This window comes from Delftia sp. Cs1-4 (assembly GCF_000214395.1).
GTDB classification, from domain to species: domain Bacteria; phylum Pseudomonadota; class Gammaproteobacteria; order Burkholderiales; family Burkholderiaceae_C; genus Comamonas; species Comamonas acidovorans.
On the sequence record NC_015563.1, the window covers coordinates 4,288,479 to 4,512,314 of the forward strand.

Sequence of the window (223,836 nt, forward strand, 5' to 3'; positions counted from 1 at the left end):
ACGCCCGAGCGGGTCAGCGCCACGGTGCCGGCCGCCTCGTTGGTGGTGCCGGCCGGCAAGGTGTTCTGGCGGTCCAGCTCGTAGTGGTAGTAGCGCAGCGCGTTGCGCACGCGCAGCGTGTCCGAGAAGCGGTGGTTGAAGGTGGCGGTGAAGGAACCCACGGTGGATTCGGAGGTGTCCGCATCACGCGCATTGGCCGAGCCGTAGTAGGTGCCGGGCGCCACATCCACGGGGCGGCCGCGGTAGGCGGGAATGCCGAAGTCGGTGACGCGCTTGTCGCGCAGCAGCTCGGCCTGCAGCGTCAGCGAGGTGTTGCCGTCCGGCTTCCACATGACGGAGGGGGCAATGGTCTCGCGCTTGAGGAACTGCTGGCTGCGGTAGCTGTTGGCGTCTTCGGCGGCGCCGGTGACGCGCCAGGACCAGTCGCTGCCCTCGGGCGCACGGCCCACGTCGAACTCGGCACGCTTGTCGGCCCAGCTTCCAATGCTGACGGCCACGTCGGAGACATTGACGCCCGGCTTCTTGGTCACGCGGTTGACCAGGCCGCCCGAGGAACCCCGGCCATAGAGCACGGCGGCCGGGCCCTTGACGACTTCCACGCGCTCGATGTTGGAGAGGTCGCGGAAATACAGCGCGTCGTCGCGGAAGCCATCCACGAACTGGTCACCGATGCTGGTGAAGCCGCGGATGCTGACTTGGTCGCGCTGGCCGTCGCCGTGCGACAGGCCGATGCCGGCCACGTTGCGCAGCGTGTCCTGCAGCGAGGTGGCGGCCTGGTCGCGCATGACCTGCTGGGGGATCACATTGATGGTCTGGGGCACGTCGCGCAGCGGCGCCTCGGTCTTGGTGCCGCTGGCGGCCGAGGGGGCATAGTAGGCCGTGTCCTCCGCGCGCGAGGCCAGCACGCGCACTTCTGCCATGACGGCACCCCCAGCGCCGGAGCTGGCAGCCGGGCCGCCGCTGCGCTCGACGGTGAAGGTGCGCTCATCCTGCGCACGCACCTGCAGGCCGCTGCCGGCCAGCAGGCGCTGCAGGGCCTCGCGCACTTCCAGCGTGCCGCGCAGCGCGGGCGCCTGCAGGCCTTGGGCCACATCGGTGAGGAAGATGATCTGGGCGCCGCTTTGGCGCGCCAGCGCGTTCAGCGACTGGGCCAGCGGCTGCGCAGGCAGGTCCACGGCCAGGGGCTGGGCATGGGCCAGGCCGGCAATGCACAGTGCGGCGGCCAGGGCCGCGATGCGAAGGCGCGGCAGGCCGGTGACGGTAGGGGAAGGGTTCATGGCGACATCTCTCCTGAGGCGTTGGATACGGAATACGGGGTACGGCGGTGGCGGCAGGCCCCTCCAGGGCCAGCTCGGCCCCGGGCGCGATGCCGGTCTGCCTGTAAGCCGCTGCAGCGCGCAGGTTTGTACACATGGCCACGGAAAATTTCTGGATCAGGCCAGCAGCTGCAGGGACAACTGCCGGGCGGCCTACCTGCGCCTACCTGTGGCGCGTGGAGATCAGCACGCGGCCGTCGTCCTCATGCCGCACCTGCACGGGCGCAAGGCGGGGCAGCAGGTCCAGCAGCTGGTCGATGCGGTCCAGGTCGAACTGCCCCGAGATGCGCAGCTGCGCCGCATGCCGGTCGGCCAGCACGATGGGGGCGCTGCGGTAGCGCTGCATCTGCGCCACGGCCTCGGACAGCGGCGTGCCGTCCAGCACCAGGCGGCCCTCCCGCCAGGCCAGGGCGGCCAAGGCAGCGGCGCCGTCGCCCGCCTCCGGTGACACGAGCTGCGGCAGCGGCCGGCCGGCGCGCGTGCGCAGGTGCTGGCCGGTGGACAGCTCCACGGGTGCGCCGCCACCGTCCATGGAATGCACGCGCACCCTGCCCTGCAGCACGGTGATGTCGGCACCATCCTCATGGCGGTGCACGCCGAACACGGTGCCGATGTCCTGCACCACCACGCCCTCGGCCTGCACGGTGAAGGGCCGCTGCAGCCAGGGCACCCAGCCGTGCCAGAAGGCATGGGATACCTCGAAGGACGCCTCCCCCTGGTCCAGCACCAGGCGGCGCGAGCGCAGGTGCTGCGCCACTTGCACGCGCGAGCCGGTGTTCAGCTGCACCTCGCTGCCATCGGCCAGTTGCCAGCTCTGGCGCTGGCCCACGGCCGTCGCCAGGGTCTGGCGCTGCAGCGCGGGGTCGGCCCAGAGCAGCAGCGCCAGCGCCGCCAGGGCCGCAGCCGTGCCTGCGCGCAGCGCCCTGCGCTGGCGCAGCTTCTGGCGCTGGGCGGCGGCCTGCTCGATTTCCTCGGGCGTGGGCAGGTGCCGGCGCAGCATGTCGGCAAAGGGGGCCAGGGCGTCATCGACGGGCAGATGGGCGCTGCGCCCCGAAGACTGCGCAGAAGCACCCTGGCGCGCGCTGCGCGTGCCGCCTGTGCTGCGCGTGATCTCAGGCGGCATGGTCGGCCGTGAGCACGGGCTGCACATCGCGCAGTGCACGCGCCAGATGGCGGGCCACCATGCCGCGCGAGATGCCCATGCGCTGTGCGGCCTCTTCCTGCGGCATGCCGTAGAGCTTGGTGAGGATGAAGGCCTCGCGGCTGGCCTGGGGCAGCTGCTCTATCGCCACCAGCAGCGCGCGCTGGCGCTGGGCGGCGGCCACGGCCAGCTCGGGCGGGGACAGCGGCATGGCTGCGGCGGGGGCAAGGCGCTCTTCCAGCTCAGCGCCATCGAAGGGCGTTTCAGGCCGGCGCGCCTGGGCCCGGTGGCGGTCTATGGCCAGGTCGCGCGCCAGATGCCGCAGAAAGGCCAGCGGGTTGGCAATGCCCTGGGGAACGGGCCGCTCCATCAACCGCAGGCACAGCTCGTTGACGATTTCGCGGGGCTGGCATTCGTCGCCGAAGCGGTGGCGCAGGAAACCGACCAGTTCGTCATAGTGCTGCACCAGCTGGGCCAGCAGCGGCTCGGCGGGCGGTTGTAGCGTGGAGGGGGACGGCATGGAGGAAAAGCCAATCGCGAAGAAGATCGCAAATGATTCTTATTATCCTATGCAGTTGCCATGCTTACCGTTGGCAAACCGGGCGGTGACGCGCCGCCGCAACAGCGGCGGGCGAACGGCTCAGGGCAGCGGCGCGCGCATTCCCGTGAGTCCCGGCATGACCTCCCGCATGGCCGCGATGAAGGCACGCAGCCGCGCCGGCTGGTGGCGCGCCGGCGGATACACCAGGTGCACGGGCAGCGGCGCGGCCTGCCAGTCCGGGGCCAGGTGCACCAGGCGGCCCGCCTCCAGATCGTCGCGCACGATCCAGGCCGAGGCCAGGGCCGCACCCAGCCCGCCCAGGGCGGCGTTGCGCAGCGCATAAAGGCTGTCGGTGCTGAGCCGGGGCTCGAACTGCAGGCGCCAGGATTTGCACACCCGCTCATCGCCCACGCGGTGCAGTTCCAGCTCGCGCTGGTAGAAAGTGCGCAGCGCAATCCAGGGCAGCCCCTGCAGCTCGCGCGGGTGCTGGGGCACGCTGCCCTGCCCCAGCAAGGCAGGCGCGGCCACGGCAATGCGCGGCACCTCGGCCACGCGCAGCGCGACCACCGATGGATCGACCACAGCGCCCACCTGCACGGCACAGTCGATGCCCTCGGCAATGAAGTCCGGCTGGCGGTCATGCAGCAGCCACTCGACCTTGACGGCCGGATGGCGGCCCAGGAACTGCAGCAGCGGCGCCATGAGCTGGTCCTGGCCGAAGGCATGGGGCGCGACCACGCGCAGCAGGCCGCGCGGCGTGTCCTGGGCGCCGCGCAGGTCGGACTCCAGCGCCCGCCATGTATCGAGCAGTTCACGCGCATGGGCCAGGCAGCGCTCTCCGTCGTCGGTCAGCGCCATGGCGTGGGTGGAGCGCCGCAGCAGGCGCAGGCCCAGCGCGCGCTCCAGCGTCTGCAGACGCCGGCTGACCGTGGGCTGGGTGGTGGACATCTGCTGCGCGGCGGCCGAGAGGCTGCCGCTTTCGACGATGCGCACAAAGGTCTGCAGCAGTTCGATGCGGTCTGCGCCCGAAGGCAGGGAGAGGTCGGCGATGGTCATACGCCAAGCGTATATCGATTCTGCGGACGCAGCTACTACCGTGGATTGCTGCATCGCACCACACTACGGCCATCGTTTCTCAAACACGCCGTATCGGCGGATCAACATGTCTTGCATTCAATCTACGCATAACCAAGCGGCCACCAGCGAAAGGGCGTCCGGCGTGCCCCGGTCGCTGGTGCTGATGATGGCGACCACGGCGGGCGTGGGCGTGGCCTCGCTCTACTACAGCCAGCCCATGCTGGGCGTGCTCGGCCCCGACCTGGGCGCGGGCGAGCGCGCCGTGGGCTTTGTGCCCACGCTGACCCAGCTGGGCTATGCGCTGGGCATTTTGCTGCTGGCCCCGCTGGGCGACCGCATGGACCGCCGGCGCATCATCCTGGCCAAGACCGCCGCGCTGATGCTGGCCCTGCTGGCCAGCGGCCTGGCCCCGGGCCTGGCGCCGCTGCTGGCTGCCAGCCTGGCCGTGGGCCTGGCTGCCACCCTGGCGCAGGATGTGGTGCCGGCCGCCGCCACGCTGGCGCCCGAGCACCAGCGTGGCAAGGTGGTGGGCACGGTGATGACGGGGCTGCTGCTGGGCATTTTGCTGTCGCGCGTGGTCAGCGGGCTGCTGGCCGAGCATGGCGGCTGGCGCAGCGTCTACCTGCTGGCCGCCGCTGCCATGGCACTGCTGGGGGTGGCCCTGTGGCGCGGGCTGCCCAGTTTCAGGCCGACCACGCAGCTGGGCTATGGCGCGCTGCTGGGCTCCATGGTGCAGCTGTGGCGCGGCCAGCCCGCGCTGCGCCGTGCGGCCCTGGCCCAGGGCCTGCTGTCGGTGGCCTTCAGTGCCTTCTGGTCCACACTGGCCGTGATGCTGCACCAGCAGTTCCACATGGGCAGCGCCGCAGCCGGCGCCCTGGGTCTGGCGGGCGCCGCCGGTGCGCTGGCCGCGCCGCTGGCGGGCCGGCTGGCCGATCGCAGCGGCCCGCAGCGCGTGACCTGCCTGGGTGCGGGCCTGGCCCTGGCGTCGTTTGCCGTGCTGGCACTGTCGCCCTGGCTGCCGGCCGGCGCACAGCTGCCGCTGCTGGTGGCCAGCGCCATCGGTTTCGACTTCGGCATCCAGGCGACGCTGGTGGCGCACCAGACCCTGGTGTATGGCCTGGACCCCGCTGCACGCAGCCGGCTCAATGCGCTGCTGTTCACGGGCGTGTTCATCGGCATGGCCTCGGGCTCGGCGCTGGGCGCCCTGGCCCTGGCGCAGTGGGGCTGGAGCGGCGTGGTGGCCCTGGCCTGCGCGGCATCGGCGGCGGCCTTGGCCGTGCGGCTGGCGGGCCGCAACCGCTGAACTTCTGCAGGCTGCCGGCAGGCCTATGCCCCGCCCTGCAGCCGTGCCGCGCGCTGGGCCAGCCGCTGCTGCTCCGAGGCGCGCAGGGCAGCGATCTGCGCCAGGATCTGCTGCTGCTTTTCCATCAGACGCTGCGTGTGCACGCCATGCGCATCCCCCGCCAGGCCCTGGGCGATGCAGGCCAGCGCGCGCGCCGGATCGCCGCGCTGTTGCCAGGTGTAGGCCAGGTTGAGCTGGGTGCGCGCATCGCGCGGGTCTATGCCTTCGGCCTGCAGGTAGGCGTCATGCGCGGCCGCGAACTGCTCCTGGCAGAACAGGCAGTCGCCCAGCACATTCCACAGCCAGGTACTGAGCCAGGGATTGAGGTCCAGCGCGCTGCGCGCCAGCTCGATGCCGGCGGCAAAGTCCCGCAGCTGCAGGCCCACGAATTCCGCCACCTCGCCCAGCAGCCGCCAGTCGCGCGGGCTGCGGGTGATGGCCTGGCGGTAGCTTTCCAGGGCGGCGTCCTGGCGGCCCGACTCCAGGTGCGCGCGGGCCTCCTGGGCCGGGGCCTCGAAGAACTGCTGCGCGTCGGCGCTGAAGCGGTTGAGAAAGGCTGCCGCCGTGCGCTCGCATCCCTCGCCGATCAGCAGCCGCGCATGGATGGCCCTTTGCGCATCGCCCGAAGGCGCCAGCACCTGCCAGCCCTCGCGCCCGAACAATTGCGCCAGCAGCGGGAAGTTCAGGCCGATGGCGCTGGTGCGGCCAAAGCGCTGGGAGGCGCCCGGTTGGGCCGCCGCCTCGGGCGTGCAGGCGCCGTAGTCGTTGATGAGCACCAGCCCCTTGGGCGCCAGCCGCCGCTGCAACGTCTGCAGCGCGCCAAAGGCGCCGTGGTTGACCAGCAGGCGCGGCGCCGCCTCGCTGACGGACAAGGCGGCATCCACCCAGGGCGACAGCGCTGCCTGGCCGCAGTCGAAGAAGCCCACCTCCTGCTCGAACAGGCCCACCAGGGGCAACAGGCGCGCACGCTGGGCCGCATCCGCATGGTCCACCAGGGCACGGATCTCGCCCGGCGACAGCGCGGTGTACTGGCGCACGAGCTGGGCGTCATCGGTGAGGCGGGTGCGTATGCGCAATTCCTGCACCGGCCCGTCGCCCTGCCGCCGCACGACGGTGGCAGGCAGCACGTCCAGCACGTAGTTGCAGAACACGGCGTGCAGCGGCGGCAGGGGCACCGTGCTGCCGTCCGGCAGCTGCACGGCCTCGGGCCGCATGGCGTCGCAGCAGCCGGCCACGACCTGGCCGCCGAACTCGGCAAACAGCGCGCGCTCCTGCCATTGCGCGACCGTGCGGGGAGAGCCGTCGGTGACGTAGTAGACCAGCCGCTGGTCGAAATCACGCCCTTCCTGCTGGCACAGGTGCCGGAAGGCCTGCAGGAACATGCGCGCAAACAGGCCGCAGCCGGCGCCCAATTCCAGCACGGCAATGGCGCCTTGCGGCGCGGTGTCCGCGCAGTGGTGGAACAGCAGGGCCGCCGCATCTTCCGAGAGGCGGCCGCTGTTGTTGACCACGTAGGGCACTTCGTTCTCGGCAAAGGTCAGCAGGCCGGCCTGCGCCCAGTGCAGGTGGCCCAGCTCCCACTCGATGCTTTCGGTGATGGGGCGAAAGTCCTGCAGCAGCTGCGAGGCAACGCGCACGCCCGAAAGAACGTCCTGCGGGGCGCGGATGGCAGGCGGACCGCCCGGCGCTGCGTCAGCGTCCATCGCTGAAAGGGACGCGGACAGGGACACAGGCAGGGGCAGCGAAAGGGACAGTGGCGCGCGCAGGGCGGCCTCGCCCGTCGAAGGGTCGATTCTCAAGATGCTCTCTCCGGAAGATGCGATGGGAGCGACGCCTGCCTGCACGGCAGGCGTCCGGCCAGGCTCAGGGCACGGGCGCCCACTTGGACCAGTTCAGGTCGGCCTGCTCGAAATCGGCCTTGAGCATGCGGCGCATGGCGTCCACCTCGCCCTGGGTGATCTGCGCTTCCTTGACCTGCTTGCCGGTGGCCACCGTGCGGGCCTTGGCAAGATCGGCCTTGGTCACGGAGGCTGTTCCAGCCCAGATGGACTTGGCGGACCCCACGTTCACCCAATGCTTGCCCTGGGACTGCAGGTCGGCCTGGTAGGCGGATTTCCAGCCCATGTTGTTCTGCGACACGGCGTTGAGCAGCTTGGCCAGCGAGCGCTGGTTGCTCACCCCCTGCTGGGCGAATGCCTGCAGGTGAACGCGCTCGAACTTCAGCGGCAGCAGGCCCTGCTTGGCCGCCAGGCTGTCGCGCTCATTCCACCAGCGCGATGCATCAGCGGACTTGACGGCCTCCAGCTGGTTGAGCCAGTCGGCGTCGGTGACGATGCTGCCGTCGCCCTTGACCCACTGGAAGCGCTTGAAGCCGATGTCGGCCGCGCGGCCGAAGTTGTGGTTGCTCTCGCCCGGGCCGGCCTTGGTCTGGGTCTCGGCGGCCTGCTGGGCAAAGGTGCGCCGGCGCCCCGTGGGCGTGATCCACAGCGCGATCTTGTGCGTGTCATACATCTGCTGCACCAGGCTGGCCAGCTTGGCGCGGAAGGTGGGCTCGTACTCCGCATCGTTGGCAATGGCGGCCTTGCTGGTGGCCACGTCCTGGGCCTTGGCCTCCAGGTACACCGTCTTGGAGTTCTGCGCGGCGCGCATGCCCTGGTGCGAGGCCGGCAGCATGCCGCTGAGCTTGGCCACCGTGGCCCCTCCGGCTGCCGCCAGGCCCAGCGCCTCCTTGGCACCCCCGGCCTGCGGCTGGCCCGGCGCGGCCTTGGCGGCGGCCAGCTTGTGGTCGTTCTGGAAACGCTCCAGCGCGGCGCGCGTCTGTGCGCCGTAGCTGCCGTCGTAGTCCACGCCCAGATACGGCGCGTTCTTGGCGTCCTTGACCACGCGCAGCATGGCCTGCAGCAGGGCCACGTCATGCACCTGGTTGCTGCCGCCCTCGCCTACGCTGTCCTTGATGTCAGGCATGTTTCTCCCCTCTTTGTGGTTGTCGATATGGCCCGCAGCAACGGCTCAGCGGGCGGGCTCGGGTTTGCGGTCGGGTTTGCGGTCGGGTTTGTTGCCGGTTTTTTTGCCGGGCTTCAGGCCGGCATCCGGCAGCAGGTGCACCAATGGCACGGTGCGCGGCTGCAGGCTGGCCGAGCAGGCACGCAGCCGCAGAGATTCGGCATGCGCCTGCGCCATGTCCGCCGCCACCTGCACCAGGGCGTGATGGGGTGCGGCGCCTGCGGGGCGTGTGCGCACGACGGAATAGGCACCCAGGCATTCGGCCTGCTGCGCGCGTGCGGCACGCGCTGCCGCCACGCTGGCATAGCGCGCCGCCACCACGGACTGCACGGCGGCCGGTGGTGCCGAGGCCTGCTCGGCAAACGCCTGCCGGCCCTTGTTCCAGCGCAGGCTGCGGGTCTCGATCTGGTCGGGCGCATCGTCCTGCGGTGATGCATAGCGCACCAGCAGCACCGGAATCCGGCCCGTGGGTGCCAGCACCCAGCTTTGGTAGTTGCCCTGGGGCTCGTCGTACTGCCAGGCCAGGTGCGGGCCCTGGGCGGTGGCGACATACAGCGCATGGCGGCGCTTGGGATGCTCAAAGCCCACCATCTGCGTGACCAGCAGCGCACGCGAGCCGCCCTGCACGCCGGGCAGGCGCAAGCTGCGCACGGCAGCGGTGACGGTGTCTTCTTCCTCGCCAGTCGTCCACACGCGCTCGAGGTGCTGGAGCCCTGCTGCCGCAGACAGCGGATCACCCACGCCGTACAGCGGATCGGGCTGCGCCAATTGCGCCGGCCCCCTGGACGCCGGCCAGGACAGCGCCGCTGGCTGGCCCTGCTGCACACCGGCACGCACCAGCCGCAACTCAAAGGGACAAGGCGCCGCCGTGCAGGCAGGCAGCGACAACTCATAGGCAGGCGCCCCCTTGGCCGTGCCGGACGGCAGGCTTTCCAGCACCTGCCGCTGCGGCCCGGCAGCGAGCGCCGCCCCGGCACCCAGCACCGCCACAAGGCTCAAGGCCAGTGCCCGCCATGGCAGCGCCCCGCCACAGTAAAAATCGGAGCGCATTGAATGGTGAGCCATGGTGATAGCGGGTTTCTATGATTGGCCTGGGCTGTCGATACGCCGCAATACAGGAGGAATCTGCCGCAATGGGCTTGAAAAAGGCATATCAAGGCCCGGCGCCGCAGGCATTGTCTACAAGCTGGCATGCGGCGTCTGTTGCAAAATGCATCCGGCGCTTGAGAATTGCATTCAACATTTGCAATTCATCCAGGATGCATTCTGGGACCTTTCAAACCAGATAAATTTCATTTGAACAAAAATCAACGATATCAATGGCTTACAGGAAATTCACCCCAATTTCACAAAGCAAAGAAAATACCTTCTTGTATACATGACAGCTCACAGTACCTGCCTCCATCGAATGCACGGGCTGAGGAAAACCTGAATCAATGCGGATACGCCATGGGTTGCCAACTGCAAATAGTGCGCACCGAGGATTCCCTTGATGGACCCGCATCACAAGTTCGCCCGATTTCACGACACTGCAACCATTCACCATCCCAAATGGCTTGCGGCTGGACGACCGGGGCTGCCTTGCCGGTTGTACCTGCAAGGTGCACCGGGGCTCACCCGCATCGCTGCCGGTTCCAGCTTCTTACCTTGACCACGCGAAATCACTGCTACAATCGCTGGCTTCGGAGAGGTGGATGAGCGGTTTAAGTCGCACGCCTGGAAAGCGTGTGTGGGCTAATCCCCACCGCGGGTTCGAATCCCGCCCTCTCCGCCATACACCCAGCAAAACGGGCCCCTACACGGGGCCCGTTTTCGTTTCCGGGCCGGCTTGTGGCAAGGTTCATGCCCAGGTTTGCGCCCGCCGCGCCCGCCCCTGCCTCGGCCCCGCGCACCGGCCGCACATCAGGGAAAGCGACAGCACGGACATCCCCTCCAAGCCTTGCGCAGACGCGCCCCAGGGCTTGCAATAGGCAGCAGCTGGCAGCAATAGGCAAGCGTCTGACAAGCACATCCTTGTTTCGGTGATGTACTAGCTGCAACAAAGCCCACAGGCGCGCAGCTTTGTGCAACAGCACCCCTGGCGCGAACGTGCATCCAGCCCCATGGCGCGCATGGCTTGCGGCGCTTGAGATTCGACGGAGGTTCCCCAATGGAAAGCAAGGTCATCAAGCTCCCTCAAGTCCTCTTAACTTCCGTCAATTTCTCTCAATTGACGATAGTTTTCAATCGAACCGGAGCAATCGATCGAAAATTCCAAAAACCCGCCGTATATTCCACACCGCTTTGCAGCCTGCCCGGCCCGTCTTCGGGCTGAGACGGGTCCTGCCCCCTGCCGGGTACAGCGCAGCACAAGAACGCACAAGCGAAGAGCACAGGAAAACGCAAAAGGGGTTGGCATGAAGATTCTTTCGTTTTTCGGGACCCGTCCCGAGGCCATCAAGATGGCGCCACTGGTCACGGCCCTGTCGCAGACGCGGGGCATCGAGAGCGTGGTGTGCGTCACCGGCCAGCACCGGCAGATGCTGGATCAGGTGATGGATCTGTTCGGCCTGCAGGCGCAGCACGATCTCGCCGTCATGCAACCCAACCAGACGCTCAACGGCCTGTTCTCCCGCGTGGTGGCAGGTGCCGATGGCGTGCTGGAGCAGGAAAAGCCCGACTACGTGCTGGTGCACGGCGACACCAGCACGGCCACCGCCTGCGCGCTGGCGGCGTTTCACCGTCGCATTCCGGTGGGCCACGTGGAAGCCGGCCTGCGCACCGGCGATCTGGCCCAGCCCTTTCCCGAAGAGATGAACCGCCGCGTGGTCGATGTGGTCAGCCAGTGGATGTTTGCGCCCACGCCCACGTCGCGCGCCAACCTGCTGGGGGAGAACCTGCAGGGCCGCATCGCCGTGACGGGCAACACCGTCATCGATGCGCTGGCCACGCTGTGCGACCGGCTCGATGCCCAGCCCGAGCTGGCCCGTGCCATTGCCCAGCGCCATCGCTGGGTGGATGCGCAGCGCCCGCTGCTGCTGGTCACCGGACACCGGCGCGAGAATTTCGGCGAAGGCTTCCAGAACATCTGCGCTGCGCTGGCCGAGCTGGCGCAGCGCCATCCGGACCTGCTCATCGTCTACCCCGTGCACTTCAACCCTGCCGTGCGCGAAGTGGTCATGCACACGCTGGGCGGCATGGACAACATCCGCCTCATCGATCCGCTGGACTATGTGGACTTCGTCTGGTTCATGCAGCGCGCCCACATCATCCTGACGGACTCCGGTGGCGTGCAGGAAGAGGCGCCCTACCTGGGCAAGCCCGTGCTGGTGATGCGCGACGTGACCGAGCGGCCCGAGGCCGTATCGGCCGGCACCGTGCTGCTGGTGGGCACGCAGCGCGCGCGCATCGTGGCCGAGGTCAACCGGCTGCTGGCCGACGAGGGGCACCACGCCTCGTTTGCGCGCCGCATCAATCCCTATGGCGATGGCCAGGCCTCGCAGCGCATCGTGCGTGCCCTGCTGGGACAGCCCTTCGACGAGTTTGCCGCCGGACACACAGGCGGCGCGGCCGTCCCGGGCATCGCGGCCGCCGTGACCAAGGGCATGGCGCCGGCCTGAAGCACGCACGCACCACCCCGCGCACCACGTCCACGAAGCGCATTACGAATCGAGCACCGAAGTGAGAAAAGAGGCCCCCATGCAACCGACCATCCGCCAATCGCTTTCCCGCACCGGGGCCCGCTGGGCGCTGGGTTCGCTGCTGGGCCTGGGCGCCCTGTTCGCGCAGACGGCCTCGGCCTCGGCGCTGGGTGACGCCATACGCCAGCTGGGCGCCAGCGACGGGCTGCAGCGCAGCGTCACGCTCAAGGAGCTGGGCATCGTCGATCCCGTGGTGCTGGCCGGCACGGCCACCCAGGACTTCTACCTGCCCGTGCCGCGCGGCCTGCCGCTGGGCGATGCCAGCATTGCCTTCGACAGCCGCTACCTCAAGGGCGAGCCCGGCGTCTCGACCGTGGTGATCTCGCTCAACGGCACGCCCGCCGTGTCGCAGACCGTGCCCGATGGTGACGGCACGCTGCAGCGCACGCTGCCCGTCGCCCAGCAGGCCCGCGCCAGCGATTTCGTGCGGCTGGGCGTGAACTGGCGCAGCCGCAACGGCCAGGTGCGATGCGATGACAACCATTCCCTGGCCAACTCCCTGACCATCTCGCCGCAGACACGGCTGAGCTACCGCGTGGACCCGCGCGATGTGCGCAGCATCGAAGATGTCTGGAACACCCTGCCCGTGCGCACCACCGTGCTGGTGGCCGGCCGGCAGCTGGAGCAGGCCTCGTTCGACAGTGCCTGGCGCATCGGCGCCAGCCTGCAGCGCAACAACAGGCGCATGACGGTGAACGCATTGCCCGCCGTGGGGGAGACGCTGGACCTGCGCGGCCTGGAAGTTCCCGCCGCCCTGGCCGGCGTGCCCGCCTTTGCCGCACTGCGCGGCGCCGAGCCCCAGCACAAGCTGGCCAGTGACGCCGAACTGGGCGCGCTGCTCATGCTGGGGGCCGCCCAGGTCAGCGGAGACATCGTGGTGGCCGACAAGGCACTGCAGCAGCGCCTGACCGCCGCCTTCGCGGCCCTGCAGGCCCAGCTGGCGGCCGACCCCGATGCGGGCCAGGCCCTGCAGCAATGGCGCGCCCGGCGCGCACCGCTGGCCAACGAAGCGCTGGCCTCGCAGCAGTTGCGCGCCCTGCCCATGGGCCGCCAGATGGTGCTGGCCGTGGCCGCCGACGCGGGTGCGCGCGTGGCCGGCCTGCAGGAGGCCGCACTGCAGCGCCTGCTGGTCAGCGACAACGTGACCGTGGCCGCAGCCCAGCCCCCGCAGTGGGACGAGGCCAAGGGCATACGCCTGTCCAGCCTGGGCGGCAGTCCCGACAGCTTCGACGTGCTGTCGCGCGGCGACTGGACGATGAACTTCCCGCTGAGCGCCGTGGCCTCGCAGGGCCAGATGCCGGGCGAGATCACGCTGTACGTGGCCGCCGCCCCCGGCGCCTCGGCCACGCGTCCCGTGGCCACGCTGTTCTGGAACGGCATGCTGCTGTCGGCCCGCCAGCTGGAGGCCAACGGCCAGCCCGAACGCCTGCGCGCCCGTGTGCCCGGCTATGCGCTGGGCATCAACAACACCTTGCGGGTGTCCGTGCAGCGCCAGCCCTACTCGGCCGACTGCAACGAGATTCCCCAGCCCTACCCCGCCAGCGTGCTGCCGGCCATCAGCTACGTGACGCCCGGCAAGGCCGAGGCCAACGGCAGCTTCATCGGCCTGCTGCCGCTGCTGGGCGCCAAGTCGCAGTTCCTGGTGCCCGCCAGCTATCTGTCGGCGGCGCCGGCCGCGCTGGAGCGCATGGCCAACCTGGCGGCCGCCAGCGGCCTGTCGGCTTCGCAGGCCGAGCTGGTCGTGGCCCAGGCCGATGCAACGGCCAAGCCCTCCATGCCCTTTGTCGCCATGGAAGTGGCCGTGGACGGCGCCAAGCCCCTGGTGACGGTGACGGACCGGCAGCAGCTGCGCATCCGTGGCAAGTCGGCGGACTGGCTGGACATCAAGGGACTCAAGCAACTGTCCTCGGCCGAAGTGGTCACGGCAGGCGGCCAGCAGGGCGTGCTGTGGCATGCCATCGGCGAGTGGACGGGCGGCCTGGGCGAGCCCTTCCTGCTCAATCGCGGCAACATCGCCGTGATCGGTGGCGACGGCCCGCTGGCCTGGGTGGACAGCAGCAATCCCGAAACCGGCATTCCGTCGGGCCCGCGCGAAAGCGCCTTCCACGAATGGCGCAACTTCCTTTCCTGGAGCGTGCCGGGCATCGCCATCGCGCTGTTCGTGGTGCTGCTGCTGGTGGTGCTGGCCTGGGCGGTGGCGCGCAGCAAGCAGTCCAAGCACTGAGCCCGGCCCGGGCAACGATGACGACGGCATGAGGCGATCGCCATGATCTCTTCCCTCTACTGGCCCTACCTGGTGGCCGACTACTACCACGCGCTGGAGATCGTCAGCGCCGTGGTGGCCGTCGTCATCCTGCTGTCCAGCATCGACGACCTGTTCATCGACGCCTGGTACTGGGTGCGCGAGGCCTGGCGCGCGCTGACCGTCAAGCGCCGCTACCAGCCGCTCAAGGCACAGCAGTTGCAGGAGGTCGAGGAAAAGCCGCTGGCCATCATGGTGCCGGCCTGGCTGGAGTACGACGTGATCGCGCCCATGCTGGAGAGCATGGTGGGCACGCTGGACTACAAGAACTACATGATCTTCGTGGGCACCTACCGCAACGACGAACGCACCAAGAACGAGGTCGAGCGCATGCGCCGGCGCTACCGCCAGCTGGTCCGCGTGGAGGTGCCCCATGACGGCCCCACCTGCAAGGCCGACTGCCTCAACTGGATCGTGCAGGCTATCTTCCAGCAGAACACGCTGCAGCCAGAGCCCTTTGCCGGCGTGATCCTGCACGACAGCGAGGACGTGCTGCACCCGCTGGAGCTCAAGTACTACAACTACCTGCTGCCGCGCATGGACTTCATCCAGCTGCCCGTGACCTCCCTGGAGCGCGAGTGGTACGAGCTGGTGGCCGGCACCTACATGGACGAATTCGCCGAATGGCACACCAAGGACCTGGTGGTGCGCGAGAGCATGTCGCACATGGTGCCCTCGGCCGGCGTGGGCACCTGCTTTTCGCGCAAGGCGATGGAGGAGCTGGCGGCCGAGACCCACAACCAGCCCTTCAACACCGACACGCTGACCGAGGACTACGACATCGGCGCTCGGCTGGCGCGCCGGGGCATGAAGCAGATCTTCGGCAAGTTCCCCGTGGACTACGTGATACGGCGCAAGCCGCTGTTCGGCCTGGGCAAGGAAAAGGTGTCCACGCTGACCATGCCGCTGGGCATCCGCGAGTTCTTTCCCAACACCTTCAAGACCGCCTACCGGCAAAAGGCGCGCTGGACACTGGGCATCGGCCTGCAGGGCTGGAGCCAGGTCGGCTGGGCCGGGCCGCTGTCCACCAAGTACCTGCTGTTCCGGGACCGCAAGGGGCTGGTGACCTCCTTCGTGGCCATCCTGGCCTATCTGCTGCTGCTGAACTTCCTGCTGTTCCTGCTGGCCGATCACATGGGCTGGTGGACGGTGTACTACCCGTCCCTGTTCGCTCCCAACGGCTGGCTGGTGACGCTGATGAGCGTCAACGTCATCGCCCTGCTGCTGCGCGTGGTGCAGCGCGCCTGGTTCGTCTCGCGCCTGTACGGCTGGGAGCACGCCATGCTGTCCATCCCGCGCATGGTGATCGGCAACTTCATCAATGCCATGGCGGCGGCGCGCGCCTGGAAGCTGTTCATCGTCCACCTGGTCACAGGCAAGCGGCTGGCCTGGGACAAGACCATGCACGACTTCCCGTCCACCGACCAGTTGAGCCACCAGCGCCAGCGCCTGGGCGAGCTGCTGCTGTCATGGCAGGCCATCGACGAAACACGGCTGGCCAGCGCGCTGGAGATCCAGCGGCGCGAACGCCGCCCGCTGGGCGCCATCCTCATGGAGCAAGGCTGGCTCGATGAAGCCACGCTGCGCGAGGCCATCAGCTTCCAGCAGGGGGAGTCCACCGATCCCCCGGCACATCCCGGCTTGGCCGCACCAGGCAATCCAAGCACACCAAGGGCCGGCATATGAAGCGTCTCGCACCCCTCGTTCGCCCACTCACCCTGGCCGCGCTGCTGGGCGCCGGCTGGAACACGCCGCCGGCCTGGCCGCAGGCCGTGGCCGCCGTCAAGGCGGAGGCGCCACTCAGGGGCCGCGCGTGGCAACTGGCCAACCAGGCCTATGCCCACTACCAGGCCGGCCGCTTTGCACGGGCCGCGACCGCCGCCGCATCGGCCGTACAGCTGCGCCCCGACCTGCTGCGCCTGCGCATGCTGCTGATCTACTCGCTGCAAAAGCAGGGCAAGAACGACGAAGCGCTCAAGGCCATCGCCTCGGCCCGCGCCGCCGGGCTGGACGAGGCCACGCTGCAGCAGGCCGAAACCAATGTGCGGGCCGCAGCGGCAGGCGGGGCGGTGGGCGGGCCTGCAGGGGCCACGGCTTCCGAGGCCTACAACAAGGCCTTTCCCATCGCCACGCAGGCCTACACCGACTACAACGCCAAGAACTACGCGGACAGCGCGCGCAGGGCCGAGCAGGCCTTTCGCCTGGACCCCAGCCAGGGCCAGTGGGCGCTGCTGTGGATAGGCGCGCTGGAGGCGCAGGAGCAGTTGGGCGCCGCCATCGAGGCCGCAGATGCCGCCCTGGCCCTGGACCCTCCCAACAAAAGCGACCTGGTGGCCAAGCGCCAGACCCTGCGCCGCAGCCAGGCCGTGCTGCCGGCGCAAAAGGCCTACCAGGCGCTGATCGCCAACAACCCGGCGCAGGCCGTGCCCTTTGCGCGCGAGGCCGTGGCGCTGGCGCCGGGAACGGCATCGCACCGCCTGCTGCTGATCACCTCGCTGCTGCTGGCCGAGCAATTGCCCGATGCGGAAAAAGCCGCAGACGAGGCGCTGGCGCAGGACAACGAAGACACAGCGGCGCTGGGCATGCGCGGCTACATCCGCCAGCGCCAGGGCAAGACCGCACAGGCCAATGAAGACTTCGATGCCGTGCTCAAGCAGGACTGGCTGGACGAAAAGCAGTCCGCCAACCTGCGCCTGATCGCGGCCGACGCGGCCCTGGCCGCTGGCGACGCGGCACGCGCCCGCGCGCTGCTGGCGCCCATGCCGGCACAGGATGAATCCGTTGCCCGCCGCCTCAAGCAAGCCGATGACCTGCGCCCGGGCCGCGACACGCCCATGGTGGCCGATACGCGCGGCGCCTCGCAGACCCTGGCCATGGCCGACTACCCGCCGCCGCTGCAGGACTGCCGCGATACGCCCTACGGCACGGTCTGCGAGCTGCAGCCTTCCGATGCCCAGGGCACGGGCGGCCCCAGCGCCCAGGCCTATGCGGCCTACGCGCGCCAGGACTACAAGGCCGCCATCGACCATGCGCGCACGGCCGTGGAGCAGGACCCCGACAACCCGCAACTGCAAAAGCTGCTGACCACCACGCTGGCCGCAGGCAACCGCGACCAGCAGGGCCAGGCCCTGCTGCGGCTGGACAAGTCCCTGTCCCTCACCCCCAACGACGCCCAGCTGCTGATGCAGCGCGGCTACCTGTACTCGCGCCAGGAAGAGCCGGCCAAGGCGCTGCAGGACTTTCGCGCGGCGCGCGCCACGGGCGAGGCGCCAGCGGGCGCCATGCTGGACGAAGGCTATGCCCTGGCCGGCACCGGCGACAACCGGGGCGCCGTACGCACCTTCAAGGAAGCCATCGACCTGGACGACGCCGGCACCGCCAAGCTCACGCCCGGCCAGCGCGAAAACGCACGCAGCGCCGTCTCCGGCTACGCACGCGAATGGGGCGCCATCGTCTCCATGGGCTACCGGGGTGCGCGGCCTGCGGGGCGTGCGTTCTCGGACGGCATCCTCACGCAGGCCGGCGACGCCGTCTTCGGCACGGCCGAGGCCTACTGGCGCCCGTCCAACTTCCTCAACTCATCGACGCGCATCTTCGATGTCTACGGGCGGCTGGGCAGCACCTTGCATGACGGCGGCGGCACCACGCTGGGCCAAAGCGCCATCGACCCCTGCACGGGCCTGCCCATCAATGTGCAGGCCGGCGACAACCGCGGCATCTCTGGCCTGCCCACCACCACGGGCTCGCTGGGCATGCGCTTCACGCCGTCCACCAAGTACGCGCTGACCTTTGGCATAGAGCGCCAGTTCAACATCGGCTCCGCCACGCGCTCGGGCTTCATCACGCCTGAATCGCCCCAGCTGCGCTGCCTGATGAGCGGACGCGATCCGCTCAACCCCACGGGCCCGGCGCTAGGCAATCCCATCTCGGCCAAATACAGCGCAGGCGCGGGCCAGGGCGGCTGGCTGGCCTATGTCACCCATGGCTTCTACGAGGGCACGGGCCGGCGCACGGACCGCTCCAGCTGGTTCACCATGGAAGGCTACAGCCAGGCCGGCTATGCCAACCAGAGCATGGCCTCGCGCTTCACGCTGACCGACCAGACCAACGGCGCCCTGGTGGGCGACGGCTCGGGCCGCTACAAGCGCGAGCAATGGTTCTTCTCCACCGAGGCCCGCATCGGGCGCAGCTTCCGCGCCGACGGCATCAACCAGGGCCTGGTGATCTTCCCGTTCGGCGTGGTCGCGGCCGACTGGATCAAGCAGAGGAACCGCGTCGATGTGCGCTCCCTGCAGGCCGCCCCGGGCGCCACGCCCACCGCAGCCCAGTTGGCCGCCCAGCAGGGGCAGACGCTGGCACTGCAAGGCAATGGCAGCAGCTGGTCCGCCAGCGCCGGCGTGGGCGTCAGCCTGCGCCAATGGTTCCGCGAAAGCCACTACAGCACGGCCCAGTCCTATCTGGACTGGTCCATGCAGTACCGCTTCAACATCGGCGGCGGCCAGGCCGACCGCGCCAAGGGCCTGTTCATGACGCTGACGCTGTCCTATTGAAAGCCCTGCCCCGCCGCCATCACCACACAGACAAGAGAAAAGGAGAAAGCTCCATGGATTCGACCAAGCAAGCACCCCGCCCCGCCCTGCACGGACTGCGCTCGGGCATGGCGCGCGCCGCACGCGGACTGGCTGGCTGCGCCCTGGTGCTGGGCGCGCTGGCAGCGCAGGGTACGGCACAGGCCCAGGCACAGGACAGCTCCTCCATCGTTCTCAGGGGCAAGGATGGCTGGCTGTTTCCGGGCTGGGGCAGCCTGACCCAGGTGGACCGCGCCGGCATCACCGAATCCACCCGGCTGATCACCGAGGCGCGCAACCTGCTGGCCGCGCGTGGCGTGAAGCTGCAGGTGCTGCTGCTGCCCGACAAGGTGCGCTTCTATGCCGACAAGATGCCCGACGGCAAGGCCATGAGCGCCGATGTCCAGGGCCGCTACAAGCAGGTGCTGCAGGCGCTGCAGGCCGCCGGCATTCCCAGCTTTGACGACGAGGCCGTGCTGCGCAGCGTGCGCGACAGCGGCAAGGACGTGTTCTACCGCACCGACCAGCACTGGACCCAGGCGGCAGCCGACGCCACGGCCGAGGCCACCGCCCGCATGGTCCAGGGCGAGGTGCCCCAGCTGGCTGGCAGCGCCGGCAGCGGCCTGGCCCTGGGCGACACCGTCACCGAGCGCCGCTATGGCGACCTGGCCGAGCTGTTTCTGACCGCCGAGGAGCGCAAGCAGATCGGCCGCGAGGTCTACACCGTGCGCCGCCAGGCTCCGGCCAAGGGCCTGCTCGACGACGAGCCCGCCCCCGTCCATGTCACCGGCCACAGCATGGTCCAGCCCTACTTCGGCTTTCCGCAAAAGCTCTCCAACCTGCTGGACCGTCCGGTCTCGCTGAACTGGAAGCCCGGCAACGTGGGCCAGTGGACCATGCTGCTGGAGTACCTGGAGTCGCCGGCCTTCAAGTCCCACAAGCCCCAGGTGCTGGTGTGGCAGATGTTCGAGCCCACCTACAGCTACGGCCCCAACGCGGCCGGCCAGTGGGACAACGCCTCGCTCATGCCCAACGCCACCTGGCTGGAGCGGCTGCGGGCCGCGCTCAAGGGCTGACACCGTGGACCCCACCGCGCAAGAACTGCAAACCGACAAAGGACACCGGCGCAACGCCTGGACCTGGGGCGCCCTGCTGCTGTCGGGCCTGGCCTGGGGCGGCTGGACGCTGGCCAGCGGCGGCCCCAAGGCCGGCGAGCTGCAACTGGCCGCCTGGCTGGATGGCCGCGCGGGCGCGGCGCTGAACAAGGGCCTGCGCCTGCCTGCGCAGTCCTCGCTGGAAACCGGCCAGGCCGCGCTGCGCTACCGCCTGCTGGGCGACACGGGAGCTCAGGTGGCCCTGGGCTGCCCGCAATGGATGTTCTACCGCGACGGCCTGCGGCCCCAGCCCGGCACGGGCGCCGCGCCCTTCGAGGCGCGCCAGCGCCTGCTGCGCCACTGGACCCGGCAGTTGCAGGACAAAGGCATTGCCACCCTGGTGGTGGCCGTGCCCGACAAGTCGCGCATCGAGGCTGCCCATCTGTGCGGGCTGCCCGTGGCACCCGTGATGCTCCAGCGCCTGGACATGTGGCAGCAGCGCCTGCAGGCCGACGGCATTGCCTTCGCCGATCTGCGCCCCGCCCTGCGCCCTGCCCTGCAGAAACAGGAGCAGGCGCAACCCGTTTTCTTTCGCACCGACGTGCACATGAATGCCGAGGGCGCACGCGCCGCCGCCCTGGCCGTGGCCCAGGCCGCGCTGCCGCTGCTGGGCGGGCAGCGCGGTGCCCAGGCCTTCGAGGAATCCGCGCCCGGGCCGCTGCAGCCGCTGCCCGGCGACCTGCTGGCCCTGGCCGGCCTGGCCGATGCCCCGGCCGGCTGGCGCCCACGGCGCGACCAGGTGCGCCCGCAGACCATTGCCCCCGTGCGCGGCGGCGGCCTGCTGGACGAGACGCCGCCCGTGCAGGTGCTGCTGGCCGGCAGCTCCAACGGGCTGCGCAGCAATTTCGCGCCGCAGCTCGGCCGCGCGCTGGGCCAGGAAGTCTGGAACCTCAGCATGGACGGCGGCCAGTTCAGCGGCGCCATGGTGGCCGCGCTCAAGCGCCGCGCCTCCTGGCCGGCCAGCCTGCGGCTGGTGATCTGGGAATTCTCGGAAAACACCTTGTCCCTGCCCCTGACGGACGATGAAAAAGCGGTGCTCAAGGAGATGGACGCCGCCTCCCCGCCTGCGTGACCCCGCCCGCTACATGCTGTTCAATTCCTATCTTTTCCTGCTGCTGTTCCTGCCCATCGCGCTGGCGGGCCACTACCTGGCCGGGGCCATCAGCCTGCGGCTGGCCGCGTTCTGGCTGTGCCTGACGTCCTTTGTCTTCTACGGCTGGTGGAACCCGCAGTTCGTCGCCCTGCTGGCGCTGTCCATCGCCTTCAACTACGTGGTGAGCCTGCTGATCCTGCGCTTTGCGGGCCGCGCGCGGCTGCAGGGGCTGGTCACCGCCCTGGGCGTGGGCGCCGACCTGGCGGCACTGTTCCACTACAAGTACTTCGCCACGCTGTTCAACTTCCTGGGCGAATGGGGGCTGACGCAGGGCGGGATGCACGAGCTCATCCTGCCGCTGGGCATCTCGTTCTTCACCTTCACCCAGATCGGCTACCTGCTGGACTGCCGCTCGGGCATCGTCAAGGAACGCAGCCTGCTCAGCTACGTGCTGTTCGTGACCTTCTTCCCGCACCTGATCGCGGGGCCCATCCTGCACCACAAGGAAATGATGCCGCAGTTCGCGCAGCCGGATAACTACCGGTTCCGCGCGGACAACCTGTCCATCGGCGGCACGCTGTTCGTGATCGGCCTGGCCAAGAAGGTGCTGCTGGCCGACGAGATCGCGCCCTATGCGGACGCCGGCTTCGCCGCGCCCGGCGAGCTGCAGTTCTGGGCCGCCTGGGGCGCCAGCCTCAGCTACGCGCTGCAGCTGTACTTCGACTTCTCGGGCTATTCGGACATGGCGCTGGGCCTGGCGCGCATGTTCGGCATCCGTTTCCCGCTGAACTTCAACTCGCCCTACAAGGCCGGCAGCATCATCGACTTCTGGGCACGCTGGCACATGACGCTGACGCGCTACCTCACGGCCTACCTGTACTACCCCGTGGCCATGGCCATCTCGCGCGCACGCGAAAAGCGCGGCCTGTCCGTGGGATCGAGCGCCGCGCGCACGCCCGGCGGCTTTGCGGCCACCATCGTCGTGCCCACGCTGTTCACCATGGGGCTGGCGGGCATCTGGCACGGAGCGGGCCTGCAGTACGTGATCTTCGGCCTGCTGCATGCCTTCTACCTGTCGGTCAACCACGCCTGGCGCATCTTCGTGGTCAGCCGCAAGCCGGCCGCCGCACGCAAGTCGGGCCGGGGCGTGCAGGCGCTGTGCGTTGTCATCACCTTCATCGCCGTGCTCATCGCCCAGACCTTCTTCCGCGCCCACGGCGTGGGCGACGCCATGCTGCTGCTCAAGGGCATGGCCGGCCTGCGCGGCGTGGAGGCGCTGGAGTCGCTGTCCCACGTCCAGGGCCTGGCACTGGGCGATGCCATCCGCCTGGCCATAGGCCACCACATGCAGCTGGCCCTGGTGGTGCTGCTGCTGGCCATTGCCTGGTTCACGCCCAATGCCCACCAGATCCTGGGCCGCTTCTCGCCCGCCATGTTCAAGGTGCAGGAAGCGCCCCGCGCCTGGATGCGCTGGCGCCCCAGCGCGGGCTGGACAGCCGTGACCCTGGTCCTGCTCTTCCTGTGCCTGGTCAACCTGCACAAGGAAACCCGCTTCCTGTATTTCCAGTTCTGAAACACCTGTTGGAGAGAAACCATGTCCCTGAATGACATCGAAACCAAGATTGCCCAGATCATCGGCGCCATCATCCTGACCTCGGTCGAGCCCGATACGCTGCTGCTCGAATCGGGCCTGGTGGACTCGCTGTCCGCCGTGGACGTGGCACTGGCCATCGAAAAGGAATTCGGCGTCAAGATACCGCCATCGGAGATCGACCTGCACCTGGAATCCGTGCACACGCTGGCGCAGTACGTGGCCGAGCAGCGCAAGGCCTGATGCAGCGCCTGCACGCCGCCGCCCTGTCCCTTTGTCCCTGCGCAACAAGGAGCCCGCATGCGATTCAGTTTTGACCGCTTCGACTTCACCGAGCCCGGCGCCGACACCGCGCGGCCCGCCGTGATCGATGCCGCCGGCACGCTGGACTGGCAGCAACTGGCCCAGGCCGTGGCGCAATGGGAGCAGCAGGCGCTGGCGCGCGGCGCGCGGCGCGACGAGCCGCTGCTGATCACGGGGCACAAGGAGACCGCGTTCCTCGTGGCCATCCTCGGCTGCCTGCGCCTGGGCGTGCCCTTCGTGCCGGTGGACGTGATCAACCCGCCCGAGCGCATGGCGCGCATCGCCACGCTGGTGCAGGCCGGCCTGCACTACGACGCGCAGGCCCGCAGCTTCCTGGACACCGGCATCGCCGCGCAGCCGCTGCAGGAAAAATCGCTGGCCTACATCATGTTCACCTCGGGCAGCACGGGCGATCCCAAGGGCGTGCAGATCGGGCGCGAGAGCCTGGGCCTGTTCGCCGGCTGGATACGCGACTGCCTGGCCCTCGGCGAGGCGCCGGTCTTCATGGACCAGATGCTGTTCAGCTTCGACTTTTCGCTGTTCAACTGGATGGGCGCCCTGGTCACGGGCGGTGCCTGCGTGCTGTGCGCGCGCGAGACCATTGCCGACCGCCAGGCCTTTGCCGCCTACCTGGCGGGCACCCATGTGAACGTCTGGGCATCCACGCCCTCCTTCGTGCGCCAGCAGCTGCTGGATGCCGACTTCGACCAGCAGCACCTGCCCGACCTGCGCGTCTTCGTCTTCGGCGCCGAATCGCTCACGCCCACCGTGGCCGAGGCGCTGTGGAGCCGCTTCCCCCAGGCGCGCATCATCAACTCCTACGGCCCCACCGAGGCCACCTGCTCCACCACCTGGGTGGAGATCGACCCCGCGCTGCGCCAGCGCGCGCCGCTGCCCTTCCCCATCGGCCGGGCCAAGCCCTATGCCGATGTGTTCCTGGACGAAGGCGAGATCTGCGTGGCCGGCGACCACGTGATGCGCGGCTACCTGAACCGCCCCGACCTGCACGCCACACGCATGTTCATGCGCAACGGCAAGCGCGGCTACCGCACGGGCGACCTGGGCGAGATCGACGGCGAGGGCCTGGTCACCTTCCACGGCCGGCGCGACGACCAGATCAAGATGCACGGCTACCGCATCGAGCTCGCCGAGGTCGATGCCGTTCTGGCCACCCTGCCCGGCGTGCGCGCAGGCGCGGCGGTGGCACTCAAGCGGCCCGATGGCTTCATCGTGCGCATGATCGGCTTCGTGGACCTGGACCGCAGCGGCCCGCCCGGCATGCAGCCCCTGCCCGAAGACCTGGCCGGGTGGCGCGAACTGCTGGCCCAGCGCGTGCCGCCCTACATGATTCCGTCGGAACTGCTGGCCTGCCACGGCTTCCCGCTGACGCAGACTGACAAGGCCGACCGCAAGCAACTGGAGCGCATGTACCTTGATGCACGCATGCGCCCCGCCAAGGAAACCAAGGACCCGCAGGCATGACCTCCGTTTTTTCCCCCGTGATGCGTACCGTCGCGCTCGCCCTGGCCGGGCTCTCCTGCCTGCCCGCCGCGCATGCCGAAGGCACGCTGGCCCAGCTCTATGCGGCGCGCCCGCCCGCAGGCTCGTCCTTCGTGCGCGTGGTCCACCCCGACGCGGGCAGCCTGCGCGTGAAGATAGGCGACGGCCCCGAGCAGACGCTGTCCGGCAGCAAGCCGGCCAGCAGCTACGCCATCGTCAAGGGCGACACGCCCTTTGCCATTCAGCTGGACGGCAAGAGCGCCGGCAGCATGAAGGTGGCGCCGGGCAGCTTCACCACCCTGGTGCCGCAGCGCCAGGGCAAGAACGCGGCCGCGCGCTTCACGTCCATCGACGACTCCGGCGGAAGCCAGGACGCGCTCAAGGCCGAGCTGCGCTTCTACAACCTGATCGACGATTGCACCGAAGGCGGGCTCAAGATCGCCGGGACGGGCACGCCGCTGTTCACGGGCGTAGCGCCCGCCAGGTCGGCCAGCCGCTCCATCAACCCGGTCAGCGCCCAGCTCGCCGCCACCTGCGCCACTGCGGCCAGCGCGCCGCTGGCACTGCCCCAGCTGCAGCCGGGCGACCACTACAGCCTGTTCATGACGGGTACGGCCGCCGCCCCCGTGCTGCGCGGCCAGGCCAGCGCCACCGACACCTATCGTCCCTGACCCAGCCCAAGGAGACCGACACAGACATGCGCACCCGCTCCGTATTGCGTGAAGACCACCTGCTGTTCAAGGAACAGGTGGACCGATTCGTGGCCACCGAGATCCTGCCCCACATCAATGACTGGGAGGCCGAGGGCATCACGCCGCGCGCCCTGTGGCGCAAGGCCGGTGACAGCGGCCTGCTCAACTGCGACCTGCCCCCGCCCTACGGCCAGGGCGGCGACTTCGGCCACGCGGCCGTGGTCATCGAGGCGCTGGCGCGCGCCAACTGCCTGGGCATCGGCTTTTCCATCCATTCCGACATGGTGGCGCCCTATCTCTGGAACTTCGGCACGCAGGTGCAGAAGGACCGCTGGCTGCCGCGCATGGCCACGGGCGAGCTGATCGGCGCCATCGCCCTGACCGAGCCCGGCGCGGGCAGCGACCTCAAGGCCGTGCGCACGCGCGCCCGCCGCAAGAGCGAGAGTGAGGGCGGCGGCTACGTGCTCAACGGCCAGAAAACCTTCATCACCAACGGCGTCAACGCCGGCCTGATGGTGGTGCTGGCCAGCACCGAGCCCGACCTGGGCGCGCGCGGCCTGTCGCTGTTCGTGGTGGAAGAAGGCATGAAGGGCCTGGGCAAGGGCCCCGCCCTGCGCAAGATAGGCCAGCACAGCCAGGACACCTGCGAGCTGTTCTTCGACGAGCTGCACCTGCCGGCCGACCACCTGCTGGGCCGCGAGAACGCCGCCTTCGAGCATGTGACGCAGGAGCTGGCGCAGGAGCGGCTGGCGATCGCGCTGCGCGCGGCAGCCTCCACCGAAGGCATGCTGGACGAGGCCGCCGAGTTCGTGCGCAACCGCAAGGTCTTCGGGCGTCGCGTGCTCGACTACCAGAACACCCGCTTCAAGTTCGCCGACGCCCTGGCCAAGACCACCATGCTGCGCGTCTTCCTGGACGACTGCCTGGCCCAGCACATGGAAGGCTCACTGGACTCCGTCACCGCCGCCATGGCCAAGCTCAACGCCACCGAGCTGCAGGGCCAGGTGCTGGACGAACTGCTGCAGCTGCACGGCGGCTACGGCTACATGGCCGAATACGGCATTGGCCGCGCCTGGGCCGATGCACGGGCACTGCGGATCTTCGGGGGCAGCAGCGAAATCCTCAGAGAGATCATCGGCAAGCGCTTCTGACCCGGCAGCCACCGCGCTCAGCGGGCGGCGACCTTCCACTCGCGCAGCAGTTGCCGGGCCTCCGGCGTGTCGTTCAGCACCCAGGGGTCGATGGCGAAGGCGACGACGCGCTGGGCGCCGTAGTCGCGGGCCACGTCCCACTGGCGGCGCACGCGCTCGAAGCTGGCCGTGCGCGCCTGGAAGTCCGAGCCATCGGGCCGCGTGGGCGGCAGTTGCTCGAACAGTTCCACGATGAGGTCGAACGGCGCCCTGCGCTCGAGCAGCATCTGCTGCAGCGGTGCCAGCGCCTCGTAGTTGCGCAGTCCCGCCACGCCCACGCCGTCCTGCACCATGGGGCGCAGGGACACGCGGTCCAGCAGGATGCTCCACAGCGTGGGCAGGCTGCCCAGCGTCTGCAGCTGGCTGAAATAGGTGGAGATGCCGGGCACCTGGCCGGACGTGGCCGCTGCCGCCTGCGCCAGTGGCTGCAGTGCGCTCACCAGCAGCTCGACGCGCTCGGGCGCGGCCCAGTGGTATTGCTCCAGCTCGTAGGGGATGTACCAGCCGCGAAAGGCCGCATGGCGCGGCCAGGTGCTGGCGTACATATGGCTGACGCCCTGCTCGGCAATATGCGCCAGGTAGGGCGCGGGGCCTGCGGCGTTGGAAAGGCTGATCTGCTTCCACCAGCGCTCGTCATAGGGCAGGCCCAGGTGCACGCCCATGCCCAGTTCGGTGCAGATGTCCAGCAGGTCGGCGATCTGCGCGTCGGCCAGCATCCAGCTGTCCGCCTCGGAATCGCCTTGCAGGCCGCTCCATTGCACGAACAGCTCCCGGCAGCCCAGCGCCTGGGTGGCGGCCAGGCGCTGGCGCCATTGGTCGCGCGGCATCTCCAGATGGCTGCGCCACGGCTGCAGAAAACTGCCCGACACGGGCGCCGAGGCCGCGCAACCGACCAGCGAGGCACAGGCGGCGGCCGCGCCGGCGCCGAGGAATTCGCGTCTGGACAAATGCATGGTGGGAACGGCCGCAAGGCTGCGTGAAGCGAAGCACCAAGAATACAGCCAAGCGGCGCGGCAGCCGCCTTAAAAAGCAGCAGCCCAGCCAGGCTTGACCTGGCTGGGCTGAGGGTTGTCGCTTTCAGGGGCCGCGCACCATGCGTCGCCCCGGTATGGATCAGGAAACCTTGCCGACAGCGGCAGGTACCGCTGTTCCTGCCGGGGTCACCTCCATGGCGGGGGCACCATCCAGGGCGGCATTGAGCTTGCTGTAGTCCAGCTCGTTTTCCCAGCGCGAGACCACCACGGTGGCCACGGCATTGCCCATGAAGTTGGTCAGCGAGCGGCACTCGCTCATGAAGCGGTCCACGCCCAGGATCAGGGCCATGCCGGCCACGGGCACTTCGGGCACCACGGCCAGCGTGGCGGCCAGGGTGATGAAGCCCGCGCCGGTCACGCCGGCAGCGCCCTTGGAGCTGAGCATGGCCACCAGCAGCAGCGCGATCTCATGGCCCAGGGTCAGGTGGGTGTTGGTGGCCTGGGCGATGAACAGCGCGGCCAGCGTCATGTAGATGTTGGTGCCGTCCAGGTTGAACGAATAGCCCGTGGGCACGACCAGGCCCACGACGGACTTGCCGCAGCCGGCGCGCTCCATCTTCTGCATCAGCGAAGGCAGGGCCGATTCCGAGGACGAGGTGCCCAGCACCAGCAGCAGTTCCGCCTTCAGGTAGCGCGCCAGCTTGAGCACCGAGAAGCCGCACAGCCGCGCCACGAAGCCCAGCACCACCACCACGAAGAGCAGCGAGGTGATGTAGAACGAGCCCACCAGCCAGGCCAGGTTCACCAGCGAACCCAGGCCGAACTTGCCGATGGTGAAGGCGATGGCGCCGAAGGCTCCCAGCGGCGCAGCCTTCATCAGGATGCCGACCAGCTTGAACACGGGGGCCGTCAGCGCCTCCAGGAAGTTGAGCACGGGCTTGCCCGCATCACCGACCATGGCCAGCGAGATGCCGAACAGCACGGCCACGAACAGCACCTGCAGGATGTTGTCGCCCACGAAGGGGCTGACCAGCGTCTTGGGGATGATGTCCATGGCAAAGCCGGTGAGCGTCAGCTCGTGCGACTTGGCCACATAGCCCTTGACGGCGGCCTGGTCCAGGTCGGCCGGGTTGATGTTCATGCCCGCGCCGGGCTGCACCACGTGCGCCACCACCATGCCGACCACCAGGGCCAGCGTGGAGAAGAACAGGAAGTAGGCCATGGCCTTGAGGAACACGCGGCCCACGGTGCGCAGGTGCGTCATGCCCGCAATGCCGGTGACGATGGTCAGGAAGATCACCGGCGCGATGATCATCTTCACCAGCTTGATGAAGGCATCGCCCAGCGGCTTGAACTGCTCGGCGTACTGGGGCTCGAAGTGGCCGAGCAGCACGCCTGCCACGATGGCGACCACCACCTGGAAATACAGCTGGCGGTAGAAAGGCAGCCGCTCGGGGCTGGCGGCGTGGGTGGGGACGGCATGCATGGTGCGGCTCCGGCGGGACTGTGTGGGGGTGGGCGCACCACCAAGGTGCGGCGAGGTCCAGTTTGTACCGCTGGCGTGCTCCGGCGCCGATAACCTATTGGTATTAGGCGCAGGTGCGCTCCCAAGGAGAATGCACGCAGAATCAGGGTAATCCCCAATCTCTTCCCGCCCCTGGAAGGCACCAAGCTGGCGCCCAATCGGGTCCAGACCACCATGCCCCAACCCGTTCGACGCCCTTCACGCCGTTCCTTCTGGACCCTGCTGCTGCTGTTCGGCGGCATGCTGGCCTGCATGCTGCTGGCCGGGGAGCTGGTCTACCACCGCGCCCTGCGCGGCGAGGCCGAAAGCGTGCAGCGCCAGCTCAGCCTCTACGCCCAGGCCCTGGGCCAGCGCATAGACCGCTACCGCACCCTGCCCGAGGTGCTGGCGCTGGACGCGCAACTGCGCGCCGCCCTCACCCACCCGCTGTCCGCCGCCGAGGTTGATGCCCTCAACCGCAAGCTGGAGCAGGCCAACGGCGCCAGCCAGTCGTCCACGCTGACCCTGATCGACCGCCACGGCACGGCCCTGGCCGCAAGCAACTGGCGCGAGACGCGCAGCAACGTGGGCGTGGACTACAGCTTCAGGCCCTATGTGCAGCAGGCGCTGTCGCGCGGCAGCGGGCGCTTCTACGGCATCGGCCTGACCACGGGCCTGCCGGGCTACTTCCTGTCGCAGGCCATCCTGGACGAACAGAACGCCGTCGCGGGCCTGGTGGTGATCAAGATCGCGCTGCTGGAGCTGGAGCGCGAATGGCTGCAGACGCCCGACGTGGTCATGGCTTCGGACGAGCACGGCGTGGTCTTCCTGGCCAGCCAGCCCGACTGGCGCTACCGCCTGCTGTCACCCCTGAGCCCCGCCGACGAGGCGGACCTGGCCGCCACGCGCCAGTACATCGACCAGGAACTGCACCCCATGCGCTACCGCGTGCGCCAGGGCCTGGAGCAAGGCAGCCGCCTGGTGCAGATGCAGGAGCCCGCCCTGCCCGGCACCACGCTGTGGCAGACCCTGCCTCTGCCCGGCAGCGACTGGCAGTTGCACCTGCTGCACGACACGCAGGCCAGCACCGTGGCCAGCCGCTGGGCGGCGGCGGCCGCTGCGGGCGGCTGGCTGGCCCTGGGCCTGCTGGTGCTGTTCGTGCGCCAGCGCAGGCGGCTGGCCGCGCTGCGCCTGCGCAGCCGCCTGGAGCTGGAGACCGTGCTGCGCCAGCATGCCCAGGAGCTGCGCACGGCCCAGGACGGCATCGTCCAGGCCGCGCGCCAGGCCGACACGGGCCTGAGCCGCAGCCTGGAGCACCTGCCCCAGGGCGTGGTGGTGATCGATGCCGACCTCAACCTGGTGGCCTGGAACTCGCGCTACGTGGAGCTGTTCCGGTTTCCCTCCGAGCTGCTGCGCACGGGCCAGCCCATAGAGAACCTGTTCCGCTACAACGCCCGGCGCGGCCTGCTGGGGCCCGGCCCCATCGAAGAGGCCATCCACCGGCGGCTGCAGCATCTGCGCAGCGGCAGCCCGCACCTGCGCGAAAGCACCAAGGACGACGGCACGGTGCTGGAGATCCGCGGCAACCCGCTGCCCGATGGCGGCTTCGTCACCAGCTACGCCGACATCACCAGCTACAAGAACGCCGCGCGCGAGCTGCGCTCGCTGGCCGATGCGCTGGAGCAGCGCATTGCCGAGCGCACGCGCGACCTGGCCGAAGCCAAGCGCGAGGCCGAGCAGGCCAACCGCTACAAGACACGCTTCGTGGCCGCCGCCGTGCACGACCTGCTGCAGCCGCTGAACGCCGCGCGCATGTTCAGCTCCCTGCTGCGCAGCCATCTGCATGACGACGCGGGCCGCCATGTGGCCGACAGCATCGACGGCGCCCTGGCCGCGCAGGACGCCATCCTGGGCAGCCTGCTGGACATCTCGCGCATGGAATCGGGCCAGCTGGAGGTGCGCGTGCGCGACTTCGCGCTGGGGCCGCTGCTGCAGGTCATGCGCCACAACTTCGGCATCCTGGCCGAAAGCCGGGGCCTGCGCCTGAGCGCGGTGGACACGCGCTGCGTGGTGCGCAGCGACGAGGCGCTGCTGCGCCGCATCCTGCAGAACTTCCTGTCCAACGCCATACGCTATACGCGCCAGGGCCGCATCGTCATCGGCTGCCGGCGCCAGGGCCAGCAGTTGCGCATCGAGGTGCACGACCAGGGACCGGGCATTCCCGAAAGCCTGCAGCACGAGATCTTCGAGGAATTCCGCCGCCTGGACGAAGGCCATGGCGACGACCGTGGCGCCGGGCTGGGACTGGCCATCGTCGAGCGCCTGGGCCGCCTGCTGGGCCACGAGATCGGCCTGCGCTCGCACCTGGGCCGGGGCAGCGTGTTCTGGGTCTGCGTGCCGCTGGGCGATCCCGCAGCCGTGCCGCAGATCGCCGCGGCCACGCATTGCGGCGAGGCAGGCCAGGACGCACCGCTGCAGGGCATGAGCGCCTGGTACGTGGAAGACGATGCCCAGTCCTGCACCGCCATGCGCGCCCTGCTGCAGCGCTGGGGCTGCAACGTGCCGCTGGCCGGTGGCCCGGCCGAGGCGCTGGCGCTGGCCGCGCCCGGCGAAGCGCCGCAGCTGGTGCTGCTCGATGTGCGCCTGGGCCAGTTGCACGGCCCCGATGTCTACGCGCAGCTGTGCCAGCGCTGGGGCCAGTCGCCGCCCGTGATCCTGGTCACGGCCGAACGCGACGGCATGCTGCGCCGCCAGGCGGCCGAGCGCGGCTGGGGCTTTCTGGCCAAGCCCGTGCGCCCGCCCGCGCTGCGCGCGCTCATGAGCCAGATGCTGCTGCGCCACCGATAGACGTGGCACGGCAGGGCATGGCGTTCAAACCGTGCCCTCGTTCTCCAGGCTCTTGACCAGCACGGCCGCCTGCGTGCGGCTGTAGCACTCCAGCTTCTTGAGAATGGCCGTCACATGCACCTTGACGGTGTTCTCGGCCAGCCCCAGTTCGTGGGCGATCTGTTTGTTGAGCAGGCCATCGGCCAGGCACAGCAGCACGCGGAACTGCTGGGGCGTGAGCTGGGCCAGCCGCGCGGCCAGCGCGGCGTCGGCCTCGGAGCGCTCGGCGGCCATGGGCGGGAACCAGCTGCCGCCGTCCAGCACCTCCTGCAGGGCCGTGCCTATGGCCTCGGCCGGCGCCGACTTCGGAATGAAGCCCGCGGCACCGAACTGCTGCGCACGGCGGATCACGCGCGGATGGTCGTTGGAGGAAATCACCACCACCGGAACATCGGGGTACTCGCCGCGCACATGCAGCAGCGCCGAAAAGCCGCGCGCCCCCGGCATGGCCAGGTCCAGCAGCACCAGCTCGATCTCGGGGTGCTGCTGCAGCGCCGCGCCCAGCGTGGCGGCGCTTGCGGCCTCCAGCACGGCGAACTGCGGCAGGGCCTCGCGCAGCACATGGATCACCGCGGCGCGGAACAGCGGGTGGTCATCGGCAACGAGCAGGGTGGATTCGGACATGGGCGCGAGTCTGACACGTCTGGAAGCACATGCCCGGCTAATGGGGCCCATGCCTGGTCCATGGCCGGGTTGCAAGCTGGCACGCTGTTTGCAATCAGTTGCAGCCAAAGGCCTGGCAACAGGCACAAATCCACCGCCCAACCGACGAACAAGGAGCCCTGAATTGACCTTTGAGCCCTCTTGCAACGACCTGCTGCACAGCCCTGGTGCCCCGGCCCCATCCCAGTGCACGGCAGTGTTCAAGCCGCGAGAGTGCAAAACACAAATTAAGTTTCGTCATAACTGTGTCAAAGACACCACTTTATGGCCGGTGCAATGGCTGGGATGCGTTGTAATACGCGGCTTAGCCAGTCAAGACCGCCTTGAACACAGGCCGCAAAGACGTGCCGACGCCAGCCCGCCCCTGATGCGAAAACGCCACTGTCCCAGGTTTGCCACGTAGCCCAGCCCGGGCGATTGGTTCATCGTCTGCCCCGGTCACAGCACTGGCCACCCGTTTCCACTCTCCAACAATGAAAGACTCCTCAACATGAAACGTTCCTTCATCGCACTGGCCGCTGCACTGGCCTGCGCCGGCGCTGCACACGCCCAAAGCTCGGTCCAGCTGACTGGCCTGGTGGACGCCTATGCCGGCTCCATGCGCATGGCTGGCGACGCCAGCGGCAAGGGTGTCGTGGGTTCGGGCGGCATGACCACCTCCTGGTGGGGCATGAAGGGCCAGGAAGACCTGGGCGGCGGCCTGAAGGTCGATTTCCAGCTGACGGCCTTCATGCGTGTGGACACTGGCAGCCCCGGCCGTTTCGATGGTGACCCGTATTTCTCGCGCGATGCCAACGTCGGCCTGTCCGGCGGCTTCGGCACGGTGCGCCTGGGCCGCGGCATGGCGCCCAACTTCCTGCCCACCATCCTGACCAACCCCTTCGGCGACTCCTTCACCATCTCCCCGCTGGTGCTGCACGCCAACGTGGGCACGACAGCCTGGGGCTCGGCCAACCTGACCACGCCGTCCGACACCGGCTGGAGCAACCAGGTCGTCTACACCACGCCCAAGTTCGGCGGCCTGCAGGCCAACGTCCACTACCAGTTCGGTGAAAAGGGCGGCGATTCCGGCAAGAAGAACATCGGCGTGAACGCCATGTACTTCGGCGGCCCTCTGAGCCTGGTGGCCTTCTACGAGCGCGCCCAGATCAGCAACCCCGTGAGCCTGGCCGTGATGCCCACCAAGACCGACTGGATGCTGGGCGGCACCTACAACTTCGAAGTGGCCAAGCTGTACGCAACCTACGGCCAGGCCAAGGTCAAGGATCTGGATCGCAAGAACAGCACCTACTCGCTGGGCCTGGACGTGCCCGTGACCAGCGCCGGCACCATCAAGGCAGCCCTGGCCCGCACCAAGGCCGAAATCGGCGCCGTGGACTCCACGCGCACCACGGCCAGCCTGGGCTACGACCACTACCTGTCCAAGCGCACCGATGTGTACACCGTGCTGATGCACGACCGCATCACGGACCTGAAGTCGGGCACCAGCCTGATCGCGGGTATCCGCCACCGTTTCTAAGGCGACGCCTGGCCTGCCAGCACGGGCCAGGGACTTACGTCCCGAACTTTCAGCGAGGCTCTGCCTCGCTTTTTTTTCGGCCTCTTGAAAGTCGATAGAAATTTTCTCTCAGCAGTTTTCTACAAACGTCAAGAGAGAAAGCGATTGTCCGACAGCCGCGCTGCGCAATCCGGTGTGCAATGGAGTCCAGGCCCAGCCCAATGCTCTGCCTGCGCTGCCAGACAGGAGGTCCACCATGCGCAGACCCAGCCCCTTCGGACGTCATCCCTTCATCGCCTTCACCGCCACGGTCGTGCTTGCCGTAGCCGCCAGCGTTGCCACCTTCTGGCTGGACAGCGCCGCCCCGGCCGCAGACACCTTGCTGCAAAAAGACCCGGGCGCCCTGCTGTCGTCGATGTAAGCCCTGCAAACGCCTGCAAATGCCTGCCCAGCGCCATCCCTTTCGGACTGGCGCTGTTTTCATTTGCCGGCCGATGTGCCCCCACCGCTGGCCATCTTCTCCAGCAGCGACAGCCTGCGCCTGACGGCCTGGGCCTTGTCCACCTCGCCCGCCTGATCATGGGCCCTGGCCTGCAGCAGCAGCCAGGCCATCACCGCACGGCGCCAGCCCTGGGCCGAGGCGGTTTCGGCACCCAGCTCCAGCAACTGCGGCTGTGCCGCACCCGCCCGCAAGGCCGCGCCAGCCGCCACCAGCCGGGACAGCGGCTCCTTGATGGGGCGCACGGCGGCCAGCGCCGACGCAGACCCGCCCAGCAGAGCCTGCGCCACGGGGCGCTGTAATTCTGGCAATAGCGCAACGTCTTCGGGCCGGGGCCTGCCTTGCAAATAGCGCGCATAAGCGGCCTCGGCCGGCGCAGCGTCAAGCGCCAGCGCCTGGTAGCCGGGGCAGTCGTCCCATTCCAGACTGGCCACCTGGGCCGCGCAGCGCATCAGCTCCAGACGCGCGGCCAGGTCGGTGCGGCCCGTAGCGGCCACCTCGGCGCGGGCCTTGTCCCATTCCATGGCCTGCACGCGCTGGCGGCCTTCCAGGTAGGCGGTGGATGCGCGTTGCGAAGCCGATTCGGCATTCAGCGCCCAGTCCGGCGCGGGCGGGCGGCTGCTGCAGCCGGCCAGCACCAGGGTCAGCACGGCGCCGGCGGCGGCATGGCGCGCCAGGAGGGTTGCGGCAGAAAGTTTCTTGGCGGCAGCACTCATGGCAGCTTCAACTCCGGTTGATGGGCAAACGGCCACTTGCGCTGCAGGTCGGCCAGCACGCCTTCCAGGCGGCGCAGGTTGCCCTCGACCTCGGCGCGCAGGGCACCCAGGTCGGCCGTGGCCTCGCGCGCATTGGAGCCCACGGCCTGGGCCTCGGCCAGCACGGCGTCCACCTTGCCCAGGGTGCGGCGCGTATCGGCCAGCAGGCCGTTGAGCTGCACCACGGTGGAACGCACCTCGGGCATGACGCCGCCGGCGTCGAACACCTGGCTGTCGGCCCGCGCCACCATGCGCTCCATGCGGGCCAGCGTGGCATTGGCGCGGTCCAGCAGGGCCGTGACCTTGCGCGCCTCCTGCTCGCTGCCCATGACCACGCCCAGCACGCCGCCTGGCCCCTGGGCCCGGCCGGCCAGGCCGCGCAGCTCGGTCAGCGACCCGCCCAGGGCCGAGTCCGGCGCGGTGAGCTGGGCGATGTTGCCCAGCACTTCCTTGGCCGTGGACATGATCTGCGGCAGCTCGGCCGTGGCATCGCCGCGCAGCACGGGGCGCACGGCCTCGTCAGGCAGCGGCGGATCGCTGAGGATGCCGCTGTAGGCCTTGATGGTGGTGCCGCCCACCAGCCCCTTGACCAGGGTGAAGACGCTGGACTCGCGCAGCCAGTGCGCATCCTTGCGCGGCACGTCGATGAGGATGCGCACATTGCCGTCCTCGGCCAGCTCGATGCGGCGCACGCGCCCGATCGGAAAGCCCGAGAAGGTCATGTCCATGCCCACGCTCACGCCCTCGGAGTCGTCGGCCGTGAGCACCAGGCGCTGCGTGGCGTCGAACACGCCGCGCGAGTACAGCAGGTACAGGGCCGATCCAAGAATCAGCACCAGCGTGAACAGCAGCAGGCCCGCCGCCTTGGCGCGCAGGTGCGCCACGGGCTTGAGGGCCTCGATTTCCTCGCCGTCCCAGGGGTCTGGCGGCGTGCGCCGCGTATCGGTCATGGCATTCCTTGTTCTGGCACGGGCCTTGCCGTGCATTTGGGGTTCGTGGAGTTCAGCGGGCGTGCTCAGTAATAGTTGCCCATGAGCGAGATCACCTCGATCACCAGCAGCACGGCAAACATGCGCGCAAAGCCGCCCAGCGCCGCGCCGCCCAGCCGGTGGCGCCGCAGCGGCGCATACAGGCCCGAGGCCATGGGCATGATGGCCACGGTGAGGCTGAAGAACCAGGTCTTGAGCACGAAGACCAGGGTCACGGCCGGCGTGAAGATCTGGCCGAAGATGCGCGTATAGCCGGGCAGGCCCGCCAGCGTGAAGCCATAGACGCTCAGGTAGACGGTGACCAGGGCCACCACGCAGCTGAGCACGGCCAGCGTGACCGAGGCGAACACGCCACCGGCCGCGCGCGGCACCAGGGCCATGCGCAGCGGGTCGGAGCCGCGCTCCTGCCAGGCCTGGAGCTGGCCCCGTGCGCGCAGCTGCGCAATCAGCGTGCCGTTGGGGATGGTGCAGCGCATGGCCACGAACAGCGCGGCCGTCAGCGGGATCAGCTCGATCACCAGCACGCGCACCACCATCTCCAGCGCATAGCGCGACAGCCCATAGCTCAGCGCCGTGACGATGACAATGCGCGTGATCACCGCGCACAGCAGCGCCGCAAGCGCCGTGAAACCCAGCAGGATGGGCCCGGTCTGCACATAGATCTGGTGCGCCATGGCACGCCGTGCACCGCGCCGGTAGCTGGAAGGGGACATGGCCAGCACCAGCAGCACGGCGCCCAGGTAGACGCTGCGCCACCAGGCCAGCGCATGGTCGCGCAGCGCCGCCCAGATGCGGTCGGGAAGGGACAGGGCTGCGTGGCTGAGGCTCATCGGGCGATGATAGCGAGCCGTACCGGGACGGTCCGTCGGACGCCGGCGCAAGACAGGCAGCTGCGGACGGCGCTACACATGGCGCTTGGCGCCGGAGCTGCCCAGGGCGGGTGCCAGCGGTTCGTCGGCCTGGGCATGCAAGGCCTCGATCAGATGGCAGTAGCTGTCCGACCCGTCGCACTGGCTGCGCAGCTGCATCAGCTCATGCTCCAGCGCGCGCAGCTCGGCCAGGCGCTCGCGCACATGGCCCAGGTGGGCATCCAGGGTTTCGTTGGCAGCCACGCAGTCGGCCTTGCTGGCACCGTCCAGCGCCAGCAGGGTGCGGACCTCGTCCAGCGACATGTCCATGGCGCGGCACAGGCGGATGAAGCGCAGCCGGTGCACATCGCTGTCGCTGTACAGCCGGTACTGGTTGTCCTCGCGCACGCCTGCACTGAGCAGCCTTTCCTTCTCGTAGTAGCGGATGTTGGCGGCGGCCACGCCGGAACGCTTGGCCGCCTCGCCGATGCGCCAGCGCGCAGATTCATGCTGTGACATGCTTGACCTTGAAGTGACTTCACCGTTTCCAATGCTCGCATGAACTCCAATCGCCTGCCAAGCCCTCAGGGCAACGAGGCCCTGAAAGCCTCCCCAGTCCTTTCCAAGCCCGCCTCGACTTCGCCGTCTTCCGCCTGCGGCACCGATTGCTGCGCGCCCTTCACCATCACCCAGCCCACGCCGGCCCGCAAGAAGCCGCAAGGCCACTCGCATGCGCATGGCGAGGGCCATGGCCACGATCACGTCCATGGCCACGCCCATGACCACGACCACGACCATGACCATGACCACGGTCACGACGAGAGCGATCCCCATGCCGGCCACGACCACAGCGTGCTGCCCGGCTGGCCGCGCATCACGGCCGCGCTGATTGCAGCCGTGCTGGCCGAAGCCGCCCACTGGTTCAGCGGCTCCCAGGGCGGCGTGCCGGCCCTGCAATACGGCGGCATGGCCGTGGCCGTGCTGGCCATTGCCCTGTCGGGCCTGGGCGTCTACAAGGCCGGCATCCGCGACGTGCTGCGCCTGAAGCTGGGCATCCATGCGCTGATGGCCATTGCCGTCACGGGCGCCTTCGCCATCGGCCAGTGGCCAGAGGCCGCCATGGTCATGGCCCTGTACGCCGCGGCAGAGCGCATCGAGGACCAGGCCATGGACCGCGCGCGCAATGCCATCCGCAGCCTGCTGCAGATGGCGCCCGAGACGGCCGACGTGCTCCAGCCCGACGGCAGCGTGCAGCGCGTGGCCGCCGCCGACGTGGCGCTGGACGCCACCGTGCGCGTGGCCCCCGGCGCGCGCGTGCCGCTGGACGGCGTGGTCCTGCGAGGCCAAAGCTCGGTCAACCAGGCGCCCATCACCGGAGAAAGCGCCCTGGCCGACAAGGCCCCGGGCGACGAGCTCTACGCCGGCAGCATCAACCAGGATGGCGAGCTGCAGATGCGCGTCACCTCGGCGGCCAATGACAGCCTGATTGCGCGCATCGTCCACGCCGTGGAGCAGGCCCAGGCCTCCAAGGCGCCCACCCAGCGCTTCGTCGACCGCTTTGCTGCCGTCTACACGCCCATCGTGCTGGTGCTGGCCATTGCGCTGGCGGTGCTGGCACCGCTGGTCATGGACTGGAGCTGGCATGACGCGGCCTACCAGGCGCTGGCCCTGCTGGTCATCTCCTGCCCCTGCGCCCTCGTGCTGTCCACTCCCGTCACCGTGGTCAGCGCACTCACGGCGGCTGCACGCCGCGGCCTGCTGATCAAGGGCGGCCAGGCGCTGGAATCGGCCCGCAAACTGCGCGCCATTGCCCTGGACAAGACCGGCACGCTGACCACGGGCAGCCCCAAGCTGGTCGAATGGAAATCCTGGAGCGAAGAAGGCGCGGCCCAGGACTCCAGCCAGCCCGCCGCATATGCCCTGGCCCTGGCCGGCCGCTCGGACCACCCGGTCTCGCGCGCCATTGCTTCCGGCCTCCAGGCCGATGCCGCCGTGGCCGCCGATGCCGTGCGGGCCTCGGTCAGCAAGCTGCTGGCCCTGCCCGGCCGTGGCGTGCAGGCCGAGATCGACGGCCAGCTCTGGACCCTGGCCAACCTGCGCTGGGTGCAGGAGCAAGGCTGGGACAGCGCCGCGCTGCGCGCCGGCCTGGCCATGCACGAAGCCCAGGGCCGCACCGTGACCCTGCTGGCCGACAGCAGCGGCGTGCGGGCCCTGTTCGCCGTGGCCGACCCGCTGCGGCCCCAGGCCCGCGAGGCCGTGGCACGCCTGCAGGCCCTGGGCGTGCAGCCCGTGGTGCTCAGCGGCGACAACACGGCCACCGTGCGCTCCATCGCTGCCGAAGCCGGCATCCAGGATGCGCGCGGCGGCCTGCTGCCCCAGGACAAGCTCGACGCCCTGGCCGAGCTGCAGCGCACACGCGGCCCCACCGCCATGACGGGCGACGGCATCAACGACGCACCGGCCCTGGCCCAGGCCGACATCGGATTTGCCATGGGCGGCATGCACAGCACGGGCATGGCCATGGAAACCGCCGACGTGGTGCTGATGAACGACGACCTGCGCCGCCTGCCCGAGGTGGTGGAACTGTCGCGCAGCGCCCACGCCGTGCTCTGGCAGAACATCGCCCTGTCGTTGGGCGTCAAGCTGGTGTTCTTCGCACTGGCCCTGGCCGGCAACGCCAGCATGTGGCTGGCTGTGCTCGCCGACATGGGTGTGAGCCTTCTGGTGGTCGCCAACGGCCTGCGGCTGCGCCGCTGGGGCAGCGACAGGGAGGCGGCATGACCGACGCCCAGCGCCGCGCCGCCTTCACCCACCTGCTGCACAGCTTCCGTTCAAGCCAGGACCAGGCGCCCGCACAGCGCTGGCTGCTGCTGGAGGCCAGCCATGTGCTGGGCCAGCAGCTGCTGGGCCTGCACTGGCGATCCCACTGCTGGATGCTGCGCCATGCGCTGCAGCTGCGCGATGGCGGGGAGGTGGCAGGCCAGTTGCTGCGCCTGGCCCTGGTGCCTGCAGGCCACCTGCTGGACCGGCTGCCGCGCGGCAACACAGGCCGCGCCACGGTGCCGGCCACCCTGCCCATGGACATGCCGCCCGCCGTATCGGCCCTGATCGCCGAGGCCCTGCGCGCCACGCGCCGCCCGCCCCGGCAAAGCCCACGCGCCTGAGGAACTTCGCGCCACCGTCCGGTATCATTCCAAACCTATGCGCCGCCCCTTGTCCATTGTCCTGGTCTTGCTGCTGGTCCTTCGTGGCCTGCTGGGCGACGCCATGGCCATGGGGGCTGCGCCCGTCATGCCGGCCCTGGCGCCGGCTGCGGCATCTGCGCCAGCGTTGGCTCCGGCGTCGGCACTCCACCACCACGCGCCCGAAATCGCGCGGGAAGTCGCGCTGGAAATCACGCAATCGCCGGACAGCCCTGAGCAGCATCATGCGGCGCACGTCGCAGATCACGACCCAGATCACGCATCACACGCCGAGCACAGTGCAGGCTGCGCTCCCCAGGCCGGTGGCCTTGCGGGCGGCAGCTGCGGCGAACATGAACATGGGCCCAGCTGCACCCTGTGCGGCATCTGCCATTCGGCCCTTTTCACCCCTGGCCAGATCGGTTCGGACGGCGCAGCGCCGTCCTCCGCACTGCGCCCCCAAGGCAGCGCGCGCTTTGCCAGCGCGGCCAAGCTGCAGGCCATCAAGCCACCCATTTCCTGAAGCCTGACGCCCGAAGTGCGTCCGCGCCATCCCTGCCGCCCCTCCATGGGCAGCCCGCTTGCGGGCATGGCGGGGCGTCTGGCCGCGGATGCGTTGTCCGTTTCGCATTCAGGAGAACACCATGCGCCGTGCGCATTTTCTCGTCCCCCTTATCCAATTCGGGCTGGCGGCCCTTGCCGCATCCAGCCCCGCTGCCTGGGCCCAAGCCCATGACGGCAGCCACCCCCCGGCCTCTTCCTCCGCAGGCCTGACCGGCGCCATCGATCCGGCTGCGGCCAGCCTGCCGCTGCGCCATGCCGCGCTGCCGGCCAGTGGCGCCGTGGAAACCGAGCTGACCGACTGGCGCCAGGCCAATGCGGCCGTGGCCGAGTTTCCCAACGGCCATATGGACATCCTGCGCTGGGAAGCCGCACAGGGCGGCCGATCCACGCCTGCGCCGTCCCCGCACGGCTCTCACATGCAGCACGGAGGCCGGCCATGAAGCGCACCCTCTTCGCCCCCACCCGGCTGGTCGGCGCCATGGCTGCCGTGCTGGTCCTGGCCGGCTGCGCCAGCATCTCGCCCGACGGCCTGCGCGGCGCGGTCCAATCCCATACCGCCAGCCGCCTGCCGGACGGCACCCAATTGCCACCAACCGATCTGCAGGCCCGCGACGCGGCGCAGCAGCGCATCGACGAGTGGCTGCGCCAGCCGCTGGACATGGACCAGTCCGTGCGCATCGCACTGCTCAACAACCCCGGCCTGCAGGCGCGCCTGGCGCAACTGGGCGTGCAGGATGCCGAACGCGTTCAGGCCCTGACCCTGCCCAACCCCACGCTGGCCCTGGGCCGCATGGTCAACAGCGACGAGCGCGAGATCGAACGCCAGCTGAGCTTTGGCCTGGTCAGCCTGATCACCCTGCCCTGGCGCAGCCGCTGGCAGGGCATGCAGATGGAACAGGCCACCCTGACCGCCGCGCAGGATGTGCTGCGGCTGGCTGCCGACACGCGCCGCGCCTGGCTGCGCGCCGTGGCCGCACGCCAGCAGCTGGCGTCCAGCGAGCGCATGCACGAAGCGGCCGAGGCCGGGGCCGAGCTGGCGCGGCGCATGGCCCGCGTGGGCAACTTCAGCCGGCTGCAGCAGGCACGCGAGCTCAGCATCCAGCAGGACACCGCAGCCCAGCTGGCGCGTGCGCGCCTGGCCGCCACGGCCGAGCATGAGCAACTGGCCCGTCTGATGGGCCTGTGGGGACGGCGCATCGATTTCAAGCTGCCCGACCAGTTGCCCGCCATCCCGCAGGCCGCCACGCAGTTGCGCTCCGGGGACGACGCCGAAGCCACCGCGCTGCGCGAGCGCCTGGACCTGCGCGCCCTGCGCCGCGACCTGGACCAGTTGGCCGAGCGCCGTGGCTGGGCACGCCTGGGCGCCATGTTCGGCGACATCGGCCTGGGCTACAACCGCAACACCGCCACGGACCGGGCCACCGGCCACAGCGATGTGACACGCGGCTGGGAGATCGACCTGCCCCTGCCGCTGTTTGACTGGGGTGGCGCCGCCAGCGGCCGCGCGCGCGCCGAGGTCCAGCGCAGCGCGGCCCAGCTGCAGCAAGGCGCCATTCAGGCGCGGGCCGAGGCGCGCAGCAGCTGGATGCGCTACCGCACGGCCTGGGACCTGGCCCACCAGCAGCAGGCCGAGGTGCTGCCGCTGCGCCGCTTCATCCAGGACGAAACCATGCTCCGCTACAACGGCATGTTCGTCAGCGTCTGGGAGTTGCTGGCCGAGGCCCGCAGCAGCGCCCAGGCCGTGGCCACCGCCACCGACGCCCAGCGCGACTTCTGGCTGGCCGACACCGACCTGCAGCTGGCTCTGGCCGGAACCTCGCCAGGCACGGTCGAGGCCGCATCCAGCGCCGCCGCACCCACTCCCACGAACACAGCGAGCCACTGACATGAACCGCCGCAACTTCTTCACCGGCGCAGCCGTGGCCGCCGTCTCCAGCGCCGCCGTCAGCCGCGTGGCCCTGGCCGCCCTGCCCGAGGCAGCGACCCAGTCCTCGGCCGAAACCGCCGCCCCGCTGGCACCGCCCAACGGCCGCCCCTACCGCCCCGTGGTCACGCTCAACGGCTGGACCACGCCCTGGCGCATGAACGCAGGCGTCAAGGAATTCCACCTGGTGGCCGAGCCCGTGGTGCGCGAGGTGGCTCCGGGCTTCTTCGTCAACATGTGGGGCTACAACGGCCAGAGTCCCGGCCCCACCATCGAGGTCGTGGAAGACGACAAGGTCCGCATCTTCGTGACCAACCGCCTGCCCGAGCACACCACCGTGCACTGGCACGGCCAGCGCCTGCCCAACGGCATGGACGGCGTGGGCGGCGTGACCCAGCCGCACATCCCGCCCGGCAAGACCTTCGTCTACGAGTTCACGGCGCGCCGCCCCGGCACCTTCATGTACCACCCGCATGCCGACGAGATGGTGCAGATGGCCATGGGCATGATGGGGCTGTGGATCACGCATCCGAAGGCGGCCCACCCGCAGATCGCCGAGGTCCAGCGCGACTACGCCTTCCTGCTGTCGGCCTACGACGTGGAGCCCGGCTCCATGACGCCGCGCGTGGCCGAGATGACGGACTTCAACATCTGGACCTTCAACAGCCGGGTGTTCCCCGCCATCAGCCCCGTCGTCGCCAGGCGCGGCGACCGCGTGCGCCTGCGCGTGGGCAACCTGACCATGACCAACCACCCCATCCACGTGCACGGCCACGAATTCGAGGTCACGGGCACCGACGGCGGCCCCGTGCCCCGGTCCGCGCGCTGGCCCGAGGTGACCACCGACGTGGCCGTGGGCCAGATGCGCCAGGTGGAGTTCGTCGCCGACGAGCTGGGCGACTGGGCCCTGCACTGCCACAAGAGCCACCACACCATGGGCGCCATGGGGCATGACACGCCGACCATGATCGGCGTGGACCACCGGGGCCTGGTCGGCAAGATCCAGAAGATCGTGCCCGACTACATGGTCATGGGCGAGCGCGGCATGGGCGACATGGCCTCCATGGAAATGCCCCTGCCCGACAACACCTTCCCGATGATGACCGGCACGGGCCCCTTCGGCCCCATCGAGATGGGCGGCATGTTCACCACCCTCAAGGTGCGCGAGCAGTTGGGCGCCAACGACTACGGTGACCCGGGCTGGTTCACCCACCCCAAGGGCAGCGTGGCCTATGAATGGAAGGGGCCGGCGGCCGAGGCCTCCGCACCGCGCCAGACCACGCCCGGCCAGTCCCCCGGCGCACCCAGCGTGCGCAAGCCCGGTGCGGGCCATGAGCACCACTGATGCCATCCAAGGAGCACCTCATGAACACCTTTGCCCTCCTCCTCGCCACCGCACTGCTCGCCGGCCCCGCTGCCGTCTTCGCCCATGGCAGCGAAGCCCACGATGACGCTCCCAAGGCCGCCGCGGTCAAGGAGCAAAAGCCCTGGGGCATTGCCGGCGATGCCTCGGCCGCCCGGCGCACCATCACCCTGGACATGAGCGACAACATGCGCTTCACGCCAGAGCGCATCAGCGTCAAGCGCGGCGAGACGGTGCGCCTGCGCGTGGCCAACAAGGGCCAGGTCATGCACGAGATCGTGCTGGGCACGCCGGCCTCGCTGGACGAGCACGCGCAGATGATGCTCAAGTTCCCCACCATGGAGCACGGCGAGCCCTACATGGCCCATGTCTCGCCCGGCAAATCCGGCGACCTGGTCTGGAATTTCAACCGCGAAGGCAGCTTCGACTTTGCCTGCCTCATCCCCGGCCACTACCAGGCCGGAATGCGCGGAACCATCACGGTGACGCAATGAGCGCGCCACTTCTTCCCCCTTCAGGAGCACCCCATGAAACATGAACGCATGGCATCCGCCCACCCGCGCCGCAGTGCGCTGCGCCGCATGGCCCTGGCCTGCACGGCATTCGCCGCCCCTTCGCTGTGGGCGGCTGCACCCACGGCCCGCATCCCGGTCGAGGTCTGGAAGGACCCCAACTGCGGCTGCTGCCAGGACTGGGTGGTGCACATGGAGCAAAACGGCTTTGCCGTCACCGTGCACGACACCGGCAACAGCGCCGTGCGCGCCAGGCTGGGCATTCCGGCGCGCCTGGGCTCCTGCCACACGGCCCTGGTAGAAGGCTATGCGCTCGAAGGCCATGTGCCTGCGGCCGACGTGCACAAGCTGCTCAAGCAAAAGCCCAAGGCGGTGGGCATTGCCGTGCCCGGCATGCCCGTGGGCAGCCCCGGCATGGACGGCCCCGAGTACGGCGGCCGCAAGGACCCCTACGAGGTGCTGCTGATCACCAAGAACCTCATGAACAGCGACGTTTCCACCCGCACCTTCACCAGCTACCGCTGAACCCGGAGCACACCATGCACAACACAGCCCTCCTTGTTTCCCGTACGTCCCGTACCGCCCTTGCCGTGCGCCTGGCCCTTGCCGCCGCGCTGATCCCGGCCTGGGCCGGTGCCCAGGCCACGGCCCACGACCATGCGGCGCATGGCGCGCAATCTGCCGAAACCGCACCCGCCGCCGCCAGCCAGGACCTCAGCGAAGGCGAGGTCACGCGCTGGGATGCTCGCACCAGCAAGGTCACGCTGCGCCACGGCGAACTCAAGAACCTGGGCATGCCGCCCATGACCATGGTCTTCCAGCTGCGCGTGGCTGCACCCGAGCCCGCCCTCAAGGCCGGCGACAAGGTGCGCTTTCGCGCCGAGCAGGACCAGGGCGCCTTCGTGGTCACGCAGCTGGAAGTGCTGCGCTGAAGAGCGGGTGCAGGGCTGCCGTTTCGGCTAAGGTGAAGGCCTGTCCATCACCGAGCAGAGCAGCGCATGCCAAGCACCGACTCAGACCCCGGCTCCATCACCCGCGTACAGGGCATCGAGGTAGGCCACCACACCGATGCCCGCCGGCCCACGGGCTGCACCGTCGTGCTGGCGCGCGGCGGTGCCGTGGGGGGCTGCGATGTGCGTGGCGCCGCCCCCGGCACGCGCGAGACCGACCTGCTGCATCCCTCCAACCTGGTGCAGCAGGTGCATGCCGTCATGCTCTCGGGCGGCAGCGCATGGGGGCTGGACGCTGCCAGCGGCGCCATGCGCTGGCTCGATGAGCAGGGCATAGGGCTGGATGTGGGCGTGGGCCGCGTGCCCATCGTGCCGGCCGCCGTGCTGTTCGACCTGGCGGTGGGCGACAGCCGCATCCGCCCGGGTGCCGATGCCGGCCATGCGGCCTGCCAGGCCGCCAGCGCCGCGCGGCCTGCCGAGGGCAATGTGGGCGCCGGCATGGGCGCCTGCGTGGGCAAGGTCTTCGGCATGGATCGCGCCATGAAGGGCGGCATCGGCACGGCCTCGCTGACCGTGCGCGGCGTCACCGTGGGCGCGCTGATCGCCTGCAATGCCGTGGGCGATGTGGTCGACCCCCACAGCGGCGCCCTGCTGGCCGGCGCGCGCAGCCCCGATGGCCGCCAGCTGCACGACACCTGCCGTGCCCTGCTGCGCGGCGAAGAGCCCCGGCCGCTGCTGGCAGGCACCAACACCACCATCGGCGTGATTGCCACCGATGCACGCATCACCAAGGTCCAGGCCCAGCGCCTGGCCGTGGTATCCCATGACGGCCTGGCACGCGCCATACGCCCCGTGCACACCATGAGCGATGGCGACACATTGTTCGCCCTGGGCACGGGCCTGGCCGAGCACTCGCTGGGCATGCTGACCCTGTCCGCCATGGCCGCCGAGGCCGTGGCCCTGGCCACGGTGCGCGCCGTGCTGGCCGCGCAGTCGCTGACCACGGCCGAAGGGCTGGAGCTGCCCTGTGCCAGGGAGCTGGCCGCCTGCCGGCCCTGACCGGGCTCAGGCCTGCAGCGCAACCGCCCAGGCGTCGTAGCCGTAGACGCCATCGGCATTGCCACCGGCGCGCAGCCAGTTGTTGCCGCGCGAGCCGATCTGGATCTCGCTGGTGCGCTGCATGCGCATGGCCTGGTAGCGCGCCAGGACCTCGGGCACCTGCTGCGGACCCGGGGCGGCATCCAGGTTGCGGGCCAGCACCACGGCGTCTTCGATGGCCATGCCTGCGCCCTGGGCCATGAAGGGCATCATCGGGTGGCAGGCATCGCCCAGCAGCGTGATGCGGTCCTGCGACCAGGCCGGCAGGGGATCGCGCTCGTACAGCGCAGTCTTGAGCACGCCATCGCAGGCGTCGAGCAGCGCCCGGGCATCGGGATGGAAATCGGCGTAGAAGCCGCGCAACTCCTCGACGCTGCCGGGCGTGGTCCACGATTCCTCGTGCCAGGAATCCTGGGCCGTAGTGGCGAAGATGAAGGTGTCGCGCCCCTGGTTCAGAGGAAAGGTCACGATCTGGCTTTGCGGCGTGGCGCCCCACCATTTGGTGAAGGCCTGGATGTCGGGCACATGGCGCACGCGCTCGGTGGGCACCACCGCGCGGAAGGCCACCACACCCGTGAAGCGCGGGCTCTCGGCACCGAACAGGGCCGCGCGCACCACGGAGTGAATGCCGTCCGCGCCAATGAGTGCGTCCAGCCTGGCCACTTCGCTGCCATCGGTGAAGGCGATGTCCACGCCTTGCCCCGTCTGCGTGATCTGGCTGGCACGCTTGCCCAACTGCACCTGGTCCAGCGGAAAGGCATCGGCCAGCGCGGCCAGCAGATCGGCGCGGTGGATGGTCAACTGCGGGGCGCCGTACTTGCGCTCGGCCTCGTCACCCATGGTCAGGCGCGAGGTTTCCTCGCCCGTGTCCCAGTTGCGGCTGATGCGGTGCGTGGGCCGGGCGGCGCTGGCGCGCACGGCGGCGGCAATGTCGGCGCCCAGGCCATCGAGGGCGCGCACGGCATTGGGCGTGAGGTTGATGTCCGCGCCCACGCGCAGAAACTGCCGGCTTTGCTCGAACACCAATACTTCATGCCCTGCCTGGTGCAGCGCATTGGCTGCCGCCAGTCCGCCAATGCCTGCTCCGACGATGCCTATCCTCAAACGCGCCATGATTCCTGTCTCCTGCTGGTGGGGTCTATTCGGTGATGCGCCCCGTGATCCGGAGCGCACCGATGCAGGACATTGTCTTTTTGACAGGCCTCAGGCCTCAACCTCCGCAAGGCCCGAATTGGGCACGATTCGTCCCCATCGGCGCCGGCACATGTGCGGCAGGCGCCTCAGTCCACGCGCCGCAGTTGCCCTTGTGCCAGCAGCTTGTCGCGCATGCGGCGCGTCATGGACTGGGTGCTGCCATCGGTGGCCGTGAACAGGAACAGCGTCTGCTGCGGGCTGACCCAGGTCAGCTGGGTGCGGATGCACTGCCGGGCGTTGGACAGTTCCACCCAGGTGCCCAGCGCCCAGTCTTCGGACACCACGGGAACCACCGGCGGCGCTGGCTCCAGGGGCAGCGCGGGCTCGGCAGGCATCGGGGCGGCTTCGCCGCCGGCCAACGCAGCCTGCCCCGCAAGGGCCTGCGGCGCTTGTGCAGCCGGGGTGGCCGGCAGCTCATCCTGCAGCGCCTCGGGCAGTTCCAGGTCCTGCTCGGTCAGCGCGCCGATATCGTCCACCATCGGCTGCCGCACATCGAGCGGCACCGGCAGGGAGGCCGCCACGCCAAACAACGACTGCGGCAGACGGCCCGCCAGGGAGCCGGGCGTTGTCTGGCCAAGCGTTGCCGCACCATTGGAGGAAGACAGGGACGCCAGCACCGAGTCCGACCCGTAGATGGTGGGCGGTACGGAGTCCAGATAAATGTCCACGCTCTCTATGGGCTGGCGGACCACACCGGCATCCAGCGCATCCTGGTGCAGGCCGGCCAGGCGCGCGGCAAAGGCCTGGATTTCCTCTTCCGTACGCCCCACGCTGCGCAGGCCGGCGCGCAGCCGGGCCTGCAGCCGGGGTGCCAGCGCCACCAGGCGGTCGGTATCACGGCCCGCATGGGCTGACACGCTCCACAGCAGGCTGGGCACCAGGGCCAGATAGCCGCCGGGGTCCCGGGCCTCGCTGCCGTCCACGGGTTCCTGAACGCTGGCGATCACTTCAGCCCAGGGTCCCGTGGCGAATTCCAGAATGTCATCGGGCACGCCCTGGGCGCTGGGCAGGCGCCGGATGGCGGCTGCGATCTGCTCGGCCCTGGGCATGGCGGTTTCGGGCCAGCGCGGGTCCACGCCCCGCCTTTCCACATGCCTGAGCGCAGCCGAGACAGGCCCGGTCACCGTGCCGCCTTCCGGCATTTCGCCAGGACCCACGGGCTGCATGCCGCTGCCGCCCCAACCGTCGCGCAGCTGCTGCAGCACCGTGGCAAAGGCCGACGCATCGGCACGCTGCAGGGCCGCCAGCCGCATGGCGGCGGAATCGGCCACCTGCAGGAATTGACCGTAGCCCGGCGCGGATTCACTGTCGAACCACAGGCTGCGTGCCGTCAGCTCATCAAGCAGCTGGCGCGCGGGGTGGCTGCGGTCTTCAAAAAAGCGCGCGTCCTGGACAACCAGCTGCTGCAGCAGCGGCTCCAGACGGCCCACGGTGCGCTGCACGGAAGGCAGCAGGCGCGTGTCGGCTGCCATGAAACGCATCATGCGCTGCAGGGTGTGCAGCGCGGCGCCGTCGTCGGCGCGCACGCCGGGTGCGGGCTCCTGCTGCTCGGGCGGCTGCAGCGCCTGCATCAGTTGCTCCAGCTGGGCCGAGTGGTGCTGCACGGACTCCAGCGCCATGCAGCTCAGCGAAGTCCAGCCTTCGGGCAGCGCCGCCAGCACGGTGGGTGCCGTCTCGCTGCCCTGCCAGGCGGTGGTCTGCAGGCGGCTTGCGCCGTCCATGGCCGGCGCAAACTGCCCGGGCACGGAATAGGCGGATGTGTGGGCCAGCGCCAACATGGAAGAAGGCGCCGCAGCGGGCGCCTCGCGGTGCGAATCCATCCAGCGTGGATCGGACAGCAGGGCCGCCACCAGGCGCCGCGTCAGCTCATCTTCCTGGGCCTGCTGGCCAAAGGAGCCATAGGCGCGGCTCTGGGCCACGGCATCGCCATAGTGGGAAGGTGCCCGCCAGCGGCTTTGCCCCGGCAGGTCGGAATGGCGGCGTCCCGCCTCGGGCGAAGGGGCCTGTACCGGCGCCAGGCCATAGGCCGCAGGCTGCACCCCCTTGTCACGCAGGGATTGGGCGATATGGCCGTACTCGGACACCAGCAGCGCACCCAGGTGCTCGCGCATGAAGCCCAGCCAGCAGGCGGCGGAGCCGGGGTCCACCCCGGTGTCGTCGATCACGCGCTGCAGCGCCTGCACATAGCTGTGGGGCCGCAGCGGATTGCGTTCGGGCTGGACACGGTCCAGGCCCTGGACGGCGCTGACCAGGGCATCGAGCTCGGCCAGCGCGATCTCCACCTGCGGCGCCACGTGCTGCAGCAGGCGCTGGTGGGCCAGCTGCGACTGCAGCACGGAGTCGTCCAGGAGGGAGAGGGAGGCGAAATCGGTGGTGCCGGGCACACCGGACGCACCGGAAATGCCAGGCACAGGGGGCCAGGCCGCAGCGCCGCCGGATTGACCAAAGCATTCCAGCAGCGCCCGCCCATAGCCCTTGAGCATGGGCGCCCGGTGGCGGGCCAGCAGCTCCAGTGCCTCGGGGATTTCAGCGCGGCGCGGCAGGCCGGAGCCCGGCTGGTCGGCCTGCTCCATGGCATGCGCCGTGCGCTGCAGCAGCCGCAGGATCAGCGCCTCCGAGCCACGCACAGCCTGCACCAGGCAGGCTTGCAACGCGGCAACAGAAACGGGTGGAGGATTCATGGCCCGAAGAATACAGGCTCCAGCCCGTGCCGGAGGCGCTTTGAGGCTTGCCTTTGATGCTTACTTCAGTGCCTTGTAGCGCATGCGCTTGGGCTTGGCACCCTCCTCGCCCAGACGCTTTTTCTTATCGGCTTCGTACTCCTGGTAGTTGCCGTCGAAGTACACCCATTGCGAATCGCCTTCGGCCGCCAGGATGTGCGTGGCGATACGGTCGAGGAACCAGCGATCGTGGGAGATCACCAGCACCGTGCCCGCGTACTCCAGCAGCGCATCTTCCAGCGCGCGCAGGGTTTCCACGTCCAGGTCGTTGGAGGGCTCGTCCAGCAGCAGCACGTTGCCGCCCTGGATCAGCGTCTTGGCCAGGTGCAGGCGGCCGCGCTCGCCGCCGGAGAGGTTGCCGACCTTCTTTTGCTGGTCCTGGCCGTTGAAGTTGAAGCGGCCTGCGTAGGCGCGCGACGCCATCTGGAACTTGCCGACGTTGATGATGTCCAGCCCGCCCGAGATGTCTTCCCACACCGTCTTGTCGTTGGCCAGCGCGTCACGCGTCTGCTCCACATAGGCCATCTTGACCGTCTGGCCCACGATGACTTCGCCGGAGTCGGCCTGCTCGCGCCCCGCGATCAGCTTGAACAGCGTGGACTTGCCGGCACCGTTGGGGCCGATGATGCCGACGATGGCGCCAGCGGGGATGTTCATGGTCAGGTTGTCGATGAGCACGCGGTCGCCAAAGCTCTTGGTGACGTTGTTGAACTCGATGACCTGGGTGCCCAGGCGCTCGGCCACAGGAATGAAGATTTCCTGGGTTTCGTTGCGCTTTTGGTATTCGAAATCGCTCAGTTCCTCGAAGCGCGCGATACGGGCCTTGGACTTGGTCTGGCGGCCCTTGGCATTCTGGCGAACCCACTCCAGTTCCTTCTTCAGGGCCTTGGCACGGGCTTCCTCGCCCTTTTGCTCGGACTCCAGGCGGCTTTGCTTCTGGAACAGCCATTCGGAGTAGTTGCCCTTGTAGGGAATGCCGTGGCCACGGTCCAGTTCCAGAATCCACTCGGCAGCGTTGTCCAGGAAGTAGCGATCGTGGGTGATGGCCACCACGGTGCCGGTGAAGCGGTGCAGGAATTGCTCCAGCCATTCCACGGACTCGGCGTCCAAGTGGTTGGTGGGTTCGTCAAGCAGCAGCATGTCGGGCTTGGACAGCAGCAGCTTGCACAGGGCCACGCGGCGCTTTTCGCCACCGGACAGCTTGCCGATCACGGCATCCCAGGCCGGCAGGCGCAGGGCGTCGGCAGCGATCTCCAGCTGGTGCTCGGAGTCGGTGCCGGCAGCGGCGATCTTGGCTTCGAGCTCGCCTTGCTCGGCGGCCAGCGCGTCGAAGTCGGCATCGGGCTCGGCATAGGCGGCGTAGATTTCATCGAGGCGCGAACGGGCCGCGTTGACTTCGGCCATGGCCTCTTCCACGGCTTGGCGCACGGTGTGCTCCGCATTGAGCTGCGGCTCCTGCGGCAGGTAGCCGATGGACAGGCCCTGCATGGGCAGCGCCTCGCCTTCGAATTCCTTGTCCACCCCAGCCATGATCTTGAGCAGCGAGGACTTGCCCGAGCCGTTCAAACCCAGCACGCCGATCTTGGCGCCCGGGAAAAAGCTGAGAGAGATGTCCTTCAAGATCTGCCGCTTGGGCGGCACGGTCTTGGTGAGGTGGTTCATCGAGAAAACGTATTGAGCCATTCTGGTCCGAGTACTTGAATCGTTGATTTCTGCAAAAACCGGGCAACAAATCGGTTGCACGCCAGCCGTGATTATCCGCGCATGCGACAATACCCTGCGTCACGGGTTCCAGTTGCCCGTGACATCAGCATTCCAGCTGGGGACGATGGACGCTGTTTTCCAGGCTCCCGACATTGAACTACATCCGCCTACGACTGGTCCGGCAACCGCCCTGGTTGCCTCGACAGGCAGATACCCAGCGCCCCGGACGGGCGCATCTTTGATCACATGACATTTGAAGAACTGAATCTGGCTCCCGCCATTCTGAAGGCCGTGCTTGAGGAGGGTTACGAGAACCCGACTCCCATCCAGGCACAGGCCATCCCTGCGGTGCTCGCCGGCCACGACCTGCTGGCAGGTGCCCAGACCGGCACCGGCAAGACCGCTGCCTTCACCCTGCCCATGCTGCACCGCCTCTCGCAAGGCCAGGTGCCGCGCAACAAGTTCGGCGGCAAGGGCATCCGCGCCCTGGTGCTGACGCCCACGCGTGAACTCGCCGCACAGGTCGAGGAATCGGTGCGCAGCTACGCCAAGTACCTGGACATCAACTCCACCGTCATCTTCGGCGGCGTGGGCATGAAGCCCCAGATCGACCGCATCAAGAAGGGCGTGGACATCCTGGTCGCCACGCCGGGCCGCCTGCTGGATCTGCAGCAGCAAGGCTTCATGGACCTGTCCACCGTCGAAGTCCTGGTGCTCGACGAAGCCGACCGCATGCTGGACATGGGCTTCATCCATGACGTCAAGAAGGTGCTGGCCCTGGTGCCCAAGGACAAGCAAAGCCTGCTGTTCTCGGCCACCTTCAGCGACGAGATCCGCGACCTGGCCAACGGCCTGCTGCGCAACCCGCAGTCCATCCAGGTCACGCCCAGCAACACCACCGTGCAGCGCATCACCCAGGTGATCCACCCCGTGGGCCGCGGCAAGAAAAAGCAGGTGCTGCTGCACATCATCAACGAGAACAACTGGAGCCAGGTTCTGGTGTTCACGCGCACCAAGTTCGGCGCCAACAACGTTGCCGAATTCCTGACCAAGAACAACATCAGCGCCATGGCGCTGCACGGCAACAAGAGCCAGAGCGCCCGCACCCAGGCCCTGGCTGGCTTCAAGACCGGCGAACTGCGCGCCCTGGTCGCCACCGACATCGCTGCACGCGGCATCGATATCGATGAGCTGCCGCACGTCGTGAACTACGAGATCCCCAACGTGTCCGAGGACTACGTGCACCGCATCGGCCGCACGGGCCGTGCCGGTCGCGAAGGCCACGCCGTCAGCCTGGTCTGCATGGACGAAGAAGGCTTCATGATGGACATCGAGCGCTTCACCAAGCAGGAAATCCCTGTGCAGGTGCTCGAAGGCTTCGGCCCTGAAGAGGACGAAGTGGCCGAACCCATCGCCATGGGCCGCCAGACCATCTGGGGCGGTGCGGGCAAGCCGCCCAGCCGTGACGTCATGCAGGCCGCCGCCAAGGCTGCGCGCCAGGAAATGATGGACCGCATCCGCACCACCAAGGCCACCCAGCCCGACCGTGGCGGTCGCGCAGGTGGCCGTGGTCAGGCGCCCAAGGCCGGCTCGGACGAAGGCCGCTCCGAAGGCAACGCCGGCGGCCAGGGCCGTGGCCGCAACCACGCCGGTGCAAGCGCCAACAACAAGCCGCGCCGCGATCGCTTCGATGGTCCGGGCAATGGCTCCGGCGCCGCCCACCGTCCCAAGGCAGCCCCCCAGAACGCCCCCAGGCGCGGCCCGCGCCCTGACGGCGAAGGCGGCGGCGGTGTCCGTCGCTTCGATGACCAACCCCCGCGCGCTGATGCCCACCTGGGCACGCAGCTGGGCCATGCACGCAGCAGCGGCCCCCGTGGCAGCGCAGGTGGCGGCCAGCCCGATCCGATGCGCACCAGCGTGGACACCATGGCCGAACGCGGCCGCCGTGGCGGCTTCAACCGCGGCGGCAATGGCGGCGGTGGTGGTGGCGGCTTCGGCGGCGGTGGCCGTGGCGGCCCCTCGCGCGGCGGCTACGGTCGCTGACCTGCACTGCGGCTCCTTGGCATGCCCTGCGGCAAGCCGAGGAATCCGCCAACAAAAAGGGGCTGCATCTCTCCGGGGCTGCAGCCCTTTTCACATGGCGCAGATTGCGCATTCAGCCGACAGCGCGCCGCAAGCCTGCATGGCTATCATCCCGATAGCATTGCGGCCTGCGGCTATTGAAGGCCGCGCCCTTTTCCCGGATTTCAAAGACTCCCCCGACTGGTTCCTCAAGGCCACGCCATGACACTGCAGACCCCACACGCCACCCCCTCCAGCCAGCGCCCCGATTCGGAGCTGCCACAGGACAGGTTGCGGTGGTCGGCCCTGGCGTGCGCAGCCCTGCTTTCCGCCTGCGCCAGCACCCCGCTGCCGCCATGGCCCACCACCTCCAAGCCCCAGGCTCCCGCCCCCACCCGGCCGGCCCCTGCCACCCCGGTGGTGCCCCAGGCGACCACGCAGCCCATCGCGCCGGCCAACAACCTGGTCCCCCTGCCCTACAACGCGGCCGTGGCTGCGCGCTTTCCCGATCCAGCCACCCGCTACGACACACCGGGCCTGGCGCCGCAGCGCAACCAGTTCACCACGGCCAGCGAACTGTCTTCCTGGCTGAACAGCCAGGCCAGCAAATCCCTGGGCCGCGACACGCGCCTGGGTATCGTGCAGCCCGGCAGCTCGCAGCGCGGCAGCCCCATCCAGGCCCTGGTGGCCACGCGCGCACCCGGCATTCAGCCGTCGGCGCTCTATGACAGTCGCCGCCCCACGGTCATGCTCGTGGCCGGCCAGCACGGCGACGAACCCGCGGGTACGGAGGCCTTGCTCATCATCGCCCGCGAGCTCGCGCCCGGCGGCCTGCTGGAGCCGCTGCTGCAGCAGATCAACGTGATCCTCGTGCCGCGCGCCAACCCCGACGCCGTGGAAGCCGGCACGCGCAATGCAGCCGATGGCACCGACATCGCCCATGACCACCTGCTCCTGAACACGCCGGAGGCCAAGGCCCTGGCCACGCTGGCACGCGACTACCGCCCCGTCGCCGTGGTGGACCTGCAGGAATTCCCCGCCGCCAGCATCTTCCTGCAGAAGTACCAGGCCATACAGCGCTACGACGCCTTGCTGCAGTACTCGGCCACGGCCAACCAGAATGAATTCGTGACCAAGGCTGCGCGCGAGTGGTACACGGCACCGCTGCGCACCGCGCTGTCGCAGGCCGGCCTGAGCAGCGACTGGTACTACACCACCAGCCAGGATCTGCAGGACAAGTCCATCTCCATGGGCAGCCTCGCGCCCGATTCGCTGCGCAACGTCAGCGGACTCAAGAACTCGGTGGGCTACCTGGTCAGCAGCCGTGGCTCGGACCTGGGCCGCGCCCACATCCAGCGGCGCGTGCACACCCTGGTCACCGCGTCCACACGCATGCTGCATTCCAGCGCCGAGCGCGCCAAGGACCTCACCCAGGTGCAGGCCTTCGTGGCCCGCGAGACCGCCTCCCTTGCCTGCCATCAGCAACTGGCCGTGCTGGCCGAGCAGACCCCCGAGCAGCGCACCCTCACCATGATCCAGCCCGACACGGGCGCCGACCAGCAGGTGCGCGTGGACTGGAACGCTTCGCTGCAGCCGCGCACCACGCTGTCGCGCCCACGCTCCTGCGGCTACTGGCTGTCCGCCAGCGCCCAGCCCGCCGTGGACAGGCTGCGGCTGCTGGGCCTGCAGGTGCTCAAGGTGGCCGAGCCCGGCCAGCTGCTGGCCGACTCGTACAACGAAGCCCGCTCGGCCACGCCCGCCAGCGGCGCCTATGCGCTCACGCGCGGCGCCGTCGAAGCGCCCGTGGGCAGCTACTACCTGACGATGAACCAGCCCATGGCCAATCTTGCCGCTGCGGCGCTGGAGCCCGACACGCCCTACAGCTACCTTGCACGCGGCCTGGTGCCCACGATGACCGACATGGCGCGCGTGATGGCACCTCCTTCGGTGGTTTTCGAGGAAGAAGACGACGCCGAATGACGGCAAGGGCGCCAGGGCACGCCGCCAAGCCCTGAGCGCCCGCCCATTGCGGGTATGATCCGCGCTGGCCCGTCAGCGGCCATACCTGCCCGTAGCTCAACCGGATAGAGCAATTGCCTTCTAAGCAATAGGTCGGGGGTTCGAGTCCCTCCGGGCAGGCCATCCTGGCATCCCAAGAAATCCCAACAAGTCCAAAGAAGTCCAAGAGCCCGCGCTGGTCTCGGGCTTCAGGTACATCCAGCTTCCGACCTCGTCCATCTGCCAGCGATGAAGATGGAGTTCCAGGTGGTAGCCAGCCAGGCAGGCAGGATTGCTGCCGTGCATTGCAAAGCTGGAAAGGCTGTAGCTGCGGGCGATGCGTTGATGGTGCTGGAAGCGTCGCAACCGGGCCAGATCTGCATCCGCCATTGCGCAAGAAGGTTGCTGTCGGTCCGATATCGCCCCCATAATCGCGGGCTATGCACACCCTTCGCACATCGTCATTCTGGAAGCGCCTCGCACTGGCGTGGTTCCTGCTGACGCTGGGTGTTGCGGGCGCTTCGCCCTTCGTGAACCCCAAGACCATGGAGCTCATCTGCTCCAGCGGCGGAGCCATCACCATGGTGGTTCTTGACGACGAGGGCCAGGGCCAGGCCCAGGCGCCAGGTCAGCACACGCTCGATTGCTCGATGTGCCTGGCCCCTGCATTGCCTCTGCCTCCCGTCAGCCTGGCGGTGGCACAACCCCATCCTCTGGCGGCAGCCCTGCATCCGTTTGCAGCGGCCCATATCGCAGCCCTGGTCGGCGCGCCGCTTCCGCCCCGCGGGCCTCCCGCACAGGCCTGATTCCCTCGCATCGATAGCGCGGCTGCCTTGGCCGCGACACCATGGCAAGGCCTTGTGCCACGCCAGTTGCGAGGTCATTTCCTGCCCTGCCCCAAGCCCCCATTGCGCCCGCCTGTGACCAGGCCGTCTGTGGCGGCGATGGGCTCAAGGATCCCAAGATGCTGGCAATGGCTGGCCTGTCTGCATCGGCCGCGCGCAGCCTGGCCAGCAAGGTCGTACAAGCCGAGTCCGCCATGCCCGCCCCGCGCCGCGCCCTGCTGTCCCTGTTCGACGGCATGGTCCATATGGACGCGCAGGGCCAGCATCCCCCATCCGCACATCCGGCCCATTGAGCCGATCGCCTCCTCCACACCATCCACCGTCTGCCTCACGCGATGTCTGTCTCCCTCTCCTTCTCGCGCAGCCCCCTGGTCCTGTCCATCACCCTGGCACTGGCCTCGGCGGCCCATGCCCAGGGCCTGGTCGCCCCCCAACCGTTGAGCCAGGACGACTCCGCCCTGACGCTGGGCACCATCAGCATCACCTCCAAGGCCTCCGGCCCGCTGTCCACGCGCAGCGTGTTCAGCTCCGTGGACATCGTGGGCGCGGACATCCTCGAGAACGAGCATGTGGACTACAGCTGGGAGCTGCTGTCCAAGGCGCCCGGCGTGCAGGTCACGCAGTTCAAGCAGGGCACGGATGCCGGGCGCTTCTCCTTCCGGGGCTTCAATGGCGAAGGCCGCATCAATGCGGTCAAGCTGCTGATCGATGGCATCCCCAGCAATGACAACGCCGGGGGCATGCCCTTTCTGGACGCGGTCTTCCCGCTGGACATCGAGGCCATCGAGATCGTGCGCGGCACCAATGACGCGCGCTACGGCCTCAACAACATCGCCGGCAATGCCAACGTGATCACCCGCACGGGCGGCAACGAGGGCCGTGCCAGCGTGACCGTGGGCAGCTTCGGCACCCAGGAGTTGCAGGTGTCCAAGGGCATCGAGAGCGGCAACTGGAGCCAGAACTATTTCCTGGCCTGGCGCGATTCGGACGGCTACCGGGACCATGCCGATGCCCGCAAGCTGTCCCTGTCCGGCAAATGGTTCTACACCTCGGACGATGGCCGCTGGCGCACCGGCGTGATCGCGCGCTACTACCGCAACAAGGCGCTGGAGTCGGGCTACCTCAGCTACGAAGAAGCCATCAAGGCGCCGCGCAGCTCCCCGGCCTATGCGGCGGCCGACCGTGGCGAGCGGGAAACCGGCCAGCTCAGCGCCCACCTGGATGGCGAACTGACGCCCGAGCTGTCGCTGTCTGCCAAGGTCTACGCCAACCAGTACGAGAACCAGCGCTGGGTACGCTTCTCGGCAGCGGGATCGCAGCAGGAGCGCTACAACGACGAGCAGCAGCAAGGCGCCATCACCACCCTGACCTGGCGCCCCAAGGTGGACTGGGCGCATGAATTCACGCTCGAAGGCGGTCTGGACGCCCAGCGGCAAAGCAACCTGGGCCAGCGCTACCGCACCACGGAGCGCGTGCGGACCTCGCAGTTCCGCGACTGGGACTTCGACCTCCATACGCAGGGCGCCTACGTGCAGGCCGTGATCCGCCCCATCGAAGCCCTGCGGATCATCCCGGCGCTGCGCATTGACGACGTGGATGGCCACTTCATCGACCGCCTGGCCGGCACGCGCGCCCCCGTGCATGACTACGGCCTGATCAAGCAGCCCAAGATCAGCATCGCCTACACCCTGAGCCAGCGGGCCAGCGTCTACGCGAACTGGGGCCGGACCTTCCAGATCGGCTCGGGCATCGACGCCTACCGCACGCAGGATCGCAACCTCAGGCCCTCCATCAATGATGGCTGGGAAGCGGGCGTCAAGTTCTCTCCCCTGCCCTGGCTCAACGGCCGCGTGGCCTACTGGGAGCAGCGCGCCTCGGGCGAGGTGGCCCGGGTGCTGGGCGTGGACGGCCTGCCCGACCCCGGCGGCCTGGGCAACGTGGGCAAGACGCTGCGCAAGGGCTACGACATCCAGCTCAACGTGAAGCCCCATGCCCGCACCACCGCCTGGATCGCCTACTCCCACCAGGTGGCGCGCATCACCGCGCCCGACCCCAGCGCACCCGCTACCCTGGGCAAGGAAATCGAGAACGTGCCGCACTACCTGGTCTCGGCCGGCGTGGACTGGCAGGCCACGGACCGGCTGAAGCTGTCGGCCTGGGGCAATGCCCAGGGCGACTACTACCTGGAGCGCACCAATACCCAGGGCCGAGCAGGCAAGTTCGCCGTGCTGAACCTGGGTGCCAGCTACCGCCTCTCAGACACCATGGACCTGGGCCTGCAGGTCAAGAACGTCACCAACCGCAAGTACGTCTACGCCTGGTATGACAGCGGCTCCTCGGGCTACTCGCCCGCCGACGGGCGCGGCGTCTATGCCAGCATGAACCTGCGCTTCTGATGGACACCTTCCAGCCGTCCACCGCACCAGTCACGTACCAGGCACGCACATAGCACGCACGACATTTTTTGCCAACGAAGGAGAACCCCATGAAACGCCACGTCCGTTTGCTTGCCCTTGCCGCCGCCATGATCAGCGGATTCGCCAATGCCCAGGTCAGCGTCAGTGATGCATGGGTGCGCGCCACCGTGCCGCAGCAAAAGGCCACCGGCGCGTTCCTTAAGCTGCAGGCCGCCCAGGACAGCAAGCTCGTCGCAGCGACTTCGCCCCTGACGCCGGTCGTCGAAGTCCATGAGATGGCCATGCAGGACAACGTGATGAAGATGCGCCAGGTGCCGTCCATCGCGCTGCCGGCAGGCAAGACCGTGGAACTCAAGCCCGGCGGCTACCACGTGATGCTGCTGGACCTCAAGCAGCAGGTGCAGGAAGGCCAGACCGTGCCGCTGACCCTCATCATCGAAGGCAAGGACGGCAAGCGTGAATCCGTGCAGGTGCAGGCACCCGTACGCCCGCTGGCCACCAAGGCGGCGCCCTCGGGCCACGATCACAAGCACTGACACGGGGCCCATGCGCTGCAGCAGCCTCCGCATCAAGCGCCTGGTGGCCTTCGGGCCACCCGCCTGGCCGTGGGCGTTGCCGGGCGCACGACAGCGGCGCGACCAGGGCCGGCGCTTTGCCGCCTGGATGGTTGCGGCGCTGCTGTTCGCCTTTGTGCACCCTGCCCTGGCGATGGTGCTGGCATCGGGCCAAGTCAGTGGCGACCCGCTGGCGCGGCTGGCCATGGAAGTCTGCACACCCCTGGGCCTGCAGCAGGCGCAACCGGTGTCTGCTGCAGGCGAGCCCGAAGCCGATGGTCAAACCACGGCCGCTGGCCAGGCGCATTGCCCCCTGTGCCGGGTCGTGAGCGATGCCCCTCCTGATTTGTCCCGCGCGGACCTGCGCTTTGCCGCGCCGCCGCCTCCCACCCCGCTGCCGCCCCAGGCCCTGCGCCCGCGGGACACCGTGCTGCGCGTGGTGCTGAGCACTCCCCCCAGGGCACCTCCCCTTTCCTGACGCCCGAAAGGGCCGCACGGGCGGCATACCGTCGCCCATTCCCGAACTCCTTTCCCATGCCAAGCCGCGACCCGTGTCGCAGCCTGCAGGGTTACCCACGCCTGCGCGCCGCCATGGCCCCAGCGCAGGCACCAAGAAACCGTTTACCCATGCGTACCACTTACTTTGACAACTCCCGCTTTCCCCTCGCCCTGATCGCCACCGCGCTGCCGCTGCTGCTGGCCGCCTGCGGTGGCGGCGGAGGCGGTGACAACGGCCAGCCCACCACGCCCACCACACCCACCACGCCCACGGGCCCCCAGGCCGTGGCCATCGAGTTCGCCGCCAAGGCCGGCAACCTGCCCGCCAAATGCGGCACGCCCATCGCCGGCATGGGAACCAGCCAGGCCACGGTGGACCTGCATGACCTGCGCTTTTACGTCAGCGGCGTCTCGCTGATCAATGACAAGGGCGAGGCCGTGGCCGTCACCCTGGATGTCAACGACTGGCAGACCAAGGAGGTGACGCTGATCGACCTGGAGGACGGCACCGGCGCATGCGCCGACGCAGGCACGCAGGCGCAGAACACGCAGGTCCGGGGCACGGTGCCCGCAGGCACGTACAAGGGCATCAGGATGACCGTGGGCGTGCCCTCCTCGGTCAACCACACCGACTATGCCGTCGCACCCAAGCCGCTCGATGTGCAGGCCCTGGCCTGGTCCTGGCAGGCCGGCCGCAAGTTCGCCCAGATCGAGGTCAACCCCGTGGGCGGCGTGGCCCGCCCCGCGCCGGCCGCCCCCGGCAAGACGTTCTACGTGCACCTGGGCTCCACCGGCTGCACGGGCAACCCCGTGACCGGCGAGACGGTCAGCTGCGCGCGTCCGGACCGCATGGATTTCGGGTTCGGCGATTTCAATGCCGGCACCCAGAAGGTGGTGCTGGACATTGCGCAGCTGCTGCAGGGCTCGAACGTCAAGGAAGACCTGGGCGGCGCCGCCGGCTGCATGTCCGGGGCCACCGATCCGGAATGCGTGCCCATCTTCAGCGCGCTCAAGATCGATCTGACCACGGGCCGCTCCATCAATGAAGGCAGCGGCCAGACCGTGTTCCGTACCGAGGCCAAGTAATGCACAAGCCCCATTCGCTTCGGCGGGTGGCGGCATGGACCGCCGCCCTGTGCGGCCTTGCCGGGGCCATCGCCCTGGCGGGCTGCGGGGGCGGCGACACCGCCGTCCACGATGACTCCGGCAGCAGCACGGGCTGGTCCTGGGCGCTGCCCTCCTTTTTCCCCACCCCCAAGGTGCCCGACACCAATCCCATGACGGCAGAGAAGGTCGAGCTCGGCCGCTTTCTGTTCTACGACAGGCGCCTTTCGGGCAATGGCACGCAGGCCTGCGCGAGCTGCCACATACAGTCCAAGGCCTTCACCGATGGCCTGACGACCTCACTGGGCTCCACAGGTCACGCACATCCGCGCAACGCCCAGAGCCTGGCCAACGTGGTCTACAACGCCACGCTGACCTGGGCCAACCCCTCGCTGGTCACGCTTGAAAAGCAGATGGAGACGCCGCTGTTCGGCACGGACCCGGTGGAGATGGGCGTCAACGACAACAACAAGGAGGAAATCCTCGCGCGGCTGGCTGCCGACACCGGCTACGGCCCGCGCTTCGCCAGGGCCTACCCGGGCCAGGCAGCGCCCATCACCTGGGGCAATGTGATCCACGCCATCTCGGCATTCCAGCGCACCATTCTTTCGGGCAACAGCAAATATGACCAGTACCTCAAGGGCAGCACGGCACTGAACCCGGCCGAGCAGCGCGGCATGAACCTGTTCTTCGGCGAAAAGGCCGAGTGCTTCCACTGCCACAGCAGCTTCAACTTCAACGACCAGATCGTGCACGCGGGCAGCCGCATCGTCGAGACCCCGTTCCACAACACGGGCCTCTACAACATCGGCGGCACCGGCGCCTTCCCCGAGCCCAACCGGGGCGTCTACGAACTGACCCAGCTCTTCAAGGACATGGGCAAGTTCCGCGCGCCCAGCCTGCGCAATGTGGAGGTCACCGGCCCCTACATGCATGACGGCAGCATCGCGACGCTGGAGGAAGTGCTGCAGTTCTATGCGGCCGGGGGCCGCAACATCACGTCCGGCCCGCATGCCGGCGACGGGCGCGCCAACCCCAACAAGAACGACTTCATCAACCAGATCGCCCTGACGGCCGACGACCGCGCCGACCTGCTGGCCTTTCTCAAAACCCTCACGGACCATGAGCTGCTCACCAACCCCAGGCTGGCCGATCCCTTTGCACGGCAGGCAGGCCAATAGCATGCAACGCACCTTCCTCGCACAATGCACACCGCTGGCAGCGGCCATCGCCGCCGTCATCGCCTTGGCGGCAGGCGGCGCCGCCGCGCACACCCTGGATGACGGCATACCGCAGACCAACGGCCTGCGCATCGACATGGCGGCGGTGGCCGCCTATCTCCATGGCGACTCCGCCTTGCCGGCGCCCAGGCTGGCCGGCACGCTGGGCCTGGGCGACACGCCTGACGACCAGCGCGGCTGGCGGCTGGAGCATGGCACCCTGGGCGCCGGCCTGCGCGTATCTCCCCAACTGGGGGCCAACATCGCGATGGGCTGGCACGACAGCGACCCAGCCCACGTGGAGGCCGCCTGGATGGAGGCGCGCAGCGGCTCAGACGCCGAGCTGACCCTGGGCGCAGGCCGCAACCGCGTGCCCATGGGACAGGTGCTCACGCGTGCCGGGCACTTCGACCGCTACGGCCAGATGCCGCTGGCCAAGCGGGCGGCCTTCAACGGCGACTGGATCGAGGATGGCATCAACGCCGCCTGGCGTCCCCACCTGCAAGGCGCCATGTCCTGGCTGCAAGGCATTGACCTGGGGCTTTGGCGCGCCCGGCGCTTTCCCGGCAGCGACAACGCCGCCTGGGCGCCCGTCGTGCATGCCAGCGCCGCCTGGACCTCGGTGGAGGCAGACGTCTTCTACAGCCGGATGCAGCCCAAGGGCCGCGGCGCCTATGTACAGCGCTCCAACAGCGGCCACATCCACACGGCGCCACAGTGCAACGCCAGCCTGCGCGACATCACCTGCTTCGACGGCACCGTGGACCTGGCCGGGGCCAGCGCCACCTGGACCACGCCGCTGCAGGGCGTCAAGCTCACCGGAGCAGGCATCTGGCGGCGCGAAAGCGGAAACCTCTATTCCCAGAACGGCGACACCCGCTACCAGGGCCGCACGCTGGGCGGCTGGCTGGAAGTGCTCTGGCAGCCGCGCGCACGCTGGGAATTCGGCGCCCGCCAGGAATGGCTCAGAAGCACCAATCGCGTCAGCGGACCGGGCGCCCTGCTGGTGGCCACGGACGCCAACCTGCTGCCCAACAGCCCATCGCGCCGCTTCACGGCCATGGCCGGCTGGCGCCCCGTCAAAAGCGTTCTGATCGCGCTTGAAGCCGGGCGCGAGCACATCGCTGGCAAAGGCCATACGGTGGCAGGCCTGCGGCTGATCTGGACCCCCGATGCCCTGTTTGAAAGGAACTGGAAATGACCACAATGCTTCGCCGCCAGGCGCTTGGAATGCTGCTGGGCACAGGCTGTGCCCTGACACTGCCGCTGACGGCACGGGCCCATGACTTCCGGGCGGGAGACCTGGTCATAGACCACCCCTACGCCACACCCTCCATTGCCGGCTCCAGCAACGGGGCGGCGTATTTGCGGGGGATCAGGAACAAGGGAAAGAACGCCGACCGGCTCATCGGGGCCAGCACGCCAGCGGCCGCACGCGTGGAGCTGCATGAGATGAAGATGGAGGGCGACATCATGCGCATGCGCGAAGTGCCCTTCATCGAACTGCCCGCAGGCCAGGAAGTGCAGTTGCGCCATGGCCAGTCACACCACCTCATGCTGATCGGACTCACGCAGCCCCTGCGCGAGGGTGATCGCTTCGATCTGACGCTGCAGTTCGAAAAGGCTGGCGAATACAAGGTCAAGGTCTGGGTGCAGCAACCCAAGCGCATGCCATCCGGACACCAACACCCGCATTGAACGGACATGCGGCAGGAGCCGCGCCCCACAAGGCGAGATGCAGCCATGAGCTGCTGCAATCGCCACCATGGGGCTTGCCGGCAGCTCAGTCTTCGTCCAGCGCCTCAAACCGCTCTGCCAGGAAATCCAGCAGCGCCCGCACGGCCGGCAGCAGCCCGCGCCGTGAGGCGAACACCGCATGGATGATCTCGCGCCGTGGCGCCCAGCCCGGGATGACGTGGACCAGTTCACCGCACGCGATCTGCTCGCGCACCATCATCGAGGGCAGTTGCACCACGCCCACCCCCGCCAAGGCCGCCGCGCGCAGCGCCAGCATGCCGCGCGTGACCAGGCGCGGCCGGTGGCGGATGGCCGCCTGCGTGCCGTCCGGGCCGATCAGGTGCCACACATGCTCGTGCTGCGGCAGGCCCAGGTCCATGCTCGGCAGGCCTGCCAGATCGGCGGGCACCTGGGGGATGCCGCCTGTCAACAGCTGCGGGCAGGCCACCAGACATTGCCCGCGCTCGGCGAGCATGCGCATCACCAGGTCGCTGTCCTCCAGCGGCGGCGGGCGCACGCGGATGGCAACGTCGATTCCTTCTCCCACCACGTCCACGCGGCGGTTGGTTTCCTCGAGGTGGATCTCCACGCGCGGATACGCGGCCATGAAGGCCGCCAGCATGTCGGCGATGCGCGCATCAAGCAGCGCCACCGGGCAGGTCATGCGCACGATGCCGCGCGGCTCGGCGTGGGTCAGCGCGATGGCCTCGTCGGCGGCGTCGGCCTCCACCAGCATCGCCTTGCAGTGGCCGTAGTAGGTCTGGCCGATCTCGGTGACGGCAAATCGCCGCGTGGAGCGCTGGATCAGGCGCGTGCCGAGACGCTCCTCAAGCTGCGCGATGCGCCGGCTCAGCTTGGATTTGGGCATCCCCAGCGCGCGGCCCGCGGGCGCAAAGCCGCCGTGGTCCACCACCTGCACGTAGTAGTAGAGGTCGTTCAGGTCTTTCATTGCACACCGTCTCCATCGTTCCTCAGATAGGACTCTGATGGCAATTATTAACGACTACCGCGTTCATCGTTCAAATCCTATTCTCTATCCATCAGCCAAGACCTTTGTCTGGGCGACCCAAGGAGATTCACCATGACCAAGCCCTACGTCCGCCTGGACAAGGACAACGCCGCCGTGCTGCTGGTAGACCACCAGACCGGCCTGCTATCCCTTGTACGCGACATCGACCCGGACAAATTCAAGAACAACGTGCTGGCGCTGGCCGACATCGCCAGCTATTTCAAGCTGCCCACCATCCTGACGACCAGCTTCGAGAACGGCCCCAACGGACCGCTGGTGCCGGAGCTCAAGAGCCAGTTTCCCCAGGCGCCCTACATCGCCCGGCCCGGCAACATCAACGCCTGGGACAACGAGGACTTCGTCAAGGCCGTGAAGGCCACGGGCAGGAAGCAACTGATCATCGCCGGCGTGGTGACCGAGGTGTGCGTGGCCTTCCCGGCACTGTCGGCCATCGAGGAAGGCTTCGACGTCTTCGTGATCACTGACGCCTCCGGCACCTTCAACTCCATCACCCGCGATGCGGCGTGGAATCGCATGTCGCAGGCCGGCGTGCAACTGATGAGCTGGTTCGGCGCTGCCTGCGAACTGCACCGCGACTGGCGCAACGACGTGCAGGGGCTGGGCACTCTGTTTTCCAACCACATCCCCGACTACCGCAACCTGATCACGAGCCACACCACGCTCACCCAGGGCAATTGAGGAGAAGACCGTGAGCACACCCCAAACCATCGCCAACTTCAACGGCGCCCGCCCGGTCATCGATCCCGACAATGTGGCGATGCTGCTGATCGACCATCAAAGCGGCCTGTTCCAGACCATCAAGGACATGCCCTTCACCGAGGTGCGTGCCAATGCCACCACACTCGCCAAGGTAGCGACACTGGCGAAGATCCCGGTCATCACCACCGCATCGGTGCCGCAGGGTCCGAACGGCCCCTTGATCCCCGAGATCCACCAGTACGCCCCGCATGCCCGGTACGTTGCGCGCAAGGGCGAGATCAACGCCTGGGACAACCCGGAGTTCGTCGCTGCCGTCAAGGCCACTGGGCGCAGGCAGCTCATCATCGCGGGGACGATCACCAGCGTCTGCATGGCCTTTCCCAGCATCGCCGCGGTGCACGAGGGCTACCAGGTCTTCGCGGTGATCGACGCCTCGGGGACCTACTCGAAAATGGCGCAGGAAATCACGCTGGCGCGCATCGTGCAGGCTGGTGTCGTGCCGATGGACACGGCGGCGGTGTGCTCGGAGGTGCAAAAGACCTGGAACCGTGAGGACGCGCTGCAGTGGGCGCAGGCCTACAGCGCAGTCTTCCCGCCTTACCAGTTGCTGATCGAAAGCTACTCCAAGGCGCAGGAAGTGGCCAGGAACGGTGAGCAGCTGGATTCGCAACGCACCTGACTGGGGTAGCACGGCACGGGTACGAGGCCGCTTGCCCAAGGTGTCGGCGGCCATGGTGGAATTTGTGGATGAGGCGCAGGACTGAGGCCCCGGCCCCGGTGGCGCTCAGCGCCAGCAGTCTCCCACCGTTCCCAAGGGCGAGATGCCCTTCACGCCCAGGGCGTTCAGGGTGTAGTCGCCGCAGCGCCTGTCCGATGCCTGGCGGCCGGTGCGCGTGGCCTTGAGCGTGTAGCCGCCGTCATTGGCGGCCGTGGCCATCGTCAGGGTGTAGTGGCCGTTCTCGGACTTGTCTCCCCAGGGCAGCCTGAGGTTGGCGACGGAGCTTGTGTAGCCGCCGTTCTGCGCCCGCCAGCGCTCCTGCCGGGCGGCGGCCTCGCCCAGCAGGCTTTGCGCCTCCACGCGCCGCGATCGCAGCACGTATTCCTGGTAGGAGGGGTAGGCGATCGCCGAAAGAATGGCGACCACCGCCACCGTGATCATCAGCTCGATCAGCGTGAATCCATTTAGCTTGCTGCGCACGCATTTCTCCTTGGGGGCCCGCAGGGCCAGCCAGACGGCCGGGGCCGGCAGGCCCCTGTGTGTAGTGGATGGCATGGCGGTCACGGGTTCGCTGGCTGGCGGCGCCAGCTCTGTCGCCCCCGGTCCACTCCGCTGTTGATATCGTCGCCCCCGGTCTTGACTGGGTCTCCCGCCCCGCTTGGCTTTCCGCTGGAGTCGAAGATCTTCGCGCCGCTGATGGTGGTCCTGCCCGGCCCCACCTCGCGGCCGTTGACCTGCTGGCCTGCCAGGTTGTCGGAGGCGTTGAAGATGCCGTCGCCGTTCACATCGAAGGCGACATAGTCGGTCTTGCCCCCGGTGTCGGGATCGATGGCGTAGATCGTGCTGGCCAGACCCGCGGAGCAGGGGTCGCCCAGCGGTGGGCGGATGGAGGTGAACACCAGTCCCCGCCCGTACAGGCTCATGTCGTAGACCAGTCTTTCTCCATCGCGCGGCAGATCGACGTACCAGCCCCAGCTGTGCACATTGGAGTCGGCGGTGCTGGTGACGTCCTTGTACCAGGTGACCGGGTTGGCCGACAGGGCGAACTTGCCCGGAAAGCCGCTCACCTGAGTGAACTGCTGGTCCTGCAGATCCCCGCGCCCCTTGCCGGCGGTAGGCAGCGGCTGCGGCGCAGCCGTGGCGGGTGTGCCGTAGCGATCCCAGACACCGAACACCGATTGCCGGCGCATGTCCAGCTTGTCGTCATCCGTTATGAAGCGGCCCGTGCCGAAGGCCACCACATCGCCCTTGCCGCTGGAGTGCCGCACCACGTAGGGTGCGGTGGTGATGGACAGCCGCTTGCCACCGCTGCGTTCGGACTCGCGTGCCACAAAGAACAGTTGCGCATTCCATGAGCCGCTGGCACCACTGGCCAGGTCCACGCGCCATACATTGCCCGCAAGATCACCGGCATAGGCCAGGTCCACCTTGCCATCGCCGTTGTTGTCCACCACGGCGGCACGCGACAGGCCGTTTTTCGGCGCAGGCAGCGCGTTCAACTCCGCAGCCGTCATGCCTGCCGCGAAATCAAAGCGCCGGATGACCTCGCCACTGGAGACATCCAGCACAAACAGGCTGGACTCGCCGGAGGCGCTGTTCGACGCCTGGTAGCCATTGGACAGGAACACCACCCACCTGCCCTTGGACCGGCCGGCGTCGTTGAGCCGCGCAACGACAGGCGCGGGCATCGAGTAACCCATGCGTTCGTCCTGTTCAACCCCGAACTCCCACAGCAACCGGGGGGAGTTGGGGTCCGTGACGTCCAGCGCAAAGACCTGCCGCCCGCCCGCGCCCAGGCTGCCGACCAGCACCCTGTGCCAGGCGTTGCCGAAGTAGACATCGGAGACCACGGGCGTCCCGTCCACGAAGTAGCGGTGGGGAGCGCCGCCCGCGCCATACCGGGACGCCAGGACATTGAGCGAATTCTTCACCCCCGATGGAATGAAGGCGAACTCCTCCTTGCCAGATGCCGCGTCGAAGGCGTGCAGCATGCCGTCGTTGGCGCCCACATACAGCATCTCCTTGGCAGCCTGTTTCGCGGCAAAGGCGGCATAGGTGGTGCTGCCCTCCAGCTTGTCCGCAGCGGAGGCGCGGTACAGGCCGCCCTTGACCCGCACCAGCGAGGAATTGACGATGTCGCCCAGCACATTGGGCTTTCCGCTGGCCAGGGGCTTGCGCACGCGCAAGTCATCGCGCACCTCGCCACGCAGGAACTCGATGCGCTTTTTTGCCTGGCCATCGGCGGAGTTCGTGGCCGGGTCCGTGTTGAGCACGGCCAGCCAGGACGCATCGGAGCGCTGCCCGCTGAGACTGGAGTACGTGAAAGGGCTCAGCGACACGGCACTGCCGGTCCTGCTGGGATAGTAGATCTTGCGGTCATCGGCGGACCGCTCCGACAGGAGTTCCGCCGCGCTCCAGACCAGCGTCCTGTCGCTGGTGGTTAGCTTCTCGCGGATGACATCGCCGCTCCAGTACTGAACCTCGAACGTGCTCCGGTACAGGTCGGCGCCTTCGCCCAGTGTCGCAGTGGGCATGTCCACGCTGACCGCCGTCACGGAACTGATGCTCTGCAGGATGTCGTTGAACGCCTTGGTCAATTGGTCCTTGAGCGTGCCGGCATTGGTCACCAGAAAATAGTTGTCCGGATCTCCCGTGATCTTGGAGGGGTCGCGGTCCGGCACGCCGTACTTGGCGGCATACCACAGCGGTCCCTTCAGGAAGCTGCCCGCGTCGGTCGCATTGCCGGGAGTGAAGCTGCGGGTGGCCGTGAGTCCCAGGTTCGTGCATTCCGTGCGCTGCTGGGCCGAGATGCTGCCCCGGCAGTAGCCCGGATCGCGATTGGGTGGCGTGTTGTAGGCGTAGTAGGCCGAGGCCGTGTCCTTGTCACGCACCTCCAGGTACATGCCGTCCTTGGTGGTGCCCGAGATCACATAGCCCATGTGCTGTCCCAGGCCGCCAGCGGCGTATTCAGACACCATGTCGATCTTCACCTTGCCATCGGCCTGCAGCGCGACCGTGTAGCGCGCGATGGCGTCCATGTCATGGTCGGCGCCCTGCTCCACGTCCTCGTAGTTGATGCGGAACTCCGCATAGGGCCGCCCGCCATTGACCGAGGCATCGATGTCCGCCTTGCCCGTGTTGGCAATGTTGACCACGTAGTAGTCGACGATCTGGTTGGTCGGCGTGAAGACCGCATTGTTCACGGTGCTGCCACCGGCACTGCCGGAGACGGTCTTGGCAAACGGCGCAATGGTCACAAAGCGTTTGCCGCCGATCGGAAAGCGTATTTCCGGCAGCGGTGACGCAATGGCCACGGAGTAGGTCCTCAGCGCATTCTTGCCCTGGCTGTTGCCGAAGATGGCATTCCTGGCGCCGAAACGGGCCACACCGGCGGCATAGTAGGTGCCTTCCTTGCTGGGCTCCTCGGGAGACAGGCCGCGCGCCCAGGACAGGTCTGCAATGGTCTTGACCGAAGGAGCCTGGTCGGCATTGGCCGACGTTGACTGGCCGATGAAGAAGTTCTTCCCGTCTATGCGCTCGGCCGAGCCGATGGCCGCCACCTCGTCAGAGACATTGAAGCCATTGAGGGCGCTGGCGCCGACGCTCGCGTAGCGGCTGCCGGGTAGCTTGCCGTCGTAGGAGGGATTGATGTCGCTGAGCACCGTCATGACGGGACGGGAGCAGTACTGGTAGCCGCCCCCGCCTTCGGCCTTGGCCCTGTAGGGCGTTTCCCAGGCGGGCTTGGACAGGCCCAGGGACGCATCCTTGGAGGAGCCACCGGCGTAGTCATAGATGCCGAGGGCCTGGGACGCGCCGCCGAAATAGCGCATGGTCTCGAACATCATTTCGCTGATGGGATTGCCCCACATGGCGCACTTCGAAGGCTTGTCCAGCGAACTGATGGGTCCGGACGTGATCCAGCCGCATTCCACGTATTTGCCGCCGGTGTAGCCGATCAGGCGCTGGCGGTCTATGTTGGCGACCACGCCATTGACACCCGTCCTGAACTGGCCCGTCTGAGGGTCGACTTCCTCTGCGAAATTGCTGATATTGCGGCGCAGCACGCCGCCGGCGATGTTTTTCTCGTACGAGCCTGTGAGCAGGCCGAAGTACATCTTCCCGTTCTCTCCGAAGTCGTGCAGCAGCCCCGTGGGCTTGTAGATGGTCTTGCCGCCGTTGGGATAGGCCTTGCAGCTGGCCTCGAGCAACTGGACATTGCTGCTGGAGCAGGCCTCCACAAGCAGGTTGTAGTCGGTGATCCTGCTGGTGCCTCGCGCGCACGAATTGCCGCCTGCACAGTTGCTCTGCCCTGCAAAGCCCTCCTGGGACACCCAATCCCAGATCTGGAACGAGGAGTCATTGAGCACGCGCAACTGTGTGATGCCGCCAGCGGCCTCCCCCAGCGTGGTGACGGCAAACAGATGGCGCGTGCCGGACGCCGGCTGACGCAGCGGCGCATAGTCCGAAATGCTGTAGACCTCGAGATCCCGCGCAGGGTCATAGGCCTTGCCCCAGCTGTGCGCATCCCTGGGAATGTAGGCGGTCTGCAAAACGGTGCGCGAAGCCGTGTCCTCCGCACGCATGCCGCCATAAAGCACGCGGCGTATGGCGTCCATGCGCGATGTGCCCAGATAGTTCAGGAAGTCGCCACTCCAGTTGTTCGAGCACTTTTTCCTGTTGCTTCCGGTCGCTGCCTGCGAGGGCACGAAAACACCCTTGGAATAGCTGTAGCAGACGTTGTTGTTGAAGTAGCCGTAGTAGTCGATCTGGTCCGGCTTGTACCCGACATCGATCACACCGTCGCCGTTGAGGTCGGAGGCATCGTTGTAGGCCTCGTAGTACAGCTTGTGGTCACGCCCCATCACCAGCATGTTCAAGGGCGCCAACGCCTGGTTCACGAACAGCGGCATCTGGGACAGCACGGTGTCCGCGCGCCCCTGGGCCTGCGCCGGCGTACTGGCCAGTGCCAGTGCGCACGTCCACAGCGCCAGGGCCGGCCACGCGAGTGCCCGGCCCTGGCACGCCCTCAGGCCATGCCTGGTTTTCCAACTTGCAATGCGAGCCATTGAAGCTCCCTCCCCCTGCTTACTTTATGAACATGTTGACGCTGGACCGCAGGCACAGCGCATCCGCTCCGCAGGCCTGGGCCTGCGACTTTTCCGTGGCCTGGGCATTGACCTCATAGAAGTCCGTGCAGCCGGTGGCGGGTGCATCCAGCGCGGACGTCGCACTACCCGACTTGGGACAGGCGGTCGTGATGTATCGGGGATACCAGTACCCATCGGGCTTCTGAAACCCGGCCGCCTTGGCCTTGGTCGTCCGGAAATCCGTACCGAGCCCGATGGAGTCCGTACGCACGTCGGACACCGAGCAGGGAATGCCGCTGCCCTCGGCCACCGGAGTGCCGGCGCCATTGCAAGACTTGAGCGCGACGGCATGCTCCAGCAGCTTGCGCTCGCCTTCTCGCAGCGTGCCATCCGCGGTTTCATACAGCCGCTGGCTATCCACCATGTTGGCGGCGATGCGCGCCTCCAGCGTGGCCACGCGCATGCCGACCACCGCCAGCAACAACACCAGCAGCAGCATGATCATGGACACCAGCAAGGCATTGCCGCGCTGGCGCCCGTGCAGGACACAGGACATGCAGCGGCGGCTCCGGGCTCCGATCAGCGCGGTCATGGCATCAGATTCCTCAGGGTGAGCGTGCCGGTGGCCAGTTGCAGCAGGGCGCCGGCATTCGCATCGCATCGGGCCGCGGCGCCGCCCAGTTGCGCCCAACGCTCGCAGACGGTGGAGGCCATGCCCTGCGTCACCTTGCCGGAGCTTTCCAGCAAGAGGGCAAGGCGCAGGGAACGGATGGCTTCCTGCTGCCCGGGCAACGTGGCCGCGAAGGCATCGACCCGGCGTATCGCGCCGGGCGCTGTCTGCCGATCGATGCCGAACTCGAAATGCACCGCCCGCACGCCATCGGCAAGCGGCACAACCTCCTGCGCAGCCCGGCACACCAGCACACCACTTTCGACGGTGTATTTCTCCGCGAACATGCCGGTCGCCGGCGCCGGAGCGTCATAGGGGCCGGCGGCTCCCAGGTTCGCGGGCGTGCCCGCACAATCGGTTTCCGCAGCGTCCCGGGGCTGGAAGCGAAGGCAGATGCTCTGCGCGTCAGCCGCGTAGAGCGCCTGTCCCTGGGCGAACTGGCAGCCGTTGGGATGGGGCGAGGAATCGGCAGGAAATGCGTCGAACATCGCCTGCGAAGGGTCCCTCCTGTAGCCTGCCTTGGAGAACTCGGAGTCCAGCACGGCCAGCGCCAGCCGGCTGTTGCCGAGGTTCTCGCTCTGCCCCACGCGAAAACCGAAGCTCGACAGCCCCTGCATGTAGATGGTGGTGGCAATCAGCACGAGGAACAGGCCGATGGCCAGCGCCACCATAATCTCCACCAGGGACATGCCCGCCTGGGACGGCATGCGCATGCGGCACGCCCATGCTCCCGGCCCGCGCTCAAAGCCGCGACCGCAGCGTGAATGTACAAAATTCATTGTCGCTTCCATCCAGACATTGGCCTTTCTTGACCGGCCAGGCCACCGTCACGGACACCAGGCCATCGGCATCGGCGCTCACGGCGAAGGAGCTGTCGATGCGGTCCGCGGTGAGATCGGGCACCAGCTTGCGGGCCCGGTCGCCCCAGCAGGCCAGGCGCTGCTCCCGCGGCTGCGGCAAAGGCTGGCAGGCCGCAGGGGCCGCGGGCATCGCGGCACCCTCCAGCTTCTGGTAGCCGCCCAGTTCCGCCACGGGCGCGCCCTTCGCGTCCAGGACCGTGGCCGTATCCCCCCGCAGGGTCTCCAGCAGTTCGGAAGCCAGCATGGATGCCATCTGGCGCCGCTCGGTATCCACGGTGTATTCAATGGCACGCACATGGATGCGCACGGCGCCCAGCAGCCCCACGGCCACCAGCAGCACGGCGACGAGTACCTCGATAAGGCCTGCGCCGCGTTGCCTGCGAGAAGAAAAAGGAATGGACATGTTGCAGACCCGTTGCACGCGCATCAGCAACTGCCGCCGGCAGGCAGCCGCTGCTGGCGCACAAGCCCGGCGCGAGTCACTCTCAGGCAGTGCATGCGCGTGGCATGGCGAGCCGTGACGGTCAGCGTGTACAGCGTGCTGGCGCCGGAGAACTGCTTGGCGGTCCCCGTGGTTTCGAACAGGACGCCCTGGGAAGAATCACCGGAGGGCGACACGGTCACGGCATCAGGCACCCGGGCCTCGCGCACCAGTTGCCCCCCCGACTTGGCGGACCATGTCTGCCCCGTGCCCACGAAGCTGCTTTCCACCCGTTTGTAGACCGCTTCGGAGCGAGCCAGCTGCAGCAACGACTGCAATTCGAGCGCAGCCGAGCTGACGCGCTGGTTGGCTATTTGGACGATGAAGGAAGGAGCGGCCAGAGCGGCCAGAATCGCGACCAGCGCCACCACAACCATCATCTCGATGAGGGTGAAGCCACGGGGCCGTTGCCACCTGCCGCCTGGACAGCCGTTGCGCGTGTAACCGGGATTTTTCATGCAAGCGTGCTTCTCGTTGGCAGGGGACCATGCGACAGGCCTGCAAGCCCTGCGCCATTGCTCTTGATTGATGTTTGCAATCGTAATTCAATAGCAATGCAAAACACCTATTGACACAGGTCATGGGACAAATATAGGACTTGTCTTATAAAAACCTGCGCAGAGCGCAACACCCCATCCAGCAAGCCCGGCCCGCCGTCGGCGCACGCAAGCTCGGCGGAACGGCCCGCGCAACGGGCATGGCCATGGTGGCGATACGGCAGACCGCGAAGTCAGGCAGGCAGGCCTCGCCTCAAGCGCCTGAAAATCCACGGCAGCGTGAGCGGCCGCAATCCAGCCACAGCGCGATTGGCCATGCGAATATCCCGCCTGCTTCCAGCCCGAGGAAGAGAAAGTTTCCGCCCAAAGCAAAAATCCCCAGTGCATTTCTGCACTGGGGATTTTCTTGTTTGGGGTGGCTGATGGGGCTCGAACCCACGACAACAGGAATCACAATCCTGGACTCTACCAACTGAGCTACAGCCACCGTTGAAGCATTCGATTATATGCCAAAAACCAGCAGACAAATGCTTTGGAACAGGCGTTGCGCGACGGATCGGGAGCGGCAGGAACAAAGGCGCATCGGGGACGCGGGCAACGGGCAGGATGCCACCATCCTCCATGCAGCCGCAGCCGGCAGGGACCTTGCCCGCCGTCCCTGGAGCTTTCGGGGACAACCAGTCCCCCTGCCGCCCAAAGCAAAAATCCCCAGAGCATTTCTGCTCTGGGGATTTTTTTATTTGGGGTGGCTGATGGGGCTCGAACCCACGACAACAGGAATCACAATCCTGGACTCTACCAACTGAGCTACAGCCACCGTAGAAGAACGCTATTCTATTCCAAAAAACTGCTTGATTTCTGAAATTTCTGTTTTGCTAGAAATTTCTCTCATCAGGGGCGCGGGACCTTGATCTGCACCTTGAGCTGTTTCTTGAGAAGCTCGTAGTATGCCATAGCTTCTGCGACCGCAGAGCTTCGCAGGAAGTCCTGCTTCTGCGCGGCAGCAGCCTGTGCATCATCGGCCGGGCGCTCGACAATGCGGTTGATCTTGACCACGGCATAGCCTTGGGCACCCATGTCGACACCAGTCCAGGCAGGCAGTTGAGCGGTCGGTGCGCGCAGGGCGGCATCGACCACTTCGCGCGACAGGCCTTCGGGCTGGTCGCGGCTGATCACCTTGGCGGCAGGCAGTTGCGCCGCATCAGGCTTGGCCTTCCATGCTGCAAGCTTGGCCTCGCCATCGGCCTTGGCCAGTTCGGCGGACTTTTGCGCCACGTACAGGGTGCGCAGCTTGTCGCCGACCTCGGCCATGGGCAGCGTGCGGGCAGGCGTGTACTCCACCACGCGGCCGGCCACCAGTTGGCTGGAACCCAGCTCCACCGCATCGGTGTTGCGCTTGTTGTTCAGCGAGTCGCTGGAGAACAGCGCTTCCAGGAAGCGGGGGTTGGCCAGGGGGCCCTTGACGTTGGGGCCGGGCTGGCGCGTGACATGGTCTGCCTTTTGCACGGTGAGCTTGAACTTCTCGGCCACGGGCTGCAGGCTGTCCGACTGCTCGTAGACCGCGTTGGAGAAGCCTTCCGCCAGTTCGGCGAACTTGCGCTGGGCCTGCTGCTGCTTGAGTTCGGCTTCCAGCTTGGGACGCATCTGCTCGAAGCTCGGAGCCTTGGGCTTCTTGATGTCCACCAGCGAGATGATGTGGTAGCCGAAGTCGCTGTGCACCACGTCGCTGATGTCGCCGACCTTCATGCCGAAGGCTGCGTCCTCGAAGGGCTTGACCATGGCACCGCGGCCGAAGTAGCCCAGATCGCCACCCGATGCAGCGGAGCCACCGTCCTGCGAATTGGCCTTGGCCAGTTCGGCGAAACGCTTGGGGTCCTTGCGCAGCTCGGCCAGCAGTTCCTCGGCCTTGGCCTTGGCTTTTTCCTGCTCGGCAGCAGGCGCATCCTTGCTTGCATTGATCAGGATGTGGCTGGCACGGCGCTCTTCGGGGCCGGCCAGGCGCTCGGCGTTCTGGTTGTAGTAGGAACGCACATCGTCTTCGCTCAGCGTGATGCCGGCCTCGATGCTGGGAACGTCCAGCAGCAGGTATTCCACCTTGGCCTGCTCCGATTGCTGGAACTGGCTGGTGTGAGCGTCGTAGTAGGCCTTGAGGTCTGCCTCGGTGGGCTGGACCTTGCTGGCGTAGGCGCTGGCTTCAAAGCGGGCCACCTGCACTTCGCGGCGCTGGTACAGCGCATCGATGGCCTGCTTGACCTGGGTGTCGGTCGCAAAGGCCGTACCCGTCACGCCACCCATCACCTGGTTCATGGACAGCTCGCGGCGCAGGTTGGCCTCGAAGCCTTCGGGCGTCAGGCCCTGCGATCCGACCAGGGCACGGTAGGCCTCGGCATCCATCGAGCCATCAGGCTTCTTGAGCGCGGCAATCGCGGGGATCTCCTGCAGCGTGCGCACCAGTTGCGCATCGGATGCGGCCAGGTGCATCTTCTGCACGGCAGCGGCCAGCACCTGGTCACGCACCATCTTCTCCAGCGTGGCGTAGCGCGCCTGCGGCGAGTCCAGCAGCTTGGGGTCGATGTTGGGGTTCTCGGCGCGCAGGCGATCACTCTCCATGCGGTGCGCGTTCTCCCAGTCGGCCTGCTTGATCTCATGACCATCGACACGTGCGACGATGACGCTGGACTCTGTGAAGTAGTTCTGGTTCACACCCACGAAGATGAACGAGGGAATGATCAGCAAGAACAACAAGATCATCACGAACTTGGAATGCTTGCGGATGGATTCGAACATGGTCTGTCGTCTTTCAATGGCAGAAATAGAAAAGGCGAACTTTCGTTCGCCTTTTGTTCTTGGTGGGTGCTGACGGGGTCGAACCGCCGACCTACGCCTTGTAAGGGCGCCGCTCTACCAACTGAGCTAAGCACCCCACCTTGACTGGTGTCAGTTCAGGGCATCTTTCAATGCCTTGCCCGGACGGAACTTTGGAACCTTGGCGGCCTTGATCTTGATGGTTTCGCCGGTGCGGGGGTTGCGGCCCGTACGAGCAGCGCGCTTACCAACGGCGAATGTGCCAAAACCAACGAGCGACACTGTACCACCCTTTTTGAGGGTTTTCTTCACAGCCTCAATCGTGGAATCCAGTGCACGAGCAGCCGCAGCCTTGGAGATGTCGGCGTTGTTAGCGATGTGCTCAATCAGTTCGGTTTTATTCACAAGATGCCTCTGGAGAAATAAGTGAATGGGATGTCTCTGCGGCCACCAACTTGGCTCGGCCAGAAACCCGGCGCGACGGATACGGAATCTGGCTTGCCGTTCGACGCCTGCCTCGGGGCAGACATCGGTGAATTAAAGCCATCGACCTTCCAGGTGTCAATGCACGCTGCGCATCGCAGCGACAGGGGACGATTCTATGCGGTTTTGGCGCCAGCTTTGGCTTTGCGGCCGGTTTTTTGCGCCCCGCGCAGGCTAGCGGCTTCACGAATTGACAAGGGTTGACAATGGACTTGTCCGCTGCAGGCCTTGCCAGTGCTGCAATGCGCCTCACCGCTTCGCATCCACGACGCCGCAGCGGCTGCCCTGCCTGATTCAAATGCTTCCAAAAAAGTAGCAACGCCAGACAGTTTGACGTGTCTGGCGCAGGATCCCGGGAACGGCCGGAAAGGACCTCAGTGCGTGACCCGCGCGCGGATCTCGGGCAGGGCTTTTTGCAGGTAGTACACCATCGACCAGACGGTGAGCACCGCCGCCACCCAGATCAGCACCTGGCCCCAGACGCCGGTGTCGATCATGCCGAACACGCGGCCGTCGTACAGGAGGAAGGGAATGGCCACCATCTGTGCCGTGGTCTTGAGCTTGCCGAGCATGTGGACGGCCACGCTCTTGCCCGCGCCCAGGTGCGCCATCCACTCGCGCAGGGCCGAGATGGCGATCTCGCGGCCGATGATGATCAGGGCCACGAACACATCGGTGCGCTGCAGGTGCACCAGCACCAGCAGCGAGGCGCAGACCAGGAACTTGTCGGCCACGGGATCGAGGAAGGCGCCGAAGGCCGATGTCTGGTTGAGCTTGCGCGCCAGGTAGCCGTCGAGCCAGTCGGTGGCCGCGAAGACGATGAACATGACCGTGGCGACCAGGTTGCGGGTCGCCACATCGAACGGCGCGTAGAACACCCCGACGATCAGCGGAATCGCGACGATCCGCGTACAGGTCATCAAGGTGGGGATTGTGAGAAACATGGCCGCCATTGTGTCACGTACCTTGGTGTTTGAGGTTCTGTTTGAAGGCCCGCGGTGCAGCCTGCGGGACGGTCATTTCAATGCAATGCACGGTAGATATCTTCAGCCAGCGCGGCCGAGATGCCGTCCACGCTGCACAGGTCTTCCACCGTGGCTTCCGACACGCCGCGCACGCCGCCAAAGCGCTGCAGCAGGCGCGCGCGCTTCTTGGGGCCGACGCCCGGAATCTCCTCGAGTTTGCCGCCGCCCACGCGCACCTTGGCACGCGCCGCGCGCATGCCGGTGATGGCGAAGCGGTGGGCCTCGTCGCGGATCTGGGCCACCAGCATCAGCGCGGCCGAGTCGTAGCCCAGGTAGATCTTCTCGCGCCCGTCGGCAAAGACCAGTTCTTCCAGGCCGACCTTGCGCCCCTCGCCCTTTTCCACGCCCACGATGCGCGAGACATCGAGGCCCAGCTGCTCGAAGACTTCGCGCGCCATGCTGACCTGGCCCTTGCCGCCGTCGACCAGCACCAGGTCCGGCAGTTGCGGCTGCTTGCCCGTGAGCTCGGCACCGCCCGCCTCTCTTTGCGCCTCGGCCACGCGGCTGTAGCGGCGCGTCAGCACCTGGCGCATGGCGGCGTAGTCGTCGCCGCCCGTGATGCCTTCGATGTTGAAACGCCGGTATTCGCTGCTTTGCATCTTGTGGTGATGGAAAACCACGCAGGAGGCCTGCGTGGCCTCGCCCGCCGTGTGCGAGATGTCGAAGCATTCGATGGTGAGCTCGTCCAGGTTCTCGCAGGCCAGGTCCAGCGCCTCGACCAGCGCGCGCGTGCGCGCCTGCTGCGAGCCTTCTTCGGCCAGCAGGCGGGCCATCTGGATGTCGGCGTTCTTTTGCGCCATCTCCAGCCAGATGCGCCGCTGCTCGCGCGGCTGCTGCACGGCGGTGATGCGCACGCCGCCTTGCTCGCTCAGCAGGGCCAGCAGCTTCTTGTCCACCGGATGGCTGACGATGAGCACGGGCGGCACGGCCACGCCGGTGTAGTGCTGGGCGATGAAGGCCTCCAGCACGATGTCCTCGACCGGGCGCGCGGATTCGGCAAGATTGGCCTCTTCCTCGCCGGCATAGACCGAGGCGGCATCGCCCAGGTTGGCGGGAAAGTACGGCCGGTCGCCCAGGTGGCGGCCGCCGCGCACCATGGCCAGGTTCACGCAGGCGCGGCCGCCCTGCACTTTCACGGCGAGGATGTCCACGTCGCGGTCGTCGGCGGTTTCTATGACCTGCTGGTGCAGCACGCGCGACAGCGCCGTCATCTGGTTGCGCACCTCGGCGGCCTGCTCGTATTCCATGCGCCCGGCGTGCTCCATCATGCGGGCCTCCAGCTGGCGCAGCAGTTCCTGGGTTTCGCCGCGCAGCATGGCCTCGGCATTGCGCACGTCCAGCGCATAGGCTTCGGGCGAGATCAGATCCACGCAAGGGCCGCTGCAGCGCTTGATCTGGTAGAGCAGGCAGGGGCGCGAGCGGTTGGCAAAGACCGTGTCCTCGCAGGTGCGCAGCCGGAAGACCTTTTGCAGCAGCTGGATGCTTTCCTTGACAGCCCAGGCGTTGGGATAGGGACCGAAGTAGCGGTGGCGCTTGTCCACGGCGCCACGGTAGTAGGCCATGCGCGCGAAGCGCTGGTGGGCAGGCTCGCCAGCCTGGCCGTCGCGCGCGGCCACGCCGGTGATCTTCAGGTAGGGATAGCTCTTGTCGTCCCGAAACAGGATGTTGTACTTGGGGTGCTGCGTCTTGATGAGGTTGTTTTCGAGCAGCAGGGCCTCGGCCTCGGAGCGCACCACCGTGGTCTCCATGCGGGCGATCTTGCCCACCATGTGGCCTATGCGCGTGCCGCCATGGTTCTTGGTGAAGTAGCTGGAGACGCGGCGCTTGAGATTGATGGCCTTGCCCACGTACAGCAGGCCGCCTGCCGCGTCGAAATAGCGGTAGACGCCGGGCAGGCCCGGCAGCGCTGCCACCTGGGCCAGCAGTTCATCGGAATGGGATTCGGACATGCGCCTATTGTGGCCGCTGCCCGGGCCCGCCGCAGCGGGCCTGCGGGCCCCCGGGCTCTTACTCGGCCTCGATCTTCGAGGACTTGACCACCTGGGCCCAGTTGGACCACTCGGTCTTGACCATGGCGCCCAGCTGCTGCGGGTTCATGTAGTCCGCCGTGGCGCCCTGCTCCTGTGCCTTTTGCTTGAAGGCCGGGTTCTCCACCACCTTCTTGAGGTCGGCCGTGAGCTTGTCGATCACGGGCTTGGGCGTGGCGGCGGGCGCGAACACGGCAAACCAGGAGGTGGCGTTGACGCCCGCATAGCCGGCCTCGGCCGTGGTGGGCGCATCAGGCAGGCTGGGCAGGCGCTGCGCGCCGGTGACGGCCAGCACGCGCAGCTTGCCGCTTTGCACATGGGGCATGAAGGGCGGCGCCGTGCCGAAGGTCAGGTCCACCTGGCCGCCCAGCAGGTCCTGCAGCGCGGGGCCGGTGCCCTTGTAGGGGACGTGGACCATCTTGATGCCGGCCTGCTGCTCCAGCATGGCGCCCGTCACGTGCTGCAGCGAGCCATTGCCCGATGAGGCGTAGTTCAGCTTGCCGGGGTTGGCCTTGGCATAGGCCACGAGTTCGGCCAGCGTCTTCACGGGCAGCTCGGACCGCACCACGATGATCTGCGGCGCCGACAGCACATTGGCCACGGGCTGGAAGTCGCCCTGCTCCCAGATGCGGGCCTTGGTCAGGTGGGGCGAGATGACGTGATAGCCCGAGTACTGCATGAGCAGGGTGTAGCCATCGGCCTCGGCACGCTTGACCAGGCTGGCTGCGATGGAGCCGTTGCCGCCGCCCTTGTTGTCCACCACCACCGACTGGCCGATCACCGGCGCCAGCGCCTGGGCCGCCATGCGCGCCGCCAGGTCGGTGGTGCCGCCGGCTGCGGCCGGCACGATCATGGTGATGGTCTTGGCGGGGTAGCCGCCCTGGGCCAGCGCGGCTGTGCCGCCCAGGCCCAGTCCCGCGATGGCCATGGCCACGGCTGCGATCTGTCTGCGTTGAATCTTCTTCATCTTTGTCTCCTTGGTTTGCTCGGTTCTTGTGAATGAGAATGCGCGCCGGCCTCAGCCCTTGGCCAGCGCCCGTTCGCGGATGGCTGCAAAGTCGGCTGGTGGCTGGTGCAGGTCCAGCCGCGCGCCGGCCTTGGCGATCTGGCTGGCCGTGTCATGGCCGATCAGCGCGGGCAGGCTGCGCGCGGCCGCGACGATCTGCGCCAGGTCCACGCCGGTGTCGTAGCCCATGAGCTGCAGCGCGTGGACGATGTCCTCGGTGCAGGCATTGCCCGAGGCGCCGGGCGCGTAGGGGCAGCCGCCCAGGCCGCCGATGGAGGCGTCGAAGCGGTCGCCGCCCGCCTCGATCGAGGCCAGCACATTGCCCAGGGCCATGCCGCGTGTGTTGTGGAAGTGCAGGGTCAGTCCCAGCCGCGGCCAGCGCTGCCGGAAGGCGGCCACCATGGCACGCACCTGGGTCGGGAAGGCCATGCCCGTGGTGTCGCACAGCGTGATGCCCTGCACGCCCAGGTCGGCAAAGCGCTGCACCCAGTCGAAGACTTCCTGCTGCGGCACATCTCCCTCCATGGGGCAGCCAAAGCAGCACGACAGCGAGACGTTGACCGGCACGCCCGCCTGCTGCGCCGTGGCCACGACCTGGGCCAGCGCCGCGAACGACTGGCTGCGCTGCATGCGCAGGTTGCACAGGTTGTGCGTCTCGCTGACCGACATGACCAGGTTGAGCTCGTCCGTGCGCGCCTCGATGGCGCGCTCGGCGCCGCGGGCATTGGGCACCAGGGCCGTGTAGACGGTGCCGGGGCGGCGCTCTATCTCACGCATGACGATCTCGCCATCGCGCAGCGCGGGAATGGCCGTGGGCGAGACAAAGGCCGTGACCTCGATCTTGGACAGGCCAGCCTGCGACAGCGCATTGACCAGGGCGATCTTGTCCTCGGTGGGGACAAAGGCCTGCTCCATCTGCAGCCCGTCGCGCGTGCCAACCTCGTTGAAGAAGACGCGGCGGCCCGCGCCCTGCCAGACATCCGTGGGGTGGACGGCATTCATTGGATCACTCCCTTGCTGCGCAGCAGCGCAATCTGTTGGGCCGTGAGGCCGGCCTCGGCCAGCACGGCATCGGTGTCATCGCCCACATGGGGCGCACTGCTGCGCACCGTGCCGGGCGTGAGCGAGAGCTTGGGGACGATGCCCGGCACCTCGATGTCGTCTCCGTCGCGCGTGTGCTGGCTGAGGATCATGTCGCGGGCGCGGTAGTGCGGGTCCTCGGCAATGTCCTTGGCCGTGTAGACCTTGCCGGCCGGCACGCGCGCGGCGGCCAACTGGTCCATCACGGCCTGCACGCTCTGCGAGCGCGTCCAGCCGCCGATGACGGCGTCGATCTCGGCGATGCGCGCCACGCGGCCCGCGTTGTCGGCCAGTTGCGGATCGTCGGCCAGGTCCTGGCGGCCGATGGTGGCCATCAGGCGCTTGAAGATGGAGTCGCCATTGCCGGCCACCAGCACCCAGCCGTCCTGGCAGGGATAGGCGTTGGACGGCGCAATGCCCGGCAGCGCACTGCCGGCCGCCTCGCGCACGGCACCAAAGGCGCTGTATTCGGGCAGCAGGCTTTCCATGACGTTGAACACGGCCTCGTGCAGGGCCACGTCGATGACCTGGCCGGCACCGCCGTTCACCTTGCGGTGGTACAGGGCCATCATCACGCCGATCACGCCATGCAGCGCGGCCAGCGTGTCGCCAATCGAGACGCCCACGCGCACCGGCACGCGGCCCGGCTCGGCCGTCAGGTGGCGCAGGCCGCCCATGGCCTCGCCGATCACGCCAAAGCCCGGCAGGTCGCGGTAGGGGCCGGTCTGGCCGTAGCCCGAGATGCGCAGGATGACCAGGCCGGGGTTGAGCGCATGGAGCTCTTCGGGCGACATGCCCCAGCCTTCCAGCGTGCCGGGGCGGAAGTTCTCGACCAGCACATCGGCCTCGGCGATCAGGCGCCGCGCGATGTCCTGGCCCTCCTGCTGGCGCAGGTCCAGCGCCACCGAGCGCTTGTTGCGCGACTGCACCTGCCACCAGACCGAGGTGCCGTTCTTGATCAGGCGCCAGTTGCGCAGCGGATCGCCCGCGCCCGGCGCCTCGATCTTGACCACGTCGGCGCCGAACTCGCCCAGCGTCTTGCCGCAGAACGGCCCTGCGATCAATTGCCCCATCTCGACCACGCGCACGCCATTGAGCGCGCCGGGTGTGGGTGCCTGCCTTGTCTGTTGTGTCATGGGTTAGCGCTTCCTCTTTGTCTCCTGCAGCCAGCCTCCGATGGCATTGCCGCGGCGCCGATCTTGCCGCCGTCCGCGCGCGCTGCAAAACGCTCAAGCGCGACGCTGCCATCGCAAACCGGCATGGCAGAACCCAGCCGGGCGGGGCCGGGAGATAATCGCCACCCCATGAAACTCGACCCGATTTCGCTGCGCCTGTTCGTGGCCGTGATGGAGGAAAGCGCCATCGCCCGCGCTGCCGCACGCGAACACATCGCCCCCTCGGCCGCCAGCCGCCGGCTGGCCGAGCTGGAGAGCCAGCTGCAGGTGGAGCTGTTCACCCGCAGCAACCGCGGCAGCGTACCCACGGCCGCCGCCTATGCACTGCTGAACATGGCGCGCGGCGTGCTCAATGACCTGGACGGCATCGGCGAGCAGATGCGCGAGTACGGCAGCGGCCTGCGCGGCCATGTGCGCGTGATGGCCAACATCTCGGCCATCACGCAGTTCCTGCCCTCCCAGCTGCAGCGCTTCCTGGACCAGCACCCGCATGTGGACGTGCGCCTGCAGGAGCGCGTGAGCAGCGACATCGCACGCGCCGTGGCCGACAACGAGGCCGACATCGGCATCCTCAACCAGGGCAGCTACGGAGAGAAGATCCGCCTGCGCCCGTACCGGCGCGATCGCCTCATCGTCATCGTGCCCCAGGGCCATGCGCTGGTACGGCGGCGCTCGCTGCGGCTGGCTCAGGTGCTGGATCATGACCTGGTGGGCATGCACGCGGGCAGCGCGCTCAACCACCAGATCACGCGCGCCGCGGCCGACCTGGGCCTGCAGCCCCGGCTGCGCATGAAGGTCACGGGCTATGACGCGCTGTGCCTGATGGTGGCCTCGGGCCTGGGCGTCGGCATCCTGCCCGAAGGCAGCGCACGCCTGTACCTGGGCGCCCTGCCGCTGCGCTGCATTGCGCTGGACGAGCCCTGGGCCGAGCGCCAGCTGATGCTGTGCGTGCGCTCGCAAGAGGCACTGCCGCCAGTGGCGCAGTTGCTGGTCGAACACCTGTGCGAACCCTGATTCCCATGCTTGCCTTCAAACCCATCCCCCCGGCCCCTCTGCCAGAGCAGGCCGTTGCACGGACCTGGGACATCTTCTGCCAGGTCATAGACAACTTTGGCGACATCGGCGTGTGCTGGCGCGCGGCGGCCGACCTGGCTTCACGCGGCCAGCGCGTGCGGCTGTGGATGGACGACGCCAGCGCCCTGGCCTGGATGGCTCCCCGGCCCCACCCGGCCGGGCTCAGCGTGCACGGCTGGCCCACGCAGGCGCAGGACAACCCGCAGGCCGTGGGCGATGTGGTCATCGAGGCCTTCGGCTGCGAGATCCCGCCGCCCTTCCTGGCAGCCATCGCGCGCCGGGCACCGCTGTGGATCAACCTCGAATACCTGTCGGCAGAGGACTATGTGGAGCGCTGCCACCGCCTGCCCTCGCCGCTGATGTCGGGGCCGGCTGCGGGGTTGACGCGCTGGTTCTTCTACCCGGGCTTCACGGCCGCCACGGGCGGCCTGCTGCGCGAGCCGGACCTGGCCGCGCGCCAGGCAGCCTTTGCTTCCGAGGGCCGGCAGGCCTGGCGCACACGCCACGGCATAGGCACCGGCGATTGCGCCATCTCGCTGTTCTGCTACGAGCCCCCTGCCCTGCCTCAATGGCTGGCCCAACTGCATGCAGCGCCCCCTGCGCCGCGGGCCACGCATTTGCTGGTGACCCCGGGGCGCGCAGCCGCCGCCGTGCAACAGGCCATAGCAAGCGTGCCCGCCACGAAACAAGGCGCGGTGACCCGGCATGCGCTGCAGCCCTGCCCCCAACCTCAGTTCGATGAAATGCTCTGGGCCTGCGACCTGAACCTGGTGCGTGGCGAGGATTCGCTGGTACGTGCGCTGTGGGCGGGCCAGCCGCTGGTCTGGCACATCTATCCCCAGCACGACGACGCCCATCACGACAAGCTCGACGCCTTTCTTGACTGGCTGCAGGCACCGGCCAGCCTGCGCGCCTTCCACCATGCCTGGAACGGCATGGCACCGGCAAGCACCCTGCCCGCAATCACGCCTGCGCTGCTGCAGCAATGGCAGGAATGCGTGCAGGCGGCACGCCTGCGGCTGCTGCAACAGACCCCATTGATTGAGCAGCTACAAGCTTTCGTGACCGAAAAAAGCTAGAATGCACGTTTTGCCTCCCTGGAGGCGCCGCTGCGGGCGACCGCCAGCCGGCCGCCATCGACCAACCAGGGTTGCACCCGCCGCGGAACTGCGGCAGGCGCACCGTCCCAGCGACTTCGCTTGCCTGCCCTGTTGAGCGGCTCAACCTCAGCCAAGCAAGCTATGAAAATCGCTCAAGAAATCCGCGCCGGCAACGTGATCATGCACGGCAAGGACCCGATGATCGTCCTGAAGACCGAATACGCTCGCGGTGGCCGCGGCGCCGCCACCGTCCGCATGAAGCTCAAGTCCCTGCTGGGCAACATGGGCACCGAAGTCGTCTTCAAGGCCGACGACAAGATCGACAACGTGATCCTGGACAAGAAGGAGTGCACCTACTCCTACTTCGCCGATCCGATGTACGTGTGGATGGATGCCGACTTCAACCAGTACGAAGTGGAAGCCACCAACATGGGTGACGCCATCAACTACCTGGAAGACGGCATGGAAGCCGAAGTCGTGTTCTACGACGGCAAGGCCATCTCCTGCGAACTGCCCACTTCCGTGGAACGCGAAATCACCTGGACCGAACCCGCCGTCAAGGGCGACACATCGGGCAAGGTGCTCAAGCCTGCCAAGATTGCCACCGGCTTCGAAGTGCCCGTGCCCCTGTTCGTGAGCCAGGGCGACAAGATCGAAATCGACACCCGCACGGGCGAGTACCGCAAGCGCGTCTAAACAACGCCTGCAGTTCCCTCTGCGAAGCCCCTGGCAGTCTCTGCCAGGGGCTTTTTCTTTGGGCGCGCGGTATCCACGCAGGTATTTACCCGGATTTAATTGACTTGTGGATTTTACCCGGCTAATATCCTCCGCATGACTACCGACTCTTGCATGGCGGGCGCCGAGCCCGCACCCAGCTACACCATCTTCCAGGGCCATGGCCGTCTGCTCCAGGGGGACAGGCCTGCCGTCCTGCAGTTCCTGCAAAGCCATGAACAACAAGCGCAGGGCAGTGGATCGGCACCGCCGTTGTGGGTTTTCGACGACCACAGCGGCATGCGGCTGGACCTGGACTGGCGCAGCGAGCTGGCCTCAGCGCCTGCCCCCGCCGAAGCCGCCGCCCCGCGCAGCGTGGGCCGCCCCAAGCTGGGCGTGGTGGCACGCGAAGTCACCTTGCTGCCACGGCACTGGGAATGGCTGAACCGCCAGCCCGGCGGCGCCTCCGGCGCACTGCGCAGGCTGGTGGACGAGGCGCGCGGCAAGCACGCCGCACAGGATGCCGTGCGCGCCGCCACCGAAGCCGTCTACCGCTTCATGAGCGAGATGGCGGGCGACCTGCCCCATTTCGAGGACGCCAGCCGCGCCCTGTTTGCACGCCAGGCCGAAGCCTTCGCACAGCACACCGCCACCTGGCCCGAGGATGTGCGAAGCTATCTGCAGCAACTGGGCGGCCCCGTGTGGGCGGGCTCACCTGCGGCGCCAGCCCAGGACTGAAGACCTGACCCGGCCCGACCTCACTGCTTTTCTCGTCGCATTACCAGACACAACATGACGAAACCAACCGACCCCCTGCCCCAGGCCGCCGCGCCTGCCGCATCCAGCCACGGCGGGCCGCCCATTGCCGGCAGCCAGCCGTTGTGGCGCACCTTTCTGGTGTTCCTGGGCCCCATGGTGCTGGCCAACATCCTGCAATCGCTGTCGGGCACCATCAACAGCGTCTTCATTGGCCAGATGCTGGGCGTGCAGGCGCTGGCCGCCGTCGCGGCCTTCTTTCCGGTGATGTTCCTCTTCATCGCCTTCGTGATCGGCCTGGGCGCGGGCTCCTCGGTGCTGATCGGCCAGGCCTACGGCGCGCGCATGCATGACAAGCTGCGCGCGATTGCGGGCACGGCCATGTGCATAGGACTGCTGTTCGGCGCCATCGTGGCCCTGTTCGGCGGGCTGTTCACCGAGCCGCTGATGCGGTTGCTGGGCACGCCGCCCGACATCATGGAGCAGGCCACGCTGTACTCGCGCATCGTGCTGCTGGGCATGCCGGGGCTGTTCGTGTTCCTGCTGGCCACCTCGCTGCTGCGCGGCGTGGGCGACACGGTCTCGCCCATGCTGGCCCTGCTGATCTCCACGGGCACGGGCCTGGCCTGCACCCCGGCGCTGATCGCGGGCTGGGCCGGCCTGCCGCGCCTGGGCGTGGCCAGCGCGGGCGTGTCCATGATCCTGGGCTTCACACTGGCGCTGGCCTGGCTGGGCTGGCGGCTGCGCCGCATCGGCAGCCCGCTGGCACCCAATGCCGCGCTGTGGAAGGCCATGCGCATTGACCGGACCCTGCTCAAGAGCATCCTGCGCGTGGGCATTCCCACGGGCGTGCAGATGATTGCCTCGTCCATGGCCGGGCTGGTCGTCGTGTCGCTGGTCAACGGCTTCGGCTCCAGCGCCACGGCCGCCTATGGCGCGGTCAACCAGATCAACTCGTTTGCGCAGTTTCCCGTGATCTCGGTGGCCATCACGGCCTCCATCCTCGGAGCCCAGGCCATCGGCGCGGGACGCAGCGAGCGCCTGGGAGCCATCACGGCCACGGCCATCCGCATGAACCTGGCATTGGGCGCCGCCCTGGCCCTGATCGGCAGCCTGTTCGCACGGCCGCTGCTGGGCATGTTCATCACCGATGAGCAGGTGCTGGTGCTGGCCATCGAGCTGCTGTACATCGTGCTGTGGAGCGGCCTGCTGCTGGGCTGCTTCATCGCCCTGTCGTCCATCATGCGCGCCAGCGGCGATGTGGTCATTCCCACGGCCATCACCATCACGGTTCTCGCCGTGCTGGAGCTGCCCATGGCCTGGTGGCTGAGCCGCGGCTTCGGGCTGATGGGGATCTGGATGGCGCTTCCGCTGTCCTACACCCTGACGCTGTGCCTTCAGACCGCCTACTACAAGCTGGTCTGGAAGAAGCGCCCGATCCGCCGCATGGTGTAGGGCGTGCGCCATGCAAAACAGGCTTCCCGAGGGAAGCCTGTTTTTTTTTGGGGTGGGCAAGGCGTCAGGCGTTCAGGTCCAGCACCACGCGCCCTTCGATCTTGCCTTCATGCATGCGCGCGAAGATGTCGTTGATGTTCTCCAGCCGGTCGGTGGACACGGTGGCCTTGACCTTGCCCATGGCCGCGAAGTCCAGCGACTCCTGCAGGTCCAGCCGCGTGCCCACGATGGAGCCGCGCACCGTCACGCCGCTGAGCACCATGTTGAAGATGGGCAGCGGAAAGCTGCCGGGCGGCAGGCCGTTGAGCGACACCGTGCCGCCGCGCCGCACCATGCCCAGCGCCTGCTCGAAGGCCTTGGGCGATACCGCCGTCACCAGGGCGCCGTGTGCGCCGCCAATCTCCTTTTTCAGGTAGGCCGCAGGGTCCGTGGTCATGGCGTTGACCGTGACCTGTGCGCCCAGGCGCCTGGCCAGCGCCAGCTTGTCGTCATCCACGTCCACCGCCGCCACGTTCAGGCCCATGGCCTTGGCATATTGCACGGCCATGTGACCCAGGCCGCCGATGCCCGAGATCACCACCCAGTTGCCGGGCTTGGTGTCCGTGACCTTCAGGCCCTTGTAGACGGTGACGCCCGCGCACAGCACGGGTGCGATCTCGATGAGGTCCACGCTGCCCGGCAGCAGACCCACGAAGTTGGCATCGGCCAGCGCGTACTGCGCAAAGCCGCCGTTGACGGAGTAGCCGGTGTTCTTTTGCTGCTCGCACAGCGTCTCCCAGCCGCCCAGGCAATGCTCGCAATGGCCGCAGGCCGTGTAGAGCCAGGGAATGCCGACGCGGTCGCCCTCCTTCACATGGGTGACGCCCGCGCCCACGGCGGCCACATAGCCCACGCCTTCGTGGCCAGGGATGAAAGGCGGATTGGGCTTGACGGGCCAGTCGCCCTGAGCCGCATGCAGGTCGGTATGGCAGACGCCGCAGGCCTCGATCTTCACCAGCACATGGCCGGGATCGGGCCGGGGCACCGGGACTTCCTCGATGGTGAGCGGCTTGCCAAACTCCCGCACCACGGCGGCCTTCATGGTCCTGTTCATTCGCGCCATCCTTTCTTTGCGTCAAAGTAGGTACAGCATTTCAGCGAAGCGACCTGAACGCCTTGATCAAAATCAGGCCTTGGACCATCAAGGACAAAAAAAGCGGGCAAGGAAAACCTTGCCCGCTTTTCAGGGATGCGAATGCAGGCCTTACACAGGCTGGCCCACCAGGTCGTGGCCCTGCGTGCCCACGATGCGCGCCTTCACGAAGTCGCCCACCTTGTAGGTCTTGCTGGCCTTCTCGGGCGGCAGCAGGTGCACCAGGCCGTCGATCTCGGGCGCATCGGCATAGCTGCGGCCCACGCCACCCTTCTTGCCCAGGCCCACGGACTTGTCCACCAGCACCTGCATGGTCTGGCCCACGCGCTTTTGCAGGCGCGCAGTGGAAACCTCTTCGGCCACGGCCATGAAGCGCGCACGGCGCTCCTCACGCACTTCCAGGGGCAGCATGCCGGGAATCTCGTTGGCGGCAGCGCCTTCGACCGGGCTGTAGGCAAAGCAGCCCGCGCGGTCGATCTGCGCCTCGCGCAGGAACTGCAGCAGGTGCTCGAACTCCTGCTCGGTCTCGCCGGGGAATCCCGCGATGAAGGTGGAACGGATCACCAGATCCGGGCAGATCTCGCGCCAGCGCTGCAGGCGCTCCAGGTTCCTCTCGCCGTTGGCGGGGCGCTTCATGCGCTTCAAGACATCGGGATGGCTGTGCTGGAAGGGCACGTCCAGATAGGGCAGCACGCGGCCCGTGGCCATGAACGGAATGATCTCGTCCACGCTGGGGTACGGATAGACATAGTGCAGGCGCACCCAGGCGCCATAGGGCTCGGCGATCTCGGCCAGCGTCTGCACCAGTTCGAGCATGCGCGTCTTGACCGGTTTTCCGTCCCAGAAGCCCGTGCGGTACTTCACGTCCACGCCATAGGCCGAGGTGTCCTGGCTGATCACCAGCAGCTCCTTGACGCCACCCTCGAACAGCGCACGCGCCTCCTTGAGCACATCGCCCACGGGACGCGAAACCAGGTCGCCGCGCATGGAGGGAATGATGCAGAAGGTGCAGCGGTGGTTGCAGCCCTCGGAAATCTTCAGGTAGGCGTAGTGCCTGGGCGTGAGCTTGATGCCCGCCTCGCCAAAGGCGCCCGGCACCAGGTCGATGAAGGGATCGTGCGGCTTGGGCAGATGGGTGTGGACGGCGTTCATCACCTCCTGCGTGGCGTGCGGCCCGGTCACGGCCAGCACGCTGGGGTGCACTTCCTGGATCAGGTTGCCGCCGTCCTTGCCCGCCTTGGCGCCCAGGCAGCCCGTGACGATGACCTTGCCGTTCTCGGCCAGCGCCTCGCCAATGGTGTCCAGGCTCTCGCGCACGGCGTCATCGATGAAGCCGCAGGTGTTGACGATCACCAGATCAGCGCCCTCGAAGGTCTTGGAGGTCTGGTAGCCCTCGGCGCTGAGCTGGGTAAGGATGAGTTCGGAGTCCGTGAGTGCCTTGGGGCACCCGAGGGAGACCATACCTATACGGGGCAGCCGATCCACTTTGACAGCAGTTTCATTCATGGGAAAAACTTCTAAAGGTCTTGTCTATAGCTACCTGCGGTTCTCGGACCCCAAGCAGTCAACGGGGAGCAGCACGGACAGGCAGCTGGCATACGCGGAAAAAATGGGCCTCTGAGCACGGCCTGCAGCTCGACAGCAGCCTGACCCTCCGCGACGAGGGCCTGAGCGCCTACCACCAACAGCACATCAAAAGTGGCGCGCTCGGGGTGTTCCTGCGGGCCGTGGAGGACGGGCATGTACCGCATGGATCTGTGCTGATCGTGGAGGGGCTGGACCGCCTCTCTCGCGCAGAGCCCATCCAGGCCCAGGCGCAACTGGCCCAGATTGTAAATGCGGGCATCACTGTGGTCACAGCGAGCGACGGAAAGGCCTACAGCCGCACACGGCTCAAAGAAAACCCCATGGATCTGGTCTACAGCCTGCTGGTGATGATCCGCGCGCATGAAGAAAGCGACACGAAGAGCAAGCGGGTGAAGGCCAGCATCAGGCGGTTGTGCGAGGGATGGCAGAACGGCACGTACCGGGGGCGCGTGCGGCAGGGACATGACCCGGAATGGATCAAGGAAGCGGAGACGGGATGGGAGATCGACCCCGAGCGTGCAGCGGCCGTGCGTAGGGCCGTTGAGCTGTATACGCAAGGGCACGGGGGTAAAGGCATCGTGCAGCGGCTCGATGCCGAAGGTTTGCGGCTGTACTCAACAACGAAGGTCAACGTCACAACCCAGGTCTATCGCATCATCAAGATGCCCCAGCTCGCGGGCATCAAGCCCGTGAGCCTTGATGGCGAGGAATACCAGCTCAAGGACTACTATCCCGCCGTCCTGAGCGCAGATGAGTGGACTGAGCTGCAGCGGGTAGCCGCGCAAAGTGGCCGCCGGAGGGTGAAGGGCGATCTGCCCCACATCATCACCGGCCTCGGCATTACCGTGTGCGGCTACTGCGGCCGGCCCATGTCGGGCCAGCACCTGGCCACAAAGAAGCGCCTGCCCGATGGGCGCATTCGGGACGGGTACAGACGGCTGCTGTGCGCCTCGGCAGCGGCCTATGGCGGAGGATGTGCAGTGTTTGGGAGTACCAGCGTGGCGCCGGTTGAGCGCGCCATCATGTCCTATTGCAGTGACATAGTGAACCTGCAGGCGCTGTACGGGGCAGACCGCAGCCAGGCTCCACGCGCCCAGGTGGTAGCAGCCCGCCAGGAGGTGGACCAGATCAGCGCCCAGCTCGACAAGCTCACTGACGCGATGCTGGCCAGCGCCGACGAGGGCACGCCGGCAGTTTTCGCACGGCGCGCTCGCCAGCTGGAGGTCGATTTAGCCACTGCTCAAACTCGGCTGCAGGCAGCCGAACTGGACTTGGCAGGTGCGGCGCGCACAGACATCTCAGGAGCCGATTCTGCCTGGCGTGCGTTGGCTGCAGGCGTGGAGGCACAGGAGATTGAGCCCAGGCTGCAGGCGCGCCAGCTTGTTGCGGACACTTTTGAGCGCATCGTTGTGTACGCCCGGGGTGTCAGTCCTGATCCCGATGCCTCCGAGCGCGATTACAAAATTGACCTGGTGCTGATCGCACGCGGAGGCGTTGCTCGGCTGCTGACAGTGGACAGGCAAGGCAATTGGATCGCTGGCGAACAGTCCTCAACCGCTTATGAGCTTGAGCTACGCGACATTCTCATTGCAAGAACGTAACATCATAGGCGCGTTAAAAAAATGCCCCCCCGACGTTGAACTGTCGCGCCTAAGTGGGACCCAAACAGTAGATCAAGGACCCGCTCCTAATTATCTCAATCGACTAAGTGCGGATGTTAGAAGCTAGAATCGTTCGCTCCGATACCGAAGCTCGAGCAGAGATGTTGCCCCCTGGATGAGCCTCTGCTGGCAACCGTATAGTATTTACCTCCGGGATAGAAACACCAATCCAATTAGTCTGGCTAAATTTTAACAAACCGATCTGACCACCTGAAATTAATATTTCCCTCAAGCACTTATAGCACGTTAAATTACAAAATAGAAATGACTATCTGGAATTCAGAAAAGAAATGGGAAGAATTTTCTTCTGGGCTTAGGGTCTTACGTGGCTTTGGAATACGCTCTAGTGAGAAGTCAATCACGCTGCACTCTCCAGCGGCACGCACACCTGTGAACATGCCTCAATCTGTGCAGGTGGAAATTGACAACTGGTTTGAAACCCGTTTTGGCATCAGATTCCGTCAGCGATCTATTTTCGGAACAGGCTCCTTTGAAGTGGCTCAATCCTACACTCGTGATTTTGGAGAGGTAAGAGCATTGCGCCCGGAAGCAGATTTTTGTTTCTGCTGGAGCCCTCTATGCGAAGATTTGTATGGTGCCTATCAGGAATGTAGTCCATCCGAGTCGATCGCCGATATGCTAGACCGTCTTGATTTCAGATGTAATGACCTATATTCCGCAATTTTATCTGGAAATGAAATCATGCTAGTTTGCTCGAGTATACAGGCAGAAAAATTTGTTGCCCACAGAAATAACGAAGAATAATTGAGAAACAACGTGAAAATCTCAGGCAAGGACAGCAGCCTAATTAGAATATTAGGAATAGAAACGCTTGCAGAACGCTACCGCGCAGAATACAGAATAGGCAGTTCCTTTGGAGGATCAACATTCAAGGGAGTAGACACAGCAAGTGGGTCTCCGGTATTTATTAAATACCTCATCTGCCCTCGTGGCGAGATAGAGAGAGCGAAGTTCATGATGGAACTTGACGCTCTTAGGCATATCGAAAAAGCCCCATTTGATAAAGTAGCACCAAAAGTACTTTACTTTAATGAGTTTGATAGGCAGCAGACACTAGCCCTCGTCACCGAATGGGTAAATGGCGAGTTGCTTTCGACGTGGATCGAGCGCTCAGGAGAGCTGTCGCTGCAAGAACGCCTCGCAGTATTTCATCGGGTGGCCTATGCGATGTCAACCGCTACACGATCCCACCAACACCGCGACTTTCATCCTGGCAATATCATGCTGCTATCAGAAGATTTAGTACGCATGGGACCGCAATTTGAACATGAAGCGCGATCGGCAGTCAAGGTGCTTGATTGGGGGGAGGCGCTCCCCGTTATCATGGGGACATTTTATGATGAACCGGACCATTATGCCACAATGCTAGCCGAAGCCCCACGCATGATTGGAGGATCGTTTACCAGCCGTCCCCCTGAGGTATTTCAACCTTGGAATTTTAATTACCGTTCCGGCGGCACTTATGAAAGCTGGGGTCTAGGGATGCTTCTATTTAGAATATTGACACAGAGACCGTTAACCGCTCCGGCTAGCCTTGGTGACTACGCATCTGAAGTGCACAGCGGCCGTCTAAAAATTCTAATAAATAGACGCACTTATGAACTCTACGAAATGGATCTTCCAGGCGGTCTTATTTTACCGCGTCTTTTCAAATGGATGATGGATGATAATCCCAAAAAACGTGCCAGCCTAGCTGATATTGCTCGAGTCCTCTGGGATTTACGGTATGAAGAACTAAGTTTCGAAAACATCCAGGATCTAGAGATATATTTTAAAGACCCCCGGGGATACGAGCCGCCTGCAGGCTGGAGATTTTCAAGCGTACCAGAATATTATTAAAAAATAGATACAAATTCTCGATAGATGATTACTTTTGTTTTTATTATTAAATGAAACTAGGAAAACCAAATTAACTATTCACAAAACAGATCTATGAGAGACAAGCTCCACTTAAGACATATATTTCCCACCAGTACTACTATGGGCCACCTGCTTTGTATCGTGGCAGCAAGGGTCACGGGACAGGCAGCAGGAGCAAACGACAGATAAGAGGCCAATCTTGCCTTCATCAGTGCGGCGTCAGCGGAGTGACCATTACTCACTAGCGCCCGACTGCACAGCCTCGATCATCGCTCCGCCTACTTCGTAGGCGCGCTCGCAAGTCCTGCCTCGGCTGCGGGCATCGTCAGCAACGCGCGCCAGTTCTCCCGCTCGCTCATCAGCGCGGCGCTGCAGCTTGGCAAGCAGATCGATGGCGGCGGTGTCTGGCGCGCACTGTCCGGCAGCGGCGCGAGCCTGGGCGGCGGCACGGTGGGCGGCGATGTAGTCGGCGAGGTCGACGCGCAACCGGCCAGCAGCAGCGCGGGCAGCAGCAGCGTCAGCTGCATCGCGCGCCTGCGCCTGGTGCGCCTCATGGGTGACGGTGTCAAGGTTTTCACGGTAGGTGCCTTCCAGTTTTCGATATCGCTCGGATGTTTCGGCGGCCGCTGCAGCTGCGGCCGCGCGCTCGGTCGCCAGGTCGGCGCGGGCCTTGTCGGCCGCCCGCAAAGCGAGCAGATGGCCGACGCTCTGCCAAAGCAGCAGCGCAGCCAGCACCAGGGCCAGGAGCTGCCAGGCGCGGGATTTGAGGGTGGCCAGCATCTAGACCTCCTGTATGCCCACCAGCGTGCTTTTGCCGCTGACAGTGATCACCCGGTTCACTGGCTTGTCCGGCGTGCGCGTGGACAGGTGCACCCAGTGCTTGCCGCCTACGGACTCATAGATGATTTGCCCGATGCCCAACGCGTTTACGTGCGGGGCCAGGGCCTTGGCTACGTTGTAGGGCGCGCCGAACTTGGGCGCCACGATGTCAGCTGCCGCGCCTATCGCGTGATCGCTGCTTGTGACGCCGCCGACAGCGGCATTGACAGCACGAGAACGGTAGCCGCTGGTGACGATGATGGGCACACCCAGATGCGCACGCACGCGCTCCAGCATCGCGGCAGTGAGTGCCAGGCGATGCAGAGCCTCGGGCGTGGGCGTGTTGTCCAGGCCCTGGCGCTGCGCCGTGCTGCTGGCAGTCATTTCGGTCAGGCTGAAATGGGGGGTCAATTGCATGTCTATCCCTCTTTGAATCGGGTACGAACGATGAGCACGACAAAGCCCGCGAACATGCACAGTTCGCGCGCTGTCGGTGGCTGGGTGTCGAATATGGGCGCGACAAGCGCGCCGGCGCTGGCGAGAGCAAGGAGGCCCCAGGCGATGGCCTTGAGCCAGGCCAGCAGCCGCTGACGCGGAGTGAGGCCAGGCAGGCATGGCCGTGTACGCTCAAGTTTGTTGAGTGCCTCGGCAAGGACAACAAGGCCCAAGATCCACAGTGCGAAAAAGGCTTGGTATTGCATTTCAGCCCTCCGCAGCGTTCGGCCAATACTTGCGCATCAGCGCGAGCAGCACGCGCTGCGCCCCGGCGCTCACAAGGAAGGCCATAGAAAGCACCAGCATGTGCGGCACGTTGGCAATCAGGAGCGTCAGGGGCGTGAGATAGCCAGCCGTGATAGAACTGGCCCACGCAACTGCCAGGCGGCGCAGCGACGTGCGCAGTGCCTCGGGCCAGGTGTCGGTCGTGCCGGGCACGCTGTTCAGCAAAATGATGCTGACGAGGGAGCCGAGGAAGCCTGCAAGCAACACATCCGCCTGCAAGCCCAAAGGCACACCGAAAGCGGTGAGTGCAGACGTCGAGACTGCGGCGCCGGCGAACGTGGCCACGCCGGCGGCGGTGGTTGTGGGTTCGGGCATCAAGATCCTTCGGACAAGAAAAAACCGCCCGAAGGCGGTTTGTTGTGGGGTGTCATCTGTCAGGGAAACTCGTGCGGCTGTATCGGCGCGTCAAGGATTGCAGCCGGATCGATGGCGTGCCCGGCGGCCTGCAGGATGGCCAGGCCGGCGGGCAGTTGCGGGTTGTCCAGGTCGATGAACTTGCGCACGCTCGCATCCTCTCGAACCGCTTTGACTCGCTCGTTGGGGTCCGCGAGGAGGTCCCATTTCAGCGGCCCAAAGCGATCAAAGAACGCGCCAACGCTGATGTGTCGCGGCGTGCTCGGTTGAGGCGCTGGCTCGGGCTGCTCCGCGCAGAGCCGCCACGCTCCGGGGAAGTGCTCCTCTGCAAACTCGGGCGTCCCCACAATGGTGTTGATGACTTCGCCGGCCTGATTCAAGATTTCGATATGCATGTCATGCCTCCCTGAGCATGAAAATAACCAGGCCTGCAGCACCTGCGCCTGACCTGGCGCTGCCGCTGTTCGTGTTGATGACGGACCCACCCGCCCCGAAGTTTCCATCCCTGCGATTCAGCGGATTGGCCGAGCCCGTAACGGCACCTGGTCCGCCAAAGATCCCCGCATCGACATGCGACACAACTTGTTGAGATGCGGCGCCACCCCCGCCAGGGCCAGCGTCATACGCGGCTGCAACGCCTGCGGAAATACCTGAGGCCCCACCGCTGCCAAACGTGTCGAATCCCCAGCGGGCAGCCAGAGCAGTCACAAGCGCGGGAGGAGATGCTGCCGTCAGCATTCCCAGCACGTTTGGCCCAGGCGCCCCAAAAGCGCTGAAAGCCGCAAGGCTCGGACCTCCAGAGCCACCACCGCCAGGAAAACTCAGGTTCGTTCCTGTTGCATCCCCGCCTCGACCAGCGACACCCGCACCAGCGGAGAGGTAAGCGTTGTTCCCTGGGGAATTCACATCATCCCCCGCACGCAGCGTGTGCGAATTGAGCAAGATACCGACGGCCCCAGAGCCAGCACAGGCCTGCAGGTTCGTTGTGGCGAGGATGGAGCCGCCCGCCCCGCCCTCTACATGCACATCGCCGCCCGAACCGCCGTAGCCACCGCGCGGGCCGACCAGCGGGGTGCCCGATGGGCCGACAAGCGCACCGCGCCCGCCCTTGGCGATGATGGTGCGGCCGTTGATCACGGCAGTGGTGTCGTTGCCGTTGTTGCCCGGCACCCTTGACGTGCCAGAGCCGGTGACAGCGGCACCGCCTGCGCCGATGGTGGCGATGAGCGTATCGCCGCGCGAGACCGGGATGGAAATCGCGGCAGCACATTCCCCGGTCGATGCGCCCGTCACGAAGCCGTTATTGAATGACGTTATGACACCTCCCGAGCCGTGACCGCCAATCACCATCACATCAAGCACACCATCCCACAGAGCCACGATATTGCGGCTTGCGTAGGCTGCCTCGAACTGCAAGACCTTGCCTGCACTGGTCCCGTAGAACTCAGAAATCGGACGTCCACTCATACAAAGCCCCCAGACAGAGAATCAAAAACCAGATCCAGCGCATAGCCGCGCCGGTTGATGTAGCGCAGCCCGCCCGGCTGGCCGCGCACGGTCAAGTCGCCAAAGTCAATCTGCTGCTTGTTGCTGACTGCCACACCCAGGCGCACGCCAAAGGGGTCGCCGTCTTGCCAGGAAGAAGCCGGCGGCAGCGTCAGCGGCAGGTCGGCGCCGACGATGACATAGACGACACCAGGCACAGCGACGGTGCTTGCCGCGATGCGCTGCCGGGTCATGCCGTTGTGCTCGCCTGGCGCGGCTACGCCAATCACCCAGTCCGCCTTGGCGACCGAGCCGGCATATGCATCTACTCCAATAACCAGAGCGCCAGTACCCACGTCGTAGCTCTGCACGCGCCCACTCATCCAGGTGCCAAGGTCACTCACGCTGCTGGCAATCACATACATGCCAGCGACGAACGAGCGCGAGGGCTCCATTGCGAGGGCTTTTGCGCCGGCCCCGGGCACGATGCTTGTCGAGCTGGAGCCCTTGAGTTGCCGGGTCGCATAAACCTCTGACTGGTCCCGAAAATCTTCTGCTTCGTCCCTGTACTGTTTGGCCTTGTCGCAGGCATCCTCAGACCCATCGCGTGCATCTTCGGCACCAGTGCGCGCACCTTCTGCGTCACCCCGTGCAGTTGCGGCCAAGTCGGCTTGAGCGGTGGCGGTGGCCGCCGCGCCCGTCGCAATACCCGCCTTCTCAGTTGCCGTGATAGCCGATTGGTTCGCAGAATTGCGGTAGCCCATCGCCAGGTCGGAATCCGTCGCCGCCGCCTGCGCGAACTGTCCTGCTGCAATCGCACGCTCCTGGCTCGCCACGGCATTCGTATACGCGGACTGCGCCATCGCATAGAGGTTTGTGACCAGCAGCACTTCCTCCGTCGCCCAGTCATACGCCTTGCGATTGAATTCAGGATCGCCAACAACCGGAAACTCTTTGGCTGGCCGCGCTGGCGGCACAGCAACAATGTCTGTCATACATTCCCTTCCACTTTGATAGTCACGCGGGCCGTCAGCACGCCCTCGGCCCGGACGCTGCCTGTGACGAACCCGACAGTGCTGAGATAGCCATAGCCCGGCACGTCGCTGACTTCGACAGCCACAGGCACATCCAGAATCCGGCGCAGCAGGTCTTTCACGGCAGGCGCTTGGGATGCGTCAATCAGCACGCTGGCGGTGATGACATCGGCCTGACGCCCCGTCCGGCGCGTGTACGTGCCATCCGGCATGCGCTTGAAGTACGCATAGCTTTTGGGCGAAACCTCGGCCCCCCACTCGGAGCCGCCGTTGTCGGATTGAGGAGCGAAGAAGGTGCGCCATTGCCCCACGGCCAGATAGCCCAGCTCCGCCGCCACATCTGGACTGTTGCGCCGCAGGATCAGGTCCAGCTCAGACGCGGGCCGCAGCGGCAAACCGTTCTTCGTAAACTTGGTTTCGCGGCGCAGGTTGCCGAACAGGTATTCCCACAGCCCGAAGGCCTGCTCCCACATCGGCCAACTGTCGTGCCACAACTGCGCCCCACCGGCCTCCTCCAGCAGCGTGACTTCGATCTCATCGGCCTCCACGCCGTACATGGCAAAGCCAGTAAAAAACCCCGGCCTCAAGACGTATCTGAGAACCGGGGCCTTTTTGGCGCGCGTGTAGATGTACTCATCGAATGGCGACATTCGATTGCTGGGCCACTTGAACAGCCAGCGCTCGGGGTCCGCATCCGGCTTGGGGCTTGCAGCAGTGGCCGTGTGTTCCTTGACGCAGGAATACACGGCACCTGCATACACCCTCAAGTCGTCAATGACGTAATTGCCCGAGGCCAGCCACTCAATTTCCCCGGCCTCCAAATCAACAGCGGGGACATTCGTCCCCGCCATAAACATAGAGTCCGTCACCGTGATGGGCAGCAAGATATTCATGCAGTAATTCCCTCCTTTTTCATCGCACGCGCAATTGCTCCGCCCAACTCTTCGACGTTCATCAGTTCCACCCGATCAGCAGCGCCGCCCTCACTGACCTGGTCGCGCTGATCGACATAGCCTGGCAGTGGGTTGGTGTTCGCGGCAATCTGGTCCATGCGCGCTTCCAGCCGCTCAAGCACGTCCCTCAGCTCGGCCACGCCGCCACTGCCGCCACCAGTGGCCGCATAGACACCCAGCCGCCCACCCACGTTGGCCAGGGGCAAGATGCCCTCCGCGCCGCGCTCGCCCATCAGCCCCATGTCAAACAAGGTGGGACGAGTCACCACGCTGTTTGAAAACGCCGCACCCGTTGCGAATGCGACCGTAGGCCACTCGTCCCCGCGAATGAGCTTGTGCCAATGCACCTCCTCGGGGGTCATGTGATGAACAGATCCATCCGGGTATCCCCGTCGAATCGTTGCAAACAAAGGCCCTGGAAGAAATCAAGCGTCACGCCGAATACGGCCAGCCGTACACAGCCCGCACAGCCCGCACAGCCCGCACAGCCCAGGCGATGGTGCAACGTGAATTCATGCTGCGCCTTGATCGAGCCCCGTTTGATCGCAACGATGCACAACTGTGTGCGCGTGCTGGGGCCTGCAGCACTTGCAGCTATCGAACCGGCGCCAACCCCGAAGCGTATGCGGATGTGGACAGTGCAGACGTCTGCACAAATCCGCCTTGCTATCACGAAAAAGAAGAGGCTCACACGGCCCAGGTGCGCCAAAAGGCCGTGGACCAGGGCCTGGAGGTCATCGACGGCCGCGCCGCAAAGGAGTTGATTCCGCACGCATACGGCGGCACCGTCAAAGGCTATCTGCGTCTGGACAACGCCTATGACAGCCCCGTCAACGGCAAGACCCTGCGCAAGCTGGTGCACAAAGCATTCGACACCTCGGGCATCAAGCCCACGATGATCATCAACCCGCACGACAAGAAAGAGTTGATTGCCGTTGTCACGAAAGAGCAGGCAGCGGAATTGCTCAAGATCGCAGGCAAGGCCGAGGCCCATCAGAAGCAGCAGGAGGCAAACGAGAGCCAGGCCAAAGCCGATGCCCAGGCGGAAAAGAAGGCTGCTGTGGAGGAGTACGAACGTGCATGGCGGCGGGAGATAGTCCGCCGGATCGCAGTCCAGAGCAAGAATCCCACCGCTGCGCTGTTGATCGCAAGCCAGCAGATTGCCGCAAGGAGCATCGTCAACACGCTCAACGGCGACGACGCGAAAGAGCTGTGCAAGATGCTGGAACTGGGCAAGGTTGCGCCCAAGGATGCAATACGCGACCTGGCAGCCGAGTCGGCCTCACCGATTGCCGTCGCTGGCTTGGTGCTGGCCCTGCGGGACTCGGCATATTCGCCGTGGTACTGGGAGCACAACCCCGAGGCCCCACAAAACCCCAATCTCATGACCATGGCCGAAGCCTGCGGCGTGAACTTCGAGGCCGTGAAGGCGGAAACCAAGGCGAACCTGCGTGCAGCCAAGGCTCAGGCAAAAGCAGCCGCGAAGCCCTCCGAACCTGCCGCCCCAAAGGCGGATCTACCCCTTGATCCCGCTGCGCGCGCTGGCGAGAGTCGCGCGAAGGGCAAAGCCAAAAAATCCCCCGCTGCGCGTGCGAGCGCCGAGCCGAAAACGACTGCCGCCAAAGCCTCGGCCGCTATCGCGGCCGCGCTCCAAGCCCAAGATCAAGGTGCGGCTGCAGCCGCACAGGGCGACGATGCAGGCCCAGTCGCAGCTGACGCTGCGCAGGGCCTGCCGCCCTCCCCTGCGGCCGCTGATGTTGACCAAGCCAAGACCCCTGACACGCAGCAGTCTGCGCCCGCGCAGACTGCCACCGCTAACGATGGCCAGGACAGTGCGCACGCCGGCACCGGGGCAGCAGATCAAGCAGCCACCAGCCAGGCGCCCACGTTCGCGGCCGGTGACCTGGTGCGCGTCAAAGTCGGCCTCAAAGGCCCGACGGGTAGGCCCCGCAAAGAGTGCGGCCGCGTGGGCGTGGTGCGGCCTGGCCACCTGTCGCTGATCGTGGAATTCGGCGCCGGCGTAGGCCAGCGCGCAGGCTTCGAGCCCGAGGAGCTGGAGCCCTACACCGCAGACCCTATCGTGCCCAAGCGTGTGCGTGTGCTCAATCTGGAGAGCGCTTACCGCTGGCAGGAAGGCACCGTCACAGCATGCACAGCAGACGGCTGGCAAGTGGAGTTCTCGGGCAAGCCTGGCACCGTCGCCAAGGCTGCAATTTTCGATACCAAGGAACTGGAGAGCCTGGCATGAACGGACGCCGCAAACCTTTCCGCAGTCGCTGGGCTGGTCGTCCCAACACGTTTGCCGAGATAAATCACCACGGCACCAAACTGACGAGCAAGGAGATCGCCTCCATCATCGACCCAGTGCGCGAGTGCTTTGCCCAGATCCGCGCCGGTACGGCCACCGAGGTGCACGCCACTGTCATACACAGCACTATCCAGGTGACACAGGAGATTGAACGCGGGGGCATAGTCCACGGCTTGGCCGAACATTTCAACAGCGCTCAGGCCGCATGCGAAGCCTACTTTGCACGTTGCCTCGCCGGCGGCGTTTGGCACCCAAGCGCCGTGCACTTCTACGAGCTGGACGCCCTCACGACCGCGATTGACCTGCATGAATTCCAGTTGCAGCAGTTGACGGCCCACGAGATCCAAGAAGTGACGCGCAGGCTGATCGCTCGTACAGAGAGCAGCGGTGGCGAAATGCTCCAAGCTGATAGCGACCTAGTCACGACCAGGCCGTACCGCAAGAGCCGAGAGGAGGTACCCACATGATCGGCACACAACCTACTGGCACCATCGAAGGTGTACAAATCAGCGCGGTGAGCCATGAAGGCTTGAGCGTCAGCATCAACGGAAAACCCGGTCGTTTGGCTGTTATCACGGAAGACGGGCAGATTATTGCTACGGGTAAAGATGTGGCGCGCGAAGCTGCAGCCGTTTCAATAAATTGTTATCGGAATTTTCTTAAAGGCCAGGGATTCCTTCGAATATTAAGCAACCCACTCAAAGTAGATTAATGTATTGCGCAATATCACACATCATCATTTTTCAAGACATTTGAATAATCCAGTACATCAAGAGGCCCCTTTTGCCGATTGACTCTTCTGGCAATAGTCAAAAGCCGTTGAATTTTTTGATCATAAACAGCGGAAAGAACATGCTCAATGACGTCAAATGCATACCACATATCTTGCGCCTTTGTAGCTCCCCCCTCGTGGCTACCTGCATTCCCCAACCATTTCAGAGCCAATAATAATTCTTTTTGCTTCACAAAAGTCTCTGGCATGCTCTCAATTCTGGCATGTAGAGAAATAGGCCTTTTTTGATCATCCTCGCGATACTTTAGTACACCCAAGTCACTCATCAATGCTTCAATAGCACTTCGAATACTATTCAAAGATGCACCAGGATCACTAAAAGCCAACAGAAAAGACTGTTTTAAATGCTTAGACACACTCTCCGGACACTCCACAGGAATGTCCATTAAACCAAGGGCAGGATAGAAAAAGTGGGGGATGAAATATTCCACCTCTTCAGTATCTACGCCTCCATATTCCTGCGGTATGTTCAAAACTTCGTAACCACCACTCCCTCCACATGCGACCATGTCACCGCAATCTTCTTGGTTACATTGAAGCATGCAGGAGAAAGTTGAAACTACCCACTCATGTTCCCAAGATGGATGAGTTTGTTCTGCACGACTTTTTGAAGTCTCCCGGTTGATGAACGAACCCTCCTTTAACATTAACCGACCCTCGCCGCAGATTGGACATTTCCAAGCGGGGAGTCTTGCAACTGTAAAAGTCTGTTGATATGGTCGTCTATCCATTTCAGAAAATACCTCAAATTAGCTTCAACTCAAATACAGGATAACCCACTCCCGGAGAATACGATAATAAAAGATATGCCTTATTAATATAATCCATACCAGCGAACGAAGCTTCCGCCAAATAATTGGAAACGGTCATATTTGTCAAAAATGGTTCATCTGTGTGTATTACCACAATATAACCCGCTGGGTAGGGACCGCCTTTCAAAGAAAGAAACCGAGAATTTTTACCCCCCAAAAGCTCAGCTATTCTAGACAAAAAAGCCTGGCACGGCCACTCTGCATAAACCCTCCCAGGATTCTTTTTGTTCTCGCATATTGCAAGTGGCTCAACCAGTTCCGTCACTTCAATAGCCAACCGCTGCCCTTGAAAATTTTTGGCCTCGAGATCTGGCGGATCATTTCCACGACCACGAATAGCAATGTCGCGAAAAAAGAGAACCCCTTTTTCTTCAAGAGATTTGATTAGACTTTGAACCACGCCTAGTTCTGCGATATCACGGTCCAAGGGCCAATCGAAAAATCCAGCATATCCTCGAGAACGCTGAAGTGCTTCAATTATTTGAGAATCCACATCATCCATACGCTCGTACTCCACTAGTTCCGACGCCAGTGCTGAAGATGTATATATTAAAGATCCGAAGGGCAGCAGAAAACTATCAGGACTCTCGATGCCAGTGAACGTAGGCAGCCTCAGACGATGACCGCAATAGCAATACTAAACCACAGCAGCAACTACACCCGCCGTTCAGCCGAAAGCACACAGACCACTCGCCAGCTGCAGCCAACCGAACCTCCTCGCCCACCCGCAGAGTGTCATGCTGAATTACATGTAGGATAGAAGTCAATCGGTCTACACCCAATCGAACCAACGTGGCGGGCAACGGGTCGACCAGTTCGTCGTCTCCAATGCATGCGGCCCAAAAGTCGCGCGCATCATCTTCGCGCCTCAGAGTCTTCTTGACCAGATGCACAAACCCGAACGGAACCCAAGCACAAGAAGTGTCGATCTCTTGCTTGTCTGCCCCATCGGCCGCTCGTTCTGCCCTAGGATTGGTAGCCCAAGCCAGGGTCCAATCGATCCGTTCGTCTTCAGTCATAAAGGCCAGCCAACTTGAACAGTAAGAACTCGCACTGAGCTCAATTTTGCGAATGCACAATCCGTAGCCCGTTTGCAATAGCGTCAGCGACTACTGTCCTGCAAGTCTGGTCGTCTTCGATCAACAGGAATCGCTTCGTCAATGTATTGATGAGGCTGCGCTGCACATCCTGAGACGGTAGCGCGGAGACCCTAAGCCCCATCGACTGGCAATGCATTTGTAGTTTTCGGGCGGCCCGACTCTCATGCAGACCAAGAGAGAGTGAGCTCAATCCCCTCAGTTGTTTGAGAACATCTGCAGCCGGCATTTCCTTGAGCGCCGCAGACACCGAGCGGAGTGCCTTGATCTCGGCGAGAGTCGGCCCATCAACGCCAAACGCGACCAACACTTCCGCCTCGTCTCGCGTGTGTTCCAGCACCACCCAACCAGGTTCGGTGCCATCCCAGAGGTGGCTGTATTCCGCGTTAGCGCTCATACACTGCACCTAAACTTGCGAGGCCTTTGAAGGGTGTGGATGCAGTATCTTACGGGGCCCTAGAGACACGAAGCCCACGCGCGGAGCGGCCGCGCCGGCAGGGATTGTCATGGTTGTTGCGTCGCTCGTGGGATTCATAAGGGGCGATATTGTCCAGTTCTGCGTGAACTTGGCACATCGACCCGAACTTATCCCTGAAAGCTCAGCTGCCGCGCTTGATGCCCAGGGCGCCCAGCATCTGCTCGGTCTGCTTTTGCATCTGGTCCTGCATCTGGGTGAACATGTTCTGCGACTGCTCCATGTAGCTGCTCATCATGTTCTGCATGGCGGGCGGCTGCATGCGCATGAACTGGCTCCAGGCCTCGGGCGAGGTGCCCTGGGCCTGCTCGGCCAGCTTGTTCTGGAAGTCGGTGAACATCTGCACGTTCTTTTCCAGGTAGGAGCCCATGTAGCCCTGCATGGCATGGCCGTAGAAACGGATGATGTTGGCCAGCACGGTCTCGGAGAACATGGGCGCGCCGCCGGCCTCTTCTTCCAGAATGATCTGCAGCAGGATGCTGCGCGTGAGGTCTTCGCCGCTCTTGGCGTCCTTGACCACCACGGGCTCGTTGCTCATCACCAGCTGCTTGACTTCCGTTAGCGTGATGTAGGAGGACGTGTTGGTGTCGTAGAGACGGCGGTTGGGGTATTTCTTGATCACGCGCTGAGCGCTGGGGGCGGCGGCTGTTGTCGTCTCTTGCATTGCAATGCTTCTCCTCTTGTACGTGCTTGTACGGGCAATTGATCTATTGCACTGCAACAGATTCTAGGCAGCGCACACAGCACCTGGCGCAGCAGTAACCCTGATGGTGATCAACGCATGCGACAGAGCGAATGGCTGCCTTGCCGCCGTCCGGGCAAAAAAAATCCCGCTTGGAGCGGGATTTTCTGCAGCCCCTGGTGAGACTGCTTTGTTTGGTAGGCGCGATTGGACTCGAACCAACGACCCCCACCATGTCAAGGTGGTGCTCTAACCAGCTGAGCTACGCGCCTGTCGTTTGTTGAAGCCGCAAGTATAGCAGTGCAAAACAGGGCTTCCGGGCAAGTTGCGCAGTTTTTCCGATCACAGCACCCTGGCCCGTTCCAGCATGGCGTGCATCAGCACATTGCAGCCTGCGGTGATGTCCGCGGGCGTGGCGTCCTCGATCTCGTTGTGGCTGATGCCGTCCTTGCAGGGGATGAACACCATGCCGGCCGGTGCCAGCCGCGCCATGTAGACCGCATCATGCCCGGCGCCCGAGACGACGGGCATGTGCGAGTAGCCCAGGGCCTTGGCGGCGCGCGCCACCGCATCCACGCAGTCGGCATGGAAGGGTTGGGCGGGGTAGCTGGACACCAGGTTGATCGCTATGGGCAGGCCCGTCTCCCGGCTGATGCGGTCGGCCACGGCGCGGATGTCGGCGTCCATGGCTTCGCAGTCGGCATCGGTGGCGTTGCGCAGGTCGATGCTGAATTTGACCTGCCCCGGGATCACGTTGCGGCTGTTGGGATGGACCTGCACCATGCCCACGGTGCCGCGCCCGTGGGGCGGATGGCGGTGGGCGCAGGCCACCACTTCCTGCATGAGCTGCGCGGCGGCCTGCAGCGCATCCTTGCGCAATGCCATGGGCGTGGGGCCGGCATGGGCTTCCATGCCCGTGACCACGCAGTCATACCAGCGGATGCCCAGCACGCCGGTGACCACGCCAATGGTCCTGGCGTTGTCCTCCAGCACCGGGCCCTGTTCGATGTGGGACTCGAAGTAGGCGCCGATCGGGTGGTCGCCAGGCTCCTGGCTGCCCACATAGCCGATGCGCTCGAGCTCGCCCTTGACGGTCTTGCCTTCGGAGTCGGTGGCCGCATAGGCATGCTCCAGCGTGAAGGCCTTGGCGAACACGCCCGAGCCCATCATCACCGGCACGAAGCGCGAGCCCTCCTCGTTCGTCCAGAAGGCCACCTCGATGGGCGCTTCGGTCTCGATGCCGTGGTCGTTGAGCGTGCGCACCACCTCCAGCCCCGCCAGCACGCCGTAGTTGCCGTCGAACTTGCCGCCCGTGGGCTGGGTGTCGATGTGGCTGCCCGTCATGATGGGCGGCAGGCTGTTGTCGCGCCCGGGCCGGCGCATGAAGCCGTTGCCGATCTTGTCGATGGTCACCGTCATGCCCGCCTCGCGCGCCCAGCGGGTCACCAGATCACGGCCCTGGCGGTCCAGGTCGGTCAGCGTCAGGCGGCAGACGCCGCCCTTGGGCGTGGCGCCGATCTGCGCCAGCTCCATGAGTGAATCCCACAGCCGGCTTCCGTTGACGCGCAGCTGCGCGATGTCCTGCTTCACTTGGGTATCTGTATCCATTGCGGTCTCCTTGTCATGCGGGCTTCAGCGCGCCACGGCCGTGGGCTGCAGCGTGGCGGCGCGGCGCTGCACCGCGTCGAAGTTGGGGCCGAAGGCCGGGCGCTTGATGTAGCGCCCCTTGCCCATCTCGGCACGCAGATCGCCCTGCGCATAGGCCACCACGCCCTGGCTGATGGTGTGGCTGGGCATGCCTTGCACGGTGCGGCCCTCGAAGATGTTGTAGTCGCCCTTGGAGTGCTGGGTCTTGACCGACAGGGTGTGGGTGGCGGCAGGGTCCCAGACGACCAGATCGGCATCGGCCCCCACGCCGACCAGGCCCTTGCGCGGATAGATGTTGAACAGCCGGGCGGTGTTGGCCGAGGTGATGGCCACGAATTCGCTGGGCGTAAGCCGGCCGGTGTTCACGCCCGCATCCCAGATCACGGCCAGGCGCTCTTCCACGCCGCCGGTGCCGTTGGGGATCTTGGCGAAGTTGTCCCTGCCCATGGCTTTCTGCGCGGCGCAGAAGGTGCAATGGTCGGTGGCCGTGGTGTGCAGTTGGCCCGACTGCAGGCCCTGCCACAAGGCCTCCTGGTGGCCCTTGGCCCGGAAGGGCGGGCTCATCACATGGGCGGCGGCCTTGGCGAAGTCGGGGTCGCGGTACACGCTTTCGTCGATCACCAGATGGCCGGCCAGCACCTCGCCATACACGCGCTGGCCGCGCGCACGGGCAGCGGCAATGGCCTGCGCCGCCTCGGTGCAGCTGACGTGCACCACGTAGATGGGCACGCCCAGCACGCCGGCGATGGCGATGGCGCGGTTGGCCGCCTCGGCCTCCACCATGGGAGGGCGGGCCAGCGGATGGCCCTCGGGCCCGGTGATGCCCATCTTGGCCACTTCCTGCTGCAGCAGGTAGACCAGCTCGCCGTTTTCGGCATGCACCGTGGGCATGGCGCCCAGCTCCAGCGCGCGCTTGAAGCTGTTCACCAACGTTTCGTCGTCGCACATGATGGCGTTCTTGTAGGCCATGAAGTGCTTGAAGCTGTTGATGCCCTCCTCGCGCACCAGCGTGCCCATATCAGCATGGACGCTGTCGCTCCACCAGGTGACGGCCACGTGGAAGGAGTAGTCGGCCGCAGCCTTCTCGGCCCAGCCACGCCATTTGCGGTAGGCGTCCAGCAGCGGCTCCTGCGGATCGGGAATGACGAAATCAATGATGCTGGTGGTGCCACCGGCCAGCGCCGCCGCCGTGCCGGTGTAGAAGTCATCGGCCGTGACCGTGCCCATGAAGGGCAGTTGCATGTGGGTGTGCGGATCGATGCCGCCGGGCATGACGAACTGCCCCGAGGCATCGATCACCTGCGCCCCGGCCGGCACCAGGGCCGCCACATCCGGCCCCACGGCCGCGATCGCCCCATCCACACACAGCACGTCGGCCTTCTCCTGCCGGTCTGCATTCACCACCGTGCCGCCACGTACCCATACCGAACCCTGTGATTGACCCATAGCGTCATGCCTCCTGTTGGTTGGTCCGGCCTATGCCTTGCTCAGCGCGGGAGCGCCCTTGGTCACCTGGCCTGCCATGCCGATGCGGTAGACCACGCCGGCAATGAACAGGCCGATGAACCATGCGTAGTCATAGGCATGCTTGAAGAAATCACCCACGTTCGGGAATGCAGCGGGGAACGCCGCGTGCAGGAAGCCGGGCAGGTTGGGCGCCACGCCCAGGGCGAAGGCCGCCACGGCCACCCAGTTCCAGCCGTTGGAGTAGCGGTAGACGCCCTCTTCCCTGTACAGGTCTTCCACCACCAGCTGCTTTTTGCGCACCAGGAAGTAGTCCACCATCAGAATGCCCGCGATCGGCCCCAGCAGGGCCGAGTAGCCGATCAGCCAGGTGAAGATGTAGCCCTCGGTCGATTCCAGGATCTTCCAGGGCATCATCACGATGGCAATGGCCACCGTCATGTAGCCACCCACGCGGTAGCTGATCTTCTTGGGCGCCAGGGCGGAGAAGTCATAGGCCGGCCCGACCAGGTTGGCCGCCAGGTTCACGCTCACGGTGTCGATCAGCAGCACGATCAGCGCGATCAGCACGGCCGCCCCCGTCATGCGGCTGGCGACATCCACGGGGTCCCACAAGGCCTTGCCGTAGATCACCACGGTGCCCGAAGTCACCACCACCGCCAGCATGGCCAGCAGCCCCATGGGCACCGGCAGGCCGATGGCCTGGCCCACGACCTGGTCCTTCTGCGACTTGGCAAAACGCGTGAAGTCCGGAATGTTCAGCGCCAGCGTGGCCCAGAAGCCCACCATGGCCGTCAGCGACGGCCAGAACACCGACATGAACTGGCCCGCCTTGGGGCCGCCCGGCGCGTACTGCGAAGGCTGCTCCATGATGGGGCCGAAGCCGCCAGCCTTCTGGTAGACCCAGCCCAGCAGCACGAAGCAGATCAGGATCTTGAGCGGCGCTGTCCAGGTCTCCAGCTTGCGGATGGACTCGATGCCATGCACCACAAAGTAGAACTGGATCGCCCAGAACACCAGAAAGCACACCAGCTGCCCCACATTGATGCCCAGGCCCGCGATCTTCTCGCCTTCCAGCGGATGGCCCAGCAGCACGCCCAGCAGGGTGTAGATCATCATGCCGCCGAACCAGGTCTGGATGCCGTACCAGCCACAGGCCACCAGGGCCCGCAGCAAGGCCGGCAGCTTGGCGCCATGGGTGCCGAACGAGGCACGGGCCAGCACGGCAAAGGGAATGCCGTACCTGGCCCCGGCATGGCCGATGAGCAGCATGGGAATCAGCACGATGAGATTGCCAAGGAACACCGTCATCACCGCCTGCGACCACGACATTCCGTTCGTGATCATGCTGGCGGCCAGCGTGTACGCCGGAATGCACATCACCATGCCTATCCACAGGGCGGCGAAGTGGTACCAGGTCCAGGTTCGCTGACTCGGCAGCGTGGGTGCGAGGTCGTGGTTCCACAGGCTGCCTGTGGACTCACCGGAATGCGGGGCATGCGACATTGCGAAGCTCCTTCTCGAAGAGAGAAATCACCAATCCATTGCTGATCCAGGGTCTGACCTTTTCCATCAAGCGCATTTCGTGCCAGGTCGGCCCGGATGCGGGCCGTGCGCCGACCTGCCGCAATGCCCCCTCTAGCCCTGAGCCGTCACGGCCTGGCGCATGGGGTTGTTCGGATGCGTGGTCCAGTTCGCATACTCCCCGGTGACCGTCTGGCCGGTGCGGGGGTCCACCTCGCCCGGCTGCAGGCTGCGCATGGTGATGCACTCGGGCACGGGGCAGATGGACACGCACAGGTTGCAGCCCACGCATTCGGTGTCATCCACCTCGAACCGGCGCACACCGCCCTCCTTGCTGAAGGTGATGGCCTGGTGGGAGGTGTCCTCGCAGGCCACGTGGCAGCGCCCGCACTGGATGCAGCTGTCCTGGTTGATGACGGCCTTGTCGATGTGGTTGAGGTTGAGGTCCTTCCAGTCCCTGACCGTGGGCACGGCCCGGCCCTGGAAGTCCTCGATGCGGGCAAAGCCGTGCGCGTCCATGTAGTTGGACAGCCCGTCGCACATGTCCTGCACGATGCGAAAGCCGTAGACCATGGCCGCCGTGCATACCTGGACATTGCCGCATCCCAGCGCAATGTATTCGGCCGCGTCCTTCCAGGTGGTGATGCCCCCGATCCCCGAGATGGGCAGGCCCGCCGTCTGCGGGTCGCGCGCGATCTCGGCCACCATGTTCTGGGCGATGGGTTTCACGGCCGGGCCGCAGTAGCCGCCGTGCGAGCCCTGGCCATCGGTGCTGGGGTGCATGACCAGGGTGTCCAGGTTCACGCCCATCAGCGAGTTGATGGTGTTGATCAGGGACACCGCATCCGCGCCGCCGGCCTTGGCCGCACGCGCGGGAAAGCGCACGTCGGTGATGTTGGGCGTCAGCTTCACGATCACGGGCAGCCGGCTGTACTGCTTGCACCACTGCGTGACCATCTGGATGTACTCGGGCACCTGGCCCACGGCCGCGCCCATGCCGCGCTCGCTCATGCCGTGCGGGCAGCCGAAGTTCAGCTCCAGCCCGTCGGCGCCGGTGTCCTCCACCATGGGCAGGATGCGTTTCCAGCTTTCCTCCACGCAGGGCACCATCAGCGAGGCGATCAGCGCGCGGTCAGGCCAGGCCTTTTTCACGCGGGTCATCTCCTCCAGGTTGGTGCGCAGCGGCCGGTCGGTGATCAGCTCGATGTTGTTCAGGCCCATCACGCGCCGGTCCTGCGCCATGAGGGTGGAGTAGCGCGGCCCGTTCACGTTGACCACATGCGGGTCCTCGCCCAGCGTCTTCCACACCACGCCGCCCCAGCCGGCCTCGAATGCGCGGGTGACGTTGATCTCCTTGTCCGTGGGCGGTGCCGAGGCCAGCCAGAACGGATTGGGGCTGGAAATGCCCAGAAAGCGGCTGCTGATGTCTGCCATGTCGATGCTCCTTGAAAAGCGCGGGCACAGCCGCTCAAACCCCGGCCGCCACGGCGCTGGTCAGCGCCTGGTGCATGGCTCGCGCGGCGACCTTGCCGTGCTCCACCGCCTGTACGGTCAGGTCCTGGCCACCGGCGCGGCAGTCACCGCCGGCCCACACGCGCGGCACGCTGGTGCGGCCTTCGTCGTCGGTGTCGATGCGGCCGTCACGCAGGGCAATGGCCGCGCCCGCCGGCGTGCCGACATAGGTCTGGCCAATGGCCTTGAGCACCATGTCTGCCGGCACGTCGAACACCTCCTGCGTCACCTGCAGCCTGTCGCCCTCCATGCGGGTGCTGGCCATGCGCACGCCGCAGACCTTGCCGTCCTGCACCAGGATCTCCTGGGGCGCGGCCCACAGCCGCAGGTTGACGCCATGGGTCTGCGCCCATTCCTGCTCCACCCAGGAGGCGGACAGCGCATCCTTGCCCCGGCGGTAGAACATGGTGACCTCGTCGGCGCCCAGCAGCCGGGCCTGCACGGATGCATCCACCGCCGTCATGCCGCCGCCGATCACCACCACGCGCCGGCCCACCGGCACCGTGGATTTGTCGGCCGCCTGGCGGATGTCGGCAATGAAGTCCACCGCATTGCGCAAGCCTTCGGCCTGCGGCTCGGCCGCGCCCAGCGCATTGACGCCCGCCAGGCCCAGGCCGAGGAACACGGCGTCATGCGCCGCCAGCAGCGAATCCAGCGTGAAATCTCGCCCCAGCCGCTGGTTGTTGCGCGGCGTGATCCCGCCCACGGACAGCAGCCAGTCGATTTCCTTCTGCGCAAAATCGCCCGGGGTCTTGTAGCTGGCCAGGCCGTATTCATTGAGCCCGCCCAGCTTGGGCCGGGCATCAAACAGCACCACCTCATGGCCCTGCAGGGCCAGTTGGTGCGCGCATGTCAGGCCGGCAGGGCCAGCTCCGACCACGGCCACCTTGCGGCCCGTGGCGGCGGCACGCTGGAACAGCGGTGCACCATCGGAGGCCATGAAGGCATCGGTCGCATAGCGTTGCAGTGCACCAATTTCGACCGGCTTGTCTTCCTGGGTGTTGCGCACGCAGGCCTGCTCGCACAGTTGCTCCGTGGGGCAGACACGGGAGCACATGCCGCCCAGCGGGTTGGCCGTCAGGATTTCGCGCGCTGCGCCACGGACGTTGTCCTGGGCAATGCGGGCGATGAAGGCCGGCACATCGATGCTGGTGGGGCAGGCCGTGGTGCACGGCGCGTCATAGCAGTAGTAGCAGCGCTCGGCCTCGATCAAGGCCTGGGAACGGTTCAGCGCGGGATGGGCGTCGGAGAAATTGGCCGCGTAATCGGCCAGGTTCAGTCGGCCGGCGGCAATGCCGCAGGCGCGTTGCGCGGGGCTATCCATGGTGCATCCTCCAGAGTCAGGATTGAGGGCGTGAAAGGGGCCGCGGCATGCAGGTGCACGCCGGGCCATCTCGGACAACGCAAGGCGGGCCGCAGGAAGGACTCCTGAACGGCCCCGGATCCAACAACACAGTCTTCGGAGGTTTCATCGTGGTCCTCGCATGTGTAAGTGACGCCTCTTGTCGGGCGCACTGGGGGTGGAACGGAATTTACGCGGGTGAAAAAATTTACCAATCAGTAAAATCACCCAGAAAGTCGTCAGCAAGAAAGATGCCAGACAATCGCACCAAAATGGCGCCACTTATCCCGACTTACCATCTGCGCAATGGCAACCCTTTCTGACAATGCGCCCCCTTCCCTGGCTCGATCGGCCACGCGCAAACCCACGGCTGCGCGCCTGCGCAAGGAACTGAACATCCTGCAGACGGCCGAGCTTCACTTTGCGCAATACGGCTTCGAAGGCGCATCGCTGGAACTGATCGCGCACGACGCCGGCCTGAGCCGCCACAACCTGCTGTACTACTTCGCCAGCAAGGAGGAGCTGTACCTGCGCGTGCTGGGCGACGTGCTGACGCAGTGGCTCGCCGGCATGTCCGACCTGCTGCGCGGCGACGACCCTGCGGAGGCCTTGCGCATCTACATCCGGGCCAAGCTGCAGTCCTCGCGCGAGCGGCCCCATGGCTCCCGTGTCTTCACGCGCGAGGTGATGGCCGGCGCGCCACGATTCGGACAGGCCATAGCGAGCCAGGTAGGCCCGGCGCTGGCGGCAGACGTGCAGGCCTTCGAGCGCTGGGTGGCGCAGGGCAAGATTGCCCGCGTGGATTTCACCCACCTGATGTTCATCCTCTGGTCCGTGACCCAGGCCTATGCCGATCAGCAGGCCCAGTTCGCGCTGCTGCTGGGCCGGCCGGAACTGACCGCCGACGACTACGATACGGCGGCCGATCTGATCTACCGGCTGGTAATCCGTGGCCTGCAGCCGGATACCGCGGCTCTCGCACAATGAGCGCATGAATCACAGCATCCGCCTGAGACCCCTGGAGCGCGAAGATCTGCGCTCCGTGCATCTGCTCAACAACAATGCCGCCATCATGCGCTACTGGTTCGAGGAGCCTTACGAGACCTTCGACGAGCTTTCCGCGCTCTATGACGCCCACGTGCACGACCAGACCGAGCGCCGCTTCATCGTCGAGCACCAGGGCGATCGCGCCGGTCTCGTCGAGCTGGTGGAGATCGACCTGATCCACCGGCGCGCCGAATTCCAGATCATCATCGCCCCCGAGCAGCAAGGCCAGGGCATCGCAGCCCAGGCAACGCGGCTGGCGCTGGACTATGGCTTCAAGACGCTCAACCTGCACAAGATCTTTCTCCATGTGGACCAGGAGAACGAGAAGGCCATCCACATCTACGCGCGCATAGGCTTCGTGCAGGAAGGCGTGCTGATCGACGAGTTCTTCGCCAACGGCCAGTACCGCAACGCCATCCGCATGTACCTGCTGCAAAACGACTACCTGCAGGCACAGGCCGGCATCGGCACCTGAGCGCGGACCTTCATCCTTTCGGCGACCTCTTCCTGGCAGCCGCCTCGTTGAGGGCGGCTGCCTCGCGCACCAAGTCCTTGAACGCTTGCGCATCGATCTCCTCGCCCTCGCGGATATCGATGGCACGGCGCACCTTGCCGTCAAGGCTGGCGTTGAACAGGTGCTGCGGGTCGGCCAGCGATGCGCCTTTGGGAAAGGTGAGCTTCACGGCCGATTTGTAGGCCTCGCTCGTGCACAGAATGCCGCTGCACGACCAGACCGGCACCGACCATTTCCACTCTTCCGCCACGTCCGGAAGCGCTTGCACGATGAGCCGGCGCATATGCGCCAGCACCTCGCCGCGCCAGTCGCCCAGCTCGGCAATGCGCTGGTTGATCAATACGCTGGCCGACGCGGCCGCCTCGGGCGAAACTGTCTTGATCATCCATGTCTCCCAAAGTGATGCATGTTCGATCACAAGACAGGCCAAGGCAAGACCACAGGGAGAACGCACAAACAAAAAAGCCTTCTGAGTGATCAGAAGGCTTTTTGCATTCCATCTGGCAATGGAAAATTGGTAGGCGCGATTGGACTCGAACCAACGACCCCCACCATGTCAAGGTGGTGCTCTAACCAGCTGAGCTACGCGCCTGTGTTTGTTCGAGAAAGCGATTCTAGCACGGCTTTTTCAGCGTCCAGGCAAAAATGCCTGAACATGCTCAACGCCGCCGCGCCGAACGCACGCCCGCCACGGCGGCCACGATGCCCAGCACCTTGCTCAGGCGACCCGAATCGGCCACCTCCACGGTGAAGGTCATCCAGGCCGTTCCCTTGACGGACTGGGTCTGCACGCCAATGACATTGGTCTTTTCGCGCGCAAAGACTTCCGAGATATCGCGCAGCAGGCCCTGCCGGTCGGCTGCCTCCACGGACACATCGACCGGGTAGACGGCCGAGGCCACGGTGGCCGCCTTGGGCTGGCCCCAGGCCACGTCGATCACGCGCTCGGAATTGCGCGCCGCCATCTCGCGGAAGTTGGAGCAGTCGGAGCGGTGCACGCTCACGCCCTTGCCGCGTGTGACGAAGCCTCGGATGTCGTCCGGCGGCGCAGGCTTGCAGCACTTTGCCAGCTGGGTCATCAGCGAGTCCACGCCAACGACCAGCACGCCGCCCTTGGGCGAGTCCGTGCCGCGCGCCTTGCGCACGAGGGTGAATTCCTCGGGTTCTTCCTCCACCTCGGCGGGACGCAGCACGGTCTCGATATTGCGCAGCGAGTACTCGTCCTTGCCGACGACCTCGAACAGCGCATCTGCCGACTTGAAGCCCAGCTGCACCGCCAGCTCCTCCAGCTTGACGGCGGTCTTGCCCTCACGCTGCAGCAGCTTCTCGACGGCCTCGCGGCCGCGCGCCACGGTCTCGTGCGTGGCCTGGGCATTGAACCAGGCGCGCACCTTGGCCTTGGCGCGGTTGCTGGTCAGGTAGCCGAGGTCGGCGTTGAGCCAGTCGCGCGAGGGGCGCCCCTCCTTGACCGTGGTGATTTCCACGGTCTGGCCGTTTTGCAGCGGCGTGTTCAGGGGCACCATGGCGCCGTCCACGCGCGCGCCACGGCAGCGGTGACCCAGGCTCGTGTGCACCGAGTAGGCAAAGTCCACCGGCGTTGCACCCTGCGGCAGCTCGATGACGGCCGCGTCGGGGGTGAGCACGTAGATGCGGTCCTCGAACAGGCCGCGATGGTGCGCACCCGCCAGGTCGCTGCCCCAGGCCAGCAGCTGGCGCAGCACGGCGATCTTGGCGTCGTACTCGCTGCTGGCGGTGACGCCCGCATAGCCCTTGGTGCCTGCCTCCTTGTAGGCCCAGTGGGCGGCCACGCCGTGCTCGGCATGGTCGTGCATGGCCTGGGTGCGGATCTGGATCTCGATGGCACGGCCCGTCTCGTCGCGCACCACGGTGTGCAGCGACTGGTAGCCGTTGGGCTTGGGCTTGGCGATGTAGTCGTCGAATTCCGCCTCTATGGGCGTGAACTGCTCATGCACCCAGGACAGGGTGGCGTAGCAGTCCTTGATCGTGGGCACGACGACACGCATGGCGCGGATGTCGAAGACCTGGTCGAAGTTCAGCGACTTGCCGCGCATCTTCTTGACGATGCTGTAGATGTGCTTGGGCCGGCCCTGCACGGTGGCGCTGATGCTGTGCGCGCGCAGGTCGGCCTCCAGCCGTGCCCGCATCTGCTCCATGTAGGCCTCGCGCTCCACGCGCTTTTCATCGAGCAGGCGGGCCACTTCGCGGTAGGTCTCGGGCTCCAGGAAGCGCAGGGACAGATCTTCCAGCTCCCACTTGATCTGCCAGATGCCCAGGCGGTTGGCCAGCGGCGCGAACACCGTCAGCGCCTCGCGCGCAATGCCGGGAGAGACCGGGCGCTTGCTGGCCGCGTAGTAGCGCAGCGTCTGCAGGCGCGAGGCCAGCCGCAGCAGCACGACGCGCAGATCGCGCGAGAAGCCCAGCAGCATCTTGCGCACGTTCTCGGTCTGCGTGGCCTCATCGTCCAGATACTGACCGCCCAGCTCGGCGCCGCGCGCCTGCTGCTGCACGCGCATGAGCTTGTTGGTTTCCACGGCCAGGGTGGCGAAATTCTCGCCAAAAGCCTTGGCGATCACTTCCTGCGGACGATTCAGGTGCACGCTGGCATGCACCAGATAGATCGCCGCCTGCATCGTTTCGGAGCCACCGATGGTCTTGAGGATGGCGGCCACTGCATCGGCATGGGCCATCGTGTTCTCGCCGGACTCCATGGTCTCGGTGGCGATCAGCGGCTCGGCAAAGCTGCGCGCGCGGGCCAGCGCGTTGACCTGTTCGGGCAGGGTCTGCGACGTGGCCGTGATCAGGTGCGGCAGAACCGCCGGCACCTGGCCCGGCGCGGCTGCGGCGGGCGAAGGCGCCTGCACGGCGGCCTCGCTGCTGGCGGTCTTCATTCGTCACTCTCCCTGGCCTGCTCGGCAAGATTCATGGTGCTTGGCAAGCGCTCTTCTCCCCATAAGAACCGGCACAGCAAGGCCACCTGTCCTGCTGCGACGAAGGTGGGCGCATGCCCCACCCCTTCAAATTCCACGCAATGCGCCTTCGGGCCGCGCTGCGCCATGGCCTGCGCCGTGGCCGCAGTCAGCAGATCGGACTGCGCACCACGAACTAGCAAGACGCGTGCCTTGATCTGGTCATACAGCTGCCACAGCAGCGCTTCGCCGGCCTGGGCCATCTCGGGCGTAATCTGCTGCAGGGACACTGCAATCTGAGGGTCATAGTGCAATACCAGGCCGCCATCGGCGGCCGGCCGCATCATAGGTCGCGTCAATCGCAACCATTGCCCTTCGCTATGTGGGCCGAAGCCTTCGGAAATCAAGAGCAGCGCATGGGCAGCCTGTTCAAGATTTTCAAAATGCACGCCCTTGCCCAGGTACTGACCTATGCGCTCCAGGGCAGACCACTCGATGACAGGTCCCACATCGTTGAGCACCAGCCTGCGGATGGGCGCCGGCAGCGGCAGGCCCGGCTGGCCCGCAAGCGCCATGCCGATCAGCCCGCCCATGCTGGTGCCCACCCAATCCAATTGTTCGACAGGCGCCTGCGCATGCACCTGGGCCAGCAAGGCCAGCATGTCGGCTGCGTAAAGAGGCACCTGGTAGGCGGCCGGATCCTGCAGCCAGTCGCTTTCGCCACGCCCGACCACATCGGGGCAGATCACGCGGGCGCGTTCGCTGAGCCGCTCGGCCAGCACGTCGAAGTCACGCCCCTGGCGCGACAGGCCGTGCACGCAGACCACGACATGGGGATGGTTCGGATCGCCGGTGCGATTCCATTCCCAATAGGCCATGCGGTGCGACGCATTCTCTTGAGCAGCCGGGCTGGCAGTACGGCTCCAGGGTGAGGCACGCCCGGCAACTGCCGGGCAGGATACGTAGTTCAGCGTAGGATGATTCATGGAAACGCATTCGCGGAGCCGGCGCCGATAATGGCTGTGTTGCATCGTACATTCATTCGGAGACTCTCTATGTTGAAAGGCAAGACCGCCCTCGTGACCGGTTCGACCAGCGGAATCGGCCTCGGGATCGCGAAGGCGCTGGCCCGCCAGGGCGCCAATATCGTGCTCAATGGTTTCGGCGATGTGGACGGCCCCCGTGCCGAAGTGCTGGCCGCAGGCCAGGCCGCCGGCGCCCAGGTCGCCTACCACGGTGCCGACATGAGCCGCGTGGCAGACATCGAGGACATGGTCCAGTACAGCGTGCGCAATTTCGGCCAGATCGACATCCTCGTGAACAATGCCGGCATCCAGCACGTGGCGCGCGTGGAAGACTTCCCGCCCGAGCGCTGGGATTCCATCATCGCCATCAACCTGTCCAGCGCCTTCCACACCTCGCGCCTGGTCCTGCCCATGATGCAGGCGGCCGATGGCGGCAAGGGCTGGGGCCGCATCATCAACGTGGCTTCGGTGCACGGCCTGGTGGGCTCGGCGCAGAAGTCCGCCTATGTGGCGGCCAAGCACGGCATTGTCGGGCTGACCAAGGTCACGGCCCTGGAGAACGCCACCTCCGGCATCACCTGCAATGCCATCTGCCCCGGCTGGGTGCTGACGCCGCTGGTGCAAAAGCAGGTGGACGCCAAGGCCGAGCAGCACGGCATCAGCAATGAAGAAGCCAAGAAGCTGCTGCTGGGCGAAAAGGAACCCTCGATGCAGTTCACCACGCCCGAGGAGCTTGGCGAGCTGGCCGTGTTCTTCTGCTCGCCCGCTGCCGCCAACGTGCGCGGCGTGGCCTGGAACATGGATGGCGGCTGGGCTGCGCAGTAATCGCGGCCAGATAGAACCACTGCCAAAAAAGGAGCGCCACGGCGCTCCTTTTTTCATGGATGGGTCACCCGGTCAGTACATCTGCACCGAGCCCGACACGTGGACCATCACCTGCGCCTTGCCCGCTTCCACGGACACGGCATCCATTTCCGCGCCGGCGGCCTTGGCGGACATGGCCATCATGCGCGGACGCGGCATGGGCACCGAGGTATCGCTGCTGCTCACGTTGACCTCGCGCAGGCTGTAGTTGGCAAAGCCGAAGCTCTTGGACAGCGTGGTGGCACGCTGCTTGAACTGCTCGATGGCCTTGGCCTGGGCCTCGCCCTCGACCTTTTCACGGGCCTCGCGCGACAGGCCGAAGCCTACTTGCGACAGCGTCATGTCCTGCACCTGGGCCGCCGTCTGCGTGATGCGCGCGAAGTCGCGGCCCTGCAGAAGAATCTCGGCGCGGCCCTGCCAGCCTTCCACCTTGTTGTCCTTGCCATAGCGCGGATAGATGCCGAAGCTGCCGGTGCTCACATCCATCTGGCCCGACTGGGCGCTGCGCTTGGTCACTGCCATGGCGGCCTCGACCACTTTCTGCAGCTGGGACTGGACCGTGGCCGCATCGCGCCCTTCGCGCGTGGCCGACAAGGTGGCGGTCAGCAGGTCCTGCACCACATCCACCGAGCCTTCTGCAGACAACTGCACCACATTGGCCGGCTGTGCCTGCGCCGAGGCGGCGTTCTGCGCCCAGGCACCGCTGGCACAGACCAGCGCAGTGGCCGCGACCACGGACTTGACCCAGGGGCGGGACAGCTGTTTGGAAAGCTTGCTCATGCGTTCACCCTTTGAAATGAAAGGTAGTTCAGGGATACAACTGCATGCCGCCCTTTCGCTACGGCATGCCGCCAGATGGTGACAGGTGTGGAGCCGTTCAGGCCTATTCGCTCCGTCATTCACAACATTATTGCAACGATAAATGCATCAATGCGGTGAACCCATAGTTAAATATTCTAAAGACACATTTTCCGTTCTAAATTTAAACGCAACATCTGTAACACACGGCAAAAGTTCGGGGTTTTGACCAGACTTTTTAGCGCAAGCTGGTAACAATGGCGGCTGTTACAAATGACCGACCGAGGATGAACATGGCCACTACGACCAACCGCACCGACAAGATCCTGGTGGTGGATGACGATGCGCGCATCCGCGACCTGCTGCGCCGCTACCTGACGCAGGAAGGCTTCGAGATCATGATTGCCGAAGATGGCAAGGCACTGAACCGCATCCTGCTGCGCGAAACAGTGGACCTGATCGTGCTTGACCTGATGATGCCCGGCGAGGATGGCCTGTCCATCTGCCGCCGCCTGCGCTCGGCCAATGACCGCACGCCCATCATCATGCTGACCGCCAAGGGCGAGGATGTGGACCGCATCGTGGGCCTGGAAGTGGGCGCCGACGACTACCTGGGCAAGCCCTTCAACCCCCGCGAACTGCTGGCGCGCATCCATGCCGTGCTGCGCCGCCGCCCGCCGCAGGAAGCGCCGGGCGCGCCTTCCGGCGACAACGAGGTGGTGAGCTTCGGCCCCTTCACCTTCGACCTGGGCACGCGCGTGCTGCAAAAGAACGGCGAGGAACTGCCGCTGACCACGGGCGAATTCGCCATGCTCAAGGCCCTGGTGCGCCACCCGCGCCAGCCGCTGTCGCGCGAGAAGCTGGCCCTGCTGGCGCGCGGCCGCGAGTTCGAGCCCTTCGACCGCAGCCTGGACGTGCAGGTCTCGCGCCTGCGCAAGCTGATCGAGGAAGATGCCGCCGCACCGCGCTATATCCAGACGGTCTGGGGTGTGGGCTACGTGTTCGTACCCGATGGCGCGAACTGAAATGCATCACCCCATGAGGCGCTGCGCGCCTTCCCCCTCTCTCGCTCCGCGGGAGGGGGACGACGCCCTCGCCGCGAGGCGGCTCTTGCTCGGCGTCCCTGGGCTGGGGCCGTAACGTTTTATGTGCCGTTGACAATGCGCAGCGCCAAAACCTCACCCTGTCGACCGAGACAACCGGTAACGCAGGCTGGCCGGCACAGGCGTAATCTCGCAGCCGGCCCCTAGAATGACGAACCGCATTCCATGAGTTCCTTCACCGTCCCGCCCCACGACGCCACCAGCCCTGCGCCGCTCGACTACGAGCGGCGCATGACTGCGCGCTCTCCGCTGGGACTCAATCTTTTCTGGCGTACCTTCTGCCTGCTGGCCCTGTTGCTGGTGGGCAGCATCCTGGCGTGGCTGCAGACGCTGCGCGCCTTCGAGTTCGAGCCGCGCACGCTGCACACTGCCCAGCAGATCGCCTCGCTGGTCAACCTCAGCCGCGCGGCCCTGGTGCATTCGGATGCCATCAACCGCGTCTCTCTGATCAAGACCATGGCCGATCAGGAAGGCGTGCGCATTCTGCCGCGCGAGCCTGGTGACAGCTTCGAGCTGCTGGACCAGAGCACGCTGGGCAAGCGCCTGACCGAGGAGCTCACACGCCGCCTGGGCTACGGCACCATCGTGGCGCGCAGCGTCAATGGCGAACCGGGGCTGTGGGTGGGCTTCACCATCAATGGCGACCGCACCTGGCTGCTGATGGACCGCTCGCGCTTCACGCCGGCCAGCGGGCGCACCTGGCTGATCTGGCTGATTACGGCCGGCCTGCTGTCCCTGGCGGGGGCGGCAGCCATCGCGCGCCTGATCAACCGGCCGCTCAAGCAGTTGAGCTATGCGGCCAACCGCGTGCGAGATGGCGACTTCGACGCCAGCCAGCTCGACGAGGAAGCCGTCACCAGCGAGATCCGCGAGGTCAATATCGGCTTCAACCGCATGGCGCAGAAACTCGCCCAGCTGGAGCAGGACCGTGCGGTGATGCTGGCTGGCATCTCCCACGACCTGCGCACGCCACTGGCCCGCCTGCGGCTGGAGACCGAGATGAGCGTGGTGGACGACGTGGCGCGCGAGCACATGGTGGCCGACATCGTGCAGCTTGACGCCACCATCGACAAATTCCTGGACTACGCCCGCCCCGACCATGTGACCCTCAACCCGGTCAACCTGCATGCCGTGGTGTCTTCCTGCGTCTATGCGGTGCAGGACCACCGCGAGCTGCAGATCAGCATGGCCGTGCCCGAAGGCGTCTATGTGCTGGCCGACGAGGTGGAACTGGCGCGCGTGATCTCCAACCTGTTCGAGAACGCTCGCCGCTACGGCAAGACGCCCGAGACCGAAACCACCCACGTGGACGTGACGGCATCGGAGCGCGAAAGCTGGGTCGTGATTCGCATCCGCGACCATGGCCGTGGCGTGCCGCCCGAGCAGCTGGCCAGCCTGACCCAGCCCTTCTTCCGTGGCGACTCCGCGCGCACAGCCGCAGCGGGCGCAGGCCTGGGCCTGTCCATCGTGGACAAGACGGTGCAGCGCATGGGCGGCGTGTTTGCGCTGTCCAACTCCTCCACGGGCGGGCTGGTCGCCCATGTGCAGTTGCAGCGTGCCTCGGGCGTGGCCAAGGGTGCCGAGCCCGAGCAGCGTCTGCAGCGCCCGCAGATCAAGCGCCAGTTGCCTCCGCGTGCGCAGGACGGCGCCCTGGACGGAGAGGACTGAGCCCGCAGCGCGCGTTCGTCAGATACGTTCGGCAGATACAAAGGCCCCGGCGATCATTGACCGATCGCCGGGGCCTTTTGCCATGGGGATGGCACCCCGCTGGTCAGGCGCGGAACAGCAAGGCGGCGGCGCGCGCCTCCATGGCCTGTTGCTGGCCCACGGGCCCGAGCTTCTCGGCCGTCTTGGCCTTGACGTTGACCTGGTCCAGCGCCAGGCCCAGCGCCGTGGCGATGCGCTCGCGCATGGCAGGAATGTGCGGCGCCAGCTTGGGAGCCTGGGCAATGATGGTGCTGTCGATGTTGCCAATCTCCAGGCCCGTGGCGCGCACGCGGCGCGCCGCCTCCACCAGCAGCACCAGCGAATCGGCGCCACGGAATTCGGGGTCGGTGTCGGGGAAATGCCGGCCGATGTCGCCCAGCGCCGCGCCGCCCAGCAGCGCATCGGTGATGGCGTGCAGCAGCACGTCGGCATCGGAATGGCCCAGCAGGCCCAGCTCATGCGGTACCTCGATGCCGCCCAGGATCAGCTTGCGCCCGGGCACCAGGGCATGCACGTCCCAGCCCTCGCCAATACGAAAATTCATGTGAAACATTCCAGGTTCAGAAAAACGGATTGCCCGACGCCTGCGGCTGGTCGCGCTTGCCCCGGTAGCGTTCCAGCGTCGCGCCATGCGCGCGCTGCGACAGCACGGCGGCAGCCAGCGCAAAGTCGTCGGGATAGGTGACCTTGAAGTTCTGCGCGCCGCCGGGCACCAGGCGCGGGCGCTGGCCCACGGCCTCCATGGCGCTGGCCTCGTCGGTCACGGCCGATCCCGCGTGCTCCAGGGCGTCGAGCAGCGGCGCGATGCGAAACATCTGCGGCGTCTGCGCCAGCCATTTGTCGCTGCGGTCCACCGTGCCCGCCACGCGCACGCCGCCAGGCCCGGTCACGGCCGTCTTGAGCGTGTCGGGCAGCTTGTGCGCCAGCAGGCCGCCCACGGCATCGTGCTCGCAGGCGTCGATCAGGGCATCGATCAGTTCGGGCGTCACCAGGCAGCGCGCGGCGTCGTGCACCAGCACCCAGTCGTGCGCGCTCGCACCGCGCGCCAGCAGCTCCTTCAGGCCGTTGGTCACGGATTCGGCCCGCGTGGCGCCGCCGCAGGCCGCCGTGGAGTAGCGCGTGGGCGACGGGCCCGGCAGGCCCTGGCGCCAGAAATCATCGCCAGGCGCGATCACCACCAGGGTATGGTGCACGCGCGCTGCGCCCGCAAAGGCGGCCAGCGTGTGCGCCACCATGGGCGCACCGGCCACCAGGTGGTATTGCTTGGGCAGTTCAGGCGCAGGCGCATCGGGCGCGATGGCGCGCGAGCCCGTGCCCGCACAGGGGATCAAGGCCCACAGGCGGGCCGGCTCCAGGGATGCGGGCGCAGCCGCCGCAAGCAGATCTGTCATGGTGGCGCATTGTAGTGACGGCCATGCGCCACCATGGACATGCGGGCATGCCTGCATGGCCGCCATGCGTGCTGGCTAAAATGGTTCGATACCCCTCTGCGCGTGCCGAGGGGTTTTGTCGTTACTTCGCCCAGGCGCTGCGGCGCCCACGTCCAAGCACCATGGAACTGCCCAAGCTCACTCCCGGAAAACGCTTCACCCTGCCCCGCCCCGTGGGCAGCGCCGACGCCCTGCTGCTGGCCCGCCTGGGCGAGCGCGAGAAGGCTGCAGGCCGGGTGACGGCCATCGTCACGGCCGACGCCTCGGATGCCCAGCGGCTGATCGACGAGATGGCCTTCTTCGCCCCGGGCCTGCGCTGCGCGCTGTTCCCCGACTGGGAGACCCTGCCCTACGACAGCTTCTCTCCCCACCAGGACCTGATCAGCGAGCGCCTGGCCACGCTGTGGCGCATCAACCAGCGCGACAAGGAGCATGGCGCCGACGTGGTGCTGGTGCCCGCCACCACGGCGCTGTACCGGCTGGCGCCGCCCTCCTTCCTGGCCGGCTACACCTTCGAGTTCAAGAGCGGCCAGAAGCTGGATGAGGCCAAACTCAAGGCCCAGCTGACCCTGGCCGGCTACCAGCATGTCTCCCAGGTGGTCAGCCACGGCGAGTACGCGGTGCGCGGCGGCCTGATCGACCTGTTTCCCATGGGCTCGCTGCAGCCCTACCGCGTGGATCTGTTCGACGACGAGATCGACTCCATCCGCACCTTCGACCCCGACACCCAGCGCAGCCTCTACCCCGTGCCCGAGGTACGCCTGCTGCCCGGCCGCGAGTTCCCCATGGACGAGGACGCACGCGCCAAGTTCCGCCAGCGCTGGCGCGAGCTGCTGGAGGGCGATCCCACGCGCAGCCGCATCTACAAGGACATGGGCCAAGGCATTGCCACGGCCGGCATCGAGTACTACCTGCCGCTGTTCTTCGACGAAACGGCCACCGTGTTCGACTACCTGGGCGCCGATGCCACCGTGGTGATGCATGGCGACCTGGAGCCGGCCTTCCAGCGCTTTTGGCAGGACACCAAGGAGCGCTTCCGCCTGGTGCAGGGCGACCCCGAGCGCCCGGCCCTGCCGCCCGAGGTGCTGTTCCTGTCCGCCGACCAGTTCTACACGCGCGCCAAGGAGCACGCCCAGCTCGCGCTGCGCCCAGGCACCGAGGACGTGGCCGACAGCGCAATCTTCCAGAAGCTGGAGGACCTGTCCGTGGTGCGCGGCGCGGAAGACCCGCTGGCGCGCCTGCAAAGGCACATTGCCACCAGCGCCCACCGCATCCTGCTGCTGGCCGAGTCCGATGGCCGGCGCGAAAGCCTGCTGGACTTCTTCCGCGCCTCGGGCGTGAACCCGCCGGTCTTCGACTCGCTGGCCGAGTTCCAGGGCGATGCGGGCGAGAAGGTGGGCATTGCCACGGCCGGCCTGATGAACGGCTTTGCCTGGGTGGAGGAAGGCCTGGACTTCGTCACCGAGACGGAGCTGTTCGCCACCAGCCCCACGGGCCGCAGGCGCCGCCGCCAGGAGCAGGTCAGCGATGTGGAGGCGCTGATCAAGGACCTGTCCGAACTCAAGGTGGGCGACCCCGTGGTGCATTCGGACCACGGCATCGGCCGCTACCAGGGCCTGGTCAACATGGACATGGGCCAGAAGAACCCTGACGGCACGCCGGCCGTGCAGGAGTTCCTGCACCTGGAGTACGCGGGCAACGCCGTGCTCTACGTGCCTGTCAGCCAGTTGCAGCTGATCAGCCGCTACACGGGCGTCTCGCCCGAGGACGCGCCGCTGCACAAGCTCGGCGGCACGCAGTGGGAAAAGGCCAAGCGCAAGGCGGCCGAGCAGGTGCGCGACTCGGCAGCCGAGCTGCTGAACATCTATGCGCGCCGCGCCGCACGCCAGGGCCATGCCTTCCGCTACTCGCCCCAGGACTACGAGCAGTTCGCCAACGACTTCGGCTTCGAGGAAACGGCGGACCAGCGCGCCGCCATCCACGCCGTGATCCAGGACATGATCAGCCCCCAGCCCATGGACCGCCTGGTCTGCGGCGACGTGGGCTTCGGCAAGACCGAGGTGGCCCTGCGCGCGGCCTTCGTGGCCATCACGGGCGGCAAGCAGGTGGCCTTTCTCGCGCCCACCACGCTGCTGGCCGAGCAGCATTACCAGACCCTGGTGGACCGCTTCTCCAAGTGGCCGATCAAGGTGGCCGAAGTCTCGCGCTTTCGCTCGGGCAAGGAGATCACGGCGGCCGTCAAGGGCATTGCCGACGGCTCGGTGGACATCGTCGTGGGCACGCACAAGCTGCTGTCCGAGTCCACGCAGTTCAAGAACCTGGGCCTGCTGATCATCGACGAGGAGCACCGCTTCGGCGTGCGCCACAAGGAAGCCATGAAGGCCATGCGCGCCGAGGTGGACGTGCTCACGCTGACGGCCACGCCCATCCCGCGCACCATGGGCATGGCGCTGGAAGGCCTGCGCGACCTGTCCGTCATCGCCACCGCGCCACAGCGGCGCCTGGCCATCAAGACCTTTGTGCGCAACGAGGGCACGGGCGTGATCCGCGAGGCCGTGCTGCGCGAGCTCAAGCGCGGCGGCCAGTGCTACTTCCTGCACAACGAGGTCGAGACCATCGAGAACCGCAAGCAAAAGCTCGAGGAAATCCTGCCCGAGGCACGCATTGCCGTGGCCCACGGCCAGATGCCAGAGCGCGAGCTCGAACGCGTGATGCGCGACTTCGTGGCCCAGCGCTACAACATCCTGCTGTGCTCGACCATCATCGAGACCGGCATCGACGTGCCCAGCTCCAACACCATCCTCATCAGCCGCGCCGACAAGTTCGGTCTGGCCCAGCTGCACCAGCTGCGCGGCCGCGTGGGCCGCAGCCACCACCAGGCCTATGCCTACCTGATGGTGCCCGACCTGGACAGCCTGACCAAGCAGGCGCAGCAGCGGCTGGAGGCCATCCAGCAGATGGAGGAACTGGGCTCGGGCTTCTACCTGGCCATGCACGACCTGGAGATCCGCGGCGCCGGCGAGGTGCTGGGCGAGAACCAGAGCGGCAACATGATGGAGGTGGGCTTCCAGCTCTACAACGAGATGCTGTCCGAGGCGGTGCGCAGCCTCAAGGCCGGCAAGGAGCCCGATCTGCTCAGCCCGCTGTCGGCCTCCACCGACATCAACCTGCACGCGCCGGCCCTGCTGCCCAACGACTACTGCGGCGACGTGCACCTGCGCCTGTCCTTCTACAAGAAACTGGCCACGGCCCGCACCAGCGACCAGATCGACACCCTGCTCGAAGAAATCGTGGACCGCTTCGGCAAGCTGCCGCCCCAGGCGCAGACGCTGATCGACGTGCACCGCCTGCGCGTGCTGTCCCAGCCCTACGGCGTGGTCAAGGTGGATGCGGCGCCCGGCGTCATCAACATCACCTTCAAGCCCCAGCCGCCCGTGGACCCGATGGCCATCATCCACCTCATCCAGAAGAACAAGCACATCAAGCTGGCCGGCAACGAGAAGCTGCGCATCGAGCGTGCCCTGGACAACCCCAAGGACCGTGCCCAGATGGTGCGCGACGTGCTGCGCAGCCTGGGCCAGCCGCTGGTGGAGGCGAAGGCGGCCCAGCCCGCATAGAACGCGTCGTTCCAGCCATGTTCCTCGAAGCGAGCATCGCCCTGCTGGCCCTGGCCACCGCGCTGTGGCTGCGCCCCTGGCGCATGCTGGCCGGCCGCCCGGGTCCGGGCGGCCCGCAGGACCGCATGGCCTCGCCCCTGGTCACGCCGCTGCTGGGCGTGCTCGTGCTGCTGCCCTGGATCTGGGCCCTGCCCACGCTGCACCGCATGCCGCTGCAACTGCAGTGGTCCTCGGCGCCGCTGGTGGTGCTCATGCTGGGCTGGCCTCTGGCCGTGCCGCTGCTGCTCGTTGTGGGTGGCCTGGCGGCCCTGCTGTCGCCGGCCCTGGGCTGGGGCGATGCCCTGGGCATCTCGGTCTGGCAGGGCATCGTGCCGGCCACGCTGGCCATGCTCTGGGGCGCAGCGCTGCGGCGCTGGCTGCCGCACCAGATCTTTGTCTACATCCTCGCGCGCGGCTTTGCGGGCACGGTACTGTGCGTTTTCATCTCGGCCCTGCTGGCCCAGGCGGCGGGCCACGCCCTGCCCGGCGTCAACGAGGATCTGTCGCGCATCGCGCGCTGGCTCATGGCCTGGGGAGATGCCGTGGTCACCGGCATGGTCACCGCCATCTTCGTGGTGTTTCGCCCCCAATGGCTGGCCACCTGGTCGGACGCCATCTACCTGCGCCAGCCGCCCGCAGCCTGACGGCAGGCCCGCCACTGGATATGATTTGCGCCTGTTTCCCGCCAGCCCGGCGGCCCGTCCCCTTTTTGCTGCCCCACCCATGACCGATGTCACCGAATTCGCGCCCGGACTGCTGATCCGCGGCATCCAGCCTCCGCTGAAGCTGGCCGACTACAAGCTCATCGCGTTCGACATGGACTCGACGCTGATCACCATCGAGTGCATCGACGAGATCGCCGACGCCACCGGCAAGAAGGCCGAGGTCTCGGCCATCACCGAAGCCACCATGCGCGGCGAGATCACCGACTTCAAGGACAGCCTGCGCCAGCGCGTGGGCAAGCTCGTCGGCGTGACCGAGGCCGACATGGCCCGCGTGCTGGCCGAGCGCCTGAAGCTCTCCCCGGGCGCCGAAACCCTGGTGCGCGCAGCCCAGGCTGCGGGCCTGAAGGTGCTGCTGGTCTCGGGCGGCTTCACCTACTTTGCCGAACATGTGCGCGGCATGCTGGGCATCGACTTCGTGCGTGCCAACGTGCTGGAGATGCGTGACGGCGCGCTGACCGGCGGCCTGATCGAGCAGCCCTGGGGCGACATCTGCGACGGCGCCGAAAAGCGCCGCACCCTGCTGGAAGTCGCCTCGCTGCTGGGCATTCGCCCCGACCAGTGCATCGCCGTGGGCGACGGCAGCAACGACATTCCCATGATGCAGGTCGCAGGCCTGTCCGTGGCCTACCACGCCAAGCCGCGCGTGCGCAACGAAGCCAAGGTCTCCATCACCGAAGGCGGCCTGGACCGCCTGCTGGAAGTCCTGCGCTGAAAACGGGTGGCAGCGGCGGGCGCAGGCCGCTGCGCCGCTCCGCAATCAATGGCTTTTGAAGCAATCAAAATTGATAGCTAAAGCCATTAAAAGCACTCAAAAACCCACTCAGAGAGTGGGTTTTAAGTTGTTATAGACCAACTGTCTGAGTTGGCCATATCTGCGAGGTTTGCGGCCCGTCGCCTCTGCGTGCAAGCGGAAGACACTGGACGGGCTGACGCCATAGGCCTCTGCAATAGCCCGCTGTGGAATACCGGAATCAGCAAGCTGGATGATCTCGTTTGCATCCTGCAAAGGAATGCTCGGCGGCCGGCCAAGGGTCTTGCCCTTCTTGATTGCCTCAAGCTGCCCGGCCATGCACCGCTCTCGAATCAAGCTCCGCTCAAACTCTGCAACAGCGCCAAGGACCTGCAGCATCATCCGCCCCATTGAAGTCTTCACGTCGACGGGCTCTGTGAGGCTGCGAAGCCTGGCTCCTACTCCCTGAACATGCTCAATGATGCGGATCAAATCGCGCAGACTACGAGCGAGCCGATCCAGCTTGTAAACAACGAGTTCATCACCACGACGAAGACGCAGCAATAGAGCTTCGAGTTCGGGCCTGTGCTTCACCGCTGATCGTTTTTCCTGAATAACCTCATGACACCGTGCCGCGACAAGTGCACTCGCCTGCATTGATGTGTCTTGATCCAGGGTGCTGACTCGCGCATACCCATAACGCATACGTTCTCCTAGCGTATTTTGTGAAAATGAGAATGCCTGCAGCAATACCGTTTCTCAGGGCACGCAGCAGGCTTGGTCAGTTTGCGAGGGTTTTGCCAACGCGCGAAACGCCTCGGCTTGCGAGGGCTGCGGCTGGGCGATGTGTTCGACCTGGTCGAAATCTGGAAGCGCGGGCCAGGCGCGGTTTCGACCTGGTGGACGATGGAGCCGGGCATGTTGCGCGGCAAGTGTTGACATGGGGCGATGCCCCATACCCCTCAGCAGCGTAGCCTGAATTGCTTGTCTCTCGAAAGACGGCGCTCTTCGGTAATCCAGGGTCTGCTGTCAACTCGCGCCAAGCCATCCAGCCACTTGATGCGCTCATCGAGCTGCTGGCAGGCTGATCTATTCGACGGTGCTTCTGAACTCGAAGAACCGGATGAGTAGGGCGCGCTGGCCAGCGATTCCGCATTGCGTTTTTGGCTACGAGCCATCTCGACCTGATCATCCCACGAAGCAGCCAGAGGAACCCTTGCGATCCGTTCGACAGTCCACCCTCGAGCAGAGCAATGTTCATGATTCCAATACAGCCGTCCCGGTGCAGCACGACACAAAAATATCTCTTTGGTTTGTGCACCTCTGGGATCTGCCAAGGCGGGCGATGTATCGACCTCCTTCGCGCCTTTACACGGTTGGTTGCTATATGTATTGCCACATCGATACACCTGAGCATTAGCCGAGCTAATCAGAAGGAAAAATAGAAATACTGTCGCTGCTTTGAGTTGCATAGACAGGGTTGTAACAGAATCAATCTGTCAACACAGATCTCACCTGAGCATTGCGGCGCGCGAGTGCAGCGCTGTAGCCCTCATGCTGAGTCGCCTGCTGCGCGACGAGCTGGGGGGCCTGCTGGAGCGGCGCCGCTAGCGTTTGTGTCGGCCGATCGCTGCGAACGCCGGTCGATGTGTCAATGACCACCGGCTTATCCCCCCTCCCACTGGCCGTGTACGGAGCATCGCAAGTGACTGGCCGTACCACGCTTTGATATGTGACCGTCGCCATGCAGTTCGCCAGCCGGTGGACCTTGTAGCCAGCTTGCACCAGGTCGTCGCTTGTCAGGTCGAACACGCGGCGCCCCTCACTACTGACAACAAATGTGATCTGGTCCCTGCCCTGCTTACTGAGGTCGCCAGTCATGTGCAGCAGCTTGCCAAACAGAGGGTCTTTGACCTCGGGTGCAGTTGAGGTTGCCGCCGTGCCTGCAGGCTGCTGTGCGCCCTGGGCGGGGCCTTGCTGGGCCTGTGGCGCGGTCGGGGCATGATGGACCTGCACGGGTACGGCCGCAGTGGATCTTTTGGCTGCAGGCGCGGTCTTGTGACCCCATACGCTTGTGTCGTCCTGGGGCCAAAACGCGTAGACCATGTAAGCGATGGCAAAGACCCAAAATAGCCGCGTGAAGCGCTTGAACTTCACGATCATGGGCGAGACGTCCTGAGCTTTCGATTCAGCGCTGCCGCTGCTTTGGGTGTTGCTCTTGTAGAGCCCGAAGTACTTGGATTCGTACTTGCGCCGGTCTGTCTGGATGACTGCGCCACGATAGCCCGCATGCACCTTGCGGATGTACTCATCTGCATTGCCCAGGATGTCGGCCTTGCGGCACTTGATCATTGTCGCGACGAGCTGGGCAATCGGCTGGTTGATGTCGCGGAACGATTGCGTCATCAACAGCACTTCGGCGTTGTAGTGCCGGTGCAGCTTAAACCACTGCACAACAGCGTCAGGCGTGCCGATCTTTGGGAGTGCGACGTGGCATTCGTCGATGACGTACAGCGGGCCTTGATCCTTATCGCCGCGCCATGTGCTGTAGTAGTCCCAGACGCTCCCAAACGTGAAGATGTTTTCGGGCTGGGGCTCGGGCTCGCGGTCGGTCCACAGCCTGAATGCCTCATGCTCAGCAATGTTGGCGGCGTTCCAGTCGCCGATCCGCGGCGCCGGCCTGGTCCGAACCTCGATCAGATCGCGCCAGGCAGGGTCTATGGCCGCAAAGGAATCGATGTTGAGCGGCAGGTTCGTGATGACCTTGCGACCGGAACGAAGTGCGGGAAGGACGTGATAGGCCACGGCCTCATAACTTTTGCCAGAGCCAGGGATACCCTCAAGTGCATTGATCATGAACCGAGCCTTGTGAACGGAATGAGCTGGAGTGCGATGCGGATGCCGATAGCCGTAGTGATGATGGCCACCGCAGATCCCACACCACACAGGGCCATGACATTGAGGATTTCTTCGGGCAATCCCGAGCCAGACGCAAACCCTTGCAGCCCACCCAAATCAAGAGCATTAACAGCGGATACCACAAGACCGAGCAATTGTTCTATCGCCCAAGATATAAGGTCTGTGAGCACATCCCAAGTCGCTTTAAAAATATTAACGACAAGATCGGAGAAAAACTTTACCAACGTGGTAATTGTTTCTGTGATCCAGTCGACAAAATCCGTCCATGTGGATTTCAGCCATTCGACAAAATTAGCAATAGTGGTTTTGAGCCAATTGAGCATATCACCCCCCGAATATCAAGCGACGAGCAAGCAGTAAGGCAGAAAGTATGGTGATTGCTCTAAGTACTCCCCAAAGCCAAGCGGGAGGAGATATATCGTGAACTCCGAAATTCCAACCCTGCCCGAAGTCAAAATCCATCGTCCAGACCGGAGGTGTACCACCGTCCGATACTTTGGGCATCAAGTCGCCGACGAGTCCAGAAATACGAGATGACTTGATTTCATCCATCTTAGATTTCCACACGCCAGATGGACCATCTTTGTATTTGCGCTCATATAGTTTTGGCTGCTCTGGCGCGCCATATTTGCCAAACCCAGGTTTGCCCGGTAGAGAGGGGCCGTTATTGTCATCGCAATCAGAGCCTTTGCACTCTCCCTCACCGTCTCCATTCCCGCCGCCTGTGCCGCCCCCTGTGCCCCCGCCAGTTCCCCCACCGGTACCCCCGCCCGTGCCGCCCCCGTTGCCGCCGCCAGTGCCTCCGCCATCCCCACCTCCTGTGCCACCACCTGTGCCGCCCCCTGTGCCCCCGCCAGTGCCACCTCCTGTGCCACCTCCTGTCCCCCCGCCAGTGCCGCCACCTGTGCCACCACCAGTATTTCCGCCGTTATTACCGCCGTTATCTCCACCGTTATTGCCGCCGTTATTATCGCCACCAGGAATACAGGTTGTATGTCCATTTACCTGCCCCACTGCGCCTTGACATTGTGGGGATGCAGGTGGAGAGGTATCGCTTTTTGTTGAGCACTCAGAGCCGGTTGATGTGTATTCGATGTCTGCAAGGATGGCGTTAAATCCTTGAGAACTAACCGTATCATTATCAACATAACCCTGCCAGTCACCACCAGAGTAACTACAACTACCGTCGCAATAGTTGCCAGGAGGCGGCTTGATAGGCCCCGTAGGCGTAGCTGATCCACCACCATCTAACTGATATTGCCCACTCGTACCAGCGTGATAACGTGCCCAGCCGATTTGAATAAGCATGTTTGTTTTATTTCCCGCCTCGCATTTGTTATCAGGAACGCACTGACCATTTACGCGCTTTTCCCCTGGCTTGCATTGATCAGGGACACAAGCGCCGCCCTCCTCATGCTGTCCTGCAGGGCAACCCTTCGGCGCCTCAGGAATACAACGATTACCAGACTCCATAAATCCGGACTTACAGACGCATTCGTTACCCTGAGCTGCAGAGTTCGCAGTGCATTGCAGTGCATTGCAGACGCTTTCCGAAATACTGCGTATATTGATCACGCGACCCGTCTGGCCTAGTGTATTTCCACAAGCATTGAGAACTAGCGCTATCGATAGATACGGGGTCCCGGACCCAATGCGGTGGCCACGTAAATATAGACATCCATGTATTACACACATCAGTTGCCGAGCTCCCAGAAATTTCAGGGCCGGAAAATGGGTGCGACGTAAAATAAACTGTATCTTTTGGGATTGCTGCAAAAGATGAATTGAAAACCAATATTGCTATTAATCCAATAATGGCACGAATTAGTTTTCGCATCAGATTCTCGCAAGCATGAAAAAACAAATCGCCCCGATCGCGCCGATCAGCGCAAAAGCGGCATGAACAGCGACGACCAGGGCGACGACCAACATGACTAACGCCTGTTAGATTTTGGCGATGATGCGCTTGACGACCGAGGGGCCCTTCATGACCAGGGCGATGCCGACGATGACGACAGCCAGAGCAGTGACCTTCGTCGCAACGCTGGAGACGTCCACAGCATCGAACAGGTCATCCATACCAGCGGCATGCGAGGCAGTGACGGCCATGGCCATGCCAGTTGCAGCAACAGCCTTGGCGCCGAATTTGCGAGCAATTGCTCGTGTTTGTTGGAACATGATTTTTCCTTGAAAGGTTGGTTGAAAAGGTGCGAACTTGCACCCCAGAGCCGCAGGGCTCTGGCCTGCAATCTCAGAACCTGCGAACCATGCGCAAGGCGACGCCGAGGCCGAAGCCGAGCATTGCGAGTGCGAAGACAAGACCGAAGCCGAGACCCACGGCTGCAGACACACTGCCGGGCGTGATGCCCAGCGCGGCGAGGTCCTGCAAAGTGACCTCGGTTACCGCGACCTGGTGCACGGCCTGGCAGGGGATTTCAGGCTGGAGACAGACGAAGTAGCCAGACATCAGCTACCCACGAAGTCTTCGTAGTCATGCTGGGAGTCCGTATCGATGGAGCCGCACTCTGTACAAGCAACTTCGTCGGAGCCCTCCTCCTGCTCGGTGTCGAAAAACGATCCGCAGCCATAGCAGACATAGGTACTCATGGCTCTACTCCTGAAGAAAAATCGGCACGCTGGCGAGCGGCCGCGATGCGGTCACGGCGGTCGAAATAGCGACCAATCAAGAGGACGCAGCGAAAAGCGACATGCACGAATGCGCTGAGCACCACAGCACCGCAGATGCCCCCCGCGACCGCGATAAAAAACAGGCCCGCGATGAGCTGTTGAAACTGGTCATGAGTGAGAGCGTCCATGGCTACGCTGCAGCCTTCATTGCTGGAGCCTGCTGACGGGCCTGTGCGGGGGTGTCGGAGCGAGCCACAGCCGGTGCCACAGCATCCGCTGCAGCAGGGCGTGCAGGGGCCTGCGCGAGGGTCTCCACGGGCCGCACACCGATGACGACTTCACGGGACTCTTTGCCGTTGCTGACGCGCTCGACTTCGAGCTCGGCAACGAAGGGCAGTGGGATGTGCTGCATGCGAAACACAGCATCCGCGTCGGGCATCTTCCAGTCCTCGACGGCATAGCCGCCCTTGAAGTTCTCGCCCGGCTTGTTGTAGCGGTCGTCCAGCTTCACGCGTGCGTACACGGTGCCGCTGTTGATGCCCTCTCCGTTCACAAAGCCCTTGAAGGCTTTCATTCCCACAACTTCAACCATGAGTGCCATTTCGATTCCTTTCGGGTGGCGGTAGCTCGTACCAGTCAGGCATGGACACCGGGCCGAGCTTGATTACCCGGGTCCTCGTTTTCAAAGGGACGACGTTGCTTTTGATGGCGATATCGACCCCGTACGGAAGGAGCTCGCGCCGATGCCTGTAGAAGGTGGCGCGGCTCAGCTTGGTGGTCAGGTCGTCGCCGGCCTGCCACATGCGATAGGTGGACAACAAAGCCTTGGGCAGCTCGGACAACTCGTCCACGTCAGCGCAGGCGCGCGTGAGCACTTCGCAGCGCTGCTCGAACTCCATCTCGATTTGCTTCATGTCGAATCCCCCGAGGAAGTGGCAGCCCATGTCGTGCAGCTTGGTTGCCTTGAAAGTCATCTCCACACGCACCAAGCCAACGGCATCGCACCAGTCGGCAAGCTGCAGGACATATGGATCGACGGGGGCCTTTTCGAACGTGGAGGAATCAGCGACGCGGCCCGCATGGCGGCGCAGTTCCGGACCCTTGAGATAGGCCTTGAAATAGACACGGCGGGAGCCCCGACCGAAGTCAACGGTCTCGCCGTCGCCGTAGGTGCCGGTCTTCAGACGGCTCGCCTGTTGGCTCTGCAGGTAGCGCATGAAGTGGTAGGCGTTTTCCTTGCCGCCCACGCTCCAGTTCTGGGTCACATCGACGCGGGTGACGATGGCGCCGGTCCAGCATGTGCGAGGCTCGCCCTTGAAGTTCGTGATGAACTTTTCACCTTCGGTGAACGGAGGCAGGCCCAGCGAGAGCAACAGGCGGTTGATGATCTGCAGGCACTGCATGAACGAGTAACCGAACACGTTGTCGGTCCTGCCCCACTTCGAAACGTTGCCCTCAAACCAGACGGTTTCGCCGTCGCAGCGCACGAACACAGCAGTTTCGAATGAGCCTTCGATACGCGATTTCTTTAGCGTGATCGATTCGACCTGGCCGTCGCTGTCGATGCGCATGAACGCACCGTCCGATATCTGCGGCAAGCCACCGCATGCGTGCCGCTGGTAGATCGAAAGCCAGTCGCAGAAGCCGACGAGCTGGGCTTTTGTGATGGGCGCGGGGTACCACTCCGCGCGCCCGGCCCGGCGCTCTGCCAGGTCGACAACGTTGCCCGGTACGGCAGCGTCCAGAACAGGAAAAGTCTCATCGGTGAGACTAAAGTGACGTGTTACAAGCACGTCACGCCCTCCGGGCCCCGGCGCGGACCCTCCCCCGCAAGCGGGGCCCCCTCCGCTCCGGTGCCCTCCGCAGCGCACGAGCAGGGCTCGCACAGGCGCACCTGACGGCAAGGCACTGTGAAGCGCGCGGCCTCCGGGAACGAGGTTTCGACGGTCCAGAGGTCCTGGCCGTCAGGGGTGGTCCATGCGTTGCAGATCTGCGCGCAGTACAGCACGCCGCGGCGCATGACCTGGACGTGTTGAGCTCGAAGCGTGTGCCCGGCCTGCGCTGCGAGGCGGCAGCGCGCGGCATGTTCCGCGTGGGTGTAGGGGCGGCTGATCATTGGTCGCACCGGCCAACCATGCAGCAGCTGCGATTGACGAATCCGTGACGCAGACCGAGCTCGCAGTCAAATTCCATGAGCCCGACAGCAAGCACGCATGCAGTCATAAGGAACATCAACACCGCGAACATGAAGTAGCCACGCTGATGGGTGCCCTCCACCTGGTCGGCCTGGTCGGGAGCCGCCAGGCGCGCGGCCAGGCTTGTTTGACCAGGTGGAGGACGTAACGGGGTTCGAGGTGTAGGCATGCTGGCGGCTCCTGGGTTGTGATGAGGAGCCGCCTGTTCTGCTTCTGGCGGTAGGCCCGGCTGTGGTTCACTGCCTGCGACCGAGCTACTAGGCTCCTTCGACGAGTCGTGTAATTCGACGAGTCGTGAAGTTACCAGTTTTCACGACTCGTATAACAACGGTTACACGACTCGTGCAAAATCGGAAAGTGCTTGACAGACAGGAGCCTTTAGATGACCAGCACTCTGGAACTACTGACAAAAGCGCTCGAAAAGAAGAGCGCATCTGCGTGGAGCAGGGACTACAACATCACACCTGGCACCTTCACGAACGCCAAGAAGGCAGGTCGCCTAAGCCCCATGCTTGCTGGAAACATTGCTATGGATTTAGGAGAAGATGCCAACAGGTGGATGGCGGTTGCAGCATTGGAAGCAGAGAGAGACAGCCCGCTACGAGACAGACTGAGAGACACTCTCCTGCTCCGCAATCAATAGCTGAGAATGTTCTGTGGGCTTGCTTTTCCGGCAAGCCCCAGTCTTTTCTACAATGCATCACGCAGCCCCATAGGCCACCGCCCCAGCGCCGGGTGGCCCACCTACAACAGCAGGCTGCACGCCGGCGCATCCGCGCGCCGGTGCTTGGAATCTCCTCCCCCATCCCCATGTGACACACAAGGCCGCAGGCTTGCCCGCATATGGGCAGCCTGTGGCGCGCCGAACGGCGCGGGCCCGCCTGCGCCGACCGTGTACATGACCACCATGATTGGAAAAAACTCCGTGAAGACTTCGTTCCGCGCCACTGCCTCCGTGATCGCCCTGGCCATTGCATCGCTGACCGTGCCCACGCTGGCCCAGGCCAAGCGCATGGGCAGCGGCGGCAAGTCCGTGCGCCCGGCGTCGATCGGCAAGGCCCCCGCTCAGCCCGCAGCGCCTGCGGCACCCACCGCCAGCAAGGCGGCGACTCCGTCCACCCCCGCCGCACCGGCCGCGCCTGCAGCCCCGACCGCTGGGGCAGCCCCCGCTGCGGCACCTGCGGCTGGGGCCGCCCCCGCTGCGGCAGCCCCCGCTGCTGCTGCACCTGGCGCGGCTGCCGCTCCCGCAGCACGTGGCTCCGGCATGATGGGCACGCTGGGCGCCGCTGCCGTGGGCGCCGTGGCCGGCTCCATGGCCGGCAATGCGCTGGCCGGCGCCATGACCCCTGAAAAGGATGCAGCCGCCAAGGAAGCCGAAGCCAAGGCCAAGGCCGCTGAAACCGAGGCAGCCGAGCTGCAGCGCAAGGCCGACGAAGCCAAGGCCAAGGCAGAAGCCGCCCGCGCTGCCGCCAAGTAAGCCGCCTGCGTTTTCCCCCGGAAAGGCCGCGCCCGTCGCGGCCTTTTGCTTTTTAGGGCAGTTGCTTCAGCGCGGCCCGGCGCGCAGCGGCTGCAGCAGGTGCGACAGGCCGTTGTGGTCCAGCTCCTGCATCAGCGCCAACAACTGGCCCAGCTCTCCCTTGGGGAAGCCTTCGCGTGCGAACCAGTTCAGATAGTTGCCGGGCAGATCGGCGATCAGTCGGCCCTTGTACTTGCCATAGGGCATGTGCACCAGCACCAGCTTTTGCAGCATTTCGGAGTCCATGGCGGCGATGGTACGCGCTGCGGCATCGCAAAAATCCGCATAAAAAGCCACAGCCTTATAACCAAATAGCAAAATTGTTCATTGCGGCCGCTGGCGCCGCACTAGACTATGCGCCTGCCTGCCGTACCGCCCGATACAGAACCACTCCACCGGGCCTGCGGCGTTTTTGCAACCCGTTGAAGAAAGTCCTCCGGTCATGTTGAAGAAAGCCCTCTCCGCAATCGCGATTGCCACGCTGGCCCTGACGGCCCAGGCCGCCGACGTGCTCAAGGTCGGCGCCACCGCCGTGCCCCATGCAGAAATCCTCAACCATGTGAAGCCAGCCCTCAAGGCCCAGGGCATCGACCTGCAGATCAAGGAATTCAGCGACTACGTGCAGCCCAATGCGGCCGTCGAGGACAAGCAGCTGGACGTGAACTTCTTCCAGCACCAGCCCTACCTGGACAGCTACAACAAGGACCGCAAGACCTCGCTGGTGGCCGTGCCCAATGGCAAGGTCCACGTGGAGCCCTTCGGCGGTTACTCGCAGAAGATCAAGAACGTGAAGGATCTGAAGGACGGCGCCACCATCGCCATCCCCAACGACCCCTCCAACGGCGGCCGCGCCCTGATCCTGCTGGCCAAGCAGGGCCTGATCGAGCTCAAGGACCCCAAGAGCCTGACCCCCACGCCGCTGGACGTGGCCAAGAACCCCAAGAAGCTCAAGTTCAAGGAACTCGAAGCCCCGCTGCTGCCACGCGCACTGGCTGACGTGGACCTGGCCCTGATCAACACCAACTACGCCATCGAGGCCAAGCTCAATCCCACCAAGGATGCGCTGTTCATCGAAGGCGCCGATTCGCCCTACACCAACATCGTGGTCTCGCGCCAGGACCGTGCCAACGATCCCAACATCGCCAAGCTGATGAACGCGCTGCACACGCCCGACGTGAAGAAGTTCATCCTCGAGAAATACAAGGGCGCTGTCGTTCCTGCGTTCTGAGGCGCAGGGAATGCAGCCGGTCGGCTGCATCCTGTCCCGCAAAAAAAGCGCTGCCTTGGCAGCGCTTTTTTCATTCCCTTCCCTGGTATCGCCACTCAACCTGCAGGCGTCACCTCGGCCGGCGCCTTGGCCGCCGCAGCGGGCCGCGTGATGGCGCTGCCCATGGCCGCGCCCATGATGCAGGCGATGGCCAGCCACTGGGTCCCCACCAGGTGCTCATGCAGCAGCAGCATGCCCATGAGGGCGGCAATCGCAGGCTCCGTGGCCAGGGCAATGCCGAAGGTGGCCGGCGGCAGGCGGCGCAGGGCCATCATCTCCAGCGTATAGGGCAAGGCGCTGGAGGTGGCCGCCACCACCAGGCCGAAGGCCAGGATGGACGGCTGCAGCAGCTTGGCCCCCGCCTCGGCCACGCCGAAGGGCACCACCACCATGGCGGCGAACACCAGGCCCAGCGACACGGCCTGGCCGCTGGGAATGCTGCCCAGGCGCTGCCCCAGCAGGATGTACAGCGCCCAGCAGATGGCAGCACCCACGGCGCAGGCAATGCCCACGGGCTCCAGCACCAATCCGCCCGCGCCGGCGCCCCCTATCGGCAAAATCAGGGCCAGCCCCGCCACGGCCAGCGCCAGCCAGACAAAGTCCACCGGCCGGCGCGAGTGGTAGATGGCCACGGCCAGCGGACCGGAGAATTCGATGGCCACGGCCAGTCCAAAGGGAATGGTGCGCAGCGCCATGTAGAACAGCAGGTTCATGGCGCCCAGCGCCACGCCGAAACGCAGCAGCGCCCAGGCCTGGGGGCGGGCCAGCGTCCAGCGCCAGGGCCGCCAGATGGCCACCAGGATCAGCGCGGCAAAGCCCACGCGCAATGCCGAAGTGCCCTGGGCGCCCAGCACCGGAAAAAGCTGCTTGGCAAGAGAAGTGCCCACGCCCAGTGCCGTGACCGAGCCCAGCACGGCCAGCAGGGGCCAGGCGCGGTTCCATGTGGTGTTTGTTGTCATGGCCCGTACGATATTGCAGGCCAGCGATGCAAAAGGCTCGTTTTGGGGCCTCTTCGCGCAATATTCGCTCTTTCCGACCGCTCCGCATCCGTTTTCTGCCCCTCCCCCATGCCCGCCATCGCACTCGATACTTTTGACCGCGCCATCCTCGACGTGCTCCAGCGCGACAACCTCACGCCACAGCGCCTCATTGCCGAGCAGGTCCACCTTTCGGCACCGGCCGTGCAGCGGCGCATACGGCGCCTGCAGGAGCTGGGCGTGATCACGGCCAACGTGGCGGTGGTCGATCCCGTGCGCACGGGGCGCCCGCTCACCGTGCTCATCAACGTGCAGCTGGCCAACGAGCGCCCGGACCTGTCCCTGGCCTTTCGCGCGCGCGTGGCGCGCGAGCCCGCCGTGCAGCAGTGCTACTACGTGACCGGGGAAGCCGACTATTCATTGATCGTCACGGCTGCCGATATGCAGGAGTACCAGGCGCTGGCGGCGCGGCTGTTCTCCGGAGACGACAACATCCGGCGCTACACCACCTCGATCGCTCTGGAACGCATCAAGACCGGGCTGCAGTTGCCGATGGCAGAACACAAGCCCGACAATGAAACAAGTTGACACAACCTAGACATACACCAGGAGACTGCTTTGAGCGCACCTTCACCGGACAGCATGGCCCGCCTCGTCGCCACACGCACCCTCGACAAGTACGAGCGTGACTACTATCCCAAGCGCGAGCGCATCACCATTTCCTTCCGGGGCGACCTGGCCGAGCAATACAACTACGACAAGATCCAGCCCTTGTCCGAGGCCCAGCGCCATGGCCACAAGGTCGTCATCGAGGCGACCAGCCAGAAGACCGGCGCCACGGGCCACTACTGCATCGAATGCAACAGCTGGAACCTCATCGAGGCCGTGGGCACCTGGGCGCCCGGCGAGGAAGCCCCGGCCGCAGACTGATCTGCGCCGTCAGCCAACTGCCGGTGCCAACGCGCTGCCAGCCACCCACCAGGCCAGCGCCAGCATCATCACGCCCGTGAGGCCATCGAGAACGCGCCAGGCCTGCGGCTTCTCGAACAGGCGCTTCATGCGGCGGCCCGCAAAGGCCAGCGCCACGAACCACGACAGGCTGGCCGATGCGGCGCCCACCACATAGACCCACTTGAGCACGCCTTCCTGGCGCGCGCCGATGGAGCCCATGAGCAGCACCGTGTCCAGATAGACATGGGGGTTGAACAGGGTGATCACGGCCAGCGTGGAGACCACGCCCAGCAGGCCACGCGGGGCCAGTTGCCCGCCCGATGCCGCCAGTTGCGCATCGGGCGCCATGGCCATGCGCCACAGCGCGATCAGCCCATAGGCCAGCAGGAACAGGGCGCCGCCCAGCGTCAGGTAGCGGGCTAGGTCGGGGTTGTCGCCCAGCAGCCGGGCCATGCCCGCCACGCCCAGGCCGATGAGCACCACGTCGCTCACCACGCACCAGGCCACGCAGGCGCGCACATGCTGACCGTGCACGGCCTGGCGCAGCACATAGAGGTTCTGGGCGCCGATGGAGACGATGAGAGACAGGCAGACCGTGAAGCCCGCCAGCCAGGAAGAAGAAACATTTGCAGTCCACATGGCCGGGATTGTCTGGCCGGCAAATGGTTAAGTAAAATTACATTTACTCAACCAAATGAAGAATATCTAAATGCTCGACTACGCCGGACTCGAAGCCCTGGCGGCCGTGGTGCGCGAAGGCAGCTTCGAGCGCGCGGCGCGCAAGCTGCATGTCACGCCCTCGGCCGTTTCCCAGCGCATCAAGCTGTTGGAGGAGCGTGTGGGCCAGGTGCTGGTACTGCGCGGCCAGCCCTGCTCGGGCACCGATGCGGGCCGCAGGCTGTGCCTGCACCTGGAGCAGGTGGCCCTGCTCGAAAACGATCTGCGCCGCAAGAACCCGGAGCTGGTCCCCGAGGGCCAGACCGCCCTGCCCACGCTCAAGCTGGCCGTCAATGCCGACTCGCTGTCCACCTGGTTCATGGATGCCATGTCCGCCTTCACGCGCGACGGCAACGAGCTGCTGGACATCAGCATCGACGACCAGGACCACACGGCCAAGCGCATCCGCGAGGGCGAGGTGCTGGCCGCCGTCACGGCCACTTCCTCGGCCATTCCCGGCTGCAATACCTGGCCGCTGGGCCGCATGCGCTACGTGGCGGCCGCCAGCCCCGACTTCATCCGCCGCTACCTGAAGGACGGCATCACGCCCGAGGCCATGGCGCGCACGCCCATGATGAGCTACGGCCGCAAGGACAGCCTGCAGGACCAGTGGCTGCAACGCCTGGGCGCAGAGGGGCGGCGCAACACGCCGCGCCACTTTCTTCCCTCCAACCAGGGCTATACGCGGGCCTGCGAGCTGGGCATGGGCTGGGGCATGCACCCGCCGCTGATGATCGGCGCGCAGCTGGCCGAAGGCAGCCTGGTGGAGCTGCTGCCCGGCAACGATCTGGACATTCCCATGTACTGGGCCCATGCGCGCAATGCGCAGGCCAGCCTGCAGCGGCTGACGGACTGCGTGATCCAGGCCGCGGCGGCCTGCCTGGACCCGATGGAGTGAATGGGCGACGGCGATGGCGATGGCGATGGCGACAGCGACGGCGGCGCCGTCCGCGCCCGGCTCAGGGCTGGCGGCCGGTGTCGTCTGCCGGGGTAGACGGCTCAGCCTGAGCCTGGTCGTTGCGTTCCGGCCGCTGTATGGTGCGCACGGCCGCGCGCACGCGGGTCAGGGTGTGGAAGTCCAGCAGGCTGGTGGCCATGATGGTTTCCCAGAGAAAGCAGGCCAGGGCCGAGAGAAACATCAGCACGCCGAACAGAAAGCCCAGCACCGCATAGCCATGGCCGTTGATGCCGTAGGCCTCGCCCAGGAACAGCAGGGCAATGGTCAGGCCGATGCAAAAGCCGCAGACGGTCAGCAGCCCTATGCAGACATTGGCCAGCCGGCCGCGCTTGCGCAGAAAGTGCAGTTCCGTGAGGCTGCGCGCGATGAAGTCCTCTTCCTGCGGGTTGCGCAGCAGTTCTTCCAGCTTGCGCGCGCGGTCGATGATGCGGGCCAGCCGCCCGGCCACGGCGCCGATCATGCCGGCCACGGCCGTCAGGAAGAACACCGGCGCCAGCGCCAGCTGGATGCTGTGGGTGACGGTATCGGCGTCTAGCGACCAATTGATCATGCGGTCCTCTGCGTGCTTTCTGTTGTCTGGTGCGGCCATGCTGCCGTGTTTTCGCGCGGACAGTATTGTGGCCGCAAGCGGGGCCGGCAAGAGGCCATGTCGCCAGCTTTTGGCATTCAGCGGGCCGGTGGCGCCGGCAGCATCTGCCGGCACAGCGACAGCATCTCGGTCAGCAGGGCGGGCGTCTGGTCGCGCCGGCAGACCACGCCCAGGGGCGCCAACCTGCCCGTCAGCCGCACATCGAGCCGGCACACGCGCGCATGGGTCTGCAGGCCCGGCGCAATGCTCAGCGGCACCAGGGCCACGGCGCCTGGCTGGCTCAACAGGCCCTCCAGTATCGGCAGGGAAACGGTGGAGACGGGAAACCAGGGCGCATCGGGCAGCGCCTGGAGCACCTCGGCCTCGAAAATCCCGCGCACGGCGATGTTGGCCGTGGGCAGCACCCAGCGCGCGCCGGTCAAGGCCTGCAGCGGCACGTCACGGCGCCCGGCCAGTGCATGCGAGCGCGCGGCCACCACCACGGCCGTGTCGGCCAGCAGCGGCTCGAAGACGAAGGGGCCGGGCAGCAGCGCCGGCTCGCGGCAGAACACCGCGTCCAGCCCGCCGCCCAGCAGCTGGGACAGAAGCCGGGTGCTGGCGTCTTCGTGCACATCGACATGCACCTCGGGGTGTTCGGCATAGAACCGCGCCAGCAGGGGCGAAAGAATGGCCAGGGCTGCCGCCGGAATGGCGCCCAGGCGCAGCGCGGCCGCGGCGCCCCGGCGAATGGCGGCCAGCGATTCCGCCACCTCCTCCAGCGCGGCCAGCACGCCGCGCACCGTGTCCACCAGGGTCTGGCCGGCCAGCGTGGGACGTATGCCGCGCGCATGGCGCTCGAACAGGCGGATGTCCAGCACGCGCTCCATCTCCGCCAGCGCCTGGGTGGCTGCCGACTGGCTCATGTGCAGCGTGGCGGCGGCCTGCACCACCGAGCCGCATTGCTGCAACGCCACCAACAGCTGCAGCTGGCGCAGGCGCACATGCTTGGTCAGGCGCGAATACAGCAGCCGCCCCTGGGGCGTGGCCGCATCGTCCAGGCCGTCGCGGTCATCGAAGTCATTGCTCATGGGAGTCTCAGTGTTTTCCCCAGGCAGGCCCTGGCGCGCCACAGGCGGCGCAGGGCAAGCTATCGGAACGGCTTATAGCTTGGCACAAATACCGTGGCCCACGCGGGCGGCAGGATTTCTATAGTCGCCTGCATCGGGAGCCGGCGCGGCCCAGGCCTGCGGCTCCTCCACCGTTGATGGAACCCATGCCATGCAAGCCAAACCCCTCTTTCCGCTGCCGCGGCGCACCGTGCTCTCGCTGGGCACGTCCGGTCTTGCCGCCGTGTTGTGCGGCCTCACCCTGGCCCACACGGCCTCCACGGCCCATGCGGCCGACGCCTATCCGAACAAGCCGGTCAAGCTCATCGTGCCGTTTGCGGCAGGCGGCTCCACCGACATCGTTGCGCGCGTGATCGCAGAGGGCCTGCGCAGCACACTGGGCCAGCCCGTGGTGGTGGACAACAAGGCCGGCGCTGGCGGCCTGATCGGCACCGAAAGCATTGCCCAGGCCGCGCCTGACGGCTACACCATCGGCATGGCCACGGTGAGCACGGCCACCATCAATCCCTCGCTGTACACGCGCGCCGCCAAGCTCGAAGGCAGGCTTTTGCCCGTGGCCAATCTGGTGACCATGCCGTCGGTCTACATGGTCCACCCCAAGATGGGCGTCAAGGATTTCCCGGGCTTTCTGGCCAAGCTGCGCGCCCAGCCCGGCGCCTACAGCGCGGGCGTGCCGGGCCTGGGCACGCTGGGCCATCTGATGGTGGCGTCCTTCAACGAGACCATGAAGACCCAGGTGCAGATCGTCCCCTACCGCGGCAACGGGCCGGCGCTCAACGATGCGCTGGCCGGCATGGTGCAGGTGATGACCGACCAGCTGCCTTCGGCCATGCCCCAGATCAAGGGCGGCAAGCTCATCCCCGTGGCGCTGTCGGGCGACAGCCGCTCGCCCGACCTGCCCGATGTGCCCACCTTCAAGGAGCTGGGCTACGCGCAGCTCAACGAACTGGGCATCAGCTGGTTCGGGCTGGTCGTGCCGGCCGGCACGCCACCGGCCATCGTCCGGCAGTTGCAGGATGCGTCGGTGAAGGCCGTGCGCCTGCCCGAGGTGCAAAAGCACCTGAAGCTGCTGGGCGCCTCGGTCACCGAGATGGACCAGAGCCGCTTCCCGGCCCAGATCGCCAGCGAACTGCAGCGCAACAAGGCGCTGCTGGACAAGGCAGGGGTGAAGCCGGAATGAGCGCAGTCGAGCATCTCCAGGACTTCTTCCAGCAGCAGTCCCCGCGCATGGCGGCCCTGGCCGACAGCATCTGGTCCCTGGCCGAGCTGCGCTATGCCGAAACCGCTTCTGCCCGGCTGCACATCGATGCGCTGGAGCAGGCCGGGTTTCGCATCACGCGCGGCGTGGCCGGCATTCCCACGGCCTTCCTGGCCGAATGGGGCGACGAGGGCCCGGTGCTGGCCTTCCTGGGCGAGTACGACGCGCTGTCGGGCCTGAACCAGCAAAGCGGCGCCCTGGTCTGCACGCCTTCCACCGACAGCCCGGGCCTGGCAGGCCACGGCTGCGGCCACCATCTGCTGGGCACCTCGGCGCATTTCGCGGCCGTTGCGCTGCAGGAGCACCTGCGCCGCAGCGGTGCCAAGGCACGCGTGCGCTACTACGGCTGCCCGGCCGAGGAAGGCGGATCGGGCAAGACCTTCATGGCGCGCGCCGGGGTGTTCGACGATGTGGACGCGGCGCTGACCTGGCACCCGGCCAGCTTCACCGGCGTGTTCAGCCAGAGCACGCTGGCCAACATCCAGGCGAAATTCATCTTCCACGGCAAGGCCGCGCATGCCGCGCATTCCCCGCACCTGGGCCGCAGCGCGCTCGACGCCGTGGAGCTGATGAACGTGGGCGTGAACTACCTGCGCGAGCACATGCCCACCGATGCGCGGGTGCACTACGCCATCACCGACTCGGGCGGCCTGTCGCCCAACGTGGTGCAGGCGCGCGCCGAGGTGCTGTACCTGGTGCGGGCCGCACGCAACCACGAGGCAGCAGCGCTGTATGAGCGCGTGCAGAACGTGGCACGCGGCGCCGCGCTAATGACGGACTGCCGGCTGGAGATCGTCTTTGACAAGGCCTGCTCCAACCTGCTGCAGAACCGCACGCTGAACCAGGTGATGTATGCGCAGATGCAGGCCCTGGGCCCGCTGCGCGTGGACCCCGGCCTGCATCGCCTGGCCGGAGACTTCCAGGCCACGCTGGACAGCAACGACGTGGACCAGGTCAGCCGCCCGCTGGCCAGCGTGCTGCGCGGCAAGGTGCCGGCCGTGTTCGAAGGCCTGGCGCCCTACGATCCTGCCGTGGAGGACACCCTGTTCGGCTCCACCGACGTGGCCGATGTGAGCTGGATCACGCCCACCGTCCAGGCCTGGGTGGCCTGCTACGCCTTCGGCACGCCGCTGCACTCCTGGCAGATGGTCTCGCAAGGCCAGTCCGGCCTGGCCCACTCAGGCATGGTGCGCGCCGCCCAGGTGCTGGCGGCCACGGCCATCGCCTTGCTGGAGCAGCCCGAACGCATTGCCCAGGCCAAGGCGGAGCTGCTTGAGCGCCGGGGCGGCCGACCCTATGCGTGCCCGATTCCTGCGGAGGTGCCCTTGCCGTTCATGCGGGGGTGATGGGCTTGGCTCGCCCTGGATGATCGACTCCTACCCCATGCCCAGTTCCCGGGCTTGGCCGGGCTTGCCGAGGCTTGCCCCTTTGCGCTGCCGCAAACCCACCCCGCCGCCGCGTTGACCCATCACAAGCCCTCCGCGCCAGGCCACGGCGATAGTTGGATCGGGACCCCACCGATACCAACAAACCACAGGAGGACTTGTGAAGCTGATGATTGATCTTTTTTCCACCGACTACGGCCTGATGAGCCTGGGCGCCATCGTCTTCATGCTGATCATGGCGGGCTTTTTCCTGCGCCTGTTCCTGGGCAAGATGAAGCACGTGGCCAACAAGCCGCTTGAATGAAGAAATGCCCAGGCAGGGGCTGGCCTGGGCATTCGCACGCAGCCGCCCTGCGCACTCAATAGTGCGGGGGCAGCTCGTCGCGCAGATTGGTCGCGCCGCCGGCGGGTCCGCCTTCGGGCACCCGGCGGCGCAGGTCGCGCAGCTCGTCAAGCAGCCGGTCGATCTGCTGCTGCTGGCGGTAGATGGTCAGGTTCAGCTGCTCCAGCAGGTCTTCGGTGTAGCTGGCCTTGATCTCCAGCTCCATCACGCGCGCCTGCAGGGCATCGGCGTCTGCGTGCCCGCCGCCATGTTCTGCGTCGTCAGCCACGCTCATGCCTTGAGCGCCTGGGCCAGGCGGGCGATGCCTTCGCGGATCTTGTCCTCGTCAGCCGTGGCGAACGAGAGGCGGAAGCTGGTGGCATCGGGGTTTTGCGCAAAGAACGGCGCACCCGGCACAAAGGCCACGCCCTGGGCAATGGCCCGCTTGGCCAGCTCACCGGCATCGGCCAGCGCGCCGCCCTTGCCGGTCAGGCGCACCCACAGGAACAGGCCGCCCTGGGGCTGCAGGAATTCCACGGCATCGCCGAGGTGCTCGCGCAGCGCATCGCCCATGGCCTTGGCGCGGCGCGCGTAGACCTCGCGCACATGGGCCAGGGTGGCGGGCATGGCGCCGGACTTCAGGTACTGCGCGGCCGTGGCCTGGGCAAAGGTGCTGGTGTGGGCATCGCTGAACTGCTTGCACATCACGGCGCGGCCCAGCAGCTCGGCCGGGGCCACCAGCCAGCCAATGCGCAGGCCGGGGCTGAGCACCTTGCTCAGCGAGCCGCAGTGCGCCAGCCAGTCGCGGCTGCCGGGCACCTGGCTGGACAGCGCCAGCAGGCTGGGCGGAGGCGCTTCGCCAAAATACAGGTCGCCGTAGGGATCGTCTTCCACCACCAGGGTCTGGTACTTGACGGCCAGCTCCAGCACCTTCTTGCGGCGCTCCAGGCTCAGCATGGCGCCGCTGGGGTTGCCGAAGGTGGGGATCAGGTAGACCAGCTTGGGGCGGTGCTCGGCAATGAGTTGCTCCAGTGCATCGACCTGGGCGCCTTCGGCGTCGATGGGCGCACTGATGACTTCGGCGCCGTACAGGCGGAAGCACTGGATGGTGGCCAGGAAGGTCGGGCCTTCGACGATGACCTTGTCGCCGGGGTTGATCATGGTCTTGCCCAGCAGGTCCAGCGCCTGCTGGCTGCCCGTGGTCACCACCAGTTGCTCGGGGGCCAGCTCGCGCACGCCCTTGGCGGCCATGAAGGCGGCGATCTGCTCGCGCAGCGGCTGGTAGCCCTCGGTCGCACCGTACTGCAGCGCGGCGCCCGGCTCCTGCTGCAGCGCAGCCTGGGAGGCGGCGCTGATGCCGGCCACGTCGAACATGGCGCTGTCCGGGAAACCACCCGCAAAGCTGATGATGCCGGGCTTGCCCAGCAGCTTGAACAGCTCGCGGATGGCGGAGGTTTCTACGTTGTTCAGACGGTCGGCGAATTGCATGGGCAGGAGTCTCTTTGTCGGTGCAATGAAAAGGCGAAGCCTGCATTGTCGCCAATCCTGCCGCAGCTTTCCTGCACGATTAGAAGCCCCCTGAGTCGATTCGCGCCCTGCCCCCTCTCTCCCGGAAGGCAGCTGCGTTCAATCCACCTTGATGTCGGCTCTGGCGGCCACGGCGCGCATTTGCGGCAGTTCGCGCTCTATGCGCTCCTGCAGCGCGCTGGCCGGACCCCATGCGGGCGACAGGCCGATGTCCACCAGCTTCTTCTTCATGGCCGGCTCGGCCATGGCGTCGGCCAGCGCCTTCTCAAGCTTCTTCTGGATGGGTGCGGGCAGGCCGGCCGGGGCGAGGAAGGCAAACCAGGTGTCCATGGAAAAGCCCGGGTAGCCGCTTTCGGCCACGGTGGGCACCTGGGGCAGCAGGGCCAGGCGCTGCGGCCCCAGGGCTGCGATGGGACGGATCTTGCCGGCCTTGATCAGCGGCGTGGTGGCCACCACCGTGTCCACGGCCACCTGCACCTGGCCGCCCATCAGCGCGGTGAGGCTGGGCGAGCTGCCATTGAATGGCACATGCACCATGCGCATGCCCGTGGCGGTCTTGAGCATTTCGCCGCCGAAGTGCACCGAGGATCCCGTGCCGAAGGAACCGTAGGACAGCTTGTCGGGGTCGGCCTTGGCCAGGGCCACGAGTTCGGGCAGCGTGCGTGCAGGCGTTTCGTTATGGGCCACCAGCACCAGGCCCATGTCGGCCACCAGCCCCAGCGGCGTGAAGCTGCGCAGCGGGTCATAGGGCAGCGGGTTGCGGATGGCGGGATTGAGCGTCAGCGTGGTGCTGGCGCCCAGCAGCAGCGTGTAGCCGTCGGGCGGCGCCTTGGCCACCAGCGCGCCCGCCACCACCGTGCCTGCACCGGGGCGGTTTTCCACGACCACGGGCTGGCCCAGCCGTTCACCCAGCGAGGTGGCCAGCAGCCGGCCCAGGATGTCGGTGGCGCCGCCCGGCGCAAACGGCACGACCAGCTTGATCGGGCGATCCGGGTAGGACTGGGGCTGGGCTTTGGCTGCGGGCAGCGCAAGTGCCGTGGCACCGGCCATCAGACACGACAGAAAACGGGAACGGGACAAGGCCATGGCGCGGATCTCCTGGGGGACGAGGGAACGGGAACCTGGGAAAACTCGATGCAGCGGTTTCAGTCGAGCAGCGGGCTGCGCACGCGCGAGAAGCCGCCGGCCTGGTCATAGGCATGGCCGATCTGCAGCACGGCCAGATCGGCCTGTGCCGGGCCGATGATCTGCAGCCCGGCAGGCAGCCCCTGCGGCCCCAAGCCTGCGGGCGCGGCCAGTGCCGGCAAGCCGGCCATGGTGGCGGGCACCACGGTCTGCATCCAGCGGTGGTAGGTGTCCATCTCGCGGCCGCCCACGGCATGCGGCCAGTCCAGCGCCGCATCGAACGGGAAGACCTGGGCGGAGGGCAGCACCAGAAAGTCGTAGCTGTCGAACAGGCGGCGCAGGGTTTCGTACCAGGCCGAGCGCACACGCGCCGCGTCATAGACCGCCATGGCCGGCAGCGCCAGGCCGCGCTCGATTTCCCAGAGGGCCTCGGGCTTGAGCAGGGCATGCGTGGCCGGGTCGCGGTACAGGGCGGCGTTGGCACCGGCCACGCTGAAGCTGCGCAGGTCGATCCAGGCGCGCCACAGGCGTTCGAAGTCGAAGGCCGGCACGGCCTCTTCCACCGTGCAGCCGATGGTCTTGAAATGCTGCAGCGCCGCGCGGCAGGTCTCCAGCAGGCCGGGCTCGGTGGGCAGGTGCCCGCCCAGGTCCCCCAGCCAGCCGATGCGCAGGCCCTTGCAGTCGCGCTGCAGCTGGGCGGTCCAGTCCTTGGGCGGCTCGCTGCGGCGGGTCAGCGGCAGGCGTGCATCAAAGCCTGCCTGCACGGACAGCAGCAGGGCCAGGTCGGGAATGTCCCGCGCCATGGGGCCGGCCACGCTGAACTGCTGGAAGAACACCTCTTCCGAAGGGCCATGCGGCACGCAGCCCACCGAGGTGCGCAGTCCGTAGACATGGTTGAAGGCGGCCGGCGTGCGCAGCGAGCCCATCATGTCCGAGCCATCGGCCACGGGCAGCATGCGCAGCGCCACGGCCACGCCGGCTCCGCCGCTGCTGCCACCTGCCGAGCGCGAAGGATCGAAGGCATTGCGCGTGGTCCCGTAGACCGGGTTGTAGGTATGGCCGCCCAGGCCGAACTCGGGCGAATTGCTGCGCGCCACAAACAGCGCACCGCCTGCGCGCATGCGCTCGAACACCACGCAATCGGTCTGCGAGACCTGGCCCGCGAAGATGGGCGATCCCTTGGTCGTCACCATGCCGGCCGCCGGCATGATGTCCTTGGGTGCCTGGGGAAAGCCGTGCAGCGGCCCCAGGCTCTGGCCGCGCGCCAGCAGCGTGTCCAGCTCGCGGGAGCGGCCGCGCAGCCAGTCGCGGTCCAGCGGAGACACCAGCGCGTTGACCACGGGGTTGAGGCGGTCGATCTGCGCGCAAAAGGCATCCAGCACCTCCACGCAGGACAGATCGCGCCCCTGGATGGCCTTTGACAGCGCGACGGCCGACATCTCCACGACGCCACCACCCCCGGTGGCCAGATCCGGCTGCTGCGTTGCGGTGCTTGCGTTTGACTCCATGGATTTCCTCGTTTTTGTGACAGAACGAAGTCAGCATAAGCAGGCGAAATTATTTCGACAATCGCCTTTTTCTTGGCTTATCGTTGCGTTTTTCGCAAACCATGAGCAGGCCATCATGCTTTCCAACCGCCTACAGGACACGGCCCTGCGCTACTTTCTCGAAGTGGTGCGCAGCGGCTCGGTCAGCGAAGCCGCCACGCGGCTCAATGTCTCGCCCTCGGCCGTGAGCCGCCAGGTCGCCGGACTGGAAGAGATGCTGGGCGTGCCGCTGTTCGAGCGCCGCCCGCGCGGCATGGCGCCCAGCCCGGCAGGCGAGCTGCTGGCCGCCCACGCACGCCGCGGTGCGCTGGAGGCCGACCGTGTGGTCTCCGACATCGAGGCCCTGCAGGGCCTGCGCCGGGGCGTGGTGCGCGTGTGCAGCTCGGGCGGCTTTGCCATCGAGTTCCTGCCACGCGCCATGGCACTGTTCCGCGAGCAGTACCCGGGCATGCAGTTCCACCTGCGTGTGGAGGCGCCTGCCGCCGTGACCCAGGCCGTGCTGGGCGGCGAGGCCGATGTGGGCCTGACCTACAGCCGCGCGGCGGCACGTGACATCGAGGTCTGGCACCGCCAGGTCTCGCCCGTGGTCGCCATCATGCGGCCCGACCATGCGCTGGCCCGGCATGCCAGCATCACCCTGGCCCAGATGCATCCCCATGCCATTGCCCTGCCCGAGGACGCCAACACCGCGCGCCAGCTGTTCGACATCGCCTGCAGCCACCGCCGCCTGGTGTTCGAGCCCGCCCTGGTCAGCGGCCAGTTCGAGACCCTGGTGCACTTCGTGCTGCACGGCGGCGGACTGTCGCTGGGCGGTGAGGTCACCATGCGCGAGCGCGTGCGCCGAGGCGAGCTGCATGCGGCGCCCATCCGCGAGCGCGGCATGAATGCGCGCGCCATCGAGCTGCAGACGCTGTCCGGACGCACCCTGTCCAAGGGCGTGCGGGCCTTTGTGGAGCACCTGCGGGAACTGCTGCCGCCTGGGTAGGAGGAAGAGGAGAAGGGAACGAAGGAAGAAGAAGAAGGGGAACGGGTCTCAAGCGCAGCGGCAGGCGCTCAGGCCGGCCCGCCTTCCAGCTGGCGCTGCGCCCAATGCCACTGCGCCCGGCGCGTGGCCTGCCGCAGCCGCTGTGCCAGCGCCTGGCGCTCAGGCAGGCCGGGCAGGTACTCGGCCATCTGCACGCCGCGCAGTCCCAGCTCCAGCAGCTCGATCTGCTCGGAGCTGTTGCCCGTGCACAGCACCATGCCCATCGGCGTGTTCTCGCCCTGCTCATGCTCATGCCGGTCCAGCCAGCGCAGGTATTGCTCCATCTGCTCCTTGTCCTCGGCCGTGAATTCGCCCACCTTCAGCTCCACCGCCACCAGCCGCCGCAGCTTGCGGTTGTAGAACAGCAGATCGAGGTGGAAGTCCTGCTCATCCATATGCATGTGCATTTGCCGCGCCACCAGGGTGAAGCCCGTGCCCGACCGCAGCAGGAAGGCCTCCATCTCGCGGATGATGGCGGCCTGCAGGTCGCCCTCCTGCCAGGCATCGTGCAGCCCCAGAAAGTCGAAGATGTAGGGATCGCGCATAAACAGCGCCGGCGACATGCGCTCGGTGCTGCGCGGCGTGACCGGCTCCTGCGCGATCAGCGCCTCGGCATCGCAGGGCAGCGCCAGGCGTTCATAGAGCTGGGAGTCGATGCGGCTGCGCAGCGTGCGTGCGCTCCAGCGCTCAAGGCTCGCCATGCTGGCGTAGTACTCGCGCTGCACTGGGTCCTTGAGCGCAATCAGCACGATGAAATGCGCCCAGCTCAATTTCCGGGTCGGCGAGATGACCAGCGGCTGGTCGGGAAACGCGGTGGAGAACTGCGTCATGCGCCACAGGTTCTTCTCCGAGAAGCTGCTGCCATAGTCCTGGACCAGATGACCGGCCAGCACCGGCAGGACCTCATCGCTGCAGCCTGCCTGCCGCACCTCGGATTCATGGCCATGGATGTGCTGGCCGATGTGCCAGTACAGCAGGGTGAGTTCACTGTTGACGTTGGCTGCCACGCGAAGCCGCGCGGCCTCGATCAGGTCCCGCACATTGCCCAGCAGGGCCTGTGACGATGCGAGCGCGGGAGAAACGGATATCTTGCGAGTGGCCATGTGGTCGCCCCCCTCCTGGTGGCGTGATGTCTGGATGTCTGGTGTCGGCGAAATCGATCCGGCCGACTATTGCGATGCGGCCTTGGCCAGTCAACGCCGCATCTGCATAACCAGACGATCTGACCCTGGCAGACATGAAAAATCAGAACATTCCTAGAGCCTGTTACGCACTTTCAAATACCCGCGCTTGCATGACAATGCACGCCACATCGATGGATACGCGCCCCCCACAATGAAAACCACCAGCATCGAACCCTTCTTCGCCACGCTCAAGGCCGCCAATCCCTCGCCCCAGACCGAGCTGGAATACACCAACGTCTTCGAGCTGCTCTCGGCTGTGCTGCTTTCCGCCCAGGCCACGGACGTGGGCGTGAACAAGGCCACGCGCAAGCTGTTTCCCGTGGCCAATACGCCCCAGGCCATCCTGGACCTGGGACTTGAAGGGCTGGAGGGCTACATCAAGACCATCGGCCTGTACCGCAGCAAGGCCAAACACCTGATGCAGACCTGCCAGATCCTGGTCGAGCGCCACGGCGGCCAGGTGCCGCGCACGCGCGAGGAGCTGGAAGCCCTGCCCGGCGTGGGCCGCAAGACCGCCAACGTGGTGCTCAACGTGGCCTTTGGCGAGCCCACCATGGCCGTGGACACGCACATCTTCCGCGTGGGCAACCGCACGGGCCTGGCACCGGGCAAGACGCCGCTGGCCGTGGAGATGCAGTTGATGAAGCGCGTGCCCCCGGCCTATGCCGTGGACTCGCACCACTGGCTCATCCTGCTGGGCCGCTACGTCTGCCAGGCCCGCAAGCCACGCTGCTGGGAGTGCGTGGTGGCGTCGTACTGCGACTACTCGCCCAAGACGCCTGCCCCGGCTGCGGGCAAGCGCTGAGCCTCAATCGGCCTTGAACCCCGTGGCCGCCACGGCCTTGCCCCAGGTGACCGTGTCGGCGCGCATGATGCGGGCGAGCTCGTCGCCCGTGGTGCCCGTCACGCGGAAACCCGCCTCCTCCAGCCGGCTGCGGCTGTCGGGCTGCTGCAGGGCGCGCACGATGTCGGCCTGCAGCCTGGCCACGATCTCGGGCGGTGTCTTGGCGGGCGCGACCACGCCGAACCAGGAATTGAACTCCAGCGACGGATAGCCCTGCTCCCGGATGGTGGGCAGCTCGGGCATGGACTGGGTGCGCGTGGCGCCCGTGCTGCCCAGGGCCGTGAGCTTGCCGGCCTTGACCTGGGGCGCGGCCAGGGCCGCCGTGGCGAAGACGGCCTGCACGTCGCCGCTGAACAGGCCGCCCAGGGCATCGTTGGTGTTCTTGTAGTGCACGGGCTCGGGCTTGAGCTGCACGGCATTGCCGAACATGAAGGCGCCGAAATGGCCGGGCGTGCCGGCACCGAAGGTGGCGATGAACAGCTCCTTGCGCTGGCGCGCCCAGGCCACGAAATCGGGCACATTGCGGGCCGGCACCTTCTGCGGATTGACCAGCAGCACGAAGTCGGAGGTGACGACCTGGCTGACGGGCACAAAGTCCTTTTGCGGGTCGTAGGGCAGGCGCTGGTAGGTGTTGGGCGCAATGCTGAGCTGGCCGGTCTCGCCCAGCATCAGCGTGTAGCCGTCAGGCACGGCGCGTGCCGCCTCGCTGGCGGCGATGAGGCCGCCAGCGCCCGGCTTGTTGTCCACGACCACGCCCAGGTTGCCCCATTGCTCGGAGAGTTTCTGCGCGAGCAGGCGCGCCACGATGTCCGGCCCCGTTCCCGCAGGAAAGCCGACGAGCAGGCGCACGGGCTTGCTCGGGAAGGCCGGCTGGGCGCCGACCACGGTCCAGGGCGCCAGCCCGGTGGCCAGCACGGCGGCAAGTGCGCAGGCCACGGCGGTGCGGCGCGACTTCGATGCCTGGTTTTTCATGTGTCTTGTCTCCTGCATTGTGGGTATCGAGAGGGGGAAAGGAGCGGCTCAGAGCAGTTCGTGAAAGCGCATCTGCACGCGGTCGGGATGGCGCGCGCCGGTGCCGAAGAACAGGCGCTCGTTGATCCAGGCCAGCGCACGGCTGGCCGTCTCCATGCGGGGTGCGCAGCGGAAATAGATGTGCGCGGGGTCCACGGGCTCGCCGCGCGCCAGCTTTGCCATGTGCGCCGGGTCGCCGCTGCGCAGCGCCTGGTTGCAGACATAGATCAGGTCGCCGGCATCGGTCTCCAGCACATAGCGCGCATCGAGCTCGGCCAGCCCGCCGTGCACGATGCGCTGGAAGTCCGCGCCTCCGGGCAGCACGCGCGCGCTCCAGCCGTCGCCCCGGGCCGTGCCGCCCAGGATGGGGATCAGTCGGCGCCCGCCGTGCGCCGTGGCACCGACATCCTGCGGCGGGCCCACCTGCACGCTCAGGTCGGCGAAGAAGCGAAAGCGCGGATCGGGCAAGGCCGCAAGCTGCGGCACGTCATCTGGCATGGTTCTGGGGCTCCGGTGGATTGAATCGGGACCTAGCATAAGCACCATTGCCCGGGCCGACCGTCATCCCGGAAGATGACAACGCCCTGCCCTCCCCTGCCATCCCTTGAGACACTGGACCGCCTCCTCCGACACCCCTGACGCCAGCGCCCTGGGCGCCCATGCGTCCGGCCACGCGCCCAGCCACGCCATCGGCCACATGGTCGCCAGCCTGGGCGAGCCCGGCTTCGCCCGGCAGGTGCTGGAGGCCATGAACCCGCTGCTGCCCGCCGCCTCCTGGTCGGTCTATCGCACGGGCCCGCGCAGCCGGCCGCAGCTGTTCCTGTCGGCCAGCAGCGAGGCGCGCGACACCACGCGCGACTGCTGGTGGGCCTATCTCTCGGGTCCTTATCTGCGCGACAGCACCTGGAACCACGGCGACGCCGGCCCGGCACGCGCCACGGTGCTGTGCCACATCACGGCCCAGGAGGTGGAAGGCGAGCACCGCGCCCTGGTCTACGACGCGCACGGCATGGCCGAGCGCGTGTCCATCGTCGAGCACCAGGACGACGGCGGTGTGTTTGCCGTCAACTTCTACCGCCACCAGCACCAGAGGGCACTGGGCGATGCGCAGATCGACCGCTTCGGGAGCATGGCGCCCGTGCTGCTGGCCCTGGCGCACAAGCACATCGCGCTGACGCAGGCGCAGCCCGCCGTGGTAACGGCCTCGGCCTCGGCCCCGGCCACCCCACCCAGCCAGGCCCGGCAGCGGCAGACACTGCCGGCCCTGCGCATGCGCCTGCTGCAGGCACAGCCCGACCTGACGCCGCGCGAACTCGATGTCTGCGCCCGGCTGCTGCAGGGCATGACGCATGAGGGCATTGCCTGCGACCTGTGCCTGAGCCTGCCCACCGTCAAGACCTACCGCAACCGCGCCTTTGCGCGGCTGGGCATCCACTTTCGCAGCGAGCTGTTCGCGCTGGCCATGGAGCCGCAGGGCTGAGGCCTTGCGTCAATCCAGCGATGCGCCGGACGCCTTGACGATGCGCGCCCACTTGGCGATGTCCTCGCGCAGCAGGGCCGCCATCTGGGCAGGCGGCACGGGCCTGTCCGCCGGCCCGGCCAGCTCCACGCCCGAAGCTTCCAGCCGGGTGCGCAGATCACTGGCCGCCAGCGCGCGGGCCATGCCGTCCTGCAACTGCGCCAGCACCGGCGCGGGCACGCCTTCAGGCGCAAAAAGACCCACCCACAGCGTGCCGTTGTAGCCGGGCACGGTCTCGCCAATGGTGGGCACATCGGGCAGCAGCGGCGATCGCGTCGCGCCGCTCACGGCCAGCGCACGCAGCCGGCCGGCCTGGATATGGGGCAGGGTCGATGGCAGGCTGCCGAACAGCAGCGGCACCTGCCCGCCCAGCACATCGTTGAGCGCGGGCGCCACGCCCTTGTAGGGCACATGCTGCAGCTGGATGCCCGCCATGCTGTTGAGCATCTCGCCCAGCAGATGGTTGAGCGTGCCGTTGCCGGCCGAGGCATAGCGGAACTCGTCGGGCCGGCCCCGGGCCATGGCGATCAGCTCGGGCACGGATTTGGCCGCAAAGCCGGGATGGGCCAGCAGCACATTGGGCACGGAGCCGATCAGGCCGATGGGACGGAAGTCCTTCACCGGATCGAAGCCCGGCTTGCGGTACAGCGCGGGGTTGATGGCCTGGCTGCTGCTGATGGTCATCAGCAGGGTATGGCCGTCGCGCGGCGCCTTGGCCACGGCCTGGGTGCCGATGTTGCCGCCCGCGCCGGGCCGGTTCTCGACCACCACGCTGACGCCCAGCACCTCGGCCAGCTTCTGACTCACCAGCCGGCCCACGATGTCATTGGTGCCGCCGGGCGCCTGCGGGACGATCATCACGATGGGCCGCGCGGGCCAGGCCTGGGCATGGGCCAGCAGCGGGGAGGCGAGTGCAGCGGCCAGCAGGCTTCGGCGGCGCAAAAGGCTCGACGGCAGGGGAAAGGAAGAATCCGGCATGGTCATGTCTCCATTTGTTCTTGTCGCAAGCCCGCATGGTTGCCCGTGCCGGGCCAGCGCACAATCGCGCATTTCCTGACCCGGCCTTCGGAATTGACAAAGCCTTGACCCAGCCCATGCCCTCTTCGCCCTTCATGCCCCTCATGCATTTCGACCTGACGGACCTGCGCCTGTTCGTGCATGCCGCCGAACTGGGCAGCCTCACGCGCGCCTCGCAAAGGCAGCACCTGTCCCTGGCCGCAGCCAGCCTGCGCATCAAGGCACTGGAGGAGCAGGCGGGCATGCCCCTGCTGTACCGGGAGGCGCGCGGCGTGCGGCCCACGCCGGCCGGCGAAGCCTTCCTGCACCACGCGCGCGGCATGCTGCTGCAGTCCGAGCAGCTGCGCCACGACCTGCAGGAGTACGGCGCCGGCCTGCGCGGCCATGTGCGGGTGTTTGCCAACACCACGGCCGTGACCGACTTTCTTCCCGAGATCCTGCCCGCCTTTCTTGCCGACCACCCGCGCGTGAACGTGGACCTGCAGGAGCGGCCCAACGCCGAGATCGCACGCGGCGTGCTCGACGGCCGCGCCGACCTGGGCATCGTGGCCGGCCAGGTGGATACGCTGGGCCTGCAGACCATCCACTTCAGCACCGACCGGCTGGTGCTGGCCACGCCGCGCGGTCACCGCTTTGCGCGGCGCAAGCGCATTGCGTTTGCCGAGACGCTGGACGAGGACGCCATCGGCATGCAGCAGGGCAGCACGCTGCAGACATTTCTGGCAGGTGTGACCGAGCGCCTGGGCAAGCCCATGAAGCTGCGCATACAGCTATCCAGCTTCGACGCCATGTGCCGCATGATCGGCGCCGGCGTGGGCATAGGCATCGTTCCCGAGAGCGCTGCGCGGCGCAACCGCGAAAGCATGGGGCTGGCGCTGATCGATCTGACCGACGCATGGAGCGTGCGCGAACGCCGCATCCTCGTGCGCGACCAGGGCCGGCTGCCGCGCCATGCGCAGGCCCTGATCGAGGTGCTGCAGGCCTACTACGCCGCGCCTGCCGTCTCCTGAGCCTGCGGCGCACCCTGCTCCATCAGGCTGGACAGCGAAAGGACCTGCCCGCCGCCCGCATCGAAGTTGCCCGGCTCCAGCCAGCGCTGGTAGGCCGCGCGCAGCGCCGGCCATTCGCTGTCGATGATGGAGAACCAGGCCGTGTCGCGGCTGCGGCCCTTGTAGACCACGGCCTGGCGGAACACCCCCTCGAACTGGAAGCCCAGGCGCGCCGCTGCGGCACGCGACGGTGCATTCAGGCTGTCGCACTTCCACTCGTAGCGGCGGTAGCCCAGCTCGTCGAAGGCGCGCTGCATCAGCAGGAACTGCGCCTCGGTGGCCGCACGCGTGCGCTTGAGCAGGCGCGAGTAGCAGACGAAGCCCACTTCCACCACTCCGCTGGCCGTGTCCACGCGCATCAGCGCCAGCGAGCCGATGGCACGGCCCGTGGCCAAGTCGATGACGGCGTGGTGCAGCGGGTCATCGCTGGCCTGGGCGGCCTCGGCAAAGCGCAAATAGGCCTCGGCATCCGCGAAGGGGCCTACCGACATGTAAGTCCAGTCGTTGGCGTCCGGCGCCTGGCTGAAGGCATCGAACAGATCGGCTGCATGGCGCGCGGCGGACAGCGGCTCCAGCCGGCAGTAGCGGCCTTGCATGGGCGTGCGCGGCGGGCGCTGGCGCGCGGTCCATCCGTGAAGGGCGTGGCCTACGGGTTGGGAGTGGGCATTGAGTGCGGGGGGCATCGGAGATTCCTGGTCAGGTCATTTGGCAGGGCCACGATAGCGCTGGCGTGGCATCATTGAAAGCGCCATATCTTCCTTATTTCATGGTGCCACACCACCCACTGCATGCACGCCTCCGACCTGCTGACCAGTCCCTTGCAATCCGGCCCTGGAGCGGCTCCCCGCCAGCGCCAACTGATCCAGCGCCTGAAGCAGGCCATCCTGGCGGGCCGCCTGCCGGCCGGTGACCGCCTGCCGGCCTCGCGCGCGCTGTCGGAGGATCTGGGAGTCTCGCGCAACACCGTGCTCATCGCCTACGAGCAACTGGCGGCCGAAGGCTATGTGGTCGCCGACCGGCAGGGCACGCGCGTGGCGGCTGTATCCACCCATTCCACGGCAGCGGCCGAGGCGGCCGCCGCGCCCCCTTGCGTACCCCGCACGGCCCGGCGCCTGGACCGCATCGCGCCCACGCGCCATGCCATCGACCGCAGCCTGCCCCTGACGCCGGGCACGCCCGCGCTGGACAGGTTTCCCCTGCCCGCCTGGCGCCGTTCTCAGGACCGCGCATTGCGCCTTCCCGCCAACGCCACGCTGGACTATGGCGACCCTGCAGGCGAGCCCGCACTGCGCCAGGCCATTGCGCAGCACCTGCGCATCTCGCGCGGCGTGCGCTGCGATGCCTCGCGCATCATCGTCACCGAAGGCGCCCAGGGTGCGCTGGACCTGTGCGTGCAACTGCTCACCAATCCGGGCGACCATGCCTGGCTGGAGGAGCCCGGCTACCGGGGCGCCAAGTCGGCCTTTGCAGGGGGTGACCTGTGCGTCAGCACACTGCGCGTGGATGCGGATGGCGCAGCCATCGCGCCCGGCCTGTGGGACAGCCATCCTCCACGGCTGATCCAGATCACGCCGTCGCACCAATATCCCACGGGCGCCGTGCTGTCGGTGGCTCGCCGGCTGGACTTGCTGGAGCGCGCGCGCCGCGCGGGGGCCTGGATCATCGAGGACGACTACGACAGCGAATTCCGCCACCAGGGCACGCCCATCGCAGCCATGCAGGGCCAGGTGCCGGACGCGCCCGTGCTCTATGTGGGCACCTTCAGCAAGACCATGTTCCCGGCACTGCGCATGGGCTTTGTGGTGCTGCCGCAGGCCCTGGCAACCAGCGCGGCATCCGCCGTGCAGGAGATGCTGCGCGGCGGCCACCGCCTGGAGCAGCTGGCCATGGCGGACTTCATGGAAAGCGGCCAGTTCTCGCGCCACCTGGGGCGCATGCGGCGCCTGTACCGCGAGCGCCAGGCGGCCCTGCGCGAGGCGCTAGCCACGCAACTGGGCGTGGAGCATGAGGTGCTGGGCGGCCACGGCGGCCTGCATTTGACCGTGCGGCTGCCGCCGGACCTGTCCGACCGTGCCATCGTGGAGCAGGCGCGGCGCGCCGGCATGAACCCGGGCGCCCTCTCGTCCTTCGCCCTGACACCGCTGCCCCAGGACAACGGCCTGGTGATCGGCTATGGCAACACCGATGCCGCGCGCTTCGGCGCGCTGGTCAGGCGGCTGGGCAAGCTGGCGGCAGCTGCGTTACCGCGCTAGCCGCGGCGCGGCTCCAGCGGCTATGCCTCCTCCGAACGCGTGCTCACCCCTGCCTGCGCAAAGCTGGCCATCTCGCCCAGCATGGCGCAGGCCGACACCAGCAGCGGCCAGGCCAGGGCCGCGCCCGAGCCTTCGCCCAGGCGCAGCTGCCATTCCAGCAGCGGCTCGGCACCCAGGTGGGCCAGCATGCGCACATGGCCGGGCTCGCCCGAGCGGTGCGAGAAAACGCAGCGCTCCAGCACGGCCGGCTGCAGGCGGCTGGCCACCAGCACGGCGGCCGTGGTGATGAAGCCATCGACCACGATGACGCGCCGCTCGGCGGCGGCCTGCAGCACGGCGCCCACCATGGTGGCGACCTCGAAGCCGCCCATGGCCGCCAGCGCGTCCAGCGGTTGCGTGGCCTGGGCGTGCCGCTGCAGCACCTCCTGCAGCACCCCGATCTTGCGGGCCAGCCCGGCCGCATCCAGGCCGGCGCCAGCGCCCGTGACCTCGGCCAGCGGTTCGCCGCACAGCCGCGCCAGCAGCAAGGATGCGCTGGAGGTATTGCCGATGCCCATCTCGCCCAGCAGCAGCGCATTGCCCGGCAACTGGCGCACCAGGGCCGCGCCGTTGCGCAGGGCCATGGCGCATTCGGTGTCCGTCATGGCCGGGCCCTGGCTGCAGTCGCGCGTGCCGTAGCCCAGCTTGCGGCGCCACAGGCGCGGCTGGCCGGGCTGGGGAAGCTTGTCGTCGGGGTCCTGCTCGCGCGCGGGAAAGTCGCGCGCCACGCCGCAGTCCACCACGTTCAGCGCCAGCCCATGCTGGCGTGCCAGCACGCTGACGGCGGCGCCGCCGGCCATGAAGTTCTCGACCATCTGCCAGGTCACATCCACCGGATAGGCCGACACGCCGCGCGCAGCCAGCCCATGGTCGGCCGCAAACACCAGCATCTGCGGCTGCTGCAGCACCGGCCTGTCCTGGCCCAGGATGCAGGCAATGCGCAGCGCCAGCTGCTCCAGCCGCCCCAGTGCGCCCAGCGGCTTGGTCTTGTGGTCTATGGCGTGCTGCACGCTCTGGGTGAAGGCGGCATCGGCCAGGGAGGCGATGGCGGGAATAGCGGCTATAGCGGTAGTGGCAGCATTGGCGCCATCGTGCGAGTGCTCTGTGGGTGCAGCGGAATGCGGGGTGGGCGTTGACATGGCGAAGCGGCCTTGGCCCGGGGCGGGCGTGGCGGGCGGATTGCAAAGGCGCAAGTATGGCGCTCCGCGCAACTCCGGCAGAACCATCGGTCTCTTTCCTGCCGCCATGGACGGTTTGGGCGTCGATTGCCGCAGCAGGCCGTACAGGCCGCACCGTTCTGAGACAATCGCTGCCACACGTGTCTCCCCAGCCCCCCACTCCCTCCATGACGGTTTCCTTCTCGGCCATCCAGCCCGGTCTCAAGCTTGCGGACCAGGTTGCCCGGCAGCTGGAGGCGCGCATCCGCGCCGGCAATCTGCAGCCGGGGCAGAAGCTGCCGACCGAGGCCGAGCTCGTGCAGCAGCTCGAGGTCAGCCGCACCGTGGTGCGCGAGGCGGTGTCCCAGCTCAAGTCGCGCAACCTGGTGGAATCGCGCCAGGGCAGCGGCGTGTTCGTGAAGGCGGCAGGCATAGAGCCACTGGACTTCGAAGGCCTGCCGGCGGCTGGCAGGAATGCGCTGATCCAGATCACCGAGGTGCGCCGCGCGCTGGAAGCCGAGGTGGCCGAACTCGCGGCGCGCCGGCGCAGCGAAGAGGATATGCAGCGCATCCACGATGCGGAGAGCGCCCTGGCCGAGGCCGTGCGGCTGGGCCGTGATGGCGTGGAGGAGGACATGGCGTTTCACCGCGCCATTGCCCAGGCTTCGGGCAATCCGTTCCTGATCAGCACGCTGGACTACCTGTCGCAGTTCCTGCGCGGCGCCATGCGCATCACGCGCGCCAACGAGGCGCGGCGCGAGGACTTCGGCAAGGCCGTGGAACGCGAGCACCACAGCATCGTGCTGGCCATCGAGGCCGGCGACCCCAAGGCCGCGCGCAAGGCCGCCGCCACGCACATGGGCAACGCCATAGACCGCATCCACCGCGCCGACGCCAGCTTCTGGGAGCAGGACGGCGAACGCCTGGCCCGCGACATCCTGGCCGCCAAGCCCTGAACCTCCGAAGCCATCCCTTGGCGCATGGCCAAGGGTTTCCACCTTGTTTGGGTTTTTGCGCAAAATTTGTATGATGACCTGATGACAATATCAGTCACACCTCTTTTTGCAGCCGGCACACCTGGCCTTTTCCTGGGCGTTCATCCATGAGCGACGAATCCCGCATCCGCGAGCAGATCTGCGCCACCGGCGCCAGCCTCTACCAGCGCGGCTACACCGTCGGCGCTGCCGGCAACATCAGCGCGCGCCTGCATGACGGCTGGCTGATCACCCCCACCGACGCCTGCCTGGGCCGGCTCGACCCGGCCGAGCTGTCCAAGGTCGATGCCAGCGGGCAGTGGGTCAGCGGCGCCAAGCCTTCCAAGACCCTGGTCCTGCATCGGGGCATCTACGGCAATGACGGCGAGGCGCGCGCCGTCATCCACACGCATTCCACCCATCTCGTGGCGCTGACGCTGTCCGGCGTCTGGCGCGAGGACGAGGTGCTGCCGCCCATCACCCCCTACCAGGTCATGAAGGTGGGCCGCATCCCGCTGATCCGCTACCGCCGCCCCGGCGACCCGCAGGCCGCCGCCGAGGTGGCCGCGCAGGCCGCCCAGGTGCGCGGCGCCTTGTTCGAGCGCCTGGGCCCCGTGGTCTGGGAACGCTCGGTGGAGCAGGCCAGCCATGTGCTGGAAGAGCTGGAGGAGACCGCAAGGCTCTGGCTCATGACCCATCCCCGGCCGCAGCCCCTGGACGCGGCCGCCATCGACGAGCTGCGCACCACCTTCGGGGCGCGCTACTGATTTGCACCGCGGCGCCCACGGCCGCATTCCACCACCCAGCCCATCCACAGCCGCGCAGCCGCCAGGCGGCGCATCAAGCGGCGAATCAAGCGGCGAACCCAAGGGAGACTTGAAATGACGACAACGGATATCTCATCCGGCCAGGCCGGGGCCCACCCTGCCCAGGCCGACTCTCAGGAGACGGCACGCGCCTACGCCAAGGTGTTCTGGCGCCTCGTGCCGTTCCTGATGCTGTGCTATGTGATCGCCTACCTGGACCGCGTGAACGTGGGCTTTGCCAAGCTGCAGATGTCCCAGGATCTGGGCTTCAGCGAGACCGTGTTCGGCCTGGGCGCAGGCGTGTTCTTCATCGGCTACTTCCTCTTCGAGGTGCCCAGCAACCTGCTCATGCACCGCCTGGGCGCGCGCGTCTGGATCGCCCGCATCATGATCACCTGGGGCATTCTGTCGGCCATGTTCATGTATGTGGAAACGCCCACGGGCTTCTACATCCTGCGCTTTCTGCTGGGCCTGGCCGAGGCGGGCTTCTATCCCGGCGTGATCCTGTACCTGACCTACTGGTACCCGGCCCACCGGCGCGCCAAGATCGTGGCGCTGTTCATGTCGGCCATCCCCGTGGCCGGCATCTTCGGCAACCCGCTGTCGGGCTGGATCATGCAGGCCTTCCACGGCGACCATGGCCTGCACGGCTGGCAGTGGATGTTCCTGATCGAGGCGATTCCCGCCCTGGTGATCGGCGTGGTGACCATCTTCTATCTGGACAACGGCATCTCCAGCGCCAAGTGGCTGACCTCCTCCGAAAAGCAGCTGCTGGCGCGCGAGATCGAGCTGGACCAGCAGCACTCAGGTGCCCAAAAGCACTCGCTCAAGGCCGTTTTCGCCGACCGCCGCGTCTGGTGGATGTGCCTGATCTACTTCGCCTTCGTCGCCGGCCAGTACGGACTGACCTTCTGGATGCCCACGCTGATCAAGTCCACGGGCGTCACGGGCGCGCTGAACATCGGCCTGCTCAGTGCCATCCCCTTCCTGTGCGCCATCGTGGTGATGAACCTCATGGGCCACAGCGCCGACAAGCGCCGCGAGCGCCGCTGGCACCTGATCGTGCCCGCGCTGATGGGCGCCGTGGGCTTTGCGATGACGGCCTTCTTCGCCGACAACACGGTTCTTTCCCTGATCTTCCTGTCGCTGGCCGCAGCCGGCGTGCTGACCTGCGCGCCGCTGTTCTGGTCGCTGCCCACGGCCTTTCTGTCGGGCACGGCGGCGGCGGCGGGCATTGCCATCGTCAACTCGGTCGGCAACCTCGCGGGCTTCGCCAGCCCTTACATGATCGGCTACCTCAAGGACCTGACCCAGTCCACGCAGGCCGGCATGTTCGTGCTGGCGGGAGTGCTCGTGGTGGGCGCCATCGCGGTCTGGCTCACCCCCGCAAAGATGGTCAACCGCTGACCGGCCCTTCTTCCCATCCCTCAAGCTCCAAGCCCCAAGACACATGAAAGTACTGATCACCGGCGGCGCCGGATTCCTGGGCCAGCGCCTGGCCCGCAAACTGCTCGAACAAGGCTCGCTGACGCTGGCCGGCACCCGCTGGCCCATCCACCAGATCGACCTGCTCGACGTGGTGGCCACCCAGGCCATTGACGACACGCGCGTGCGCTCCCTGGTGGGCGACATTGCCGACCCGCAGGTGCTGCGCGGCGCCATAGACCAGGACACGGCCGTGATCTTCCATCTGGCCGCCGTGGTCAGCGGCCAGGCCGAGGCCGACTTCGACCTGGGCATGCGCATCAACCTCGATGCCTCGCGCGCGCTGTTGGAGACCTGCCGCGCCGTGGGCCACATGCCGCGCGTGGTCTTCACCAGCTCGGTGGCCGTCTACGGGGGCGAGCTGCCCGACACCGTGCTGGACGGCACGGCCCTGAACCCGCAGTCCTCCTACGGCACGCAAAAAGCCATTGCCGAGCTGCTGCTGGCCGACTACACGCGGCGCGGCTTTGTCGACGGCCGCGTGCTGCGCCTGCCCACGATCAGCGTGCGCCCTGGCCGGCCCAATGCCGCCGCCTCGTCGTTTGCCAGCGGCATCATCCGCGAGCCCCTCAACGGCGAGGCGGCCAACTGCCCCGTGGGTGCCACCACGCGCCTGTGGCTGCTGTCGCCACGCCGCGCCGTCGAGGCCCTGGTCGCAGGCTGCGAACTCGATGCCAGCGCCGTCGCCGACCGCCGCCCCATCAACCTGCCCGGCGTGTCCGTCAGCGCAGGCGACATGGTGCGCGCGCTGCGCGAAGTGGCTGGCGACGAAGTGGCCAACCGCGTGAGCTGGCAGCCCGACGACAAGGTCGAGCGCATCGTCGGCAGCTGGCCCGGCCGCTGGGATACCACGCGCGCCAACCAGCTGGGCCTGCGCGGCGACGAGGACTTTGCGGCCATCGTGCGCGCCTACATCGCCGATGACCTGACACCGGCCAAGCCATGAGCAACGACACCTCTACACCACAGCCCGCAGCACGCGCCGTCGGCGTGATCGGCCTGGGCGCCATGGGCGCCGGCATGGCGCAAAGCCTGCGCCGCGCCGGCCACCACGTGCATGTCCACGACATCCGCCCCGAGGCCGCAGCCGCCTTCGCCGCCGAAGGTGGCACGGCCTGCGCCACGCTGGCCGACATGGCCGCCGCCTGCCGCATCGTCGTCAGCGTGGTGGTCAACGCCCAGCAGACCGAGGCCGTGCTGTTCGGCGAGGGCGGCATCGCCGCTGCGCTGCAGCCCGGCTCCGTCTTCGTCATGTGCTCCACCGTGGACCCCAACTGGTCCGTGGCGCTGGAGGCCAGGCTGCAGGCGCAGGGCGTGCACTACATCGACGCGCCCATCTCCGGCGGCGCGGCCAAGGCAGCGTCCGGGCAGATGACCATGATGACGGCCGCCCGCCCCGAGGCCTATGCCGCCTGCGAAGGCGTGCTCGACGCCATGGCCGCCAAGGTCTACCGCCTGGGCCACAGCGCGGGCGCGGGCAGCAAGGTCAAGATCATCAACCAGCTGCTGGCCGGCGTGCACATCGCGGCCGCGGCCGAGGCCATGGCCCTGGGCCTGCGCGAAGGCGTCGATGCCGCCGCGCTCTACGAGGTCATCACCCACAGCGCGGGCAACAGCTGGATGTTCGAGAACCGCATGGCCCATGTGCTGGCCGGCGACTACACCCCGCTGTCGGCCGTGGACATCTTCGTCAAGGACCTGGGCCTGGTGCTGGACACAGCGCGCCACAGCAAATTCCCGCTGCCCCTGGCCTCCACGGCCCACCAGATGTTCATGCAGGCATCCACCGCCGGCCATGGCCGCGAGGACGACAGCGCCGTCATCAAGATCTTCCCGGGCATCACCCTGCCCCAGGCTCCATCGGAATCCCCATGACCCTTCTTCTGGGCTGCATAGCCGACGACTTCACGGGCGCCACCGATCTGGCGAACAACCTGGTGCGCGCAGGCATGCGCGTGGTGCAAAGCATTGGCGTGCCTGCCGGCCAGGTGGACGAGGGCGTGGACGCCGTCGTTGTCGCGCTCAAGTCGCGCACCATCGCGCCGGCCGATGCCATTGCGCAATCGCTGCAGGCCCTCGAATGGCTGCAGGCCCAGGGCGCCAATGGCCGCGCGCCGCAGATCTACTTCAAGTACTGCTCCACCTTCGACAGCACGCCGCAGGGTAACATCGGCCCCGTGACCGATGCACTGATGGACGCGCTGGGCTGTGGCTTCACCATCGCCACGCCGGCCTTCCCCGACAACCAGCGCACCGTCTTCAAAGGCCACCTGTTCGTGGGTGATGTGCTGCTCAGCGACAGCGGCATGCGCAACCACCCGCTCACGCCCATGACCGATGCCAATCTGGTGCGCGTGCTGCAGGCGCAGACACGGCGCAAGGTGGGGCTGATCGACCATGTGGCCGTCGCGCAGGGCGAGGCCGCCATCCGCGCGCGCATCGCCGCACTCCAGGCCGAGGGCGTGGGCATGGCCGTGGTCGATGCCGTCTCCAACGACGACCTGCTGCGCCTGGGTCCGGCGCTGGCCGGCATGCCCCTGGTCACGGCCGGCTCGGGCGTGGCCATCGGCCTGCCCGCGAACTTCGGCATCCAGCCCACGGCCCAGGCCGCTGCCCTGCCAACCGCCACCGGCCTGCAGGCGGTCGTCTCGGGCAGTTGCTCGGTAGCCACCAATGCACAGGTGGCGCACTTCATCGCTTCGGGGCGCCCTGCCCTGGCGCTGGAGCCGCTGCGCATCGCCGCCGGCGAGGACGAAGCCGGCAAGGCCCTGGCCTGGGCCCGCCAGCACATCGCCAGCGGCCCGGTGCTGATCTACTCCACGGCCGAATCCTCGGCCGTCAAGGCCGTGCAGGGCCGCCTGGGCGTGGAGCAGGCCGGCGCACTGGTCGAACAGACCATCGCCGCCATCGCCCGGGGGCTGGTCGAGATGGGCGTGCGCCAGCTCGTCGTGGCCGGCGGAGAAACCTCGGGCGCCTGCGTGCAGGCGCTGGGCATCGAGCAAATGCGCATAGGGCCGCAGATCGACCCTGGCGTGCCCTGGTGCCATGCCGCCTCGCCCCTGGCGCCGCAGGGCCTGCACCTCACGCTCAAGTCCGGCAACTTCGGCACCACGGACTTCTTCACCAAGGCCTTCGGCGCGTTGCAGCGCGCCTGATGCCACACTCAGCCTCCGTTTTCAGGAAAGCTTTCATGCCCCGTTTCGCCGCCAACCTGTCCATGCTCTACAACGACCTGGACTTTCTTGACCGCTTCGAGGCCGCCGCGCGCGACGGCTTCCAGGCCGTCGAATACCTGTTCCCCTACGACTTCGCGCCCGGGCAACTGGCCCGGCGCCTGCAGGACCACGGCCTGCGGCAAGTGCTGTTCAACGCCCCGCCCGGCGACTGGAATGCGGGCGAGCGCGGCCTGGCCTGCATCCCCGGGCGCGAAGCGGAATTTGCCCAGGGCATGGAACGTGCCATCGCATATGCACGGGCCCTGGGCTGCCCGCGCATCCACGTCATGGCCGGGCTCAAGCCCGCAGGCGCCAGCGATGACATCCTGCGCGCAACCTACATCGCCAACGTGCGCCATGCCGCACGGCTGGCCGCGCCCCACGGCATCGCCATCCTGCTGGAGCCCATCAACGGCCGCGACATGCCCGGCTTCTTCCTGAGCCGCCAGGACCAGGCCCACGCCCTGCTGGCCGACATTGCCGAGCCCAATGTCCAGGTCCAGATGGACCTCTATCACTGCCAGATCGTCGAGGGAGACCTCGCCATGAAGATCCGCCAGTACCTGCCCACGGGCCGCGTGGGGCATGTGCAGATCGCAGGCGTGCCCGAACGCCACGAACCCGACGTCGGCGAGGTCAACTACCCCTACCTGTTCCGCCTGCTGGACCAGCTGGGCTACGACGGCTGGATAGGCTGCGAATACCGCCCCGCGCGCGGCGCGGCGGCGCACGCCACCAGCGAGGGGCTGGGGTGGATGAAGGAGTGGCTGTAGCTGTAGCGTCTGCTGCGGCAGCCAGTCATCCGCCAGGCACGGGAGGATGGGGCGGATAGCTGTCCTGCGTATCCGCCGCCTGCGTTCAGGAATACTCCAGATCGCTGTGCTTGCTGGTCACCAGCCGGCCGGCCGACAGCGACATCATCAGCAGCGCAATCGCCTCATGCATGATCAGCGTGTGCGTGTTGCCGGTCTCCACCATCTTGCTGCGCAGCGATTCGCGCACCTGCAGCGAGCCGGTCACGTCGATGATGATGTCCACCGCCGCGTCCACCAGTTCCATGAACCGGGTGGTGACCGGCACGCCGCGCGCGCGTGCCAGTGCGATGCCGGGCTGGTTCAAATCCAGATCGGCCACCCCGAGCAACTGCACGAAGGGCGCGTCCAGCAATTGCTGCAGCAAGGGAGTGCCGGTCTGCCCCGCACCAATGACCACGATCCGGAAGGCTTGCATGGGTTGAATCCATTTTTCCATGTTGGAAGTACGGTCCCATCATAGAAATGCCTTTGGCAGTGCATATCGCTGCGCAGCGGATGGAATGGGTCTGTATGACCCAGGTCAAATCCGGTGTCCAGGTCCAGATGGACCTCTACCACTGCCAGATCGTCGAGGGAGACCTCGCCATGAAGATCCGCCAGTACCTGCCCACGGGCCGCGTGGGGCATGTGCAGATCGCAGGCGTGCCCGAACGCCACGAACCCGACGTCGGCGAGGTCAACTACCCCTGCCTTTTCCGCCTGCTGGACCTGCTGGGCTACGACGGCTGGATAGGCTGCGAATACCGCCCCGCGCGCGGTGCGGCGGCGCACGCTACCAGCAAGGGGCTGGGTTGGATGAAGGATTGGCTGTAGGCCACGTTCCCCGCCCTCAACGCAACCACCTGCGCAGCGTGCGTCTGGTCGTGGACCTGAAACCGGCGACATCCAGCAACGCATGGACTACGACGCCTGGAGCCGCGTGGCCCACGACAGCAACCTGGGTTGACTCCAAACCAGTGGTGGCTTGGAACTGCGGTTAGGTGCACGGCCACGGTCCATTTCGCGCTCGAATTTTTAGACTATGAGCCGTCCTTGCCAGCAATGGAAATTGTTCAGATACAATCCCAAATCCATATGTAACACATCGTAAAACAAGGGAAGCTATGAAAATAATTCACAGATACGGCCGGCGGATCCTGTTTGCCCTGTTCGTTGCCACCGCCTTGGCAGGCTGCGGCACTCCCACAGGCCTTACGATTGACTACGCACCAAGCTCTACCAAGACCGCTCAAGGCAGTCTTGCTGTCGGCGAGTTTACATATTCAGCTGTAGACCCAAAGACATCCAAGCCCATGCCTCCGGATGTGATACGTAACACAGCTATGGGTGAAATAAAACTGGATCGCGACGTATCGAAATTTATCCGAGATGCTGTTTTTGTTGAACTCCGTTTTGTTGGCATAAATACCAGTTCGGGCGGGAAAGTACTGACCGGAGACATTCAAGATTTCTTCATTGATGACCTAGGCTACAGCATCGATTGGACTTACAAAGTCAATTACACCGTAAAAGAAGAAACCTCAGGAAATATCGTATATGCAGCAGTCAAAAACATTCAACGCAAGACCAATAAATTTGGTAATGCTCTTGGCGTGCTGAAGGAAAATATCAAAATGAGTGTCGAAGAGCTGATTGAAGATCCTGATTTTTTGAAATCAATCAAATGATCAACCATCCGACAGAAGTCGGCTCGAAAATACACCACGCCAATCCGATCTTCAAGCATTTCATTTGAAGCTCGCTCATAAAAAAACCCGCCGGCTTCGTGGCCCGGCGGGTTTTCTCAGGAGAACAACAGCAGGTGCTGTTATTGCCTTACCGGAACTTGTTCCGTGTACTCGCGCAGCACACCGCCGCCTTCGACGGAGCCGCTGACCTGGCCGTCCTTGACACGCTCCACGCAGGAGCGGCGGTCGCCTTCGTTCTTGAAGACATCGCAGCGGGCCACGGCATTGCGCTGGAAGTGGTCGCCCGACTGGACGCCGCCTCGGCGCGATTGCTCCTGGACGGCTGCAGCCTCGTGCTGTGCCGGGTCGCGGCGGTCATAGCCGCGCTTGGCGGGCCCCTTGGGCTCGGCGTGCTTCTTGTGGTGGTGATGGGGCTTGGCCTTTTCCGCAGCGGGCGGCGGGGGCGGCATGCCATCGGGGCCAGGGGCGGGCTGGGCAGTGGCCAGTCCGGCCATGCCAAGCACGGCGGCGCCAATACACAGCTGCAGGGGACGAATCCATGGGTTTTTCATAGCTTCACTCCATTCCTCGTGAAAAAAGTCAAGGCCCAAGCATGCGTGTTTTCCAGCTCCCCATTTATCGGTACAGCGCGGCTGCGCATGCAGGCCATGGCCTACAGCTTGCCGTGCCCCCTGCAAGCGGCCCCTGACCTGGGTCAAGCCTGGTGCGCAAACCAGCGCTGCACACCGTCGGCCATGCGTGCGAAGACGCTGTCCAGCGTGGGCACCTCGGCGCCCCACAGGGCGCGCAGCACCTCGGCGTTCTCGAACAGGCCGTGCCAGTAGCAGCCCGCGATGAGGCCATCGGGGCTGTGCCACAGCAGGCCAGGCACGGGCTCGGCCACGGCACTGCCAGCGGCCACCATGTCGGGGCGCACGCTGGTCTGGCCGTGGTGGATTTCATAGACCTGCGCCTGCACGCCAGACAGCGGCGCCAGCGCCCCCGGCAGCGGCGGCAGTTGCACGCTGGCGGGCAGCACGGTCTTGTCGGGCGCGAACAGGGTCGTCAGCGGCAGAAGGCCCAGGCCGGCTGCGTTGCCGTCCACGCCATGCAGGTCGATCAGCGCCTCGCCCAGCATCTGCAGGCCGCCGCAGATGCCCAGCACCTGCCGGCCTGCCGCAGCGTGTGCAGCAACGGCGGCATCCAGGCCCTGGGTCCGCATCCAGGCCAGATCGGCAGCCGTGGCCTTGGAGCCGGGCAGGATGATCCAGTCGGCGCCTGCCAGCTGGGCCGGCGTGCGCGCCCAGACCACGCGCAGGCCCGGCACCTGCAGCAGGGGCTGGAATTCGTCGAGGTTGCTGATGCGCGGGTAGGCAATGATGGCGATGGTGGTGTGCACGGCGCGCCCCGCCCCTCCTCCAGAGCCGCGGTCGTCAAAGACGCCATCCTCCTCCGGCAGGCCATGCTGGAACTGCATGGGGATGGTGGCCACGGTGGGCACGCCGGTGCGCTCCTGCAGCATCTGCGGGGCGGGCGCCAACAGGCTGGCGTCGCCCCGGAATTTGTTGAGCACGAAGCCGCGGATCAGCGCCTGTTCTTCCGGCGGCAGCAGGGCCCAGGTGCCGTAGAGGTGGGCAAAGGCGCCGCCCCGGTCTATGTCGGACACCAGCAGGCAATGAGCGCCGCAGTGGCGCGCCACGCGCATGTTGACCACGTCGCTGGCATGCAGGTTGATCTCGGCCGGCGAGCCTGCACCCTCGATGACGACCACATCGTTGTCGGCACGCAGGCTGTCCAGCGCCTCAGCGATCTGCGGCCACACGCGGGCGCTGCGGCCGCGCCAGGGCAAGGCCGAGAGTTCCTCGCTGACCCGGCCCAGCAGCACGACCTGGCTGCGCATGTCGGCCTCGGGCTTGAGCAGCAGCGGGTTCATGCGCACATCGGGCGCGCAGCCTGCGGCCAGGGCCTGCAGGTACTGGGCCGTGCCGATCTCGCCCCAGGCACCGCCCGGCGCGGAGACCACCCGCGCGTTGTTGCTCATGTTCTGCGCCTTGAAGGGCGCCACCTTGTAGCCCTGGGCGCGGTACCAGGCGCACAGCGCGGTGGCCACCCAGCTCTTGCCGGCGCCGCTGCTGGTGCCCAGCACCATCACGCACAGCGCGGGGCGCTGGCCGGGGGTGGGCAGGGGCAGATTCACGGCAGCGGGTTCATTCGATTGCATGGTGTTTCTCCGTTGACTGCCAGGCGGCCAGCAAGGCGTTCTGGGATGCAGGCGCCAGCACGCCCATGCGCACGCAGCCGGGCAGGCCGAAGCTGTCGCAGTCGCGCAGCTTGATGCCTTGCGCGCGTAGGTGGGCCAGACGCGTCTGCATGGCGTCGCCCCGCTGGGCTTGCGGCCAGCGCGCCACAAAGTAATTGGCCTGCGAGCCGGGCAGTACCTGCCAGCCCAGGCGCTGCACCAGATCGAGCTGCTGTGCCTTCCAATCGCGCAGCCGTTGCAGGCTTTGCGCCAGCCATTGCCGGGTGGCCGGTGCGGTCCAGGCCGTGAGCATGGCCTCGCCATGGGCGCCCACGGGCCACGAGGGTGACAGGGCGCGCAAGGCATCGATCTCGTCGTGCGGCACGGCTTCGGGCGCAATGGCGTAGGCCGCGCGCACGCCTGTCATGCCCAGGGCCTTGTTGGGAGTCCACATCTGCCAGGCATCGCGCACCTGGGAGGGCACGGTGGGTTCCATGCCCAGCTCCAGTCTGAGGGGGGCATAGGCGCAGTCGATCACGCGCCAGGTGCCGGGCGGTGCGGGCTCGCTCCACAGCGGCCAGACCTCCTCGGGCTGGCCCAGCGGGCTCGATGGTGCGCAGGCCCAGTGCAGGCCGGGGCCGGCCTCGGTGATGCCGTCGCGCGCGACCAGGGGCAGGCGCCAGACCTGCGCCGCGTGGACGTAGTCGCCGTAATGGTGGGCCGGCAGGCTGGCGACGGCCGCGCCTTCGCGCGCTGCATGCATGCTGATGCGGTGGATGAAGTCGCTGGCGCTGGCCGCAATGACGATGCGCCCGGCCGCAACGCCATGAAAGTCCGCCAGGCGCGCACGCAGCACCGTGTACTGCGGGTCCGGGTACTGGGCCGCGTGTGCCTGGGACAGTGCATCCAGCGCCTGCGGGCAGGGTCCGCAGGCATTGCGGTTGGTGGAGAAATCGTGCGCGGGCACGCCCAGCGCATCCGTGCCACCGTGGGTGACTGGGATCGGTTTCATGGTGTCTTTCCTGCCATCGCCCATCCAAGGACCAGGGCGGCGGCCAGCCCTGCAGCCACCAGCATGGCGACCACGCGGCCCGCATGCGCCACAGCCTGCTGCAGCTCGGCCGCCTGAGGCACGCGGCCTGCGGGGTTGAGCACGTAGACGCCGGGCTTGCCCAGGCGCACGCCCAGCAGCCTTGCCATGGCGCCCATGGGCCAGCCGCCGTTGGGCGACGGGGTGATGCGCGCGTCCTGGCGCAGCGCACCCCAGCCCGGCCGCCGGCCGGCGGCCAGGCCGGACAAGGCCAGAAGCAAGGCGGTCAGGCGCGCCGGTATCCAGTTGAGCAGGTCATCGGCACGCGCCGTCCATTTGCCGGCCCATTGCCAGTGGCGCCGGTCATCGCCCTGCCCGCGCCAGCCCGGGTAGCCCCACATGGCATCGGCCGTATTGGCAAAGCGGTAGAGGGCCGCTCCCGGCAGGCCGGCCACGGCAAACCAGAACAGCGGCGCCAGCACGGAGTCGCTGAGGTTCTCGGCCAGGGTTTCGATGGCGCTTTCGCGCACCTGGCCAGCGTCCAGCTGCGCTGTATCCCGGCTGACCAGCCAGGTCAGGCGCTCGCGGCCTGCGGGCAGGGATTGCTGCAGTGCGGCTTCCACGGCCAGCACCTCGTCGCGCAGCATGCGCCAGGACAAAAGCGGCTTGAGCAGCACGCCCAGCACCAGGGCGCCCAGCCACCAGGGCATGGGCGGCAGCAGCCACTGGATGAAGGCATAGATGCAGAAGAACAGCAGCGCCAGCAGGCACCAGGCGACGGCGCCCAGCGCAAAGCTTGGCCAGTCGCGCACATGTTCTTCGCGGGGGGCAAGTCTTCGCCCAACCGCAGCCAGCAGCCGGCCCATGGCGACCACGGGGTGCATCCACACGGGCGGCTCGCCCCAGAGCCGGTCGATCAGCAGGGCCACGGGAACGGCCAGCGCGGCGGCCAGGGCGTGGCGCGACCAGGATTCGGACACAGGCTGCGACAGCGCCTGCCAGCACCACCACAGCGGGCTGAGCGCGGCGCCCAGCAGTTGCCAGGAAGGGCTGTCGCTCATGCCTGCGGCTGCGGACCGGCGGCGCGCTGGCCCCAGAAGTCGTCGTAGAGCATGTCCTGCAGCGGTGCGCGGCTGGCCCACTTTTGCTGCTGCAGCATGGGCTCGGCATAGTAGGCGGACACGGGGCCCAAGCACAGCACGGCCAGCGGCCGGCTGCCCACGGGCATTTGCAGCAGGGCGGCCAGCACCTCGGGATCGAACAGCGAGACCCAGCCCAGCCCCAGCCCCTCGGCACGCGCGGCAAGCCACAGGTTCTGGATGGCGCAGGCGGCCGAGGCCACGTCCATCTCGGGCAGGGTGCGCCGGCCGAAGACATGGGCCTCGCGCCCTGGCGGCATGGCCACAACCAGTACTTCGGCCGCATCCAGCACGCCCTGGACCTTGAGCTGCATGAAGTCTTCCTCGCGCTCGCCCAGCGCACGCGCGGTCTGCAGGCGTTCCTGCTCGATCACGGCATGGATCTCCTGGCGCAATTGCGCATCGCGCACGCGGATGAAGCGCCAGGGCTGCATGAAGCCGACGCTGGGCGCATGGTGGGCGGCGCGCAGCAGGCGCAGCAGCACCTCGGGCGCGACCTCGCCACCGCAGAAGTGGCGCATGTCGCGCCGCTCATGGATGGCGCGGTAGACGGCTGCCCGCTCGGCCTCGGCAAAGGGTTGGGCGGGAATGGTCTCTGGGGCCCGGGATTGCGTTTCGCTGCTCATGCCGCCATTGTCCGCCGCAGGCCGGGCCTGCGGGCGGCATCAGTCCTCAATACCACGCTGGGCGGGAATGCCGGCCTGGAAGGCGTGCTTGACCAGTTCCATGCGCGTGACGGTATCGGCCACGGCAATGATTTCCTCGGGGCAGCGGCGGCCCGTGAGCATGACGTGCACATGGCGCGGGCGGTCGGCCAGGGCCTGCAGCACAGGCTCCAGCGGCAGCCAGCCATAGATCAGCGGATAGGTGATTTCGTCGAGCACGACCAGGAAGTGATCACCCGAGAGGATGGCGGTGCGCGCACGCTCCCAGCCCTCGCGCGCGATCTGGGCCGACCGCTCATGGTCCTGGCTCTTCCAGCTGAAGCCGTCGCCCAGGCCCTCGATGGGCATGCCCAGCTGCTCGAACATGCGGTGCTCGCCAAAGCGCGCCGTGGGCACCTTCATGAACTGGAAGATCTTGACGGACTTGCCCCGGCCATGCGCGCGCAGGGCCAGGCCGAAGGCCGCCGTGCTCTTGCCCTTGCCGTCGCCGGTGTTCACCAGCACCAGGCCACGGCGTTCGCCTTCGGGCTTTTCATAGGGCTTTTCCGTCGGGGCCTGTTCGATCTGCATGGGTCTGTCATCCTCAAAAGTTGCACGCGCTGCGGCGGGCATGCGCCGCAGCGGAGCGCCACTTTAACCGAGGCGGACGCCCAGCCGGCGCTGCAGGGCACGCACGGCGCTGTCCACCGTGGTGAGCACGGGCAGGCCCGTGGCGGCCTCGCAGGCGGCGCGGGCACGCGCCATGCTGAACTGGGCCAGCGCAATGCGCGTGCAGCCGCGCGCGGCCAGGGCCCTGGCCTGCTCGACCACCAGGCGGTCATGCGTGGCGGTGTCGCCCCGGTTGAGCGCGTCCATGGCGCCATCGGCCAGGGCGGGCACGAGTTCGATGCCAGCAGGAAACTCCGGCGGCATGGACTGCAGCGTGGGCGCGAAGCTGGAGATCAAACCCAAGGCTCCCTGCTGGCCCTGCACGGCCTCTTCGATCATGGCCTCGTTGGGCTTGAGCACGGGCAGCGGCGCATGGCGCGCGGCCACGGCCTCGATGCAGGGGCCAAAGGCCGAGCAGGTGAACAAGATCCCCTGCGCGCCCGTGTCCACGGCGTACTGCGCCAGGCGCTGGAAACGCTCGTGCATGGCGGCGTCCAGCCCGCGCCCGTTGCGCGCAAGGTCGGCCGAGAGGCTGTCGTCCAGCAGGTTCATGCGAACCGCCTCGGGCCAGTCGCGCGCAAAGGCTTCGTTGATGGGAGCGACGGAGTGGCTGAGGGCGTGGATGAGGGCGATGCGGGTCATGGATGCGTGCAATAAGAAGTTCAGATGCCCTTGGACGAGGGATGGGCGAATGCCTCGCGCGTCTCGGCGTTGAGCGGGTAGTTGATGTTGATGTTCCTGGGCGGGATGGGCGACATGAACCAGCGGTTGTAGAGCTTTTCCATCTCGCCGGACTGCATCATGCCCGTCACCACGCGGTCCACGATGGCCTTGAAGCCGGCATCGTCCTTGCGCAGCATCAGCGCCTGGTTCTCGGTGCGCAGGCTTTCGCCGGTGATCAGGTAGTCCTGCGGGTTCTTGGCATTGGCGATCTGGCCGGCGAGCAGGATGTCATCCAGCACGAAGGCCTGGGCACGGCCGCTCTCCACCAGCATGAAGGAGTCCGAATGGTCCTTGCCCGAAAGGTTGGTGATGTCGAGGTTGCGGCCCCGGTCAGCCTCGCGCAGCAGGCGAAAGGACGTGGTGCCCGCCGTCGTCGCCACGGTCTTGCCCTGCAGGTCGGCGACGGAGCGCAGCCCCGAGTCCGCGCGCACCAGCATGCGCACGTTGTAGCGGAAGATATCCGGCGAGAAGGCCACCTGCTTTTGCCGCTCCACCAGGTTGGTGGTGGAGCCGCACTCCAGGTCCACCGTGCCGTTGGCCACCAGCGGGATGCGGTTGGCCGAGGTCACGGCCTGATAGCGCACCTGCAGTGCGGGCAGCTTGAGCTGGGCCTTGACCTCGTCCACGATGCGCCGGCAGATGTCCATGCTGTAGCCCACGGGCTTGAGATCGCCATCCAGATAGGAAAAACCGAACGAGGACTCGCGGTAGCCCAGCGTGATGGCCCCGGCCTGCTGGATCTTGGCGAGCGTGCCGCTGTCCTGGGCATGGCTGGCGGCCAGCGGCAGCAGCGCGGCGATCAGGGCGCTGGTCACGGCCAGGGCCGTGCGCTTCAGGGTCGGGCGGGATGGGGTCATGGGGACACTCCTGTGGCGGGGTTGGGGAAAGCGTGGGAAAGCGAGGAAGTGCGCGCGAGCGCAGGAACGGATCAGAGAACCTGGGTGAGTGCGGCCTCGATGGACTCGGCCAGGCGCGTGGCGATGGTCTGCAGCTGTTCCCGCGTGGCGATGAAGGGCGGCGCCAGCAGCACGTGGTCGCCCGCACGGCCATCGGCCGTGCCGCCGCCGGGGTAGCACAGCAGTCCGCGCTGCATGGCTTCGGTCTTGATGCGGGCGTTGAGCTTCAGGCCCGCATCGAAGGGCGCCTTGCTGGCGCGGTCGGCCACCAGCTCCACGCCCCAGAAGAAGCCGCGCCCGCGAATGTCGCCAACGTGCTCGCCCGCGCGGCGGTGGCTGCCCAGGGCCTGCACCAGCATCTGCCCGAAGGCTTCGCCATCGGTACGCACCTTGTCCAGCAGGCCGTCGCGCCGTATCACGCGCTGCACGGCCAGCGCCGCCGCGCAGGCCACCGGGTGGCCCAGGTAGGTATGGCCGTGCTGGAAGAAGCCGCTGCCGCGCGACATGGCATCGACGATGCGCCCCTGCGCCAGCACCGCTCCTACGGGCTGGTAGCCACCGCCCAGGCCCTTGGCCACGGTGATCAGGTCGGGCACCACGCCTTCCTGCTCGCAGGCATGCAGGGTGCCCGTGCGGCCCATGCCGCACATGACCTCGTCCAGGATGAGCAGCACGCCGTGGCGGTCGCACACCTCGCGCACGGCCTTGAAGTAGCCGGGCACGGGCGTGAGCACGCCGGCCGTGGCGCCGCCCACCGTCTCGGCCACGAAGGCGATCACGCTGCGCGGGCCGTGGACGCCGATGGCCGCATCCAGTTCGTCGGCCAGGCGCTGGCCGTATTGCTCTGGGGTTTCATCGTCGCGCTGGTCGCGGTAGGCATTGCAGGGCGAGACATGGGTGGCCGGCACCAGGATGGGCGCGAACGGCGCGCGCCGCCAGGCATTGCCGCCCACGGCCAGCGCACCCAGCGTGTTGCCGTGGTAGCTCTGGCGGCGCGCGATGAAGTGCGTGCGCTCGGGCTGGCCGATCTCCACGAAGTACTGGCGCGCCATCTTGAGCGCGGCCTCCACAGCCTCGGAGCCGCCGCTGACCAGGTAGGCGTGGCTGGTGCCTTCGGGCGCGCCGCGCACCAGTTCCTGCCCCAGTTCCTCGGCCACCGCAGTGGTGAAGAAGCTGGTGTGGGCATAGGCCAGCCGGTCGATTTGGTCATGCATGGCGGCGATCACATCGGGATGACCGTGGCCCAGCGAGGACACGGCCGCGCCGCCCGAGGCATCGATATAGCTGCGCCCCTGCGCGTCGCGTATCTCCAGGCCGCTGGCGGCGACGGCAACGGGGGGCGTGTGGTGCAGGTGACGATGGAACACATGGCTCATGGCAGTTCTTTCAAGGAACAAATGTTTCATCGCATTATTTGACGGAACATTTGTTCCGTCAACAGAGATTTCAACCACAGCCGTTCCAAGCCGGCCCGCGCCTGGGCTACAGTCGGCGCAGCCAACACCGCCCTTTTCCTCTCCTTCCTCCTGAAAACCCATGTCCGTTCAAGACGACATCCGCCAGCGATTTGCCGAGCTGAGCCCGGCCCTGCAACAGGTGGCCCGCTTCGTGCTGGAGCATCCCAACGATGTGGTCACGGCCTCCATGCGCAGCGTGGGCACGCGCGCCGGCAGCCCGCCCGCCACGTTGGTGCGGTTTGCGCAGTGGCTGGGTTTTGACGGCTGGCCGCAGCTCAAGCAGGCCTTCGCGCAGGACATGGGGCTGGGCAGCGACGAGGCCTACGGCCAGCGCGCCAAGGCCTTGGTGGGCCGCGCTGGCGACCATGACCTGGTGGGCGAGACCTTCGAGGTGCACCGCCGCAATCTGGAGGCCACCGAGCGGCGCCTGGGCGATGCGTTGCAGCAGGCCTGCGCACTGCTGGAAAAGGCCCGCAGCGTGCATGTGGCGGGCTTTCGCGCCAGCTACCCCGTGGCCTTTTCCTTCGTCTATGTGTACCGGCTGCTGCGCGCCAGCGTGCACCTGCTGGACGGCCAGGGCGGCACGCTGGAGATGCAATGCCGCGCCATGGAGCGCGGCGACGCCCTGCTGGTAGTCGCCTTTGCGCCCTACTCGCGCGAGGCGCTGGCCGTGGCCCAGGCCGCCAGGGATGCAGGCTGCCGCATCGTGGCGCTGACCGACAGCCCCGCCTCGCCCCTGGCGCTGCTGGCCGACGCCACGCTGCTGTTTTCGCTGCACAGCCCGTCGTTCTTCCCCTCCATCACCTCGGCTGTGGCGCTGTCCGAGGCCCTGGTGGAACTGCTGGCCAGCCGCGCCGGCAAGGGCGTGGTGCAGCGCATCGACCAAGCCGAAGAGCAATTGTTTGCCAGCGGTGCGTATCTGGAGGCACCTCGGTCGAGGAAAACCGGTCGCGACTAGTCCAAGGCCGAAGCCGCCATCTGCGCCACAGCCATCGCAGCGCCAGGATCGTCACCGTCTTCCATGCTCCAGACGACAGACAGCCCCGACCAGGCCAGCACCCATTGCAACAGGCGCCTTTGCTCCATGCCCGAGACTTCGGCAATGGTGGCCATGCGGCGCGCAAAGCGTCCCGGCGCCAGCGCGCTGGCGGGGTCGGGATTGCTCAGGATGTTGGCGTAGTCAAAGCCGCGCTCGCCATGCAGGCCCTTGGGGTCGATGGCCAGCCAGCCCAGGGGGCCGAAGTCCAGCACATTGCCGTGGTGAAGGTCACCATGCAGCACGGTCACGTCGCGCGGTGCGGCCAGCAGCTCGCGCGCTGTGGTGGCGCACAGGCCCAGCAAGCTGGTGGTTCCATGGCCTTGTGCAAGCAATGCATGGAACCACTGCGTCAGCGGCACCAGGGGTGGCAACGCCTTGGCGCGCGGCAGGTGCAGGCGCTTGGCAGCGGTGCACAGGATGCGCGTGGCCTGCTCATCGCGCTCGCCACGGGCCATCTCCACCAGCGATTCGGGTCCTGTGGCGCGCAGCATCAGCAGGGCCGGCCCTTCATGGGCAAGCACGGGCGCGGCACCATCGCCATTCCACCAGGCCATCAGGCGGGCGCCGGCCACCTCTTCGGGCTCCAGCGCAATCTTGAGCATGGCGGGCGTGCCGCCCTGGCGCACGGGCAGCAACACGCCGCGCGGCGTGGACAGGGGCTGGCCATCGATGGTCAGAGCCCAGCGGCTCAGATACGGCGCATGGAGAGACATTTTTTTCTAACAGGCGATCAGGGAGCCGCAGCTTGCCCCCGCAGCCGTGGCAGGGCCAGCCACTGCCCGTCGATGGCGCGGATGCGCAGCCGGTGCTCGAACACGGCCTCCAGCGCCGCATGCGTGGCCGCGTCGGCGCAGGCGCCCTGGTGCACCACCTGCCCCTTGTCGAGAATGACCAGGTCCTGGGCCTGCAAGGCCATCGATATCTCGTGCAGCACGCTGACCACGGTGCGGCCCTGGGCGACCAGGGCCTGCACGCATTCGAGCCAGTCGGCCTGGTGCGGCGGGTCGAGGTTGGCCAGGGGTTCGTCCATCAGCAGCACGCGGGCCTGCACGGCCAGGGCGCGCGCCAGCAGCACGCGCTGGCGCTCGCCGCCCGAGAGACTGCCCACGCTGCGCATGCGCCAGTCCCAGCCCTGGGTCTGGCGCAGCGCCTGCTCGACGGCGGCATGGTCTGCCTGGCTGGGCGCAGCCAGCCAGCCCTGGTGCGGCAGGCGGCCCAACATGACCACGTCATGGACCCGCATGTCGCCGGCCACGGGCTGGTTCTGGCCCAGCCAGGCGAGCGAGCAGGCCCGTTCGCGCGCACTCCATTGCCGCAGCGGGCGGCCCAGGAGCTCCACCTCCCCTTGCACGCCAGCGCCGGACTCCATGCCTGCCAGGGCGCGCAGCAGCGTGGATTTCCCGGCGCCATTGGGGCCGACGATGGCGGTCCAGCGGCCGGCGGGCAGGGCCAGGCTCAGGCCGCCCAGGACCTGTCGATCGCCCAGGCGAACCTTCAGCGCGTGCGCTTGCAGGGCGGGGGCCGTCATGCGCCCTCCCCGCCGCGCAGGGCGTGGCGGCGGTGCATGAGCCACAGCAGGTAGCTGCCGCCCAGCAGGGCCGTGAGCGCGCCCACGGGCAGCTCCTGCGGGGCGATGAGCCAGCGCGCCAGCAGGTCGGCGGCCAGCAGCAGCACGGCGCCCATGCCCGCGCTGAGCACCAGCAGCCAGCGGTGCATGGAGCGCACCATGGAGCGCACCAGATGCGGCGCGGCCAGGCCGACGAAGGCGATCAGCCCGGTCTGCGCCACGGCCGTGCCCGTGGCCAGGGCCAGCAGCAAGATGAGCACCATGCGCAGCGGCGCCAACGGCAGGCCCAGGCTGTGGGCCGTGGCCTCGCCCAGGGACAGGCCGTCGAGCACGCGGCCCAGGCACCAGGCGCCCAGGGCGGTGGCCAGCAGCACGGCCAGCATCAGCGCGCAGGCGCCCCAGCCGATGAAGGAGGTGCTGCCCAGCATGAAGGCCTGCATGGCCTGCATGATGTCCGGGTTCATCAACAGCACCAGGGACGCGGCCGCGCCCAGAACCACCCCCACCACCACGCCGGCCAGCAGCAGGCGCATGGTGTTGTGCACGCCCTGGGCCAGCACCAGGGTCAGCAGCACGGCCAGGGCCGCGCCCGCAAAGGCCGCGCCCGTGACACCCAGACGTGCCAGGCCCGCCAGCGCGAAGGGCGAGGCGCCCAGCGCCGCCATGCTCAACGCAACGCCCAGCGAGGCGCCGGAGGCACTGCCCAGCAGATAGGGATCGGCCAGCGGATTGCGGAACACGCCCTGGGCGATGGCCCCGGCCAGCCCCAGCAGGCTGCCCGCCAGCCACGCGCCCGCCGTGCGTGGCAGCCGGATCTCGGTGACGATCTGCCAGGACAGCGGATCGCTGCGCGCCGCCCACACGCTCTCCCAGCCCGTGCTGCCCACGCCCGCCCCCAGCAGCATGAGCAGGGCGCTCACGACCAGCAGGGCCAGTGCCATCCAGGGCGCAGCCAGGCCGCTGTGGTGCCTGAGGGCCTGCCTCACCGTGCGGCCCCGTTCAGGCAGCGCGCCATCAGCGCAGCGCCCTCGGCCATGCGCGGGCCGGCGCGCACCAGCACGTCCAGCTCGGCCGGCACAAAGCGGCAGACGCGCCCGGCCTGCATGGCACGCAGGCGGCCCCAGCCCGGATAGGGCTCGCCCGATGTGCCCAGGCTGCGGTCGCCGCCCAGGATGAAGTCCGGGTCGGCGCGCACCACGAATTCAGGGTTGATGCGCGGGAACGGCCCCAGCTGCGCACCCACGATGTTGCGCATGCCCAGGCGCGCCAGGGTCTCGCCGATGAACGAAGACTCGCCGGCGGCAAAGGGGCCGCGGTTGACCTCGAAATACACGGTCTGCCCGCGCAGCGCGGGGGCCATGCTGCGCTCCACCTCCTGCATGCGCGCCTCGATGGCGGACCAGACACGGTCGGCGCCCTGCGCGGGCGGCAGGTCCAGCAACTGGCCCACGGTGCGCAGCACGGCCTGCGCATCGGCATGGGTGCGCGGCTCCAGCGCCACGACCTTGAGGCCCAATGCCTGCAGCCGCGCCACCGAGCGCGAGGCCATGGACACCAGCACCAGATCGGGCTTGAGCGCGACGATGGCCTCGATATTGGGGTCCATGCCGCCGCCCACCACGGGCAGGGTCTTCACATGGGCCGGCCAGTTCGAATAGCGGTCCACGCCGACCAGGCGCTGGCAGCCGCCCAGCTCGCACACGGTCTCGGTCAGCGAGGGCAGCAGGCTGACGATGCGCTGCGGCGGCTGTGGCAGCTCCACCGGAACGCCCCGCCCGTCCGTGACCCGGATGGCAGCCTGCGCCGCAGACAGCGCCAGTGCCAACGCCAGGCCCCACAGAGCGAGACGCCATGACCTCACGGCTGCGGGCCCTTGAGCGCCAGCGGCAGGCCGGCGCACATCAGCGTGACGGTTTCACAGCTTTGCGCCGCACGCTGGTTGAGCACACCCAGCGCATCCACAAAGGCCCTCACCTGCGATCCCAGCGGGATCACGCCCAGGCCGATCTCGTTGCCGACCAGGATCACCGGGCCGGGCGCAGCTTGCAAGGCGGCCAGAAAGGCCGTGCATTGGCCCTCCCATCCGCGCGCCAGTTCCTCGGAAGGCTGGGCCGGCATCATCCAGTTGGTCAGCCACAGCGTCAGGCAGTCCACGACCAGCAGGCGCTGCGGCGTGCTGTGCCGCGCAAGCATGGCGGCCAGGTCCAGCGGCTCCTCAAGCGTGGCCATGCCGGGCACGCGCTCGGCGCGGTCGCGCCGGTGGCGGGCGATGCGCTCGCGCATTTCGTCGTCCCAGGGCTGGCCGGTGGCGATCAGCGCGGCCTCGCGGTCCAGGGCGCCATCGAGCCAGGCGCGGGCCAGCAATTCGGCACGGCGCGACTTGCCACTTTTCTGGCCGCCCAGAATGAGTTGGCTGCGCGCAAGCGAATAGGTGGAGATCTGGTCGGTCATGACGCCTGGCCTGCGGGAATGTCAGCGCCCAGCAGCGCCGCCACGGCGCGCGGCTGCGAGGCAAACCAGGCATGGAAATAGCTGGCGTGCACGCTGCCCTGGCGGTACAGCGCCTCGCCCCGGTCGGGCTGAGGGGCTTGGCCGGGGCGGCTGCTGCGCCCGGCCTCGGCCATGGACGTGTCCAGCCGGCTGTAGTGGAAGGTATGGCCGCGCAACAGGCCCCAGGGCGTGGGCAGTTGCTGCATGCCCAGGCCGGCCAGGCGCGGCTGCATGCGCGCATGGCCGGGCAACAGGCCCCAGAGGTCCGTGGTCCGGCCCGCAGTGTCGGTCAGTCGTTCGCACAGCGCGAGCATACCGCCGCACTCGGCCCAGACCGGGCGGCCGGCAGCCACGTGGGCGGCAATGTCACCGCGCAGCGCGGCCTGGGCGGCCAGCGCGTCCAGGTGCAGTTCCGGATAGCCGCCGGGCAGCCACAGCGCATCGCACTGCGGCAGGCGCTCTGCGGCCAGGGGCGAGAAGAAGGCGATCCGCGCACCCATGGAACGCAGGCAGTCGAGGTTGGCCTGGTAGATGAAGCTGAAGGCCGCATCACGCGCCACCGCCACGGTGCGGCCCGCCAGCCAGGGCTGCACGGCTTCGGCAGGTTCCGGGCACGGTTCAAAGTCCACGGACCAGTCCTGCCAGCTGGCGCCCTGCCCGGCTTCGACCTGCCAGGGCAACTGGCCCAGCGGCGTGGCCAGCAGCGCATCGGCGGCCACGTCCAGGCGCTGCAGGGCATCGTCCAGCTCATGCGCGGCAACCAGGCCCAGGTGCCGCTCGGGCAGCAGCGAGGTGGTTCCTGCACCCTGCACCCGCGCCAGCGCGCCCAGCCACAACGAAGGCTCGCGCAGGCCGGCACGCAGCAGGTCGGCATGGTGGGCGCTGCCCACGCGGTTGGCCAGCAGGCCGGCCCAGCGCAGGCCGGGCCGGTAGTGCTGCAGGCCATGGGCCAGTGCGCCAAAGGTGCCGGCCATGCCCGAGGCGTCGATCACGGCCAGCACCGGCAGGCCCAGCCGCTCGGCCACATCGGCCGCGCAGGGCGTGCCGTCGAACAGGCCCATGACGCCTTCCACCAGGATGAGGTCGGCCTCGCAGGCGGCGGCGTGCAGGCGCGCGCGCATGTCGGCCTCGCCCGTCATCCACAGATCGACGCTGTGCACGGGCGCGCCGCTGGCCAGCTCGTGCCAGTGCGGGTCCAGGAAGTCAGGGCCGCACTTGAACACGCGCACGCGGCGCCCCTGGCGCGCATGCAGCCGCGCCAGCGCAGCCGTCAGCGTGGTCTTGCCCTGGCCCGAGGCCGTGGAAGTGATCAGCAGCGCCGGGCAGCGTGCCCCGCCCCGGCCAAGGTCAATATTCATGTGTATTTGTTTGCTCCGTGCGACGCTGCCTTGAACCGGCCGCTCCGCCAACGCGGCGCATTGTAGTGCGCACCCCCGCCGTATCCGCACCCCACCCGCACCGCGCCCGCAACCAATGCTTACGCATTACACCCCGCCGAAGCAGACGCGTCCTACACATGGCGCTACGATTTTGTGAGACAGTCTGCCGCCTGCGCTCGAATACCTGAGCACGGCGCTGACGTCAAGCCTTCTAAGCCCCCCTGCTATCAGGTTTCCTCGGATACTTCCACGGAATGCGCTCACTTCGTTCGCACGTCCTACAATCTCAGCGTCTATGACCTCCCAGACTTCCCTCGACCACATTGCAGAGCGCGTGGAGCGCCTGCTGGTTCGCCACGAGGAACTGCAACGCACGAATGCGCTACTCGCCGAACAGGTGGCGGCCCTGACCCAGGAGCGTGATTCACTGCGCTCGCGGCTCAACGCCGCCCGGGCCCGCGTCGATGCCCTGATCGAGCGCCTGCCCTCCAACCAGGGGGCTTGACCCCCTTCGCAACCGCCGACGCCCCGAACGCCCATGAAGCAGATCGAAGTGCAAATCCTGCAGCAAAGCTATGTGCTGACCTGCCCCGATGGCCAGGAAGAGCGTCTGCTCGAGGCCGTGCGCCGTGTGGACACGGCCATGACCCGGATCCGCGACAGCGGCAAGGTCCGCTCGCGCGAGCGCGTGGCCGTGCTGTCCGCGCTGAACATGGCCTTCGACGTGCTGGACCGCGAAGCGCAGGAAAGCGCCATGGCCACGGCCCAGGCCGAAATGCAGTCCCTGCATGACGAGGTCACTTCGCAGCATGCCGCCCAGTCCCTGCCGCCCGAGCCCAGCCCCGAGGAACTGGCCGAGCGCCAGCGCCAGCAGGCCCTTGCCGAGCAACTGGTGCTGCGCCTGGACCAGGCCCTGGAAAGCGATGCACGGCTGCTCTGAGCCGCTGCACTCCCCGTCTACCCAACGGCCTCTTCGGAGGCCGTTTTTCATGGCATCGGCCATGTCAATGGAAAGCCCATGCCGTTCAAAGAACTTGATTGCGGGCCTGCTCAATCGCCGTAGAATGGAGGCGTCTGCAAACCCGCCGGGCTTTATAGTTCCTTGGACCAATGCTCTATGAGCCCGGGCTTGGTACATTGCCATTCGAGCGTGATCGTCTCGCGTTAGATGAACCCAACGTCTGGCTGCCCTTGCCCCCCTGAACCCCGGTTCAGGATGACGGCCCGGTGGTCTTTGCAGACACCTGATTCCAACCCGGCGCACCTCCACGGTGCGCCGGGTTTTTTGTTGCCCGTCCCTCCCCGCCCATCCACTACCGATCTTCTGCCGCATGCCTGACCTGCTGTTTCTCGAACTGGCCCTGCTGGGCCTGTGCTCCGGCTTCCTGGCCGGCCTGCTGGGAGTGGGCGGCGGCATGGTGCTCGTGCCGTTTCTGACCTACTTCCTCGACAAGCGCGGGGTCGGCCCTGACCTGTCCGTGAAGATGGCGATCGCCACGGCCATGGCCACCATCGTGTTCACCTCGATCTCCAGCCTGCGCGCCCACCACGGTCGCGGCGCCGTGCGCTGGGACATCGTGCGCAGCCTGGCGCCGGGCATCATCACGGGCGGCCTGCTCGCCAGCCTGGGCGTTTTCGCGCTGCTGCGCGGCAAGTACCTGGCACTGTTCTTTGGCGTGTTCATCGGCTACATGGCGCTGCGCATGCTGCGCAGCAACAGCCAGCCCACGGCCACGCGCGCCCTGCCGGGGCCGCTGGGGCTGTACGGCGCGGGCACGGGCCTGGGCTTCATCTCGGGGCTGGTGGGTGCGGGCGGAGCCTTCATCAGCGTGCCCTTCATGATGCGCTGCTCGGTGCCCATGCACATGGCCGTGGGCACCAGCGCGGCACTGGGGTTTCCGATTGCCGTGGTGAATGCGGCGGGCCTGATCTTCACCGGCGCGGGCGACGCGGGGCGCCCCGAATACTCGCTGGGCTACCTGTGGCTGCCGGCCCTGCTGGCCCTGGCCTGCTGCAGCGTGCTGACGGCACCGCTGGGGGCACGGGCCGCGCACCGGCTGCCCGTGGGCCAGCTCAAGCGCATCTTTGCCACGCTGCTGTTCGGCCTGGCGGCCTACATGCTCTGGAAGGGCTTGAGCGCAGGCAACTGAGCGCTCGCGGCCTGGGCCATTCTCTGCCGGTAGGCGATGGCGCCAATGCCGGCGCGCTGCGCCTGCAGGCATTCGCCGAACTGCTCGCGCGGCAGGCCAGGCGCACACAGGAAGCCCTGGAAGTAGTGGCCCTGCATGCGGTGGATGGCCGTCAGCTGCTCGTGCGTTTCCACGCCCTCGGCCACGATCTCCACGCCCAGCGCCAGCCCCAGGCTGATGATGGCGCCGACGATGGCCTGGTCGCCCTCGTCGCTGGGCAGGCCGCGCACGAAGCTCTGGTCGATCTTGATCTTGGAGATGGGCAGCTTCTTCAGGTAGGCCAGGTTGGAGTAGCCGGTGCCGAAGTCGTCAATCACCATGCCCACGCCCAGATCGGCGATCTGGCATACGCGCAGCGCCATGTCCTGGGCGTCCTGCAGCAAGATGCTTTCCGTCAGCTCCAGCTCCAGCAGCTGGGGTGTCAGGCCGTAGCTGCGCAGCAGCTCGGTCACCCGCTCGACAAAGCCTGACTGGCGGAACTCCAGCGCCGACACGTTGACCGAGACCTTGATGGGCATGCCCTGCTGCTGCCAGCGTGCAGCCTCCTGCACGGCCTGCTCCATGACCCAGGCGCCCAGCGTGACGATGTAGCCCGACTCCTCGGCCAGCGGGATGAAGACACCCGGCGAGACCACGCCGAATTCGGGATCGGTCCAGCGCAGCAGCGCCTCGGCGGCGACGATGCGGTCGCTGTCTATGTGCACCTGGGGCTGGAAGTAGACCGCCATGCGGCCATGCTCCAGCGCCTGGCGCATGGCGTGCTCCAGCTTCATACGCGACAGCAGGCCGGCGCTCATCTGCGGCTGGTAGAAGCTGAAATGGCCCCGGCCCCGTTCCTTGACGCGGTACATGGCGGTGTCGGCCTGGCGGATCAGCTCATCCAGCGTGAGGCCATCGGCCGGGTACTGGGCCACGCCGATGCTGCACTGCACGGAGAAACCCAGGCCGTCGAGCAGGAAGGGGCGCTCCATCTCCTGCAGGATGCGCTTGGCCACCGACGCGGCCAGTTCGGCGTTGCAGCCCTGCAGATAGAGCACGAACTCATCGCCACCCAGCCGGCACAGGATGTCCACGGGCCGCATGCAGTCGCTCAGACGCTGCGCGACCAGCTTGAGCACGCGATCCCCGAACTGGTGGCCCAGCGAGTCGTTGATGATCTTGAAGCGGTCCAGGTCGATGAACAGGATGCTGAACACCGTGCCGCCTGCGCGCGCGGCCTCGATGGCTGCATCCACGCGCTCCGTGAGGTTCAGGCGGTTGGGCAGGCCGGTGAGCGCGTCGCTGTAGGCCAGCTGTTCAATGCGCTGCTGGGCCACGCGCTGCTGCGTGAGGTCGCGCATGAAGCCGATGCTCTGCACCACGTCGCCCTGCGCGTTGCGCAGCGGCACCCAGGACAGGCGCACGGCGCAGCGCGCGCCGCCGGCCTGGCGCAGCCACAGGTCGCCCTCCCAGAAGCCGCCCTGGTGCCACTGGATGCGGGCCAGGTCGCCCAGGGTGTCGGCCTGGCCTTCGGAGGCCTCGAACAGCGACTCCACCGTGCGCCCCTGCACGGGCATGCCGCCCAGCAGGCGTTCGCAGGCCGGGTTGGTGCGGGCCACATCCATGTAGCCGTCGGCAATGAAGATGCCGTCCAGGCTGGACTCGAAGACGCGCGCGGCCAGCTCCAGGCCCGCCTGGGTCTGGGCCTCGGCCGTGATGTCGCGGAAGGAAAAGATCCGCCCCATGGGCAGGCCCCGGCGCAGCTGGGGCACGGCGCGGCGCTCCAGGATGCGTCCGTCGCGCAGGTCCAGCACGTCGGCCGCCTCCATCAGGGGCTGGGCCGACAGCAGCTTCAACTGGCGCGCATAGGATTCGGCATCGCGCACCTGGCTGGCCAGGTGGTCGAGGATGGCCACGTCGTTGCGGCGCACCAGCAGCGCCTCGGGAATGCCCCAGAGCGTGGCAAAGCGGTGATTGAAGGCGCGGATGCGGCCATCGGGATCGCAGACCAGGATGGCGTCGGCCGCGGACTCCAGCGTGGCGCGCAGCTCGCCCAACAGGCTCTCGAACTCGGCCTCGTGCAAGGCCTGCTCGCGCCGGTCCAGCATGCTGACCAGCAGCACCTCGCCGTCGAGCGCGCGCACGCGCATCTCCACGGGCGCCAGCTGGCCATCGGCGCGGCGCACCTCGGCAATGAACTGGGCTCCGGCCTGCCAGTTGAAGGGATCGCTCCAGAAAGCCTGCTGCTGCGGCGTGGCGGCCAGCACCTGCACGGGCAGGCCCGGGGCCGCATCGGCCTCATAGCCGGTGACGGATTCGCTGGCGGCGTTGGCGCGCAGCACCTTCAGGGTGCGCGCATCGATCAGCCACAGGGCCTCCTGCAGTGCATCCAGCAGGCGGGGCCAGGCGCGGTTGAGCGCTTGCTTGTTCAAGACGCCACCTTCGGTGGATCCAACTCCACCGCCCGTTCAAAGTAATAGCAGACACGCCGGCGCGGCGACAGGTAGTCCAGCGCATCGCGCGGCAGCTGCGCGGGCGCCACTCCCCGGCGTATGCCCAGCTCGGGAAACAGCTCCAGCGCCAGCACGGGCGCCTGCGCGGCCGGCACGCCGGCATCGTGCACCATCACCGAGGGCTTGAGCGGGCGTGATGCATTCACGGACATGACCATGGCATGGCGCCCGTCGGTCAGCTCCACCACCGAGCCCGGGGGGAACACACCCATCATGCGGATGAAGCCATTGAGCACGGGCGCGGCGAACTTGTCGCGCAGCCGACTGAACAGCATGGACAGGGCCTCGTGCGGCGTATGCGGCGTCTGTGCATCGCCGGGATTGCACAGGCGATCGTAGGTGTTGACCAGGGCCAGGATCTGGCCCGTGAGTTCCATGTCTTCGGCCACCAGGCTCAGCGGGAACCCCGTGCCGTCGGCCCATTCATGGTGCTGGGCGATGGCCGTGGTGACCTGGGCCGACAGGCCCATGCGCATGGCAATGGCCACGGATTCGCCCACATGGCGCTCGTAGCGCTCGCGCAGGGCGTCGGGCACGGAAGGCTCCAGGGCCAGGCCGTGCATGCCTTCGACACCGGCCACGGGCTTTCCCGCGTCATGCAGCAGCGCCGCCAGGCCCAGGTCGCGCAGCAGCGATTCCTGCAGGCCCAGGGCCCGGCCCAGCAGCAGGCTGAGCACGGTCACGTTGACGGCATGCACGCTCTGGCTGCTGCCCACGCCATCGGACAGCAGGTGAATGGCCACGTCCTGCGGGCCCGCCAGTTCGGCCAGGCAGCCATCGACCAGGGCCTCGGTGGGCATGCGCGCCTGCTCGGGCGCGCTGGCAATGGTGGTCTCTATGGCCACATAGCCGCGCTCCACCTTCTGAAAGCGCGCATTGCAGTCCTCCAGCCGGCCGCGCCAGTCGGGCACGGACAGCAGCAGCGGTGCTGGCGCAGGTTCGGTGGGTGCAGGCTCGGGGGCCACCACGACGGGCGGCAGCTCCTGCGGCGGCGGGGTGCGCACCTCGGCGGGCCAGGTGTCGCTTTTGTGCGGGACACAGCGCACCACCTCCAGGCCCAGGGATTTCAGGGTCTGGATCTGTGCGCTGGAGGTGATCTTGAAGCTGCTGACCGGAAAGGGATGGTTCAGCCACCCAACATCGAGCTGGACAAACATGCCCGGACGGAGGTCTCGGATATCGATGAGGACGGAATGGTTCACGCGCGGCAACGGCCCCGAGGCTGAAGGAATCGGCAATATGTAAGCCGATGATTCGGGCATTATCTCCAGTTCTGAGGGCCTCGCAGCCAATCCGCGGCCCCAGGTGCCAAGTCTGGCCTCAGCTGTTGCTCAACGGCACCAGAGGCTGGGCTTGTAGATCAGGTCCATCCACAGCGCCCAGACGGCCACGCCCACCAGCATCAGGCCGGCCAGGCGCGTGCCCCATTCGGCGCGCAGGCCGTTCAGGCGCTGCCGGCCCAGCCGCCACAGCCAGGGGCCGGCCACCAGCCACAGCCCGCTGCCCACGCCAAAGGCCGCCATGGCCAGCGCGCCCTGCAACGGCCCGCCGCTGAGCGCGGCGACCAGCACGGCCGAATACAGCAGTCCGCAAGGCATGAGCGCCCAGGCATAGCCTGCCGCCAGCGTGCCGCCCGGCGCCGATACCCAGGGCTGCACGCGCCGCCAGGCGGCGCGGCCGGCAGACTCCAGCCAGGCGGGCTGGCGGGCCTGCACCATCATGGCCAGGCCCCAGGCCATCACGGCGACATGGGTCAGTGTCCAGAACGGCTGCAGCGCCGTGGTCTGGCTGGTGAGCCAGGACAGGCTTTCCATGGCCAGGGCCGAGGCAGCGCCCAGGCTGGCATAACCGGCCAGACGGCCGCCGTGGAACAGCGCCGTGCGCAGCCACAGCCGGCTTTGCAATCCATGCACGGCCACCACCTGCGAGCCGCCGCCCTGCCCCGCCCCGCCCGTGACCACGCCGCAGGGCGCAGCGCACATGGCAAGGCAATGGGGCCCGCCGACGAGCCCCATGATCAAAGCGGTCCAGAGGAGCGACAACAGCATGGGGCCTAGATGATCCTCGAAAACCGCGCCCGGTTCTTGTCCGCCTGCAGATATCGGTCAAACAGCATGGCCACGCCGCGCACGAAGTACCAGCCCATGGGCGTGACCTGGAAGCCCTCGTCGCTGATCTGCACCAGGCCCTTGGCCTGCAGGTCCTCCAGGGCCGCCATCTCGGGCGCGAAGTACTCGCGAAAGCCCAGCAGCCATGCCTGCTCCATGGGCTCGAACAGCACGGCGCCCTGGCACATGATGGCCATGATGACGGCGCGGCGCACCAGGTCGTCGCGCGACAGCGCCAGGCCCCGCACCACGGGCAGGTGGCTGGCGTCGATGGCGTCGTAGTACTCCTCCAGCGTCTTGGCGTTCTGGCTGTAGCTGGCACCCACCTTGCCGATGGCCGACACGCCCAGCGCAATCAGGTCGCAGTCGGGCTGGGTGCTGTAGCCCTGGAAGTTGCGGTGCAGCCGGCCCTGGCGCTTGGCCACGGCCAGCGAGTCCTCCGGCAGGGCGAAGTGGTCCATGCCCACATAGACATAACCACCGTCCATGAACGCGGCGATGGAACGCGACAGCATGGCCAGCTTGTCGGCCCCCTGGGGCAGATCCTCGGCCGCAATGCGCCGCTGCGGCTTGAAGCGCTCGGGCAGGTGGGCATAGGCATAGAGCGCGATGCGGTCGGGCCGCAGCGCGTTGACCTGGGCCAGCGTGCGCTCGAAGGATTCGGGCGTCTGCTTGGGCAGGCCGTAGATCAGGTCCACGTTGATGGAGGCAAAGCCCAGCTGCCGCGCGGCCGCCACCAGCTCGAACACCTGCTCGGCCGGCTGCACGCGGTGCACCGCGATCTGCACCTGCTCGTCGAAGTCCTGCACGCCGAAGCTCAGGCGGTTGAAGCCCAGCTCCTTGAGCACGGCCAGGCGCTCGACGCTGACGGTGCGCGGATCGACCTCGATGGAGTACTCGCCACCCGGCTCCAGCTTGAAATGCTCGCGCAACAGGCCCATCAGCGTGCGCAGCTCGTCGTCGGAGAAGAAGGTGGGCGTGCCGCCGCCCAGGTGCAGCTGGCTGACGGCCTGGCCCTTGCCGCAATGGGCCGTATGCAAGGCCATCTCGCGCGCCAGGTAGTCCAGGTAGACGGCAGCGCGATCATGGTGACGCGTCACGATCTTGTTGCAGGCGCAGTAGTAGCAAAGCGACTCGCAAAAGGGCACGTGCACATACAGCGACAAAGGCATGGCACGCGCTGCGGTACTCGATTTGCGTTGTTGCAGCGCCAGGATATAGTCCTCTGCACCAAAGGCCTCGACAAAGCGGTCGGCGGTAGGGAACGAGGTGTATCGGGGCCCCGGTACGTCAAAGCGACGCAGCAGCTCTGGGGTGACAGCGGTCATGGGTTTTTTCCTCTAATACCTCGACTGTGCCGCAGCACATCGGTCATGTCCTTGACTCATATCAAGAGTTGTTTGAGGGACTGCTGCGACAATTTGATCCAACTCATCGCAATCCACGAGGTCACCGCCGGCACGCTGTGTGCCGCTGATGTTTATCACTCCATGAACCTTCAGACCATCAAAGCCTCCTGCTCCAACTGCAACCTGCGCGAACTGTGCATGCCCATGGGCCTGGATGCCGAGCAGATGCAGCGCATCGACGACATCGTGGCCACGCGCCGCAAGGTCAAGCGCGGAGGCCTGCTGTTTCGCAACGGCGAGACATTCACCTCGCTGTACGCCATCCGCACCGGCTTCTTCAAGACCTGCGTGGCCACCGAGGACGGACGCGACCAGGTCACAGGCTTTCAGATGGCCGGCGAGATCATCGGCCTGGACGGCATCGTCAACGACCACCACACCTGCGATGCCGTCGCGCTGGAAGACGCCGAAGTCTGCGTCATGCCCTTCGACAAGCTGGAAGACCTGTCGCGCGAGGTCACGGCCCTGCAAAACCATGTGCACAAGGTCATGAGCCGCGAGATCGTGCGCGAGCACGGCGTGATGCTGCTGCTGGGCAGCATGCGCGCAGAAGAGCGCCTGGCCGCCTTCGTGCTCAACCTGGTGCAGCGCCTGCATGCGCGGGGCTTTTCCAAGTCCGAACTGGTGCTGCGCATGACGCGCGAGGAAATCGGCAGCTACCTGGGCCTGAAGCTGGAGACGGTGAGCCGCACCTTCTCCAAGTTCGCGGACGACAACATCATTGAGGTGCGCCAGCGCCATCTGCGCATCCTGGACACGGAGGCGCTCAAGCGCATCGTCAACAGCCAGCAGTGCCAGTGAGGCTGCAAGGGCGGCAAGCATTCATCCGCCAATGAACAAGGCCCGCGACAGCGGGCCTTGTTCATTGCGGCGGGCTCTCGCTCAGTCCCGCCCCAGCCCCTGCATGGCCAGATCCGGGTCGGGCTCGGAGACCACGCCGTCATTGAGATCGCGGGCCGAGCGACCCAGCATGGTGGTCATCAGGCTGGAGAGCATGGTCACGCCCCAGAAGGCGAAGAAGGCCAGCGTGTAGATGCCCTGGCGCGACCAGCCCAGGTCGCCGAGCCAATGCAGCTCCAGCGGGTCCACAAAGGCAAAAACCAGCATCTCCATCACGGCGGCTGCCAGAAAGGCAGGCCAGGCAATCCACATCCAGCGTTGGGCCAACATCAGCGATCTCCTTGTGCTGTCGAGGGGTCGCCTTCATTGTGCGCCGCGCCAACGCATGGCGCCAAGCCCCGCAGCGCCCTGCACGCCTGTAGGAAACCCTCACCCGTCGCGCATGCCGGAGATGCGATCCGCCATGCAAAAAGGCCGCGACTGCGGCCTCTTGCAGGGGTGCACGGCGATCAGCGGTCCGTGGGGTGATCGTGCGCGGGCGTGGCCGCATGGTTGCGGCCGGTGACGGCGGGCGCCATGCTCTTGGGCACTTCGCGCACGCCATCGGCACGCTCGTTGATCGTGATGCCGTTGCGGTAGTAGTCGGGGTCGATCACGGGATCGGCGCCATTGATGGCGATGATGGCCGTGATCACGGCAGCGACCACCACGGCCGCCGGGCCGGCCACCACCAGCCAGACATGGCCGAACTTCCACCAGGGCTTGCCGGCGTCGGGGTGCGAGGGAGCCTGCGCGGGCGCGGACACTGCGGGACTGGAAGACATGGGAAACCTCTTTCTTTCAGGCGGCAGGCGCGGACCGTGCCGCGCCTGCCAGGAACATCACCGGGGCACCAGGAAGACGGCCTTTTCGGACGCGCGTCCCGCGCCTGAATGCACGGCATCGATATCGAAGAATACGGTGTGCGAGCCCGGCTCGGCCGAACCGTAGGGAATCTGCAGGCGCGCCGCAATGCCGCGCGTCTCGGCCGGGCCGACCTCGACTTCCTGCTCGGACGCCAGCTCCAGCCCATCGAGGCCGTGGGCGCTGATGCGGTAGCGCTGGGCCTGCTCGGTGGCATTCATGATCTGCAGGCGGTAGACATTCTCCAGCTTGCCGCCCGCCACGATGCGCGACAGCGAGGCGCGGTCGCGGATCACGTCCACCTTGACCGACTGGCGCAGCGCCAGGCTCACGATCATGGCCACGCTCAAGCCGATCAGCACGGCCGAGTAGATCAGCACGCGCGGACGGAAGATGCGGCGCAGCACCTGGGCACGCCGCCACAGGCCGGCCATGGCGTTCTGCGTGGTCAGGCGGATCAGGCCGCGCGGGTACTCCATCTTGTCCATGATGGAATTGCAGGCGTCTATGCACAGGCCGCAGCCAATGCATTCGTATTGCAGACCGTTGCGGATGTCGATGCCCACGGGGCAGACCTGCACGCACATCTTGCAGTCGATGCAGTCGCCCAGGCCCTGGGCCTTGTAGTCCACCTTCTTGGTGCGCGGTGCACGCGGCTCGCCCCGGCCCGTGTCGTAGCTGACGATCATGGTGTCCCGGTCGAACATGGCGCTCTGAAAGCGCGCATAGGGGCACATGTACTTGCAGACCTGCTCGCGCATGTAGCCCGCGTTGCCATAGGTGGCAAAGCCGTAGAACAGCACCCAGAACATCTGCCAGCTGCCCTGCAGCGCCAGCAGCTCGCCGCCCAGCTCGCGGATGGGCACGAAGTAGCCCACGAAGGTGAAGCCGGTCCACAGCGCAATGGCGATCCACAGCAACTGCTTGAGCGACTTCTTCCAGGCCTTCTCGAAGGTCCAGCCGTTCTTGTCCAGCCGCATGCGCGCGCTGCGGTCGCCTTCGACCTTGCGCTCCACCCACATGAAGATCTCGGTGTAGACCGTCTGCGGGCACGAGAAGCCGCACCACAGGCGCCCGGCCACGGCCGTGAACAGGAACAATGCCAGCGCCGAGATGATCAGCAGGCCCGCCAGGTAGATGAAGTCCTGCGGGTACAGCACCAGCCCGAAGAGATAGAAGCGCCGCGTTCCGAGGTCGAACAGCACCATCTGGCGCTGGCCCCACTCCAGCCAGGGCAGGCCGTAGAAAACCAGTTGGGTGAGAAACACCAGGGCCCATCGCCAGCGTGCGAAGACACCGCTGATGGAGCGCGGGTAGACCTTCTTTTCCGACTCGAACATCGACACCAGCTCGCCCGGATCAGGCGTGGCCGGCGTGATCGGAATGACTTTGCGGGGAGGCTTCCCGGTGTCATCCCCGCTCTCGGGCTTCATGGTGGGTTCCTTTGTTTTTTTGAAATATCTGAAAACTCAAAACGCAAAAAGGCGGCGCCGCAGCGCCGCCCCTGTGCTTACTGACGGACTGCGCCGTCTTTGTGCGACATGCCCCAGACATAGGAAGCAAGCACCGCGATCTGCGCCTCGGTCAGCTTGTCCTTCTGGGCAGGCATCTCGTTGTGCTTGCCGTTGTTGATCATGGCCGTGATGGCGGCCTCGCCCCAGCCGTGCAGCCAGATGTCATCGGTCAGGTTGGGCGCGCCCAGGGCCTGGTTGCCCTTGCCGTCCATGCCGTGGCAGGCTGCGCAGGCCGTGAACTTGGACTTGCCCAGCGAGGCCTTGAGCGAGTCGTGCGGGCTGCCCGACAGGCTCAGCACATAGTGCGAGAGGTTGCGCACATCGTCGGGCGTGCCGACGGCAGCGGCCATGGGCGGCATGATGCCGATGCGGCCGCCCGTGATGGTTTCCCTGATCTTCTCGGGCGTGCCGCCATGCAGCCAGTCGCCATCGGTCAGGTTGGGGAAGCTCTTGCCGCCGCGTGCGTCCGAGCCGTGGCACTGTGCGCAGTTGTTCATGAACAGGCGCTCGCCGATGGCCATGGCCTGGGGGTCCTTGGCCATGTCTTCGGTGCTCATGCTCGTGAACTTGGCGTACAGCGGCTCCAGGTCCGCGCGGGCCTTGGCCATCTCGTTTTCATAGGCGCCCAGCTGCGTCCAGCCCAGCTTGCCCGCGAACGAGCCCAGGCCCGGATAGGCCGCCAGGTAGGCGAAGCCGAACACCGAGGTGATGATGAACAGCCACATCCACCACTTGGGCATGGGGTTGTTCAGCTCGCGCAGGTCCTCGTCCCAGACGTGGCCCGTGGTGTTGTCGGCCGAGGGGACCACCTTCTTGCGTGCGGTGAGATACAGCAGCAGCAGGCAGCCGATGATGCCGCCCAGCGTGATCGCCGTGACATAGATCGACCAGAAGTTGTTTACGAAATCGCTCATGGGAAGTTCTCGTTCTGGTGGAGGGACTCAGTCTTGCTCGAACGGCAGCTGGGCGGCCTCGTCGAAACGGGCCTGGTTGCGGCGGGCGAACGCCCACCACCAGATGCCGATGAAGCAGGCCAGCGAGGCCAGCGTGGCCACGATGCGCATGGTGGTGATGTCCATGTCGCTCTCCTTTACTTGACCGAACGGCCCAGGACCTGCAGGTAGGCGATGACGGCGTCCATTTCCGTCTTGCCCTTGACCTGCTCGGCAGCGCCGCTGATTTCCTCGTCGCTGTAGGGCACGCCCACCTTGCGCAGCGCGCTCATGTGCTGGGCGACCACGGTGTCATCCACCTTGTTCTTTTCCAGCCAGGTGTAGGCAGGCATGTTGGACTCGGGCACCACGTCGCGCGGGTTGTTCAGGTGGATGCGATGCCATTCGTCGCTGTACTTGCCGCCCACGCGGTGCAGGTCGGGACCCGTGCGCTTGGAACCCCACTGGAAGGGGTGGTCATAGACGAACTCGCCAGCCACCGAGTAGTGGCCGTAGCGCATGGTCTCGGCGCGGAAGGGGCGGATCATCTGCGAGTGGCAGTTGTAGCAGCCCTCGCGCAGATAGACGTCGCGGCCCATCAGCTGCAGCGGCGTGTAGGGCTTGAGGCCCGCCACCGCTTCCGTGGTCGACTTCTGGAAGAACAGCGGAACGATTTCCACCATGCCGCCGACGGCGACCACCAGCAGGGTCAGCACGATCAGCAGGAAATTGTTGGTTTCCACCTTCTCGTGGGAAAAGCTCTTGGGAGCGCTATTGTTGTGATCGGACATGAGTAATGCTCCTAGACGCTCAGGCGTGGGCCACGACGGCAGGCACGGCCACCTTCACCGAACGGCCCGAGATCGCGGTCTTCCAGGTGTTCCACAGCATGACCAGCATGCCGCCCAGGTACAGCAGGCCACCGGCCACGCGGATCACGTAGAACGGATAGCTGGCCTTGACGCTTTCGACGAAGGTGTAGGTCAGCGTGCCATCGGGATTGACGGCGCGCCACATCAGGCCCTGCATCACACCGGCGATCCACATCGCGGCGATGTACAGCACGATGCCGATGGTGGCCATCCAGAAGTGCAGTTCGATGGCGCCCACCGAGTGCATCTTGGTCTTGCCGAACAGGCGCGGGATCAGGTAGTACAGCGAGCCCATGGTGATCAGGCCCACCCAGCCCAGGGCGCCCGAGTGAACGTGGCCCACGGTCCAGTCCGTGTAGTGCGACAGCGCGTTGACGGTCTTGATGGACATCATCGGACCTTCGAACGTGGACATGCCGTAGAACGACAGCGACACGATCAGGAAGCGCAGGATGGGGTCGTCGCGCAGCTTGTGCCATGCGCCCGACAGCGTCATCACGCCGTTGATCATGCCGCCCCAGCTGGGAGCCAGCAGGATCAGCGAGAACACCATGCCCACGGACTGCGTCCAGTCAGGCAGCGCGGTGTAGTGCAGGTGGTGAGGACCCGCCCACATGTAGGTGAAGATCAGCGCCCAGAAGTGGACGATGGACAGGCGGTAGCTGTAGACCGGACGGCCAGCCTGCTTGGGGATGAAGTAATACATCATGCCCAGGAAGCCTGCGGTCAGGAAGAAGCCCACGGCGTTATGGCCGTACCACCACTGCACCATCGCGTCCTGCACGCCGGCGTAGGCCGAGTAGCTCTTCATCCAGCCGGCCGGAATGGCTGCGCTGTTGACGATGTGCAGCAGTGCCACGGCGATGATGAAGGCGCCGAAGAACCAGTTGGCCACGTAGATGTGACGGACCTTGCGGATGCCGATGGTTCCGAAGAACACGATGGCATACGAGACCCAGGTCACGGCGATCAGCAGGTCGATCGGCCACTCCAGCTCGGCGTACTCCTTGCCCTGGGTGTAGCCCAGCGGCAGACTGATGGCGGCGGCGACGATGACGATCTGCCAGCCCCAGAACGTCAGGCTGGCCAGCTTGGGCATGAACAGCCGCGTCTGGCAGGTGCGCTGCACCACGTAGTAGCTGGTTGCGAACAGCGCCGATCCGCCAAAGGCAAAGATCACGGCGTTCGTGTGCAGCGGACGCAGGCGTCCGTAGCTCAGCCATGGAATGCCGAAGTTGAGTTCCGGCCAGGCCAGCTGCGAGGCGATCAACACCCCGACAGCCATGCCTACCACCCCCCAGACGACGGCCATGATAGAGAACTGCCTTACGACGGAATCGTCGTAATAGACAGCGTTTTTATTTGAACTATCCATCGTGCACCCCTTAGATTGCTATCAAAGTGTTACGTTCTTCGCTCCCGGGCGTGTTGACCCACGTCAATCGTCCCGAAGAATGCGCTCACCCTCTTGCTCCACACTCTCGAACTGCCCGCGATACACGGCCCACCACAGGGCCGCAAGGATGGCCAGCACCAGCACCACCGACAGCGGGATCAGCAAATACAAAATATCCATGGTCAGTTCCCCGTGGCGCTGACGCGCCACGCCTTGCCCCCAGAACGCGCGCGATCCAGCTCAGTGACACCGAGCAAGAGCCGCCTCGCGGCGAAGGTGTCGTTCCCCTCCCGCGAAGCGAGAGAGGGAGAAGCGGCGCAGCCGCTCAGGGGGTGTATTTCCATCAGAACCTCCCCACCGTTGCGGTGGAGCCCGTCTTTATCGCGACGGACGCTGCGGGCGCAGCAGGCGTGCCCGTGTGTTTCGTTGCAGCCAGTGGCAGGCTGCGCGCAAGGCGCGCGGCATTCATCACCACCAGCAGCGAACTCAGTGCCATTCCCAGGCCGGCCACCCAGGCAGGCATGAAGCCCGCCAGGGCCAGCGGAATCGACACCGCGTTGTAAGCGGCTGCCCAGGCCATGTTCTGGCGCACCACCTGCAGCGTGCGGCGCGACAACAGGCATGCCTGGAGTACCAGTTCCAGGCTGTCACCCAGAACAACGAAATCTGCGCGCGATTGTGCCAGGGGCACTGCTCTACCAAAAGCAAAAGAGACATGCGCTCCAGCTAAAACTGGGCCGTCGTTGAGGCCGTCGCCCACCATGGCCACGTGGTGGCCGGCAGCCTGCGCCTGCTGCAGGCGCTCCAGCTTGTCCTGCGGGCTGCAGCCGCCTTCGGCCTGGGTGATGCCCACGCGCGCCGCCATGGCGCGGGCCGCGTCCTCGCGGTCGCCGGACAGCAGCATCACCTGCACGCCATGCCGGTGCAGCGCCTGCACCACGGCGGCGGCCTCGGGCCGCACGTCCTCGCTGAGGACGAAGCGGGCCAGCGTGTGCCAGCCCTGCGAGGTCTCCTCGGCCAGCAGCACCCCCTGCACGGGCTGCTCCCCGGCCAGGCCTGCGTGCAGGGCCGAGCCCAGCCGCAGATGGCGGCGCGCGCCGGGGCGCTGCACCCAGGCGTCCAGGCCCAGGCCGGCCATTTCCTGCATGGTGTCCAGCTTCCAGTCGATGGCGGCATCGGCGCCGGCCTGCGCAATGGCGCGCGAGGCCGGGTGGATGGACTGGCGCGCCAGCAGCGCCGCCAGTGCCAGCACTTCGTCGGCGTCTTCGCCCGCAGCAGGCTCGAAGGACGACAGGGCCAGGCCATCGCGCGTGAGCGTGCCGGTCTTGTCGAACACCAGGGTGTCCACGGCGGCCAGCGCCTCCAGGCCCTGCAGGTTGCGCACCAGCACGCCGCTGCGCGCCAGCGTGCCGGCGGCAGTGAGCATGGCCACGGGCGTGGCCAGCGACAGCGCGCAGGGGCAGGTGACGATGAGCACGGCCACCGCCACCATCATGGCCTTGCCGGGATCGGTGGGCCACCACCAGATGGCGGCGCCCAGCGCAGCCAGCAGCACCACGACGAGAAAGGGCCGCGCCACCTTGTCGGCCAGCTGGGCCAGGCGCGGCTTTTGCAGCGAGGCGCTTTCCATCAGGCCCACGATCTGGGCGAAGCGCGTATCGGCGCCCACGCCATCCACGCGCACATCGACCACGGCATCCAGGTTGTAGCTGCCGGCCGTGACGGTATCGCCCTCGGCACGCAGCACGGGCGTGGACTCGCCGGTGAGCAGGGCCTCGTCGGCATGGGTGCGGCCGCGCACGATGGTGCCGTCGGCCGGGAAGGCCTCGCCACTGAGCACGCGCACCCGGTCGCCCGCGCGCAGGCGCCGCGTGGCCACGCGCTCGAAATGGCCGGCTGCGTTCTCGCGCAGCACGGCATCGGGCAGGCGGTTCATCACGGCTTCCAGCGCGCCGGCCGTGCGGTCGCGCAGGCGCAGCTCCAGCCAGCGGCCGGACAGCAGGAAGAAGACGAACATGGTCAGCGAGTCGTAGAAGACTTCCTCGCCGAAGGGGCCCGAAGGATCGAAGGTGCCCAGCGAACTGATCACGAAGGTGATCAGCATGCCCAGGGCCACGGGCAGGTCCATGCTCACGCGGCGCTGGCGTATGTCGCGCAGCGCGCTGGAGAAGAAGGGGCCGCAGCAAAACAGCACCACGGGCAGCGAGATGACCCAGGAGGCCCAGCGCAGCAGCGTCTCCATCTCCTGCGACAGGTCGCCGGGGCGGGCCACGTAGGCGGGCCACGCATACATCATGACCTGCATCATGCAAAAGCCGGCCACCAGCCAGCGCCACAGCGCACGGCGGCTCTCGGCCTGGCGGCGCTCGCGCGCAAAGGCATCGCGTGCGGGAAGCGCCTGGTAGCCGGCGCGCCGCACGGCCTCCATCCACTCGGAGGGAAGCACCTGCGCGTGGCGCCAGGTGACACGGGCGCGGCGCGTGGCAGCACTGACTTCGGCCTTCTCCACTCCGGGCACGGCACGCAGCGCATCCTCGATGGTCAGGGCGCATGCGGCACAGTGCATGCCTTCCAGAACGACGTGCGAATCCCAGGCGGGAAAGTCGGTAGGTTCCTTGGAAGGGTCGGCGGGAGTTGCGGGGCCTGCGGGCCGTCCGAACGAACTCCACTCCTGCGGATCATCCAGCAGCCGGGCGGTGGCCTGCTGCGAGGGCGAGGGGCCTGAATCAAGCGCCGCCACTGCCGCCTCGCTGGATGGGGCTATCGTGGTGTGGGGCATGGTTCTTAGCGTAATCGGGCCGCATGATAAGCGTATTGACATTAATCAACCGTTAACTCATGGTTGGGTCTATGCTGACTTCATCCCATCCATCAGCACACACGAAAGGAGCACGCATGTACAACCGCATCCTGATCGCCACCGACGGTTCCGAGCTTTCCGACAAGGCCGTGGACAGCGGGCTGGGCCTTGCCGCGCTGTGCGGCGCCAGCGTCGTCGTCGTCCAGGTGGTGCAACACTATCCGCGCAGCTACTTCGAGGGCGGCGAGACCGTGGACCTCAAGCAGATCGAGCGCATCGAAGGCCAGTGGACTTCCAACGCGCAGACCGTGCTGGATGCCATCCATGCCAAGGGACAGGCTCTGAAGGTCAACGTGACCACCGAGATCGTCAAGTCCGACCTGGTCGCCGAAAGCGTGATCGACGTGGCCAAGCGCCGCGACTGCGATCTCATCGTCATGGCCTCGCACGGACGCAAGGGCCTGCAGCGCCTGCTGCTGGGCAGCGAGACGCAGCATGTGCTCACGCACACCCATATCCCCGTGCTCGTCCTGCGTTGAAGGGTAGCGGCAGCCTCGGCGGCCGCCACACAAAAAAAGGCATCGGCGGCGCCGATGCCTTTTGCTTTTTCAATCAGGCCAGGGCGCAATCCGCACCCTGGCGCCAACTCAGGCGAACAGCTGCTTGTGTTCGTCGCGCAGCAGGTTCTTCTGCACCTTGCCCATGGTGTTGCGCGGCAGCTCCTGCACCACGAAGCAGCGCTTGGGAATCTTGAAATTGGCCAGTTGGCCCTTGAGCGCATCGACCACCGCCTGGGGCTCCAGGGCGGCACCGGGGCGCGGCACCACCACGGCCACGCCCACTTCGCCGAAGTCCGGGTGCGGCACGCCGACCAGGGCGCTTTCGGCCACGCCGGGCAGCTCGTTGATGAAGCCTTCGATCTCGGCCGGATAGACGTTGTAGCCGCCCGAGATGATCAGGTCCTTGCTGCGGCCCACGATGCTCACATAGCCCCGCTCGTCGAGCTTGCCCACGTCGCCCGTGCGGAACCAGCCATCGGCCGTGAACTCCTCGGCCGTCTTCTCGGGCATGCGCCAGTAGCCCTTGAACACATTGGGGCCACGCACCTGGATATTGCCGATCTCGCCCACGGGCACCTGCTCGCCTGCGTCGTCCACGATGCGCACGCCCACGCCGGGCAGCGCAAAGCCCACGGTGCCGGCGCGGCGCTCGGACTGGCCGCCGTTGTGCGCGTCGGCGCGGTAGGGATTGGAGGTCAGCATGATGGTCTCGCTCATGCCGTAGCGCTCCAGGATGACATGGCCGGTGCGCTCCTGCCAGTCGCGGTGCGTCTCCACCAGCATGGGTGCCGAGCCCGAGATGAACAGCCGCATGTGGGCCGCCGCCTCGCGCGTGAGCCGCGCGTCCGCCAGCATGCGCACGTAGAGCGTGGGCACGCCCATGAAGACGGTGGCGTCGCGCATGCGCGAGATCACCGTGCCGGGCTCGAACTTGGACAGCCAGATCATGGGGCTGCCATTGATCAACGCGCCGTGGATGGCCACGAACAGGCCGTGCACATGGAAGATGGGCAGCGCGTGGATGAGCACATCCCCCTCCTGCCAGCCCCAGTAGTCCTTGAGCGTCTCGGCGTTGGACAGCATGTTGCCGTGCGTGAGCATCGCCCCCTTGCTGCGGCCCGTGGTGCCGCTGGTGTAGAGGATGGCGGCCAGGTCGTCCTCGCCGCACTCCACCACCTCATGCTCGTCGCCATGGTGGGCCGCGCGTTCCAGCAGCGTGCCGCTGCGGTCGTCGCCCAGGGTGTAGACATGGGCCACGCCCGAGGTGAAGGCGATCTTGGAGACCCAGCCGAAATTGCCTGGCGCGCAGACCACGACGGCGGGCTCGGCATTGCCCACGAAGTATTCGATCTCGGCGCTCTGGTAGGCCGTGTTCAGCGGCAGGAAGACATGGCCGCTGCGCAGCGTGGCCAGATAGAGCATCAGCGCCTCGACCGACTTTTCCACCTGCACGGCGATGCGGCTGGCGGGCGGCAGTTGCAGCGACTGCAGCAGGTTGGCCATGCGCGCGCTGCCACGGTCCAGGTCGGCCCAGCTGTAGAACAGGCTGGCGCCGTCCGCGCCTATGGCCTCTACGGCCCACTTCTGCAGATCCTGGGGAAAGGCGGCGCGCAAGGCAGCGAACAGATTGCGGTTGGTCATGGCTGTGAAGAAGAAGGAAGGGTCCGCGGGAAGCAGGGAAATCTCAGGCACGTTCATGGTTGGGCGAAGGCTGCGCCACGGACAGCTCGCGCAGGATGCGCTCGCGGTCCGCGTCCAGCGCGGGCGGCTGCCTGCGCACCAGGGGCTGATCGCACGCGGCCAGCAAGGGGTTGCCCGCCACGCGCAGCGTCTGGCCACCGGGGGCCTGCACCTGGGCCAGCATGCCGCGCTCGCGCACCTGGGGGTGCTCGACGACATCGGCCACGCTGTTGTACTCCCCCGCCGGGATGCCATTATCAGTGAGCAGGCGCAGCCAATGCGCCCTGGGACTGTCCCGCAGGCGCGCCTCCAGCGCGGCCTTGAGTTCGGCCTGGTGCTCGCAGCGCAGGGCATTGCCGGCAAAGCGCGCGTCCTCGGCCAGTTCGGGCAATTGCAGCAGGCTGCACAGCTTGCGGAACAGCGCATCGCTGCCCACGGCGATGACGAACCAGCCGTCCTGCGCCGCGAACACATCGAAGGGTGCCATGGACGGATGCCGCGTACCCATGGGCCCCGGCACGCTGCCCAGCGCACCGAGCCGCGCCACGGGGTTCTCCAGCAGGGCCACCTGGCAGTCGAGCATGGAGACATCGACACGCTCGCCCTGCCCCGTGCGGGCGCGGCGCATGAGTGCGGCCTGCGTGCCGATGACGGCGTACAGCCCCGCGCCCAGGTCGCCGATGGACACGCCCACGCGGCAGGGCCTGGCGCCCGGGTGGCCGGTCACGCTCATCATTCCGCTCATGGCCTGCACCACCATGTCGTAGGCAGGAAAGCCGCTGTAGGGGCCTGTCTGGCCGAAGCCAGAGACCGACGTCATCACCAGCCGGGGATGGCGCGCATGCAGGGTCTCCCAGCCATAGCCGAGCTTGTCCATGGTGCCGGGGCGGAAGTTCTCGACCAGCACATCGGCGCCTTGCAGCAGGCGCTCGAAGACCTCGCGGTCCTGCGGCTGCTTGAGGTCCAGCGCAATGGATTCCTTGTTGCGGTTCACCGACAGGAAATAGGCCGAGCCCCCGTCCACAAACGGCCCGATGCCGCGCGCATCGTCGCCCGTGCCGGGCTGCTCCACCTTGATCACGCGCGCGCCCAGGTCGGCCAGCATCTGCGTGCACATGGGTCCGGCCAGCACGCGCGTGAGGTCGATGACGGTAAGGCCTTCCAGCGGCAGGCCCGTGGCTTGTTCATTCATAGGGATTTCCATATCGTTATCTATTGCTTGATGCGACACCCACAACCTGTGGGACCGGCGGGGCCCAAGACCAGGACACCGAGGAAGGGCCGCTCCCGCACCGAGGGTGTCGTCCCCCCCGCGAAGCGAGAGGGGGAAGGCGCGTGGCGCCTCAGGGGGTGTCTCACTGCAGCCCGGCGCCGGAACGCTGGGTCAAGGCCTTGGACTCCTGCCCTTCCTTCAAGGCCCAGGCACGGAACTCCTCTAGGGATGCCGAGGGCGCTGCCAGATTGCCCTGCTTGGCCAGCCTGGCCTTCACATCGGGGTCTTCCAGCGCCTTGGTGCTGGCATCGAACAGCTTCTTCGCCACGTCCTCGGGCAGGCCCGCCGGTGCGAACAGCCCAAACCAGAAGGTGTAGTCAAAGCCCGGCACCCCGGACTCCTTCATGCCCGGCAGGTCGGGGAACAGCGGCGAGCGCTCGGCCGTGCTCACGGCCAGCATGCGCAGCTTGCCGGCCTGGGCCAGCGGCAGCACCGAGGGCGGTGTGCCGAAGGTCAGGTCCACATCGCCGGCGGCCACGGCCTGTATCGATGGCGCACCGCCCTTGAACGGCACATGCAGCATGCGCAGCCCGCCGCTGGCGCCCGCGAACGACAGCGTGGCCAGGTGCGTGATCACGCCTGCGCCCGAGGAGGAATAGCTGAGCTTGTCGGGCTGGCTGCGTGCCAGAGCCACCAGATCGCCCACGCCCTGGCCCGGAAAATCCTTGCGCACGGCCAGCAGCATGGGGGCCGAACTCCAGCGCGTGATGCCCGTGAAGTTGCGCGCGCCGTCATAGCGCGCGCTCTTGTAGAGCAGTTGGTCCGAGCCATAGATATTGGCGCTACCCAGCAGCAGCGTGTAGCCGTCGGGCGCTGCACGCGCCACATGCTCGGAGGCCAGCGTGGTGCCGGCGCCCGGGCGGTTGTCCACCAGCAGGGGCTGTCCCAGGATCTTGCCGACCTTGTCGGCCACGATGCGCGCCACCGCATCGGCGCCGCCGCCGGGCGGAAATCCCACGACCAGCGTGACGGGCCGCGCGGGATAGGACTGGGCCATCGTGCCACCGGCCAATCCGGCCAGCAGCAACGACAGTGCAAAACGCTTGAACATGGCTTGTCTCCTGTTTATTGATACCCCCTGAGTCGCTGCGCGCCTTCCCCCAAAGGGGGACGACACCCTCGGTGCGGGAGCGACCCTTCCTCGGTATCCCCGAGTTGGGCCGCGCCGGTTCCGTGGGCTGTGGGCGGTAGGCAGCACCACGGGCAATCTGCGTGTATGCGGGAGGATGCGGTTCAGCGCCCCCTGAACTCCGGGCTGCGTTTCTCGCGCCAGGCCCGGCCGCCCTCCTGCAGGTCTTCGGAGGCGATGCTGCGCTGCACCTCGCGCGTGATCTCGGCCACGTCATGGCGGCCACGCGCGATCAGGTTCAGGTGCTTTTTCATGCCGAACAGGGGGATGGGCGCCATGGCGGCCAGCGTGCCGGTGAGCTGCTCCACGGCCGCGGCGAAGGCGGCGGGATCGGCCAGATGGGTGAGGAATCCGCAGGCCTTCATCTCCGGGGCCTGGATGCGCTCGCAGGTCAGAAACAGCCGCTTGGCCGTGTCCAGGCCCAGGCGCGAGACATAGCGCTCCAGCCCGCCCGCGTAGAAATGCAGGCCCAGGCGCGCGGCCGGCATGAACATCTCGGCCGCCGTGCTGCCCACGCGAAAGTCGCAGGCCAGGGCCATGTCGGTGGCGCCGCCGTAGACGCCGCCGTGGATGGCGGCCACGGTCACGGCGCGGCATTGTTCGATGGCGTCCACCATCTCGCCGAAGCTGCTGCCCTCGGTCTGGCTGCCCTGGATCTCTGATATATCATAACCACTGCAAAAGTACTTGCCTTCGCTGCGCAGCACCACCACGCGCACGTCGTCGCGGTGGTTGATATGCTCCATGTGCGCGACCAGCGCGCCCAGGTCTTCCGGAGCCAGCTTGTTGGCCGCTTCGGGGCGCTGCAGCGTGATGGTGGCCAGGTGATCCTGGATGTCGAGTCTGGGTGTCATATGTATCAGTCAATCAATCAGATATATTTAAATTAGAAAATGCTTCCAGCCAAGCAGCCATTGGAGAAAACCCCGGCCACGTCCAGCCTGCAGGAGCGTATACGGCAATCGCTGGAAGACGAGCTGCGCTCGGGCGCCATGCGGCCCGGCGACGCCATCGACGAGCCGGCCCTGTGCGAACGCTTCGGCGCCTCGCGCACCCCCGTGCGCGAGGCGCTGCTGCTGCTGGTGGCCAAGGGGCTGGTGGAGATCGTTCCGCGCTCGGGCATCTATGTGCGGCGGCTGGATGCGCGCGAGCTGGTGGCCATGATGGAAGGCCTGGCCGAGCTGGAAGGCGTGCTGGCACGGCTGGCTGCCACGCGCATCCATGCGCAGCTGCGCGAGCGGCTGCAGGCGGCGCTGGCGCACACCGCCGCCTGCGCCCAGGCGCAGGATGCCGAAGGCTATGTGCAGGCCAACATGCAGCTGCACGAACTGATATACGAGGCCAGCGGCAATGACTTCATCGTGGAGCAGACGCGGCTGCTGCGGCTGCGCATCACGCCCTACCGGGGCCGCATGTTCGAGAAGCCCGGCCGGCTTGCGCGCTCGCAGCAGGAGCACGCCACCGTGGTGGCCGCCATCTGTGCAGGCCAGGCGGAGGTGGCCGCCGAGGCCATGCGCCAGCACATCTGCGCAGGCGGCAGCGCCTTCACCGACATGGTGCTGGGCGCGCCCGCGCAGGCGGGCTACGAGCGCCCGCGCAAGTCAAGGTAGCCCGAAGAGGGCTCAGGGCCGCACTTCGAAGGCCAGGAACTGCGTGACCTGGTTGTCCGCGAAGTTGTTGTCGGCCACCAGCACCAGGGTGCGGTTGCCGTTGGCCAGGCGCGGGCCCCAGGAGATGCCTTCGATGTTGTCGAGCTTGACGCCCTGGTAGGTCACGGGCATTTCCAGCAGCAGCTCGCGCTTCATGGGCTTGTAGCTGGCGCCCACCAGGCTCTTGAAGCTGCGCACGTCGGTGGTGTCCGGCTCGATGGTGGCGCGCGTCAGGCGGATGGTGTTGCCCACGCCATCGGCAAAGGCGCGCTCGATGGCGATGAACTCGTTGTTGGAGACCGCCAGCAGCTCGGGCAGGCCGTTGTCCGGCGGAAAGCTGCCGCTGGCGGCCTTGTCCAGCGGAATCTTCGGCAGTTGGTAGGCGTACTGCGCGCCCGACTTGCCCGTGGCCGGATCGAGCTTGAGGACGCGGATGACGCTACCCGCCGCCAGCGTGGTGAGGGGGCCGTCTTCCACCAGCGCATCCTCGTTGGCCGTGAACACGCTGCCGTCGGGCGTGACGGCCAGGGCCTCGAACAGCTTGTTGTTGCGCCCTCCGCTGGTGGTGTTGTCCACGTAGTTGAAGGCCGCAGGCGTCTCGAAGTCGCGCACGAAGCTGCCGTCGACCTTGATCTCGCGCACAAAGGGCTGGAACAGGCTGGCGGGGTCGGTGCTGAAGTTGCCCTCGCTGGATACGTAGAGGTTGCCGTTGGGCGCCACGCGGATGCCTTCGGGGTCCACGGTGCGGCGCGTGCTGGGCAGCGGCTGGCCGTCGCGGCCCTTGAGCGTGACCATCTTGCGGATGGTCACGGCCTGGATGGCCTTGTCATCGAACTGAATGCCCAGGTTGTAGAAGCGCGGCGTGCCACGCTCGCCGCCGCGCTCATCGGAGATGGCCCAGTAGCTGCCATCGGGCGCGCGGTCCAGGCCGGAGATGCCGCCGAACTCCACGCCGTCGAACAGTGTCTTGGTCTTGATGCTGTAGTCGCCGATCAGCCGCAGCGAGCCGATGGTCTCGGGGCCGTCGTCGCTGCCGCCGCAGCCTGCCAGGCCCGTGGCCGTGCCGAAAGCCAGGACCAGCGCGAGCAGCACGGATGCGGGCGAGCGGACCTTGTCTGCCTTGTTCATATTCCCTCCCAGGATGGATCTCAGAAGGGATGGACCGTAGCCAAGGCCCGTGACAGGGTGGTGACATGCACGCGCATGCCGCCGCCCTGCCCCAGCCCTGAGCGGCCCCTCGTCCGCTACTCCAGCTTGGCGCCCGAGGCCTTGACCACCTGCGCCCAGCGCGCGATCTCGCCATGCACCATGGCCGCGAACTGCTGCTGGTTCATGCCGCCGTAGTCGGCGCCGTTGCGCGCCCAGATGGACTTGATCTCTTCGGCCGAGCCTATGCGCTGCACCTGGTCGATGACCTGGGCCTGCACGGCCTGCGGCGTGCCCTTGGGCGCCCACAGGCCGTACCAGGTCGTGACCGTGTAGTCGGGCAGGCCGGACTCAGCCGCGCAGGGCACGTCGGGGAAGGCGGGGTTGCGCTTGTCGCCAGAGACCATCAGCGCGCGGATGCGTCCGCTCTTGATGTGCTGGGCCGACGAGCCCAGGCCGTCGAACATCATGTCCACATTGCCGGCGATCAGGTCCTGCAGCGCCGGGCCCGCGCCCCGATAGGGAATGTGGGTGATGAAGGTATTGGTCTGCAGCTTGAACAGCTCGCCGGCCAGGTGGTGCGAGGTGCCCGCACCCGCCGAGGCGTAGTTGAGCTTGCCCGGCCGCTTGCGCAGGTCGGACAGCAGCTCCTGCACGGTCTTGTGCGGCACGTTGCGCGGGTTGACCACCAGCACCTGGGGCACGCTGGCCAGCAGGGCCAGCGCGATGAAGTCGCGCTCCAGGTCATAGTCCAGGCGCGGGTACATGGACGGCGCAATCACATGGTGGGTGCCGCCCATGAAGAAGTTGTAGCCGTCCGGCGCCAGCTTGGCCGCGTAGCTGGCGCCCAGGGTGCCGCCTGCGCCGCCGCGGTTGTCGATCACCAGGGTCTTGCCCGCGCTCTTGGCGAACTGGGCCGAGAACGGCCGGGCAAAGGCATCGGTGCCCCCGCCGGCCGGAAACGGCACGACCAGGTTCACGGGTTTGGACGGCCAGTCCGCCGCCGCGCGGGCCGCCATGGGCAGGGCCAGCGCGGCCATCGAGGCCCCGGCTGCGCGCAACACCGCGCGCCGCCCCGTGGGGTGGGAAGCTTGCATGACTTGTCTCCTTGTCGCCTCTTTGAGGCTGTCTTCGTTGTCAGGCGCAGCAGTCCCTGTGCAAGAAAAGGGGCACGGCCTGCGCCGCGCCCCTTTTCATTTGCACAGGGCTTCGATGTCCGAGGACACCGGTATGCGGCCCTGCGCCAGCAGGCCGCGATGCTTGTCCAGGCGCTTGAGGTCGTAGAGGTAGTTGACCATCAGCCCCAGCGACTGCTTGAGTCCCTTGGCCGACAGGTCGGCCGCCCAGTTGAGCCGCTCCACGCGCGCGCCGTTGCCCAGGTGAAAGCGTGCCACCGGGTCCAGCGGCCGGCCCTTGGCCGTCTCGCGCCCCAGATAGTGAGCAGCGCAGAACAGCAGTGCGCGGCGCACGGGTGCGTCGGGCTTGAGATCCTGCGGCGCATCCAGCGCCGCCAGCAGGTGCTCGGCGCCCATGCCGCCGGCCTTGAGCTCGAAGGCCTTGCGCTGGCGCTCGTCCATCTTCTCCAGGATGGCATCGCCGTGCTTGGCGATCCAGGCACGCAGGCCCGGAATGGGAGACAGCGTGGCGAAATGGCGCAGCCGGGGGAACTCGCCCGTCAGCGTCTCCACCACATGCTTGATCAGCGAGTCGCCAAAGCTCACGCCGCGCAGGCCGGCCTGGGTGTTGCTGATGGAGTAGAAGATGGCCGTGGTGGCGCGGCCCAGGTCGGAGGCCGCCGCCGTCTCGTCCAGCAGCGGGGCGATGCTGTCGGACATCCGGTCCACCAGCGCCACCTCCACGAAGATCAGCGGCACGGTGGGCATGCGCGGGTGGAAGAACCCGTAGCAGCGCCGGTCGCTGTCCAGGCGGTTCTTGAGGTCGGCCCAGCTGCGGATGTCGTGCACGGCCTCGTACTGGATGAGCTTTTCGATCAGCGAGGCCGGCGAGTCCCAGCTCAGGCGGCGCAGCTCCAGCAGGGCCACGTCGAACCAGTTGGCAAACAGATGCTCCAGCTCGGCGTCCAGCGCGGAAAAGCGCTGCTGCTCCGCCTTGGGCAGGGCCAGCAGTTCGGCGCGCAGGTCCACCAGAAAGCCCATGCCGCCCTGGGGCTGGGCAAAGCGCTGCAGCAGCCGCGTGCGCGGCGACATCAGCGCGCGGCGCAGGTCCATCTCGGCCTGGCCGCGCTCGGCATCGCTGGCCGCCGTGTCATAGCGCTTGCGCGCGGCCATCAGGGCTTCGGTATCGGGGCCGAACTGCTCGACGATCAGCGCCCAGAAATCCTTGTGCGCAGGCAGCTCGGCCTGGGCGTACCAGTCCATGAGCAGTTGCGCATGGCGGCCGCCCTCGACATCGCTCAGGCCGGCGTCGGCGGCAGCCTGCAGGTCTTCCATGAGCTTGCGCAGCTCGCGCGGGGACAGCACTTCCTGGCCACGCCGCAGGGTGGCCTGCAGGCGCTGGGCCGTGCCGCGCGGCGCGGGTCCCTTGGCTGCCTCGCCCTCGGACTTTGTTGCAGGCGCAGCCGCATCGGTGCTGCGAAAGCGGGACACATTGCGGGCAATCCAGTCAGTAGCCAGACCCATTCAGAAGTTCCTCCATGTCAAGCGGTCACGGGACTGTCATGCCGCCAATCGGCCAATGACAATCTTTTGCTGCTCACATTATGAGAGTCTGCACGGCAGACCGTGTACGCCGATGTCGCGTTCTTGTCTTCGGGCTATCCCCATGCATGCCCCTGTCCCCTCTCCCGTCAACCTTGCACAAAAAAAAAGCGGGCACCAGGCCCGCTTCGTATCCGTGCGTACCGCCGGCCTCAGGCCGGCTTGCCCGCCTGGGCAGGATAGGCCGGGCGCCCCGCGGCCCAGAACCACATGGCGATGCCGCCGATCACCATGGGCACGCACAGCCACTGGCCCATGCTCATGCCCAGCGACAGCAGGCCCAGGAAGTCATCGGGCTCGCGGAAGTACTCGGCAATGAAGCGGAAGGCGCCGTAGCCGACGAGGAAGACCGCCGCCACCTGGCCCGGCTTGTGCTCCTTGCGCGCATACAGCCACAGCAGCACGAACAGCAGCAGGCCTTCCAGCAGGAACTGGTAGACCTGCGAGGGGTGGCGCGGCAGCATGGAGCCGCTTTGCGGGAAGACCATGGCCCAGGGCAGCTCGGGGCTGGCGAAGCGGCCCCACAGTTCCCCGTTGATGAAGTTGCCAACGCGGCCGGCCGCCAGGCCCGTGGGCACGCAGGGCGCGACGAAGTCGGCCACCTCCAGCCAGGAGCGTGCTCGCGATCGCGCGAACCAGACCATGGATGCGATCACGCCGACCAGGCCGCCATGAAAGCTCATGCCGCCCTGCCAGACATAGAAGATCTCCAGCGGGTGGCTCAGGTAGTAGCCCGGCTTGTAGAACAGGCAGTAGCCCAGCCGGCCGCCGACGACCACGCCGAGCACGCCCAGGAAAAGAATGTCTTCCACGTCCTTGCGCGTCCAGGCGCGGTCGCCCTGCATGCGCACGAAGGGCGGGTGGCGCAGCCTGCGCGTTCCCAGCCAGAGGAAGAGGCCGAAAGCGGCCAGATAGGTCAGGCCGTACCAGTGCACGGCGAGGGGCCCGATCTGCAGGGCCACGGGATCGATCTGCGGGTACATCAGCATGGTCGGCATTGTGCCGCAGCGCCGCATGGCCGGCGCCGGCCAGGGGTTGGAAAGCTGGCGGCGCGGCGGTTCAGCCCGGCTGGCTTTCCTGGATGGCCATGAGCTTGTCCAGGGCCGCGAACAGATGGCGCTGCTCGGTGGCGGTCAGAAGTTGCTCCAGCTCGTCTTCGAGTTGCACCACCACGCCCTCGGCCCGCGCCTGCAGCGCGCTGCCTTCGGCCGTCATGTGCAGCTGCTGCAGCCGGCGGTCGCGCGGATCGGGCTGGCGCCCGATGAGCCCGCGCTGCACCAGGCGCTCGACCACCGGCACCAGGTTGGAGGGCGAGATGTCCAGCGCCTCGCCCAGCTGGCGCAGGTAGATGCCGGGATTGGAGTGGATCAGCACCAGGATGGAGAACTCGCTGGGCTTGAGGTCCAGTTCGGCCACGCGCCGCGCGAACAGCTTGTGGATGTGGATTTCCGCGCGCGTGAGGCGGTAGCCCAGGAAACGCTGCAGGCGCGACTGATCGACGGCGGGTTCGGAGGAGCTGTCCATGGACACGGATCTGGAAGAGGAAGAAGGCACACCGAGGCAAAGCCGCCCCAGCGCCTGCGGATCTTCAGGGCCGGTGCGGCGTTCCATCATAAAAGCCCCGGCTGCCCGCTCAGGCCACGGCGGCCGGCAGCGGCGTGCGCGCGGCGGACTCGGTGCGGCGCAGCCAGTGCTCCGCATCCAGCAGCCCATGCGCGAAGAACCAGGCCGCGCTGTCCGCCTTGGAGCGGCGCAGCGCCGGATCGGCCAGCGGCTGGCTGACACGCGCCGCGCGCGCCCAGGCAAAGGCCATGCACAGCGTGCCGACCAGGCGCAGATAGTCCTCGGCGCAGCGCGCCAGCAACGGGGCGTCGCCTGCGGCGCGGGCGCACAGCGCGCCCGTCAGCGCTTCGGTGCGATCGCTCCAGCTGCGCAGCGCGCCGGCCAGGCCGGGCTCCATGCCCGCCGCCTCGCAGGCAGCGGCCTCCTCGCGCAGTGCCGCCAGCAGCGGCGCCAGCGCGGCCCCGCCGCTGGCGGCCACCTTGCGCTGCAGCAGGTCCAGCGCCTGGATCTGGTTCGTGCCCTCGTAGATCATGGCGATGCGCGCATCGCGCAGCGTCTGCTCTATGCGGTACTCGTGCACGTAGCCGTAGCCGCCGAAGACCTGCAGCGCCTCGCTGGCCAGCGCAAAGCCCCTCTCGGTGAAGAAGGACTTGACCACGGGCGTGAGCAGCGAGGCCAGCGCATGGGCCTGGGCGCGCTCTGCGGCATCCGGCGCCTGTTCGGCCAGGTCCAGCTGGTGCGCCACCCAGCCTGCAATGGCGCGCATGCCTTCGGTCCACACACGCAGGTCGCCCAGCATGCGCTGCACGGCCGGCTGCAGGGCGATGGGGTCGGCGGGGCCCTGCGCATCGGCGGGCCGGGGCTGGGCACGCATCTGGCGGCGCTCGGCCGCATAGGCGCGCGCCAGTTGCCAGGCCATCTCGGCATGGCCCAGGCCCTGCAGGCCCACGTGCAGGCGGGCGGAATTCATCATCACGAACATGGCGGCCAGGCCCTGGTGGGGCTGGCCCACCAGCCAGGCCTGGGCGCCCTCGAAGCGCATGGCGCAGGTGGCGCTGCCCTTGATGCCCATCTTCTTTTCGATGCCGTCGCAGTGAATGGCGTTGGGCAGGAACCCGCCGCCGTCCTGCGGAATGCCGCGCGGCGCCAGGAACAGCGACAGCCCGCGCGTGCCTGCGGGCGCATCGGGCAGGCGCGCCAGCACCAGGTGCACGATGTTCTCGCTCATGTCCTGGTCGCCGCCCGAGATGAAGATCTTGCTGCCGTCCAGGCGGTAGCTGCCATCGCCCCGGGGCCGGGCCTGGCTGCGCAGCAGGCCCAGGTCGGAGCCGGCCTGGGGCTCGGTCAGGCACATGGTGGCCAGCCAGCGCCCGCTGACGATGTGCGGCAGGTAGGTGGCGCGCAGGTGCGCGTCGCCATGGGCGTGCAGGCAGGCATAGGCGCCGTGCAGGATGCCCGGGTACATGGTCCAGCCATGGTTGGCCGAGGCCAGCATTTCGTGCAGCGCGGCATCCAGCAGCTGGGGCAGGCCCTGGCCGCCGGCCTCGGGGGCGCAGGCCAGGGCCGGCCAGCCGGCTTCCACGAAAGCCGCATAGGCCTCGGGAAAGCCGTCGGGCGTGCGCACCCTGCCCTCTTCCAGTCGGCAGCCCTGCAGGTCGGCCGTGCCGTTGAGCGGCGCCAGCACGTCGGCGCAAAAGCGCCCGGCCGCCTCGACCACCATGTCGGCCGTCTCCTGGTCCAGGGCTTCATGGGCCGGCATGCGGCGCCAGTCGGCCTCTGCGCTCAGCCAGTGCTGCTGGACGAAGCGGATGTCCTCCAGCGGCGGCTGGTAATGCGAGCAATGTGATGCCTGCGCGCTCATGCCCGGCCCTCCATGGCCGCGACCAGGCGGCGGTAGGGGCCGATGGCGCTGGCCAGGCACAGCACGGACAGCAGCGCGGCCAGGGCGGACACCAGGCCCAGCGACAGGCCCACGAGCTTTTCGTCATGGAAGACGAAGTCCGTGAAAAAGGCCACGAGGAAGGGACCGAGCCCCAGGCCGATCAGGTTGATCAGCAGCAGGTAGATGGAAGTCACCTGGCCGCGCAGCTGGTTGGGCGTGACCGCCTGCAGGATGGGCGGCGCCAGCGCCACCGGCATGCCCAGGAAGAAGGTGGTGGCCGCCACGGCCACCAGGGCCACGGTGGGCGAAGGCGCAAAGGCCAGCACCAGGCCGGTGATGATGAGCACGCCGGTGGCCACCAGCGAGATGACGATCGACCCCACCTGCTTGCCGCGCGCCGTGAGGTAGTCGGCCAGGAAGCCGCTGAGCAGCATGCCGCCAATGCCGAAGGTCAGGATGATGACGCCGTAGGCGGGACCGATCTCGCCGGGCGTCCAGCCCCACTGGCGGATGAAGGTGGCCGGCAGCCAGGCCGTGACGCCGAAGGTGATCATGGCCGTGATGCCAGGCGCCAGCAGCAGCGGCAGGAAGGCGCGCTTGTTGCGGAACACATGGGACAGATCGGGCGCGGGGCCTGCTGCAGCGGCGGCCCTGGCGGAGGCGCCTGCCGCCTGCAGGCCGCGGCGCACCGGCTCGCGCACGGTGTACATCAGCGCCACCAGCGGAATGCCGGGCAGGGCCACGAAGATGAAGGCCGCCTGCCAGGGCTTGAAACTGCCCAGCAGCGGGAACACCACCTCGCCGGCCTGGCTCGTGGCCTGGATGACCAGGCCGCCCACGATGAAGGCCGTGGCCGAGCCGATGTACACGCCCGAGGTGTAGATGCTCATGGCGCGCGCGCGGCGCTCGGGCGGGAAGTAGTCGGCCAGCATGGAATAGGCCGCCGGCGACAGCGCCGCCTCGCCCACGCCCACGAACATGCGCGCCACGAACAGCGAGACAAAGCCCGTGACATAGCCACCGGCCGCCGTGGCCACCACCCAGATCGCCATGCCGATGACGATGAGGTTGCGGCGGTTCCAGCGGTCGGCCAGGCGCCCCAGGAAGATGCCGACGAAGGTGTAGAAGATGGCGAAGGCAAAGCCGTGGACGATGCTGAACACCCAGTCCGACAGCTGCAGATCCTTCTTGATGGGCTGCACCAGCAGGCCCAGGATCTGCCGGTCCACGAAGGACAGGGTGTAGGCCAGCAGCAGGATGATGGTGACGTAGTAGGCATAGCCGAGTCCGTTCGACTCGGCCGGCGCGGGCGTGGACACGCGGCCCGGCGGGTAAGGCAGGCTCATGGAGACCTCCTGTGGAGGAAGGGGAAGCGGAAAAAAGAAAGCGGGAAAGCGAGACAGGGCTGCGCATGAAAAGGGCCGGCGCACCGCGCCAGCCCTTGCGCGATCATCAGCCCGCGCTGTGCTCGACCAGCATCAGCGCATCGAGCGCGACCACGCCCTGCCCTGCGGGCAGCACGATGACCGGGTTCAGGTCGATCTCGCGGATGGCCGGCGTGCCGCGCAGCACCTGGCCCAGGCGCACAATGAGTTCGGCCAGCGCCTGGCGGTCCAGCGCCGGGGCGCCCCGGTAGCCGTGCAGCAGCGGCGCGCCCTGCAGCCGGTCCAGCTCGCGCAGCACCTCGCCGGTGGACAGGTCGGCGTCCAGCAGGCGCGCATCGCGCATGATCTCGGCCGTCACGCCGCCCAGGCCGGCCAGGATCACCGGGCCCCACTGCGGATCGTTGCGCGCGCCGATGATCATCTCCAGGCCGCGTTGGCCCATGGCCTCGATCAGCACGCCGTCCAGCGCAATGGCGCTGTCATAGGCCGCCACGTTGGCATGCAGCCAGCCCCAGGCCTCGCCCATGGCCTGCGCGTCGGCAATGTTCAGGATCACGCCGCCCGCATCGCTTTTGTGGCTGAGGTCGGCGGACTGCGCCTTGAGCGCCACGGGCCAGCCGATCTCCGACGCAATCGCCACGGCCTGCTCGGCCGAGGTGGCCAGCCGGCCGCGCGCAAAGGGTATGCCGGCCTGTGCCAGCACGGCCTTGGATTCGTACTCGGGCACCACCGTGCGGCCTGCGGGCAGGGTCAGGGCGACGGGCTGGGCATCGGTTCGCTCGAAACTGCGCTGGCTGAAGGCGGTCAGGCGCTGCACGGCGCGCAGGGCACGCTCGGTGCTGGGGAAGTACGGCACGCCCAGCGCACGCATCTCGGCGATGAACTCGGCAGGCACGGCCGCGCCCTCGTCCAGGCCCGCGACGATGACTGGCTTGGCTGGCCGCAGCTCGCGCACGGCGCGCAGCACGGGAGGCATCTTGATGCCGCAGGTCACCGGGTCGCCCTGGATCAGGCCGATCAGGACGGTGGAAAAGCGCGCATCGCCAAACAGCGCATCCAGAGTGCGGAAATACAGGTCCGGCTCCACCAGGCCCTGGGCCGTGAGGTCCAGCGGGTTGCTCACGCCCACGAACTCGGGCAGTGCCGCGCGCAGCGCGGGCGAGTCGTCGTCGCCGATGGCGGGCAGGGCCAGGCCCAGTTCCTCGGCCCAGTCCAGCGTCAGCGCCTTGAAGGCGCCGGACTCGCCCAGCACGGCAACTCCTGCTGCAGCTGCTGCACCGGTCCCACCGGCCGCACCAGCCGCACCGGCCGATGGCAGCACGGGGCAGCGGATGGCGATCTCGGCGATGTCGCCCAGCTCCTCCAGTGTCTCGGCAAACACGGCGCCTGCGCGTTCCAGCTTGGTGCGCATCAGCGCATAGTCGCCGGCCATGGCGCCGGTGTGCGTGGCGGCCGAGGCGCGCGCCGCACTGCTCTTGCCCGGATGCAGCAGCACCACGGACTTGCCCAGGCTGCGCGCACGGGCCACGGCGGCCAGGATGCGCGCGGGCTGGCGGAACTGCTCGACGATCATGGCGACCACGCGCGTGGAGGGCTGCTCCAGCAGGAAGTCCACATAGTCCTCGGCATGGCTGGCGGCCTCGTTGCCCGTGGAGATGGCGTGCGACAGCGGCAGCGCGCGGCTGGCCAGCGTGGTGCACAGCACGGTCATCATGG

Annotated in this window: 210 protein-coding genes and 7 tRNA genes (2 of these 217 running past the window's edge); 89 read left to right on the forward strand and 128 right to left on the reverse strand. The window is 66.8% G+C overall.

The features are described from left to right. The 4 genes from DELCS14_RS18700 to DELCS14_RS18715 form a co-directional block, all read right to left on the reverse strand. Window positions 1-1,277: the 5' portion of a TonB-dependent siderophore receptor gene (locus DELCS14_RS18700; RefSeq protein WP_013803064.1), read on the reverse strand. 1,102 nt of this gene lie to the left of the window's left edge; the window shows 1,277 of its 2,379 coding nt (coding positions 1-1,277); its start codon is at window positions 1,275-1,277; its stop codon lies beyond the left edge, outside the window. A 202-nt stretch (window positions 1,278-1,479) separates the two neighbouring features. Continuing rightward, complete coding sequence (locus DELCS14_RS18705; protein ID WP_013803065.1) at window positions 1,480-2,439, reverse strand: FecR domain-containing protein; 960 nt, start codon at window positions 2,437-2,439, stop codon at window positions 1,480-1,482. Further along, window positions 2,429-2,977, reverse strand: coding sequence for a sigma-70 family RNA polymerase sigma factor (locus tag DELCS14_RS18710; RefSeq protein WP_013803066.1), 549 nt, complete (start codon window positions 2,975-2,977; stop codon window positions 2,429-2,431). Before DELCS14_RS18710 ends, DELCS14_RS18705 begins: the two co-directional genes overlap by 11 nt. A gap of 120 nt (window positions 2,978-3,097) precedes the next feature. Then, complete coding sequence (locus tag DELCS14_RS18715) at window positions 3,098-4,054, reverse strand: LysR family transcriptional regulator (protein ID WP_013803067.1); 957 nt, start codon at window positions 4,052-4,054, stop codon at window positions 3,098-3,100. A gap of 106 nt (window positions 4,055-4,160) precedes the next feature. On the opposite strand from DELCS14_RS18715, the gene DELCS14_RS18720 reads away from it, so the two are divergent. Next, window positions 4,161-5,378, forward strand: coding sequence for an MFS transporter (locus DELCS14_RS18720; protein WP_013803068.1), 1,218 nt, complete (start codon window positions 4,161-4,163; stop codon window positions 5,376-5,378). A gap of 23 nt (window positions 5,379-5,401) precedes the next feature. On the opposite strand, the gene DELCS14_RS18725 is transcribed toward DELCS14_RS18720, so the two are convergent. The 3 genes from DELCS14_RS18725 to DELCS14_RS18735 form a co-directional block, all read right to left on the reverse strand. Further along, on the reverse strand, window positions 5,402-7,216 hold the full coding sequence (locus DELCS14_RS18725; RefSeq protein ID WP_013803069.1) for a tetratricopeptide repeat protein: 1,815 nt from the start codon (window positions 7,214-7,216) through the stop codon (window positions 5,402-5,404). A gap of 64 nt (window positions 7,217-7,280) precedes the next feature. Further along, complete coding sequence (locus tag DELCS14_RS18730) at window positions 7,281-8,381, reverse strand: peptidoglycan-binding protein (protein ID WP_013803070.1); 1,101 nt, start codon at window positions 8,379-8,381, stop codon at window positions 7,281-7,283. Window positions 8,382-8,426: 45 nt separating this feature from the next. Continuing rightward, entirely contained in the window at window positions 8,427-9,410 is a 984-nt protein-coding gene (locus tag DELCS14_RS18735) for a hypothetical protein (protein WP_228676906.1), read from the reverse strand. Between the two features lie 694 nt (window positions 9,411-10,104). On the opposite strand from DELCS14_RS18735, the gene DELCS14_RS18740 reads away from it, so the two are divergent. The 12 genes from DELCS14_RS18740 to DELCS14_RS18795 all read left to right on the forward strand — a co-directional run bounded on the left by DELCS14_RS18740 (window position 10,105) and on the right by DELCS14_RS18795 (window position 26,454). After that, a tRNA-Ser gene (locus DELCS14_RS18740) sits at window positions 10,105-10,194 on the forward strand. Window positions 10,195-10,816: 622 nt separating this feature from the next. After that, window positions 10,817-12,019, forward strand: coding sequence for a UDP-N-acetylglucosamine 2-epimerase (non-hydrolyzing) (gene wecB / locus DELCS14_RS18745; RefSeq protein WP_013803072.1), 1,203 nt, complete (start codon window positions 10,817-10,819; stop codon window positions 12,017-12,019). 79 nt (window positions 12,020-12,098) lie between these two features. Further along, a complete protein-coding gene (locus DELCS14_RS18750) occupies window positions 12,099-14,324 on the forward strand; it encodes a hypothetical protein (protein ID WP_013803073.1) in 2,226 nt (741 codons plus the stop codon). A 42-nt stretch (window positions 14,325-14,366) separates the two neighbouring features. Further along, window positions 14,367-16,088 carry a glycosyl transferase family protein gene (locus tag DELCS14_RS18755; protein WP_013803074.1) on the forward strand — a complete coding sequence of 574 codons (1,722 nt, stop codon included), beginning with the start codon at window positions 14,367-14,369 and terminating at the stop codon, window positions 16,086-16,088. Next, complete coding sequence (locus DELCS14_RS18760; RefSeq protein WP_013803075.1) at window positions 16,085-18,952, forward strand: tetratricopeptide repeat protein; 2,868 nt, start codon at window positions 16,085-16,087, stop codon at window positions 18,950-18,952. Before DELCS14_RS18755 ends, DELCS14_RS18760 begins: the two co-directional genes overlap by 4 nt. Before the next feature lie 53 nt (window positions 18,953-19,005). Next, entirely contained in the window at window positions 19,006-20,046 is a 1,041-nt protein-coding gene (locus tag DELCS14_RS18765; protein WP_013803076.1) for a hypothetical protein, read from the forward strand. Between the two features lie 4 nt (window positions 20,047-20,050). Next, window positions 20,051-21,196, forward strand: a complete 1,146-nt coding sequence (locus tag DELCS14_RS18770) for a cell division protein FtsQ (RefSeq protein WP_013803077.1) — start codon at window positions 20,051-20,053, stop codon at window positions 21,194-21,196. A 13-nt stretch (window positions 21,197-21,209) separates the two neighbouring features. Continuing rightward, on the forward strand, window positions 21,210-22,790 hold the full coding sequence (locus DELCS14_RS18775) for an MBOAT family O-acyltransferase (RefSeq protein ID WP_013803078.1): 1,581 nt from the start codon (window positions 21,210-21,212) through the stop codon (window positions 22,788-22,790). Window positions 22,791-22,811: 21 nt separating this feature from the next. Beyond that, a complete protein-coding gene (locus DELCS14_RS18780; protein ID WP_012204786.1) occupies window positions 22,812-23,051 on the forward strand; it encodes an acyl carrier protein in 240 nt (79 codons plus the stop codon). A gap of 57 nt (window positions 23,052-23,108) precedes the next feature. Next, the gene (locus DELCS14_RS18785) at window positions 23,109-24,593 is read left to right on the forward strand and encodes an AMP-binding protein (protein ID WP_012204785.1); all 1,485 of its coding nucleotides are present in this window, start codon (window positions 23,109-23,111) and stop codon (window positions 24,591-24,593) included. Next, on the forward strand, window positions 24,590-25,282 hold the full coding sequence (locus DELCS14_RS18790; protein ID WP_013803079.1) for an alginate O-acetyltransferase AlgF: 693 nt from the start codon (window positions 24,590-24,592) through the stop codon (window positions 25,280-25,282). The genes DELCS14_RS18785 and DELCS14_RS18790 overlap by 4 nt, the downstream gene beginning before the upstream one ends. Window positions 25,283-25,308: 26 nt before the next feature. Then, complete coding sequence (locus tag DELCS14_RS18795; RefSeq protein WP_013803080.1) at window positions 25,309-26,454, forward strand: acyl-CoA dehydrogenase family protein; 1,146 nt, start codon at window positions 25,309-25,311, stop codon at window positions 26,452-26,454. Window positions 26,455-26,471: 17 nt separating this feature from the next. Here DELCS14_RS18795 and DELCS14_RS18800 read toward each other — a convergent pair whose 3' ends face one another. Together DELCS14_RS18800 and DELCS14_RS18805 are read right to left on the reverse strand one after the other, a co-directional pair. Further along, window positions 26,472-27,446, reverse strand: a complete 975-nt coding sequence (locus DELCS14_RS18800) for a DUF4434 domain-containing protein (protein WP_013803081.1) — start codon at window positions 27,444-27,446, stop codon at window positions 26,472-26,474. A gap of 160 nt (window positions 27,447-27,606) precedes the next feature. Next, window positions 27,607-28,953 carry a dicarboxylate/amino acid:cation symporter gene (locus DELCS14_RS18805; protein WP_013803082.1) on the reverse strand — a complete coding sequence of 449 codons (1,347 nt, stop codon included), beginning with the start codon at window positions 28,951-28,953 and terminating at the stop codon, window positions 27,607-27,609. Window positions 28,954-29,166: 213 nt separating this feature from the next. On the opposite strand from DELCS14_RS18805, the gene DELCS14_RS18810 reads away from it, so the two are divergent. After that, window positions 29,167-31,818 carry a PAS-domain containing protein gene (locus tag DELCS14_RS18810; RefSeq protein ID WP_013803083.1) on the forward strand — a complete coding sequence of 884 codons (2,652 nt, stop codon included), beginning with the start codon at window positions 29,167-29,169 and terminating at the stop codon, window positions 31,816-31,818. 24 nt (window positions 31,819-31,842) lie between these two features. Here the strand turns inward: DELCS14_RS18810 and DELCS14_RS18815 are convergent, their stop codons facing one another. Continuing rightward, the gene (locus DELCS14_RS18815; RefSeq protein ID WP_013803084.1) at window positions 31,843-32,481 is read right to left on the reverse strand and encodes a response regulator transcription factor; all 639 of its coding nucleotides are present in this window, start codon (window positions 32,479-32,481) and stop codon (window positions 31,843-31,845) included. A 529-nt stretch (window positions 32,482-33,010) separates the two neighbouring features. On the opposite strand from DELCS14_RS18815, the gene DELCS14_RS18820 reads away from it, so the two are divergent. Both DELCS14_RS18820 and DELCS14_RS31030 read left to right on the forward strand, forming a co-directional pair. After that, the gene (locus tag DELCS14_RS18820; protein ID WP_013803085.1) at window positions 33,011-34,039 is read left to right on the forward strand and encodes a porin; all 1,029 of its coding nucleotides are present in this window, start codon (window positions 33,011-33,013) and stop codon (window positions 34,037-34,039) included. Window positions 34,040-34,274: 235 nt separating this feature from the next. After that, a complete protein-coding gene (locus DELCS14_RS31030) occupies window positions 34,275-34,439 on the forward strand; it encodes a hypothetical protein (protein WP_013803086.1) in 165 nt (54 codons plus the stop codon). 59 nt (window positions 34,440-34,498) lie between these two features. Here DELCS14_RS31030 and DELCS14_RS18825 read toward each other — a convergent pair whose 3' ends face one another. From DELCS14_RS18825 to DELCS14_RS18840, 4 genes are all read right to left on the reverse strand, one after another. Further along, entirely contained in the window at window positions 34,499-35,233 is a 735-nt protein-coding gene (locus DELCS14_RS18825; protein ID WP_013803087.1) for a hypothetical protein, read from the reverse strand. After that, entirely contained in the window at window positions 35,230-36,222 is a 993-nt protein-coding gene (locus DELCS14_RS18830; RefSeq protein WP_013803088.1) for an MlaD family protein, read from the reverse strand. Before DELCS14_RS18830 ends, DELCS14_RS18825 begins: the two co-directional genes overlap by 4 nt. A gap of 65 nt (window positions 36,223-36,287) precedes the next feature. Beyond that, window positions 36,288-37,091 (reverse strand): ABC transporter permease, encoded by an 804-nt coding sequence (locus DELCS14_RS18835; protein ID WP_012204765.1) that lies wholly within the window; start codon window positions 37,089-37,091, stop codon window positions 36,288-36,290. 72 nt (window positions 37,092-37,163) lie between these two features. Then, window positions 37,164-37,628, reverse strand: a complete 465-nt coding sequence (locus tag DELCS14_RS18840; RefSeq protein WP_013803089.1) for a Cd(II)/Pb(II)-responsive transcriptional regulator — start codon at window positions 37,626-37,628, stop codon at window positions 37,164-37,166. A gap of 39 nt (window positions 37,629-37,667) precedes the next feature. Here DELCS14_RS18840 and DELCS14_RS18845 point away from each other — a divergent pair, with 39 nt between their 5' ends. From DELCS14_RS18845 to DELCS14_RS18890, 10 genes are all read left to right on the forward strand, one after another. Next, a complete protein-coding gene (locus tag DELCS14_RS18845; protein ID WP_013803090.1) occupies window positions 37,668-39,890 on the forward strand; it encodes a cation-translocating P-type ATPase in 2,223 nt (740 codons plus the stop codon). Continuing rightward, the gene (locus tag DELCS14_RS18850; RefSeq protein ID WP_013803091.1) at window positions 39,887-40,273 is read left to right on the forward strand and encodes a DUF3703 domain-containing protein; all 387 of its coding nucleotides are present in this window, start codon (window positions 39,887-39,889) and stop codon (window positions 40,271-40,273) included. Before DELCS14_RS18845 ends, DELCS14_RS18850 begins: the two co-directional genes overlap by 4 nt. A gap of 49 nt (window positions 40,274-40,322) precedes the next feature. Then, window positions 40,323-40,814, forward strand: coding sequence for a hypothetical protein (locus DELCS14_RS18855; RefSeq protein WP_228676793.1), 492 nt, complete (start codon window positions 40,323-40,325; stop codon window positions 40,812-40,814). A 121-nt stretch (window positions 40,815-40,935) separates the two neighbouring features. Further along, window positions 40,936-41,295, forward strand: a complete 360-nt coding sequence (locus DELCS14_RS18860; protein WP_013803092.1) for a hypothetical protein — start codon at window positions 40,936-40,938, stop codon at window positions 41,293-41,295. Next, a complete protein-coding gene (locus DELCS14_RS18865) occupies window positions 41,292-42,740 on the forward strand; it encodes a TolC family protein (protein ID WP_013803093.1) in 1,449 nt (482 codons plus the stop codon). The genes DELCS14_RS18860 and DELCS14_RS18865 overlap by 4 nt, the downstream gene beginning before the upstream one ends. 1 nt (window position 42,741) lies before the next feature. After that, on the forward strand, window positions 42,742-44,124 hold the full coding sequence (locus tag DELCS14_RS18870; RefSeq protein WP_013803094.1) for a copper oxidase: 1,383 nt from the start codon (window positions 42,742-42,744) through the stop codon (window positions 44,122-44,124). A gap of 20 nt (window positions 44,125-44,144) precedes the next feature. Beyond that, window positions 44,145-44,636: a cupredoxin family protein gene (locus DELCS14_RS18875; protein ID WP_013803095.1), complete on the forward strand. Its 492-nt coding sequence runs from the start codon at window positions 44,145-44,147 to the stop codon at window positions 44,634-44,636. Window positions 44,637-44,669: 33 nt separating this feature from the next. Next, on the forward strand, window positions 44,670-45,179 hold the full coding sequence (locus tag DELCS14_RS18880) for a DUF411 domain-containing protein (RefSeq protein ID WP_013803096.1): 510 nt from the start codon (window positions 44,670-44,672) through the stop codon (window positions 45,177-45,179). Window positions 45,180-45,193: 14 nt separating this feature from the next. Continuing rightward, window positions 45,194-45,586: a copper-binding protein gene (locus DELCS14_RS18885; protein ID WP_013803097.1), complete on the forward strand. Its 393-nt coding sequence runs from the start codon at window positions 45,194-45,196 to the stop codon at window positions 45,584-45,586. Between the two features lie 66 nt (window positions 45,587-45,652). Then, a complete protein-coding gene (locus DELCS14_RS18890) occupies window positions 45,653-46,663 on the forward strand; it encodes a P1 family peptidase (RefSeq protein WP_013803098.1) in 1,011 nt (336 codons plus the stop codon). Between the two features lie 6 nt (window positions 46,664-46,669). Here the strand turns inward: DELCS14_RS18890 and DELCS14_RS18895 are convergent, their stop codons facing one another. From DELCS14_RS18895 to ettA, 3 genes are all read right to left on the reverse strand, one after another. Next, complete coding sequence (locus tag DELCS14_RS18895; RefSeq protein ID WP_013803099.1) at window positions 46,670-47,815, reverse strand: FAD-dependent monooxygenase; 1,146 nt, start codon at window positions 47,813-47,815, stop codon at window positions 46,670-46,672. A gap of 167 nt (window positions 47,816-47,982) precedes the next feature. Beyond that, window positions 47,983-50,577, reverse strand: a complete 2,595-nt coding sequence (locus tag DELCS14_RS18900) for a DUF1631 family protein (protein WP_013803100.1) — start codon at window positions 50,575-50,577, stop codon at window positions 47,983-47,985. A 60-nt stretch (window positions 50,578-50,637) separates the two neighbouring features. Then, window positions 50,638-52,299: an energy-dependent translational throttle protein EttA gene (gene ettA / locus DELCS14_RS18905; RefSeq protein ID WP_013803101.1), complete on the reverse strand. Its 1,662-nt coding sequence runs from the start codon at window positions 52,297-52,299 to the stop codon at window positions 50,638-50,640. Window positions 52,300-52,566: 267 nt separating this feature from the next. On the opposite strand from ettA, the gene DELCS14_RS18910 reads away from it, so the two are divergent. The 12 genes from DELCS14_RS18910 to DELCS14_RS18965 all read left to right on the forward strand — a co-directional run bounded on the left by DELCS14_RS18910 (window position 52,567) and on the right by DELCS14_RS18965 (window position 64,715). Next, window positions 52,567-54,363 carry a DEAD/DEAH box helicase gene (locus tag DELCS14_RS18910; RefSeq protein ID WP_013803102.1) on the forward strand — a complete coding sequence of 599 codons (1,797 nt, stop codon included), beginning with the start codon at window positions 52,567-52,569 and terminating at the stop codon, window positions 54,361-54,363. A gap of 240 nt (window positions 54,364-54,603) precedes the next feature. Next, complete coding sequence (locus tag DELCS14_RS18915) at window positions 54,604-56,361, forward strand: M14 family metallocarboxypeptidase (protein WP_013803103.1); 1,758 nt, start codon at window positions 54,604-54,606, stop codon at window positions 56,359-56,361. A gap of 85 nt (window positions 56,362-56,446) precedes the next feature. Continuing rightward, a tRNA-Arg gene (locus DELCS14_RS18920) sits at window positions 56,447-56,523 on the forward strand. A gap of 296 nt (window positions 56,524-56,819) precedes the next feature. Further along, complete coding sequence (locus DELCS14_RS18925) at window positions 56,820-57,185, forward strand: DUF2946 family protein (RefSeq protein ID WP_013803104.1); 366 nt, start codon at window positions 56,820-56,822, stop codon at window positions 57,183-57,185. Between the two features lie 158 nt (window positions 57,186-57,343). Then, a complete protein-coding gene (locus DELCS14_RS18930; protein WP_013803105.1) occupies window positions 57,344-57,517 on the forward strand; it encodes a hypothetical protein in 174 nt (57 codons plus the stop codon). A gap of 42 nt (window positions 57,518-57,559) precedes the next feature. After that, complete coding sequence (locus tag DELCS14_RS18935; protein ID WP_013803106.1) at window positions 57,560-59,620, forward strand: TonB-dependent receptor; 2,061 nt, start codon at window positions 57,560-57,562, stop codon at window positions 59,618-59,620. An 89-nt stretch (window positions 59,621-59,709) separates the two neighbouring features. Next, window positions 59,710-60,177: a copper chaperone PCu(A)C gene (locus tag DELCS14_RS18940; protein WP_013803107.1), complete on the forward strand. Its 468-nt coding sequence runs from the start codon at window positions 59,710-59,712 to the stop codon at window positions 60,175-60,177. Window positions 60,178-60,187: 10 nt separating this feature from the next. Next, complete coding sequence (locus DELCS14_RS18945) at window positions 60,188-60,673, forward strand: DUF2946 family protein (RefSeq protein WP_013803108.1); 486 nt, start codon at window positions 60,188-60,190, stop codon at window positions 60,671-60,673. Between the two features lie 149 nt (window positions 60,674-60,822). Then, window positions 60,823-61,779: an MbnP family copper-binding protein gene (locus DELCS14_RS18950; RefSeq protein WP_013803109.1), complete on the forward strand. Its 957-nt coding sequence runs from the start codon at window positions 60,823-60,825 to the stop codon at window positions 61,777-61,779. Next, entirely contained in the window at window positions 61,779-62,978 is a 1,200-nt protein-coding gene (locus DELCS14_RS18955; RefSeq protein ID WP_013803110.1) for a methanobactin export MATE transporter MbnM, read from the forward strand. The genes DELCS14_RS18950 and DELCS14_RS18955 overlap by 1 nt, the downstream gene beginning before the upstream one ends. 1 nt (window position 62,979) lies before the next feature. Next, window positions 62,980-64,218: a hypothetical protein gene (locus DELCS14_RS18960; protein ID WP_013803111.1), complete on the forward strand. Its 1,239-nt coding sequence runs from the start codon at window positions 62,980-62,982 to the stop codon at window positions 64,216-64,218. Then, complete coding sequence (locus DELCS14_RS18965) at window positions 64,215-64,715, forward strand: copper chaperone PCu(A)C (RefSeq protein ID WP_013803112.1); 501 nt, start codon at window positions 64,215-64,217, stop codon at window positions 64,713-64,715. Before DELCS14_RS18960 ends, DELCS14_RS18965 begins: the two co-directional genes overlap by 4 nt. An 85-nt stretch (window positions 64,716-64,800) precedes the next feature. Here the strand turns inward: DELCS14_RS18965 and DELCS14_RS18970 are convergent, their stop codons facing one another. Continuing rightward, window positions 64,801-65,703 (reverse strand): LysR family transcriptional regulator, encoded by a 903-nt coding sequence (locus DELCS14_RS18970; RefSeq protein WP_013803113.1) that lies wholly within the window; start codon window positions 65,701-65,703, stop codon window positions 64,801-64,803. Window positions 65,704-65,835: 132 nt separating this feature from the next. On the opposite strand from DELCS14_RS18970, the gene ycaC reads away from it, so the two are divergent. Then, window positions 65,836-66,462 carry an isochorismate family cysteine hydrolase YcaC gene (gene ycaC, locus DELCS14_RS18975; RefSeq protein WP_013803114.1) on the forward strand — a complete coding sequence of 209 codons (627 nt, stop codon included), beginning with the start codon at window positions 65,836-65,838 and terminating at the stop codon, window positions 66,460-66,462. Between the two features lie 10 nt (window positions 66,463-66,472). Further along, complete coding sequence (locus DELCS14_RS18980; protein ID WP_013803115.1) at window positions 66,473-67,162, forward strand: hydrolase; 690 nt, start codon at window positions 66,473-66,475, stop codon at window positions 67,160-67,162. A 105-nt stretch (window positions 67,163-67,267) separates the two neighbouring features. On the opposite strand, the gene DELCS14_RS18985 is transcribed toward DELCS14_RS18980, so the two are convergent. The 16 genes from DELCS14_RS18985 to DELCS14_RS19060 form a co-directional block, all read right to left on the reverse strand. Then, complete coding sequence (locus DELCS14_RS18985; protein ID WP_170962055.1) at window positions 67,268-67,681, reverse strand: type IV pilin protein; 414 nt, start codon at window positions 67,679-67,681, stop codon at window positions 67,268-67,270. A gap of 80 nt (window positions 67,682-67,761) precedes the next feature. Then, window positions 67,762-72,267 (reverse strand): PilC/PilY family type IV pilus protein, encoded by a 4,506-nt coding sequence (locus tag DELCS14_RS18990; RefSeq protein WP_013803117.1) that lies wholly within the window; start codon window positions 72,265-72,267, stop codon window positions 67,762-67,764. 19 nt (window positions 72,268-72,286) lie between these two features. Then, window positions 72,287-72,880 carry a PilX N-terminal domain-containing pilus assembly protein gene (locus DELCS14_RS18995; protein WP_013803118.1) on the reverse strand — a complete coding sequence of 198 codons (594 nt, stop codon included), beginning with the start codon at window positions 72,878-72,880 and terminating at the stop codon, window positions 72,287-72,289. Beyond that, complete coding sequence (locus DELCS14_RS19000; protein ID WP_013803119.1) at window positions 72,877-73,671, reverse strand: prepilin-type N-terminal cleavage/methylation domain-containing protein; 795 nt, start codon at window positions 73,669-73,671, stop codon at window positions 72,877-72,879. Before DELCS14_RS19000 ends, DELCS14_RS18995 begins: the two co-directional genes overlap by 4 nt. Window positions 73,672-73,699: 28 nt before the next feature. Beyond that, window positions 73,700-74,221 carry a type IV pilus modification protein PilV gene (gene pilV, locus DELCS14_RS19005; protein ID WP_228676794.1) on the reverse strand — a complete coding sequence of 174 codons (522 nt, stop codon included), beginning with the start codon at window positions 74,219-74,221 and terminating at the stop codon, window positions 73,700-73,702. A gap of 23 nt (window positions 74,222-74,244) precedes the next feature. Beyond that, the gene (locus tag DELCS14_RS19010; protein ID WP_013803121.1) at window positions 74,245-74,757 is read right to left on the reverse strand and encodes a GspH/FimT family pseudopilin; all 513 of its coding nucleotides are present in this window, start codon (window positions 74,755-74,757) and stop codon (window positions 74,245-74,247) included. A 450-nt stretch (window positions 74,758-75,207) separates the two neighbouring features. Next, window positions 75,208-75,283: transfer RNA gene (locus tag DELCS14_RS19015), tRNA-His, on the reverse strand. A gap of 254 nt (window positions 75,284-75,537) precedes the next feature. After that, a tRNA-His gene (locus DELCS14_RS19020) sits at window positions 75,538-75,613 on the reverse strand. Between the two features lie 74 nt (window positions 75,614-75,687). Then, the gene (locus DELCS14_RS19025) at window positions 75,688-77,583 is read right to left on the reverse strand and encodes a SurA N-terminal domain-containing protein (protein WP_013803122.1); all 1,896 of its coding nucleotides are present in this window, start codon (window positions 77,581-77,583) and stop codon (window positions 75,688-75,690) included. 60 nt (window positions 77,584-77,643) lie between these two features. Then, window positions 77,644-77,719: transfer RNA gene (locus DELCS14_RS19030), tRNA-Val, on the reverse strand. A 14-nt stretch (window positions 77,720-77,733) separates the two neighbouring features. Then, entirely contained in the window at window positions 77,734-78,006 is a 273-nt protein-coding gene (locus DELCS14_RS30110) for an HU family DNA-binding protein (RefSeq protein WP_012204727.1), read from the reverse strand. 452 nt (window positions 78,007-78,458) lie between these two features. Beyond that, window positions 78,459-79,028, reverse strand: coding sequence for a CDP-diacylglycerol--glycerol-3-phosphate 3-phosphatidyltransferase (gene pgsA / locus DELCS14_RS19040; protein ID WP_026062576.1), 570 nt, complete (start codon window positions 79,026-79,028; stop codon window positions 78,459-78,461). 77 nt (window positions 79,029-79,105) lie between these two features. Then, window positions 79,106-81,058 (reverse strand): excinuclease ABC subunit UvrC, encoded by a 1,953-nt coding sequence (uvrC, locus tag DELCS14_RS19045; protein WP_013803124.1) that lies wholly within the window; start codon window positions 81,056-81,058, stop codon window positions 79,106-79,108. Window positions 81,059-81,116: 58 nt separating this feature from the next. Next, window positions 81,117-82,103, reverse strand: a complete 987-nt coding sequence (locus DELCS14_RS19050) for a tripartite tricarboxylate transporter substrate binding protein (protein WP_013803125.1) — start codon at window positions 82,101-82,103, stop codon at window positions 81,117-81,119. Between the two features lie 51 nt (window positions 82,104-82,154). Beyond that, window positions 82,155-83,144 (reverse strand): hydroxymethylglutaryl-CoA lyase, encoded by a 990-nt coding sequence (locus tag DELCS14_RS19055; protein WP_013803126.1) that lies wholly within the window; start codon window positions 83,142-83,144, stop codon window positions 82,155-82,157. After that, window positions 83,141-84,358 carry a CoA transferase gene (locus DELCS14_RS19060; protein WP_013803127.1) on the reverse strand — a complete coding sequence of 406 codons (1,218 nt, stop codon included), beginning with the start codon at window positions 84,356-84,358 and terminating at the stop codon, window positions 83,141-83,143. Before DELCS14_RS19060 ends, DELCS14_RS19055 begins: the two co-directional genes overlap by 4 nt. A gap of 168 nt (window positions 84,359-84,526) precedes the next feature. Between DELCS14_RS19060 and DELCS14_RS19065 the strand changes: the two genes are divergently transcribed. From DELCS14_RS19065 to DELCS14_RS19085, 5 genes are all read left to right on the forward strand, one after another. Beyond that, on the forward strand, window positions 84,527-85,411 hold the full coding sequence (locus DELCS14_RS19065; protein ID WP_012204721.1) for a LysR family transcriptional regulator: 885 nt from the start codon (window positions 84,527-84,529) through the stop codon (window positions 85,409-85,411). 5 nt (window positions 85,412-85,416) lie between these two features. Continuing rightward, window positions 85,417-86,550: an elongation factor P maturation arginine rhamnosyltransferase EarP gene (earP, locus tag DELCS14_RS19070; protein ID WP_013803128.1), complete on the forward strand. Its 1,134-nt coding sequence runs from the start codon at window positions 85,417-85,419 to the stop codon at window positions 86,548-86,550. Between the two features lie 162 nt (window positions 86,551-86,712). Next, a complete protein-coding gene (gene efp, locus DELCS14_RS19075; protein WP_012204719.1) occupies window positions 86,713-87,267 on the forward strand; it encodes an elongation factor P in 555 nt (184 codons plus the stop codon). Between the two features lie 153 nt (window positions 87,268-87,420). Continuing rightward, a complete protein-coding gene (locus DELCS14_RS19080) occupies window positions 87,421-88,023 on the forward strand; it encodes a DUF2239 family protein (protein WP_013803129.1) in 603 nt (200 codons plus the stop codon). A 54-nt stretch (window positions 88,024-88,077) separates the two neighbouring features. After that, the gene (locus DELCS14_RS19085) at window positions 88,078-89,496 is read left to right on the forward strand and encodes an MATE family efflux transporter (RefSeq protein WP_013803130.1); all 1,419 of its coding nucleotides are present in this window, start codon (window positions 88,078-88,080) and stop codon (window positions 89,494-89,496) included. Between the two features lie 64 nt (window positions 89,497-89,560). Here the strand turns inward: DELCS14_RS19085 and adhP are convergent, their stop codons facing one another. Together adhP and rimO are read right to left on the reverse strand one after the other, a co-directional pair. Continuing rightward, window positions 89,561-90,589: an alcohol dehydrogenase AdhP gene (gene adhP, locus DELCS14_RS19090; RefSeq protein ID WP_012204716.1), complete on the reverse strand. Its 1,029-nt coding sequence runs from the start codon at window positions 90,587-90,589 to the stop codon at window positions 89,561-89,563. 150 nt (window positions 90,590-90,739) lie between these two features. Further along, window positions 90,740-92,134, reverse strand: coding sequence for a 30S ribosomal protein S12 methylthiotransferase RimO (gene rimO, locus DELCS14_RS19095; RefSeq protein ID WP_013803131.1), 1,395 nt, complete (start codon window positions 92,132-92,134; stop codon window positions 90,740-90,742). A gap of 20 nt (window positions 92,135-92,154) precedes the next feature. On the opposite strand from rimO, the gene DELCS14_RS19100 reads away from it, so the two are divergent. The 3 genes from DELCS14_RS19100 (at window position 92,155) to DELCS14_RS30115 (ending at window position 95,736) form a co-directional block, all read left to right on the forward strand. Continuing rightward, entirely contained in the window at window positions 92,155-93,816 is a 1,662-nt protein-coding gene (locus tag DELCS14_RS19100) for a recombinase family protein (RefSeq protein WP_228676795.1), read from the forward strand. A gap of 324 nt (window positions 93,817-94,140) precedes the next feature. Next, window positions 94,141-94,641, forward strand: coding sequence for a hypothetical protein (locus DELCS14_RS30750; RefSeq protein WP_157158300.1), 501 nt, complete (start codon window positions 94,141-94,143; stop codon window positions 94,639-94,641). A 12-nt stretch (window positions 94,642-94,653) separates the two neighbouring features. Further along, on the forward strand, window positions 94,654-95,736 hold the full coding sequence (locus DELCS14_RS30115) for a protein kinase (protein WP_013803132.1): 1,083 nt from the start codon (window positions 94,654-94,656) through the stop codon (window positions 95,734-95,736). 255 nt (window positions 95,737-95,991) lie between these two features. On the opposite strand, the gene DELCS14_RS19105 is transcribed toward DELCS14_RS30115, so the two are convergent. Genes DELCS14_RS19105 through DELCS14_RS31090 form a run of 9 tightly spaced genes read right to left on the reverse strand, consistent with a single transcriptional unit; the run spans window position 95,992 to window position 101,544 of the window. Next, complete coding sequence (locus DELCS14_RS19105) at window positions 95,992-96,537, reverse strand: DUF2514 family protein (protein ID WP_013803133.1); 546 nt, start codon at window positions 96,535-96,537, stop codon at window positions 95,992-95,994. After that, a complete protein-coding gene (locus tag DELCS14_RS19110) occupies window positions 96,538-96,993 on the reverse strand; it encodes a D-Ala-D-Ala carboxypeptidase family metallohydrolase (RefSeq protein WP_013803134.1) in 456 nt (151 codons plus the stop codon). It abuts the gene before it with no gap. A 2-nt stretch (window positions 96,994-96,995) separates the two neighbouring features. Next, on the reverse strand, window positions 96,996-97,277 hold the full coding sequence (locus DELCS14_RS19115; protein WP_013803135.1) for a hypothetical protein: 282 nt from the start codon (window positions 97,275-97,277) through the stop codon (window positions 96,996-96,998). Window position 97,278: 1 nt separating this feature from the next. Beyond that, a complete protein-coding gene (locus DELCS14_RS19120; protein WP_013803136.1) occupies window positions 97,279-97,671 on the reverse strand; it encodes a hypothetical protein in 393 nt (130 codons plus the stop codon). 59 nt (window positions 97,672-97,730) lie between these two features. After that, complete coding sequence (locus tag DELCS14_RS19125; RefSeq protein WP_013803137.1) at window positions 97,731-98,105, reverse strand: hypothetical protein; 375 nt, start codon at window positions 98,103-98,105, stop codon at window positions 97,731-97,733. A 1-nt stretch (window position 98,106) separates the two neighbouring features. Then, on the reverse strand, window positions 98,107-99,177 hold the full coding sequence (locus DELCS14_RS30755) for a hypothetical protein (protein ID WP_013803138.1): 1,071 nt from the start codon (window positions 99,175-99,177) through the stop codon (window positions 98,107-98,109). Beyond that, window positions 99,174-100,190, reverse strand: a complete 1,017-nt coding sequence (locus DELCS14_RS19130; protein WP_013803139.1) for a hypothetical protein — start codon at window positions 100,188-100,190, stop codon at window positions 99,174-99,176. The genes DELCS14_RS30755 and DELCS14_RS19130 overlap by 4 nt, the downstream gene beginning before the upstream one ends. Further along, the gene (locus DELCS14_RS19135) at window positions 100,187-101,122 is read right to left on the reverse strand and encodes a hypothetical protein (protein WP_013803140.1); all 936 of its coding nucleotides are present in this window, start codon (window positions 101,120-101,122) and stop codon (window positions 100,187-100,189) included. The genes DELCS14_RS19130 and DELCS14_RS19135 overlap by 4 nt, the downstream gene beginning before the upstream one ends. Continuing rightward, window positions 101,119-101,544 carry a phage tail tape measure protein gene (locus DELCS14_RS31090; protein ID WP_013803141.1) on the reverse strand — a complete coding sequence of 142 codons (426 nt, stop codon included), beginning with the start codon at window positions 101,542-101,544 and terminating at the stop codon, window positions 101,119-101,121. The genes DELCS14_RS19135 and DELCS14_RS31090 overlap by 4 nt, the downstream gene beginning before the upstream one ends. Window positions 101,545-101,582: 38 nt before the next feature. On the opposite strand from DELCS14_RS31090, the gene DELCS14_RS19145 reads away from it, so the two are divergent. The 3 genes from DELCS14_RS19145 to DELCS14_RS30120 are packed head-to-tail and all read left to right on the forward strand — an operon-like array spanning window position 101,583 to window position 104,202. Next, window positions 101,583-103,430 carry a chromosome partitioning protein ParB gene (locus DELCS14_RS19145; RefSeq protein WP_172642939.1) on the forward strand — a complete coding sequence of 616 codons (1,848 nt, stop codon included), beginning with the start codon at window positions 101,583-101,585 and terminating at the stop codon, window positions 103,428-103,430. Beyond that, complete coding sequence (locus DELCS14_RS19150; RefSeq protein WP_013803143.1) at window positions 103,427-103,957, forward strand: hypothetical protein; 531 nt, start codon at window positions 103,427-103,429, stop codon at window positions 103,955-103,957. Before DELCS14_RS19145 ends, DELCS14_RS19150 begins: the two co-directional genes overlap by 4 nt. Then, window positions 103,954-104,202 carry a hypothetical protein gene (locus DELCS14_RS30120; protein ID WP_013803144.1) on the forward strand — a complete coding sequence of 83 codons (249 nt, stop codon included), beginning with the start codon at window positions 103,954-103,956 and terminating at the stop codon, window positions 104,200-104,202. The genes DELCS14_RS19150 and DELCS14_RS30120 overlap by 4 nt, the downstream gene beginning before the upstream one ends. A 14-nt stretch (window positions 104,203-104,216) precedes the next feature. On the opposite strand, the gene DELCS14_RS30125 is transcribed toward DELCS14_RS30120, so the two are convergent. From DELCS14_RS30125 to DELCS14_RS19190, 10 genes are all read right to left on the reverse strand, one after another. Continuing rightward, a complete protein-coding gene (locus DELCS14_RS30125) occupies window positions 104,217-105,014 on the reverse strand; it encodes a DUF4145 domain-containing protein (RefSeq protein WP_083829100.1) in 798 nt (265 codons plus the stop codon). A 13-nt stretch (window positions 105,015-105,027) separates the two neighbouring features. Then, complete coding sequence (locus DELCS14_RS30765; protein ID WP_157158302.1) at window positions 105,028-105,597, reverse strand: hypothetical protein; 570 nt, start codon at window positions 105,595-105,597, stop codon at window positions 105,028-105,030. Between the two features lie 557 nt (window positions 105,598-106,154). Then, on the reverse strand, window positions 106,155-106,589 hold the full coding sequence (locus DELCS14_RS19155; RefSeq protein ID WP_013803146.1) for a hypothetical protein: 435 nt from the start codon (window positions 106,587-106,589) through the stop codon (window positions 106,155-106,157). A gap of 202 nt (window positions 106,590-106,791) precedes the next feature. Further along, window positions 106,792-107,331 carry a polyhydroxyalkanoate synthesis repressor PhaR gene (gene phaR / locus DELCS14_RS19160; protein ID WP_013803147.1) on the reverse strand — a complete coding sequence of 180 codons (540 nt, stop codon included), beginning with the start codon at window positions 107,329-107,331 and terminating at the stop codon, window positions 106,792-106,794. A gap of 213 nt (window positions 107,332-107,544) precedes the next feature. Further along, window positions 107,545-107,621: transfer RNA gene (locus tag DELCS14_RS19165), tRNA-Val, on the reverse strand. A 70-nt stretch (window positions 107,622-107,691) separates the two neighbouring features. Continuing rightward, complete coding sequence (locus tag DELCS14_RS19170) at window positions 107,692-108,957, reverse strand: Zn-dependent hydrolase (RefSeq protein WP_012204713.1); 1,266 nt, start codon at window positions 108,955-108,957, stop codon at window positions 107,692-107,694. Between the two features lie 24 nt (window positions 108,958-108,981). Beyond that, a complete protein-coding gene (gene hydA, locus DELCS14_RS19175; protein ID WP_013803148.1) occupies window positions 108,982-110,442 on the reverse strand; it encodes a dihydropyrimidinase in 1,461 nt (486 codons plus the stop codon). Between the two features lie 30 nt (window positions 110,443-110,472). Further along, window positions 110,473-111,966 carry an NCS1 family nucleobase:cation symporter-1 gene (locus DELCS14_RS19180; RefSeq protein ID WP_013803149.1) on the reverse strand — a complete coding sequence of 498 codons (1,494 nt, stop codon included), beginning with the start codon at window positions 111,964-111,966 and terminating at the stop codon, window positions 110,473-110,475. 132 nt (window positions 111,967-112,098) lie between these two features. After that, on the reverse strand, window positions 112,099-113,418 hold the full coding sequence (gene preA / locus DELCS14_RS19185) for an NAD-dependent dihydropyrimidine dehydrogenase subunit PreA (protein WP_013803150.1): 1,320 nt from the start codon (window positions 113,416-113,418) through the stop codon (window positions 112,099-112,101). Window positions 113,419-113,452: 34 nt separating this feature from the next. After that, on the reverse strand, window positions 113,453-114,820 hold the full coding sequence (locus DELCS14_RS19190; protein WP_013803151.1) for an NAD(P)-dependent oxidoreductase: 1,368 nt from the start codon (window positions 114,818-114,820) through the stop codon (window positions 113,453-113,455). 324 nt (window positions 114,821-115,144) lie between these two features. On the opposite strand from DELCS14_RS19190, the gene DELCS14_RS19195 reads away from it, so the two are divergent. Together DELCS14_RS19195 and speG are read left to right on the forward strand one after the other, a co-directional pair. After that, window positions 115,145-115,825 carry a TetR/AcrR family transcriptional regulator gene (locus DELCS14_RS19195; protein ID WP_013803152.1) on the forward strand — a complete coding sequence of 227 codons (681 nt, stop codon included), beginning with the start codon at window positions 115,145-115,147 and terminating at the stop codon, window positions 115,823-115,825. Window positions 115,826-115,829: 4 nt separating this feature from the next. After that, complete coding sequence (gene speG / locus DELCS14_RS19200) at window positions 115,830-116,360, forward strand: spermidine N1-acetyltransferase (protein WP_012204707.1); 531 nt, start codon at window positions 115,830-115,832, stop codon at window positions 116,358-116,360. 10 nt (window positions 116,361-116,370) lie between these two features. Here speG and DELCS14_RS19205 read toward each other — a convergent pair whose 3' ends face one another. From DELCS14_RS19205 to DELCS14_RS19220, 4 genes are all read right to left on the reverse strand, one after another. Continuing rightward, window positions 116,371-116,784, reverse strand: a complete 414-nt coding sequence (locus DELCS14_RS19205) for a DUF1801 domain-containing protein (RefSeq protein WP_013803153.1) — start codon at window positions 116,782-116,784, stop codon at window positions 116,371-116,373. A gap of 130 nt (window positions 116,785-116,914) precedes the next feature. Further along, window positions 116,915-116,991, reverse strand: a tRNA-Val gene (locus DELCS14_RS19210). A gap of 67 nt (window positions 116,992-117,058) precedes the next feature. Then, window positions 117,059-119,308, reverse strand: coding sequence for a bifunctional (p)ppGpp synthetase/guanosine-3',5'-bis(diphosphate) 3'-pyrophosphohydrolase (locus tag DELCS14_RS19215; RefSeq protein ID WP_013803154.1), 2,250 nt, complete (start codon window positions 119,306-119,308; stop codon window positions 117,059-117,061). After that, window positions 119,305-120,312, reverse strand: a complete 1,008-nt coding sequence (locus tag DELCS14_RS19220; RefSeq protein ID WP_013803155.1) for an alpha/beta hydrolase — start codon at window positions 120,310-120,312, stop codon at window positions 119,305-119,307. The genes DELCS14_RS19215 and DELCS14_RS19220 overlap by 4 nt, the downstream gene beginning before the upstream one ends. Window positions 120,313-120,381: 69 nt before the next feature. Here DELCS14_RS19220 and DELCS14_RS19225 point away from each other — a divergent pair, with 69 nt between their 5' ends. Beyond that, window positions 120,382-121,176 (forward strand): 3-hydroxybutyrate dehydrogenase, encoded by a 795-nt coding sequence (locus tag DELCS14_RS19225; protein ID WP_012204702.1) that lies wholly within the window; start codon window positions 120,382-120,384, stop codon window positions 121,174-121,176. 72 nt (window positions 121,177-121,248) lie between these two features. Here DELCS14_RS19225 and DELCS14_RS19230 read toward each other — a convergent pair whose 3' ends face one another. Continuing rightward, the gene (locus tag DELCS14_RS19230) at window positions 121,249-121,995 is read right to left on the reverse strand and encodes an SIMPL domain-containing protein (protein ID WP_013803156.1); all 747 of its coding nucleotides are present in this window, start codon (window positions 121,993-121,995) and stop codon (window positions 121,249-121,251) included. A 305-nt stretch (window positions 121,996-122,300) separates the two neighbouring features. On the opposite strand from DELCS14_RS19230, the gene ompR reads away from it, so the two are divergent. After that, complete coding sequence (gene ompR, locus DELCS14_RS19235; protein ID WP_017404718.1) at window positions 122,301-123,038, forward strand: two-component system response regulator OmpR; 738 nt, start codon at window positions 122,301-122,303, stop codon at window positions 123,036-123,038. A 243-nt stretch (window positions 123,039-123,281) separates the two neighbouring features. Further along, window positions 123,282-124,784 (forward strand): ATP-binding protein, encoded by a 1,503-nt coding sequence (locus DELCS14_RS19240; RefSeq protein ID WP_012204699.1) that lies wholly within the window; start codon window positions 123,282-123,284, stop codon window positions 124,782-124,784. Window positions 124,785-124,887: 103 nt separating this feature from the next. Here DELCS14_RS19240 and ispF read toward each other — a convergent pair whose 3' ends face one another. Both ispF and ispD read right to left on the reverse strand, forming a co-directional pair. Further along, complete coding sequence (gene ispF, locus DELCS14_RS19245) at window positions 124,888-125,367, reverse strand: 2-C-methyl-D-erythritol 2,4-cyclodiphosphate synthase (protein ID WP_013803157.1); 480 nt, start codon at window positions 125,365-125,367, stop codon at window positions 124,888-124,890. Window positions 125,368-125,383: 16 nt separating this feature from the next. Then, on the reverse strand, window positions 125,384-126,214 hold the full coding sequence (ispD, locus tag DELCS14_RS19250; RefSeq protein WP_013803158.1) for a 2-C-methyl-D-erythritol 4-phosphate cytidylyltransferase: 831 nt from the start codon (window positions 126,212-126,214) through the stop codon (window positions 125,384-125,386). A 161-nt stretch (window positions 126,215-126,375) separates the two neighbouring features. Between ispD and mfd the strand changes: the two genes are divergently transcribed. The 3 genes from mfd to serB all read left to right on the forward strand — a co-directional run bounded on the left by mfd (window position 126,376) and on the right by serB (window position 131,346). Continuing rightward, window positions 126,376-129,870 (forward strand): transcription-repair coupling factor, encoded by a 3,495-nt coding sequence (gene mfd / locus DELCS14_RS19255; RefSeq protein WP_013803159.1) that lies wholly within the window; start codon window positions 126,376-126,378, stop codon window positions 129,868-129,870. Between the two features lie 17 nt (window positions 129,871-129,887). Then, the gene (locus DELCS14_RS19260) at window positions 129,888-130,553 is read left to right on the forward strand and encodes a hypothetical protein (protein WP_013803160.1); all 666 of its coding nucleotides are present in this window, start codon (window positions 129,888-129,890) and stop codon (window positions 130,551-130,553) included. Window positions 130,554-130,632: 79 nt separating this feature from the next. Further along, the gene (gene serB, locus DELCS14_RS19265; RefSeq protein WP_012204694.1) at window positions 130,633-131,346 is read left to right on the forward strand and encodes a phosphoserine phosphatase SerB; all 714 of its coding nucleotides are present in this window, start codon (window positions 130,633-130,635) and stop codon (window positions 131,344-131,346) included. A 108-nt stretch (window positions 131,347-131,454) separates the two neighbouring features. Here serB and DELCS14_RS30130 read toward each other — a convergent pair whose 3' ends face one another. The 10 genes from DELCS14_RS30130 to DELCS14_RS19310 form a co-directional block, all read right to left on the reverse strand. Next, window positions 131,455-132,114, reverse strand: coding sequence for a recombinase family protein (locus DELCS14_RS30130; RefSeq protein WP_228676796.1), 660 nt, complete (start codon window positions 132,112-132,114; stop codon window positions 131,455-131,457). A 741-nt stretch (window positions 132,115-132,855) separates the two neighbouring features. Then, complete coding sequence (locus DELCS14_RS19275; protein ID WP_013803163.1) at window positions 132,856-134,220, reverse strand: zonular occludens toxin domain-containing protein; 1,365 nt, start codon at window positions 134,218-134,220, stop codon at window positions 132,856-132,858. Next, on the reverse strand, window positions 134,217-134,606 hold the full coding sequence (locus DELCS14_RS30135; protein WP_013803164.1) for a DUF2523 family protein: 390 nt from the start codon (window positions 134,604-134,606) through the stop codon (window positions 134,217-134,219). The genes DELCS14_RS19275 and DELCS14_RS30135 overlap by 4 nt, the downstream gene beginning before the upstream one ends. Before the next feature lie 180 nt (window positions 134,607-134,786). Continuing rightward, the gene (locus DELCS14_RS30770; protein ID WP_049801430.1) at window positions 134,787-135,284 is read right to left on the reverse strand and encodes a hypothetical protein; all 498 of its coding nucleotides are present in this window, start codon (window positions 135,282-135,284) and stop codon (window positions 134,787-134,789) included. Window positions 135,285-136,227: 943 nt separating this feature from the next. Continuing rightward, window positions 136,228-136,461: a hypothetical protein gene (locus DELCS14_RS30775; protein WP_013803166.1), complete on the reverse strand. Its 234-nt coding sequence runs from the start codon at window positions 136,459-136,461 to the stop codon at window positions 136,228-136,230. A gap of 73 nt (window positions 136,462-136,534) precedes the next feature. Further along, window positions 136,535-136,750 carry a hypothetical protein gene (locus DELCS14_RS19295; protein WP_013803167.1) on the reverse strand — a complete coding sequence of 72 codons (216 nt, stop codon included), beginning with the start codon at window positions 136,748-136,750 and terminating at the stop codon, window positions 136,535-136,537. Then, on the reverse strand, window positions 136,750-136,890 hold the full coding sequence (locus DELCS14_RS30780) for a hypothetical protein (protein ID WP_013803168.1): 141 nt from the start codon (window positions 136,888-136,890) through the stop codon (window positions 136,750-136,752). Before DELCS14_RS30780 ends, DELCS14_RS19295 begins: the two co-directional genes overlap by 1 nt. Next, the gene (locus DELCS14_RS19300) at window positions 136,887-137,099 is read right to left on the reverse strand and encodes a hypothetical protein (RefSeq protein ID WP_043796364.1); all 213 of its coding nucleotides are present in this window, start codon (window positions 137,097-137,099) and stop codon (window positions 136,887-136,889) included. Before DELCS14_RS19300 ends, DELCS14_RS30780 begins: the two co-directional genes overlap by 4 nt. A gap of 2 nt (window positions 137,100-137,101) precedes the next feature. After that, window positions 137,102-137,485 (reverse strand): hypothetical protein, encoded by a 384-nt coding sequence (locus tag DELCS14_RS19305; protein WP_043796366.1) that lies wholly within the window; start codon window positions 137,483-137,485, stop codon window positions 137,102-137,104. A 10-nt stretch (window positions 137,486-137,495) separates the two neighbouring features. Then, window positions 137,496-138,704 (reverse strand): phage/plasmid replication protein, II/X family, encoded by a 1,209-nt coding sequence (locus tag DELCS14_RS19310; RefSeq protein ID WP_083829101.1) that lies wholly within the window; start codon window positions 138,702-138,704, stop codon window positions 137,496-137,498. 784 nt (window positions 138,705-139,488) lie between these two features. On the opposite strand from DELCS14_RS19310, the gene DELCS14_RS30785 reads away from it, so the two are divergent. Together DELCS14_RS30785 and DELCS14_RS19320 are read left to right on the forward strand one after the other, a co-directional pair. Beyond that, the gene (locus DELCS14_RS30785) at window positions 139,489-139,749 is read left to right on the forward strand and encodes a hypothetical protein (protein ID WP_157158303.1); all 261 of its coding nucleotides are present in this window, start codon (window positions 139,489-139,491) and stop codon (window positions 139,747-139,749) included. Between the two features lie 255 nt (window positions 139,750-140,004). After that, window positions 140,005-140,583, forward strand: coding sequence for a hypothetical protein (locus DELCS14_RS19320; protein ID WP_013803173.1), 579 nt, complete (start codon window positions 140,005-140,007; stop codon window positions 140,581-140,583). Window positions 140,584-140,649: 66 nt separating this feature from the next. On the opposite strand, the gene DELCS14_RS19325 is transcribed toward DELCS14_RS19320, so the two are convergent. Beyond that, a complete protein-coding gene (locus DELCS14_RS19325; protein WP_034391884.1) occupies window positions 140,650-140,868 on the reverse strand; it encodes a DUF3820 family protein in 219 nt (72 codons plus the stop codon). A gap of 196 nt (window positions 140,869-141,064) precedes the next feature. Between DELCS14_RS19325 and DELCS14_RS19330 the strand changes: the two genes are divergently transcribed. After that, window positions 141,065-141,850 (forward strand): MetQ/NlpA family ABC transporter substrate-binding protein, encoded by a 786-nt coding sequence (locus DELCS14_RS19330; protein ID WP_012204689.1) that lies wholly within the window; start codon window positions 141,065-141,067, stop codon window positions 141,848-141,850. Window positions 141,851-141,945: 95 nt separating this feature from the next. On the opposite strand, the gene DELCS14_RS19335 is transcribed toward DELCS14_RS19330, so the two are convergent. Continuing rightward, a complete protein-coding gene (locus DELCS14_RS19335) occupies window positions 141,946-142,848 on the reverse strand; it encodes an EamA family transporter (protein WP_013803175.1) in 903 nt (300 codons plus the stop codon). A gap of 108 nt (window positions 142,849-142,956) precedes the next feature. On the opposite strand from DELCS14_RS19335, the gene DELCS14_RS19340 reads away from it, so the two are divergent. Next, on the forward strand, window positions 142,957-143,454 hold the full coding sequence (locus DELCS14_RS19340; protein WP_013803176.1) for an Lrp/AsnC family transcriptional regulator: 498 nt from the start codon (window positions 142,957-142,959) through the stop codon (window positions 143,452-143,454). Between the two features lie 30 nt (window positions 143,455-143,484). Further along, window positions 143,485-143,796: a hypothetical protein gene (locus DELCS14_RS19345; RefSeq protein WP_013803177.1), complete on the forward strand. Its 312-nt coding sequence runs from the start codon at window positions 143,485-143,487 to the stop codon at window positions 143,794-143,796. A gap of 9 nt (window positions 143,797-143,805) precedes the next feature. Here the strand turns inward: DELCS14_RS19345 and DELCS14_RS19350 are convergent, their stop codons facing one another. Further along, window positions 143,806-144,456, reverse strand: a complete 651-nt coding sequence (locus DELCS14_RS19350) for a LysE family transporter (protein ID WP_013803178.1) — start codon at window positions 144,454-144,456, stop codon at window positions 143,806-143,808. A gap of 70 nt (window positions 144,457-144,526) precedes the next feature. Here DELCS14_RS19350 and DELCS14_RS19355 point away from each other — a divergent pair, with 70 nt between their 5' ends. Further along, entirely contained in the window at window positions 144,527-145,432 is a 906-nt protein-coding gene (locus DELCS14_RS19355) for an HTH-type transcriptional regulator ArgP (RefSeq protein ID WP_012204684.1), read from the forward strand. A gap of 61 nt (window positions 145,433-145,493) precedes the next feature. On the opposite strand, the gene DELCS14_RS19360 is transcribed toward DELCS14_RS19355, so the two are convergent. Both DELCS14_RS19360 and DELCS14_RS19365 read right to left on the reverse strand, forming a co-directional pair. After that, window positions 145,494-146,042 (reverse strand): DUF2721 domain-containing protein, encoded by a 549-nt coding sequence (locus DELCS14_RS19360; protein ID WP_013803179.1) that lies wholly within the window; start codon window positions 146,040-146,042, stop codon window positions 145,494-145,496. Between the two features lie 116 nt (window positions 146,043-146,158). After that, entirely contained in the window at window positions 146,159-147,148 is a 990-nt protein-coding gene (locus tag DELCS14_RS19365) for a LysR family transcriptional regulator (protein ID WP_013803180.1), read from the reverse strand. Between the two features lie 190 nt (window positions 147,149-147,338). Between DELCS14_RS19365 and DELCS14_RS19370 the strand changes: the two genes are divergently transcribed. From DELCS14_RS19370 to DELCS14_RS30145, 3 genes are all read left to right on the forward strand, one after another. Further along, on the forward strand, window positions 147,339-148,367 hold the full coding sequence (locus tag DELCS14_RS19370; protein ID WP_013803181.1) for a tripartite tricarboxylate transporter substrate binding protein BugE: 1,029 nt from the start codon (window positions 147,339-147,341) through the stop codon (window positions 148,365-148,367). Beyond that, window positions 148,364-149,791: a M20 family metallopeptidase gene (locus tag DELCS14_RS19375; RefSeq protein WP_013803182.1), complete on the forward strand. Its 1,428-nt coding sequence runs from the start codon at window positions 148,364-148,366 to the stop codon at window positions 149,789-149,791. Before DELCS14_RS19370 ends, DELCS14_RS19375 begins: the two co-directional genes overlap by 4 nt. A gap of 208 nt (window positions 149,792-149,999) precedes the next feature. Further along, the gene (locus DELCS14_RS30145) at window positions 150,000-150,134 is read left to right on the forward strand and encodes a DUF3149 domain-containing protein (protein WP_012204679.1); all 135 of its coding nucleotides are present in this window, start codon (window positions 150,000-150,002) and stop codon (window positions 150,132-150,134) included. Window positions 150,135-150,189: 55 nt separating this feature from the next. On the opposite strand, the gene DELCS14_RS19380 is transcribed toward DELCS14_RS30145, so the two are convergent. The 4 genes from DELCS14_RS19380 to DELCS14_RS19395 all read right to left on the reverse strand — a co-directional run bounded on the left by DELCS14_RS19380 (window position 150,190) and on the right by DELCS14_RS19395 (window position 154,312). Then, window positions 150,190-150,447: a SlyX family protein gene (locus DELCS14_RS19380; RefSeq protein WP_013803183.1), complete on the reverse strand. Its 258-nt coding sequence runs from the start codon at window positions 150,445-150,447 to the stop codon at window positions 150,190-150,192. Continuing rightward, entirely contained in the window at window positions 150,444-151,640 is a 1,197-nt protein-coding gene (locus DELCS14_RS19385) for a PLP-dependent aminotransferase family protein (RefSeq protein ID WP_012204677.1), read from the reverse strand. Before DELCS14_RS19385 ends, DELCS14_RS19380 begins: the two co-directional genes overlap by 4 nt. A gap of 138 nt (window positions 151,641-151,778) precedes the next feature. Next, window positions 151,779-152,765, reverse strand: coding sequence for a tripartite tricarboxylate transporter substrate binding protein (locus DELCS14_RS19390; RefSeq protein WP_013803184.1), 987 nt, complete (start codon window positions 152,763-152,765; stop codon window positions 151,779-151,781). A 59-nt stretch (window positions 152,766-152,824) separates the two neighbouring features. Next, the gene (locus DELCS14_RS19395; RefSeq protein WP_013803185.1) at window positions 152,825-154,312 is read right to left on the reverse strand and encodes an amidase; all 1,488 of its coding nucleotides are present in this window, start codon (window positions 154,310-154,312) and stop codon (window positions 152,825-152,827) included. Window positions 154,313-154,427: 115 nt separating this feature from the next. Between DELCS14_RS19395 and DELCS14_RS19400 the strand changes: the two genes are divergently transcribed. Then, window positions 154,428-155,336 carry a LysR family transcriptional regulator gene (locus DELCS14_RS19400; protein ID WP_013803186.1) on the forward strand — a complete coding sequence of 303 codons (909 nt, stop codon included), beginning with the start codon at window positions 154,428-154,430 and terminating at the stop codon, window positions 155,334-155,336. 68 nt (window positions 155,337-155,404) lie between these two features. Here the strand turns inward: DELCS14_RS19400 and DELCS14_RS19405 are convergent, their stop codons facing one another. Next, window positions 155,405-156,478 carry a PDDEXK nuclease domain-containing protein gene (locus tag DELCS14_RS19405; RefSeq protein ID WP_013803187.1) on the reverse strand — a complete coding sequence of 358 codons (1,074 nt, stop codon included), beginning with the start codon at window positions 156,476-156,478 and terminating at the stop codon, window positions 155,405-155,407. 232 nt (window positions 156,479-156,710) lie between these two features. Between DELCS14_RS19405 and nth the strand changes: the two genes are divergently transcribed. Then, window positions 156,711-157,364, forward strand: coding sequence for an endonuclease III (gene nth / locus DELCS14_RS19410; RefSeq protein WP_013803188.1), 654 nt, complete (start codon window positions 156,711-156,713; stop codon window positions 157,362-157,364). A gap of 3 nt (window positions 157,365-157,367) precedes the next feature. On the opposite strand, the gene DELCS14_RS19415 is transcribed toward nth, so the two are convergent. Then, window positions 157,368-158,375 (reverse strand): tripartite tricarboxylate transporter substrate binding protein, encoded by a 1,008-nt coding sequence (locus DELCS14_RS19415; RefSeq protein ID WP_013803189.1) that lies wholly within the window; start codon window positions 158,373-158,375, stop codon window positions 157,368-157,370. A gap of 48 nt (window positions 158,376-158,423) precedes the next feature. After that, entirely contained in the window at window positions 158,424-158,912 is a 489-nt protein-coding gene (locus tag DELCS14_RS19420; RefSeq protein WP_013803190.1) for a DUF3237 domain-containing protein, read from the reverse strand. Between the two features lie 199 nt (window positions 158,913-159,111). On the opposite strand from DELCS14_RS19420, the gene DELCS14_RS19425 reads away from it, so the two are divergent. Continuing rightward, complete coding sequence (locus DELCS14_RS19425; RefSeq protein WP_043796375.1) at window positions 159,112-159,894, forward strand: helix-turn-helix transcriptional regulator; 783 nt, start codon at window positions 159,112-159,114, stop codon at window positions 159,892-159,894. Between the two features lie 9 nt (window positions 159,895-159,903). Here the strand turns inward: DELCS14_RS19425 and DELCS14_RS19430 are convergent, their stop codons facing one another. Then, the gene (locus tag DELCS14_RS19430) at window positions 159,904-160,911 is read right to left on the reverse strand and encodes a tripartite tricarboxylate transporter substrate binding protein (RefSeq protein ID WP_013803192.1); all 1,008 of its coding nucleotides are present in this window, start codon (window positions 160,909-160,911) and stop codon (window positions 159,904-159,906) included. A 143-nt stretch (window positions 160,912-161,054) separates the two neighbouring features. Between DELCS14_RS19430 and DELCS14_RS19435 the strand changes: the two genes are divergently transcribed. Beyond that, entirely contained in the window at window positions 161,055-161,960 is a 906-nt protein-coding gene (locus tag DELCS14_RS19435; RefSeq protein ID WP_026062687.1) for a LysR family transcriptional regulator, read from the forward strand. Here the strand turns inward: DELCS14_RS19435 and DELCS14_RS19440 are convergent. Next, window positions 161,936-162,682, reverse strand: coding sequence for a GNAT family protein (locus DELCS14_RS19440; RefSeq protein WP_013803194.1), 747 nt, complete (start codon window positions 162,680-162,682; stop codon window positions 161,936-161,938). The genes DELCS14_RS19435 and DELCS14_RS19440 overlap by 25 nt on opposite strands. 105 nt (window positions 162,683-162,787) lie before the next feature. Here DELCS14_RS19440 and DELCS14_RS19445 point away from each other — a divergent pair, with 105 nt between their 5' ends. Continuing rightward, window positions 162,788-164,251 (forward strand): PLP-dependent aminotransferase family protein, encoded by a 1,464-nt coding sequence (locus tag DELCS14_RS19445; RefSeq protein WP_013803195.1) that lies wholly within the window; start codon window positions 162,788-162,790, stop codon window positions 164,249-164,251. A gap of 20 nt (window positions 164,252-164,271) precedes the next feature. On the opposite strand, the gene cobT is transcribed toward DELCS14_RS19445, so the two are convergent. Continuing rightward, complete coding sequence (gene cobT / locus DELCS14_RS19450) at window positions 164,272-165,516, reverse strand: nicotinate-nucleotide--dimethylbenzimidazole phosphoribosyltransferase (protein WP_013803196.1); 1,245 nt, start codon at window positions 165,514-165,516, stop codon at window positions 164,272-164,274. A gap of 119 nt (window positions 165,517-165,635) precedes the next feature. Here cobT and DELCS14_RS19455 point away from each other — a divergent pair, with 119 nt between their 5' ends. The 7 genes from DELCS14_RS19455 (at window position 165,636) to otnI (ending at window position 172,700) form a co-directional block, all read left to right on the forward strand. Beyond that, window positions 165,636-166,403 carry an FCD domain-containing protein gene (locus tag DELCS14_RS19455; RefSeq protein ID WP_013803197.1) on the forward strand — a complete coding sequence of 256 codons (768 nt, stop codon included), beginning with the start codon at window positions 165,636-165,638 and terminating at the stop codon, window positions 166,401-166,403. A 146-nt stretch (window positions 166,404-166,549) separates the two neighbouring features. Then, the gene (locus tag DELCS14_RS19460) at window positions 166,550-167,188 is read left to right on the forward strand and encodes an aldolase (protein ID WP_013803198.1); all 639 of its coding nucleotides are present in this window, start codon (window positions 166,550-166,552) and stop codon (window positions 167,186-167,188) included. A 114-nt stretch (window positions 167,189-167,302) separates the two neighbouring features. Beyond that, on the forward strand, window positions 167,303-168,634 hold the full coding sequence (locus DELCS14_RS19465) for an MFS transporter (protein ID WP_013803199.1): 1,332 nt from the start codon (window positions 167,303-167,305) through the stop codon (window positions 168,632-168,634). Between the two features lie 43 nt (window positions 168,635-168,677). Next, entirely contained in the window at window positions 168,678-169,658 is a 981-nt protein-coding gene (denD, locus tag DELCS14_RS19470) for a D-erythronate dehydrogenase (RefSeq protein WP_013803200.1), read from the forward strand. Then, window positions 169,655-170,587, forward strand: a complete 933-nt coding sequence (gene ltnD, locus DELCS14_RS19475) for an L-threonate dehydrogenase (RefSeq protein WP_013803201.1) — start codon at window positions 169,655-169,657, stop codon at window positions 170,585-170,587. The genes denD and ltnD overlap by 4 nt, the downstream gene beginning before the upstream one ends. Beyond that, window positions 170,584-171,867, forward strand: coding sequence for a 3-oxo-tetronate kinase (gene otnK, locus DELCS14_RS19480; RefSeq protein ID WP_013803202.1), 1,284 nt, complete (start codon window positions 170,584-170,586; stop codon window positions 171,865-171,867). The genes ltnD and otnK overlap by 4 nt, the downstream gene beginning before the upstream one ends. A 35-nt stretch (window positions 171,868-171,902) precedes the next feature. Next, window positions 171,903-172,700: a 2-oxo-tetronate isomerase gene (otnI, locus tag DELCS14_RS19485; protein ID WP_013803203.1), complete on the forward strand. Its 798-nt coding sequence runs from the start codon at window positions 171,903-171,905 to the stop codon at window positions 172,698-172,700. 85 nt (window positions 172,701-172,785) lie between these two features. Here the strand turns inward: otnI and DELCS14_RS19490 are convergent, their stop codons facing one another. Then, a complete protein-coding gene (locus tag DELCS14_RS19490; RefSeq protein WP_013803204.1) occupies window positions 172,786-173,157 on the reverse strand; it encodes an oxidoreductase in 372 nt (123 codons plus the stop codon). Window positions 173,158-173,237: 80 nt separating this feature from the next. Between DELCS14_RS19490 and DELCS14_RS19495 the strand changes: the two genes are divergently transcribed. Further along, window positions 173,238-173,555, forward strand: coding sequence for a TIM barrel protein (locus DELCS14_RS19495; RefSeq protein ID WP_343299509.1), 318 nt, complete (start codon window positions 173,238-173,240; stop codon window positions 173,553-173,555). A 290-nt stretch (window positions 173,556-173,845) separates the two neighbouring features. Further along, window positions 173,846-174,409 carry a hypothetical protein gene (locus tag DELCS14_RS30790; RefSeq protein WP_013803205.1) on the forward strand — a complete coding sequence of 188 codons (564 nt, stop codon included), beginning with the start codon at window positions 173,846-173,848 and terminating at the stop codon, window positions 174,407-174,409. 140 nt (window positions 174,410-174,549) lie between these two features. Here the strand turns inward: DELCS14_RS30790 and DELCS14_RS19500 are convergent, their stop codons facing one another. The 9 genes from DELCS14_RS19500 to DELCS14_RS19540 form a co-directional block, all read right to left on the reverse strand. Further along, window positions 174,550-174,981, reverse strand: coding sequence for a hypothetical protein (locus tag DELCS14_RS19500; protein ID WP_013803206.1), 432 nt, complete (start codon window positions 174,979-174,981; stop codon window positions 174,550-174,552). A 143-nt stretch (window positions 174,982-175,124) separates the two neighbouring features. Next, a complete protein-coding gene (locus DELCS14_RS19505) occupies window positions 175,125-176,630 on the reverse strand; it encodes a cobyric acid synthase (protein ID WP_013803207.1) in 1,506 nt (501 codons plus the stop codon). Next, window positions 176,617-177,660 carry an aminotransferase class I/II-fold pyridoxal phosphate-dependent enzyme gene (locus DELCS14_RS19510; RefSeq protein WP_013803208.1) on the reverse strand — a complete coding sequence of 348 codons (1,044 nt, stop codon included), beginning with the start codon at window positions 177,658-177,660 and terminating at the stop codon, window positions 176,617-176,619. Before DELCS14_RS19510 ends, DELCS14_RS19505 begins: the two co-directional genes overlap by 14 nt. After that, entirely contained in the window at window positions 177,657-178,739 is a 1,083-nt protein-coding gene (cbiB, locus tag DELCS14_RS19515; protein WP_013803209.1) for an adenosylcobinamide-phosphate synthase CbiB, read from the reverse strand. Before cbiB ends, DELCS14_RS19510 begins: the two co-directional genes overlap by 4 nt. Continuing rightward, complete coding sequence (bluB, locus tag DELCS14_RS19520; RefSeq protein ID WP_012204651.1) at window positions 178,736-179,443, reverse strand: 5,6-dimethylbenzimidazole synthase; 708 nt, start codon at window positions 179,441-179,443, stop codon at window positions 178,736-178,738. Before bluB ends, cbiB begins: the two co-directional genes overlap by 4 nt. A gap of 39 nt (window positions 179,444-179,482) precedes the next feature. Then, the gene (gene cobO / locus DELCS14_RS19525; protein WP_013803210.1) at window positions 179,483-180,052 is read right to left on the reverse strand and encodes a cob(I)yrinic acid a,c-diamide adenosyltransferase; all 570 of its coding nucleotides are present in this window, start codon (window positions 180,050-180,052) and stop codon (window positions 179,483-179,485) included. A 63-nt stretch (window positions 180,053-180,115) separates the two neighbouring features. Further along, a complete protein-coding gene (locus tag DELCS14_RS19530; RefSeq protein ID WP_013803211.1) occupies window positions 180,116-180,772 on the reverse strand; it encodes an aspartate/glutamate racemase family protein in 657 nt (218 codons plus the stop codon). Window positions 180,773-180,792: 20 nt separating this feature from the next. Then, window positions 180,793-181,710 (reverse strand): amino acid ABC transporter substrate-binding protein, encoded by a 918-nt coding sequence (locus DELCS14_RS19535; RefSeq protein WP_013803212.1) that lies wholly within the window; start codon window positions 181,708-181,710, stop codon window positions 180,793-180,795. 71 nt (window positions 181,711-181,781) lie between these two features. Beyond that, window positions 181,782-183,125 (reverse strand): aspartate aminotransferase family protein, encoded by a 1,344-nt coding sequence (locus DELCS14_RS19540; protein WP_013803213.1) that lies wholly within the window; start codon window positions 183,123-183,125, stop codon window positions 181,782-181,784. A gap of 160 nt (window positions 183,126-183,285) precedes the next feature. Between DELCS14_RS19540 and DELCS14_RS19545 the strand changes: the two genes are divergently transcribed. Continuing rightward, window positions 183,286-184,164, forward strand: coding sequence for a MurR/RpiR family transcriptional regulator (locus tag DELCS14_RS19545; protein WP_013803214.1), 879 nt, complete (start codon window positions 183,286-183,288; stop codon window positions 184,162-184,164). On the opposite strand, the gene DELCS14_RS19550 is transcribed toward DELCS14_RS19545, so the two are convergent. Genes DELCS14_RS19550 through DELCS14_RS19575 form a run of 6 tightly spaced genes read right to left on the reverse strand, consistent with a single transcriptional unit; the run spans window position 184,161 to window position 189,660 of the window. Next, on the reverse strand, window positions 184,161-184,958 hold the full coding sequence (locus DELCS14_RS19550; RefSeq protein WP_013803215.1) for an aminoglycoside phosphotransferase family protein: 798 nt from the start codon (window positions 184,956-184,958) through the stop codon (window positions 184,161-184,163). The two genes, DELCS14_RS19545 and DELCS14_RS19550, sit on opposite strands and share 4 nt — an antisense overlap. A 17-nt stretch (window positions 184,959-184,975) precedes the next feature. Further along, on the reverse strand, window positions 184,976-185,773 hold the full coding sequence (locus DELCS14_RS19555) for an ABC transporter ATP-binding protein (RefSeq protein WP_013803216.1): 798 nt from the start codon (window positions 185,771-185,773) through the stop codon (window positions 184,976-184,978). Continuing rightward, complete coding sequence (locus DELCS14_RS19560) at window positions 185,770-186,753, reverse strand: iron ABC transporter permease (RefSeq protein ID WP_013803217.1); 984 nt, start codon at window positions 186,751-186,753, stop codon at window positions 185,770-185,772. The genes DELCS14_RS19555 and DELCS14_RS19560 overlap by 4 nt, the downstream gene beginning before the upstream one ends. A 41-nt stretch (window positions 186,754-186,794) precedes the next feature. Next, on the reverse strand, window positions 186,795-187,673 hold the full coding sequence (locus DELCS14_RS19565; RefSeq protein WP_013803218.1) for a helical backbone metal receptor: 879 nt from the start codon (window positions 187,671-187,673) through the stop codon (window positions 186,795-186,797). Continuing rightward, complete coding sequence (locus tag DELCS14_RS19570; protein ID WP_013803219.1) at window positions 187,670-188,263, reverse strand: bifunctional adenosylcobinamide kinase/adenosylcobinamide-phosphate guanylyltransferase; 594 nt, start codon at window positions 188,261-188,263, stop codon at window positions 187,670-187,672. The genes DELCS14_RS19565 and DELCS14_RS19570 overlap by 4 nt, the downstream gene beginning before the upstream one ends. Beyond that, a complete protein-coding gene (locus tag DELCS14_RS19575) occupies window positions 188,260-189,660 on the reverse strand; it encodes a cobyrinate a,c-diamide synthase (RefSeq protein ID WP_013803220.1) in 1,401 nt (466 codons plus the stop codon). The genes DELCS14_RS19570 and DELCS14_RS19575 overlap by 4 nt, the downstream gene beginning before the upstream one ends. Window positions 189,661-189,976: 316 nt before the next feature. On the opposite strand from DELCS14_RS19575, the gene DELCS14_RS19580 reads away from it, so the two are divergent. The 3 genes from DELCS14_RS19580 to DELCS14_RS19590 all read left to right on the forward strand — a co-directional run bounded on the left by DELCS14_RS19580 (window position 189,977) and on the right by DELCS14_RS19590 (window position 191,831). Continuing rightward, a complete protein-coding gene (locus DELCS14_RS19580; protein WP_012204637.1) occupies window positions 189,977-190,186 on the forward strand; it encodes a hypothetical protein in 210 nt (69 codons plus the stop codon). A 33-nt stretch (window positions 190,187-190,219) separates the two neighbouring features. Next, the gene (locus DELCS14_RS19585) at window positions 190,220-190,621 is read left to right on the forward strand and encodes a cell division protein ZapA (RefSeq protein ID WP_012204636.1); all 402 of its coding nucleotides are present in this window, start codon (window positions 190,220-190,222) and stop codon (window positions 190,619-190,621) included. Window positions 190,622-191,012: 391 nt separating this feature from the next. Then, entirely contained in the window at window positions 191,013-191,831 is an 819-nt protein-coding gene (locus DELCS14_RS19590) for a sulfite exporter TauE/SafE family protein (protein ID WP_013803221.1), read from the forward strand. Here DELCS14_RS19590 and DELCS14_RS19595 read toward each other — a convergent pair. The 4 genes from DELCS14_RS19595 to hemN form a co-directional block, all read right to left on the reverse strand. Continuing rightward, a complete protein-coding gene (locus tag DELCS14_RS19595) occupies window positions 191,795-194,281 on the reverse strand; it encodes a bifunctional diguanylate cyclase/phosphodiesterase (RefSeq protein ID WP_013803222.1) in 2,487 nt (828 codons plus the stop codon). The genes DELCS14_RS19590 and DELCS14_RS19595 overlap by 37 nt on opposite strands. Further along, window positions 194,278-195,624, reverse strand: a complete 1,347-nt coding sequence (locus DELCS14_RS19600) for an HD-GYP domain-containing protein (protein ID WP_080736827.1) — start codon at window positions 195,622-195,624, stop codon at window positions 194,278-194,280. The genes DELCS14_RS19595 and DELCS14_RS19600 overlap by 4 nt, the downstream gene beginning before the upstream one ends. 69 nt (window positions 195,625-195,693) lie before the next feature. Then, window positions 195,694-196,410: a sulfite exporter TauE/SafE family protein gene (locus DELCS14_RS19605; protein WP_012204632.1), complete on the reverse strand. Its 717-nt coding sequence runs from the start codon at window positions 196,408-196,410 to the stop codon at window positions 195,694-195,696. A 5-nt stretch (window positions 196,411-196,415) separates the two neighbouring features. Further along, a complete protein-coding gene (hemN, locus tag DELCS14_RS19610) occupies window positions 196,416-197,798 on the reverse strand; it encodes an oxygen-independent coproporphyrinogen III oxidase (RefSeq protein ID WP_013803224.1) in 1,383 nt (460 codons plus the stop codon). A 162-nt stretch (window positions 197,799-197,960) separates the two neighbouring features. Between hemN and fnr the strand changes: the two genes are divergently transcribed. Continuing rightward, the gene (fnr, locus tag DELCS14_RS19615; protein ID WP_034391808.1) at window positions 197,961-198,680 is read left to right on the forward strand and encodes a fumarate/nitrate reduction transcriptional regulator Fnr; all 720 of its coding nucleotides are present in this window, start codon (window positions 197,961-197,963) and stop codon (window positions 198,678-198,680) included. Window positions 198,681-198,761: 81 nt separating this feature from the next. On the opposite strand, the gene DELCS14_RS19620 is transcribed toward fnr, so the two are convergent. The 9 genes from DELCS14_RS19620 to DELCS14_RS19660 form a co-directional block, all read right to left on the reverse strand. Next, entirely contained in the window at window positions 198,762-199,049 is a 288-nt protein-coding gene (locus DELCS14_RS19620) for a hypothetical protein (RefSeq protein WP_013803226.1), read from the reverse strand. Between the two features lie 179 nt (window positions 199,050-199,228). Continuing rightward, window positions 199,229-199,543: a FixH family protein gene (locus DELCS14_RS19625; protein WP_012204628.1), complete on the reverse strand. Its 315-nt coding sequence runs from the start codon at window positions 199,541-199,543 to the stop codon at window positions 199,229-199,231. 57 nt (window positions 199,544-199,600) lie between these two features. Further along, the gene (gene ccoG, locus DELCS14_RS19630; protein WP_013803227.1) at window positions 199,601-201,055 is read right to left on the reverse strand and encodes a cytochrome c oxidase accessory protein CcoG; all 1,455 of its coding nucleotides are present in this window, start codon (window positions 201,053-201,055) and stop codon (window positions 199,601-199,603) included. A gap of 77 nt (window positions 201,056-201,132) precedes the next feature. Then, window positions 201,133-202,050, reverse strand: coding sequence for a cytochrome-c oxidase, cbb3-type subunit III (gene ccoP, locus DELCS14_RS19635; protein ID WP_012204626.1), 918 nt, complete (start codon window positions 202,048-202,050; stop codon window positions 201,133-201,135). Window positions 202,051-202,077: 27 nt separating this feature from the next. Next, window positions 202,078-202,215, reverse strand: a complete 138-nt coding sequence (locus DELCS14_RS19640) for a cbb3-type cytochrome c oxidase subunit 3 (protein ID WP_012204625.1) — start codon at window positions 202,213-202,215, stop codon at window positions 202,078-202,080. Between the two features lie 11 nt (window positions 202,216-202,226). Next, window positions 202,227-202,859 (reverse strand): cytochrome-c oxidase, cbb3-type subunit II, encoded by a 633-nt coding sequence (ccoO, locus tag DELCS14_RS19645; protein ID WP_012204624.1) that lies wholly within the window; start codon window positions 202,857-202,859, stop codon window positions 202,227-202,229. A 19-nt stretch (window positions 202,860-202,878) separates the two neighbouring features. Then, window positions 202,879-204,315, reverse strand: a complete 1,437-nt coding sequence (gene ccoN / locus DELCS14_RS19650) for a cytochrome-c oxidase, cbb3-type subunit I (RefSeq protein ID WP_012204623.1) — start codon at window positions 204,313-204,315, stop codon at window positions 202,879-202,881. Window positions 204,316-204,378: 63 nt separating this feature from the next. Beyond that, window positions 204,379-204,516, reverse strand: a complete 138-nt coding sequence (gene ccoS, locus DELCS14_RS19655; protein ID WP_013803228.1) for a cbb3-type cytochrome oxidase assembly protein CcoS — start codon at window positions 204,514-204,516, stop codon at window positions 204,379-204,381. Window positions 204,517-204,679: 163 nt separating this feature from the next. Further along, window positions 204,680-207,115, reverse strand: coding sequence for a cation-translocating P-type ATPase (locus DELCS14_RS19660; protein ID WP_013803229.1), 2,436 nt, complete (start codon window positions 207,113-207,115; stop codon window positions 204,680-204,682). Between the two features lie 116 nt (window positions 207,116-207,231). On the opposite strand from DELCS14_RS19660, the gene DELCS14_RS19665 reads away from it, so the two are divergent. Continuing rightward, a complete protein-coding gene (locus DELCS14_RS19665) occupies window positions 207,232-207,675 on the forward strand; it encodes a universal stress protein (RefSeq protein WP_012204620.1) in 444 nt (147 codons plus the stop codon). Window positions 207,676-207,783: 108 nt separating this feature from the next. On the opposite strand, the gene DELCS14_RS19670 is transcribed toward DELCS14_RS19665, so the two are convergent. From DELCS14_RS19670 to DELCS14_RS19685, 4 genes are all read right to left on the reverse strand, one after another. Next, window positions 207,784-209,337, reverse strand: a complete 1,554-nt coding sequence (locus tag DELCS14_RS19670) for a malonyl-CoA synthase (protein WP_043796837.1) — start codon at window positions 209,335-209,337, stop codon at window positions 207,784-207,786. A gap of 43 nt (window positions 209,338-209,380) precedes the next feature. Next, window positions 209,381-210,568, reverse strand: coding sequence for a CoA transferase (locus tag DELCS14_RS19675; RefSeq protein ID WP_013803231.1), 1,188 nt, complete (start codon window positions 210,566-210,568; stop codon window positions 209,381-209,383). Between the two features lie 163 nt (window positions 210,569-210,731). Then, window positions 210,732-211,700 carry a tripartite tricarboxylate transporter substrate binding protein gene (locus tag DELCS14_RS19680; RefSeq protein ID WP_013803232.1) on the reverse strand — a complete coding sequence of 323 codons (969 nt, stop codon included), beginning with the start codon at window positions 211,698-211,700 and terminating at the stop codon, window positions 210,732-210,734. 182 nt (window positions 211,701-211,882) lie between these two features. After that, entirely contained in the window at window positions 211,883-212,632 is a 750-nt protein-coding gene (locus DELCS14_RS19685) for an enoyl-CoA hydratase/isomerase family protein (RefSeq protein WP_013803233.1), read from the reverse strand. A 39-nt stretch (window positions 212,633-212,671) separates the two neighbouring features. On the opposite strand from DELCS14_RS19685, the gene DELCS14_RS19690 reads away from it, so the two are divergent. Next, entirely contained in the window at window positions 212,672-213,388 is a 717-nt protein-coding gene (locus tag DELCS14_RS19690; protein ID WP_013803234.1) for a GntR family transcriptional regulator, read from the forward strand. Window positions 213,389-213,400: 12 nt separating this feature from the next. Here the strand turns inward: DELCS14_RS19690 and DELCS14_RS19695 are convergent, their stop codons facing one another. The 8 genes from DELCS14_RS19695 to DELCS14_RS19730 all read right to left on the reverse strand — a co-directional run. Continuing rightward, entirely contained in the window at window positions 213,401-214,555 is a 1,155-nt protein-coding gene (locus tag DELCS14_RS19695) for an esterase-like activity of phytase family protein (protein ID WP_013803235.1), read from the reverse strand. 116 nt (window positions 214,556-214,671) lie between these two features. Next, entirely contained in the window at window positions 214,672-215,670 is a 999-nt protein-coding gene (locus tag DELCS14_RS19700) for a tripartite tricarboxylate transporter substrate binding protein (protein ID WP_012204613.1), read from the reverse strand. A gap of 96 nt (window positions 215,671-215,766) precedes the next feature. Beyond that, on the reverse strand, window positions 215,767-217,212 hold the full coding sequence (locus DELCS14_RS19705; RefSeq protein WP_013803236.1) for a malonyl-CoA decarboxylase: 1,446 nt from the start codon (window positions 217,210-217,212) through the stop codon (window positions 215,767-215,769). Window positions 217,213-217,442: 230 nt separating this feature from the next. Then, window positions 217,443-218,288 carry a prolipoprotein diacylglyceryl transferase gene (gene lgt / locus DELCS14_RS19710; protein ID WP_225614206.1) on the reverse strand — a complete coding sequence of 282 codons (846 nt, stop codon included), beginning with the start codon at window positions 218,286-218,288 and terminating at the stop codon, window positions 217,443-217,445. Window positions 218,289-218,349: 61 nt separating this feature from the next. Continuing rightward, window positions 218,350-218,814 carry a MarR family transcriptional regulator gene (locus DELCS14_RS19715; RefSeq protein WP_013803237.1) on the reverse strand — a complete coding sequence of 155 codons (465 nt, stop codon included), beginning with the start codon at window positions 218,812-218,814 and terminating at the stop codon, window positions 218,350-218,352. A 109-nt stretch (window positions 218,815-218,923) separates the two neighbouring features. After that, complete coding sequence (locus DELCS14_RS19720; RefSeq protein ID WP_013803238.1) at window positions 218,924-220,714, reverse strand: acyl-CoA dehydrogenase; 1,791 nt, start codon at window positions 220,712-220,714, stop codon at window positions 218,924-218,926. Next, window positions 220,711-222,081, reverse strand: a complete 1,371-nt coding sequence (locus tag DELCS14_RS19725) for an MFS transporter (RefSeq protein WP_013803239.1) — start codon at window positions 222,079-222,081, stop codon at window positions 220,711-220,713. Before DELCS14_RS19725 ends, DELCS14_RS19720 begins: the two co-directional genes overlap by 4 nt. A gap of 106 nt (window positions 222,082-222,187) precedes the next feature. Beyond that, a protein-coding gene (locus DELCS14_RS19730; protein WP_013803240.1) for an acetate--CoA ligase family protein crosses the window boundary here: on the reverse strand, window positions 222,188-223,836 show its 3' portion. Its footprint extends 541 nt past the window's final position; the window shows 1,649 of its 2,190 coding nt (coding positions 542-2,190); its start codon lies beyond the right edge, outside the window; it ends in the stop codon at window positions 222,188-222,190.

Excerpts from the sequence above, each read along its gene's own strand:
- DELCS14_RS19080 (WP_013803129.1), top strand. The coding sequence starts at position 87,421 with ATGGCGGGCGCCGAGCCCGCACCCAGCTACACCATCTTCCAGGGCCAT.
- DELCS14_RS19355 (WP_012204684.1), top strand. The coding sequence starts at position 144,527 with ATGCTCGACTACGCCGGACTCGAAGCCCTGGCGGCCGTGGTGCGCGAA.
- DELCS14_RS19575 (WP_013803220.1), bottom strand. The coding sequence starts at position 189,660 with ATGAATATTGACCTTGGCCGGGGCGGGGCACGCTGCCCGGCGCTGCTG.
- DELCS14_RS18755 (WP_013803074.1), top strand. The coding sequence starts at position 14,367 with ATGATCTCTTCCCTCTACTGGCCCTACCTGGTGGCCGACTACTACCAC.
- ycaC (WP_013803114.1), top strand. The coding sequence starts at position 65,836 with ATGACCAAGCCCTACGTCCGCCTGGACAAGGACAACGCCGCCGTGCTG.
- DELCS14_RS19495 (WP_343299509.1), top strand. The coding sequence starts at position 173,238 with ATGGAATGGGTCTGTATGACCCAGGTCAAATCCGGTGTCCAGGTCCAG.
- DELCS14_RS30770 (WP_049801430.1), bottom strand. The coding sequence starts at position 135,284 with ATGGACATACAACCTGTATTCCTGGTGGCGATAATAACGGCGGCAATA.
- DELCS14_RS19150 (WP_013803143.1), top strand. The coding sequence starts at position 103,427 with ATGAACGGACGCCGCAAACCTTTCCGCAGTCGCTGGGCTGGTCGTCCC.
- pgsA (WP_026062576.1), bottom strand. The coding sequence starts at position 79,028 with ATGTTTCTCACAATCCCCACCTTGATGACCTGTACGCGGATCGTCGCG.
- DELCS14_RS19445 (WP_013803195.1), top strand. The coding sequence starts at position 162,788 with ATGCACGCCTCCGACCTGCTGACCAGTCCCTTGCAATCCGGCCCTGGA.
- DELCS14_RS19135 (WP_013803140.1), bottom strand. The coding sequence starts at position 101,122 with ATGAATATCTTGCTGCCCATCACGGTGACGGACTCTATGTTTATGGCG.
- DELCS14_RS19170 (WP_012204713.1), bottom strand. The coding sequence starts at position 108,957 with ATGGATACAGATACCCAAGTGAAGCAGGACATCGCGCAGCTGCGCGTC.
- ccoN (WP_012204623.1), bottom strand. The coding sequence starts at position 204,315 with ATGGATAGTTCAAATAAAAACGCTGTCTATTACGACGATTCCGTCGTA.
- DELCS14_RS19530 (WP_013803211.1), bottom strand. The coding sequence starts at position 180,772 with ATGACCCGCATCGCCCTCATCCACGCCCTCAGCCACTCCGTCGCTCCC.
- DELCS14_RS19465 (WP_013803199.1), top strand. The coding sequence starts at position 167,303 with ATGACGACAACGGATATCTCATCCGGCCAGGCCGGGGCCCACCCTGCC.
- DELCS14_RS19420 (WP_013803190.1), bottom strand. The coding sequence starts at position 158,912 with ATGCCAGATGACGTGCCGCAGCTTGCGGCCTTGCCCGATCCGCGCTTT.
- DELCS14_RS18900 (WP_013803100.1), bottom strand. The coding sequence starts at position 50,577 with ATGAATCCTCCACCCGTTTCTGTTGCCGCGTTGCAAGCCTGCCTGGTG.
- DELCS14_RS18880 (WP_013803096.1), top strand. The coding sequence starts at position 44,670 with ATGAAACATGAACGCATGGCATCCGCCCACCCGCGCCGCAGTGCGCTG.
- DELCS14_RS18790 (WP_013803079.1), top strand. The coding sequence starts at position 24,590 with ATGACCTCCGTTTTTTCCCCCGTGATGCGTACCGTCGCGCTCGCCCTG.
- DELCS14_RS19440 (WP_013803194.1), bottom strand. The coding sequence starts at position 162,682 with ATGCCCCCCGCACTCAATGCCCACTCCCAACCCGTAGGCCACGCCCTT.
- DELCS14_RS30120 (WP_013803144.1), top strand. The coding sequence starts at position 103,954 with ATGATCGGCACACAACCTACTGGCACCATCGAAGGTGTACAAATCAGC.
- DELCS14_RS19190 (WP_013803151.1), bottom strand. The coding sequence starts at position 114,820 with ATGGATAGCCCCGCGCAACGCGCCTGCGGCATTGCCGCCGGCCGACTG.
- DELCS14_RS19580 (WP_012204637.1), top strand. The coding sequence starts at position 189,977 with ATGACCTCCCAGACTTCCCTCGACCACATTGCAGAGCGCGTGGAGCGC.
- DELCS14_RS19400 (WP_013803186.1), top strand. The coding sequence starts at position 154,428 with ATGCTTTCCAACCGCCTACAGGACACGGCCCTGCGCTACTTTCTCGAA.
- DELCS14_RS19365 (WP_013803180.1), bottom strand. The coding sequence starts at position 147,148 with ATGAGCAATGACTTCGATGACCGCGACGGCCTGGACGATGCGGCCACG.
- DELCS14_RS19415 (WP_013803189.1), bottom strand. The coding sequence starts at position 158,375 with ATGAAAAACCAGGCATCGAAGTCGCGCCGCACCGCCGTGGCCTGCGCA.
- ccoG (WP_013803227.1), bottom strand. The coding sequence starts at position 201,055 with ATGAAGCCCGAGAGCGGGGATGACACCGGGAAGCCTCCCCGCAAAGTC.
- DELCS14_RS19510 (WP_013803208.1), bottom strand. The coding sequence starts at position 177,660 with ATGAAACCGATCCCAGTCACCCACGGTGGCACGGATGCGCTGGGCGTG.
- DELCS14_RS19300 (WP_043796364.1), bottom strand. The coding sequence starts at position 137,099 with ATGGACGCTCTCACTCATGACCAGTTTCAACAGCTCATCGCGGGCCTG.
- DELCS14_RS19570 (WP_013803219.1), bottom strand. The coding sequence starts at position 188,263 with ATGACCGACCAGATCTCCACCTATTCGCTTGCGCGCAGCCAACTCATT.
- DELCS14_RS19500 (WP_013803206.1), bottom strand. The coding sequence starts at position 174,981 with ATGAAAAACCCATGGATTCGTCCCCTGCAGCTGTGTATTGGCGCCGCC.
- DELCS14_RS19555 (WP_013803216.1), bottom strand. The coding sequence starts at position 185,773 with ATGACGGCCCCCGCCCTGCAAGCGCACGCGCTGAAGGTTCGCCTGGGC.
- DELCS14_RS18915 (WP_013803103.1), top strand. The coding sequence starts at position 54,604 with ATGACACTGCAGACCCCACACGCCACCCCCTCCAGCCAGCGCCCCGAT.
- DELCS14_RS19325 (WP_034391884.1), bottom strand. The coding sequence starts at position 140,868 with ATGGACTCCGAAATGCTGCAAAAGCTGGTGCTGGTGCACATGCCCTAT.
- DELCS14_RS18830 (WP_013803088.1), bottom strand. The coding sequence starts at position 36,222 with ATGACCGATACGCGGCGCACGCCGCCAGACCCCTGGGACGGCGAGGAA.
- DELCS14_RS19340 (WP_013803176.1), top strand. The coding sequence starts at position 142,957 with ATGCCCGCCATCGCACTCGATACTTTTGACCGCGCCATCCTCGACGTG.
- DELCS14_RS18950 (WP_013803109.1), top strand. The coding sequence starts at position 60,823 with ATGCGTACCACTTACTTTGACAACTCCCGCTTTCCCCTCGCCCTGATC.
- DELCS14_RS19585 (WP_012204636.1), top strand. The coding sequence starts at position 190,220 with ATGAAGCAGATCGAAGTGCAAATCCTGCAGCAAAGCTATGTGCTGACC.
- DELCS14_RS19180 (WP_013803149.1), bottom strand. The coding sequence starts at position 111,966 with ATGTCGCATGCCCCGCATTCCGGTGAGTCCACAGGCAGCCTGTGGAAC.
- DELCS14_RS19050 (WP_013803125.1), bottom strand. The coding sequence starts at position 82,103 with ATGAAGAAGATTCAACGCAGACAGATCGCAGCCGTGGCCATGGCCATC.
- ccoP (WP_012204626.1), bottom strand. The coding sequence starts at position 202,050 with ATGAGCGATTTCGTAAACAACTTCTGGTCGATCTATGTCACGGCGATC.
- DELCS14_RS19625 (WP_012204628.1), bottom strand. The coding sequence starts at position 199,543 with ATGTCTTCCAGTCCCGCAGTGTCCGCGCCCGCGCAGGCTCCCTCGCAC.
- DELCS14_RS18850 (WP_013803091.1), top strand. The coding sequence starts at position 39,887 with ATGACCGACGCCCAGCGCCGCGCCGCCTTCACCCACCTGCTGCACAGC.
- DELCS14_RS19685 (WP_013803233.1), bottom strand. The coding sequence starts at position 212,632 with ATGACACCCAGACTCGACATCCAGGATCACCTGGCCACCATCACGCTG.
- DELCS14_RS19010 (WP_013803121.1), bottom strand. The coding sequence starts at position 74,757 with ATGAAAAATCCCGGTTACACGCGCAACGGCTGTCCAGGCGGCAGGTGG.
- DELCS14_RS19330 (WP_012204689.1), top strand. The coding sequence starts at position 141,065 with ATGTTGAAGAAAGCCCTCTCCGCAATCGCGATTGCCACGCTGGCCCTG.
- DELCS14_RS18715 (WP_013803067.1), bottom strand. The coding sequence starts at position 4,054 with ATGACCATCGCCGACCTCTCCCTGCCTTCGGGCGCAGACCGCATCGAA.
- ettA (WP_013803101.1), bottom strand. The coding sequence starts at position 52,299 with ATGGCTCAATACGTTTTCTCGATGAACCACCTCACCAAGACCGTGCCG.
- DELCS14_RS18940 (WP_013803107.1), top strand. The coding sequence starts at position 59,710 with ATGAAACGCCACGTCCGTTTGCTTGCCCTTGCCGCCGCCATGATCAGC.
- DELCS14_RS19000 (WP_013803119.1), bottom strand. The coding sequence starts at position 73,671 with ATGCGCATGCCGTCCCAGGCGGGCATGTCCCTGGTGGAGATTATGGTG.
- DELCS14_RS18965 (WP_013803112.1), top strand. The coding sequence starts at position 64,215 with ATGACCACAATGCTTCGCCGCCAGGCGCTTGGAATGCTGCTGGGCACA.
- DELCS14_RS19385 (WP_012204677.1), bottom strand. The coding sequence starts at position 151,640 with ATGCAATTCGCCGACCGTCTGAACAACGTAGAAACCTCCGCCATCCGC.
- DELCS14_RS19240 (WP_012204699.1), top strand. The coding sequence starts at position 123,282 with ATGAGTTCCTTCACCGTCCCGCCCCACGACGCCACCAGCCCTGCGCCG.
- DELCS14_RS19605 (WP_012204632.1), bottom strand. The coding sequence starts at position 196,410 with ATGCTGTTGTCGCTCCTCTGGACCGCTTTGATCATGGGGCTCGTCGGC.
- DELCS14_RS19215 (WP_013803154.1), bottom strand. The coding sequence starts at position 119,308 with ATGAAGACCGCCAGCAGCGAGGCCGCCGTGCAGGCGCCTTCGCCCGCC.
- DELCS14_RS18955 (WP_013803110.1), top strand. The coding sequence starts at position 61,779 with ATGCACAAGCCCCATTCGCTTCGGCGGGTGGCGGCATGGACCGCCGCC.
- efp (WP_012204719.1), top strand. The coding sequence starts at position 86,713 with ATGAAAATCGCTCAAGAAATCCGCGCCGGCAACGTGATCATGCACGGC.
- DELCS14_RS19295 (WP_013803167.1), bottom strand. The coding sequence starts at position 136,750 with ATGTCTGGCTACTTCGTCTGTCTCCAGCCTGAAATCCCCTGCCAGGCC.
- cbiB (WP_013803209.1), bottom strand. The coding sequence starts at position 178,739 with ATGAGCGACAGCCCTTCCTGGCAACTGCTGGGCGCCGCGCTCAGCCCG.
- DELCS14_RS18705 (WP_013803065.1), bottom strand. The coding sequence starts at position 2,439 with ATGCCGCCTGAGATCACGCGCAGCACAGGCGGCACGCGCAGCGCGCGC.
- DELCS14_RS19455 (WP_013803197.1), top strand. The coding sequence starts at position 165,636 with ATGACGGTTTCCTTCTCGGCCATCCAGCCCGGTCTCAAGCTTGCGGAC.
- DELCS14_RS19360 (WP_013803179.1), bottom strand. The coding sequence starts at position 146,042 with ATGATCAATTGGTCGCTAGACGCCGATACCGTCACCCACAGCATCCAG.
- ispD (WP_013803158.1), bottom strand. The coding sequence starts at position 126,214 with ATGACAGATCTGCTTGCGGCGGCTGCGCCCGCATCCCTGGAGCCGGCC.
- ompR (WP_017404718.1), top strand. The coding sequence starts at position 122,301 with ATGAACATGGCCACTACGACCAACCGCACCGACAAGATCCTGGTGGTG.
- DELCS14_RS19715 (WP_013803237.1), bottom strand. The coding sequence starts at position 218,814 with ATGGACAGCTCCTCCGAACCCGCCGTCGATCAGTCGCGCCTGCAGCGT.
- DELCS14_RS18990 (WP_013803117.1), bottom strand. The coding sequence starts at position 72,267 with ATGGCTCGCATTGCAAGTTGGAAAACCAGGCATGGCCTGAGGGCGTGC.
- DELCS14_RS18875 (WP_013803095.1), top strand. The coding sequence starts at position 44,145 with ATGAACACCTTTGCCCTCCTCCTCGCCACCGCACTGCTCGCCGGCCCC.
- DELCS14_RS19060 (WP_013803127.1), bottom strand. The coding sequence starts at position 84,358 with ATGACACAACAGACAAGGCAGGCACCCACACCCGGCGCGCTCAATGGC.
- DELCS14_RS19155 (WP_013803146.1), bottom strand. The coding sequence starts at position 106,589 with ATGAGCGCTAACGCGGAATACAGCCACCTCTGGGATGGCACCGAACCT.
- DELCS14_RS18795 (WP_013803080.1), top strand. The coding sequence starts at position 25,309 with ATGCGCACCCGCTCCGTATTGCGTGAAGACCACCTGCTGTTCAAGGAA.
- DELCS14_RS19670 (WP_043796837.1), bottom strand. The coding sequence starts at position 209,337 with ATGACCAACCGCAATCTGTTCGCTGCCTTGCGCGCCGCCTTTCCCCAG.
- DELCS14_RS19505 (WP_013803207.1), bottom strand. The coding sequence starts at position 176,630 with ATGCAATCGAATGAACCCGCTGCCGTGAATCTGCCCCTGCCCACCCCC.
- DELCS14_RS19725 (WP_013803239.1), bottom strand. The coding sequence starts at position 222,081 with ATGAGCCTGCCTTACCCGCCGGGCCGCGTGTCCACGCCCGCGCCGGCC.
- otnK (WP_013803202.1), top strand. The coding sequence starts at position 170,584 with ATGACCCTTCTTCTGGGCTGCATAGCCGACGACTTCACGGGCGCCACC.
- DELCS14_RS19260 (WP_013803160.1), top strand. The coding sequence starts at position 129,888 with ATGTTCCTCGAAGCGAGCATCGCCCTGCTGGCCCTGGCCACCGCGCTG.
- fnr (WP_034391808.1), top strand. The coding sequence starts at position 197,961 with ATGAACCTTCAGACCATCAAAGCCTCCTGCTCCAACTGCAACCTGCGC.
- DELCS14_RS18995 (WP_013803118.1), bottom strand. The coding sequence starts at position 72,880 with ATGACCGCGCTGATCGGAGCCCGGAGCCGCCGCTGCATGTCCTGTGTC.
- DELCS14_RS19085 (WP_013803130.1), top strand. The coding sequence starts at position 88,078 with ATGACGAAACCAACCGACCCCCTGCCCCAGGCCGCCGCGCCTGCCGCA.
- DELCS14_RS18815 (WP_013803084.1), bottom strand. The coding sequence starts at position 32,481 with ATGTCCGAATCCACCCTGCTCGTTGCCGATGACCACCCGCTGTTCCGC.
- DELCS14_RS18805 (WP_013803082.1), bottom strand. The coding sequence starts at position 28,953 with ATGCATGCCGTCCCCACCCACGCCGCCAGCCCCGAGCGGCTGCCTTTC.
- DELCS14_RS19375 (WP_013803182.1), top strand. The coding sequence starts at position 148,364 with ATGAGCGCAGTCGAGCATCTCCAGGACTTCTTCCAGCAGCAGTCCCCG.
- DELCS14_RS19395 (WP_013803185.1), bottom strand. The coding sequence starts at position 154,312 with ATGGAGTCAAACGCAAGCACCGCAACGCAGCAGCCGGATCTGGCCACC.
- pilV (WP_228676794.1), bottom strand. The coding sequence starts at position 74,221 with ATGTCCATTCCTTTTTCTTCTCGCAGGCAACGCGGCGCAGGCCTTATC.
- DELCS14_RS18885 (WP_013803097.1), top strand. The coding sequence starts at position 45,194 with ATGCACAACACAGCCCTCCTTGTTTCCCGTACGTCCCGTACCGCCCTT.
- preA (WP_013803150.1), bottom strand. The coding sequence starts at position 113,418 with ATGGCAGACATCAGCAGCCGCTTTCTGGGCATTTCCAGCCCCAATCCG.
- DELCS14_RS18845 (WP_013803090.1), top strand. The coding sequence starts at position 37,668 with ATGAACTCCAATCGCCTGCCAAGCCCTCAGGGCAACGAGGCCCTGAAA.
- DELCS14_RS19305 (WP_043796366.1), bottom strand. The coding sequence starts at position 137,485 with ATGAAAGCCTTCAAGGGCTTTGTGAACGGAGAGGGCATCAACAGCGGC.
- DELCS14_RS18840 (WP_013803089.1), bottom strand. The coding sequence starts at position 37,628 with ATGTCACAGCATGAATCTGCGCGCTGGCGCATCGGCGAGGCGGCCAAG.
- DELCS14_RS18895 (WP_013803099.1), bottom strand. The coding sequence starts at position 47,815 with ATGGCGCGTTTGAGGATAGGCATCGTCGGAGCAGGCATTGGCGGACTG.
- DELCS14_RS18925 (WP_013803104.1), top strand. The coding sequence starts at position 56,820 with ATGCACACCCTTCGCACATCGTCATTCTGGAAGCGCCTCGCACTGGCG.
- DELCS14_RS19600 (WP_080736827.1), bottom strand. The coding sequence starts at position 195,624 with ATGCCCGAATCATCGGCTTACATATTGCCGATTCCTTCAGCCTCGGGG.
- DELCS14_RS19195 (WP_013803152.1), top strand. The coding sequence starts at position 115,145 with ATGGCAACCCTTTCTGACAATGCGCCCCCTTCCCTGGCTCGATCGGCC.
- DELCS14_RS19490 (WP_013803204.1), bottom strand. The coding sequence starts at position 173,157 with ATGCAAGCCTTCCGGATCGTGGTCATTGGTGCGGGGCAGACCGGCACT.
- DELCS14_RS18750 (WP_013803073.1), top strand. The coding sequence starts at position 12,099 with ATGCAACCGACCATCCGCCAATCGCTTTCCCGCACCGGGGCCCGCTGG.
- DELCS14_RS19535 (WP_013803212.1), bottom strand. The coding sequence starts at position 181,710 with ATGACCCCATCCCGCCCGACCCTGAAGCGCACGGCCCTGGCCGTGACC.
- DELCS14_RS19405 (WP_013803187.1), bottom strand. The coding sequence starts at position 156,478 with ATGGCCACTCGCAAGATATCCGTTTCTCCCGCGCTCGCATCGTCACAG.
- DELCS14_RS18860 (WP_013803092.1), top strand. The coding sequence starts at position 40,936 with ATGCGCCGTGCGCATTTTCTCGTCCCCCTTATCCAATTCGGGCTGGCG.
- DELCS14_RS19115 (WP_013803135.1), bottom strand. The coding sequence starts at position 97,277 with ATGCAATACCAAGCCTTTTTCGCACTGTGGATCTTGGGCCTTGTTGTC.
- DELCS14_RS18820 (WP_013803085.1), top strand. The coding sequence starts at position 33,011 with ATGAAACGTTCCTTCATCGCACTGGCCGCTGCACTGGCCTGCGCCGGC.
- DELCS14_RS18780 (WP_012204786.1), top strand. The coding sequence starts at position 22,812 with ATGTCCCTGAATGACATCGAAACCAAGATTGCCCAGATCATCGGCGCC.
- DELCS14_RS19055 (WP_013803126.1), bottom strand. The coding sequence starts at position 83,144 with ATGAATGCCGTCCACCCCACGGATGTCTGGCAGGGCGCGGGCCGCCGC.
- cobT (WP_013803196.1), bottom strand. The coding sequence starts at position 165,516 with ATGGTTCTGCCGGAGTTGCGCGGAGCGCCATACTTGCGCCTTTGCAAT.
- DELCS14_RS19540 (WP_013803213.1), bottom strand. The coding sequence starts at position 183,125 with ATGAGCCATGTGTTCCATCGTCACCTGCACCACACGCCCCCCGTTGCC.
- DELCS14_RS30790 (WP_013803205.1), top strand. The coding sequence starts at position 173,846 with ATGAAAATAATTCACAGATACGGCCGGCGGATCCTGTTTGCCCTGTTC.
- DELCS14_RS19370 (WP_013803181.1), top strand. The coding sequence starts at position 147,339 with ATGCAAGCCAAACCCCTCTTTCCGCTGCCGCGGCGCACCGTGCTCTCG.
- rimO (WP_013803131.1), bottom strand. The coding sequence starts at position 92,134 with ATGAATGAAACTGCTGTCAAAGTGGATCGGCTGCCCCGTATAGGTATG.
- DELCS14_RS19660 (WP_013803229.1), bottom strand. The coding sequence starts at position 207,115 with ATGCCCCACACCACGATAGCCCCATCCAGCGAGGCGGCAGTGGCGGCG.
- DELCS14_RS31090 (WP_013803141.1), bottom strand. The coding sequence starts at position 101,544 with ATGACCCCCGAGGAGGTGCATTGGCACAAGCTCATTCGCGGGGACGAG.
- mfd (WP_013803159.1), top strand. The coding sequence starts at position 126,376 with ATGGAACTGCCCAAGCTCACTCCCGGAAAACGCTTCACCCTGCCCCGC.
- DELCS14_RS19545 (WP_013803214.1), top strand. The coding sequence starts at position 183,286 with ATGTCCGTTCAAGACGACATCCGCCAGCGATTTGCCGAGCTGAGCCCG.
- denD (WP_013803200.1), top strand. The coding sequence starts at position 168,678 with ATGAAAGTACTGATCACCGGCGGCGCCGGATTCCTGGGCCAGCGCCTG.
- DELCS14_RS30750 (WP_157158300.1), top strand. The coding sequence starts at position 94,141 with ATGACTATCTGGAATTCAGAAAAGAAATGGGAAGAATTTTCTTCTGGG.
- DELCS14_RS18720 (WP_013803068.1), top strand. The coding sequence starts at position 4,161 with ATGTCTTGCATTCAATCTACGCATAACCAAGCGGCCACCAGCGAAAGG.
- DELCS14_RS18910 (WP_013803102.1), top strand. The coding sequence starts at position 52,567 with ATGACATTTGAAGAACTGAATCTGGCTCCCGCCATTCTGAAGGCCGTG.
- cobO (WP_013803210.1), bottom strand. The coding sequence starts at position 180,052 with ATGCAGATCGAACAGGCCCCGACGGAAAAGCCCTATGAAAAGCCCGAA.
- serB (WP_012204694.1), top strand. The coding sequence starts at position 130,633 with ATGACCGATGTCACCGAATTCGCGCCCGGACTGCTGATCCGCGGCATC.
- nth (WP_013803188.1), top strand. The coding sequence starts at position 156,711 with ATGAAAACCACCAGCATCGAACCCTTCTTCGCCACGCTCAAGGCCGCC.
- DELCS14_RS19550 (WP_013803215.1), bottom strand. The coding sequence starts at position 184,958 with ATGTCTCTCCATGCGCCGTATCTGAGCCGCTGGGCTCTGACCATCGAT.
- DELCS14_RS19430 (WP_013803192.1), bottom strand. The coding sequence starts at position 160,911 with ATGCCGGATTCTTCCTTTCCCCTGCCGTCGAGCCTTTTGCGCCGCCGA.
- DELCS14_RS18930 (WP_013803105.1), top strand. The coding sequence starts at position 57,344 with ATGCTGGCAATGGCTGGCCTGTCTGCATCGGCCGCGCGCAGCCTGGCC.
- DELCS14_RS19700 (WP_012204613.1), bottom strand. The coding sequence starts at position 215,670 with ATGCAAGCTTCCCACCCCACGGGGCGGCGCGCGGTGTTGCGCGCAGCC.
- DELCS14_RS19640 (WP_012204625.1), bottom strand. The coding sequence starts at position 202,215 with ATGGACATCACCACCATGCGCATCGTGGCCACGCTGGCCTCGCTGGCC.
- DELCS14_RS19390 (WP_013803184.1), bottom strand. The coding sequence starts at position 152,765 with ATGGCCTTGTCCCGTTCCCGTTTTCTGTCGTGTCTGATGGCCGGTGCC.
- DELCS14_RS19695 (WP_013803235.1), bottom strand. The coding sequence starts at position 214,555 with ATGAACAAGGCAGACAAGGTCCGCTCGCCCGCATCCGTGCTGCTCGCG.
- DELCS14_RS19230 (WP_013803156.1), bottom strand. The coding sequence starts at position 121,995 with ATGAGCAAGCTTTCCAAACAGCTGTCCCGCCCCTGGGTCAAGTCCGTG.
- DELCS14_RS19435 (WP_026062687.1), top strand. The coding sequence starts at position 161,055 with ATGCATTTCGACCTGACGGACCTGCGCCTGTTCGTGCATGCCGCCGAA.
- DELCS14_RS30125 (WP_083829100.1), bottom strand. The coding sequence starts at position 105,014 with ATGGATAGACGACCATATCAACAGACTTTTACAGTTGCAAGACTCCCC.
- otnI (WP_013803203.1), top strand. The coding sequence starts at position 171,903 with ATGCCCCGTTTCGCCGCCAACCTGTCCATGCTCTACAACGACCTGGAC.
- DELCS14_RS30145 (WP_012204679.1), top strand. The coding sequence starts at position 150,000 with ATGATTGATCTTTTTTCCACCGACTACGGCCTGATGAGCCTGGGCGCC.
- DELCS14_RS18765 (WP_013803076.1), top strand. The coding sequence starts at position 19,006 with ATGGATTCGACCAAGCAAGCACCCCGCCCCGCCCTGCACGGACTGCGC.
- DELCS14_RS19105 (WP_013803133.1), bottom strand. The coding sequence starts at position 96,537 with ATGCTGGCCACCCTCAAATCCCGCGCCTGGCAGCTCCTGGCCCTGGTG.
- bluB (WP_012204651.1), bottom strand. The coding sequence starts at position 179,443 with ATGAGCAGCGAAACGCAATCCCGGGCCCCAGAGACCATTCCCGCCCAA.
- DELCS14_RS19680 (WP_013803232.1), bottom strand. The coding sequence starts at position 211,700 with ATGTTCAAGCGTTTTGCACTGTCGTTGCTGCTGGCCGGATTGGCCGGT.
- DELCS14_RS19130 (WP_013803139.1), bottom strand. The coding sequence starts at position 100,190 with ATGACAGACATTGTTGCTGTGCCGCCAGCGCGGCCAGCCAAAGAGTTT.
- DELCS14_RS19350 (WP_013803178.1), bottom strand. The coding sequence starts at position 144,456 with ATGTGGACTGCAAATGTTTCTTCTTCCTGGCTGGCGGGCTTCACGGTC.
- hydA (WP_013803148.1), bottom strand. The coding sequence starts at position 110,442 with ATGGGTCAATCACAGGGTTCGGTATGGGTACGTGGCGGCACGGTGGTG.
- ccoS (WP_013803228.1), bottom strand. The coding sequence starts at position 204,516 with ATGGATATTTTGTATTTGCTGATCCCGCTGTCGGTGGTGCTGGTGCTG.
- DELCS14_RS30755 (WP_013803138.1), bottom strand. The coding sequence starts at position 99,177 with ATGAGTGGACGTCCGATTTCTGAGTTCTACGGGACCAGTGCAGGCAAG.
- DELCS14_RS18775 (WP_013803078.1), top strand. The coding sequence starts at position 21,210 with ATGCTGTTCAATTCCTATCTTTTCCTGCTGCTGTTCCTGCCCATCGCG.
- DELCS14_RS18810 (WP_013803083.1), top strand. The coding sequence starts at position 29,167 with ATGCCCCAACCCGTTCGACGCCCTTCACGCCGTTCCTTCTGGACCCTG.
- DELCS14_RS30775 (WP_013803166.1), bottom strand. The coding sequence starts at position 136,461 with ATGTTCCAACAAACACGAGCAATTGCTCGCAAATTCGGCGCCAAGGCT.
- DELCS14_RS19120 (WP_013803136.1), bottom strand. The coding sequence starts at position 97,671 with ATGCCCGAACCCACAACCACCGCCGCCGGCGTGGCCACGTTCGCCGGC.
- DELCS14_RS30765 (WP_157158302.1), bottom strand. The coding sequence starts at position 105,597 with ATGGATGATGTGGATTCTCAAATAATTGAAGCACTTCAGCGTTCTCGA.
- DELCS14_RS18870 (WP_013803094.1), top strand. The coding sequence starts at position 42,742 with ATGAACCGCCGCAACTTCTTCACCGGCGCAGCCGTGGCCGCCGTCTCC.
- DELCS14_RS30785 (WP_157158303.1), top strand. The coding sequence starts at position 139,489 with ATGACCAGCACTCTGGAACTACTGACAAAAGCGCTCGAAAAGAAGAGC.
- DELCS14_RS19590 (WP_013803221.1), top strand. The coding sequence starts at position 191,013 with ATGCCTGACCTGCTGTTTCTCGAACTGGCCCTGCTGGGCCTGTGCTCC.
- DELCS14_RS18825 (WP_013803087.1), bottom strand. The coding sequence starts at position 35,233 with ATGAGTGCTGCCGCCAAGAAACTTTCTGCCGCAACCCTCCTGGCGCGC.
- DELCS14_RS19025 (WP_013803122.1), bottom strand. The coding sequence starts at position 77,583 with ATGTTCGAATCCATCCGCAAGCATTCCAAGTTCGTGATGATCTTGTTG.
- DELCS14_RS18890 (WP_013803098.1), top strand. The coding sequence starts at position 45,653 with ATGCCAAGCACCGACTCAGACCCCGGCTCCATCACCCGCGTACAGGGC.
- DELCS14_RS18785 (WP_012204785.1), top strand. The coding sequence starts at position 23,109 with ATGCGATTCAGTTTTGACCGCTTCGACTTCACCGAGCCCGGCGCCGAC.
- ltnD (WP_013803201.1), top strand. The coding sequence starts at position 169,655 with ATGAGCAACGACACCTCTACACCACAGCCCGCAGCACGCGCCGTCGGC.
- DELCS14_RS18760 (WP_013803075.1), top strand. The coding sequence starts at position 16,085 with ATGAAGCGTCTCGCACCCCTCGTTCGCCCACTCACCCTGGCCGCGCTG.
- ccoO (WP_012204624.1), bottom strand. The coding sequence starts at position 202,859 with ATGTCCGATCACAACAATAGCGCTCCCAAGAGCTTTTCCCACGAGAAG.
- speG (WP_012204707.1), top strand. The coding sequence starts at position 115,830 with ATGAATCACAGCATCCGCCTGAGACCCCTGGAGCGCGAAGATCTGCGC.
- DELCS14_RS19380 (WP_013803183.1), bottom strand. The coding sequence starts at position 150,447 with ATGAGCGTGGCTGACGACGCAGAACATGGCGGCGGGCACGCAGACGCC.
- DELCS14_RS19705 (WP_013803236.1), bottom strand. The coding sequence starts at position 217,212 with ATGGGTCTGGCTACTGACTGGATTGCCCGCAATGTGTCCCGCTTTCGC.
- DELCS14_RS19560 (WP_013803217.1), bottom strand. The coding sequence starts at position 186,753 with ATGGCACTGGCCCTGCTGGTCGTGAGCGCCCTGCTCATGCTGCTGGGG.
- DELCS14_RS19205 (WP_013803153.1), bottom strand. The coding sequence starts at position 116,784 with ATGATCAAGACAGTTTCGCCCGAGGCGGCCGCGTCGGCCAGCGTATTG.
- DELCS14_RS19220 (WP_013803155.1), bottom strand. The coding sequence starts at position 120,312 with ATGAATCATCCTACGCTGAACTACGTATCCTGCCCGGCAGTTGCCGGG.
- DELCS14_RS30135 (WP_013803164.1), bottom strand. The coding sequence starts at position 134,606 with ATGCTCAATTGGCTCAAAACCACTATTGCTAATTTTGTCGAATGGCTG.
- DELCS14_RS18960 (WP_013803111.1), top strand. The coding sequence starts at position 62,980 with ATGCAACGCACCTTCCTCGCACAATGCACACCGCTGGCAGCGGCCATC.
- DELCS14_RS19665 (WP_012204620.1), top strand. The coding sequence starts at position 207,232 with ATGTACAACCGCATCCTGATCGCCACCGACGGTTCCGAGCTTTCCGAC.
- DELCS14_RS19125 (WP_013803137.1), bottom strand. The coding sequence starts at position 98,105 with ATGCATATCGAAATCTTGAATCAGGCCGGCGAAGTCATCAACACCATT.
- uvrC (WP_013803124.1), bottom strand. The coding sequence starts at position 81,058 with ATGTCCGAATCCCATTCCGATGAACTGCTGGCCCAGGTGGCAGCGCTG.
- adhP (WP_012204716.1), bottom strand. The coding sequence starts at position 90,589 with ATGAACAGGACCATGAAGGCCGCCGTGGTGCGGGAGTTTGGCAAGCCG.
- DELCS14_RS18710 (WP_013803066.1), bottom strand. The coding sequence starts at position 2,977 with ATGCCGTCCCCCTCCACGCTACAACCGCCCGCCGAGCCGCTGCTGGCC.
- earP (WP_013803128.1), top strand. The coding sequence starts at position 85,417 with ATGCTTGCCTTCAAACCCATCCCCCCGGCCCCTCTGCCAGAGCAGGCC.
- DELCS14_RS19720 (WP_013803238.1), bottom strand. The coding sequence starts at position 220,714 with ATGAGCGCGCAGGCATCACATTGCTCGCATTACCAGCCGCCGCTGGAG.
- DELCS14_RS18800 (WP_013803081.1), bottom strand. The coding sequence starts at position 27,446 with ATGCATTTGTCCAGACGCGAATTCCTCGGCGCCGGCGCGGCCGCCGCC.
- ispF (WP_013803157.1), bottom strand. The coding sequence starts at position 125,367 with ATGAATTTTCGTATTGGCGAGGGCTGGGACGTGCATGCCCTGGTGCCC.
- wecB (WP_013803072.1), top strand. The coding sequence starts at position 10,817 with ATGAAGATTCTTTCGTTTTTCGGGACCCGTCCCGAGGCCATCAAGATG.
- DELCS14_RS18970 (WP_013803113.1), bottom strand. The coding sequence starts at position 65,703 with ATGAAAGACCTGAACGACCTCTACTACTACGTGCAGGTGGTGGACCAC.
- DELCS14_RS19690 (WP_013803234.1), top strand. The coding sequence starts at position 212,672 with ATGCTTCCAGCCAAGCAGCCATTGGAGAAAACCCCGGCCACGTCCAGC.
- DELCS14_RS19460 (WP_013803198.1), top strand. The coding sequence starts at position 166,550 with ATGAGCGACGAATCCCGCATCCGCGAGCAGATCTGCGCCACCGGCGCC.
- DELCS14_RS19065 (WP_012204721.1), top strand. The coding sequence starts at position 84,527 with ATGAAACTCGACCCGATTTCGCTGCGCCTGTTCGTGGCCGTGATGGAG.
- DELCS14_RS19335 (WP_013803175.1), bottom strand. The coding sequence starts at position 142,848 with ATGACAACAAACACCACATGGAACCGCGCCTGGCCCCTGCTGGCCGTG.
- DELCS14_RS19675 (WP_013803231.1), bottom strand. The coding sequence starts at position 210,568 with ATGAATGAACAAGCCACGGGCCTGCCGCTGGAAGGCCTTACCGTCATC.
- hemN (WP_013803224.1), bottom strand. The coding sequence starts at position 197,798 with ATGACCGCTGTCACCCCAGAGCTGCTGCGTCGCTTTGACGTACCGGGG.
- phaR (WP_013803147.1), bottom strand. The coding sequence starts at position 107,331 with ATGCAAGAGACGACAACAGCCGCCGCCCCCAGCGCTCAGCGCGTGATC.
- DELCS14_RS19110 (WP_013803134.1), bottom strand. The coding sequence starts at position 96,993 with ATGCAATTGACCCCCCATTTCAGCCTGACCGAAATGACTGCCAGCAGC.
- DELCS14_RS18935 (WP_013803106.1), top strand. The coding sequence starts at position 57,560 with ATGTCTGTCTCCCTCTCCTTCTCGCGCAGCCCCCTGGTCCTGTCCATC.
- DELCS14_RS19620 (WP_013803226.1), bottom strand. The coding sequence starts at position 199,049 with ATGTTGGCCCAACGCTGGATGTGGATTGCCTGGCCTGCCTTTCTGGCA.
- DELCS14_RS19320 (WP_013803173.1), top strand. The coding sequence starts at position 140,005 with ATGACCACCATGATTGGAAAAAACTCCGTGAAGACTTCGTTCCGCGCC.
- DELCS14_RS30780 (WP_013803168.1), bottom strand. The coding sequence starts at position 136,890 with ATGAGTACCTATGTCTGCTATGGCTGCGGATCGTTTTTCGACACCGAG.
- DELCS14_RS18865 (WP_013803093.1), top strand. The coding sequence starts at position 41,292 with ATGAAGCGCACCCTCTTCGCCCCCACCCGGCTGGTCGGCGCCATGGCT.
- DELCS14_RS19275 (WP_013803163.1), bottom strand. The coding sequence starts at position 134,220 with ATGATCAATGCACTTGAGGGTATCCCTGGCTCTGGCAAAAGTTATGAG.
- lgt (WP_225614206.1), bottom strand. The coding sequence starts at position 218,288 with ATGCCGACCATGCTGATGTACCCGCAGATCGATCCCGTGGCCCTGCAG.
- DELCS14_RS19425 (WP_043796375.1), top strand. The coding sequence starts at position 159,112 with ATGGTCGCCAGCCTGGGCGAGCCCGGCTTCGCCCGGCAGGTGCTGGAG.
- DELCS14_RS18835 (WP_012204765.1), bottom strand. The coding sequence starts at position 37,091 with ATGAGCCTCAGCCACGCAGCCCTGTCCCTTCCCGACCGCATCTGGGCG.
- DELCS14_RS18945 (WP_013803108.1), top strand. The coding sequence starts at position 60,188 with ATGCGCTGCAGCAGCCTCCGCATCAAGCGCCTGGTGGCCTTCGGGCCA.
- DELCS14_RS18730 (WP_013803070.1), bottom strand. The coding sequence starts at position 8,381 with ATGCCTGACATCAAGGACAGCGTAGGCGAGGGCGGCAGCAACCAGGTG.
- DELCS14_RS19225 (WP_012204702.1), top strand. The coding sequence starts at position 120,382 with ATGTTGAAAGGCAAGACCGCCCTCGTGACCGGTTCGACCAGCGGAATC.
- DELCS14_RS31030 (WP_013803086.1), top strand. The coding sequence starts at position 34,275 with ATGCGCAGACCCAGCCCCTTCGGACGTCATCCCTTCATCGCCTTCACC.